Source organism: Variovorax paradoxus, assembly GCA_016806145.1.
Taxonomy (GTDB): domain Bacteria; phylum Pseudomonadota; class Gammaproteobacteria; order Burkholderiales; family Burkholderiaceae_C; genus Variovorax.
On the sequence record CP063167.1, the window covers coordinates 1,568,320 to 1,792,331 of the forward strand.

Sequence of the window (224,012 nt, forward strand, 5' to 3'; positions counted from 1 at the left end):
CGGGCCTGCTGCTCGTGCAGAAACTGGCGATCGAGAAGCGCCAGTTCCAGATGGAAGCGGGCCGCAGCCCGGCGGTGCTGGCGATCCACGGCTGGCGCGCGGTGCTGGCCAGCGCTGCCGTGCTCGGCGTGGTGCTGCTGTCGCTGCTGCCGGCCGTGGTGGTGGTCGTCACCGCGTTCACGCCCTCCGTGGGGCCGGTGCTGCGCTACGGCAGCTTCACGCTGGCCCATCTGCAGCATGCGCTGTTCCGCGCGCCCGAGCCCTTGTACAACTCGCTGTTCCTGGCCTCGATCGCCACCGTGGCCGGTGTGATTTTCTCGGTCGTGTCGGCCTACCTGATCGTCAAGCGGCGCTCGTGGCTCACCCATGTGCTCGACGTGCTGGTGATGCTGCCGCTGACCATCGCGGGCACCGTGCTGGGCATCGCGCTCATCAACGCGTTCAACAGCGGCTGGCTGGTGCTCACGGGCAGCTGGGTGGTGATGGCACTGGCCTACTTCCTCCGGCGCATGCCCACCAGCGTGCGCGCCGCCGCCGGCCCGCTGCACAACCTGCGCGATTCGATCGAGGAGGCCTCCATGAGCCTGGGCGTGAGCCCGCTGCGCAGCTTCGTGCGCGTGGTGCTTCCGGTGATCGGACCGTCGGTGGTGGCGGCCGCCGTGCTGATGTGGGTCACGACCCTGTCGGAGCTGTCGGCCACGGTCGTCTTGTACTTCGGCGGCATGAACACCATGCCGATCGAAATCTTCCAGCAGATCGACAGCGGGCGGCTGGCACTGGCCTGTGCCTACAGCCTGGTGCTGCTGCTGACCATCTTCATCCCCCTGGCGCTGGCGCGCTGGATCTTCAAGCTGAGAGTAGGAACCATCGAATGACGACAACCACAACAACAGCACCTTCGCACGATCTCCACCCATTCCTGGCCAGGCGCGTGCTCGGTGCCAAGCCCTCGGCCACGAAGGAGATGACGCGGCTGGCCAACCAGCTCAAGCGCGAGGGCCGCAACGTCATCGCGCTGAGCCAGGGCGAGCCCGATTTCCCGGCGCCCGATCATGTGCGCGAGGCCGGCAAGCAGGCCATCGACCGCGGCGAGTCGCGCTATACCGACGTGGCTGGAACCTTCGCGCTGCGCGAGGCCGTGGTGCGCAAGTTCGAGCGCGACCACGGGCTGCGCTTCGACCCCGAGCAGGTCCAGGTCGGCTGCGGTGCCAAGCAGATCCTCTACAACGCGCTGCAGGCCACCATCGATCCGGGCGACGAGGTGGTGGTGCCGACGCCGGCCTGGGTGTCCTACCCCGAGATGGTGCTGCTGGCCGGCGGCACGCCCGTGATCGTCCGCTGCGGTGCGGCGAGCGGCTTCAAGCTCACGCCGCGGCAGCTGGAGGACGCCATCACGCCGCGCACCAAGTGGCTGATGCTCAACTCGCCGTCGAATCCCAGCGGCGCGGTCTATTCGCACGACGAACTGGCCGCGCTCGGCGCGGTGCTGCTGCGCCATCCGCGGGTCTGGGTGATGGCGGACGACATCTACGAGAAGATCCGCTACCAGACCGACGCCTTCGCCACGCCGGCCGCCGTGATGCCCGAACTGGCCTCGCGCACGCTGACGATCAACGGCGTGTCCAAGGCCTATGCCATGACCGGCTGGCGCGTCGGCTTCGGCGCCGGGCCGCTCGAACTGATCAAGGCCATGAACCTGGTCCAGTCCCAGTCCACCTCGCACACCAGTTCGATCAGCCAGGCCGCCGCCGTCGCCGCGCTCGACGGCCCGATGGACTTTCTTCCGCAGTTCGTCGAGGCCTTCCGGCGGCGCCGCGACAGCGTGGTCGGCCAGCTCAACCGCATCGAAGGCATCGCCTGCGACCTGCCGCCCGGCGCCTTCTATGCCTTCCCGGGCTGCCAGGGATTGCTGGGGCGGCGCGACCCCGCGGGCCACCTGATCGCGACGGATGCCGACCTCGCGCTGTACCTGCTGCGCGAGGCGGGGGTGGCGATCGTGCCCGGCTCGGCGTTCGAGCTGCCAGGCCATTTCCGCGTCTCCTATGCGGCCTCGGACGCGGAGCTCGACGAGGCCATGGCTCGGATCGCCGCGGCCTGCGGGCGGCTCGGCTGAGCGGCGCTCCACATCACTTCGTTCATCCATCCAGAGAAACTTCAATGACCAAGAATCAAGCGCTGCGCGCAGCCCTCGACAGCGGCCGGCTGTTCACCGCCATGGCCGCCCACAATCCCCTGGTGGCGAAGCTCGCCGAGCAGGCCGGCTTCGGCGGCATCTGGGGCAGCGGCTTCGAGCTGTCGGCCAGCTATGCCGTGCCCGACGCCAACATCCTGTCGATGTCCACGCACCTGGAGATGATGCGGGCCATCGCTTCCACCGTGTCCATTCCGTTGATCGCCGACATCGACACCGGCTTCGGCAACGCGGTGAACGTCCACTACGTCGTGCCGCAGTACGAAGCGGCCGGCGCGTCGGCCATCGTGATGGAGGACAAGACCTTTCCCAAGGACACCAGCCTGAGGACCGATGGCCGGCAGGAGCTGGTCCGCATCGAGGAGTTCCAGGGCAAGATCGCGGCGGCGACCGCTGCCCGCGCCGACAGGGACTTCGTGGTGATCGCGCGCGTGGAAGCGCTGATCGCCGGCCTGGGCCAGCAGGAAGCCGTGCGGCGCGGCCAGGCCTACGAGGAGGCCGGCGCCGACGCGATACTGATCCATTCCAGGCAGAAGACGCCCGACGAGATCCTGGCTTTCGTGAAGTCCTGGCCCGGCAAGGTGCCGCTGGTGCTGGTGCCCACCGCGTACCCGCAACTGACCGAGGCCGACATCGCCGCGCTCTCGAAGGTCGGCATCGTCATCTACGGCAACCACGCCATCCGCGCGGCCGTCGGCGCCGTGCGCGAGGTGTTCGCCCGGATCCGCAGAGACGGCGGCATCCGCGCGGTGGATGCGGCGCTTCCGTCCGTCAAGGAGATCATCGAACTGCAGGGCGACGAACGCATGCGCGCCGTCGAGGCCCGCTATCTGAAGTAGCCGCGCGCTCAGGCCGGCTTCGCCGCCTCGTCCCCCAGGAAGAAGGCCACCGCCCGCCCCACCACCCAGGGCACGATCACATGGTCCCCATCGAAGGGCTGCAGCGTGAGGTCGTGCCCGCTCTCGAGCAGCCGGCGGGCATGCGGATGGGCGCTGGTCTCGATCGGCAACTGGCTGTCCGAGCGTCCGTGCGCGAGAAAGAAGCGCGGCGTGCCGGCCTGCGCGAAGCTGTTCATGAAGCCGGCCGACAGGCCGATCACGTGGCTCGCCACGTCGCCGTTGGTGAGGCCCAGCGACAGCGCGTAGCTGCCGCCGTCGGAGAAGCCCGCGAGCGCGAGCCGCGCGGGGTCGAGACGGAAATGCCGCGACACGGTGGCCAGCGCGTTGTCGAGCCGCTCGAGGTCGGGGCCATGGCCGCCGACCACGATGTCCCAGGTGGCGTACATCGACTGCGGCGCCAGCAGCAGGAAGCCGCGCGAGCGCGCATGCGCGACGAAGTGCGGCAGCACGCGGTTGGCCTCGCCGCCCGCGCCATGGAACATCACGAGCAGGGGCAGCGGCGCGTCGGCGGGCAGGCCCTCGGGCACCACCAGCACCGCGTCGCGGCCTTCGTCGAAGCCCAGGTCGTGGCGGCCGGGCGGCAGCGGCTCGTACAAGGGCGCGGCACCGGGCCGGAAGGCCATGCGGCCCGTGAGCGCGCCGCCGAACAGGGTGGGGTCGATCATGCGTGGCCTCCTCTGTTCGAAGCGGCGGGCGCGATGCCGCGGAACACGGCGCATTGCGCGAAGGACTGCGTCGACAGCGGCAGTTCCTTGCGCCGGCAGTACTTGCTCGTGAGCTTGAGCAGCTCCTTGATGTCGCGGCCGCTGGCGCCCGCGTAGTCGACCACCAGCCGGTCGATCACGGCGGCGGGCAGTTCCACGCCGAGCTGGGCCGACAGCGTGGCCCACAGGCGCCGCGCATCCTCGGGCCCGGGCGGCTGGTAGTCGATGACCGCGATGCAGCGCGAGAGGATGGCCTCGTCGATGTCGCCGACGCGGTTGGTGGTCATGAACAGCAGGCCGCTGAAGTACTCGAGCGTGCGCAGGAACTCGGCCACGATGGCGTTGTGCTGCAGGTCGTTGTCGCGGCGCCGGATGTAGACGTCGGCCTCGTCGAGCAGCAGCACGCAGCCCCAGTGCGCGGCGCGCTGCAGGATGCGCGTGAGGCTGGCCTCGACCGAGCTCGCCGTCACGCCGAGCTGGCCCGAATGCACGCGGTACAGCGGCTTGCCGACCACTTCCGCGTAGACCTCGGCGGTCAGCGTCTTGCCCAGGCCGGGCGCGCCCTTGCACAGGATGGTGGTGCCGCCCGACTTGCCGGGCACCACGTCCTCGACCAGGAAATTGCGGTCGGCCGTGAGGATGTCGATCAGGTCGCGATGCGCCTGCGGCAGCACCAGCCGCTCGCGCAGGCCGGGCTGGTACCGGTACTCCTGCACATGCTGGGCATGGACCCAGATGTTGCGGTGCCAGTCGAGGTGGAACAGGTGCAGGTAGCAGTGCTGCGGAATGCGGTCGAAGCCCTGGGCGATGCCGCTCTCGCGCCAGTGGTGCGGATCGGCGGCCAGGTCGAAGCGGCGGCGCAGCAGCTCCTCGTCGTTCACGCAGCGCACCGCGGCGGCCTCGGGCAGCCGGTGGCACTCGAGCGCCGCGCGCGGGCCCTCGCCCGCGGTCCACACGCTGCCGCCGACGGTGAACTGCGCGCCGTGCTGCGGCTGCAGCTTGCCGAAGCGCTCGAGCTGCATCTCGTACTCGCGCTTGAACTCCGCGCACTCCTTGTGAAAGCCGTGGTCGGCGAACAGGTCGGCCAGCGTGCGCTGCGGCAACTGCTCCTCGTAGAAGCTCAGGCCCCAGGTCATGCCCGCGAAGCGCAGCCGGGGCTCGGAGGGCGGCTCGCGGCCGGCGGCCTGCAAGGTGTTGGCGAGCAGGCCCACGAGCACGTAGGCATTGCCCTCGGTGGGCTTCACCAGCCGCACCGTGTGGACCAGCCAGGGCAGCAGCACGCCGTCCTTGCCGCGCTGGTAGAGCCAGCCGTCGATCGCGTCGCGCGCCAGCCATTCGGTCAGCGCCGGCACCATCGCCTCGAGGTTCGCGATCGGCTGCAGCTGCGATTCGCCGTTGAGGTTGTCGAGCGCGAGCAGCTGGAACACCAGGTCGCGCGCGCCGTTGCCGAGGCTCAGCTGGTAGAGCAGGTTGAGCGAGCGCCCATCGAAGTGGCGGCTCGACACGACGCGTATGCCGCTGCAGGCCCCCTGGCCGCCCAGCTGGAGGCCCAGCGGCGACTGCGCGCCGACCTGGCTGCGCAGGACGGCGGCCAGCATCTCCGGTATCTCGAGTTCCAAGGCGTCTCCTCGTGTCGCCTGTCCATGCTAGAGCGGTGCGGGCGCCCGGCGATTGACCTGGGTCAAGCCCGTGGAAGATGGCGGCGGCCATCGCGCCTCGACGCACGGACACAAGAAAGATGGAGCGATCCCCGAAGGGGACGATCACGCGGGCGCGCTGGCCCCGAAGCCGATGCGAGGCGCGGTGATGCGGCCGCTCTCGACCGCGAGCACGAAGCGCAGGGTGTGGCCCTCGACGACCACCTGCACGCCGAGCTTCGCCGTCACGGCCTCGCCAGCGAGTTGCGCGCCGCCCCAGCTCGCCGCGATGTCACGCGCGGACAGCGCCGCGATCTCCGCGCCCAACCCGCGGCCCACCGACTCGGAGCGCAGCACGATCGTGTTGAGGCCCTGCTTGTGCCCGTCCATCGATACCTGCAGGCCTGGCAGCGCAAGCAGGCCGTCTCCGAGCCGCAGTTCGCCCGACAGGGCCGTGCGCCCCAGCAGCGTGCGCGCCTGCGCGGTCAACCCCTGGGCCTGCGTGCCGAGCCCCTGGCGCAGCATCGATTCGGCGAAAGGCCGCAGCCGCAGCTTGCCGCGCTCGGAGATCCACGGGCCGATCAGGCTCTTGCGGCGCTCGAACTCCACGCCCGCGAGCGGCGCCGAGGCGAACTGGTAGAGGTAGCTGCGGCCGTTCGGCGCATCGACGTAGAAGCCGAGCGGGCTCACGCCCATGCGCGAGTCGGGGCCCACGTGCTCAACGGTGGCGTCGTTGAAGTCGACCAGCCCATGGCGGATCGGCACGGTCACGTGGGCATCGAACAGCAGGTGCGCGTCGGTGATGCGGCCGCGCAGGGTGCCGTCGATCTCGCCGAGCGGGCCGAGTTGCCAGGCATCGGCCGGCGGCGGCTGCGCCGTGCCGTCGGCGGGATGGGTGGCTTCCCACAGTTGGCGGAACTGCCGCGGCAGCACGAGGGGGCCGTGCAACTTCAGGCCGGCGAACTCCGCGTCGCGGGCCTCGATGGCGCCGACGCGCAGCGACCCGTTCTCGGCATGCACGCGCGCGACCAGCTCGTGCACGGCGATGCGCTCGATCTCCAGCACCAGCGCGCCCGTGGCGAGCCGCAGGGCCGTCGCTTCGAGCCGCGCGATCCGCAGTTCGCGCGTGCCGTCCTGCCCCGTGGTCCAGCGCACGCCCTCGAGCGCGAAGCGGTTCGGATCGGCATCGCCGCGCGCGCCGAGTTCCAGGCCCAGCACGAGATCGACGAGAGAGGCGGCGAGGGAAGCGCTCATGGTGGCTTTCTAGCAGACGGGCTCAGCGGCACATCGGAAACCCGCCCGTCTCCAGATGGAAGTGATCGCGGTGCGCCGCGTTGTACTCGGGCCCGAGCACGCCGCGAAAGAAGCGGCAGGCACCCAGGTGGGCATCGTTCAGCAGCGCGGCCGAGGGGTTCGTGGCGTCGGCGTGCCAGTCCTTGCGCACGTTGACACGGCGCCCGTCGGCGAGCACGAAGCCGGCCACGTCGAAGGCATCGGCCGTGGCGTGCCGGCTGCGTGGTGCGCCGGGCATCGCGCCTTCGCCGCGGTTCACGTTGCGGCAGGCATAGCTGCCGAGGTGGTCGATCGCGGCGACCGGCTGGCCGAAGTGCCGCAGGGCCGCGGGCTGCAGCGCATGGCGCTCCCACATGAAGAAGGACAGCGCCATCGGGCAGCTCAGCGTGGGCGCGCTGCCCAGGCGCACGCCGGCCGCGCGCAGGCGCACCGCGTTCTCGAAGCCGCAGCCCGGGCCTGTGATGCGGTCGGGCACGCGCTCGTACTGCATGCCGGTGTCGGCCAGCGCGGCCTGGCAGCGCACCGGATCGCCGCGTGCGCGGGCGAGCTTGTACGAAGTGAGCCAGTTGGGCGCCGCCGTCACGTCGAGCGGCGCCCAGGGATCGTGGCGCTCGGGCACCTCGATGGCGCCCGTGAAGACGGCCACCACGCCGGCGGCGATGGCGACGACCAGCGCGAGGGCCAGTCGGCGTCCGGGGCGGGCGGGTCGGTCTTGCGCGGGCGGCAGGGGCACGGGGAACGAAGGCGGTGGATGTCGAAAGCCTTATTGGGGCCCGACCGCGCGCGCTGCGCTGTCGGGATGATCGGCCAGCGCGTGTAGGCCGATGCGAACCGGCCGGGCGTCGCTCAAGGCCGGATGCAGTCGAGCAGCACGCGGAACGCCGGCTCGATGTTCGCCTCCTCCACGCAGGCATAGCCCAGCAGCAGGCCGCGCTGCCCGTCGCCGCGCCGGTAGTAGCGCGACAGCGGCCGCGAGAGCACGCCGCGCGCCTGCGCCGCTTCCATGATCGCCACGTCGTCGCGGTCCTCGGGCAGCCGCAGCACCAGGTGCAGCCCGGCATTGCTGGCCTGCGGATGCAGGTGGTCGGGGCCCAGGTGCTCGGCGATCAGCCCGGCCAGCAGCGCGCGCCGGCGCGCATAGAGCACGCGCATGCGGCGGATGTGGGCGGCGTAGTGGCCCTGGCCGATCAGCTCGGCCAGGGCCACCTGCGTGATGGCATGGCCCTCGCGGTAGAGGTCGGCATGCGCGGTGCGGAAATGCGCGGCCAGCGCGCGCGGCAGCACCATGTAGCCCACGCGCAGGCCCGGGAACAGGGTCTTGCTGAAGGTGCCGATGTAGATCACCGGGCTGTCGTCCTCGAGCCCCTGCATCGAGGGAATGGGCCGGCCCGCGAAGCGGAACTCGCTGTCGTAGTCGTCCTCCACGATCCAGCTGCCCGACTGGCGCGCGAAGTCGAGCAGCTCGCGCCGCCGCGCCAAGCTCATCACCGAGCCCAGCGGGTACTGGTGCGAGGGCGTCACGAAGATCAGCCGCGGCGCGCTGCCGCCGCGCGGCCAGCCAGCCCCGGGTCCGTCGCCCTCGGCCTCCACGCGCAGCGGCCGCACGCGCCAGGCACCCATCTGCAGCAGCTTGTGGAAGCCCCAGTAGCCGGGCTCCTCGACCCACACGGTGTCGCTCGGGTCGGCCAGCATGCGCAGCGACAGGTCGATGGCCTGGTGCACGCCCTCGGTGATCAGCACCTGGTCGGCATCGCAGCGCACCGCGCGCGCCACGCGCAGGTGCTCGGCCACCGCCTCGCGCAGCGCCGGATGGCCGCCGCCATGCGAATAGGTCAGCAGCTCGGGCGCGGGATCGCGCCACAGGCGCGCGACGATGCGGCCGAAGGCGCGATGCGGGAACTGGGTCACGTCGGGCACGCCGGGCATGAAGGCGCCCCACTGGCGCGCCGCGGCCGAGGCATCGTCGACCAGCGCCTGGGCGCGCCGGGCCAGCCCACCGGCGCGGCGCGGGCCGGCGCGGCGGCGCGCCGCGCCGCGGCCGGTGGCCAGCTGGCTCTCGGGCGTGGTCTCGGCCACGAAGGTGCCGCTGCCCACGCGCGAATGCACGTAGCCCTCGGCGCGCAGCTGCTCGTAGGCATGCAGCACGGTGTTGCGCGACATGCCGGTCTCGCGCGCCAGGTCGCGCGAGGCCGGCAGCGCGCTCGAGGGCGGCAGGCTGCCGTCGAGGATGGCGCCGCGCAGGCAGTCGTAGAGCTGGCGGTTGAGCGCGGCGCCGGCCGCGGGAGCGATGCGCTGCAGCACCAGGTCGGCGCAGATGGATTTCATGGCTTTTTGGATTGGCTCCATCCTAATTGAAGGAAGTGGATCTTTTTGATGGAGCCAATTGCGCATTCAATCAGAACTTCCGATCGACCTCCAGCCTTTCCCGGACGCCTTCAGCCATGACCACCAACTCCGAACTCCAGACCCGCCGCCTCGCGGCCACGCCGCGCGGCGTGGGCGTGATGTGCGGCTTCTATGCCCAGCGCGCCGAGAACGCGACGCTGTGGGACATCGAAGGCCGCGAATACATCGACTTCGCCGCCGGCATCGCGGTGCTCAACACCGGCCACCGCCATCCGCGCCTGGTGGCCGCGATCCAGGAGCAGCTCGGGCGCTTCACGCACACCGCCTACCAGATCGTTCCCTACGAGAGCGTGGTGACGCTGGCCGAGCGCCTCAATGCGCTGGTGCCGATCTCCGGCCCGGTGAAGACGGCCTTCTTCACCACCGGCGCCGAGGCGCTCGAGAACGCGGTGAAGATCGCGCGCGCCCACACCGGCCGCGCCGGCGTGATCGCCTTCGGCGGCGGCTTCCATGGCCGCACGCTGATGGCGCTGGCCATGACCGGCAAGGTCGCGCCCTACAAGACCGGCTTCGGCCCGTTCCCGGCCGACGTGTTCCACGTGCCGTTCCCGAGCGCGCTGCAGGGCGTGAGCGCCGACGACTCGCTGGCCGCGATCGAGAAGCTGTTCAAGGCCGACATCGATCCCAAGCGCGTGGCCGCGATCGTGATCGAGCCGGTGCAGGGCGAGGGCGGCTTCAACGTCGCGCCCACCGCGCTGCTGCAGGGCCTGCGCCGCCTCTGCGACGCGCACGGCATCGTGCTGATCGCCGACGAGGTGCAGACCGGCTTCGCGCGCACCGGCCGGCTGTTCTCGATGCAGCACCACGGCGTCGAGCCCGACCTGATCACCATGGCCAAGAGCCTCGCGGGCGGCATGCCGCTGTCGGCCGTGGCCGGCCGCGCCGCCATCATGGACGCACCGGCGCCCGGCGGCCTCGGCGGCACCTACGCGGGCAATCCGCTGGCGGTGGCCTCGGCGCACGCGGTGCTCGACGTGATCGCCGACGAGAAGCTCTGCGAGCGCGCCGCCGCGCTGGGCGAACGCCTGGTCGGCCGGCTGCTGAAGATCAAGGAATCGAACCCGGCGCTGGCCGAAGTGCGCGCGCAGGGCTCGATGGTTGCGGTCGAGCTGCGCGACGCGGCCACGGGCGCGCCCGACGCCGAAGCGGTGGCGCGCGTGCAGGCCAAGGCGCTGGCGCAGGGCCTGGTGCTGCTGAGCTGCGGCATGTACGGCAACGTGATCCGCTTCCTCTACCCGCTGACCATTCCCGATGCGCAGTTCGAACGCGCGCTGGCCATCGTCGAGGAGGCGTTCTCGGCATGAACACCGCCTCCACCCTGGGCCTGCAGCGCCCCGACCTGCTGCGCAGCGCCGGCCTGGTCGACGGCCAGTGGGTCGCGGCCGACGACGGCGCCACCTTCGCCGTGAACGACCCCGCCACCGGCCGGCACCTGGCCGACGTGCCGCTGATGGGCCGCGCCGAGACCGAGCGCGCCATCGCCGGCGCCGCCGCCGCGCTGCCCGCCTGGCGCGCGCGCACCGCGCCCGATCGTGCGCGCGTGCTGCGCCGCTGGGCCGAGCTGATGCTCGCGCACCAGGACGACCTGGGCCGGCTGATGACGCTCGAGCAGGGCAAGCCGCTGGCCGAGGCGCGTGGCGAGATCGCCTACGCGGCCTCGTTCATCGAATGGTTCGCCGAGGAGGCCAAGCGCGTGGACGGCGAGGTGCTGCAGCCGCAGCGCGCCGGCCAGCGCATCGTGGTGCTCAAGCAGCCGATCGGCGTGTGTGCCGCGATCACGCCGTGGAACTTCCCGGCCGCGATGATCACGCGCAAGGTCGGCCCCGCGCTGGCCGCGGGCTGCACCATCGTCGTCAAGCCGGCCGAACTCACGCCGCTGAGCGCCTTCGCGCTCGGCGTGCTGGGGCTCGAGGCCGGCCTGCCGCCCGGCGTGCTGCAGATCGTGGCCGGCAACGCGCCCGAGATCGGCGCCGCGCTGTGCGAGAGCCCGACCGTGCGCAAGCTCAGCTTCACCGGCTCCACCGGCGTGGGCCGCGTGCTCGCGCAGCAGTGCGCGCCGACCATCAAGAAGCTCTCGCTCGAGCTCGGTGGCAATGCGCCGCTGATCGTGTTCGACGACGCCGACCTCGACCGCGCGATCGAGGGCATCGTGGCCTCGAAATTCCGCAACGCGGGCCAGACCTGCGTCTGCGCCAACCGCATCTACGTGCAGGCCGGCATCTACGACGCCGTGGCCGCGCGGCTGGTGGCCGCGGTCGAAGCGATGCGCGTGGGCAACGGCCTCGAGGCCGGCACCACGCAGGGCCCGCTGATCGACAGCCGCGCGGTCGCCAAGGTGCGCCAGCACATCGACGATGCGCTCACGCAGGGCGCCGAGCTGCGCACCGGCGGCAAGCCGCACGCGCTGGGCGGCAGCTTCTTCGAGCCCACCGTGCTGACCGGCGTGACGCAGGCCATGCGCGTGGCGCGCGAGGAAACCTTCGGGCCGCTGGCGCCGCTGTTCCGCTTCGAGACCGAGGAGGAGGTCATCGCGATGGCCAACGATTCGGAGTTCGGCCTCGCCGCCTACCTGTTCACCGAGGACCGCCGCCGCCTCTGGCGCGTGGGCGAGCAGCTCGAGACCGGCATGGTCGGCATCAACACCGGCCTGATCTCGAACGAAGTCGCGCCCTTTGGCGGCGTGAAGCAGTCGGGCCTGGGCCGCGAGGGCTCGCGGCACGGGATCGATGACTACCTCGAGCTCAAGTACCTCTGCCTGCAGGACTGAGCATGGCGGCGCGGCGGCCTATCTGAACAGCGGGCAGCGCTCGGGCAGCTCGCGTTCGAACAGCACCGCCACGCCGCAGGCGGAGTTGAACATGCCGAGGTTGTCGTGCCCGACGCCCGGCACCTCCACGATGCGCTGGTTGAAGTTCGCGGCGTGGCGGCCCTTGAGGTAGTCGAAGTAGGCATGGCCGCGCGCCAGCCGGTTCGGGCCCTGGGCCATCGCGCCGCACGAGCGGTCGAAGAAGTGCAGGTACGGATCGGTGTCGGCGCCGCCGAGCAGGTAGACCACGCCGCGCGAGGCATAGCGGCCTTCGAGCGAGGCCGCGTCCTGCCGCGCCACGTAGGGCGGTGCCTTGTCGAGGCCGTACTGCCATTCGTTGGCGGCCGGGCAGGCCTGCAGGTCGGCCGGCCGCAGTCCGCCGGCGGGGGCCGGCCGGTCGCGGTCGAAGTAGAGATAGCTGCCGGGATTGGCCACCACGTAGCGGATGCCGATGCCGATGCCGGCGCGGCGCAGCACCGCCTCGCCGTCGCTGGTGGCGACGTAGCGGTTGAGGATGCGCCCACCGCCCGAGTGGCCGATCAGGAGCACTTCCCGCAGCGCCGGATAGCGTTCGCGGTTCGCGAAGTGCGCGAGCACCGCGTCGAGCGCCGAGAAGGCGCTGACCGGCGCCGGCCCGAGCGCCGCATCGCCGCGCGCCCAGCCGTGCTTGCTCCAGCCGAGCATGTCGCCCTGCAGGTGGAAGGCCCGCACGTCGGTCTGCGTGAGGAACTGCGGCGCCACCACCATCGTGCCCGCGGCGGCCTCGCCCGCGTTCTGCACGATCTTCTGCCCGGTGGAGAAATAGACGTCGGCGTTGCGCAGGATGCCGTGCACGATCACCAGCACGCGCCGCACCTCGGGCGCGGGCGCATCGACGCTGCGGTCCGCGTAGACGGGAATCGCACCGGCTCCCTCGGCGGTCTTCACCGCGATGCGCTGGTCGCCGACCTGCTTGACGGGCGCGTCGAGCCGCGCGCTGTCGCTGGTCTCGCGGTCGCCCTCGCCCTGTGCCTGCGCCCTGAGGGGCGGGACCGGCCTCGCGAGGCGGCCCCACCAAAAAATCTATATGATTCGTATACGTTTCATATAGACCAAACACCATGGGCATCGTCAAGATCTCCGACCTCATGCACGAGAACCTGCGCGTCGCAGGCACCGCGCTGAGCCGTTCCATCAACGCACAGGCCGAGCACTGGATGCGCATCGGCATGCTGGCCGAGCTGCATCCCGACCTCGATCACCGCGAGCTGTGCCAGCTGCTGGTGCGCGCCGAGATGGCCGGCGGGCTCGACCTCGCGATGGCCTGCGCGCCGAGCGAGCCGCATGCGCCGCGGCCATCGGGCCGCGCGACGGGGCGGGCGGTGAAGGTCGTGCAATGAACATGGCCGTGCCCCTGAAGACGCCCGAGCAGATCGCGCTGTCGCGCAAGGCCGGGCACCTGGCGGCCGAGGTGCTGCAGATGATCGGGGCCTACGTAAAGCCCGGCGTCACCACCGATGAGCTCGACCGCCTCTGCCACGACCACATCGTCAACGTGCAGCGCGCGATCCCGGCCAACGTGGGCTACAAGGGCTTCCCGAAGACCGTGTGCACCTCCGTCAATCACGTGGTCTGCCACGGCATTCCCTCGGCGCAGAAGACGCTGAAGAAGGGCGACATCGTCAACATCGACGTGGCCGTGATCAAGGACGGCTGGTTCGGCGACTGCAGTCGCATGTACTTCGTCGACGAGCCGAGCCCGCTCGCGCGCCGGCTGGTCGAGACCACCTACGAGGCGATGCGCGCCGGCATCCTGGCCGTGCGCCCGGGCGCGACGCTGGGCGACGTGGGCCATGCGATCCAGAGCGTGGCGCACCGCGAGCGTTTCAGCGTGGTGCGCGAGTACTGCGGCCACGGCATCGGGCAGATCTACCACGACGATCCGCAGGTGCTGCACTACGGCCGGCCCGGCGAGGGCCTGCGGCTCGCGCCGGGCATGGTCTTCACCATCGAGCCGATGATCAACGCGGGCCGCCGCGAGACGCGCGAGCTGCCCGACGGCTGGACCGTGGTCACGCGCGACCACTCGCTGTCGGCGCAGTGGGAGCACATGGTCGCAGTGACCGAAGAGGGCTTCGAGGTCCTCACGCCCTGGCCCGAGGGAACAGGCAACTATCCCGCCATCGGCTGAGCGCGGGTTGGCTCAGGCCCAGCGAAAACGCGCCGTGAAGTTGCGCAGCAGCGCCGGCTCGTAGGTGAAGGCCATGCCGCGGATGCGCGCGGCGCGCCGCGCCACCTCGGCCAGCGCGTCGGCCACGTAGTCCATGTGGTCGTTGGTGTAGACGCGCCGCGGGATCGTGAGCCGCATCGATTCGAGCGGCGCCTTCTCCTGCAACCCGGTGGCGGGATCGCGCCCGAGCAGCAGCGAGCCGATCTCCACCGCGCGCACGCCCGCCTCCAGGTAGAGCTCGCAGGCGAGCGCATGCGCCGGAAAGCTGTCGGCCGGCAGGTGCGGCAGCAGCGCGGCCGCGTCGACGAACACCGCGTGGCCGCCGGTCGGATGCTGGATCGGTATGCCCTGCGCGCGCAGCCGCTCGCCGAGGTAGGCGACCTGGCCGACGCGGTAGCGCAGGTAGTCGGCATCCATGGCCTCCTCGAGGCCGACCGCGAGCGCCTCCATGTCGCGGCCCGCGAGGCCGCCGTAGGTGATGAAGCCCTCGCTGACCACGCAGCGTTCCTGCACGGCGCGAAACAGGTCCTCGTCGTCGCGGAAGCTGCAGAAGCCGCCGATGTTGACCAGCCCGTCCTTCTTCGACGACATCACCGCGATGTCGGCGCAGGCCATCATGTCGCGCACGATGTCGGGCACCTCGCGCTGCGCCTGCCCGGCCTCGCGTTCGCGGATGAACCAGGCGTTCTCCGCGAAGCGCGTGGCGTCGATCACCACCGGAATACCTGCTTCGCGCGCGAGTTGCGAGGCCGCGCGCAGGTTGGCCAGCGCGACCGGCTGGCCGCCGCTGGTGTTGCAGGTCACGGTGGCCACCAGCGCCACCACGTTGGCCGCGCCATGGGTCTCGATCAGCCGCGCGAGTTCTTCGAGGTCGAAGTTGCCTTTCCAGTCGTGGTAGGTGGCGGTGTCCAGTGCCTCCTTCGTCAGTGCGTTGAGCGCGCGCGCGCCGGCCAGCTCGATGTGGAGCTTGGTGGTGTCGAAGTGGAAGTTCGACAGGAACACCGGCTGCTTCGCGCCGCGGCGCTTCACGAGCTCTGGGTAAAGCAACTGCTCCGCCCCGCGGCCCTGGTGCGCGGGCACCGTGTGGCGATGGCCGAAGACCTTCTCGATGGTGTCGGCGAGCCGGTAGTAGCTGCGGCTGCCGGCATAGGCCTCGTCGGCCGCCATCATCGCGGCCCACTGGCGGTCGCTCATCGCGCCGCTGCCGCTGTCGGTCAGCAGGTCGATGAAGACGTCGTCGCTGCGCAGCAGGAAGGGGTTGAGCCCCGCGTCGAGCAGGGCCTGCTCGCGGTGCGCGCGCGTGGTCATCGCGATGCGCTCGATGGTCTTGATGCGGAACGGTTCGGGGATGCGCTTCATGGGTTCTCCTGGTCGAAGCTCGGTGCGGATGGATCGGATGGCTGACCCAGGGCGTTCGCGAATGGCGATGCAATGGAGTTGCGCATTCATTGCCTATCGGGAGAAGATGTCTCGCCTGCTATGGCCCCTGGCCGAGCTCGCAACGATTCTTTCGCTCGCCTCGCGCAATGGGTTTTCATCGCACCTAGGGATGGCCCCTCGAAGAAGAGAAGTCCTTTCACCATTCCCACCAAACAGGAGAACATCTTGCAATCCGTACCGCTGGACTCGATGGACACCCGCATGCTCGAGGTGCTGCAGGGCCATGGCCGCATCTCCAACCTCGAGCTCGCGGCCGCGGTCGGGCTCTCGCCCGCGCAATGCAGCCGCCGGCATCACAGGCTCGAGGAAGAGGGCGTGATCGCGCGCTACGAGGCGCGGCTGCGGCCCGCGGCCGTGGGCCTGCGCGTGATGGCCTTCGTCCAGATCGCGATGGAGCGCGGCCATGTGCGCGATTTCAAGCGCTTCCGCCAGGCCGTGACGCAACTGCCCGACGTGCTCGAATGCCACTCGGTGACGGGCGACGTCGACTATGTGCTCAAAGTGATCGCGAGCGACCTCGAGGCGCTCAGCACCTTCCTGACCGAGAAGCTCTCGGCGCTGCCCGGCGTGAGCATGGTGCGTTCGAGCGTGTGCCTGGAAGAACTCAAGGCCGGCGCGGCGCTGCCGCTGTCGCAGGCCGGTCGCTGAAGCCGACGTCGAAGCGCGGCCTCAGCCGCGCCGCGACTGCACGAAATCCACGAAGGCGCGCAGCGGCGCCGGCAGCCGCTCGCGCCCCTGGTAGTAGAGAAAGGGCCCGGTGAAGGGCTGCCACCAGTCCTCGAGCACCGGCACCAGCGCGCCGCTCGTCAGTTGCGGCTGCAGCCATTCCTCGAACAGATGGATCACGCCGATGCCGGCCACCGCCGTTTCGATCGCGAGCTCGACGCCGCCGCCCAGGCGCACGATCAGCGGCCCGTCGACGTCCACCGTCACCACCTCGCCCTCGCGCTCGAATTCCCAACCCGCCATCGCGCCGCTCGCGAAGCGCCCGCGCAGGCAGGCGTGCTGCAGCAGGTCGCGCGGATGCACGGGGCGGCCGTGCGCCGCGAGGTAGGCCGGCGCGGCCGCGGTCGCCATGCGCTGGCGGCGCGGGCCGATCGGGATCGCGATCACGTCCTGCTCGAGCCGTTCCTCGTAGCGGATGCCCGCATCGCAGCCCGCGGCCAGCACGTCGACGAAGCTTTCCTCGACCACCACCTCGAGCAGGATCTCGGGATAGGCCGCGAGAAAGGGCGGCACGATCGCCGGCAGCACCAGCCGCGACGCGCTCGCCGGCACGTTGAGCCGCAAGGTGCCCGCGGGCTTGTCGCGAAAGCCGTTGACCACGTCGAGCGCGGCCTCGACCTCGCCGAGCGCCGGCCCGAGGCGGTCGAGCAGCCGCGCGCCGGCCTCGGTGGGCACCACGCTGCGGGTGCTGCGATGCAGGAGGCGCACCCCCAGCCGCGTTTCGAGCCGACGCACCGCCGCGCTGAGGCTGGAGGCGCTCACGCTCTGCAGCCGCGCCGCCTCGCGAAAGCCGCCCGCGCGCGCCACCGCCACGAAGACCGCCAGATCGCCGAGCTGTTCCGTCATCGCCTGTCTTTCGATTGTTCGTTTTTCCGCACGACCCGTGCGCATTGAGCCGGCTTATCGTACGCCGCCGCGGTGCCTACATTCAGCTTCAACCTGAAAGGAAAGCCCATGAACCCGCTCGACACCATCTCCACCTTCCGCCTCGGTAGCCGTGACGTGAAGCGCCTCGGCTACGGCGCCATGCAACTCGCCGGCCCCGGCGTGTACGGCCCGCCGAAGGACCGTGCCGCCGCTGTCGCGGTGCTGCGCGCCGCGATCGAGGCCGGTGTGGACCACATCGACACCAGCGATTTCTACGGCCCGCACGTCACCAACCAGATCATCCGCGAGGCGCTGCACCCATACCGCGACGACCTGACCATCGTCACCAAGGTGGGTGCCACGCGCGGGGCAGATGCCTCGTGGAACCTCGCGGCCTCGCCGGCCGAGCTGCGCCAGGCGGTGCACGACAACCTGCGCAACCTCGGCCTCGACGTGCTCGATGTCGTCAACATGCGCAGCATGCTGGGCGTGCACGGGCCGGCCGAAGGCTCGCTCGAGGCGCCGTTGACCGCGCTCGCCGAGCTGCGCCAGCAGGGCCTGATCCGCCACATCGGCCTGAGCAACGTGACCGCGAAGCAGGTCGACGACGGCCAGCGCATCGTGCCGATCGTCGGCGTGCAGAACATGTACAACCTCGCGAACCGCGGCGACGACGCGCTGGTCGAGAAGCTGGCGCGCGAGGGCATTGCCTATGTGCCGTTCTTTCCGCTCGGGGGCTTCACGCCGCTGCAGTCGGGGGTGCTGTCGGAGGTGGCCAGCGAACTCGGCGCGACGCCGATGCAGGTGGCGCTGGCCTGGCTGCTGCAGCGCTCGCCGAACCTGCTGCTGATTCCGGGGACATCGTCGCTGGGGCATCTGCGGGAGAACCTGGCGGCGGCTGGGCTGAAGTTGCCGGCAGAGGCGGTGGCGCGGCTCGACACGATCGGCGTCGGGTCGGGTCACTGAAGCTCGGCTTCAGGGCGGCAGGAAGAGCCCTTCGCCGACGCACAGCGCCATCTGCTCCTCGACGGCGCTGCGAAAGACCTTCGCGGCCAGGCTGACGGGCCGCCCTTTGGCCACCGCGAGCATGCGGGCCACCGAGAAGCCGCGCACCGGCACGGCCACGAGGCCTTGCCAGATGCTGGAGGTTCGCACCACCGATCTCGGCAGTACGGCGAAGCCGAGGTCGGCCCGCGTGAGTTGCGCGGCCCCTTCGTTGCCGTCGATCTGGATGACCGGCTGCATCACCCCATGCTCCGTCTCGAGGCTGTGCCGCAGGCCGAGGGAGATGATGATCGGCAGCTTGCGCAGTTCGCGCGCATGCACGCTCGGGCGCGCGGCCAGCTTCGAACCCGGAAGACAGAACACCGCGATTTCCTGCCGCGCGAGCGGCGTGAAATGGATGTGCTCCTGATTGCCGGGATTCGACACGATGGCGAGTTCGATGGTGCCGGCGGTCAGCCGATGCAGCGCGTCGTCGGTGGGGCTCTCCGTCAGCTCCAGCCGGACCTGCGGAAAGCGCTGGCGAAAGTCCAGCGCGAGGCGACCGTGGATCGCCTGCCCGACCGTGGGCGCCGATGACATCCGCACCGTGCCGCGCACGTCGCGATGAAAGCCGCGCATGCCGCGGTTGAAGTTGGAGACGTCCAGGGTCGTGCTTTCCACTTCTCGCAGGATGAAGCGCGCGCGTTCCAGGAACATGAGGCCGCTGTCGGTCAGTTGCACCCCCGCGATGCTGCGGTGGAAGAGGGGGCCGCCCAGGTCTTCCTCGAGCAGGCGCATCTGCCGGCTGATCGCGGACTGCGCCACGTGCAGCACCGCGGCGGCGGCACTGATGCTTCCCTTCTCCGCCACCGTCAGGAAGTAGCGCACCTGCCGCAGATCCATGGTTCGTCTCCAGAGCTTGTCCAGCTAAATTTTAGATGGATGGCAGCTGAAATCTCTTCTTTTGCGTTGGTATCAACCCCTCCAGAATTGCGCATGCCGGACGGGGCGCGATCGCAGGGCACGCCGGCCAGACAAGAAAGATGGAGACAAGGATGATCAAGACCGCGTTGCGTTGCGCAGCCATGGCGCTGTCCGCGCTGGCGCTGGGCGCCCCGGCCCACGCCGACTATCCCGAGAAGCCCGTGCGCATCGTCGTGCCGTTCGCGGCCGGCGCGGGCGCGGACATGGCCTCGCGCTTCATGGCGGGCAAGCTCGCGCAGCGCTGGGGCCAGGGCACCGTGGTCGACAACCAGGTCGGTGCCAACAGCATCATCGGCGCGCAGCAGGTCGCCCGCGCACCGGCCGACGGCTACACGCTGCTGGTGCCCAACGACACCACGCTGGCGGCGAACCCGGCGCTGTATGCCAAGCTGCCCTACGACCCCCTCAAGGATTTCGCGCCGATCGCGCTGATCGGCGAAACCCCCTTCGTGCTGGTCGCGTCGCCCAGCCTGAAGGTGCGTTCGGTCAAGGAGCTGGTGGATGCCGCGAAGGCCAGGCCCGGTGAGATCAACTTCAGCTCCAGCGGCGTCGCCAGCGCCCAGCATCTTCCGATGGAGATCCTGATGCGCAGCGCGGGCATCCGGATGCTGCACGTGCCCTACAAGGGCGCGGCGGAAGCCGCCACGGCGGTCGTGGGCGACCAGGTGCAGGTGATGTTCGCCGGCGTCTCGGCCGTGCTGCCGTTCCTGCAGTCGGGCCGGCTCGTGCCGCTGGCAGTCGGCACCTCGGAAAGGCTGGCCGTGCTGCCCAAGGTCCCGACCATGGCCGAGTCCGGCTTTCCGGGCTTTCGCTATGGCGCATGGCTGGGCTTCGTGGCGCCGGCCGCCACGCCCGCGGCCATCGTGCAGAAGATCAACGCCGATGTCGGCGAGGTGCTGCGCCAGCCCGAGGCGCGCGAGCGGCTGCTGGCCATGGGCTTCCTGCCCGCGGCACCGGCGAAGCCGGAAGCCTTTCGCAAGCACATCGACGAGGAGCTGGTTCGCTACGCCCAGTTCATCCGGGCGGCCGGCATCGAGCCGTCGCGCTGAGACCGCTCAACAAAGAAGTTCAGGACACACAGAAAGCATCATGCGGATCATTGACCTCCAGGAAGCGGCCTTTCCGGTGCAGAGCACCATGCGCAACGCCGTGTTCTCCTTCGCGGAGATGACGACCTCGATCGTCGCGGTACGGCTGGACCCGGGCAGCGGCAGGACGCCGGTCACGGGGTACGCGTTCAACTCCACCGGCCGCTACGCCTGCGGGCAGCCGATGCGCGAGCGCTTCTTCCCCCGGCTGCTGCGGGCCCGGCCCGAGTCGCTGCTCGACGGCGATGGCGTGCTCGATCCGGCCAGGGCCGTGACGGCGATGCTCGTCGGCGAGAAGCCGGGCGGCCATGCCGAACGCTCGATCGCCATCGGTACCATCGAGACCGCGCTGTGGGATGCCATCGGCAAGGCGCAGGACCTTCCGACCGCGGAAGTGCTGGCGCGGCGCTATCGCGGCGGGACCATGCAGCGCAAGGTGTCGGTGTACGTGGGCGGCGGCTGGTATCGGCCGGGCGGCGTGCCGCAGGACGTGGCCGACGAGATCCGCGGCCACCAGGCCGCCGGCTACACCCACGTGAAGATCAAGGTGGGCGGCGCATCGCTCGACGAGGACCTGCGCCGGATCGATTGCGCGCTGAGCGTGCTGCCCGACAGCAGCCACCTGGCGGTCGATGCCAACTGCAAGTTCCAGCGCGACGAGGCGCTCGTCTATGCGAAAGCATTGGCGCCGTACGACCTGCGCTGGTTCGAGGAGCCCTGCGATCCCAACGACTATTCGCTGATGGCCGAGCTGGCCTCGGTGTATGCGCCACCGCTCGCGGTTGGCGAGAACCTCTATGGCAACCAGGAGGTGACCAACCTCGTGCGCCTCGGTGGCTGGCGCAGCGAGAAGGACCTGATCCAGGTCGACCCGCCGCAGTCCTACGGCCTGCATGCCTTCGCCAGCATGGCGCTGGGGCTCGAGGCGCAGGGCTGGGGGGCCGGCAGCCATTTCCCGCACGGCGGCAACCAGATGTCGCTGGCGCTGGTGGCCGGCCTGGGCCTCGGCGGTTGCGAGGCCTATCCCGGCGTGTTCGGCTCCTTCGGCGGCTTTGCCGACGACACGCGGGTCGAGGACGGCTTCGTGCATCCGCCGCAGCGGCCCGGCATCGGCTTCGAGGGCCACGGCGCGCTGCATGCGCTGATGAGCTCGGTCGGCGCCGGGCTGAAAACCTCCTGATCGATCTCCGTCCTCTCGCAAGCTCTCGCAAGCCCATGAACTTCGTCACCTTCCATACCGACTCCGATCCGACGCCCCGCCTGGGCGCGGTCGTCGATGGCGCCATCGTCACCCTGCCCGGTGACATGGTGGCCCTTTGCACCCGCGGCTCGGCCGGCTTCGCCGCCGCCGCGAAGGAGGCCGCCGCCGCGCCCGCCACGGCCCGCATCCCGCTCGGCAGCGCGAGGCTGCTGCCCGTGGTGCCACGGCCCGGCAAGATCATCTGCCTGGGGCTCAACTACGCGGACCACGCCGCCGAAGGCGGCAACCAGCGGCCCGACTACCCCAGCTTCTTCCTGCGCGGCGCGTCCTCGCTCGTGGCGCACGGCGCGGCGATCCAGCGGCCGCGCGTCTCGAGTCACCTCGACTTCGAGGCCGAGCTGGCCGTGGTGATCGGCAGGACCTCGCGCCACCTGAGCGAGGCCGATGCGCTCGAGGCCGTGGCCGGCTATGCCTGCTTCAACGACGCCACGCTGCGCGACTACCAGCGCAAGACGGCGCAATGGACCATCGGCAAGAACTTCGATGCCACCGGTGCCCTGGGGCCCTCGCTGGTGCCCGCATCAGCCCTGCCGCCCGGTGCCGCGGGGCTGAAGATCGAGTCGCGCCTCAACGGCACGGTCATGCAGAGCAGCAACACCGCACAGATGCTGTTTCCCGTGGCGGAAACGCTGTGCCTGCTCACCGAGGCGCTCACGCTCGAACCCGGCGACGTGATCGTGATGGGCACGCCTGCGGGCGTCGGCTATGCGCGCAAGCCACCCGTGTGGATGAAGGCCGGCGACACCATCGAGATCGAGATCGAAGGCATCGGGGTCCTGTCGAATCCCGTGGAGAACGAGGCGCAACCATGATCTTCGAACTCAGAACCTACACCGCCGAACCCGGCCGCGCCGCCGACTTCCTGAAGCTCTACGAGCACATGGCGCTGCCGCTGCAGAACAAGTACCTGGGAGGCCTCGTCGGCTTCTACGTCAGCGAGATCGGCCCGCTGAACCAGATCGTGCATCTGTGGCGATTCGACAGCCTGGCCGACCGCGAGCAACGGCGCTCGGCCATGGAGGCCGATCCGGCCTGGCAGGAATACAGGGCCCGCTCGAAGGAGCTGGGCGCCTTGCGGCAGCAGGAGTCGCAGATCCTCAAGCCGACGTCGTTCTCGCCCCGCTAGCGGCGCACCTGGCGCCGATGCGCGAAGTGGCGCCTCGAAAAACAAATACGGAGACAAGGCAATGAGCAACATCAATCGCAGGACCCTCCTCAGTGCGGTACTCGGCAGCGCATTGCCGGCGATGGCCCAGCCGGCCAAGTCGGATGTGCTGCGGATCGTCGTGCCCTTTCCCGCGGGATCGGGCATGGATGTCACCGGACGGCTGCTGGCACACACCCTCGAGACCACGAGCGGCCGCAACGTCATCATCGACAACAAGCCCGGCGCGGGCGCGGTGATCGGATCGCTGGACGTGTCGCGATCGAAGCCGGACGGCAACACCGTGCTGCTGAACTCCGCGGGCCACACGACCAACGCGGTGCTCTACAAGAGCCTGCCCTTCGACTCGAAGTCCGACTTCACGCCCATCACGCGGCTGGCCACCTACTACGGATGGGCCCTGCTGGTCGGAGCGAACTCCCGCTTCAAGACCCTGCAGCAGTTCATCGATGCCGCGAAGGCTTCGCCGGGAAAACTCACCATCGCGAACTCGGGCCTGGGCAATCCCACCCACATCATGGCCTCGCTGTTCTGCAGGAACGCCGGGGTGGAGCTGGTGCATGTCCCATACAAGGGCGCGCCGAGCAACGACCTGGTGTCGGGCGTCGTCGATTGCACCTTCCTCGCGCCGGTCTCCGCGCAGGGCTGGATTCAGGGCAGGCAGATGCGCGCGCTCGGCCTCTCGGGCACCGTGCGCTCGCCGATCGTGCCCGACGCGCCGACCTTCGCCGAGTTCGGGCTGGACGTGCCCGACATCCCCGCCTGGTCGGGCATCTGGGGGCCGAAGAACATGAGCGAAGCCGCGGCCAATTCGCTCCACGCCATGTTCGCGAAGCTCGGCCAGGACCCCAAGTACCGGCAGTACATCCAGGACGGCGGCGGCGTGCTCGAGGCCATGGCGCCGCGCGATTTCAAGGCCTTCGTCGATTCGGAGATCGACCGCTTCGCCAGGATCCTGCCGCCTTTGGGAATCCAGATCAGTTGAGTTTCAGAAGGAAAGATCACCATGAACCAAACGAACCCGAACCAGGGCCGCGCCGACGGCGCGCTCTCCAACGACATGCCCGAGGCCGTCCATGCCGACGGCATGCGCATCCTCTGGGATGTGCCGATTCCGATGAGCGACGGCGTCGTGCTGCGCGCCGACGTCTTCCTCCCGCGGGAACCCGGCCGCCATGCGGCACTGCTCTCCTACGGCGCCTATGGCAAGGGCGTGCCCATGCAGGTGGGCTACAAGAGCGCGTACGACCGCATGGTGCGCGACTTCCCCGACATCGCCGAAGGCTCGTCGAACAAGTACATGAACTGGGAAGTCATCGATCCCGAGAAGTGGGTGCCCGACGGCTTCGTCTGCATCCGTGTCGACAGCCGCGGAGCGGGCCGCTCGCCGGGCGTGCTCGACCCGACCTCGGAGCAGGAGACGAAAGACATCTACGAATGCATCGAGTGGGCGGCGGCACAGCCGTGGAGCAACGGCAAGATCGGGATGAACGGCATCTCCTACTACGCGAGCAACCAGTGGTACGTGGCCGCGCTGCGGCCTCCGCACCTCGCCGCCATCTGCGTATGGGAAGGCTTCGTCGACCGCTATCGCGATGCGGCGCGGCACGGCGGCATCTACTCGCAGTTCGGCGAGGGTTGGTACGAGCGCCAGGTGCTGCGCATTCAGCACGGCTATGGCGAGCGTGGCGCGCGCAATCCGAACAACGGCGAGCTGGTCTGCGGCCCGCAAACCCTGTCGGACGAGGAACTGGCGGCCAACCGTGCCCCGAAGATGTCCAACGAGTCGTTGAACCGCCCGCTCGACGACGCGTTCTATTCCTCGCGCAAGCCCGACGTGAGCCGCATCGAGGTGCCCCTGCTGTCGGCCGCGAACTGGGGTGGCATGGGCGTGCATCCGCGCGGCAATTTCGAGGGCTATCTGGACGCGGGCTCGAGCCAGAAATGGCTGGAGGTGCATGGCAACAGCCACTTCAGTCCCTTCTACCGCGCCGAGGGCGTTGAATTGCAGAAGCGCTTTCTCGCCCACTTCCTGCAAGGCAAGGACACGGGCTGGGACCGCCAGCCGCCGGTGCAGCTGCAGATCCGCCGGCCGGGCGAGCACTTCACGATCCGCGACGAGCAGGAATGGCCGCTGGCCCGCACGCAGTGGACCAAGTACTACCTCGAACCCGCCACCCGCACCCTGGGCACCACGCCGGCCGCCGGCGCCAGCATCGCCTACCAGGCGATGAGCGAAGGGCTCGTGTTCAAGCTTCCGCCGGCCAGGGAAGAGATCGAGATCACTGGCCCGATCGCGGCGCGGCTCGTGGTGTCTTCCAGGACGGCGGATGCCGATCTCTTCCTGGCGCTGCGTCTGTTCGCGCCGGACGGCAAGGAGGTGTTGTTCGTCGGCTCCAACGATCCGCGCGTGCCGATCGCACTGGGATGGCTGCGCGCCTCGCACCGCAAGCTGGACACGGCGAAGTCGCTGCCCTACCGTCCGTACCACACGCACGACGAGCTGCAGCCGCTCGTGCCGGACGAGCCGGTCGTGCTCGACATCGAGATCCTGCCGACCTCCATCGTGATTCCGCCGGGCTACACGCTGGCCCTCAACATCCGGGGCTGCGACTATGACCACGGACTCGGCGACGCCGGCTTCTCGGACCAGCCCTATCCGATGACGGGTGTCGGCCCGTTCCGCCACGCGAATCCGCAGGACCGGCCGCCCGAGGTCTTCGGCGGCGAGAACACACTGCACTTCGACAAGGGCAACGAGCCCTTCATCCTGCTGCCCATCATTCCCGCCAAGGGTGCTTGAGCCAGCGGGATCGCCAGAGCGGGGGCGCGGGATGAGCGATGCCATCGACACGGGCGACCACGCCTTCGTCCCAAAGCGCTGCACCAGCGCCGACCGCGTCATGTGGATCACGAAGGACCGCCTCTTCTATGCCGGCCTTCTCGGTGCCCGGAGCCTGCACACGCAAGGGGCCCTCGTCGCGTACGTCGCGATCGACGGCCGGCTGCGCGTGCGGCTCGAGGGGGGCGAATGGCAAGCGACCGAAGTAGCGATCGTCCAGCCCTACGTTCCCTACGAGATCGCCTGCGAGGGCCGCAACGTGCTCATCGTGCTGATCGAGCCCGAGACGGTCGACGCGAGCGCGCTGCCGCCGCTCTTGCGCCTGTGCGGCGCGGTGCATGCACCCGACTTCGCGGTGCATGTGCGCGAGGTTCATCGCCGGCTTGCTTCGCAAGGCGGCGCGCTCGACCTGCGCCCGTGCGATTTCGACCAGAGCTTCTTCGGCGCGGCGTTGCCCGCGCGCGCGCTCGACCAGCGCATCGCGAGCGTGCTGGAGCGCATCAAGGCCGATCCGACGGGTGCCGTCGCCTCCGACGAATGCGCTTCGCGCGTGAACCTGTCGATCTCGCGCTTCCGCCATCTTTTCAAGGAAGAGGTGGGCATTCCGTTTCGCAACGTGCGTGCCTGGAAGCGCGCCCGCAGCCTGCTGCACCACGTGCACACCGACGCCAGCCTGGTCGACGTCGCGCTCGACATCGGCTATCCCGATTCGACGCATTTCAGCCACTCGATCCGCCAGGTCTACGGGCTCAAGCCCAGGGACATCATCGCGGGCTCTCGCAAGCTGCGCATCATCGCGCAGGCGCTCTAGCCGACCCGGCGTCGAGCACGCCAGCCGTTCGGCGCAAGACGGCCATCTCGCACCGCAAGAAGATGGGGACACGATGATCGAAACACGTCCACTCCCTCACTACTTCAGCGCCGAGCATGAAGTCTTCCGATCGACGCTGCGCGAATTCGTCGACCGCGAGATCGTCCCTTTCGCGAACGACTGGGACGAGGCCGAGACCTTTCCTCGCGAGCTCTATCGCAAGTTCGGTGCATTGGGTGCCCTCGGCATCGGCTACGACGAAGCGCTCGGCGGCACGGCGGCCGACATCTTCCACTACCTCGTCGCGATCGAGGAGGTGGCGCGCGCGGGTTGCGGCGGCGTGCAGGCCTCGCTGCTGTCGCACACCATCGGCCTGCCACCCGTGGCCGCGCATGGCAGCGAAGCGCTCAAGCGGCGCGTGGTGCCGCCCGTGCTCGCCGGCGAGAAGATCGCCGCGCTGGCGGTCACCGAGCCCGGCGGCGGTTCTGACGTTGCGTCGCTCAAATGCTCCGCGCGGCGAGACGGCGACCACTATGTGCTGAACGGCGAGAAGACCTTCATCACTTCCGGCATGCGTGCCGATTTCATCACCGTGGCCGTGCGCACCGATGCGGGCTCGAAGGGCGCCGCGGGCGTGTCGGCCCTGCTCGTGGATGCAGATTCGCCAGGGCTCACCCGCACGCCGCTCAAGAAGATGGGCTGGTGGTGCTCCGACACCGCGCATCTGCATTTCGACGACGTGCGCGTACCGGTCGGCCATCTGCTGGGCACCGAGCACCAGGGCTTCAAGGTGTTCATGACCAACTTCAACAGCGAGCGGCTGTCGATGTCGGCCGCTGCCTGTGCCTTCGCGCAGGCCTGTCTCGACGAGGCCCTGGCCTGGGCGCGCGACCGGGTGACCTTCGGGAAGCCGCTGTCGCAGCGACAGGTCATTCGCCACAAGCTCGTGGACATGGCGTTGAAGATCGACGCGGCCCGCGCGCTGGTCTACGAGCTGGCGTGGCGGCTCGAGCACCGGCATGGCGATCCCGAGCAGCTCGTGGCGCGGACCTGCATGGCGAAGATCCTCTCGACGCAGGCCATGCAGTTCTGCGCCGACCAGGCGGTGCAGATCCTCGGCGGCATGGGCTACATGCGCGGCACCCGCTCCGAACGCATCTATCGCGAAGCCAAGGTGATGATGATCGGCGGCGGCTCCGAGGAAATCCTCAAGGACCTGGCGGCCCGGCAGCTGGGCATCTGAAGCGCCGCGCCATGAATGACAAGACCGACCTCGGCGGCCTGCTGGACGCATCGCCCGTGCGGCGCGGCCACGTTCTCACCGTGGCCACGCTGTTCCTCGTGCTGCTGATCGATGGCTACGACCTGGCGGTGACCGGCCAGATGCTCCCCGCGATCGCATCGGCGCTTGGCGTGCCGACCGCGAGCCTGACCGGCGCCTTCGCGCTTCAGCCCATGGGACAGGCGATCGGTGGCCTGCTGCTGTCGCCGCTGGCCGATCACTTAGGCCGCAAGCGCATGCTGATAGCGCTGCTGGCACTGTTCTCGGTCGCCACGCTGCAGAGCGTGTTCGCCACCTCGGTCTTCGGCTTCGGCGCGACCCGCTTCATCGCCGGCATGCTGGGCGGTGGCCTGCTGCCCGCGGCCGCCAGCCTGGTGGCCGACATCTCGTCCGTCAAGCGCCGCTCGACCATGGTGGGCATCGTCTATGCCGGCGTGGCCATCGGCGCCGTTGGCGCCAGCGGGCTCGTGGCCCTCGCGCTCGACCGCATCGGCTGGCAGGGCATGTACCTGATCGGCGCGTTGGCGCCGCTGCTGATGATCCTGCCGATCGTGCTGTGGATGCCGGAGTCGCCGCTGCATCTGGCGCGCACCGGCGCGCCACCGAGCGACATTCTCAAGGCGCTGCGCAAGCTGGGCATCGTGGTGGATGCCGGCACCAGGCTTCGCGGGCCGGCACGGCGAACCGGCGCGCGCATCTCGATCATCGAAATCTTCGGCGACCGCCGCGCACTCTTCACCGCGGCGCTCTGGTTCTCCTGCATCTGCGGTCAGGTCGCCGTGAACCTGTTCGGTATCGGCGCGGCCTTCTTCCATGAATTCGGGGGCGTGCCGGTCGCCAGCTATGCGGCCTACGCATCGATGGCCGGGCTGGCGTCCATCGCCGCCGGCCTGTCGACAGGCTTCGTGATCGATCGCTTCGGGCGCTATCCCGTGACCGCCGTGTACGCGCTGCTGGGCGCGCTGTCGCTGGCCGGGCTCGGCCTCTTCCCGTTCGGCAGCGCGGGCTTCATTGCCGTGATCGTCAGCGCCGGCTTCTTCGTCGTCGGCGCCTACCAGTCGCTCAACATCATCACGCCCATCGTCTATCCGGCCACGCTGCGCAGCGCCGCGGTCGGCTGGAAGGGGGCGGTCTCGCGTTTCGGCAGCAGTGCCGCACCGCTGATCGCGGCAGCACTGCTGGCGCAACAGATGGGCGTGAAGGTCGCCATGTGCGCCGCCGCGGCACCGTTGCTGATCGTGGTGCTGCTGGCGCCGGTGCTGGCCGTGCTGGAGCGCCGGATGCGATCTGACCACTCCTTGTGATAGCGATAGGAGAACAAGCGTATGTCCGATGAAGAAAAGCGCAGGCTGCGGTCGCAAGCCTGGTTCGAAGGCCGGGGCGCCAGGAACTTCGCGAACCGGGGCTGGGTTCGCAGCCGCGGCGTGCCGATGGATCACTTCGACGGGCGGCCCGTGATCGGCATCTGCAACACCTGGTCCGATCTCACGCCGTGCAATTCGCACTTCCGCGACCTGGCGCAGCATGTGCGCGAAGGCATCCTCGAAGCGGGCGGCGTGCCGATGGAGTTTCCGGTCATCTCGCCCGGCGAGATGCTGACCCGGCCCACGGCCATGCTGCTGCGCAACCTGTGCAGCATGGACGTGGAAGAGACGCTGCGCGCCAACCCGCTCGACGGCGTGGTGTTGCTGATGGGTTGCGACAAGACGACGCCCGCGCTGCTGATGGGCGCCGCCAGCGTCAACCTGCCGACCATCGGCGTGTCCGGCGGGCCCATGCTCAACGGCAGCTTTCGCGGCAAGTCCTTCGGCGTCAAGGATGCGTGGAACCTGGCGGCGGACCTGCGCGCCGGCCGCGCCGTCAACGAGGACTTCGAGGAAGCCGAGGGCTGCCTCACCCGCTCGGTGGGCGTGTGCAACGTGATGGGAACGGCATCGACGATGGCGTCGATGGTCGAGGCGCTCGGCGTGGGGCTGCCCGACAACGCATCGATTCCCGCCGTGGATGCCAGGCGCCGCGTGCTCGCGCGCATGGCGGGCCGCCGCATCGTCGACATGGTGCGCGAGGACCTCCGGCTCGACAAGGTGCTGACCCGCCAGGCCTTCGAGAACGCCATCGCGGTCAACGCGGCCATCGGCGGATCGACCAATGCCGTCATCCACCTGACGGCGGTGGCGCGGCGCATGGAAGTCCCGCTCGACATCGAGGACTGGCACCGGGTCGGACGCGACGTGCCCACGCTGCTCAACCTCCAGCCCTCGGGCCGCTACCTGATGCAGGACTTCCATGAAGCCGGCGGGCTGCCCGTGATCCTCCGCGACATGTGCGAGTCGGGCCTGCTGCACGGCAATGCGTTGACCGTCACCGGCAGGACGCTGGCCGAGAACAACGCCGACGCCGTCTGCTGGAACCCGGAGGTGATCCACAGCGTGGCAAAGCCCTTCATGGCGACCTCGGGCGTGGGCATCCTGCGCGGCAACCTGTGCCCGAACGGTGCCGTCATCAAGCCTTCGGCCGCCGAGCCGCGCCTGCTCAAGCACAGGGGGCGCGCGGTGGTGTTCGAGAACCAGGACGATTTGAGCCGGCGTGTCGACGACCCCGATCTCGAGATCGACGCGGACTCGGTCATGGTCCTGCGCAACTGCGGTCCCAAGGGCTTTCCGGGCATGCCGGAACTGGGGATGCTGCCCATTCCCGCCAAGCTGCTGAAGCAGGGCGTGACGGACATGGTCCGCATCTCGGACGCCCGCATGAGCGGTACCTCGTTCGGGGCCGTGGTGCTGCACGTGTCGCCCGAGGCGGCCGTGGGCGGCGCCCTTGCCGTGGTGCGCGACGGCGACCTGATCGAGCTCGACGTCGAGGCCCGGCGGCTCGAGCTGCTCGTGTCCGAGCAGGAGTTGCAGCAGCGGCTGGCCGCGTGGACACCGCCTGCCGCCGTGGCCACCCGAGGCTACGTCAGGCTGTACGTCGACACCGTCAACCAGGCCCATGACGGCTGCGACCTGCAATTCCTGGTGGGCCGCAGCGGCAGCGACGTGCCGGCCGCCCAGCACTGAAACCCCACAGGAGACGGATCTTGAACATTGCATTGGTACGTGACGTCGCGGCGCTCGAAGACCGCTATGGCGTCGATGACGGCTGGGTCTACATGACCGGCATCCAGGCGCTGGTACGCCTGCCGCTGCAGCAGCGCGCGCGCGATGCCGCGGCCGGATGGAACACGGGAGGCTACATCTCGGGCTACCGCGGTTCGCCGCTGGGCCGCTACGACATGGAGCTGTGGGCCGCCGAGAAGCAACTGAAGGCCGCCAACGTGGTGTTCCGTTCCGGCCTCAACGAGGACCTGGCCGCCACCGCCATCTGGGGCTCGCAGTACGTGGGGACCTTTCCGGGCGCGCGGGTGGACGGCGTGTTCGGCATCTGGTACGGCAAGGGCCCGGGCGTGGACCGTTCGGGCGACGTGCTTCGGCACGCCAACCAGGCCGGCACCTCGCCCAAGGGCGGGGTGCTGTGCCTGGCGGGCGATGACCACGGCGCGAAGAGTTCCTCGGTCGCCAACTTCTCCGATCCGATCCTCATGGCGGTCGGCATGCCGGTGCTCTATCCCTCCAACACGCAGGAGCTGCTGGACTACGGCCTGCACGGCATCGCCATGAGCCGCTTCTCGGGCTGCTGGGTGGGCATGAAGGTCGTGACCGACGTCGTCGAGGGCGGAGGCTCGGTCTACGTGGGGACGGATGCTCCCCTCATCACCGTGCCCGAGGCACCGAGCCGGCCGGTGGACCCGTTCGGCGCGGGCTACAACATCCGCGGCTTCGACATGCCGCTCCCGCAGGAGGACCGGCTCTACAACCACAAGCATGCCGCGGTGCTCGCCTATGCCCGGGCGAACCGGCTCAACCGCATCGTCATGGACCCGGCCGGAGCGGGTGTCGGCGTCATCGCGGCGGGCAAGGCCTGGCAGGACGTGCTGCAGGCCCTGGGGCGCGACGATGAAGCAACTGGGGGCGGATTCGCCGACTTGAAGCTGCTGAAGATCGGACTGGTCTGGCCGCTCGATCCCGAGATCGTGCGCGAGTTCGCGCAAGGGTTGCACACCATCGTTGTGGTCGAAGAGAAGCGGCCCATCCTCGAAGACCAGGTGCGCACCATTCTTTACGGCAGTGCGAATGCACCGCGCCTGGTGGGCAAGCTGTTCGAAGGCGGGCTCTTCGAGTCGGGTCCCGCCGACGTCGCCTTTCCGAATGCCAGCGAGATCTCGCCGGTACGGGTGACGGAAGTGCTGGCGCGCGTGCTGGGCCGTGAGGTGCCCGTGCCCGCGCAGTGCGCGAGCGCACCTGCGAAAGCGCCGGGGCCGAACCGCGTGCCCGGCTTCTGCTCGGGCTGCCCGCACAACCGTTCGACCAAGGTGCCCGACGGCAGCCGCGCGCTCGCCGGCATCGGCTGCCACAGCATGGCGCTGCTGGTGAACCCGCAGCAGACCACCACCTGGTCGCACATGGGTGCCGAAGGCGTCATGTGGCTCGGCCAGCAACCGTTCACCGCCGAGCGCCATGTGTTCGCCAACATCGGCGATGGCACGCTGGCGCACTCGGGCTATCTGGCGATTCGGCAGGCCGTCGCGGCGCAGGTGCCGATCACCTACAAGGTGCTGTACAACGGCTTCGTGTCCATGACCGGAGGGCAGGTGGTCGAGGGCAACCTCAGCCCGCCGCAGATCCTCGCGGGCTTCGCGGCGGAAGGCATCCTCAAGATGGCGGTCGTCACGGATGAGCCGCGGCGCTACGCCGCGGTGAAGTTGCCCGAGGGCGTGGCGGTGCACGACCGCACGGCTCTCGACGCCGTGCAGCGCGAGTTCCGCGAATACCCCGGCGTCTCGGTGATCCTCTACGACCAGGCCTGCGCGGCGGAAAGGCGCCGGCTGCGCAAGCGCGGCAAGCTGCCCGATCCCGACCGGCGCCTGTTCATCAACTCCGCCGTGTGCGAGGGCTGCGGCGATTGCGGCGTGGCTTCGAACTGCATGTCGATCGAGCCGCTCGAGACCGAACTCGGCCGCAAGCGCCGCATCAACCAGGGAAGCTGCAACAAGGACTATTCGTGCGTGGAGGGCTTCTGCCCCAGCTTCGTCAGCGTCGAGGGCGGAAAGCCACGCCGCGCCGCGGCGCGCGTCGAGGCGCAGGCGGCATCGCCGCGCCCTTACACGCAGGCGCTGCCCGAGCCCGACATCGCGCCGCTGCAACGCGCGTGCAGCGTGTTGATCTCCGGCATCGGCGGCACGGGCGTGGTGACCATCGGCCAGACCCTGGCCGTGGCCGCCCATCTGGAGGGCCGCTACAGCTCCAACCTCGATGTCACCGGGTTCTCGCAGAAGTACGGCGCCGTGACCTCGCACGTGCGGTTCGCGCCCGACCCCGGGATGCTGCATGCCACGCGCATCGCCGAGGGCGAGGCCGATGCCTTGATCGGTTGCGACCTCGTCGTCGCGGCCTCGGACGAATCGCTGACTCGGCTGCCAGCCGGTCGCGGCCGCGCGGTGGTCAGCACCGCCCTCGTGCCGACCAGCGACTTCGCGCGCAATCCCGACTGGCAGCTCGATCCGAAGATGCTGATCGAGCGCATCGAGGCCGCGGCGGGCACGGCCGATCTCGTGCTGATCGATGGCGAACGCATGGCCACCGCGCTGGTCGGCGATCCGATCGGCATCAACATGTTCATGCTGGGCCTGGCCTGGCAACGTGGTTTCATTCCCTTGGGGCGGGCCGCGATCGAGCGGGCCATCGAACTCAACGGCGTGGCCGTGGCCATGAACAAGGAGGCCTTCCTCTGGGGGCGACGCGTTGCCCATGACCAGCCGGCGGTCGAGCGCCACCTGAAGGCCGAGCAACCGACGCAGGTCATCACCTTCATGCCGCGGCAGACCCGGGGACTCGACCAGACCGTCGCGCACCGCATCGAGCACCTGCGTGCCCACAGCGGCGAATTGCATGTGCGGCGCTACAAGGAGCTGGTGGAAAAGGCGCGTCAGCTGGAAGCCGGCCTCCATGCGGGCGACGCCCTGGCCAGGGCCGTGGCTCACAACCACCACCGGCTGCTGGCGACCAAGGATGAGTGGGAGGTAGCCCGCTTGTTCACGCACCCTGACTTTCAATCGGCGCTGGCGCAGGAGTTCGAGGGCCCCGTCCGGCTGCGCTTTCACCTCGGGGTCTGGCCGTTCGCGCGCAAGGATCCGCACAGCGGCAAGCCCGTGAAGGGTGACGTGGGCCCATGGGTGCTTCTGGCCATGAAGTGCATGGCGCGGCTACGCGGCCTGAGAGGGACCTGGCTCGACCCGTTCCGCAACGCGGCGGAGCGTGTGCTTGATCGTCAGCTGCTGGCGCAGTACGAGGACGACATGCGTGCTGCCCTGTCCGACTTGCGTGCCGAGACCCTGCCCATCGTGACGAAGCTGGCTTCGCTGCCTCAAAGCATCCGGGGGTACGGCCATGTGCGCGAGGCGCAGGCCAGTAAGGCGGCCTTGGTGCGGCAAGAACTGCTGCGGGAACTCGAGCTGGCACGCGAGCCACTGGCGCGTGCCGCATGACGACCGGGCACTAAACTGCGGCCCATGCAGGCCGACCACTCAGCAAACCTTCAAATCATCCTCACCGTGCTGTCGCCGCCGCCAGGCGTCGACTTCGCCGTGCAGCGCGGCCGCGACGAACTGGTGAAGCCATTCCTCGCGACGGCGGATGCGGTGTCGTTCGCCGTCACGATGTCACTTGGCCCTTCGCTTGCCGATGGGTCCCCGAACTTCCGGGGCCCTTTCGCGCAAGGCACGCCCGCGGACCGATTCGTGTACGTGAACTCCGGTTTCTACGCAGGCCAGATGGGCACGCCGTGGGAACGAAGGGCGAAGATCAAGCTGGCCGACATTCCGATCGCGCTGGTGGAACGCGCGGCGGGCGACCCGAATGCCGCGATCGAGGCACGCATCGAAGGAACGATGAAGGATGGGGGGCCGGTGTGTGCGAGTGTTCGGGCTCCGCAGATTTCATGGCAGATGGTGATGCGGTCGGACTGAGCCGGTGAGTGGGTGCGAAAGCTGCATTTATTGGCGCTTGCCGCAACTTCGTGCCGAACGGCACGGCAACCCGCTGTCTTCTTCCCTAGAGTGGATGCCCCTCTTACTCGCGACCCCACTTAGGGAAGCAGAAAGGCACAACACCCCAATCCACCGAGATGTTCAAAGACTGCCCGCCTCGCGGCAGGTCGTCGTTGCCAAAGCAGCGATGCAGATGCGAGGTATCAAAAGGCGACGGCCAGGGTGTTGGAGCACCCCAGCCGTCTAACCAAGTTCGTGCACGACCCTCGAAAGGAACGCACAAAAATGGCTACCAAGACTATAGCCCGGCGTCGCACGCCGGTATCCCCCAGAGAAAACGCCCAAGGCCCGGCGGATCTCCTCGAAAACACCCTCTCCCAGCTCGAAGCGCTTCTGTGGGCCTCCCACGGAAAGGACATCGATTGGTGCAGCGGTGATGGGCCTCGCCAACTGGACAACCTTCTCTGGCTCGCGGCGGAACTCGCTCGCAAGGCCGGGGAGCTGTTTCAGTTGAGCGAGATGGCGCGACGTGGAGCGCTCGAGACCGGCGGGTAGGGGTCGGTCTGCGGGCCGCGGGTTCGCGGCCCGTTTTTGTGGGATGGACCTGGCACGAATGGGTACGATCGGCCGGAAGCAGACTCGAACGACAGTTTCACGCGGGAAGATGGAATGATCCACGAATTCAGAAAAGCGATCGCAAGCAGCGGGATGCTCACCGACGTCGAGGTGCGCGAGGACATCGTCGTTGGCCGGGCTCGAGTGTTGGCGGCGCAAGCTGACGTTTGGGTCAACGTCGATCCTGAACTCGAGAATGGGGGCGCACCGGACGCTACGGTTCTGCTGCACCGCATCGACCAGATACTCGGCGTCTCGCCAACGCAGTGGGGCCTGATCATCGACCAGATCGTCGGCGAAATCGAGGCGGCCGTTGGTGACGAGCCAGTGAAGGAATCCACCAGCCTGCGATCCGACCTGGTCTTGAAGTCAGTCGTCGTGTTCGCCGAGGCGACACTTCTGCGCTTCGAAGCACCACGCCAGTTCCCCGACAGCTGGATCCATGCTCAGCTCGACGAACAACTCGGTCTCGATGACCTTGAGATCGCAGCGCGAGAGGTGGATGCAGAAACGATGTCGTTCGATACCGTCGATGATCTGTTGGACCATGTCAGCAAGGACAACACGTCGCGGGAACCGTAGAAACGAGATCTCGTCGACGGCGTATCGCGTGCTTGCCGCTCAATGCGACCGCGTCCCCGACATCAAATTCACCAACCGCGCCGTGGAACTCACCCCCAGCTTGCTCCGCGCACTGCGCAACTGATGGTCCACCGTCGAAAACGACCGATTGAGCCGCCGCGCAATCTCCTTGTAGCTCAACCCATCGACCGCCAGCCGCGCCACCGTGCGCTCAGCCGGCGTCAGGCTCTCAAGCAGATCGATCGCATCCCCGCCATGCACCGGCCGACCCACATCGCGCGCACCACTGGCCATGCGCTGCGCCGTGCTCATCACCGGCCCCAGCACCACCGCCGCGATCTCCTCGAAGCGCGCCCAGCGCTCGTCGCGCGCCGGTTCGCACGCATCCATCCAGTCGACGCACATCAGCCCCAGCGGCCGCGTGCGGTCCATGATCGGCGCGGCCATCTTCACGCGCGTGCCCATGCGCAGCAGCTCGGCGCGGGTGCCGTGGCCGAGTCGGCGCTCCTGCTCGACGTCGCGCAGCACCACGACGCCGTGCGCATGCCAGACGGTCTGCACGCCGCAGTCGGCGGCGTCGATGGCGAGGCCGATGACCGAGGGCACGTCGCGGTCGCGGCGCAGGGCTTCGGCCTGGGGGCGGTAGCAGGCTTCGTCGGGGCGGCCGAAGCCGCAGTCGACGCGGTCGGCGTCGAAGGCCTCGCGCAGCCAGCCGGCGGCGAAGCGCCAGCAGTCGTCGGGTTCGTCGAGATGCAGCAGCAGGTGCGCGGCCAGGTCGCGCGCGGGCCGCCAGCGCAGGGCGCCGTGGCCATCCAGCAGGCTTCGGCGCAACTGGCGTTGCGCGGCCATCAGCTCTTCGTCGTTCATGCGCCCATCTCCGACTGCACATCCAGGTCGGCCGGATGATAGCCAGTCCGGGCAGGGCGTCGGCATGGGTTTTGCCTACTTCGCGGCCGGCCGCGTGGCCGCGATCTCCGCGCTCAGGTCGTGCGTGCGCTTGATGACGTACTGGTGCAGCAGCTGCATGTCCTCGGGCTTGAGCACGCCCGCGAAGCCCGGCATGCCGCGGTTGATGCGCGCGCCGCTCACGGTGGCCGCGAACAGCTCGTGCTGCTCGGGCTTCATGTAGCGCAGGTCGGGCACGACGCCGCCGCTGACGGCATTGAGGCCGTGGCAGGAGCCGCACAGGCCGTTGAACATGAGGCGCGCCTGCTTGATCTGCTCGGCCGAGGCGGTCAGCGGCGGCACGTCGGCGGCGCGCGGCAATGCGGGTGCCAGCCTGGCGGGCGGCAGCTTCTGGCTGGCGCCGAGCTTGAAGGTGACGACGCGCGCCTCGGGCCGCACGCGGGCGCTCAGCGAGATCGGGCCGGTGATGTGCGGGAAGGCGCCGCCCCAGCCGACCATGAAGCTCACGTACTGCTCGCCGTCGACCTCGTAGCTGATCGGGCCGGCCATGGCGCCGCTGTTGACGGGGCTCTGCCAGAGCTGCTTGCCGGTGTCGGCCGCATAGGCCACGGCGCGGCCGTCGGCCGTGCCCTGGAACACGAGGTTGCCCGCGGTGCTCAGGGTGCCGCCGTTCCAGGCGCTGGCGTAGTCGTGCGACCACGCGGCCTTCTGGCGCACCGGGTCCCAGGCCAGCAGGCGGCCCTTCCAGGCACCGCGGATCTGGGCCTCGATCTTGGGGTCCTCGGGCAGCTCGGGCACCTCCAGGCCGAGGTTGACCACCGACTTGGTCGGGAGGAACAGCGGTTCCTTCTGCGCCTCGAGCTCGGCCATGGTCTCCTGCGCGGGCAGGTAGACCAAGCCGGTCTTCGGGTTGAACGACATCGGGTGCCAGTTGTGGCCGCCGAGGAAGGCCGGGATCACCAGCTTCTTCTGCTCGCCGGGCCCGTAGTTGCCGGCACCGGTCTCCACCGGCCGGCCGGTCTTCAGGTCGATGTGCGAGGCCCAGTTGACCGGCACGTAGTTCTTCGCCGAGATCAGCTTGCCGTCGGTGCGGTCGAGCACGTAGAAGAAGCCGTTCTTCGGCGCCTGCATCAGCACCTTGCGCAGCTTGCCGTCGATGCGCAGGTCGGCCAGCACGATGTGCTGGGTGGCGGTGTAGTCCCAGCGGTCGGCCGGTGTGGTCTGGTAGTGCCAGACGTAGTCGCCGGTGTCGGGGTCGAGCGCGACGATCGACGACAGGAACAGGTTGTCGCCCTTGCCCTCGCTGCGGAACTGGTAGTTCCACGGCGAGCCGTTGCCGGTGCCGATGTACAGCAGGTTGAGCTCGGGGTCGTAGGCCATCGAGTCCCAGGCCGTGCCGCCGCCGCCCCACTTGACCCAGCCGTTGCCCGACCAGGTCTTCATCGCCATGGCCATGGCCTTGTTCTCGGGCGGCTGGGCCGGGTCGCCGGGCACGGTGAAGAAGCGCCAGGCCTGCTGGCCGGTCTCGGCGTCGTAGGCGGTGACGTAACCGCGCACGCCGAACTCGGCGCCGCCGTTGCCGATCAGCACCTTGCCCTTCACGATGCGCGGCGCGCCGGTGATGGTGTAGCTCTTGGTCTTGTCGAGCACGGTGTCGACCGACCAGACCTGCTCGCCGGTGCGCGCGTCGAGCGCGATCAGCCGGCCGTCGAAGGCGCCGACGTAGACGCGGCCCTTCCACACGGCCACGCCGCGGTTCACCACGTCGCAGCAGCCCTGGCTCAGCGACTCGGCATTGACCTTCGGGTCGTGGCGCCACAGCAGCTTGCCGGTGCGCGCGTCGAGAGCGTAGACGATGCTTTCGGCGCCGGTGGTGTACATCACGCCGTCGACCACGATCGGCGTGGCCTCCACGCCGCGGTCGACGTCGAGCTTGTAGGTCCAGGCCACGCCGAGCTTGCCGACGTTGCGGTCGTTGATCTTCGCGAGCGGGCTGAAGCGCTGCTCGTCGTAGGTGCGGCCGTGGCTCATCCAGTTGCCCGGCTCGCGATCGGCCGCCGCGATGCGCGCGCCGTCCACGGCCTGGGCCGCGGCGGCGCCGGCGAGGGCGCAGCCGGCCAGCAGCAGCGCGAGGCGTGCGAACGGCAGGGGGCGGAAAAAGGCATGCGGAAGGCGCTGGGGCATCGTGGCTCCTGTGGTCTCTGTAGGTTGTTGTGGTCTTCGGCCCCCCGGGATTCTGGAAACCGCCCGCGCGCCTGGCTATCGCGAGCTTTCGCGATAGGGTTTGCCGCAGGGTGCGGCGCGGCGGGCCCTGGGGACGGCCCCGGGAATACCCCGTCGCGAATGTTCGCGATGCCATGAAGGCGGCGGGCTCGCAGACTGCGCCCCATGAGCCTTCAAACCTACCCCAACACCGTCGACAACCGTCCGGTGACCTCGGAGCGCAGCTTCGAATCGAAGAACCCCGCCACCGGCGAAGCCATCGGCCTGGTGCCGCATTCCACGGCCGAGCAGGTCGAGCAGGCCGTGCGCGCGGCGCGCAAGGCGCAGCCGGCCTGGGCCGCGCGGCCCGACGCCGAGCGCCGCGCGCTGCTGATGAAGGTGGCCGAGGTGCTGCACGGCAATGCCGAGTACCTGGCCGGCTGGATCACGCGCGAGCAGGGCAAGCCGCTGGGCGGCGTCGGCCCGACCGAGGTGCCGGGCGCGCGCTTCGAGCTGTTCGGCTGCGAAGCCTGGACGCAGGTGCCGGCCAGCCTCGAGATGCCGGTGGACGTGGTGTTCGAGGACGCCACGCGGCGCGACGAGATGCACCGCAAGCCCTTCGGCGTGATCGCGGCGATCGCGCCGTGGAACTGGCCGCTGCTGATCGCCATCTGGCAGATCGTGCCCTCGCTGCGCGCGGGCAACACGGTGGTCATCAAGCCCTCGGAATACACCAGCATCGGCACGCTCGAGATGGTGCGGCTGATCGCCGAGGTGCTGCCGCCCGGCGTGCTCAATACCGTGAGCGGCACCGGCGAGGTCGGCGGCTGGCTGGTCGAGAACCCCGACATCGACAAGATCATGTTCACCGGCTCGAGCGCCACCGGCGCGAAGATCGCGGCCGCCGCGGCGCGCAACCTCACGCCCACCACGATCGAGCTCGGCGGCAACGACGCCGCCATCGTGCTGCCCGATGCCGACCCGAAGGCCATCGCCATGGACCTGTTCTGGGGCGCCTTCCTCAACATGGGCCAGACCTGCGCCTGCGCCAAGCGGCTGTACGTGCCCGATGCGCTGCACGACGCGGTGGTGGCCGAGCTCAAGGCGATCGCCGAGGCGATGCCGATGGGCGACGGCGCGCAACCCGGCATCGCGATGGGCCCGATCCAGAACCGCATGCAGTTCGACAAGGTGCGCCGGCTGGTCGACGAGGCGCGTGCCGGCGGCGCGACCATCGTCTGCGGCGGCGAGCCGCGCGCGGGCGCCGGCAACTTCTATCCGCTCACGCTGGTCACCGACATCGCGGACGGCGCGAGCCTGGTCGACGAGGAGCAGTTCGGCCCGGTGTTGCCGGTGATCCGCTACCGCGACATCGACGACGCGATCGCGCAGGCCAACCGCGTCGACGTGGGCCTGGGCGCCTCCGTCTGGGGCACCGACATCGAGCAGGCGCGCGCCGTCGCGTCGCGCATCGAAGCCGGCACCGTGTGGATCAACCAGCACGGTGCGATCCACCCGATGGTGCCCTTCGGCGGCGTCAAGGGCTCGGGCTGGGGCCTGGAGTTCGGCATCGACGGGCTCAAGGCGGTCACGCAGCCGCAGGTGATCAGCCTGAAGAAGAAGCCGCAGTAGCCAACGCCACGGAATGGCATGGGCCGGCACGGGCTGGGCGTCGCGCACGCCCGGCCCGTGCCGTTTGCGGGTGTCGTGCTCCTACAGGACACCGCGCTGCGAACTGACCTGGCGATTTTTCGTGGGGCCTAAGTTGATTCACGTCGGGCATCCGGTCCGGCGGATCTCAATCAACCGGCCTTGCCGGATTTCCCAAGGAGCATTTCCATGAATCGCACATCCCACCTGATCGCAGCCCTCGCACTCACCGCCGCCGGCGCCGCCTTCGCGCAGGGCAACCCGCCCACCACCGCACCGCCGAACCCCGCCACCGCGGCCGGCCAGCAGAACCCCGCGGGCGGCCCGATGGGCACCACCGGCACCACGCCGCAGAACAACACGGCCGGCACCTCGGGTGGCGCCACCATGTCGCAAGGCTCGGGCAGCATGAACCAGGGTTCGAGCAATACGAACATGGCCGCCGCCGAGCCGATGCGTCCGGCACGCGCCGACCGCAACTGAGGCCGCGGCTTCAGTGATGAAGACAGGCATTTCGTACTCGCGGGCGGCGGCGGCAGCGCTGCTGCTCGCGAGCGCGGCCGCGCTTGCGGCCCCGCCCAGGATGCCCGCGGCCCCGCTGACGGCCGATGCCCAGCGCATCGCCCAGGCCGCGGTCGCCGCGCGTGACAACGCGGGCGGCGCCTTCGCGGTGGTCGACAAGAAGGCCGCGAGCGTCTTCGTCTTCGACGCGAAGGGCACGCTGCTCGGCGCGTCGCCGGTGCTGCTGGGCCTCGCGCGCGGCGACGATTCGGTGCCGGGCATCGGCGAACGCCCCATGGCCAAGATCCGTCCGCACGAACGCACCACGCCGGCCGGACGCTTCGCTTCCGAGCCGGGGCGCAACACGGGCGGCGAGGACATCGTCTGGGTCGACTACGACGCCGCGATCTCCATGCACCGCGTGCGCACCACCAACAAGGCCGACCGCCGGCTCGAGCGGCTCGCGTCGCCCACCATCGCCGACAACCGCATCTCCTACGGCTGCATCAACGTGCCCGCGGCCTTCTACGACGCCTACGTGAAGCCCGCACTGGGTCAACGGCGCGGCGTGGTCTACGTGGTGCCCGAGTCTTCGCCGGTGGCCGCGCATTTCGACTTCCTGAATCCGGCGAAGGATGCGCGCGCGCCGTCGCCCGTGCGGCCGGCGCTGTAGGCATCGGCGAGCAGAACAGTCTTCGCACGCTCCTGCGACACAATGCCGCATGCCGACGCATGGCGGCATGTTCATCGTAGGAGACACACCCATGGCAAGTGCGCATGCCGCGCCGCCCGTTCAGGACCCCGCGCTGCTGCGCCGCCTGCTGCGCGCCAAGGACCGCATGGACGCCGCCTCGCACGAGGAATGGCCGGTCGAGCGGCTGGCGCAGGTCAGTGGCGTTTCCGAAGCCCACTTCGCGCGCTCGTTCAAGCAGGCCTTCGGCACCCCGCCGCACCGCTACCTGCTGACGCGCCGCATCGAACGCGCGAGCGCGCTGCTGCGCGAGACCGAACTCTCCATCACCGACATCGCCTTCGCCACCGGCTGGTCCAGCCTCGGCACTTTCGGGCGCACCTTCCGCGACATCACGGGCGGCAGCCCGGGCGAGCTGCGCACGCGCGGCAAGGGCGAGGCGCGTGCCTTCGGGCCCGTGCCCGCCTGCATCGTCAGCGCCTCGCAGCGGCCCCATCTCGAAACAGCAGTTTCGGAGAAGCGCCGCCAGGCCGCCGCCGGTACAAACGAGGCCGAACCACAGGAGATTCCATGAGCCAAGGTATTGAAACGGTCGGTCTGTATGTGCGCGATCAGGAGGAGGCACTCGCCTTCTACGCGGGCAAGCTCGGCTTTCGCGTCCACACCGATGTCGGCAACGGCGACTATCGCTGGTTGACCGTGCAGCATCCCGAGCAGCCGGCGTTCCAGCTCGGCCTGTTCAAGCCCGGCCCGCCGGTTCACGACGCGGCCACGGCGCAGGCGCTGCAGGCGATCGTCGCCAAGGGTGCGATGCCGCCGCTGGTGCTGAGCGTCGACGACTGCCGCGCGAGCTATGAACGGCTGCGCGACCAGGGCGTGGAGTTCACGCAGGAGCCGGTGGAGCGCTATGGCACCGTGGATGCCGGCTTCAGGGACCCGTCGGGCAACGGGTGGAAGATGATCCAGCGCGCCGGGTAGGCGCCACCGTCAGCCGACGAAGTTGCCGCTGCTGTTCAGCAGGATCTGGCTGACCTGGCTGCTGGCGCGCGAACCGCCCGCGTAGTCGAAGCGCCAGCCGTCGAGGTCCACCGCGGCGCGGCGCTTGAACTGGGCCAGCAGCTTCGCGCGTCCCGGCTCGTTTCCCGCGCCGGCGATGACGGCGCCCGCATAGCGGCCGCCGAGGTAGCCCGCGAAGCTGGTCGGCGAGGGCTCCTCGTCGAAGTAGCGCTGCAGCGCGTTGCGGTAGCTGCGCACGATCGCGACCTTGCTGGTGCCCGGGTCCGGCACCACGCGCGTGAAGATGATCGGCACGCCTTTGCCGGGGCTCAGCTGCAGGAAGGTATTGGTGTCGACGTCGGACAGGCACACCACCGTGCGCTGCACGCCACGCCGAGCGAGGCCGCGCGTGAAAAGCGCCAGCTCGATGGCATCGCCCGTGAACAGCAGGAAGTAGGGCGTGCTGGCTGGAAGCTGGCCGCCGAAGGATTCGAGGTCGCGGCCCTTGGGTGCCGTCAGCACCTGCGCCTCGAGCTTGAGGCGTTCCGCGATCTGCGCCATGCCCGGCTGCAGCGCCGTGGCGTGAGCGGCGGTCGGGTACACGATGCCGATCCTGGCCACGCCCATGGTCGCGAGGTTCTTGAGCACGTGCCGGATCTGGTCCTCGCGCGATGCGAACAGGGCGAACAGATGGGGGTTCGCATCGAAGCGCGAATCGGCGAGCCAGGGCGCGACGTGCGCGATCTCGAGGCGGCTGCTTTCCGCATGCGCGAGGCTCGCGAGCGCGAGGCGCTCTCCCACGGTGCCCACCAGCGCCACCTGCGCGCTGTCCTCGCCGATGGCCTTCAGCGCGGCCTGCACCTCGGCATCCGAGTCGCCGACCTCCAAGGCCTTGAGCTGCACGTTGAGTCCCGTCGTGGCCTTGAGCTCCGCGAACGCGAGCCGAAAGCCGGTCGCGTAGTCGCGCGACAGCGCCTGCTGGCTCGGCGACACGTCCATGAGCTGCGTGACCCGTACCGGCGGCTGTTCGGCGGCGCGGGAACCCTGGGCGAAGCTGGCGCCGAAGGACGACGCGAAGGCCATGGCCGTCGCACCACGGAGGACTTGGCGACGGCTGGGGCGATGCAGGCTCATGCGGCCATGCTAGGGAGGATTTATGACATGGATTTGCGCCGCCAGCGAGCAGCGCCCGCGGCTAGAGCTGGTCGATGCCGTTGCCCGCCGAGGCCGCGGCGCCGAGCGCGAAGCGCTGTTGCGTGCCCACGTAGAAGCTCGCGCCGAAACGCCCCACGGGCTGGTAGTCCTGCAGCTGCACGCGCCAGCGCTCCGTGTCCACGAGCCCGTCGCGCACCGCGAGCCACTTCACGCGGCCGAAGAACACGTAGCGGCTCTCGGTTTCCATCGTCTCGTGCAGCACGCATTCGAAGGCCACGGGCGCCTCGGCGATGCGCGGTGGCGCGACGCTGTTCGACGGGACTGCATGCAATCCGGCATGGGCGAGTTCGCTGGTTCCGCGCGGCAGTGAATCGCCACAGGCATGCATCTGCTCGGCCATCGCCTCGTCGGTCAGGTGCACGACGAACTCGCCGGTGCGCAGGATGTTGGCGGCCGTGTCCTTGATGCGCCCGTCATGCAGGCGGTTGATGCTCACGAAGACCAGGGGCGGATCTTCGCCCACCATGTTGAACATGCTGAAGGGCGCGGCATTGACCGTGCCCTCGGGCTCGAGCGTGGTGATCAGCGCGATCGGCCGCGGCACGATGAGGCTCGCCATCAGCTTGTAGCGGGCGTAGGGGTCGAGGGCCTGGAAGTCGATGTCCATGGTTGAAAGCATCAATGATTTAAAAGATTGCATGCACTTTGTTTGAAGGTTTGCATGCGAATGGTGCGATATATGGTTCTCGAGGCCTCATTGTTGTGCGGCATGGAGTGTGGCTCAAACAGGGTGAAACGGGCGGTTTCATTGGAGGATTCGAGAATTTCTGGGGTCGATGGCTGTTGGCACGAAGGATGCATGCGGCAAGGATCGTATGCAATCTATGTTCCACCCTTTCTGAAGGAGTCGTCATGTCCGCAGCCCCGCTTCCGCCCTCGCGCGATCTCAGCCGTCGCACCTTCCTGCAAGCCGGCCTCGCCGCCGGTGCCGCGGCCGCCGGCGCGGCCTGGACCCCGGCCGATGCGGCGTCGCCCCAGGTGCTGAACTATCTGTCCTGGCCCGGCAATGCCGATCCCTACCTGATCGAGGCCTTCGAGAAGGCCCACGGCGTGAAGGTGCGCATCAAGGAATACGTGGGCGGCGATCAGATGATGGCCGTCATCAACCAGTCCCCGCCCGGCAGCTTCGACGTCGTGCTCGCGGACGCCGAGTACATGCACCTGCTGCACGAGGCCGACTTCATCGAGGCGCTCGACCCCGCCGACTATCCGCTCAAGGACTACTGGCCCGAGTTCCAGAAATTCCCGCTGCACTGGTTCGACGGCAAGCTCTACGGCGTCATGACGGACTTCGGCTACCTGGGCCTGTCGTACAACACCAAGGCGTTCACGCCCAAGGAGGTGGCCTCCTATGCGGCGCTGTGGAGCGAGAAGGCCAAGGGAAAGGTCGGCCTGTTCGACTGGTACCTGCCGTCGATGGGCTCGATCAGCCTGGCCAACGGCAACCGCCCGCCCTTCGACATCGACAAGGCACGCTTCGAGGCCGTGAAGAAGAAGCTCTTCAGCCTCAAGCCGCAGGCCTCGGGCTTCTACACCGTCGCCGACATCTTCTCGTCGATGACCAATGGCCGCGCCCAGCTCGTGCCCGGCATCGGCGAATGGATCACGCTCGGGCTGCGCCAGAACGGCGTGCCGGTCGACACCATCATTCCGGAGGAGGGCGGGCTGCAGTGGACCGAGTCGCTGTCGATCGTCAAGGGCACGCCCAAGCGCGACCTCGCGCGCAAGTTCATCCAGTACACGACCTCGCCCGAGGGCCAGGTGCGCATGGCCACCAAGGCCGACAACAAGAAGAGCATTCCCTCGATGGCCGGCTGGAAGCTGCTCAACGAGACCAAGCCGAAGGAGGCCGAGATCCTGCGCATGACGCTCAAGGGGCCGAACGTGATGGATGAGTACAAGGCCAAGAAGATCCAGTTCCGCCAGCTGCCCTCGAAGCAGTCGATCGAGGACTGGAACGACGCGTGGAGCCAGTTCAAGAGCCTCTGAGCGCGCGCACCATGAACGCCTCCTCCACGCCATCGATGGCGATGGCTCCCGTGCCCGCCAGAGGCCGCGGGAGCGCGCGCCGCGGTCCCTCGCCCAGGACGGTACCGGTGCTGCTCGGCCTGCCCGTGCTGCTGTGGCAGCTCGTCTTCTTCGCGGCGCCGCTGCTGTTCCTCGTGGTCGTCACCTTCTGGCAGGTGCGCTCCTTCAAGCTGCAGCCGGCGCTGTCGCTCGACAACTGGACGCGCATCCTCGGCGCTTCGAACTTCCACCAGGCGGCGTTGCACAGTCTCGCGGTCTCGGCCACGGCCACGGTGCTCGCGCTGGCGATCGCGTTCCCGGCTGCCTACACGATCGCGTTCCGGCTGCCCGCGCGCTGGCGCGATGCCGCGATCGCGGCGCTGCTGGTGCCGGTGTTCTCGAGCTACATCCTGCGCATCTATGCATGGCAGATCGTGCTGAGCCCCGAGGGGCTCGCGAACACGCTGCTGGGCGCGCTCGGCGTGTCGGCGCTGCCCCTGCTGGGTGGCGCGCTGTCGCTGCAGATCGGCCTGCTGACGCTGAGCCTGCCGGTCGCGGTGCTGATCCTGGTGTTCGCGCTCGGCGGCGTGGACTCGTCGCTGGTCGAGGCCGCCGAGAACCTCGGCTGCAGGCGGCTGCGCGTGGTGGGCCACGTGCTGCTGCCGGCCATCCGCCCGGCGCTGGTGCTCGCGGGCTCGACCACCTTCCTGCTGGCTTTCGGCGACTACGTGAGCCCGGTGTTCATGACGGGCAGCAATCCACCGACCTTGTCGATCCTGATCGTCGACACCGTCAAGTCGGGGTCACAATGGCCGCGGGCCTCGGTGATCGGCGTCTGCATGCTGGCGCTGCTCGGCCTCGTGCTGGGCCTGGCCCGGCGCCTGGGTGCGAGGAGCGCGGCATGAGCGGCATGACAGGCATCGACCACGCGCGCGCCAGGAAGATTTCGCGCGCCGCACAGTACGCCTGGCTGGCCCTGCTGTTCGCCTTCATCGCGGCGCCGATGCTGGTCATCGTCGTGTTCTCGTTCGACGCGAACCGCTATCCCACGATCCCGTGGGGCGGCTTCAGCCTGCAGTGGCAGCGCGCGATCCTCGACGACGAGATGGTGCGCGACGCCTTCGTCAACACGCTGGTGGTCGCGCTCGGCACCGCGGTGCTCTCGACCGTGCTCGGCTTCGCGGCCGCCTACCTCGACCACCGCTATCGCTACCGCGGCAAGTCGGCCTTCGCGATGCTGGTGGCCATTCCGCCGGCCGTGCCGGCCACCATCCTCGGCATGGCGATGCTGGCCTTCCTGTCGCGCATCGGCCTGTTCGGCCGGGTCGAGGCCATCGTCGCCTGCCACGTGGCGATCGCGACCTCGTTCTCGATGGCGATCATCCGCCTGCGCCTCGGCGAACTGGGGCCCGACATGGAGCAGGCGGCCTGGAACATGGGCGCGTCACCCGCCACGGGCCTGGTGCGCGTCGTGATCCCGTTCTGCCGTTCGTCGCTGATCGCCTCCTTCTTCCTCGCGGCGGCGGTCTCGTTCGACGAATTCATGATCGCCTGGTTCGTCGGCGGCGTGCACGAGACCTTGCCGGTGCGCATCCTCAACCTGCTGCAGGGCCAGGTGAGTCCGAAGATCAACGCCATCGGCACCGTGGTGCTGGCGGTCAGCGTGGCGCTGGTGCTGCTCGCGCAGCGCTTCATGGGCGTGCGGGCCGGACGACCGGCCGCGCGCACCGCAACCGAGTGAGGACTGGATGAACAACGACGCCTATGTTTCGCTGCGCGCGCTCGACAAGCGCTTCGCGGGCCACCACGCCGTGCGCGGCATCGACCTGGACATCGCGGCCGGCGAGTTCGTCGCCATCATGGGGCCCTCGGGCTGCGGCAAGTCCACCACCCTGCGGCTGCTGGCCGGGCTGGACCAGCCCAGCTCCGGCGACATCCTGATCGGCGGGCGCAGCATGCGCGACGTGCCGGCCTACCAGCGCGACACGCCGATGGTGTGGCAGAGCCTGGCGCTGTTCCCCTTTCTCACGGTGGCCCAGAACGTGGAGTTTCCGCTGCGCATGAAGGGGCTGGGCGCCGAAGCGCGGCGCAAGCGCGCGCTCGACTGGCTCGGCCGCATGGGGCTCGCGGGCATGGGCGACCGGCAGATCGCGCAGCTCTCGGGCGGCCAGCGCCAGCGCGTGGCCATCGCGCGGGCGCTGGTCACCGAGCCCTCGATCCTGCTGCTCGACGAGCCGCTGAGCGCCCTCGACGCGCACCTGCGCGTGCGCATGCAGACCGAGCTCGCGCGGCTGCACCGCGAGCTGCGCATCACCTTCGTCTACGTGACGCATGCGCAGTCGGAGGCTTTCGCGCTGGCCGACCGAATCGTGATCATGAACGAGGGCCGCATCCAGCAGGTGGGCGCGCCGCAGGACGTCTACCGCGCGCCGGTGAACCCCTTCGTGGCCGACTTCATCGGCACCAACAACCTGCTGACCGGCACGGTGGGTGCGCTCGACGCCGAAGGTTGGGCGCGCGTCGACGGCGCGCTCGGCAGCTTCGCGGTGCCGGCGCGGCGCGCGCTCGACCGCGGCGCCGACGTGAGCTTCGTGGTGGCGGCCGACCGTGTGTCGCTCAGGCCCTCGGAGACCGAGGCGCCCGCGGGGGCTTCGCGCCTCGAGGGCGCCGTGCTGGGCCTGGAGTTCGTCGGCTCCACGCAGACGGTCTTCATCGAACTGCCGGGCGGGCACGAGTTCCGGGCCCAGAAGCAGCAGCACGAGATCGAGTCGCTCGAGCTCGCGCCGGGCCGGCGCGTGGGCCTGCATTGGGACCCCAAACATGCGTGGCTGCTGCCGCGCAACGCCTGACGCCCCTTCGAAACTGGAGCACACATGTACGAAGAGAGATTCATGCGGCAGGCGCTGGCCTTGTCCGCGCAGGCACTCGCCAAACCCGGCACCGAACCCTTCGGCGCGGTGATCGTGAAGGGCGGCCAGGTGGTCGGCGAGGGCTTCAACCATTCGGTCGCGCACTTCGACCCGACCTCGCATGGCGAGGTCGAGGCCATCCGCGATGCCTGCCGGCGGCTGCGCCGCGTCGACCTGTCGGACTGCGAGCTGTATTCGTCGTGCGAGCCATGCGCGATGTGCGTGGCCGCGATGCGCGTGGCGGGCATCCGTCGGCTGTTCCATGCCGCGACGCTCGCGCAATCGGGCGCGGCCTTCGAGGGCCTGCCCGTGACGGCACGCCATCCCATCGACGTGGACGAGCTGCGCCGCGTGGCCGGTGCCACGCTCGCCGAGGGCCTGACGCCCGCCGAGCAGCACCTGCCGTGGGATGCGATCGAGATCCTCGAGGCCTGGGCTGCGCCGCGCAAGGTGCCGCCACCCTCCCGTTGAGCGGGGCACCGGCACGGCCGCGGGCGCAATAATCGCGCTTCCCGATCCTTTCGCCACGCGACACCCAGCCCCGTGCCACCCTCCAGACGCCCGCCGAGCCCCGCCACTGTTCCCGACGACAAGCTCGGCCGCACGCGGACCGAGACCGTGCACGAGGCCCTGCGGCTGGCCATCATCGAGCAGAGCCTCCAGCCCGGCGCGCGGCTGCCCGAGGATGCGATCGGCGAGAGCTTCGGCGCCAGCCGCACCATCGCGCGCGAGGCGCTGGGCCGGCTCGCGGTCGAAGGCCTGGTCGAGCTCAAGCCCAACCGCGGCGCCTTCGTGGCCAACCCCAGCCTCGAGGAGGGCCGCGAGATCTTCCAGGTGCGCAACGGGCTCGAGCGCACGGTGGTGCAGACGCTGTCGGGCAAGCTCTCGGCCGCGCACGAGTCCACGCTGCGCTCGCACGTCGTCAAGGAGCAGCAGGCCTCGGGGCGCGATGCCGTGCGCTCGATGCGCCTGGCCGGCGAGTTCCATCTGCAGCTCGCCGCGATGACGGGCAACCAGCTGCTCGAACGCTATGTGCGCGAGGTGGTCTCGCGCTGCTCGCTGATCCTCGCGACCTATGGCCGCCCGCACTCCAGCGAATGCGCCGTGACCGAGCATGCGGACATCGTCGACGCCCTGGCCAAGGGCGATTTCGCAACGGCCGCCGACGTGATGCAGCGGCACCTCGAAGCGGTGGCCGACCGCGCGCTGCCGCCGATTCGCGCGGGCGTGGACATCCGCGACGTGCTGGCGCGCTATGCGTCGGCGTCGGTGGACGCTGGCCCGGACGCAGAGGCCGCGGCGGTTCCGGCGCCCAAGGCGAAGGGCGGCGCGCGCGGGCGGCCGCGGAAGAAGGGATAGGCGCCGCGGCACGCACATCGAGCGGAAGAGCCCGGTCGATTCGACGGGAGCAGTCGAATCGACTCGAACCATCGGGCAGTCGATTCGACATGAAGGCAGCTAAGCCGTTGATTTGAAAGGCCCTTGCGCATGGCACACCGGTTGCGTTGAAAGCCCCGTCCTTCAACACCACCCCGAGGTCCCATGCTCACCGCCACCCAGCGCGCCATCGTTTCGTCCACCGTGCCCCTGCTCGAGCAGGGCGGCGAGGCGCTCACCACCCACTTCTACCGGATGCTGCTGGCCGAGCATCCCGAGGTGCGGCCCTTCTTCAACGAGACCCACCAGGCCAGGGGCGACCAGCCGCGCGCGCTGGCCAATGGCGTTCTGATGTACGCGAAGAACATCGACCGGCTCGAGGCCATGGGCCCGCTCGCGACGCAGATCGTCAACAAGCACGTGGCGCTGCAGGTGATGCCCGAGCACTACCCGATCATCGGCGGCTGCCTGCTGCGCGCCATCCGCGACGTGCTCGGCGCCGAGGTCGCGACCGACGCGGTGATCGATGCCTGGGCCGCTGCGTACGGGCAGCTCGCCGACATCCTCATCGGCGCCGAGAAGCAGCGCTACGACGCACAGGCCGCGGCGCCGGGCGGCTGGCGCGGCATGCGCGCGTTCACGGTGGCGCGCAAGCAGGCCGAGAGCGCGGAGATCGTCTCGTTCCATCTCGCACCGGCCGATGGCGGGCCGTTGATGGACTTCGCGCCGGGCCAGTACATCGGCCTGTGCCTGCGGGTCGACGGCAAGGACATCCGCCGCAACTATTCGCTGTCGGCCGCGCCGAACGGCCGCAGCTACCGCATCAGCGTGAAGCGCGAGCCCGGCGGCGTGGCCTCGAACCATCTGCACGACGACGTGCACGAGGGCGACACGCTGCAGCTGCTGCCGCCCTCGGGCGAGTTCACGCTGGCCGACAGCGCGCGGCCGCTGGTGCTGATCAGCGGCGGCGTGGGCATTACGCCCACGCTCGCGATGCTCGAGCAGGCACTGGCCACGCAGCGCGAGGTGGTGTTCATCCACTGCGCGCGCAATGGCGCGGTGCATGCGTTCCGCGAGCACATCGATGGCATGGCGGCGCGGCATCCGGGGTTGAGCCGCTTCTATTGCTACGACGAGAGCGATGCGGGCGATGCCGCGCGCCCGCACGCGGTCGGCCGGCTCGATCGCGAGAAGCTCGCGGCCTGGCTGCCCGCGCACACGCGCGACGTCGATGCCTACTTCCTCGGGCCCAAGCCCTTCATGCAGCAGGTGCGGCGCGAGTTGCGCGCATGGGGCGTGCCCGATGCGCAGTCGCGCTTCGAGTTCTTCGGGCCGGCCTCGGCGCTCGAGTGAATCGCGCCGCGGTCAGCGGCGCGCAACACCCAGCCGCTTCGCGGTGCGCGCGAGGTTGGCCGGATCGACCTGCAAGGCGCGCGCCGCGGCGGCCCAACTGAAGCCGTGGCGCTCGAGCGCCTGCTCCACCATCGTTCGCTCGAACTGCGTCACGGCCTCGCGCAGGCCTTGCGAACCGATCGCATCGCCGCTAGGGCGCGCCGCCGCGGGCTCGATCTTCGGCGGAGCCGCGGCCGGGCTGGCGAGCCCGAGGTCTTCGGCGCTCAGCGTGAGGATGCGCGGACGCTGCGCATGCCGGCCCAGCGCCTTGAGCACGCTGCGGCCCAGCAGGTGCTCGAGCTCGCGCACGTTGCCGGGCCAGTCGTAGGCCAGCAGCGCGGCCTGCGCGCCCGCGTCGAGCCGTACGCCGCCCAGGCCCATGCGCACGCGCGCCTCCTCGAGGAAGAAGCCACCGATCGGCAGCACGTCGCGCCCGCGTTCGCGCAGCGGCGGCACCTGCAGCGGATAGACGCTGAGCCGGTGGTAAAAGTCCGCGCGCAAGCGGCCCGCGCGCACCTCCTCGGCCAGGTTGCGGTTGCTCGCGGCGATCACGCGCACGTCCACGCGGTGCTCGCGGTCGGAGCCCAGGCGCTGGATCTGGCCGTCCTGCAGCGCGCGCAGCAGCTTGGCCTGCACGGGCAGCGGCAGTTCCGCCACCTCGTCGAGGAACAGCGTGCCGCCGTCGGCGAGCTCGAACTTGCCGCGGCGATCGGTCACCGCGCCCGTGAAGGCGCCGCGCACATGGCCGAAGAGTTCGCTCTCGACCAGGTTGTCGGGCAGCGCCGCGCAGTTGATGCTGACCAGCGGCCGCTTCGCGCGCGGCGAGGCCGCATGCAGCGCCTGCGCCACCAGCTCCTTGCCCACGCCGGTCTCGCCCTGGATCAGCACGCAGAGTTCGCTCGGGCCCGCGAGCGCGATCTCCCTGAGCAGCCGCTTGTGCGCGGCGCCGTGGCCGATCAGCTGGCGCGGTGCCTGGCCGCCCGCGCGCGCGTAGCTGTCGGCGCGCAGCCGCTCGTCTTCCACGCGTGCGGCCAGGCCGTCCATGCGCGCGGCCACCACCACGGTGGCGGCCGCGAGGCTGGCGAAGGCCTGGAGCACATCGAGCTCGACGCGCGAGAAGCGGCCGACCTCGAGCGCGTCGAGCGTGAGCAGGCCCCAGGGCCTGCCGTCGACGCGCAGCGCGCAGCCCATGCAGTCGTGCACCGGCAGATGGCCCTGCACGCCCTCGACCAGTCCGTCGAAGGGATCGGGCAGGCCGCAGTCGGCCGCGAAGCGCACGGGGCCGGGCGCCTCGAGCAGCTGGGCGAAGCGCGGATGCTCGCTCGCGCGAAAGCGACGGCCCAGCGTGTCGCGGCCGAGGCCGTCGACGGCCAGCGGCACCAGCCAGTCGCCGTCGAGCCGCAGCATCGCGGTGGCGTCGCAGGGCAGCAGGGCGCGCAGGGCCTGGAGCAGGCGGCGATGGCGTTCGGCCTCGGGCAGGTCCTGGGCCAGATCGGCCATCAGGGGCAGCAGGGCGGTGAGCAGGCTGGGAGGCGTCATGGGGTGGCGGCCATTGTCGCGGCGCGCCGATGCACGCAGCGGCCGCAAGGCCTCCTTGCTTAACATCCGCCCATGTCGAAGCTCCAGCTACGAATCGACCGCGCGGCACGCGAGCCGGTCAGCGAACAGATCGCCGCGGGCCTGCGCGCGGCCATCCGCGAGGGCCGGCTCGCGCCGCGCGCGCGCCTGCCGTCGTGGCGCGACCTGGCCTCGCAGCTCGGCGTGGCGCGCGGCACGGTGAGCGCGGCCTACGAGCGGTTGCTCGATGCGCAGCTGATCGTCTCGCTGGGCGCGGCCGGCACCTTCGTCGCCGAGCATCTGCCGCCGACGTCGCGCCCGCGCGAGGCCGTGGCGATTCCATCGGCGCCCGGCGGCACCATCCCGAGCTTCCCTGGCCGCTCGGGCATCTTCCAGATGGCGAACCCGGCGCAGGACCTGTTCCCCGCCAAGGTCTGGGCGCGGATCATGACGGGCGCGGTGCGCGCCACCTCGCATGCGCGCCAGATCAATCCCGACCCGCGCGGCGAGCTCGCGCTGCGCAGCGAGATCGCGGCCTACCTCTCGCTCGCGCGCGGGCTGCCGTGCACGGCCGCGCAGGTCTTCGTCACCACCGGCTACGCGGGGTCGCTCTCGCTCGCGGTGCAGGCGCTCGGGCTGCGCGGCACTTCGGCCTGGACCGAGGATCCCGGCTACCCCACCACGCGCCGCTGTCTGCAGGCGCTCGGCGTCGAGCCGGTGCCGGTGCCGGTCGATGCCGGAGGCCTGGTGGTCGACGAGGGCGTGGCACGCGCGCCCGATGCGGCGCTGGCCGTCGTCACCGCGGGGCAGCAGGCGCCGCTCGGCGTGGCGCTGTCGGCGTGGCGGCGGCAGGCGATGCTGGCCTGGGCCGAGCGCGCGCGGGCCTGGGTGGTGGAGGACGACTATCTGGGCGAGCTGCAGCTCGGCGCCCGCGCCGCGCCCTCGCTCGTGGCCGCGGGCGACGGCGCGCGCGTGCTGCACGTGGGCACCTTCAGCAAGACCATCAGCCCGATGCTGCGGCTCGGTTTCCTGGTCGTGCCGGCGGACCAGGTCGAGCGCTTCGCGCGCCATGCGGCGGTGGTGCCGCCGGCCCCGGCGCCGCTGGTGCAGCTGGCGGTGGCTGCCTTCCTGCGCGACGGCCATTTCCTGCGCCACCTGCGCCGCACCCGGCAGGTCTATGCGCAGCGGCGCGCGGCACTGGTCGCCTGCCTCGATGCGGCATCGGCCACCTACATCGCCGCGGGCCTGACCGTGCTGCTGCGCCTCGCACCGGGCGTGTCGGACCTGGCGCTGGCGCAGTCGCTCGCGGCGCACGGCCTGACGCCGGTGCCGCTGTCGCCGTGGTACGCGTGGCCCGGGCCCGAGAACACCGGGCTGCTGCTCGGCGTGGCGGACCTGCGCGTGGAGATCGCGGCCGAGACCTGCGCGCGCTTGCTGGCGCTGGTGCGGCAAGGCTGAGTGCGCCATCGCGATGGGCCGCGATGGTCCATCCGATCCACCGATTCTTGGCACTGTGCGCCGGACCATCGGCTGCATAAGCTGGAGGCTCCAAAGCATCCGCATCCGAGAGAAAGAACGCCATGAGCGAAAGAATCTTCCTGGCCGGCGCCACAGGCGCCATCGGCTCGGCCCTGATCCCGTTGCTGCGCGAGGCCGGCTACGAAGTGCACGGCAGCACCCGCCAGCCCGAGCGCGCCGCGGCGCTCGAGGCCCAGGGCGTGAAGCCGGTGCTGGTCGACGTGTTCGATGCAGCGGCGCTGAAGGCCGCGCTGGTGCGCATCGCGCCGCACGGCGTGATCCACCAGCTCACCGACCTGCCGCGCGGCCTCGATCCTGCGCGCATGGCCGAGGCCACGGCACGCAACGCCCGTGTGCGCACCGAGGGCACGCGCAACCTCGTCGAGGCCGCGCGCGCCGCGGGCGCGGTGCGCATGGTGGCCCAGAGCATCGCCTGGGCCTATGCGCCGGGCCCCAAGCCGTATACGGAAGCGCAGCCGCTCGACACCGAGGCCGAAGGCGCGCGCCGCGTCAGCGTGGGCGGCGTGGTGGCGCTCGAGCAGGCCGTGCTTCACGCACCGGGCATCACCGGCACCGTGCTGCGCTACGGCCAGCTCTACGGCCCGGGCACCGGCGCCGACGAGCCCAAGGGCGCGAGCCCCGTGCATGTCGAAGCGGCCGCCTGGGCCGCGCTGCTGGCCTGGCGCCATTCGGCCGGTGGCGTCTTCAACATCGCCGAGGACAACCCCGAGGTCGACAGCGGCAAGGCGCGGCGGCTGCTCGGCTGGACCCCGTCGATGCGGCTGGGCGCGGAGGCACGGTCGTGAGCATCGCGGCCCGCCTATCGTCGCGCGCGCCGCGGCATGCGGTAGCGCTGTCGCTCGCGGGGCTCGCCCTTGGCGCGGCCGCATGGGCCCTGGTGCCGCATGCGGGCAAGCAGGTCACCGTCGCGTGGCTCGACGACCTTTGCACCAGCGTGACGCGCCCGATGTTCGCCTCGGCCCCCGCGCCCGAGGGCAGCGCCGCGCGTCCGCAGACGACCGTGCGGCCGCTGTCGTGCGAGCCGCTGCCGAACGTGCCGGGCAAGTCCATCACCACCGCCATGGTCGAGTTTCCGCCGCTGGCCTACACCCCCGCGCACCGGCATCCGGGCTCGGTGCAGGCCGTGGTGGTCAGCGGCACCGTGCGCTCGCAGATGGCGGGCGGCCCCGCGGTCGACTACCAGGCCGGCCAGACCTGGTTCGAGCCGCCGCGCGCGCTGCACCTGTTCGCGGAGAACCCCGATCCGGTGAAGCCGGCATCGCTGATCGCGACCTTCATTGCGGATTCGGATTGCGGGCCGCTGGTGTTGCCGCCTTGAGCAAGCAAGCTCGCCGCCGCAGGGTGGCCGAGGCTGTATGGCGTCGGGAATCCGTCGGACCCGTCGCCACATACGCGCTGTGTAACAGCGCACCGCCCCTTCAGCGCCTGCGCTCCCGCACCAGAATCACCACCCCCGAGATCAGAAAGTACACCGCCCCTACCGCCGCATAGCCCGCCAGCGTCTGCGGAATCGGCGCATCGGTGCCTTGCCGCGAGATGAAGAGCCCGCCCGCCAGCGCGGACTGCGCGCCGCTGAGCATCATCACCCACTGGCCGCGTTCGGCCTTGCGGCGGCGGAGGGCCGTGGCCAGTTGCAGCAGGCCCGACACGATGGCCCAGACGCCGAAGATCAGCAGCACGACCTGCCAGCCGGCCACGAGCGAGGCCGCAACCGCGAGCGCGACCAGGGTGCTCATCCAGAGGTTGAGCATCTGCGTGGGATTGGCCTGCGCGCCACCGCTCATCCGGGCGTCCCACAGGTTGGCGAAGGCGTCCCAGGCGGGGTAGACGATCAGCAGCACGGTGGCCAGCGCGGGCGACTGCCTGGCGACGGTGAAGGCCAGCGCGACCCAGGCGAAGGAGAAGGCGGCGCGGGTGAAATAGAGCTTGCGCAGCCAGGCGGCGCGCGGGGATGGGTTTTGCAGGATGTCGGACATGAGGAAGAGGCGGTGGAGGCCGCGAGAGAGGAGGGACCGCCCGTCGAGCGGTGGATGCCACGATTCTTCCGGGCCGCCCCGGCGGCCGGTATCGGTCGAATGACCGACACGCGCAAAATGCGCCATGTCCGACGACACGACCATCCCCGTTTTCGACGCCGTCCGCGCGCTGGCCTTCATCGGCGACCTGAGCATGGGCCAGCCGATCGACCATTCGCTGCGCACCGCCTGGCTCGCGGGCAAGATCGCGGCGCGGGCCGGCTGCACCGCGCCGCAGATCGAGGCGGCACGCCATGCCGCGCTGCTGCGCTGGTCGGGCTGCACGGCCAATGCGCAGGAGTTCGCCGACTTCCTCGACGACGACGTCGAGGGCCGCCGGGCCCTGCTCGCCTCGTCGGCACCGCGCATGCGCCAGCCCCACGACAGCGCGCCGGTGCCCGGTGCGGTGCTCGCCATGGCCGAGATCCACTGCGAGATCGCGGGCGACATCGCCCACACGCTGGGGCTGAGCCACGACACCGAAGCCACGCTGCGCGCGGTGTTCGAGGCCTACGACGGCAGCGGCGTGCCCGGCCTGCTGCGCGGCGAGGCGGTGCCGTTCTCGACCTATGTGGTGGCGCTGGCCAGCGACCTCGAGATCTTCGGCCGCCTGTACGGCATCGAGCAGGCGCTCGCGCTGGTGCGCGGCCGCGCGGACAGCCTCTACCCGGCCGCGCTGCTCGACGCCAGCGCGGCCGATCTCGCGGCCTGGATGCAGGCGCTCGATGCACCTGCCGCGCCATGGGCCGAGGCGGCGGAACAGCCGGACTCGATGCGCCGGCCCATGGGGCTGGAACTGGTCGGCGACGTGATCGACCTCAAGCTGCCGTGGATGACCGGCTACTCACGCCGCGTGGCCAGCCTGGCGCGCGACTGCGGCGCGCGCATGGGACTGGACGAAGCCGGCTGTGGCCGCGCCTACAAGGCGGGGCTGATCCATGGCATCGGACGCGCCTCGGTGCCCAATGCGATCTGGAACGCGCCCGGGCCGCTGCAGGCCTCGGCGCTGGAGCGCGTGCGGCTGGTGCCTTACTGGACCTCGCGCGCCGCCGGGCAGATCGATGGCCTCGCGGCCGAAGCGGAGATCGCGTCCTTCGCCTTCGAGCGGCGCGATGGCTCGGGCCATTTCCGCGGCCGCTCGGGTGCGGCCATGCCGCTGGAAGGGCAGGTCGTCGCCGCGGCCGAACAGTGGTGGTCGCATTGCACGCGCCGTCCGTGGCGCGAGGCGCTGACGCGGGAACAGGCGGCCGAGCGCATGAACGAAGACGCCGCGGCCGGCCGCTTCGACGCGGCCGTGGTCGAGGCGCTGTGCGCCAGCACGCTGCCGGGCGCGGTGCCGCCGAAGCCCGCGGCGCCGACGCAGGACGATGCATCGCTGTCCCAGCGCGAGCTCGAGGTGCTGCGCTGCATCAGCCAGGGCGACAACACGAAGGAGGTGGCGCGCGCGCTGGGCATCAGTCCCAGCACGGTGCGCACGCACGTGGAGCGCGTGTTCCAGAAGCTCGGATGCACGACGCGCGCGGCCGCGACGCTGAAGGCGGCGACGCGCGGGCTGATCTAGGGCTGTTGACGCAGCCTCAGAGCATGACGTCGCCCCCGTTCGGCGACAAGGACTGCCCCACGTAGAACGCACCCGCTTCCGACGCCAGCAGCAGCGCGGTCGGTGCGATCTCGCCCACCTCGCCGAACCGGCCGACCGGCAGCTGGCTCTTCTTGAACGCCAGCCATTGCTCGCTGTGATTGCGCAACAGGTCGGTGTCCACGGGACCCGGCGCGATGGCATTGACCAGCACGCCGCGCGGGGCGCCCTCATAGGCCAGCGCACGCGTGAATCCGACGACGCCGGCCTTGGCCGCGCAGTAGTGGGCGAGGCCGGGCGCGCCCTTGTAGGCGAGCTGCGAGGCGACATTGATCACGCGTCCCCATTGGCGCGAGGTCATGCCCGCGAAGAAGGCCCGCGTCACCAGCATCGTGCCGCGCAGGTTCACGCCGACGGTCAAATCCCAGTCGCGCTCGTCGGTCGACTCGAAGGGCCGGTCGCCGCCGCCGACGCCCGCGGAATTGACGACGATGTCGACCTGGCCGAGCCGCTGCGTGGCCCATTCGGCGAACCGGTCGACCGCAGCGGGGCTGGAGACATCGCATTCGGTGCAATGGAGCGCGTGCCCCCTGGCGGCCATCCGCTCGCGCAGCGCGCTGGCATTGGCCTCGTCGCCCAGATGGCAGATGGCGACCTCGGCACCATGTTCGAGGAACAGCTCGGCGATGGCGCCGCCGATGCCGCGGCTGCCGCCGGTGACGACGGCCTTGCGGCCGGAAAGATCGAACGGGCTCTTCACGATTCGGCTCCCTGGGTTGCGGGCGCCGGATGCACGTGCCGCCAGTGCCGGGCGATGTCGATGCGCCGCGTCACCCAGACGTCGGGGAACTGGCGGATGTAGTCGAGAAAACGCTCCAGGGCCGCGGCGCGCGCGGGATGGCCGACGAGTCTCATGTGCAGGCCGACGGACATCATCTTGGGCTGGGTCCGGCCCTCCTTGTAGAGCATGTCGAAGGCATCCTTGAGGAACCCGTACCAGTCGTTGCCGGTGCTGACGCCGGCGGCGAACTGGCCGTCGTTGTTGGTCAGCGAGTAGGGCACCACCAGGTGCGGTTGGCCGTCGACCCGTGTCCAGAACGGCAGCTCGTCGCCGTAGTAGTCCGAGTCGTAGAGAAAGCCGCCTTCCTCGACCAGAAGCTGGCGCGTATGGACGCTCGGTGCGTAGCGGCAGTACCAGCCCTGCGGGCGCTCGCCGATCGAATGGGTCAGGGACTCGACGGCGCGACGGATGTGCTCGCGCTCTTCGTCCTGCGACAACCGATAGTGCTGGATCCAGCGCCATCCATGCGAGCACACGTCGAAGCCCGACGCCTTGATGGCATCGCAGGCCTCGGGGTTGCGTTCGAGCGCCAGCGCGCAACCGAAGATCGTGGCGGGCAGCGAACGCTCCTGCAGCAGCCGCATGACCCGCCAGAAACCCACCCGGCTCCCATACTCGAAGAGCCCCTCGGCGGCGAGGTCTCGCCCCTCGAGGTTGGCCAGGCCGTGGCTTTCGGTGAACCAGGTCTCGGTGAGGCCCTCTCCGTCGTGAACGGAGGGCTCGGACCCTTCCTCGTAATTGAGGACGAAGTTGAGGGCGAGTCGGGCGCCGCCTGGCCACTTCGGATCGGGAGGATTGCGGCCATAGCCGACGAAGTCTCTTTGAAGGTGGTTCACGATCAGGCTTCTTTCAGGATCTTGGACAAATCGATGGTTGTCGGCTCGACGTCGACGAAGGTCTCGTCGCCTTCGGTCCCGTCGCGCCACATGAAGATGGCATGCGTCGAACGCCTGTCGAGCACATGCAGGCCGAGGTGCCAGACGCCCGGACGGAAGGTGATGCCCTGCGACGGGCCGGCGATGAAGGCGAGCGCCTGCCGCATGTCGGGGCGGCCGAGCGCGTCGGGCGCCACGACCACCAGCCAGCGGCCGGCGTTCATGGGAATGAACGACTGGGACGAGTGCGGATGGCATTCGAGGCTGCCGAACGCGAGCCTGCTTTCGCGCACCGGATCGTTCGTGACCAGGGACAGCGAAGCGCTCGCGTGCGATCGACGCGAGGCCAGTTCCGCGTCGAAGTAGTCACGCCGCGGCAGGGCGGGCGCCTCGATGACGCGTCCGAAGGGCGCGAACTCGGCTTGCGAGAGAGGGCGCGGCTCGATCTCGATCATGGCCGCCCACTCCGGCGTGCCTCGATCCATTCTGCGTACGAGCGGATGCCCTGTTCGAGCGAGACCCGGGGCTCGTAGCCGAGGTCACGCCGTGCGGCCTCGATGCTGAACTGTTCCTGGAACTCGTCCACCGGGTCCGGCCCGGGCTGCAACACGATGTCGGCTGTCGGAAAGACATGGCGCACCAGCTGCGCGAGCTCGCCCAGCGTCACGCGCGTGTTGCCCGTGACGTTGTAGGTGGTCCTGGGCAGCGATTCGGCATCGAGCGCCTCGAGCAGGCCGTCCACGGCGTCGTCGACATGGATGAACTGCCGCGGAAAGTCCGAGCCGAACGCCATGCGCGTGGGGCGCGCGGCGAGCGCGTCTTCGATCATGGTGCGGACCACGCAGTCCGTCGTCCTTCCGGGTCCGTACACCCATGACAGGCGGACGCTGGCCGCCGACAGGCCGTACTGCTGCGCATAGGCGGTCGTGATGTATTCGGACGCGACCTTGCTCGCGCCGTACAGGCTCGCGGGTTGCAGCAGGCCATCCTCCGCGACCGGTGCCGCCGATCGAACGACGCCATAGGCGCTGGTCGACGAGCAGTAGACGAAGCGCCGGGCCTCGTGAACGCGCGCCAGCTCGAGCATGTTGGCGGTGCCGACGATGTTCACCTGCACCATCGCGTGCGGCGTATCACGGGCCACCATGGGCCCGGAGAACGCCCCGCAATGGACGACCGAGTCGATCCCCTCCCGCGTGAGCGCGTACATGCGGTGCACGTCGCCCAGATCGCAGCCGACGATCTCGATGCCGTCCTCGGTGACCGACGCGCTTCGGTCCAGCGCGATGAAGGCGCGCCGCTGCTCGGCCAGCCGGCGCGCGAGCGTGCGGCCGACCAGGCCCGCGGCGCCGGTGACCAGCACCGGCTTGGTGTTTGTTCGATCGAATGTCATGGGGCCTCGGCAGTCTCCAGGGTCAGGGTCGCAACCGGTTCCTTCGCCTCGATGGGAAGCTCGGCCTCCAGCAGCTTGCGCGTGTAGGCCTCCTTCGGATGCGAGAAGATCTGTTCGGTCGGGCCTTGCTCGACGATCTTCCCGTGGCGCATCACGGCGACGTAGTGGGCCAGCGAGCGCACGGAGTTCAGGTCATGCGTGATGAACAGCGCGGACAGCCCCATGCGCTTTTGCAGGTCGCGCACCAGGTCGATGATCTGGGCGCGCACGCGAATGTCGAGTGCGGTCGTCGGTTCGTCGAAGATGACGAAATCGGGCCGCACGGCCAGTGCGCGCGCGATGCCGACGCGCTTCTGCTCGCCAGCCGTCAGTTCGTGCGGGTAGGCGTTCGCCTTCGCGCTGGCGATGCCGACCAGCTCGAGCAGCTCCATCACGCGGGCGTCGCGCTCGGTCCGCGACAGCGCCTCGCCGAGCTTCAACGGCTCCGCCACCAGCTCGCGCACGCGCCATCGCGGGTTCAAGGCGACGTAGGGCTCCTGGAACACCATCTGCATGCGCCGGCGCACCGTGCGGAACGCCTTGTCCGAGAGCGCGAGCGTTTCCTGGCCGTCGAAGCGGATCGAGCCGGCGTCGGATTCGAGCAGCCGGACCAGGCATTGGCCCATCGTCGTCTTGCCGGAACCGCTCTCGCCCACGAGGGCGAGGGTCTCGCCGCGCGCGATGGTCAGCGACACATGGTCGACGGCGCGCACCACGTCGGAGGAGCCGTCGACATGGAAGGTCTTGACCAGGTCCGTGACCTCGAGCAGGGGCTGCCCGCTGCGCGAGCCCGCGCTCGCGGAAGCGTCGGGGACCATCGGAAGCGGACGCACCTTGGCCGCTTCGAGCAGCTCGCGGCTGTAGGGATGCCGCGGACCCTGCGTGAGGAACGAGTGCACGCTCTCGAGTTCGAGCAGCTCGCCGGACTTCATGATGCCCACGCGGTCGCAGTACGCGGCGACCATGCCCAGGTCATGGGTGATGAGCACCACGGCGAGACCGAGCTCGCGGCCCTTCTGGACCAGCAGGTCGAGCACCTGCAGCTGGATCGTGGCATCGAGCCCCAGGGTGGCATCGTCCGCGAGCAGGACCTTCGGTTGCGCGATCAGTGCCATCGCGATGACGACCCGCTGCGCCATGCCGCCGGACAGCTCGTGCGGGTAGGCATGGGCGCGGCGCTCCGGATTGACGATGCCGACCTGCTCGAACAGGGCGATGGCCTCGCGCCAGGCCTGCGCCTTGTCGATGCCGCGGTGGGCGCGAAGCACGCGGGCGATCTGCTCTCCCACCTTGACGACGGGGTCGAGCAGCGACTTCGCGTTCGTGCCGATCAGGGCGACCTCGCCACCGCGGAGTCCGCGCTTCTGTGCCTGCGTCATCGTCGAGACGGCCTGGCCGCGAACCAGGACCTCGCCGTCGAGGATGCGGCCGTCGCCCGGCAGCATGTCGATGATGGCGCGTGCCAGCAACGACTTTCCCGCTCCGGTTTCTCCGACGATGCCGAGGATTTCTCCGGGCCGCAAGCTGAAGCTCACGCCGCGCAGGGCGGGGGAGGCCTGTGCATCGGAGAAACCGACGCTGAGGTTGCGAACCTCGAGCAACGCGTCTGCGACCTGGTTCATGGAGCGCTCCTCGTCTGGGGATCGAACATCTGCTTGGCTGCATCGCCCAGCAGCGCGAATGTCAGTACGGAAAAGACGATGGCCAGGCCCGGGAAGAGCGCGACCCACCACACGCCGAGGATCATCTGCTGCGCGCCGTTGCTCACCATGAGCCCCCATTCGGGCGTGGGCATCCGCACGCCCGCGCCGACGAAGGACAGGCCGGCCGTCAGCAGGATCGCCATCCCGATGCTGATGGAGATCTGCACGATGGCCGGGGTCAGTGCGTTCGGCAGGATGTGCTGGAACATGATGGCGCCGTCGGTCGCGCCGCTGCAGCGCGCCGCGGCGATGAAGGGCCGGTCGCGCAGCGACAGAACCTCGGCACGGATCAGGCGCGCGAACACCGGCGTGAAGAGCACGGCCAGCACGATGGCGACGTTCCATATCTCCTGGCCCATGACCGAGACCAGCACCATGCCCAGCACGAAGACGGGAAAGGACTGGACGAAGTCGAAGATGCGCATCGCGAAGGAACTCGCCCAGCCCTTGTAGTAGCCGATGGCCAGCCCGATCGGCACCCCAATGACGAAGGCGATGGCCACCGCGGTCACGCTGATGAGCAGGTTGATGCGCGTCGCGAAGATCACGCGGGAGAAGATGTCCATGCCGGACACGTCGGTGCCGAACAGGTGCGCGAAGGACGGCGACTTCAGGGCATTGATCGGGTCCGCGTCGACCGGGGAATACGGCGCGATCCAGGGGGCGAACACGATAGCGAGGAACTGCATGGCCAGCAGCGAGAGTCCGATGGCCAGGGTCAGCTTCGCGCCACGCCGATGGGCGGCAGCCATGATCTTCATACTTCGATCCTCGGGTCGGCGATGCCGTAGAGAACGTCCACCACGGTGTAGACGATCAGGATGAATGCGGCGGCGACGAGCACGAAGCCCTGGAGCGCCGGGTAGTCGCTGTTCATGACCGCGGAGACGGCGTACTGCCCGAGACCGCCCCACGCGAAGATGGTCTCGACCAGCACGGCGGCGCCGAGCAGGAAGCCGAACAGGAAACCGACCATCGTGATGATCGGCGGCAGGCTGTTGCGCAGTGCGCTCTTGATGAGCTGGCGCTCCGACAGGCCGCTCGCGCGCGCATGGCGGATGTATTCGCTGCGGTAGTTGTCGGCGAAGACGATCTGGGTCATCTTCATCAGCGCTCCGGCATTCACGATCGCGAGGGTGAGCACCGGCAGGCACAGGCGCCCCACGGCCGACGCGAAGGCCGCCGTGTCGCCGGCCAGCAGGGTGTCGATCGTCAGGAAGCCGGTGACCGCGGGCGGCGCCGACATGATGGCGTCGATGCGTCCGAACGGCGCGGGCGCGATGCCGGCGACATAGAACAGAAAGTAGATCAGCAGCAGGCCGACCCAGAAGTCCGGCACGGCGCCCGCGGCCAGGCCATAGACCTTGCTGAAGCGGCTCACGAATCCGCGGGGCTTGACGACCGAGACGACCGCCAGCGACAGGCTGACGACGATGGTCAGCAGCATGGCGTAGGTGATCAGCTCCAGGGTGGCGGGCACGCGATCGAGCAGGTCCACCGCCACGGGATTGGCGGTGAACATGGACGTGCCCAGGTCGCCGTGCACCACGGTGGAGAGATAGCTCGTGAACTGCGACCACAGGCTGCCGTTCAGGCCCAGCCTCTCGCGCAGGTTGGCGATCTGCTCGGGCGTGGCCATGTTGCCGAGCATGAGCAGGGCCGGGTCGCCCGGCAGCAGCCGGATGAGCAGGAAGGTGGCCAGCAGCACGCCGAACATCTGCGGAATCAGAATGCTCAGCCTGGCCAGGACGATTCGAAGCGGTCGCGGTAGCGATCGCAGCGACGTGCGTAGCGTCATGTCTTTCCTTGTTGGATGGCTCGCGTGTGCCAGGGCGTCCGCGCGAGCCGCGGATCGCCCGGCACGGCGGGGTTCACTTCTTCGAGAAGTCGGACCAGTTGTTGCTGTTCGGCGTGTACCAGCTGTAGCCCGTCACGCTGGCCCGCGTGGCGAGCTGGTAGCCCGGGTTCATGAGGAACACCCACGGCGCCTGGTCCATCACGATCTGCTGCACACGCTTCATGCCGGCTTCACGCTTGGCTTCGTCGGTGCTCGACAGCCCCTCGTTGATCAGCTTGTCGACTTCGGCGTTCTTGAACTTGGGATAGTTGATCAGCGATGCGCTGTTGAGCCACAGGTTGGCGACATAGGCGGCGTCGGGAACGATGGCCATGTCGCGGAAGAAATACATCGGGATCGTGCCCTTGGAGTAGCGCTCGACCAGCGTCGATGCGGGCAGCTTGACGAGCTCCGCCTCCACGCCGGCACGCGCGAAGGCGGTCTTCAGGATGACGGCGATCTCCTCCTCGATCTGGTCGCCGGTGCGGTAACCGAGTTGCGTCTTGAAGCCCGACGGCTGGCCGGCCTCCTTGAGCAGGGCCTTGGCCTTCTCGACGTCGAGGCTGTACTTGAAGTACTGGTCGGTGTAGGCTGGATAGATCTCGGAGATCGGGCTCTTGGTCGGCCGGGCCTTGCCGTAGTAGACGGCCTTCAGGATGTCCTCGCGGGGCACCAGGTAGTTCAGCGCCTGGCGGACCTTGGGGTTGTCGAACGGCGGCGTGGTGTTGTTCATCTCCACGCGGTGGATGTAGTTGCCGAAGACCTGCCACACCTTCAGCTGGGGGTTCTTCTCCAGGGTGGCGAGTTCGCGCGGCGAGAGCCATTCGGCCACGTCGACCGCGCCGGCCTGCAGTGCCGCCAGCCGGTTGGCGGACGTCGGCATCTCGCGAAAGATCACTTTCTTGATCTGCGGCGCGCCACGGTAGTAGTTCGGGTTGGCCTCGTAGACCACCTCCTGGCCCGACTGGAACTTCGTGACCTGGTACGGTGCGAACGATGCCGAATGGGTGGACAGCCAGCGCGATGCCCAGGCGTCGTCGGCGGTGGCGTTCTTCTTCGCCGCCGTCGCGTCGAGGATGCCGAGGTCGTTGTTGACCCAGATGCGCTCGATGAGCGGAGAGGTCTTCGGCAGCGTCACCTTGACCGACATGTCGTCGATCTTCTTGAACGCGTCCTCGTACTTCGTGATGCCGAGGATCTGGTTCATGTACCAGCGGAAGTTGGCGTTCTTGTTCCAGCCGCGCTCGAACGACCACATCACGTCGTCGGCGCGCAGCTCGTTGCCGGCCGCGCTCTTCACGCCCTTGCGCAGGAAGAAGGTGATGGCGGTCTTGTCCGCCGAGACCTCCCACCGTTCGGCGAGCGCGCCGACGAGCTTGTCGAAGTTCTCGACCTTGACGCCGTCGACCATCTTCGTGTCGTAGGCCAGCAGGCGCTCGTAGATGTTGCGCTTCGCTTCGTGCGTCGCCTCGGTCGGCGGGTACTCCTGGTCGAGGGACTCGGGCGTCCGGGGACCGGCCACCACGAGGATTGATTTCGCATCCTGGGCGAAGGCGGCGGGCGCGAGCACCGCGCCGAGCAGCGATGCCGCGAAGAGGGCCCGGGCCGCTGGCCCTGCGAGCGATTGCACGACGTCGGTCTTGATGTTCATTGCTGGCTTTCCAAGTTTCTGGGGTGGTTGAAATGAGAAGGGCGCACGGGGAGGCCGGGCTTCAGGCCGCGGCGAGATGAGCGGGCGGCAGGATCGAGGGGCGACCGGCGGCGATGAAGCGGCCCTGGTTCCTCGGGCCGACGCAGGCGCTGCCGTCCCACAGCACTTCGCCGCGCAGCAGCGTGAAGGCGGGCCAGGCGCCGAGCTGCATGCCCTCGTAGGGGGTGTAGTCGACGGCGTGGTGCAGCGCGCTGTTGCGGATGGTGAGCTCGCGCTCGTCCCAGATCACCAGGTCCGCATCGGCACCGATGCAGATGGCGCCTTTGCGCGGATGGATCCCGTAGGTCTTCGCGGGGCCGGTGGCGGTGAGTTCGACGAACTTCTCGAGGCTGATGCGGCCCTTGAGCACGCCTTCGGAATACAGAAGGGGCATGCGCGTCTCGAGCCCGGGAATGCCGTTGGGGATGTGGCGGAAGGCCACCTCTTCGCCGTTCGGGTGCTTGCCGCCAGGGCCATCGAACTTGAAGGGCGCGTGGTCGGACGAGAACACGGTGAAGAGGCCGTCCCTCAGTCCGTTCCAGATGACCTCCTGGTTGGCCTTGTCGCGCGGCGGCGGGCTGCAGACGCACTTCGCGCCGTGATAGCTGTCGTCGATGCCCAGGTCTTCCGCGGTCAGGAACAGGTACTGCGGGCAGGTCTCCGCGAAGATGTTCAATCCATGGGCGCGGCCCCAGCGGATCTGCTCGATGGCTTCCCGGCCCGAGACATGAACGATGAGGATCGGCACGTCCACCAGTTCGGCGAGCGCGATGGCGCGGTGCGTCGCTTCGCGCTCCACCAGCATGGGGCGCGAGTGCGCATGAAAGCGCGGCGCGCTGCGGCCCATGGCCTCGAGCCGCTGGGTGAGCCATTCGATGCAGTCCGAGTTCTCGGCGTGCAGCATCGCGATCGCGCCATGGCGCTTCGCGACATCGAGCACGTCGAGGATCTGCCCGTCGTCGAGCTTCAGGTCGTCGTAGGTCATGTAGGCCTTGAACGAGGTGTAGCCCTCGCGGATCAACGCGGGCAGTTCGGCATTCAGCACCTCGGGCGTCGGATCGCTGACGATGAGGTGGAACGCATAGTCGACATGGGCGATGCCGTCCGCGCGCCGGTGGTAGTCCTCGACGGCGGCGCGCAGGCTGCCGCCTTTTTGCTGCGCAGCGAACGGGATGACGGTGGTGGTGCCGCCGCAGACGGCGGAGATGGTCCCGGTGTCGAAGTCGTCGGCCATCCTGACCGGCGGCGGCGAGGGCTGGTCCAGGTGGCAATGGGCGTCGACGCCGCCGGGGGTGACGACGCGGCCCTTCGCGTCGATCTCGCGGCTGCCTCGTGGAAGGTCTCGCCCGAGCTGGACGATCCGGCCGTCCTTGATGCCGATGTCGGTGTCGAACACGTCCGACGCCGTTGCCGCGCGGGCATTGCGGATCACTAGATCAAAAAGGGATGCACTCACTTGGGTTCTCTCGCACCAAAAATGTTCAACAAAATGGGATTTCTTTGCCTAAGAACGTCTGGCGATTTGTGTTTGCAAAACATATGCCAGATTGTCTGCAATATTGTTGACATCACTTTAGCCGCTTGTCGGGCGACAAAGAAGGGAGGGCAAACCCTCGCAAGCGGCCATGCGGAACATGGCGCTGGAAGGGCCCTGCTGGCTCTGCGGCCATGCCGAGTGGGCGACTTCTCAGACGAGACGAGGTCGATCGTGAGCCCGGCAAGGCGCCCGTCGGGCGCACTACACAGTGTTAGACTTTCTACAATCTTCCAAAAAATTGTTGGCACCTGAGCAGAACCAATGCCTGGAAACATGTCTACGCCTTCCACCGCCATCCCCGCGCCGCGCCGTGAGCGCGACAGCAGCGAAGAGATCTACGAAAAGATCTACGTCGCGATCCAGGAGCACCGGCTGCTGCCGGGGACCAAGCTGGCCGAAGAGCGGCTGGCCGAAATCTTCAAGGTGAGCAGGCCCCGCATACGGGAAGTGCTGACCCGGTTTGCCTACGAGCAGATCGTCGAGCTCATCCCGAACAAGGGGGCCTTCGTCGCCAGGCCGACGATCGAGCAGGCGCGCGACGTGTTCGAGGCCCGCCGCGTCATCGAGCCGGCGATCATGCGGCGGCTGGCGCAACGGGCCACGCCCGACGTGGTCGACGCCCTGCTCACGCACGTGGACCAGGAGATGGGCGCGCGCACGCGGGGCGACAAGCGGGCCGTCATCCGCCTGTCGGGCGAGTTCCACAACCTGTGCGCCGACCTGGCCGGCAACACGACGCTCGCGCGCACGCAGCGCGAGCTGTCCACGCTGACCTGCCTGATCATCCTGGTGTACGACGCGCCGCCGGCGGAGAGCTGCCGGGCCGACGAGCATTCATTGATCGTGGAGGCGATCAAGTCGAAGGACGCGGAGCGCGCCGCGCAGCTGATGCTGCATCACCTCGACCACATCGAGAAGAGCGTGAACCTCAATCAGGAGCCCGAAGAGGTCAACCTCGAGGACATCTTCGGGGCCAGCTAGGCGACGGCCGCGACCCCCGGCCGCACCGGAATGCGCGCCACGAAGCTCGTGCCGTGCTCCGCCGTCGAGGTCACCTGCAGCGTGCCGCCGTGCGACTTCACGATCAGCGAGCAGATGTGCAGCCCGAGGCCCAGTCCGCCGTGGCCGCGACTCTCGGCGGGCCGCCAGTAGGGCTGGAAGATCTTCTGCAGGTTGCCGGGCGAAATGGGCTCGCCCTGGTTCTTCACGCTCAGCACGAACCAGCCGTCGCGCGTCCAGGCCGCCACGTCGATGGGGCTGTCGGGCGCGCCGTGCGAGACGGCATTGCCCAGCAGGTTCGACAGCACCTGCTGCAGGCGGCCGCGGCTGCCGTGCACGATGTCCGTCACCTCGATGTCGGCGGCGATGGCGCGCGCGGGATGCGCGGCGCGCATCTCGGCCACCACGTCGTCGAGCGCGAGGCCCAGGTCGGGGATCTGCTCGCGAGCGACGTCGAGCCCGCTGCCCATGCGCCCGCGCGCGAAGTCCATCACGTCCTCGATCAGCGAGGCCATGCGCTTCGTGGTGGCGCGGATGCGCAGGCCCGCGCGCGTGCTGTCGGGGTCGGCGGCGCGCCGGGCCAGCAGTTCGCCGATGGCGCTGAGCGAGGCCAGCGGATTGCGCAGGTCGTGGCCGAGCACGGCGATGAACTGGTCGCGCAGCTCGGCGGTCGCCTCGGCGTCGAACAGGGCGACCTCGGTCGCGCTCTGCCGGTCCTCGAGTTCCAGCGTGTGGCCGATCAGGTCGGCGAAGCCCTGGAACATCGCGATGGTGCGGGCGTTGTCGACGTCGTGCGGCGTGGGATCGATCGCGCAGAGATTGCCGAAGTAGCTGCCGTCGCCCTTGACGATCGGCACCGAGATGTAGCTCTCGATGCCGTAGATGCGCGGCGTGTGGTGCGTGCGAAAGACCGGGTGCGTGCTGGCGTGGTCGAAGGCGATGGGCTGGCGCGCCGCGCGCGATTCCACGCACAGGGTGGTGTGGACCTCGAGCTGGCCGCCGGGCTTGAGGCCGAAGTTGATCCGATCGAGCACCGCGCAGGCGGTCCAGCTGTCGCCGTCGACGCGCGCGACGGCGGCGAAGCCCATGCCCGTCTGTTCGCAGATCAGCCGCAGCATGGAGGGCACCGCGCTGATCCGGCCGATGGCTTCGACGTCGCGCCGAATGTGTTCGGCCAGTTTCAGGGTGTCCATTCGATGTTGTCCTGACTCGGGGGACCGGACGCATCCGATCGGTCGTTCGATGATCAACGCAGCCGTATGTCAGGCAGCAGGCTGGCTCCGCGGCCATTGTCGGGCAACAGCCGGGATGCGCCTATGGCAAAAGACATGGCGGCGCGCTCCCGTGCGAGCGCCCGGCGCGCGGTGCTCCGGGTGGCCGCGTCCCGGGGCTCGCCTCCATCCCGTCCGCCGCGGCCGCCCGCATGCCGATGCCGCAGGCCAGTGCCGACGCAGCACCCAGCATGAAAGCGCGCCGCGAGCCCAGTCAAGACGCCCGCTGCTGCGCGTCGGCGAGCGTCGATCGATGGGCCAGGAAGAAGCGCAGCATCTCGCGGCTGGCATCGACGCCATCGGGTTGCGTGTAGCTGCCCGCGGCGCTGCCGCCCGACCATGCGTGGCCCGCGCCATGCAGCACCCAGTGCTCGGCATCGCCACGGCCCGGCGACGCGGGATGCACGGTGCGGGTGTAGCGCCGGCCCGCCGCGGACAGGCCCTCGCTGACCGTGCCGGGCATCGCGCCCGCGACGATCGCGCGACCGTTGCCCGGATGCACCGTCGGGTCCGCGTCGCCGTGGAAGACGATGGTCGGCGGCGATCCCTGCGTCGTGGCGCCGCGCGCCGCGGGCGAGCCGGTGCGCATCGCATTCAATGCGCTCATCATGTCGTGCGCCGCGCCGTGCGGCAGCCCCGAATGCACGCCGACCGCGGCGTACAGCTCGGGATAGCAATGGCCCAGCACATCGGCCATGGCGCCGCCGGCCGACAGGCCCGCCACGTAGACGCGCGAACGGTCCGCCCGCTGCTGCGCGACGATGTGCTCGGTCAGCGCGGCGAGCAGGGCCGGTTCGCCGCGCCCGCGCGCCTGGTGCTGGGTCTTGAACCAGTTCCAGCATTTCTGGCCATGGGCGCGCTTCGCCTGCTCGGGGTAGAGCACGATGCAGCCGCTCTCGCGCGCGCGCTCGTTCATGCGCGTGCCCGCCGCGAAATCCGCCGCGCCTTGCGTGCAGCCGTGAAGCATCAGCACCAGGGGCCTGGCGGCCGCCGGCTGCGCCGAGGCCGAGGCGGGCACGAAGAGCATGTAGTCGACGGTGCGGCCCTGGTGCGTGAAGCTGCCCTGGGTCCAGGCGTCGGCCGCTTCGGCTGCGCGTGGCTCGGGCGACGGCTGCACGTCGACCACACGCACCTGCGCTTCGATCACATCGTCCTCCACCATCGGTCGGGCGGCCGTGGGGGGCGCCTCGGTGGGCGAGGTTTCGCCCCGCAGGGCGCGCTGGATGAGCTGCGTGGCATCCACGAGGCGGCCGTCGCGCGTGAGTTGGGCAGCGTCGCGCATCAGGCCCGATAAAAGTGTGTTCATGGATGAAAGTCCCTTGGATGCCGACCGGAAGGTCAGCGAATGCGGTCGGCCAGCGCGGCCTTGACGGCCGGCGACGCGTGGAGGGCACCGAGCACGGTGAGCGAATCGATGGTGGCCTTGGCGAGCGCGGGGCTCACGTCGGGGGCGATGACGGCCAGGCCGAGCACGCGGATCTGCAGCGTCTCGCCGGCCGCGCGAACGGCCTCGAGGTCGGCCGTGGAGAAGCGCTGCAGGCCCAGCACCAGCATGTTGCGCGACACCGCCTGGCGCAGTGCGTCCGCATGCGTCGCGAGGTGCGTGCGGATGGCGGTGCGGATGAAGTCCGTGCGGTTCGAATAGAAGCCCTCGGCCACCAGCAGATCGACCTGCCCGAGGTCGACGAAGCCCATGTTGATGGTGATCTTCTCGGACTCGGGGGCGCGGGCGACGACGGGGGCGGGGCTGGTTTTGGTCGGCATGAGCCATCCTAACACCATCCATATGGATGGTGCTTGGATGTTTCATGGCTGGGGAGATTCAGCCGGGGCGGTCCGACGCGCCGTCTCGCAGGTCATCCGCCGGCGTCGGTGGCCAGCCGCGCTCGATCAAGGCAACACGAGCAGATGCCGCTTGTTCTTCTCGGCCGCGAAGTCCTCGGCCCGCGGCAGCGGCGTTGTCGCCGTGGTCACGGGCCATGCCTCGGCGAGCCTCGCATTGAGGTCGGCATACGTGCGCTGCTCGCTCGTCAGCGCATGGTCGGCGCGAATCGCTTCGACCGGACATGCGAGCTCGCAGATCCCGCAGTTGATGCAGGTCCGCGGGTCGATCACCATGAAGTTGGGGCCTGCGTGGAAGGCATCGACCGGGCACACGCCGACGCATTCCCCGAATCGGCAAGCGATGCAGGGCTCCGTGACGACGAAGCTCATCGGGCGGCTCCCCGGCCTACTTGCCCGCTTCGAAGCCGGCCGCGTTGAAGAAGATGTTGGGCTTGCGGTAGATGGCCAGGATCGTGCAGCCTTCGTCGGAGCGCGTCTCGTGCAGCGACAGGGGCTGGCGCCAGACGAACTGGCCGGCGCGGCAGATGCCGTCGTGGTCGGAGAACGAACCTTCGAGCACATAGCTCTGCTCGATCTCGGGGTGCTTGTGGAAGGGCAGGACGGCACCGGGCTCCCACTTGAGCAGCACGGTCATCTCGCCGATCTCGTCGTTGCGGTAGAGCACCTTCATCTGGATCTTGGGGAACTGGGAAGGCTGCCATTCGAGCTGGGCAGGGTCGACGTAGACCGAGCCGCCGATGGTGGGCTGAAGCTTGCCGGAGAGGCGTTCCTTGAAGACTGCGGACATGGGAGGCTCCTGGGTGGGGTTGGACACGCGGTCGATGATACCCAGTAGTTTCCCAATAGACAACTTTTTCCGGTTGAGGCGCTCGGCGTTACGCCGGAAGTTACTGTCGCTTGGGAAAATCCTGAGGTTGTCCTTTGGGAAACACCCTCGTACACCTTCCGTCATACCCTGTTGGAGAGATGACTGGAGGACGGCGCCTCGACAAGATGCGCTCTTGCGCCTTCGCCGCAGCAGCAGGAGCTCCATCGTGAACTTGGCCCTTCAATTCGAAACCCTCGGAAGAAAGCAGCTCGCGATCCAGGACGGCATCCAGTTGCTCGCGCAGGTACGCGGCGACCTGGCCCGTGCGCGGTCGGCGGCCGAGGCATGGGGAACGGTGGCGGTGCTGTCCAACGTCACGCTGATTCCGCTGAATGTCATTCTGAATGCCTTCGAGCTGAAGAGCGCGAACACGATGTACCAGGTGCTCGTGCAGCAGCTGTATGGAAAGCTCGCCAGGAGCGGTTCCCGCCTCGACGGTTCATGGAAGCCCGTGCTCTCGCTGCTCAAGCAGGCGATCGTCGAGGAGCTCGAGCGCAAGGCCCTCACCGAATTCATTCCCGGCGTCAACATCCTCGTGGGGCTGTCGGAGGATTCGCTGGCCGCATGGCAGGCCATCCGTCTCGTCGAGTCGGGCAACCGCGAGATCGCGGGGCACCTCGTCAGCCTCGAAAGAAAGATCGAGGAGGCGAACCGCCAGCTGGTGGAATTCGGCGTCCGAAGAGCGGAGATCCTCGGCCAGTTGCAGAGTCAGGCGCGCACCGCTTGATGGGCGATGGCTGGCGCCCTGATGAAGATCCAGTCCCGCTACGCGTACGACCCCGAGTCGGACCTCCTGGGCAGCGGAGGATTCGCGCGCGTCTTCCGCGCCCGCGACGAGCTGCTGCAGCGGGACGTCGCGCTGAAGGTCTTCAACCTCACGGGCTCGCACGACTACACCGTGCTCAACGAGATCCGCAAGGTCATCCAGCTCGCGCATCCGAACCTGATGCGCTACTTCGACGTGATCCTGCTCGAGCAATCGAACGCGCTCGGCGAGAAGGAGCAGCTGCAGATCGGCGTCATGGAGTACGCCAATGCCGGCGACCTCAAGCAGTTCGCGCGCGCCAACCCGGGGTCGGCGCAACTCGAGGTCCTGCTCGCGGAGGTGCTGCACGGGCTCGCCTATCTGCACGCCAGGGACATCGTCCACCGCGATCTCAAGGCGCAGAACATCCTGCTGGTGCGCCAGGGCGAGCGGCTCACGGCCAAGCTCGCCGATTTCGGGGTCAGCAAGGAACTGGGCCAGGCCGGCAAGAGTTCGTCGGTGATGGTGGGCACCATCGAGTACATGGCGCCCGAGCAGTTCAGCCCGCAGCGCTACGGCATCGACGGCAAGATCGGCCCCAGCCTCGATCTCTGGAGCTTCGGCGTCATGGTTCACGAACTGCTGACCGGCAGGACGCCGTTCGGTGGGCGCGACGGCGCGATGACCACCGAGCAAATCATGCGGGCCATCCTGTCCTCCGAACTGCCCGCGGGCGTCGAGCAATTGCCCGAGCCTTACCGCAGCGTGATCGAGCGCTGCCTGGTCGCGGATGCCAAGGACCGCATCCGCAGCGCGAACGAGTTGCTGCGCTACTTCGACGGCGGATCCGGGCCTGCCGCGGCGGTGGTCCCGGCGGCCGAGGTCCGCGATGAGGACGCCACGCGCCTGCTGGCCAAGGATCTTGTGCCGAGCCCCCTTGCCGCGGCGCCGCCGCCCGCGGAGGACGTGGCAACCCGATCTCCTTCCCCACGGGCCGAGCGCAGGGCGAAGCGTCTTCTTCCCGCGATGGCGGTGTTCGTGCTGCTCCTGGCGGTGGGCCTTGCGTGGTGGCATGCCACGCGCCGGGACGATGGACTCGTCGAGCGCGTCGCCACACCGCCTCCCGAACCATCGCGGCCAGTGCCGGCGCCGGCACCCGCGATCACGCCAGCCCTTGCGACCGAGCCAGCAGCCGCGCCCGTCGCACCGGACAACGAGATCGGCGAGAGCAACCACCGCGATGTTCCGCTCGAGCAGTTGCTAGGTGCCATCAAGGCCACGAAGGACAAGGAGCGCAAGAAGACCCTGAAGTTCTTCGCGCGCTCCAGGCTTTCCGGCGAGCTCGACTTCGGCAGCGCCGCCGGGCTCGTCAACAGCCAGCCGGCGGTTCTGAGGTTCACCAGCTACGACCCCGCGAAGAACCTGTTGGAGATGCGGATCAAGGTGAGCGGCAAGGAAGGCGATACCCCTTGCAAGGGCAGCCCTTGCGCGCAGGAGTCCAGGGTGATCGTGTCGGTCGGTGCATTGGACCGGATCGAGTTTCGCGGCACGGCGGACTACTTCGAGCTGGATTGCTGGGCGTCCACGGGCATGCGGGGACGAACAGGGGGCTGCATCGACATTCGACGCCTGGAGGGGAACTGCGAAGCCGACAGCCCGTCGAGCGGCGCGTGCGGGGCCTTCGATGCCTTCAGGCTCGGCTTCGGATTTGGGCGGGCGGGCAGCGACGATCGAAAGAGAGTGAACGCCTTCAAGAACGCATTGCGAAGGATCGTCTACGAGATCGATGGCCGCCCGGCGCTCTGAAGCTACGTCAGGACAACAGCGGCACGAGATCGGGATCCCCTTTCGCCATCGCCCGCCGATAGGCCGGCCGCTCGCCCACGCGCTGCAGGTAGGCGCGAATGTTCGGATTGGGCGCCAGGTCGACCGGCATGAACAGGCGCATCGTGGTCAGCGAGAACACGTTCATGATGTCCGCGGCGCTGAAGTCCTGGCCCGCGAGCCAGGGCACGTCGGCGAGCCGGGCCTCCATCAGCCCCATCAGGCGCGCGAAGCGATCGCGCGTGGCGTGCAGCACCGGATGCTCCGCATTCGCGACGGCCCGGCCGACCGCCATGAGCCGCAGCATCGTGGGCTGCAGATTGCCGTTGGCGAAGTGGAACCAGTAGAGGAAGGCCGCGTAGTCGGGGTGCTCGGGGCCGGGCTTGAGGCGCCCCGCGCCATGCCGGCCGATCAGGTACTCCACGATTGCGGCGGATTCGGCCAGCAGCAGGTCGCCGTCTTCCAACAGGGGCGCGGCACCCAGCGGATGCAGGGCGATCAGTTCGGGCGGCGACAGGCGCGTCACCGGGTCGCGCGTGTGGTGCTGCAGTCGATAGGGCAGGTCGAGCTCTTCGCAGAGCCAGAGGATGCGTTCCGATTGCGAATGCCCGAGATGGTGGATCGTGATCATGGATGTTGCCTTGGTGGGGGAGCTTTCAGTCAGGGGCTGCGTTCGTGGCCGCGCACCGCGGTGGGCGCGAAGCCGAAGCGGTGGCGAAAGCGCACCGCGAAACGCGAGGGAGATTCATAGCCGACCGCGAGCGCGACCTGGGTGACGGGCCGGTTCGTGGCCTGCAGCAGGGTGAGCGCGGTCGCCATCCGGGCGTCGGTCAGCAGCTGCGTGAGCGACGTGCCCTCGGCCGCGAGGCGCCGGCGCAGGCTGGCCTGCGATTGCGCCAGCTCGCGCGCCACGCGGTCGGCCGGCCAGGCATCGGCCAGGCTTCCGGCGATCAGCGCGCGCACGCGGGTCGACACATCGGGGCGCACCGCAGGGCTGCGCAGCACCACGCCGTGCTCGAGCAGCCAGTGCATGGTTTCCAGCAGCCGTAGCCGCGCGATGGCATCGGGCACGGCGCCGACGCACAGGCCGAGCCGCGCGGATTCGAAGGCGTGCGCCAGTTCGCGCGAGGGCTGCGCCAGCAGCCGCGCGGGGGCCGGCACCACGCCGCGGGCCTCGTGCTCGGCGGCACGGGCGCGATAGCCGGCGTCGTCGAGCAGCGCGTTGTCGAACACCAGCCAGCGCGCCTCGTAGTGCGCACCCTCGGTGATCTCGTTGTGGAAGTCGACCGTCTGCTGCCCCGCGAGCACGAGCGCCTGGCCCGGCAGCGCGCGCACGGCCTTCGCCTGCGCCGCGTGCACGGTCTTGATGCCGCGGGCCACGAACACGAGCGCGGGCTGCTCGACGCGCATGCGCAGGACCGCGAGCCCGCGCCCCTGCACCACCTGTGCCGCGATGCCGATGCCCGTGCGCGCATGCAGCGCCCGGGCCAGCGGCGCGCCATCGGCGGCGGGTGGAAGCGTGGGGACCGAAGCGCGAGGAGCTGCTGGCATGCAGGCAGTCTAGGCCCGCGCGCGCGGCCGGTCGGTGCCGCGGCGCTCGACTTCGGTGCCGATCCGATCAGTCGATCTTGATGTCGAGCCGGCGCACGGTGTCGCCCCATTGCTGCCCGTCGCGGCGGACGATCTCCGCGAACTCCGCGGGCGTGGTCGCCGCGGGCTCGAAGTTCTGCCCGCTGATCCAGCCGTTGAGCGGCTGGCTCGCCACCGCGTTGCGGATCGCGGTGTTCAAGCTCGCGATCACCGCGGCGGGCGTCTTCTTCGGCGCCGAGATGCCGTACCAGCCCCCGAGCTTGAAGCCCGGGTAGCCCGACTCCGCCAGCGTGGGCACGTCGGGCAGGGCCGGCACGCGCTGCGCGTTGGTGATCACGAGCGCGCGCACCTTGCCCGACTGGATGAACGGGAAGCCGCTCGCGAGGTCGGTGAACATGGCGTCGATCTGGTTGGCCATCAGGTCGTTGACGGCCGGCGCGGCGCCCTTGTAGGGCACGTGGGTGAGGTCCACGTGCGTCAGGTCCTTGAAGATCTCGGTGGCCAGCTGCACCGGCGTGCCCGTGCCGGCCGAGCCGTAGTTCATCTTGCCGGGCCGGGCGCGCGCGGCCTCGACGAAGTCCTTCACGCTGCGGATCGGCGAGGCCGAATTGACCAGCAGCACGAAGGTGAAGCGCGCGACCAGGCCCACGGGCTCGAAGTCCTTCACCGGGTCGTAGGGCAGCTTGCGGAACAGGCTCGGGTTGATCGCGAGCGCGGTGGGGTCGCTGATCAGCAGCGTGTAGCCGTCGCCGGGCGCGTTCGCCACGCTCTGCGCCGCGATCACGCTGTTGCCGCCGGGCTTGTTGTCGACGATGACCTGCTGCTTGAGCGAGTTCGTCAGCTGCACGCCCAGCTGGCGCGCGATCGAGTCGGCGGATCCGCCCGGCGGATAGGGCACGACGATGCGGATCGGTTTGTTCGGAAAGCCCTGCGCGCCGGCCGAGGCCGCGATCGCGGCGAAGCCGAATGCCGCGAGGGTGGCGCGTGCCAGTTGAACGAGGTTCATGGGTAGGTCTCCTTGTGGTTTGAAAAAAAAGAACAGGCGTCCCCGCGCGCCGCCGGCGGGCGGCGCGTGTGGGAGCGAAACGGTGGCAGGGCGCCCGGCGGGCGCCGGCGCGTCAGTCGATCGGCGCCATGTGCAGGCAGACGGTGTCGGGGTCCGCGTTCATCGCGGGATAGCGCCGCAGCACCTCGGGGTCATGGCCCGGCACCACGTGGCGCGGCGAATCGGCCTTCGCCAGCAGGCGCTGCTGGCCCGCGAGCATCTGTTCCATGTCCTGGACGATCGGGAACGGCCGTCCGTCCTCGTGGTTCTCGTAGTAGTGGCTCGCGTCCGATGCCAGCACGACCCAGCCGCGCGCCGTGCGCACGCGCACCGACTGCAGGCCGCGCGTGTGGCCGCCGATGAGCATGAGCTCGACGCCCGGCGCCAGCTGGTCGTCGCCATCGTGGAACATCACGCGCTCCGCGTACACCTTGCGCAGCAGCTCGGCCACGTCCTCCACGGAATAGGCATGGCGCATCGGCGCGAAGCACATGCAGCGTCCGGTTGCGTAGCTCATCTCCGCGTCCTGCAGGTGGAACCGCGCGGCGGGCAGCTTGGCGAGGTTGCCCGCATGGTCGAAATGCAGGTGCGTGAGCACGACGTCGGTGACGGTGTCGGGATCGACGTCCAGCGTGCGCAGCGCGTCGATCGGGCAGCGGTAGCGGTCGAGCACGCGCTTGCGCGCGCGGGCGGTCTCGGCCGTGAAGCCGGTGTCGACCAGGATCGTGCGCGTGGCCGAGCGCAGCAGCCACACGTAGAAGTCCATCGCCATGGGACCGTCGTGCACGTCCATGCCGATGAAGTTGTCGATGCGCCGGCGCTGCACGCCCGCGTAGCGCAGCGCGAACACCTCGTAGATGTCGTCGCCGGAATGGGTGGGGGTCGGGGTCGTCACGTTCGGCTTCAGAAGTTGAGGGCCAGGCCGGGCGCGGGCCAGTCCATGCGCACCAGGGTGCCGGTGAACGACTGCGTGATCCACGCGGTGCGCAGTTCGGGACCGGCGAAGCAGAGGTTGGTGGTCTGCGGGTCGGGCAGCTGCACCCGCCGCAGCACCTCGCCCTCGGGCGACACCACGGTAATCTGCCCCGTGACCAGCGTGGCCACGCAGATGTTGCCGCCGGCCTCCACGGCCAGGCTGTCGAAGCGCTGGTAGCCGGCCAGGCCGACGACGAGCCGCCCGCCATGCGGCGCGGGCGAGTCCTCGTGGCGCGCCAGCACGCCCGGTGCGTCGATGCCGAAGGACCAGAGCCTGGAGGTCTCGGTCTCCGCGACGTAGAGGGTCTGCTGGTCGGGCGAAAGGCCGATGCCGTTCGGATTCAGGATCCGCTCGACCACCTCGACGATGCGCGTGCCGTCGGGATGCGCGTAGTAGACGCAGCCGATGTCGCGGTCGCGCTCGCGCGTCTTGCCGAAGTCGGTGAAGTAGAAGCCTCCCGCGCGGTCGAACACCAGGTCGTTCGGGCCGCACAGGCGCACATCGCCGCAGTGGGTGTAGAGCGTGCGCACCTCGCCCGTGGCGGGGTCGACCCGCTGGATGCTGCCGCCGGCGTAGTCGTCGGGCGTGCCGTGCAACGGGCGCAGCCACTCGCCGTCCGTGTGCTGCGGCCAGCGCATGCCGCCGTTGTTGCACACGTAGAGCGCCCCGTCGGGGCCCAGGGCCATGCCGTTGGGGCCGCCACCCGTGCGCGCGATCACCGACACGGTGCCGTCGGCATCCACCCGCGAGACGGTGCCGCGCGCGATCTCGCACACGGCGATGCCGCCGTCCGGCAAGGCCACGGGGCCTTCGGGAAACAGCAGCCCGCTGGCAACGATGGAATGCGTCATCAGTAGCCCAGCCCCGCCTGCGAGGGCAGGCGGCCGCCCGCGGCCGACGCCTGCTGGAAGGCGCGAGTGATGAGGCTGGTGGTGACGCTCGCGAAGTAGCGCGCGCCCCAGGCGCCGTACTTGTCCTCGTCCTCGGGCGTGAGGGCGATGACGCCCGCGCACTGGCCCACGCCGCTCACGGCGCGCAGCGCCTGCTCGATCTTGGCTTCCACCTCGGGCGCCTTCCAGTCGTTGCCGAAGCCCATGGCATGCGACAGGTCGTTGGGGCCGACGAACACGGCATCCACGCCGTCGACGGCCGCGATCTCGGCGGCCTGCTCCACGGCCTCGGGCGTCTCGACCATCACGATCAGCGCGATGCCCTCGTTGCTGCGCGTGGTGTGCGCTGCCCCCGGGAAGGCCCCGTAGCCGGCCGCGCGCGGGCTGAACGCGCTGCCGCGCCGGCCCACGCCCGGATAGCGCACCTGCTGCACCAGGTCGCGCGCCTCCTCGGCGCTGCCGACCATCGGAATTTGCACGCCGCCCGCGCCCATGTCGAGCACGCGCGAGATGTCGTGGCGCAGGCAGCGCACGGCGGTGGCGATGCCGCTGGCCCGCGCGGCGCGCAGCATGTGCTCGGTGGTCTCGAGGTTGGCGCTGCCGTGCTCGTTGTCGAGGATGACGAAGTCGAAGCCGGCGTAGCCGCACATCTCGACGATGGCGGGGCTGGGCAGCGCGTTGAAGACGCCGCGCAGGCGCTTGCCGCTGCGCAGCATTCCGGGCAGGCGGTTGTCGAGCGGATGGTGGTCCATGGGAGGAATCCTTTTCGGGTCTTGTCGTTGGTTGTCAGTGGATGTCGTCCGCCGCGCGCAGCGCCGCCTCGATCTGCGCCAGGCCGAAGCCTCCGGCGCGTGCCGCGGCGAGCAGCGGCGCTTCCTTGCGGCGCACGAGCTCGATGCACGCCGGCAGCTCCCGCAGCAACTGCGGCGGGATGCACACCGCGCCGTGGCGGTCGGCATGGATCAGGTCGTCGTGCACGACGCGCAGGCCGAACACCTCGACCGGCGTGCCGACATCGTGGATGTGAACGAAGGCATGCGAGGGTCCGATGCTCGCGGCCAGGATCGGAAAGCTCGGCGACAGGTCGCCCAGGTCGCGCACCGATCCATTGGTCAGCACGCCCGATACGCCCAGGCCCTCGTGCACCGCCGAGTTGACCTCGCCCCAGAACGAGCCGATGCCGGGCCGCTCGTCGAGGTCCTGCATGACCACCACGGTAGGCACTCCCGCGGCGGGGGCGACGTGGCGGTAGTAGTCCAGCCGCGTCTGGCGCAGGGCCTCGGGCGTGCGCGACGACGGTTGCGCCGCGCGGATGCGCGCGGTGCGGGCGAAGCCGACCATCGGTGTCATCGGATGGGGTGCCGCGACCAGCGTGCCGCAGGTGAAGCCGCTGGCACTGCGGCTGCCCATCGCGAGCTCGAGCGCATTGCAGATCGTCGGCGTGTCCACCGCGCGCAGGGCGCGCAGCAGTGGCTCGTCCAGGGTCGGCCGGCTCATTCCACCGTGACCTGGTTGGCCTTGATCAGGTCGGCGAACTTGTGCGTCTCGTCCTGGATGAACTTGCCGAACTCCGCGCGCGACATCGGCTTCGGCGTGAAGCCCTGGGCCGCGAGCCGCGCCGCCACCGCGGGCGACTTGAGCACCGAGACCACCTCCGCGTTGAGCCAGGCCAGCACCGGCGCCGGCGTGGCCGCGGGCGCCAGCAGGCCCAGCCAGGTCGAGGCCTCGAAGCCCGGCACGCCCGATTCGGCGAGCGTCGGCAGCTCGGGAGCGAGCGGCGAGCGCGCCTCGCTCGTGATCGCCAGCGCCTTCGCCTGGTTGTTCTTCGCGAACGCCAGCGCGGTCGCCATGTTGTCGAACTGCATGTCGATCTGGTTGCCGGCCAGGTCGACCAGCGACTGGCTGCTGCCCTTGTACGGCACGTGCACGGCCTTGCCGCCGATGCGGTTGAGGAACATCAGCGTGGTCAGGTGCTGCGAGGTGCCGGGCCCGCTCGAGCCGTACGAGATCGCATCGGGCTTGGCCTTGATCGCGGCGACGAGCGCGGCCACGTCCCTGGCGCCCGACTTGTTGCCCGCCAGCAGCACCAGCGGCGTGCTCGCGAGTCCGGTGACGGGAGCGAAGTCCCGCTCGACGTTGTAGGCGATCTTCTTGAGCAGCGTGGGGTTCACCGACAGGGCGGTCTGGGTGCCGAGCAGCAGCGTGTAGCCATCGGGTTTGGCGCGCGCCACGAATTCGGTGCCGATGCCGCCGCCTGCGCCGGCCTTGTTGTCGACCACCACGGCCGTGCCCCAGCGCTTGCCGAGTTCGTCGGCCACCAGGCGGGCCACGATGTCGGTCGCGCCGCCGGGAGCGAACGGCACCACGATCACGACGCGGCCGGTGGATGGATAGCCCGCGGGGGCTTGCGGCGCCTGCGCGTGCGCGCTGCCGATCGAGGCCGCGAAGGCGGCGGTGCCCAGGGTGGCGAGGGCGATGGCGCGCCGGAGGGCGCCGGTGATTTTTTTCATCATCGATCCTTCATTCGGCCTGGATGCCCGCGTCCTTGATCACCTTGCCCCATTTCGCGATCTCGGCGCGCTGGAATGCGGTGAAGGCCTCGGAGGTGCGGCCGTCGGGCTCGACGCCGAGTCCGCGCAGTTTGGCCTGCACATCGGGCAGGGCCACCACGGCCGCGATCTCGCGGCCCAGCCGGTCGACGATCGGCTTGGGCGTGGCGGCCGGCGCGAACACGCCCTGCCACGACTGCATCTCGAAGTTGGGCACGCCCGCCTCGGCCAGGGTCGGCACGTCGGGCAGGCCGGGCTGCCGCTTCGCGGAGGTGATGCCCAGGACCTTGACGCGCTTGCCGTCGATCATCGGGCGCGCGGCCGCCACGGTCTCGAACACCATGTCGATCTGGCCGCCCACGAGGTCGACCATGGCCTGCGATCCACCCTTGTAGATGATCTGGCGCATGCGCGTCTGCGTGATGTTCTCGAACAGCTGCCCCGACAGGTGCTGCGAGGTGCCCGCGCCGGCGGTGCCGTAGGTGAGGCTCTCGGGCTTCGCCTTGAGTTCGGCGATGACCTGCGCCACCGAATTGAAGCGGCTCGCCGAGGGCACGACGAGCACGTTGCTCACCATGCCGACCAGGTTGACCGGCACGAAGTCGGCGACCGGGTCGTAGCCCAGGCTCTTGGTGAAGAAGGGGTTGACCGCGTGGGTCGTGATGGTGCCGCCCATCAGCGTGTAGCCGTCGGCCGGCGAGCGCGCGGCGACCTGCGTGCCGAGGATGCCGGAGACGCCCGGCCGGTTGTCCACGATCACGGGTTGGCCCAGTCGTTCCGACAGGTGCTGCGCGACGAGGCGCGCCACGCCGTCGGAGACGCCGCCGGGCGCGAAGGGAACGATGTACTTGATCGGCTTGGCCGGCCAGGCCGGCTGGGCGTGGCCGCTGCCGGCGAAGGCGCTGAGCGCCAGTGCCGCAATGAGCAGCGGGCGGATTCGGGAATGCATGGAGTCTCCAGGAAGCTGGTTGTTGTCGAAGAAAGGGGGCCGCTCAGGCCTGCGCGGCCTTGCGTCGCCGCGGCGCGGTGGCGCGCACCGAGTCGCGCTCGACCACGCTGCACGGAATCACCACGTTGCGCGGCTGCGCGTCGTCCTGCATCTGCTCGTGCAGCAGTTCGACGGTGGCGTCCACCATCGGGCCCACCGCCTGCACCACGGTCGTGAGGCGGTAGGCGCCCCAGGCGGCCTGCGGCACGTCGTCGAAGCCGACCACGCTCACGTCTTCCGGCACGCGCAGCCCGAGCTCCTGGCGCAGCACGTCCATCACCGCGATCGCCATGTGGTCGTTGGCGACGAACACCGCGTCGGGGCGCCGCGCGGCCGGCAGGCCGGCGAACATGGCGCGCGCGGCCTCGGCGGCCCGCTCGAAGTCGTAGTGGCCGACCTCGCGGCGGAACACGCCGAGGCCCTCGGCCGCGAGCGCTTCGCGAAAGCCGCGCTCGCGCTCGTGGTTGGTCGACGACTTCTCGAGGCCGGCGAGGAAGGCGATGCGCTTGTGGCCCCGGTCCAGCAGCAACCGCGCCGCCATCCGGCCGCCCTCGAAGTTGTCCGAGGTGACCGAGCAGGTGGTGTGGCGCGCGAAGGCGCTGGTGTCGGGCACGCGGTTGAACAGCACCACCGGCACGCCCGAGTCGGCGCACTGGCGCGCCAGCGCGGGCGAGAGCATGGCCGAGGCGATGACGATGCCGTCGATCTGGTACTGCAGGATCTCGTCGAGCACGCCGTCGGTCTCGTCGCCGTCGCTGATGAACATCAGCACGTGGTAGCCCTGCTTCTGCAGCTTCTGCGACAGCTCCTGGATCACCAGCGGATAGAACTGGTTCTCGAGGTAGCCCATTACCAGCGCGATGATGCGGCTGCGGCGCGTGATCAGGCTGCGCGCCATCGCGTTGGGACGGTAGCCCAGCGTCTTGGCCGCGATCATGACCCGGTTGCGCGTGTCCTCCGACACGCTGGCGCCGGGCGTGAAGGTGCGGCTGACCGCCGACTGCGACACGTTCGCGAGCTTCGCGACGTCCTGCGCGGTGGCGGTCGACCTCATGCGGCGCTCCAGCCGCCGTCGAGCATCAGCGCGCTGCCCGTCACCAGGCTCGAGGCCTCGCTGGCGAGGAAGACGATGGCGCCCATGATCTCCTCGGTGCGGCCGAGCCGCCCGAGCGCGATGCGCTGCGTCACCCAGCCGCGGAAGTCCGGGTCGGCGAACATGCCCGCGGTCATCGCGGTCTCGATGAAGGTTGGGCACACCGTGTTGACACGGATGCCGGCCGCGCCGAGCTCCCAGGCCAGGGCCTTGGTCATGCCCTCGACCGCGTGCTTGCTGGCGCAGTAGAGCGTGCGGCGCGGGCTGCCGACCACGCCCATCTGCGAGGAGACCGTGATGATCGAGCCCGGCAGCCCGGCCTCGACCAGCCCGCGCGCCACCGCGCGCGTGACGTAGAGCGTGGCCTTGACGTTGAGGTCGAGCACCGCGTCGATGTCCTCGTCCTCCACCTCCACCAGCGGCCTGGGGCGGTTCAGCCCGGCGTTGTTCACGAGGATGCGGAACGGCGCGAGCGCGCCGAGCGAACGCGTGACCGCGGCCGAGTCGGTGACGTCGAGCACGAGGTGATCGCAGGCGCCGCCTTCGGCGCGGATCAGGTCGCGGGCTTCGATCAGCTGGGCCTCGGAGCGGGCCGCGAGCGTGACGTGCGCGCCGGCGCGCGCCAGCGCGGCCGCCGCGGCCAGGCCGATGCCGCGGCCCGCGCCGGTCACCAGCGCGCGCTGGCCGTCGACGCGAAAGCCCGGCGAGGGCGGCAGCGTGCCCGTCATGCCAGCGCCGGCACCGGCTGGTACCAGGGCACCTCGGCGCGCGTGCCGTAGCGGCGCACGCGCAGGTTGGCCTGCTCGCCGTGGCCGGCGAAGTTCTCCATGTGGCACAGGCGCGAGCAGTACTCGCCCATGGCCGCGCTGGCCTCGTCGGTCAGCACCTTCTGGTAGGTGCAGGTCTTGAGGAACTTGCCCACCCACAGGCCGCCCGTGTAGCGCGCGTTGCGGTTGGTCGGCAGCGTGTGGTTGGTGCCGATGACCTTGTCGCCGAAGCTCACGTTGGTGCGCGGGCCGAGGAAGAGCGCGCCGTAGTTCGTCATGTGCTCGAGGAAGTAGTCGGGGTCGCGCGTGAGCACCTGCACGTGCTCGAAGGCCAGTTCGTTGGCCTTGGCGAGCATCTCCTCCTGCGTGTCGCAGACGATCACCTCGCCGTAGCCGGCCCATGCCACCGAGGCGATGGCGGCCGTCGGCAGGATCGTCAGCTGGCGCTCGATCTCGGCCAGCGTGTCGCGCGCCAGCTGTTCGCTGGTGGTCAGCAGGATGGCCGGCGAGGTCGGGCCGTGCTCGGCCTGGCCCAGCAGGTCGACCGCGCACATCTCGCCGTCGGCCGAGTCGTCGGCGATCACCAGCGTCTCGGTGGGGCCGGCGAACAGGTCGATGCCCACGCGGCCGTAGAGCTGGCGCTTGGCCTCGGCCACGTACATGTTGCCCGGGCCCACCAGCATGTCGACCGGCGCGATGCGCGGCGTTCCCACGGCCATCGCGACCACGGCCTGCACGCCGCCGAGCACCAGGATCTCGTCGGCCCCGGCCATGGACATCGCGGTGACGATGGCCGGATGCGGCGCGCCCTGGTAGGGCGGCGCCGTCGCGACCACGCGCTTCACGCCGGCCACCTTCGCGGTCAGCACGCTCATGTGGGCGGAGGCGAGCAGCGGGTACTTGCCGCCGGGGATGTAGCAGCCCACCGCATCCATCGGGATGTTGCGGTGGCCGAGGATCACGCCGGGATAGGTCTCGACCTCCACGTCCTTCATCGAATCGCGCTGGATCTGCGCGAAGTTGCGCACCTGTTTCTGCGCGAAGGCGATGTCCTCGATCTCGCGCGCCGACAGGCTGCGGCGCGCCTTCTCGATGGCATCCGCGCCGAGGCGGAAGTCCTCCGGGTCCCAGTTGTCGAACTGGCGGCTGTATTCGTGGACGGCCTCGTCGCCGCGGGCCTCGATCGCCTTCACGATGCCCTCGACGGTCGCTCGGACCTTCGCGTCGTCGTCGGCTCGGACCTGCACGTCCTTGCCGCGCTTGAGATATCTGATCATTCCATTGCTCCAGGGTGAACGTCTTGCATACGTATGCAATGTCAGAAGCTTGCATTCGTATGCAAATAGGCATTTACCCTAGGTTGGCGGGCGAGCCCGTCGGTCGGCGCGGCCGGCGGTCAAGGCGCCGTCCCACGCGCATTCCGCCCCTTTGCCAATAGGGTCCTGGGAGCCTCGGGCGCGCGAACGCAACGGGACGAGATCATTTCGGAAGACGGACGGTTCATGACAGTCAAAACGATCGGCGACAGCCTGGTCTGGTATGCAGCGGCGGATGGCGCGGTCACGCGCCCCGATCCACGGTGGCGCGAGTTCACGGGCCAGGAGGCGCAAGCCCTGGCGGGAGGGCACTGGTTCGACGCGGTGCATGCCGAGGATCGCGCCGAGGCGAAGCGCCTGTGGGGCGATGCCGTCGCTTCGGGCAGGCCGGTGGCCTTTTCCTGCCGGCTTGCCGCGCGGGATGGAACGTTGCGCCAGGTCCTGCTGCAGGCGGCGCCTCTTGCCGACGCAGCCGTGCCCGGGCAATGGATGGTGTTCGCGTCGGCGATGGAGACGCTTCTCCACCCGGACCGCGCCACCGGCGGCGAGACGCGGCTGGAGATCCTCGACCAGATCGGCCAGGCCACGCGCCACGTGCAGGAGGCCGACAGCATCATGGCGATCACGGCCCGGCTGCTCGGCGAGGCGATGGGCGCGACCCGCTGCGCCTACGCCGACGTGGACAGCGACAGCGATCGCTTCACGATCCGCAGCGACTGGGCGCGCGAGGGTGTCGCGAGCAGCGCCGGCGTCTACTCGCTCGATCTCTTCGGTCCCCAGGCCACCTCCAACCTCCGCCAGGGCCGGCACCTGGTGGTGCACGACGTGGACGCCGAGCTCGGCGACGAAGGCGGGGGGCGGATGTTCAACGCGATCGGCATCCAGGCGATCATCTGCGCGGGCCTGGTCAAGGACGGGCGGCTGGTGGCGATGATGGCCGTGCACCAGGCCGCGCCGCGGCGCTGGACGAAGGACGAGCTGCTGCTCGTGTCCGAGGTGGTCGACCGCTGCTGGGCGCACATCGAGCGCGCGCGCGACGCCGCGATGCTCAAGGAGCAGGATGTGCGCAAGGACGAGTTCATCGCCACGCTGGCGCACGAGCTGAGGAACCCGCTGGCCCCCATCAAGTACGCGGTCGCGATCGCGGCGCGCCATCCCCTGCCCGAGGTGATCGCCGGCAAGTTCGCGGTGATCGACCGCCAGGTCAGCCTGATGGCCCGGCTGATCGACGACCTGCTCGACGTGTCGCGCATCAACCGCGGGCTGATCGAGCTGCGGCGCGAGGATGCGCAACTGGACGAACTGGTGGTGCGCGCCGTGGAGGGAACCCAGGCGCTGCTCGACAGCCAGCGGCATCGCCTGACCGTGGCCGTGCCGGCGGGCATCCCGGTGCATGTCGATCCCGCGCGCCTGGTCCAGGTGATCGGCAACCTGCTGACGAACGCCGCGAAGTACACGCCGCCGGGCGGCCACATCGAGGTCACGGGCCGCATCGAAGACGGCCGCGCCATCCTCGCCGTGCGCGACGACGGCCTGGGCATGGCCAGCGCCGACCATGCCCGGGTCTTCTCGATGTTCACGCAACTGCCGCACACCCGGCGCCACGCGCAAGGCGGCCTGGGACTGGGGCTGGCGCTGGTCCGCAAGCTCGTGGAGCTGCATGGCGGGACGGTCCGGGTCGACAGCCCCGGGCTCGGGGAGGGCAGCACCTTCACCGTGGAGCTGCCCGTGCGCGAGCCCTCCGCGGTCCGCACCGACTTGCCGGCGCCCGAGTCGGTTGCGCCGGTTCCCGCCGACGCCGAGGGCGGCCGGCGGATTCTCGTGGTCGAGGACAACGACGACGGGCGGCAGACCCTCATCGAGCTGCTGCGCGGCATGGGCCACCGGGTGGAGGATGCGCGCGACGGCCACGAGGCCCTGGCCATGGCGGCGCGCCTCGACCCCGAGCTCGTGCTGCTCGATCTGGGGCTGCCGGGCATCGATGGCTACGAGGTCGCGGGAAAGCTGCGCGAGCGCTTCGCCGGCGCGGAGCTCGGCATCGTCGCCCTGACGGGCTGGGGCGCGGCGCACGACCGGATGCGCACGCGCGCGGCGGGCTTCGACGAGCACCTGGTCAAGCCGGTGGAGCCCGCCGTGCTGGCGCGGACCGTGCACGAGGTGCTCGCGCAGGTGCGGCGCAGGCGCGCGGGCTGACCCCGGGCCTGCTCGACGATCGTGCTGCGCGCCGCGATCGGCGCCCGCACCGCTCAGGCCTGGACCGCCGCGCCGAGACCGATCAACCGATCCACCGCCGACGCGTCGAGTCCGGCCTCGCGTAGTACCTGCCGCGTGTGCTGCCCGAGCCGCGGCGGAACGCGCACGGCGGGCGAAGGCGCATCGGCGAAGCGCAGCGGCGGCGCCGTCATCACCAGCTCTCCCATCCGCGCGTCCTCCACCGTGCGAAAGAATCCGGTGGCGACCAGATGCGGGTCGGACTGGAGATCGGCGAGGCCGCGCAGGGGCGCGGCCGGTATGTCCAGGCGTTCGCAGACCTCGAGCCACTCGCCGCTGGTGCGCAGCGCGATGCAGGCCGCGAGCTCGGCGTACAGCGCATCGATGTTGCGCGTGCGCGCGGCCATGTCGGCGAAGCGCGGGTCGCGCAGCAGGTCGTGGCGGCCGGTCTCCTCGAAGAAGCGTCGCCAGTGCAGGTCGTTGTACGGAACCACGCAGACATGGCCGTCCAGCGTGGCGTAGGGCTTGCGCCACTTCGTGAGCAGGCGGCTGTAGCCGGGCTCGCCCAGCGGCGGGCTGAACTGCGCGCCGTACAGGTGTTCCACGAGCGTGAAGCTGACCATGCACTCGAGCATCGGCACGTCGACGTGCGAACCGGCACCGGTCGTGGCGCGCGCGACGAGCGCGGCCAGCACCGCCTGCGTCGCGAACAGCGCGCAGGTCTTGTCGGCGATCACCGTCGGCAGATAGCGCGGCGCCCCGTCCGCGCCGCCGCCGAGCGAGGCCAGTCCGCACAGGCCCTGGACGATGTCGTCGTAGGCAGGCCGCCCCGCGTACGGACCGTCCGTGCCGAAGCCCTGGATCGTCACGACGATCAGCCTCGGGTTTCGCTCCCGCAGCCGCGCCGGATCCAGTCCGAGCGCGGCGAGCTTGGCGGCCCGGATGCTGCAGATCAGCACATCGGCCCCGTCGACCAGGTGCAGGAAGGCCTCGCGCGCCGCGCCCTGCTTCAGATCGAGGACGACGCTGCGCTTGTTCCGGTTGGCGCCGATGAAGGCGGACGCCATGCCGGGCTCGCGCGCCGGCCCCGTGGTGCGCGTGCCGTCGCCTTCGGGGGCCTCGATCTTGATCACGTCCGCGCCCTGGTCGCCCAGCATCTGGGCCGCATAGGGGCCGAGCAGCACCGTCGTCAGGTCGAGGACGCGGATGCCGGCGAGCGGTGGGGCGGTATGGTTCATTCCTGCACCAGGTTCACGAGCCTGGCGGTGTCGGTCCAGCGCTGGATCTCCGCGAGCTGGAAGCGGCGCAGCTCGGTCCCCGTGGTCTGCACGGCTTCGTTGCCGGTGGCCGCGAAGAAGGACCGCGTGGCGTCGGCCCTGGCGATCGCGGAGAACCAGCCTTCGAGGCGGGCCACGACGGGCGCGGGCGTCTTCGCGCTGACGGCGGCGGCGGCCCAGTTGTAGGCGGTGAAGTCGGGGTAGCCCGCCTCCTGGAAGGTGGGCACGCCGGGCAGTTGGGGCAGGCGCTTCTCGCCCGCCACCGCCAGCACATGGATGCGGCCGGCCTGCGCGAGCGCCAGGCCCGAGCCGGGATCGATGAAGCCGGCGTCGACCACGTTCGATGCCAGGGCCGCCGCCAGGTCGCTCGCGCCCTTGTACGGCACGTGGTTCACCTTGATGCCCGCCAGGTTGTAGAACTGGGCCGCGAACATCAGGTACGAGGTCGCGCCGTGGCCCGAGTTCACCTCGCCGGGCGCGAGGCGCGTGCGCTCGACGAAGGACTTCAGGTCCCTGGCCGGCGAATCGCCGCGCACCGCGAGCAGCGCGGGCGCGCGGTTGAGCATGCCGAGCATCGTGAAATCGCCGATCGGGTCGTAGGGCAGTTTCCTGAACTGCACGGCATTCACCACGAAGGCCGAGTTGGCGCCGATGAAGATGGTGTGCCCGCCAGGGTCGGCGCGCAGCACGTTCGAGATCGCGATGAACCCGTTGCCGCCCGCGATGTTGCGCACCGTGGCCGGCTGGCCGCTGAGCCGGCCCAGCTGCTCCGCGAAATAGCGGGCACCGATGTCGGAGCCGCTGCCCGGCGGGAACGGCACCACCAGCTCGATGGGCTTGGAGGGAAAGGGCGCCTGCGCCAGGGCGCGGCCGGCGAATGCGAGCGTGGCCAGCGCGGCGCCCCTCGCGGCGAAGGTGCGGCGTGTCGTGCCCGCGGTCGATCGAATCGTCATGCGTGTCTCCGTTGTCATCGTGTTCTTCGGTCCATTCAGCGCAGGCCCGTCACCGCCGGCCAGAGCGCGTCCGCGCCGCGTGCGATGAAATCCCGTCCCAGCCGGCGCGCCCACGAGGCGCCCGAGCCATCCTCCGTGCGCCAGGACCACAGGCGCCGGGTCCGCAGGTGCAACGGGTACTCGGCGGTGACGCCGATCGCGCCGTGGGCCTGGTGGGCGGCATTGCATCCGACCGACGCCGCGACGTCGGCCCGCATCTTCGCGATGGCGATGGTGCGCCAGTCGGGAGCACTCGTCGCGAATGCGAGCGAGCAGGCCGACAGCGCGCTCGTCACCTCGCCCGCGAACACCGCGAGGCTCTGCTGCACGGCCTGGAACTTGCCCAGCGGCTTGCCGAACTGCGAGCGGGCGTTGACATAGGCGACCGTCATGTCGAGCGCGCTCTCGGCCGCGCCGGTCATGAGTGCCGCGCGGTAGCGCGCCGTCTCGAGCGACGTCGCCTCGACACAGTCCGCGAGCGCCGCCTGCGCCAGGCAGGGCACGCGCTCGAACCGGAGCCGGTCGCGCGGCTCGTGCGCCAGGTTGTGTCCGTGCTCGATGGCCAGGCCTGGCGCGTTCGCGGCGAGCAGCAGCACATGCTCGTCCTGCCGGGCCTGGACGGCCAGCACCAGATGGCTCGCGTGGCGCGCCCATGGCACGGTGGCATGCCCTTGCAGCAGCGGCGCTTGCCCTGCGGTCTCGACGAGTTCCGCATCGCGCACGATCCCCAGCGCCAGCATGCCGGCGGGCGCCTCGAGCCCTGCCTGGCGGAGCAGCGCGCGGGCCAGCATGTTCTCGACCACGGGCAGCGGAACGCAGTGGTAGCCGGTGGCCTGCGCGATCGCGAGCGCCGTCGGCTCGGGCCGTTCGAGCTCGCCGTCGTAGTCGGTCAGCAGGCCGGGCAATCCGAGGGCCTCGACCTCGTTCCAGAGCGGTTGAATGTCTTGCCCGGCTTGCCCATGCGCGCGTGGATCGAGGCGCGCCGCGCACAGCCGCGCATAGCTGTCGACGATGAGCGTCTCCAGTCCCGCGCTCACAGTCCCACTCCCTTGGCGATGATGCCGCGCAGGATCTCGCGCGCGCCGCCGCGGATGGAGAACTGCGGCGCCGCCTGCGTCGTGAATGCGGCGGCCGCCGCCAGTTCGCTGTGCGGGTCCGAGAGGTCGATGTCGAAGAGCTGGTGCGCGGCTTCGGTCACCTTCTGCTCGAAGCTCGTGCCGCGGTCCTTGACGATGGCGGCCGCGAGCGCGGGCGATTCGCCGCGCGCGAGCATCGCCGAGATGCCCAGCGACATCTCGCGCAGCGCCGCGAGTTCGGCGACCAGGTGGCCGAGCTCGGCCGCATGCTGCGGATTGGATGCGTCGGCCGCTCCCACCATCTGCCGCAGCAATTCGAACGAGCTGAGGAAGCGCTCGGGTCCGCTTCGCTCGTAGGCCAGTTCGCGGTTCACCTGCTTCCAGCCTTCCCCTTCGCGGCCGATGAGCGCATCGGCCGGCAGCTTCACGTCGTCGAAGGTGCATTCGTTGAAGTGGCTCTCGCCCTGCATGTGGGGGATCGGCCGCACGGCGATGCCCGGCGAGCGCATGTCGATCACGAACTGCGACAGGCCTTCCTGCCGGCTCGATCCGCTGCCGCTGCGAAACAGCCCGATCATGTAGTCGGCCTCGTGCGCCATCGAGGTCCAGACCTTGCGCCCGTCGAGCAACCAGCCGTCTTCCGTGCGGCGCGCCGCGCTGCGCACGCTCGCGAGGTCCGAGCCGGCGTCGGGCTCGCTCATGCCCACGCAGATGCTGATCTCGCCGCGCGCCATGCGCGGCAGCAGTTCGCGCTTCACGCGATCCGAGGCGTACTCGAGCAGCAGCGGGCCGGTCTGCCGGTCCATCGGCATGCAGCTGCAGATGTGCGCGCCGGCGGCGAGGCTCTCTTCCCAGACCACGTAGCGTTCGTGATTGCCGCGCTCCTGGCCGCCGTACGCCTTTGGCCACGACAGGCCGATCCAGCCGCGCCGGCCGAGCTCGCGCGCCAGCGACCGGCTGCCGGCCAGCCAATTCTTCGCGCGATCGGTGGCCGAGCTGTGCGCGCGAGTGCCGTGGAAGAAGGCCCGCACGTCGGCGCGCAGCGGCTCGAGTTCGGGCATCGCGCCCGCGGAACTGATGTGGATTGCCTGCATGGATCTAGTGGGTGTTGCCGGTGGACAGCGCATCCGCCAGCGCGCGCACCGCTTCGCGGTGCTCGGGTGAGTGGATGGCCTGCGCCTGGGCGTCGGCCGACAGGTGCAGCACCTCGTCGAAGCTCTGCGTCGCGGAGGCGCGCAGCAGCTGCTTGGTGAGCCGCAGCGCCGTTCGCGAATGGGCGGCGATCCGGGCGGCGAGTGCCAGTGCGTGGGACTGGAGCTGGTCGTCGTCGACCACGGCGCTCAAGAGGCCCAGTTCGAGCGCGCGCGCCGCGTCGATGGTCTCGCCCGTGAAGGCCAGGTAGCCTGCCTTCGCCGGCCCGAGCAGGCGGGTCAGGAGCCAGGCGCCCCCGTCCCCCGGCACCAGGCCGAGCTTGACGAAGCTTTCGGCGAAGGCCGCGCGGCGCGAGGCGATCCGCAGGTCGCACATGCAGGCCAGGTCGAGGCCGGCGCCGATCGCGGGTCCGTTCACCGCCGCGATGACGGGAAGCCGCAGTCCATGGAGCGTGCGTGCCAGCCGCTGGATCCCTGCGTCGAAGCTCGCGCGGATCTGCTCGGGCGGCGGTAATCCATCGTCCAGCGAGGCCAGCATCTCCTTCACGTCGCCACCGCCGCAGAACGCGGGGCCTTCGCCGGTCAGCACGACCACCCTGGCCGCCTCGTCGAGATCGGCACGCTGGCAGGCAGCCGCGAGGTCCGCGATGGCTGGTGCAGAGAGGGCGTTGCGTGTGCGCGGCGACGACATCGTCAACGTGACGATGCCGTCGCGGCATTCGTAGCGGGTGAATGACAAGTGGCGGGTCCTTTTCGCGGGCTGTGCGGTGGAGGGATGCGGCATTCTGCGAACGGGCCGCCATGGAGGCAACGCTCCGTTCGGAACATCCGGATTGCCTAGAATGGAAATCCGAAAACGCACAGCAAGTCCGCGCCATGGCCGCCGCCAATCCACTCGACAGGCTCCGTGCCCGCAACCTCAACCTGCTGGTGCCGCTGCACGTGCTGCTGCAGACCTGCAGCGTGAGCCAGGCCGCCGAGCAGCTGGGAACGAGCGCCTCGGCCGTGAGCAAGCTGCTGCAGGCTTTGCGCGAGGAGCTCGGCGACCAGCTCCTGGTGCGTTCCTCCAACAAGATGTTCCTCACGGACCGGGCCCGGCAGTTGCGGCCCGCCGTGGACCGCGCCATCGCCCAGTGCCGGCAGCTGTTCGACGAGGACGCCTTCGAACTCGCGCAGGTCGAGCGCGTGCTGGTGCTGGGCGCCAACGACTACATCCAGTCCACGCTGGGGGTCCGGCTGGCGCGCCTGCTGCGCCAGCATGCGCCCGGCGTGCAGCTCGTGATGCGCCCGATCGCCAAGGGCATCCCGCAGCTGCTGGCCGAAGGCGCGCTCGACCTGTGCATCGGCACCGAGAACCTCGAGGCGCGCGGCCTGCGCGTGCAGCCGCTGGCGCGCGAGCAGCTCGCCTGCATCACCCATCGCGAGAACGCCGCGGCACCCAGGCAGCTGTCGCTGGCCCAGCTCTGCGGCTGCGCGCACATCGACGTGTCGCCCTCGGGCCTGGGCCTGCTGCCGGCCATCTTCGAGCGCCAGGCCCTGAACGCCGGGCAGAAGAGGAACGTGGTCATGACCGCGTCGAGCTACATGGCCTTGCCGGATCTGTTGCAGGGCACGAACGCCGTTTCCATGGTGCCGCGGCGGCTGCTCGGCCTGGCCAGCTTCGGCGAGCGGGTGCGCGAGATCGGCCTGCGTTTCCCCTCGCCCGAATTCGACCTGCGCCTGTACTGGCACAACATCACCCACACCGATGCCTTCGCGGTCTGGCTGCGCGATCGCCTGTTCGAGCTGACGCCCGTGCAGTCCGCACCGCCGCCCGCGAAGCGCCGCTAGCACGCGCAACGCCCCCGTACACTGCGTACCCCTCGATTTCATCCCAGCCCGACCGCCATGAAACTGAGTCAACTCCGCTCGTTCCTCAGCGTCGCCGAGCATGGGAGCATCCGGGCCGCGGCGCGCGCGCTCGGCATGTCGCAGCCGGCCGTGACCCAGGCGATGCGCGAGCTGGAGCTGTCGGTCGACGCGCCGCTGCTGCAGCGCGGCACGGCCGGTGTCGAGCTCACGGTGTATGGCCGCTCGCTGGTGCGCCGGGCCAGCGTGATCCAGCGCGAGATGGAGCGCGCGGTGGCGGAGATCGAGGAGATCCGCGACGGCAGCTCGGGCCTGATCTCGATCGCGATCTCCACCGCCGTCGCCTTCGAGATCCTGCCGAAGGCCTTCGCTGCGTTCCGTGCGCGCTTCCCGCACGTCGAGGTCCGCTTCAACGAAGCCTCGATCCCGCACACGCTGCCGCGCATCCTCGACGGAACGGTGGACTTCATGGTCGCGCACATGCTGCCCGGCTCGCTGGCCGACTGGGAGGTCAAGCGCCTGTTCCGCACCGCCATGGTGGCGGTGGCGCGCGAGGGCCATCCGATCCTGGAAGCGGCGGACACCGACCGCTTCGCCGAGTGGGAATGGCTGCTGCCCTACGACGACGAGAGCGCGCCCGCGCTGGTGCGCCAGCTGTTCGCGCCGAAGCGCATCGCGCCGCCGACGCAGGTGGTGCGCTGCACCTCGACGGCGATCGGCCTGAAGCTCGTGGGCGAGAGCGACCTGGTCGGGGTGTTCGTCGACACGATGAACCGCGAGGAGTTTCCGCACTACGGCCTGGTGAAGGTGCCCCTGTGCGACCCGCTCGCGGCGCTCGACGTCAGCGTGATCTCGCGGCCCGGCTCGGTGCTGAGCCCGGCGGCGCAGAACTTCCTCGATTGCCTGCGCCATGAAGCGGCGATGAAAGGCAACGCCTATCACCCCTGAAGAGTGCTTGTCTTCCGGCCGCAGATCGCTGCTCCTAGCATCCGCCATCGCAACAAAAGGCATGGCCAGGAGACAGCAATGGGTACCCAGACAAGTGGCGTCGCGCCACCGCTATCGAAGCGAAAGGCGGTGACGGCGATCACGGTCGGCAACGCGCTGGAGTTCTACGACTTCACCGTCTACGGCTTCATGACGAGCATCATCGGGCGGATCTTCTTCCCCTCCCTGAGTCCCTACGCGCAGCTGCTGCTGGCGGTGGCCAGCTTCGGCGTCGGCTTCCTCGCGCGGCCGCTCGGTGGCGTGGTGATCGGCGCCTATGCCGACCGCCATGGCCGCAAGAAGGCGATGGGGCTGACCATCGGCCTCATGGCGCTGGGCTGCGCCATGATCGCTGCGGCACCCACGCCCGCGCAGATCGGGCTGGCGGCGCCGGCGATCATCGTGCTGGCGCGGCTGATCCAGGGCTTCTCCGCAGGCGGCGAGGTCGGTGCATCGACGGCCATGCTGGTCGAGTACGCGGGCCGCAACGAGCGCGCCTTCATGGCCAGCTGGCAGGTCGCGAGCCAGGGCATGGGCGTGATGTTTGGCGCGCTCGTCTCGAGCACCGTGATCTCGGTGCTGGCGCCGGCCGATCTCGAGAGCTGGGGCTGGCGGCTGCCCTTCGTGCTCGGCATCCTGATCGCGCCGGTGGGCATGTACATCCGCACGCGCCTGCACGAGACCCATGTCGACGCGCCGAAGCCATCGGTCTCCGGCGGAACAGGAGAAACGGGCGGCAAGATCGGCCTGCTGCTGCGCCACCACTGGAAGCAACTGATCCAGGCCAGCCTGCTGTTCCTCTCGTGCACGGTCGGCATCTACGTGGTCGCGTTCTACATGCCGACGTACGCGGCCCGGGAGCTCGGGCTGCCGGTGCAGGTCGGCATCTGGGCCGGCGTGGTGTTCGGCATCGTGAACCTGCTCGTCGCGCCGCTGTCGGGCCTGCTGGCCGACTGGCTGCGGCGCAAGCCGGTGATCTTCTGGTCGCGCGTGGTGTTGCTGCTGCTGGTGTTCCCGTGCTTCCACTGGCTGCTCGCCGCGCCTTCGCCGGGGCGCCTGTACGTGGTCGTCGGCCTGCTCAGCGTGTGCCTGACCTCGCAGTTCCCCGCGCTGCTGGTGATGCTCACCGAGATCTTCCCGAAGCATGTGCGCGCCAGCGGGCTCTCGACCGTCTACAGCGTGGTGGTCGCGGTCTTCAGCGGCTTCTCGCCCTTCGTGCTGACCTGGCTGGTGCACGAGACCGGCGACAAGCTGGCGCCGGCCTGGTACCTGGTGGCCGTGACCGTGGTCTCGACCCTCGTCATGCCCTGGCTCGTGGACCGCACCGGCGAGGACCTCGATGCGGAGAGTCCAAGGGAAGCGCCGCCCCGTGTTCGCGGCGCGATGCCGGTGGGGAGCTTCAAGTGAAACCCACGAGCCATTTCGCGGCGACCTATGCCGCGGCACGCGAGCGCTTTCTCGCGAGCGCGGACGTGGCGGGGCTCGCGGTCGCCTCGCATGCGATCGACGGCGTGCGCGGCGCGCAGGGCGAGGAGCTCGCGATGGACGTCGTGCGGGTCGGCGATCCGCAGGCCGACAAGCTGCTGGTCCTGACCTCCGCGATCCACGGCGTCGAGGGCTTCTGCGGCTCGGGTTGCCAGTCGGCGATGCTCGTGGACGAGCCGCTGCTGGCCACGGCCGAGCGCATGGGCGTCGGCCTGCTGTTCGTGCATGCGGTCAATCCTTTCGGCTTCTCGCACCTGCGCCGCGTCAACGAAGACAACGTGGACGTGAACCGCAACTTCGTGCGCTTCGAGGAGGCGCGTGCGCCGAACCACGGCTATGCCGAGCTCGAGCCCCTGCTGCTTCCGCCCGCATGGCCTCCGGGCCCCGAGGAGGCCGCGCGGCTCGATGCCTGGATCGGCGCGCACGGCGTCGAGGCCTACGGGCAGTCGGTGTTCCAGGGGCAATACGACTCGCCCACGGGCATGTTCTACGGCGGCAGCCGCGCGACCTGGAGCAACCGGACGATCCGGCGGGTTCTTCGGCACGAGGGCGCCGCGGCGAAGCAGGTGGGGTGGATCGATCTGCACACCGGGCTCGGCCCGCGCGGCCACTGCGAGAAGGTGTTCATCGGCAGGCGCGGCGAGATCGACCGGGCCCGGACCTGGTGGGGCGCGGATGTCATCTCGACCGAGCGCGACGATTCGGTGATGTACGAGATCAGCGGCCCGATGGTGACGATCCTCGCGGAGGAATGCCCCAACGCACTGGGCACCACGATCGCGCTCGAGTTCGGCACCGTGCCGCTGCTGCGGATGATCGATGCGCTGCGCGCCGACCACTTCTGCTGGCGGGCCGAGCCACCGGTCGCGCCGCGGCTCCAGGCCGAGGCCGGGCAGGAGCTGAAGGCTTGCTTCTACGTCGACGATGCCGACTGGCAGGGCATGGTCTTCGGCCAGGCGCGCACGGCGGTCGTGCAGGCCCTGTGCGGGCTCGGCGCTTCGGCGTGACCGGGTGCGCGGCGCGGCGGATGGTCAGGCGGCGCGCCCGCTCTTCCTGCGGCCGCCGGCCTTCGCGCCATGGCTCGCCAATCCGGCGAAGTCCACGATCCTGATCCGGGGTCCGTCGAGCTGCACCAGCCCGTCGGCCCTCAGCGCGCGCAGCGCCATGTTGGTCCGCTGGCGCGACAGCCCGCACAGGTTGGCGAGCTGGTGCTGCGGCAGGGCCAGCGTGTCGCCATCGTCGCCCTGGGCCAGCAGCGAGAGGCAGCGCGCGACGCGCATGTCGGGCGCCAGCATGCGCGAGGCTTCGAGCAGGGCCGTGACCGTGCCCATGCGCTGGTTGAGGTTGTTGAGCAGGAAGTTGTTGAACGGCACGCTCTGCGCGAGCAGCAGCTCGAAGGTGGGTGCGGGCAGCAGGCAGACGCGGCTCGCGCGCACCGCGATCACGTCGTAGCGCCGCTGCTCGCGCTTGAGCATCGAGCCTTCGCCGCCCCATTCGCCCTCGCGCAGGAAATGCAGCGTGGTCTCGCTGCCATCGGCGGCGGTCACGGACATCTGCAGGAAGCCGCTGTCCACGCCGATCCAGTGCGCGGCGGTCTCGCCCACCCGGGCCACGCATTCGCCGATCGCGGCCTCCTTCTCGACCAGGGTGGCGCGCACCAGCGCCTGTTGCGCCGGTTCCAGCGTGGCGAACCAGGCGGTGCGGTCGAGCAGGGAGGTGGTCGGTGGGGCGGGCTTCATGGATGTCGTTGCAACGACAGCGCGATGCGCGTGTCTTCACGATAGTAAGCACTTCAACAGGAGACGCCAATGACCGTGAGAACCGAGAAGGATGGGGCGGTGTGGACCGTAATCCACAGCCGCTTCGACGAAGCGCGCAACGCGATGGACCCCGACAGCGCCGACGCGCTGGTCGAGCAGCTGCAGGCCTTCGACCGCGATCCGCAGGCGCGCGTCGCGGTGCTGTGGGGCGAGGGCGGCGCCTTCTGCGCCGGCTGGGACCTCAAGTACGCGAGCACGCTGGCGGACCGCAAGCGCTTCGACCAGGACATCGTGCGCGGCCTGGCGTTTCCGATGGGCGCCAACGCGGCACCGCGGGGACCGCTGGGGCCGACGCGGCTGGAGCTGTCGAAGCCCGTGATCGCGGCGGTGGAAGGCCCCGCGGTGGCGGGCGGCATGGAACTCGCGCTGTGGTGCGACATCCGCGTGATGGCCGAGAGCGCCTACTTCGGCGTCTATTGCCGCCGCTGGGGCATCCCCTTGCTCGATGGCGGCGCGGTGCGCCTGCCGCGGCTGGTGGGGCAGGGCCGCGCGATGGAGATCATCCTCACCGGCCGCAAGGTGCCGGCCGAGGAGGCGCTGCGCATCGGCATGTGCGAGCAGCTGGTGCCGCATGGCGAGGCGCGGCAGGCGGCCGAGGCGATGGCCAGGGAGATCGCGCGCTTTCCGCAGGCCGCCGTGCGGGCCGATCGCCGCACGGTCCACGAGAGCCATGGGCTGCCGCTGCGCGATGCGATGCGCGTGGAGTGGGCCAACGGCGTGGAGGCGCACCACCAGGAAGGCGCCGATGGCGCGGGCCGCTTTGCGTCGGGACTGGGGCGCGGCGGCGACTTCGGCCGCATCTGATCACTCCTCGAACAGGCGCGACTGCGACGAGGTCAGCGCCGAGAAGCTCTCGCCCATCGGCTGCAGGATCGCGTCCGCGATCGGCCGCAGCTGCTTCGCGAGGTAGTGCTCGTAGTCGATGCGCGACTGCCGCGCTTCCAGCGGCTCGGGCCCATTGCGCGTCATCACGTACTGGATCCAGCCGCCGTTCTGGTACTGGCGCGGCCGCTGGGCCCGGTCGTTGAACGCATCGGCGATGCGCGCCGCGCGCACCTGCGGCGGCACGTTGACCTGGTAGTCGTCGAGCCGATGGCGCAGGCGCTTGCGGTAGACCAGCAGCTCGTCCTTGGCGCCTGCCAGCATCGAGCGCGTGTAGTCGGTGACGAAGTCGCGGTAGGGCTCGTCGTGGAAGATGCGCGACAGCAGCCCTTCCTGGAACTGGCGCGCGAGCAGGGTCCAGTCGCTGCGCGCCATCTCGAGGCCGCGATAGACCATCTCCTCCTTGCCCCCGGCATCGACGCTCAGGCCCGCATAGCGCTTCTTGCTGCCGATCTCCGAGCCGCGGATGGTGGGCATGAAGAACTTCTTGTAGTGGGTGTCGAACTCGATCTCGAGGAAGTTGCGCAGTCCCTGCCCGTCGTGCAGGGTGCGGGTCCACCAGGCGTTGATCTCGGTGGTGAGCGCCGCCGCGATGGCATGCGCGTCCTCGCTGGAATGCGCGCGCTTGAGCCAGATGAAGATCGAGTCGGTGTCGCCGTAGATGACCTCGTAGCCGCGTTCCTCCACGAAGTCGCGCGTGAGCCGCATCATCTCGTGGCCGCGCAGCGTGATGGCGGACACCAGGTCGGGATTGAAGAAGCGGCAGTCGGACGCGCCCAGCACGCCTGCGAAGGAGTTCATCAGCAGCTTCAGCGCCTGCGACAGCGGTTCGTTCTTCGCGCGCTTGGCCTCGTCGCGCGCATGCCAGAAGGTGCTGACGATCTCGGGCAGGCAGTGCCTGTCGCGCGAGAACAGCGTGCCGTTCGGGCCCTTCACGCCGGCGGCCGGGTCTTGCGCGCGCGTGCCTTCCACCAGCCCCACGGGGTCGACGAGGAAGGTGCGGATGATCGATGGATAGAGGCTCTTGTAGTCGAGCACCACGACCGAGTCGTAGAAGCCGGGCTTGGAGTCCATCACGTAGCCGCCCGGATAGGCCTTGCTGAGGATCTCGCCGACGTTGGGTGCCACGTAGCCCAGCCGGTGCATGCGCGGCAGGTAGTGGTGGCTGAACGCGGCGATGGAGCCGCCGAAGTGGTCGGCCTGCAGGCCCGTGGTCTGCGCGCGCTCCAGCACGAAGCTCAGCAGCTTCGTCTTCTCGAAGATGCGCAGCACCAGCTCGCAGTCGCGGATGTTGTAGGTGGCGAGCGCCGGCTTGTCCTGCTGGTAGCGGCGCTCGATCTCGGCCATCTTGTCGTACTCGTCGCCGATGGCCTTGCCTTCGCCGAGCAAGGCCTGCGACACCGACTCGAGGCTGAAGGACGGAAAGCTCCACATCCCGGAGCGCAGCGCCTCGATGCCGTCGATGATCACGCGGCCCGCGGTGGTCGCGAACAGGTAGCCCTGCTTGCCCGGATGCGTGCGCCATTCGAAGGGCCGGCGTTCGCGGCCCGGCAGCAGCGGCACGCCGGCGGTGTCGGCCGTCTTCTGCAGCACGCGCAGGTCGAACTGGATCACGCTCCAGCCGACGATGACGTCGGGGTCGTTGTGTTCGAACCAGTCGTTGAGGCGCTCGATCATCGCCTTGCGGCTGGCGCAGTAGACGAGCGAGAAGCCCAGCGGCTCGCTCGCCGCCTGCGCGGGCGCCTCGCCCAGCATGTAGACCACGCGCTCGCCGGTGCCGTCGAGCGCGATCGAGTAGAGCTCCTCGTGCTGGCTGGTCTCGATGTCGAGCGACACCACCTTGAGTCGAGGCCGGTAGGCGGGCGCGGGCTTGAGCCGCGGATCGACGATGGCGGCGCCGTCGGGCCGGCCGCCTTCCACCAGCGTGCCCGCCGTGATGAAGCGCTCCATCAGGTAGCGGTCGTGCGGCCGGATGTCGGCCTCGAGCAGTGGAATGCCCTTCGCCTCGAGCAGCCGCACCAGCCGCTTGAGCTGGCGGAAATGCGTGACGTAGACGCCGACGACCGGCTCCTGGCCGAAGGTCTTGAGCGCGAGTTCGCGCAGCTGCAGGCCCGGCAGCTCCGCGGCGTGGGCTTCCACCGCCTGCCTGTGCTTCGCCGCGACGAAGGCAACCGAGGTCTGGGCGTTGAGCAGCACCTTGCGCGGGCCCTCGTCGGTGGCGAGCCAGAACTCGATCTCGGTGCCGCCCGGCGCATCGCGCCAGCGCCGGGTGAGGATGAATCCCTGGAGTTCGGTGGACGGCACGGGCGGCTGGAGATCGGGTGGAGCGGGAGGGTGCTGGATTCTCACAGGGCCGCGCTTTGCTTGCGCCTGGCCGTCGTGCTGCGCGGCGGCATGCTGTCCTTCATGGCCTCCTTGAGGAGGCCGAACACGCGCCGGTCGCCGAGCTGCGCGACATTGAAGCGCGCGAACGAGCCCGCCGTCTGCGAGACGCTGAAGACATTGCCGGGCGCGAGCACGACCTTCTGTTCCATGCAGCGCCGCGCCAGCACCGCGGAGTCGAGCCCATCGGGCAGACGGCACCAGAGGTAGAAGCCGCCGCGCGGCGCGAGCCAGGGCGCGATCCCCAGCGCCGCCAGGCGCTCGGTGGCGTCCTTGCGCGCGCGCGTGAGGCGCTGGCGCACCTCGTCCATGTGCTTGCGATAGCTGCCGCCGGCCAGCACGCCGGCGATCAGCTCGGTGGCCACCGGGCTCGGGCCGCCGAACTGGGTCGCCACCTGAAGGTCGACCAGCCCGTCGATCCAGTCGCGGCGCGCGGCGATGTAGCCGCAGCGCACCGAGGCCGAGAGCGTCTTGGAGAAGCTGCCGATGCGGATCACGCGCTGCAGGCCGTCGAGCACCGCCAGCCGCGGCGAGGGCGAGGGCTCGAAGTCGGCGAAGACCTCGTCCTCGACGATCGTCATGCCCTGCGCCGCGGCCGCGCCGAGCACGCGGTGCGCGGTCTGCGGCGAGATGGTGGCGCCGGTGGGGTTGTGCAGCGCCGAGTTGGTGATGTAGAGCCGCGGGTTCTGCGCCAGTGCCTGCGTGAAGGCCGCGACATCGGGACCGGTGGGCGTGAACGGCACGCCGACGATCTTCGCCTGGTGGGCGCGCAGCAGCGCCTGGAAGTTGAAGTAGCAGGGGTCGTCGACCAGCACCGTGTCGCCGGGCCGCAGCAGCAGGCGGCAGATCAGGTCGATGGCCTGCGTGCCCGAGGTCGTCAGCAGCAGCTGTTCGGGCGTCGCGGCGATGCCTTCGTCGGCCAGGCGCGCCAGCAGCAGGCGGCGCAGCGCGAGCGCGCCGCGCGTGCTGCCGTAGTCGGCCAGCAATGCGTCGTCGGCGCGGCTCAGCGCGCGCAGGCCCTTGCGCAAGGCCGCGTGCGGCATCCAGTCGGCCGGCAGCCAGCCGCAGCCCGGCATGAGGAAGGAGCCATCGGCATCCAGCGACTGGCGCGAGACCCAGAAGGGATCGACGTCGCGCTCGCGCGGCGCGCCCATCTCGGCCAGCGCCATCGGCGGCAGGTTGGCGCCGGTCACGTAGAAGCCCGAGCCGCGGCGCGCGCGGATCACGCCCTCGGCCTCGAGGCGGTCGTAGGCCTCGACCACGGTCGAGGGCGAGACGCCCATGGTCTCGGCGAAGCTGCGCACCGAGGGCAGGCGGTCGCCTTCCACCAGGGCGCGGTTCGCGATCTTGGCGCGCACCGCCTCCATCAGCGCATCGGTCCGCATCGTTGCCTTCACACCGCTCATCCTCTTCGCCTTCCCAGTGACTGTGTGGCTGGGATAAGCCATACAGTTTGCCGAAATTGTATGCCTCTGTGCCTTCCTTCCCGCGCACCGGACCGCTACGCTGGGCGGATGACAAGCGAAGGTTCTCGACGACATTCGGCCGGCTGGGGCAGCGGCCTGCTGGGCGTGCTCATCTTCAGCGGCTCGCTGCCCGCCACGCGCGTGGCCGTGGCCGATTTCTCGCCGCTGTTCCTGACGGCCGCGCGCGCGGTGATCGCCGCCCTGCTGGGCGCGGTGTTTCTGTTCGCGTTGCGCGAGGCGCGGCCAAAGCGTGCCGACCTCGTGCCGCTGATCCTGGTGTCCATCGGCGTGGTCGTCGGCTTTCCGCTGCTGACAGCGCTCGCGCTGCAGCACATCGATGCCGCGCACTCGGTGGTCTTCGTCGGCTTGCTGCCGCTGTCGACCGCGATCTTCGGCGTGCTGCGCGGCGGCGAGCGGCCCAGGCCCGCCTTCTGGCTGTTCTCGATCGTCGGCGCCGCGGTGGTGGCCGGCTTCGCGCTGCACGGCAGCCGCGGCGGCAGCTTGCGGGGCGACCTGCTGATGATCGCGGCCATCGTGGTGTGCGGGCTCGGCTATGCCGAAGGCGCCACGCTCTCGCGCCGCCTCGGTGGCTGGCAGGTGATCTGCTGGGCGCTGCTGCTGTCGCTGCCGCTCATGGCGGCCATCGCGCTGTTCACCCTGCCGCATGCCTGGGACCGCATCGGCGCGCCGGCCTGGGCCGGCCTCGCCTACGTGTCGGTCTTCAGCATGATGATCGGCTTCGTCTTCTGGTACCGCGGCCTGGCGCTCGGCGGCATCGCGGGCGTGGGGCAGCTGCAATTGCTGCAGCCCTTCTTCGGCCTGCTGCTGGCCGGGCTGCTGCTCGGCGAGCCGGTGGCCTGGACCATGATCGCCTCGACCGTGGTCGTGGTGTTCTGCGTGGCAGGCGCCAAGCGCTTCGCCTGAGCGGCCGATGAGTTCTTCCGCGATCGAGATCGGCGCGCTCGCGCCGCTGAGCCGGCCGGGCTGGGTCGAGGCGGGCGAGCATCTGCTCGCGGGCATGGAACTGGCCGTGCGCGAGATCAACGAGGCGGGCGGTGTCGACGGCCGGCCCCTGCGCCTCGTGGCAAGGGACACCGCGGCCGATCCCGCGAAAGCCATGGCCGCCTTGGACGAACTGGCAGGCCTCGGCGTGGTGGCACTGGCCGGGGAGTACCACAGCGTGGTCGCCCGCGCGGCCGCCGCACGCGCGCATGCACTCGGCCTGCCGTTCCTCTGCGCGTCGGCGGTGCTCGATGCGCTGTGCGAACAGCCGACGCCCTGGGTGGCGCGGCTGGCGCCGGCGCAGTCGCATGGCTGGCGGATCTATGCGGACTTCCTGCTCGGCGAAGGCCATCGCCGCATCGCGGTCGCGGCCGATGCCAGCGTCTACTGGGCGGCGGGCACGGGCATCCTGCGCGAGCACCTGGCCGCGCGCGACGGTGTGCTGATCGAGCTCGATGCGCGTGCGTTGTCGCCCGCGGCACTGTGCGACCAGCTGTTCGAGCAACGCGCCACGGCCGTCCTGATGCTGGCCGGCCATCCCGAGCCGGCCGTGCCCATCGTCAAGGCCGTGCGCCATGACCCGCGCCTTGCCGGCATGCGGATCGGCGCGCCGGCAGGGCAGCCCGAGTTCGCCGAATGGATGGCGGCGCTGGGCGTGGATGGCGCGGCGATTCCGTTTCTTCGCTATCTGCCCGAGCACCTCGGTTCGTCAGCCATGCGCATCGAGGCGGCCTTGCGCGAGCGACTCGGCTCGGCGCCTTCGTTCGTCGCCTTCGAGGGCCACGACGCGATCGCCGTGCTCGCGGAGGCGATGCGATCGCATGGTGCGTCGCGCCAGGGTATCGCCGAGGCTTGGGGTCAAAAGTCCTTCGAAAGCAGCCGCGGCCCGCTCCGGTTCTCGCGCGTGCCGGGCATCGATGTCCTGCAATGGGCCTGGCCGCCGGTCCAGGTCGTCGAGCGCGATTCCTCGAAGCCCGATCGCTTCAGGGTGCTTCACACCGGCGTCTGATTCGGCTCAGGCGTGCACCCTTCCCAGGAAGTCGCGCATCAGGCCCGACACCTCCTCGAGGTGCGTCTCGAGCAGCCAGTGCCCGCCATCGAGCAGATGCAGCTCGGCCTGCGGCAGGTCGCGCAAATAGGCGCGCGCCGACTTCTCGGGCATGTAGTGATCGTGCGGCCCCCAGACGATCAGCGTCGGCGGCTTGTGGGTCGCGAGGTATTGGCGATGCGCTGGAAACCACGCGCGGTTCTGTTTCAGGCCCGCGATCAGGTCGATCGCAACCTCCTTGCGTTTCGGCGTGACCAGTGACCAGTGCAGCTTCCACAGGTCCGGCGGAATCCGGTCGGCGCGCTCGTCGTCCAGTGCATTGAGGAACTCCTCCTCGAAGGTCTCCTCGTCGATGGCTTTCGTCAGTTGGGCGCGCATCTCGGACTCGGGCAGGGTCCAGGTCTCCTCGATCTCCGCGTACTTCGGGCCCAGCGCATCCTCGTAGGGAATGTCGCCGTTCTGGATGATCTGCGCCACGATGCGCTCGGGCGCCATGATCGCCAGCCGCGCGCCGATCGGCGAGCCGAAGTCGTGCAGGTAGAGCGCGAAGCGCGACAGGCCCAGCGTCTTCACGAAGCGGTCGAGGAATTGCGCATAGCCGTCGAAGCTGTAGTCGAAGTCCTCGGGCGTGGCGCTGTACCCCGCGCCAGGGTAGTCGGGCGCGACGAGCCGCCAGCGGTCCCCGAGCAGCGGCATCAGGTTGCGGAACTCGTAGGACGAGCACGGGTAGCCATGCGGCAGCAGCACGGCCGGCGCATCGGGCGGGCCGGCTTCGCGGTAGAAGGTGTCCACGTTGCCGACCTGGATGCGGCGGTGTCGAACGGTGGCGGTCATGCGGTCCCTCCCGTCTCGACCACGAAGGCATGCAGCTCGGCCAGCTTCCCGTCGCGAAAGCGCCAGACATCGCAGTAGCTGTGATGCGTCGCCTTGCCCGCGGCGTCTTTCAGCGTGATCTCGCCGATCGCCGCCACGATGTCGCCCTCGGCGACCAGCCGATGCACGTCGAATCGGGGCGGCTCCTTGTACGTCTGCGCCATCCATTGGCGAACGGCTTCCTTGCCGTCGAGCGTCTGTTCGCCCACGAAGGTCCACTTCGTGTCGTCGGTGCAGGCACTCAGAAAACCTTCGTAGTCGCCTTCGACGATGGCCGCGTTGGCCCGCTCGAGGGTGGCCTTGTTCGTCTGTGACATCCGGAACTCTCCTTCGTTGAACCAGGAACAGGTCCCGGTATAGAGCTCCGGTGTCGCGCGATCGTCAGTTCATGGGCAACGATGGCGTACGCCATCGGCTGACAGCTAGCGCAGGTCGAAACCGAAGTGCAGACCGCGCGCGAGCAGCCCGTTGCGGAAGTAGAAGCGCTGCGCCAGCGCGTTGTCCAGGCCGGTGTCGAGCGTGAGGCGCGTGCAGCCTGCTTCGCGCGCCAGCGTCTTCAGCGCGCCGAGCAGCGCGCTGCCCACGCCACTGCTGCGCTCGTCCTGCGTGGTCACGAGGTCGTCGACGTAGAGGAAGCGTCCGTGGATCAGGTTGCGCTGGAAGCGGTAGCCCGCGAAGCCGCAGGGCGCATCGTGCTGCCAGGCCGCGAGCATGCGGTAGCCCTCGCGGCGCTGCTCGGTCACGGCCTGCTGGAAGGCTTCGGGGTTCGCGAGGTGCGGGCGCAGCTGGCGCACGATGGGGTGGCAGGCGAGGAGGTCGGCGTCGGATTCGACGGGGCGGAAGTGGAGCGGGGTGGCGGTCATGAGGGCAAGGTCGATGTGAGGGGCCCAGGCAGTGTGCGGCCGCACCGCGCCCTCCGGTTGGACCAGGTTCGTTGAATCTGGCTGGACCATCGCACGCCGAATCGGCGCCGGCCATTCCTTTCTTTCGTCTGTCTTTCACCGTTGCGTGGTGCAAGCCCCAGTTCGCGGGAAGGGCCCCGATGGCAACATCCGGACATGCAACTGCTGCTCGTGGAAGACGACTTCGACCTGTCGGGAATACTGTCCCGCAGCCTGTCGTCGCGCGGCTTCGAGATCCTGTGCTGCAGCGATGGCGCCGAGGCCCTGGCGGCTGCGCGCAAGAAGAACTTCGACATCATCCTCCTCGACCTGTCGCTGCCCGGGCTCGACGGCCTGGAACTGCTGCGCCGCCTGCGCGGCGACGGGAACGCGACGCCGGTGCTGATCCTGACGGCCCGCGGCGCGGTCGGCGACCGGATCGCGGGCCTCAATGCCGGCGCCGACGACTACCTCGCCAAGCCCTTCGACCTCGAGGAGATGATCGCGCGCGTGGGCGCGCTGACCCGCCGGCTCGGGCGCAATGGCGAGCTGCGCTGCGGCCGCCTGCGCTACGAGTCGGCCGCCAATGTGTTCTACCGCGACGAGAGCCCGCTCGAGCTGTCGCAGCGCGAGGCCGAACTGCTCAAGAAGCTGATGTCGCGCGTCGATCGCGTCGTGCCCAGGGAGGAGCTCAGGCAGGCGGTGTTCGGTGCCGACACGGCGCAATCGGAGGCCATCGACCTCGTGGTGCATCGGCTCAGGAAGAAGCTGGTCGGCGCCAGCGTCGAGGTGCTCAACCTGCGCGGCGTCGGTTATCTGCTGTGCGACGACAGCTCCGCGGCGGCGCAACGCCCGGTCGGCGGATGATGTCGTCGTCCTGGCCGCCACGTGCCGTGTCGCTACGGCGCTTCCTGCTGCTGTGGCTGCTGGGCGGCCTGTGGCTGGTCGTGGCCTGCATCGCGGCGTTCCATCTGGTGGCCGTGCTGATCGAGCTGGCACGGGCGCAGGACGCGCGGCTGGTGGCGGCGCTCGGCGCGCCGGGGCAGCCCGGCGTCGGCGCCGTGTTCGAGCGGACCGGTTCGCTCGACGGCAGCCGGATCGCCGGCGACCGCATGCTCGAGGCGTTCCCGTGGGTCGCGAGCCTGCCGGCGTCGGGCGCGCCGCGCCTCTACGTGAGCCAGCGCGGGGACGTGGCGGTGCGTGCCGCGGCGGCCTTGCGCGAGGACGCGACCCAGCCCGGAGGGAAGGTGGTGGTCCAGGCGGCTGAACCGATGCGCGCGCGCTTCGCGGCCTGGGACCAGATGCCGCGGCAGCTGCTGAGCTGGCTCGCCGCGGCCGCCCTCGGCATGTCGGCCGTGGTGCTCTCGGCGGTGGCCTTGACCTCGCGCTGGCTGGCGCGCGCGCGCCGCGCACTCGATGCTCCGCAACTGGACATGGCGCTCTACGACGGCCCCTCCGAACTGCGCCCGGCGATGGCGCGCATGCATGAGCTGCACCAGCGGCAGCGCGAATGGGTCGAGGAGCAGCGCCGCTTCCTGGCCGATGCCTCGCACCAGCTGCGCACGCCGATGTCGGTGCTGCGCACGCAGCTGCAGTCGGCGATGGCGGGCGACGTGCCGGCCGGCGAGATCCTGCCGCAGATGCTGCACACGGTCGATCGCGCGACGGACATGGCCAACCAGCTGCTGAGCCTCAGCAAGCTCGAGCAGGTCAAGCGGGCGGGGCGCCTGCAGGCGGTGCTGCTGCATGCGGCGGCTGTCGACGCGGTGATGGAGCTCGCGCCGCTCATCGCGGCCAAGCGGCTGGACTTCGCGCTCGAGGGCGACGAGCAGTTGGGCGCCACCGGCGATCCTCTGATGCTCGGCGAGCTGCTGCGCAACCTGCTCGCGAATGCGATCCATCACACGCCCGATGGCGGCCGGCTCGGCATCCTGGTGCGTGCCTATGCCGCGACGGTGGAACTCGTGGTCTGGGACGGCGGCCCGGGCGTCGACGATGCGCTGCGGCCGCGGCTGTTCCAGGCGTTCTCGGCCACCAAGGGCGGGGTCGGCCTGGGCCTGTCGATCTGCCGCCAGATCGCCGAGGCCATGGGCGCGTCGATGGAGATCCACAACCGCGTCGATACCGGCCGGGTCATCGGCGTCGACGCCGTGGTCCGCTGGAGCCAGGCCCCCTGAACGCGGCCGGCGCCCCTGCCGGCCGGACGAAGCCTCCCGCATTCCTTCCCGTTTCTTCACGGCCCGCGCGTGGCCGGGGGACGTGCTGTCCCTTTCTTTTTTTGCTTCCACTCCAAGGAGATACCCATGAACAAGACAAACGCCCTCGCGGCCTTCGCGCTGGCCGCCGGCCTGTGTGCGCCGGCCGTCCATGCCCAGGGGGCCGGCCAGCTGAACGTCATCTGCTCCGTGCAGGACGAATGGTGCTCGCTCATGAGCACCACCTTCGCCCGCAGTTCGGGCATCAAGGTCAACGTGCTCAAGCGCGGCAGCGGCGAGGCGCTGGCCCAGTTGCTGGCCGAACGCGGCAACCCGAAGACCGACGTCTGGTTCGGCGGCACGGGCGATCCCCATCTCCAGGCCGCGGAGCAGGACCTGACCCTCGCGTACAAGTCGCCCTCGCTGCCGCAGTTGCATGCCTGGTCGCAGTCGCAGGCCGAGCAGTCGCAGTGGCGCACCGTCGGCGTGTACTCCGGACCGCTGGGCTTCGCCTACAACACCGAACTGCTGGCGAAGAAGAAGCTGCCCGAGCCCAAGTGCTGGAAGGACCTGCTGTCGCCGGGCCTGCGCGGCGAGATCCAGGTCGCCAATCCCGCGAGCTCGGGAACGGCCTACACCATGATCGCGACCCTCGTGCAGCTGATGGGCGAGGACAAGGCCTTCGACTACATGAAGGGCCTGCACCGCAACGTGAGCCAGTACGCGCGTTCCGGCACCGGCCCGATCAAGGCCGCGGCACGCGGCGAGACCACGGTGTCGATCAGCTTCGTGCACGACGCGCCGAGCGAGCAGATGCAGGGCTTCCCGATCGCGACCGCCACGCCCTGCGAGGGCACCGGCGCCGAGATCGGTTCGATGTCGATCATCAAGGGCGCGCGCAATCTCGAGAACGCCAGGAAATTCTACGAATGGGCCCTGACGCCCGCGGCGCAGCAACTGGCCGCGGCGGCGCACCAGTACCAGCTGCCGTCCAACAAGTCGGCCACGCTGGACAGCCATATCCCCGACTTCCGCAAGATCCGCCTCATCGACTACGACTACGCGAAGTACGGGCGCTCGGCCGAGCGCAAGCGCCTGATCGAACGCTGGGAGCGCGAAGTCAATGGCCAGACGCGCTGAACGGATCCGCATGAAGCTCGATCCTCACAACTGGCCGATCGCGCTGTGGTCGGTCGTCGGCCTGCTCGCCTTCTGCCTGCTGCCCTGGTATGCCTTGCCCGATGGCCTCGCGGGGTTGCAGGGCGTGGGCGAACTGCTCGCGGGCCATGACAGTTCCTCGGCGCCCGCGCAGGTGCTGCTGCATCGCCGGCCCTGGCTCGTGCTTGCCGCCTGGCCGCTGGTCGCCGGCCTGCTGGCGATGCGGATGGCGCCCGGTGTCGCGCAGGGACGGCTGCTGGCCGGTTGCGGCGCGCTGGGCGTGGTGGGCGTGCTGCTGCAGGGCTTCGCCATCGGCCTGCCCGCCGCCGACCCGGCGCCGGGCCTGTTCGCGGCCGCGGCCGCCGCCGGCCAGCCCGGCTTCGGCTGGGGCGCGATGCTCGTGCTGTGCGCGCTTCTGATGCTGACCGCGTTCGGCGCGGCGCGCACGGGTGCGTTCCGCGGCGACCTGTTCGTCGCGGCGGCCGTGGTGGGCGCGGGCAGCCTGCTGCTGGCCTTCGTCGCGCTGCCGGTGTTCCGCTCGCTGGCCGGCGCCTTCCTCGACGATGCCGGCCAGTTCAGCGCCGGCGCCTGGTTCGCGCGCATCGCGAGCGAAAGGATCTGGGGCGTCGGCTGCCTGCATTCGGCGCGCAGCTGCGGCGTTGCCTGGAACACGCTGGCACTGGCCACGCTGACCGGGCTCACGACCACGGTGCTCGGCACGCTGCTCGCGCTGGTCGAGAACCGCAGTGCCTCGCGGATCCGGCATGCGCTGCGCTTCCTCGCGCCGCTGCCGATCATCACGCCGCCTTTCGTGGTGGGGCTCGGCCTGATCCTGCTGTTCGGGCGGGCGGGGCTGGTCAACCAGTTGATCGAATGGGCCTTCGGCATCGAACCCACGCGCTGGTTCTACGGCTGGTTCGGCGTCTGGCTCGCGCAGCTGTTCGCCTTCACGCCGATTGCCTTCCTCATCGTTCGCGGCGTGATCGAGGGGATCAGCCCGTCGCTCGAGGAGGCCTCGCAGACGCTGCGCGCCGATGCCTGGCGGACCTTCCGCCACGTCACCTTCCCGCTGATGCTGCCGGGCCTGACGAACGCCTTCCTGGTCGGCTTCATCGAGAGCATCGCCGACTTCGGCAACCCGATCATCGTGGGCGGGCAGTTCTCGGTGCTGTCCACGGAGATCTTCTTCGCGATCGTCGGCGCGCAGTTCGACCAGGGCCGGGCGGCCGCGCTCGCGCTGATCCTGACCGTGTTCGCATTGGGGGTCTTCGCGGTGCAGCGCGGGATCCTGGGCCGCAAGAACTTCACCACCGTCTCGGGCAAGGGCGACGCGGGGCTCTCGATGCGCCTGCCCGACGGGCTGCGCCGCGCCGCGCTGTGCGTGGTCGTGCCATGGCTGGTCTTCACGCTGGTGGTCTATGTGTTCGCCTTCTGCGGCGGCTTCGTGCAGACCTGGGGCCGGAACTACACGCCCACGCTGGCGCACTTCCGCACGGCCTTCTCGGTGGTGGTGGAGGGGGGCGTCGTGCAATGGGCCGGCGTGGCCTGGGACTCGCTCTTCACGACGGTGCGCCTGGCGGCCGTGGCGGCGCCGCTCACCGCGGGGCTGGGCCTCCTGATCGCCTGGCTGCTGGCGCGCGTGCAGTTCCGCGGGCAGGGCGCGTTCGAGTTCTCCGCGCTCATGGCCTTCGCGATCCCGGGCACGGTGCTGGGCGTGAGCTACGTGCTGGCCTTCAACGCTCCGCCGCTCGAGATGACGGGCACCGGGCTGATCATCGTGCTGTGCTTCATCTTCCGGAACCTGCCGGTGGGCGTGCGCGCGGGCTCGGCGGCCTTCAAGCAGCTCGACAAGTCGCTCGACGAGGCCTCGCTGATGCTGCGCGCCTCGACCGCGCGCACGCTCTGGTCGGTCACGCTGCCGCTGCTGAAGCCGGCGCTCGCGGCTTCGCTGATCTACAGTTTCGTGCGTTCCATGACCACCGTGTCGGCGGTGATCTTCCTCGTCACGGCGCAGACCGAGCTGGCCACCACCTTCATCATCGGCCGCGTCGGCCAGGGCGACTACGGCGTGGCGCTCGCATACAGCACCGCGCTGATCGTGCTGATGGCAGTGGTCACCGGCCTCGTGCAGTGGCGCGTCGGCGACCGCAGGCTGGGCCGCAGGGCCGTGGCGGCCCGGCGCCCGGACACCGGGGCGGCCGACGCGCGGCATGCGCCGGCGGCCACCTGAAGCATCTCAATCGGAGAAGAACATGTACGGCATCGAATTCAGGAACGTGTCCAAGAGCTACGGCAGCGGCGCCCAGGCGCCCATGGTCGTGAAGGACATCAGCTTCGGCGTGCCCCGGGGCACGCTCACCACCATCCTCGGCCCGTCGGGCTGCGGCAAGACCACGACCCTGCGCATGATCGCGGGGCTCGAGACGCCGAGCGCGGGGCGCATCTTCATCGACGGCGTGGACGTCACGACCCTCGGCGCGGCGCAGCGCAACGTCAGCCTGGTGTTCCAGAGCTATGCGCTGTTCCCGCACATGAGCGTCATCGAGAACGTTTCGTATGGGTTGCGCATGTCGGGCTTCGCGAAGGCGCAGGCGCGCGAGAAGGCCGCGCTGATGCTCGAGACCGTGGGCCTGAAGGGCATGAACGAACGCATGCCCAGCGAATTGTCGGGCGGGCAGCAGCAGCGCGTGGCGCTGGCGCGCGCGCTGGCGCTGGAACCGGCGGTGCTGCTGTTCGACGAGCCGCTGTCGAACCTCGACGCGCGGCTGCGCCGCTCCATGCGCGAGGAGATCCGCGCGCTGCAGCAGCGGCTGTCGCTCACGGTGGCCTACGTCACGCACGACCAGAGCGAGGCGCTGGCGGTCAGCGACCACATCATCGTGATGGACCAGGGTTCGATCGCCCAGCGCGGCGCGCCGCACGAGCTCTACGAGTCGCCGCAGTCGGAATTCGTCGCGGGCTTCATGGGCGAGGCGATGCTGTTCGACGGCGTCTGCGACGCGCGGCGTCAGGTGCTGCTGGGCACGCTCGGCGTGACGGCGCCGGAAGGCATCGGCGCGGGGCCGGTGAAGGTCGCGGTGCGGCCCGAGGCATGGATCATCCGGCCGGTTTCGAACGACGGCCTCGCGGCGCGCGTGCTCAAGAGGACCTATGTCGGCAGCACCGTGGAATACACCTTCTCGAGCGGGCTCGGAGAGATCTTCGTCGTCTCGCCCGAGGTCAGGCAGTCGCTGATGCCCGGCGCACCCGTGAGCCTGCACCTGGCGGACCACGGCGTTTCCATCGTGGCCGCGGCAACTTAGGGTCTCGCCGTTTCCCGCGCCGGCGCAACCATGTTGCGGCAGGCGATCAGATACGCCTGCTCCGTGCTCTGGATGTGCTCGCGCAGGATCGCCTGCGCGCGCGCCGCGTCGTTGGCGCGGATCGCGTCGACCACCACGCGGTGGTTGTCCTGGCAGTGCGTGACCTGGCTGTTCTCGGCCGGCAGCCGGTAGCGCAGGGCCGTGAGCTGCGCCGCCACCAGGGTGTACGCGGACTGGATGTAGCCGTTGGCGCAGCTCTCGATGATGGCGTTGTGGAACTCGGTGTCCAGGCGCGGGAACTCGTCGTGCTGCTGCTTCGAGAAGGCGGCGGCCATGTTGTCCAGGCATTGCTCGAGCGCCTGGATCAGCGCCTCGGGCCGGTGCTCCATGCCATCGGCCAGCGCCTCGCATTCGATCATCGAGCGGAAGCGGCAGATGTTCGCGACCTCGGCCTCGCCGAGCTGGAACACGAAGGTCCCGCGCTGCGGATGGACCTCGACCAGCCCTTCCATCTTGAGGTGCAGCAGCGCCTCGCGCACCGGCGTCTTGCTGATCCCCAGCGTGGCCGCCAGCACCGACTCCGACAACGCCTCCCCGAACCCCAGTTCGCCCCGGACGATGGCGGCGCGGATCTGATCGATCGCGAGTTCGGTGAGCGATTTGGGCCGCTCGACCTTGACGGAGAGGGCGGATTGACGGGGCGGGGCCATGCGCGATCCTAACAGGAGCGGACCTCGGGAAATACCGGATCTGATCTCTGGCGTTCCATATCTGGCATCTGATATATTTGTTGCTACAGAACAGGAGACAAGATGAATGCAGCAATGGACCGGCTCTACCGGTGGTTCGAGCACGCGCTCGTGGGCGGACTGGCCGTGATGTCGCTGATGGTGTTTGCCAACGTGGTGCTGCGCTATGTGTTCGACACCGGCATCACCTTCACCGAGGAGGTGTCGCGCATGCTGTTCGTCTGGCTGACCTTCATCGGCTCCATCGTCGCGCTGCGCCAGGGCACGCACCTGGGCATGGACACGGTGGTCAGCCGGCTGCCGCATGCGGGCAAGCTGGCCTTCTTCGTCCTGAGCCACCTGCTGATGCTGGGCTGCATCGCGATGCTGTGGCTGGGCTGCTGGGAGCAGACCCGCGTCAACCTCGACAACCACGCGCCGGTCTCGGGCATCCCGGTGGCGGCGGTCTACTCGGTCGGGCTGGTCGCCGCGGTGCTGATGGGCATCACCCTGCTCGCCAACCTCTGGCAGGCACTGCGCGGCGACCTCAGCGACGCGCAGCTGGTGACGGTGCGCGAGAGCGAAGACCGCGCCGCCGACTGAGACCCGCGACGGAGGCCACCCAATGACCGTTTTCACCTTCATCGCATCGCTGCTCGGCGCCATGACGCTGGGCATGCCGATCGCATTCGCCCTCATGGTCTGCGGCGTCGCGCTGATGCTGCAGATGAACAGCTTCGACGTGCAGATCCTGGCGCAGAAGCTGGTCGACGGCGCCGACAACTACCTGCTGATGTCGGTTCCGTTCTTCCTGCTGGCCGGCGAGATCATGAACCTCGGCGGCCTGTCGCGGCGCATCGTCGATGCCGCGATGGCCGTCATCGGCCACATCCGCGGCGGCCTGGGCTACGTGGCGGTGCTCACGGCGCTGGTGCTGGCCAGCGTCTCGGGCTCGGCCATCGCCGACACCGCGGCGGTGGCGGTGCTGCTGATCCCGATGATGCGCAATGCCGGCTACGACGTGGGCCGCTCGAGCGGGCTGATCGCCGCGGCCGGCATCATCGCGCCGGTGATCCCGCCCTCGATCGGCTTCGTGGTGTTCGGGGTGGCAGCGGGCCTGTCGATCACCAAGCTGTTCATGGCCGGCATCGTGCCGGGCCTGATGATGGGCGCCTCGCTGATCGTCACCTGGTGGTGGCTCTCGCGCCGCGGCACGGTGCAGCCGGCGCCGCGCCGCAGCCTGCCCGAGATCGGCGTGGCGGTGCTGCGCAGCCTGTGGGCGCTGGGGCTGCCGGTGATCATCATCTTCGGCCTCAAGCTCGGCGTGTTCACGCCCACCGAAGCCGGCGTGGTGGCCGCGGCCTATGCGCTGTTCGTGAGCACCGTGGTCTACCGCGCGCTCTCGCTGCGCGACCTCTACCGCGCGCTGCTGAGCGCGGCCATGACCTCGGCCATCATCATGTTCCTGGTGGCGGCCTCGCTGGTGTCGGCTTGGCTCATCACGGTGGCCAACATCCCCGACCAGATCGTGGCGCTGGCGCAGCCCTTCATCGAGCACAAGACGCTGTTGATGCTGGTGCTGATGGCGGTGGTCGTGCTGGTGGGCACCGCGCTCGACTTCACGCCCACCATCCTGATCCTCACGCCGGTGCTGATGCCGATCATCAAGGAGGCCGGCATCGACCCGATCTACTTCGGCGTGCTGTTCATCATCAACAACGCCATCGGCATGGTGACGCCGCCCGTGGGCACGGTGCTCAACGTGGTGGCCGGCGTGGCGCGCATCCGCATGGACGACGCGATCCGCGGCGTCATGCCCTTCATGGCGGCGCAACTCGTCGTGCTGCTGCTGCTGATCCTGTTCCCCGCGCTGGTCCTCGTGCCCGCCACCTGGTTCCGCTGACACCGTTCATTCATCCAACAAGGAGACAACAAGCATGCTCAAGAAGATCATCGTCGCGCTCGCGGCCACCGCGGCGCTCGGCCTGGCCCATGCGCAGGCCGGCAAGTTCGGCTACGGCGCCAGCGACGACAACTCGCAGGGCTTGGCGGCCAAGCGCTTTTCCGAACTGGTGAAGACGCGCACCGGCGGCCGCATCAACGTCAACACCTACGGCAGCGGCAAGCTCGGCACCGACGCGCAGATGCAGTCGGCGCTGCAGGGCGGCGTGCAGGAGCTGATGGTCGGCCCGACCTCGGGCCTGGTCGGCGTGGCCAAGGAATACGCGCTGCTCGACCTGCCGTTCCTGGTCTCCACCTTCAAGGAGGCCGACTCGCTGCTCGACGGCCCGGTCGGCCAGTCGCTGTTCCAGAAGCTCGAGGCCCATGGCCTGGTGGGGCTGGCCTACTGGGAGAACGGCTTTCGCCATCTCACCAATTCGCGCCGCCCGGTCAACAGGCTCGAGGACATCGCGGGCCTGAAGATCCGCGTGATCCCGAACCCGGTCTACATCGAGACCTTCAAGGCGCTCGGCGCGAACCCGCTGCCGCTGCCCTACACCGAGCTCTACGGCGCGCTCGAGACCAAGTCGGTCGATGCGCAGGAGAACGGCCTGGGCCTGATCGAGTCGGGCAAGTTCTACGAAGTGCAGAAATACCTGACCCTGAGCGCCCACAGCTACACGCCCTACATCGTGCTGGCGAGCAGGAAGTGGTTCGACAAGCTCTCGGAGGCCGACCGCGATGTGGTGCGCAAGGCGGCGGTCGATGCCGGCACCTACCAGCGCCAGATCAACCGCGAGGAGACGCGCAAGCTGGTCGACCAGATGAAGAAGCACGGCCTGCAGGTGGTCGACCTGCCGGCCGCCGAGGCCAACCGCATGCGCGAGAAGGTCAAGCCCGTGCACGAGAAGTTCACCGAGCAGATCGGCGCCGCGCTGATGAAGCAGGCGCGCGAGGAGATCGCCAAGGCCGCGCAGTGAGCGCCTGAACCCCCGATTCGTTTTTATCGCCGCCCTCCGCGAGGAGGGCGGGCGGGAGCCTGCCCGCCGTTTTCCGTCTTCCAGCCCATTGCACACTTACAAGGAGAGAGATCCATGGACACCCAGCAACTGATCGCCGCCTTCGAGAAGGTCGCGACCGCCTCGGTCGCCGATGCCGTCGACAAGGTCACCGGCAAGCGCGGCTACCTCGACCACGAGATCAAGCCGCGCATCAACGACAGGCGCGTGGTCGGCCCGGCCGCCACCGTGATCGAGGTGCCGACCGACGAATTCGTGCCGCCGCAGCATGCGCTCGACCTGATCGACGAGGCGCCCGAGGGCAGCGTGATCTGCATCGGCATCGGCGGCGAGAGCGACGTCGCCGTCTGGGGCGGCCTGATGACCGCGGGCGCCTTCGCCAACCGCCATGCGGGCGCGCTGCTCGACGGCGGCGTGCGCGACATCGCCGAGATCCGCCGCGACTACGACTTCCCGGTGTTCGCGCGCAGCGTCTCGCCGGGCACCACGCTCGGCCGCCACAAGACCCTGAGCTCGGGCGTGCCGACCATGATCGGCGGCGTGATGGTGCACCCGGGCGACATCGTGGTGGCCGACATCGACGGCGTGGTGATCGTGCCGCTCGCCCATGCCGAGGCCGTGCTCGCGATGGCGCAGGAGATCGACCAGCGCGAGCTCGAGCAGGCCAAGCTGATCGTGGCGGAGCGCTCGCTGCGCAAGGGGCTGGCGAAATATGGCCGCATCTGAAGCCACGGGAGCGATGGAGATCGTCGCGCTCGGCGAGCCGATGGTGGAGTTCAACCAGGTCCGTCCCGGCGAGCCCAGCTACCTGCAGGGCTTCGGCGGCGACACCTCGAACGCCATCATCGCCGCCGCCCGGCAGGGCGCGCGCACCGCCTACCTCACGCGCGTGGGCAGCGACACCTGGGGCGACGCGCTGATGGCCCTGTGGCGCGCCGAGGGCGTGGCCACCGACGGCGTGGCGCGCGATGCGCAGGCACCGACCGCGGTGTACTTCGTCACGCACGACGGCGACGGCCATGCCTTCAGCTACCTGCGCGCCGGCAGCGCCGCCAGCCGCATGGTGCCGGCCGAGCTGCCGCGCGGCACCATCGAGGGCGCGCGCTTCCTTCATGTGTCGGGCATCAGCCAGGCGATCAGCGCGAGCGCCTGCGACACCGTGTTCGAAGCCATCGCCATCGCGCGCGCCAAGGGCGTGCAGGTCAGCTACGACGCCAACCTGCGGCTCAAGCTCTGGCCGCTGGCGCGCGCCCGCGCCGTGATCCGCGAGACCGTGGGCCTGTCGGACCTGTTCCTGCCGAGCATCGAGGATGCGCAGCAGTTCACCGGCCTCGACGGCGAAGACGCCATCCTCGACTGGTGCTTCGAGGCCGGCGCGCGCACCGTCGTGCTGAAGCTCGGCAAGGCCGGTGCCGTGCTGGCCACGCCGTCGTCGCGCGAACGCATCGCGGGCCATGCGGTACAGGCGGTCGATGCCACCGGCGCCGGCGACTGCTTCGCGGGCTCGCTGCTCGCGCGGCTGGCCGCGGGCGACGCGATCGCGCAGGCGGTGCGCTATGCCAATGCGGCGGCCGCGCTCACGACCACGGGTTTCGGCGCGGTGGCGCCGATACCGCGGCCACAGGATGTGCGGGGCTTGCTCGCGCGCGCGGCCTAGCGGCCGCGCCGCTCAGCCGGCACGCGAGGCTTCCAGCGCCTGCCGCAGGTCCCCGAGGATGTCCTCGATCCCCTCCAGCCCGATCGACAGCCGGATCAGGCTGTCGCCGATCATGTGCTGTGCGCGCTCCTCGCTCGTGTAGGTCGCGTGCGTCATGCTCGCGGGATGCTGGGCCAGGCTCTCGGCATCGCCGAGGCTGACGGCGCGCGTCACCAGGCGCAGCGCGTCGATGAAGCGCCGTCCGGCATCGAGTCCGCCATGGATGTCGAACGCGATCACCGCGCCCGGTTGCGACATCTGCCGCCGTGCCAGTTCGTACTGGGGATGCGAAGGCAGTCCCGGGAACTTCACGCGCGCCACCTCGGGCCTGGCTTCGAGGAACTCCGCGACGCGTTGCGCGTTCGCGCAATGCCTGTCCATGCGCACCGGCAGCGTCTTCAGGCCGCGCAGGATCAGGTAGGCATCCATCGGCGACATGCAGGCGCCGGTCAGCTCCTTGATGCCCACGAAGCGTAGCGTCGACATCAAGGCCCTGGTGCCGACCAGCGCGCCCGCGATCACGTCGCCATGGCCGTTGATGTACTTGGTGAGCGAATGCACCACCACATCGGCGCCAAGCTTCAGCGGCTGCTGCAGGTAGGGCGTGCAATAGGTGCTGTCGACCGCGACCAGCGCCGTGCTGTGCGCATGGACCGTCTCCGACACCGCCGCGATGTCGACGACGCGCATGTGGGGGCTCGCGGGCGTCTCGAACAGCACGAGCTTCGTCCTTGCGTTGAGATGGGCCGCCAGCTCGCTTGGCTGCGTGAAGTCCGCGACGCGCGTGACGATGCCGAAGTCGGGCAGCAGGTGGTGCACGAGGGCATGGGTGCAGCCGTAGAGCGTGAGGTCGACGAGCAGCTCGTCGCCCGGCCTCAGCAAGGTCCACATCAGCGTGCAGATCGCGCCCATGCCGGACCCGAAGGCGAGCGCGGCTTCGGCGCCCTCGAGCGATGCGAGTCGCTCCTCGAGCAGCTGCACGGTCGGGTTGGTGATCCGCGTGTAGATCATGCCCGGCTCCTCCTGCGCGAAGCGCGCGGCGCCCTGCTCGGCCGAGTCGAAGGCGAAGGTCGACGACCAGAAGATCGGCGGGTTCAGCGCGCCCTGGTGCGCCGAGGCGTCGTAGCCCGCATGGATGGCGCGGGTCGCGAGGGAGAGGGAGGGGGATTGCATTGCTGGATTCGATCCTGGGTTGGATCGCGCGGGATGCGCGACGGGGCCTTCAGCAATGTGCCGCGAACGAGCCGGCGGAATATCGAGTTCTTTGCATCGCGCGCGGCCATTGATGCGGATCGGGCATCGAGGCGCGCCGCTGGCTTCACCGCGGTGGGGCAGGGGCGTGGAGCTCGAGCCAGTGCGCATGCGCCGGGCCATACAAGGCCGAGGCATTGCTCCAGAAGATCTTCTCGAGATCGCCGTCGCTCAGCTGCGATTGCGCGATGGTCTGCTTCGCGTTGTCGTGCACGCTGCCCGGGTCGCGCAGGAACTGCCAGGCCGGCGACCAGTCGCTGCCGTAGAGCACGCGGCCGGCGCCGAGCTTGCCGATGAAGGTCCTCAGGTGCTCGACCGTGGTGTCGGTGGTGTCGACATGGATGTTCTGGTTGCGGATCGCCACGCTGAGCGTGCTGTCGAAGTAGCGCTGGAGCCCCCGGCCCATCTTCGTCAGCACGATGGGCGTGCGGGGATACCGGTAGGCGACTTCGTCGACCCAGATCGGGTCGCCGTACACCAGGCCGCCCGGCGACTGCGTCCAGGCCGTCGGAATCTGCACCGACATCCCGTGCCGCTCGACCACCTGCATCAGCGGTTCCAGGTCGTCGGCGATCTCCTCGGGATGCAGGCGGTTCGTGACGCGCCGCACGTACAGCTCCCCCACCGCGCGCATGCCCAGCGCCACGCATCGCTCGAGCTCGGCCGCCACCGCTTCGGGGGCGAGGGTGCGTATCGGCTGCCGCGGCGGATCCGCGCTGGTCGGCCAGGGCGTGGGCACGGCCAGGGGAACCAGCCGCGCGGGATGGTTGCGCGCGATCGCCGCCACCAGGTCGTTCGAGATGCCGGGGCGTGCCTGCACGCACGAGATGTCGATGCCGTTCTCGTCCATGGCCTGCAGCAGCCGCGCGCCGTTGTCCTCGGGCGCCTGCGTGGCGATGGCCGCGTAGCGCTCGGGATGCCGGGTGCGGAAGGACGCGACGTCGGCGCGGGTGCGCAGGTATTCGCCCGATGCCTCGAGGGCCGGGAAAGTGCCGACGTGGACGTGCATGTCGATGGTCTTCATCGGTCTGCCTCCTTCGATGACGCGCTCAGCGCGCGTCCGTGGGCTTCCACACGATGTGGCGCACCTCGACGCGCTTCGGAACGATCGCGAGTTCGGCGAGCCGGTCGGCCAGCTCCTGCTGCTGCTGGGTGACCGCGTCGTCCATGTACTTGATCGCGAAGGTGCCGCGGCCGACCACCGTGCGCTCGATGTCGAGCGGAATGCCGGTCTGGTCCGTCAGAAGCTGCGCGAGCTGCGGACGGTTGTCCTCGGCCCAGCGCCCGACCTCGCTCAGCCGGTCGACGATGCGCTTGAGCAGGGCGGGGTTCCTGAGCGAGAACTCCTTGTTGGCCAGCAGGAAGTTGTTGGAATGGACCACGCGCACGTCCTTCGTCAGCACCTGCGCGCCGTGCACCTTCTCGCCGATGGCGAGGAACGGATCCCAGACCACCCAGGCATCGAGTTCGGCCTTGCCGAACGCCGCCGTGGCGTCGGCCGGCGCGAGGTAGGAGATCTTCACGTCGGCGGGCCGCAGGCCGGCCTTGTCGAGCGCGGCGAGCAGGAAGTGATGGCCGCTGGTTCCCTTGGCGACGCCGATCCGCTTGCCCTTGAGATCTTCCAGCTTCGCGATGCCGGCGCCGTTGCGCACCAGGATGCCTTCGCTGTTGAGGCCGGCCGGCTGGCTCGCGACGTACAGCAGGTTCTCGCGCGCGGCCTGCGCGAAGATCGGCGGCGCGCTGCCCGCGGAGCCGAAGTCGAGCTTGTCGCTGTTGAGGGCCTCGAGCACCGGGATGCCGGTCGCGAACTCATACCACTTGATGGCGATGCCGTCGCGCTTGAACTCTTCCTCGAGCACGCCGCGCTGCTTGGCGATCGCCAGGATGCCGCCCTTCTGCAGCGCCACGCGGATCTCCTTCGCGGTTTGTGCGTGTGTCGCGAAGCAAAGGCCCGACAACAACAAGGCCGTGGACACGGCGGCGACGAAGCGTTTTCTACCCAGCATCGAGAAATCTCCAGAAACGATCGATGCTAGGGAAAGGCAGGGCATCCATGCACCGCATTTCCTCGATCGATAGTTGCCGATCGCATATGCGTACGGGTCCGCGGTGGCTCCGGCGAACGCGACGAAGGCCGGCGTCGCGGGCAGCGAAAAGTAGAATGCCTGCGCCCTCCCTCCTCACCCGACAACCGTAGCAACCACCGTGGATCGCGCGCACCTGATGACCGTGTTCCTCACGGTGGCCGAAGCGCGGAACTTCGCTGCCGCGGCGCGACGCCTGGGGATGTCGGCGCCCGCCGTCACGCGCGCGATCGCCAGCCTCGAGGAACACCTGGGCGTGAAGCTGATCCTGCGCACCACGCGCAGCGTGAGGCTCACGGATGTCGGGCATCGCTACCTGGAGGACGTGCGGGTCATCCTCGCGAAGCTCGCCGACGCGGCCGAGGCGGCGCGCGGCGTGAACAGCGCCGTGCAGGGGCATCTCAACATCACCGCGCCCGCGCTGTTCGGCATCTCGCACGTGATGCCGTGCATCGATGCCTACCTCGAGCAGTTTCCGCGGATGAGCATCTCGGGCTACTTCCTCGACCGCATCGTGGATCTTCGCGAGGAGGGGATGGATGTCGCGATCCGCATCGGCTTTCTTCCCGACGCCGGCCTCGAGGCGATCCGCGTGGGACAGGTCCGGCGCGTTCTCTGCGCCTCGCCGGGCTACCTGAAGGCGCATGGCACGCCGCGCGATCCCTCGGAGCTCGAGCGGCATGCGGTCGTGATGGCCGCGCCGCTGTCGCCCGGCAACGAATGGAAGTTCAGGTCCGACGGCACGCGCCTCGCGCTTCGCCTCGCGCCCCGGCTGATCGTCGGCACCAACGATGCGGCCGTCGAGGCCGCCGTGCTCGGCAGCGGCATCACGCAGCTTCTGTCCTACCAGGTCGCCGCGCACCTCGATGCGGGTCGCCTGGAGATCGTGCTGCCGGACCACGAGGAGCCGCCCTGGCCGATCCATGTGGTCTACGAGAAGGAGCGCGGCGAATCGCCGCGCGCCCGCGCGTTCATCGACCTGCTGGTGCGCCGACTGCGCGGCAGCAAGGCACTCGACTGAGGCGCGACGGGCCTCATGCCCGCAGCGCCAGCACTTCGCCCGCCTCGGCCCAGGACACGCACAGGCACAGCGAATGCGTGCGCTGCTGCGGGGTCAGGCAGTTGTCACGGTGGATCGGCGTGCCGCCGCTGTAGCTCACGATGCAGGCACCGCATTCGCCGCGCCGGCAGTCCGAGGAAATCCAGGCGCCCGCGGCTTCGACCGCATCGAGCAAGGTGGTGCCTGGCGAGGCTTCGAGTTCGAGGCCCGATTCGGTCAATGCGAGCCGGACCTTCGTGTCGGTGGCGCTCCACCCGGGTCCGAAGCTCTCGAAGTGGATGCGCGACGACGCAATGCCGAGGGCCATGGCCGCGAGGCGTACATCGTCGATGAGCTTCGCCGGGCCGCAGACATGGAAATGCACACCCTCGTCGCGCGCGTGAGGCCGCAGCAGCCCTTGCACATCGATGCGCCGCGGGAACTCTGCTTGCCGCGTCGCATAGAGGAACAGCTGGTCGTGCCCCTCGTCGAGCAGCCGGTCGCGAAAGGCCATCTCCCGGTCGTGCCTGGCCGCATAGTGCAGTTCGTACGAAGCACCGCGCTGCTTCAGCGCCGATGCCATGCCGAGCATCGGCGTGATGCCGATACCGCCGGCGATCAGCACGTGGTGGCTGGCGGCAGGCGCGATGCCGAAAGCATGGATCGGCGTGGACACTTCCACCGTGTCGCCAACGGCCAGCACGTCGTGCAGGAAGCGCGAGCCGCCGCGGCCGCTGTCGTTGCGCTTCACCGCAATCTCATAGCGGTCGAGCGCCCCGGTGTCGGAGACCAGCGAATACTTGCGCAGCAGCTGTTGCCCATCGACTTCGAATCCCAATTCGATGTGCGCGCCGGCATCGAAACGCGGAAGCGGCGCAGCGGCGGGATCCTGCAATCGGATCAGGCGCACGCCGTCCGCCAGCGGCTCGGCCCGGGTCACGGTGAGGCGCATGCTCAGTTCACCTCAGGCAAGAAGGGCGAGAACTCGATGAACTTCGTCCGCAGCGTGGCCGGCAGCTCGCTCTCGATCCACTGTGAGGGCCTGAACTCCCAGAACCGGCCGGTGCCACCCGTCAGGCCCTGCGGGTCGGCCTGGTTCCACATCATCTCGACCGTGCCGGCCAGCTGCAGCACGCGGCGCCGCTCGTAGTCGGGAAAGGCCAGGCCCGCTTGCGGGTTCAGCAGGAAATTCCCGAAGCTGTTGAACATGCTGTTGCCGTTGTAGTCGGGAATCCTCAGCACGCCGTCGCCCGCATGCCGCACGAAGCCGCGCGGTCCCCCGCGGTGCGAGCAGTCCGCGCCGCGCGTGGCATGCGCCGATGCGAGGAAGAAGGTGTCGGCGTCCGCGATCAGTTCGAGTTGCGCCGGACCCAGTTCATGGCCCCGGCTGGAGGTCGAGGAGGGCGGCGCCTCGCCCGCGTCCGCGAGCACGATCTCGCGCCGGTGGATGTAGCGCGGACAGATGGGAAAGGACTTGGTCACCTGCACCTTGAGCCGCTCGCCCTCCAGATGGGCCTGGCCGTTGATCTTCAGCCGGCGCCGGCTCTGCAGTTCCAGCAGCAGCAGGCCGATGCGCGCGTCGTGCCGGATGTTCTCCCAGAACGGGTCCGCCTCGAGTTTCGCGACCTGGCCCAGGTCGACCGACAGCATGGCCGCGTCTTCGCTGGGGGCCAGGAAGCCGGGCTCGCCGAGCAGGATGGAGGCCCACACCTGTCCGTTCGGATCCAGGCTGGCGGCGTAGGCCGTCTTCTGCTGGCGCACGAAGGGCAGGGCGCCCCGGATGATGGTGCGGCCCACGGTGGCGCCGTTGCGCACGGCGATCTCTCTCTCGCCCGCATTGCGCTGGGCCATCAATTCGCCTTCGTGGAACAGGGTGTCGCTGGTCGTCATGGATCGATGCCTTCGAGAACGGTCATTGGAAAAAAATTGTGCCGATCGACGCGGCGACCGGAAAGCAGACGGACCGCAATTGATAATTGCGCGCGACGCAGGGCGGTCGAGCCAGGACAACGGTGGTGCCATGGATGACATTCATTTGATGACGGTGTTCGTCGCCGTCGGCGAGGAACAAAGCCTGGCCGGCGGCGCGCGGCGGCTCGACATCTCGGCCGCGGCGGCCATGCGCGCCATCAACCACCTCGAATCGAAGATGGGCGTCGCCTTCTTCCAGCGCAACACCCGGGGGCTGGCACTCACCGAGAGCGGGCAGCGCTATCTCGAGGATTCCCGCGCGGTGCTGCAGCTGGTCGAGCGGGCCGAGGCCTCGGTGATCGGCGCCAACATCGTCGCGCGCGGCCAGTTGCGGATCACCGCGCCGACGGTGTTCGGCCGGCTCTTCATCATTCCGCTGATCAAGGAATACCTGGCGCTCTATCCCGACATGGAGATCTCGGCGATCTTTCTCGACCGCACCGTGAACCTGATCGACGAGGGCTTCGACGTGGCCATCCGCATCGCCGAGCTGCCCGATTCGGGCATGAAGGCACTGAAGGTCGGCCAGGTGCGCAGGCTGAGCTATGCCTCGCCGGCCTACCTCGAGAAGCACGGCGAGCCGGTGCATCCGATGGATCTGCAGAAGCACAGGATCGTCGCGGCCGAGGTGTCGGCCCAGGTGGCGGTCTGGAAATTCAGGGCGAAGGACAGCGCCCTCTCGGTCAAGCTCAAGCCGGTGCTCGAGGTGATCGGCAGCGACGCCGCCATCGATGCGGCCGTGCGCGGCATCGGCATCGTGAACCTGCCGTGCTACCAGGTGGCCGACAAGGTGCGCAGCGGCGAGCTGCGCGCGATCCTGGTCGACTACGCGAGCGGCTCGCTGCCGATTCACCTGCTGCATCGCGAGAGCCGGTTCGGCTCGTCCAGGGTGCGAAGCTTCATCGACCTGGTGGGCCCGAGACTGCGCAAGGAGATCGCCGCGCTCTAGGCGCGGCGATCCTCGCATCGGTCGATCAGAAGGTCAGGACGGTGAAGCCATCGGCCGTCAGCGCGCCGATGCTCGGCAGTCCGGAAGTGCCCGGCACGTCGTTGCCGGTCAGCAGTTCGAAGCCGTTCTTGATGGCGTCCTCGCGCGCACCGAAGACGTCGGCGCAGCCGCAGGAAACGCCCGCGACCTTGTCCTCGACGGCCTTGTAGAGCCCATGCACCGGATGGTCGGCATTGCCGACCACGCCGGCCCAGCGCGTGCCGGTGCCCTGGAAATAGATCGCGACTTCGACGTTGCGCTGCTTGAAGTCGTAGGCGGTCGCGAGCGCATTGAACAGGCGCCCCAGGGCTTCTTCTCCGGCCTTGGGATCGGAGAAGACGAAGATGGCGAATTTCATGGAGAGACCTCGAATCGGTTGCATTGAATTGAAAGAACAGCCCTGACTCGGACTGGCGAAGGGAATCTTAGGTTTGACGGATCGATTCGATGCATCGGCGCACGCAACTCACAATTGCGCCGCGCGTCGCACCCGGCGCGGTGTTCCTGCGTAGAGTCCTTCGTGCACCGGTGCGTCTCGCGATGCGGTGCCACCACTCTTCCCATGGACCGCCAAAGACCTCTATCGATCGGACCCCTGCGCGCCTTCGCCGCGGTCGCGCGGCATCTCAACTTCAATGCCGCGGCGGCCGAACTCCATCTGACGCAATCGGCCGTCAGCCGCAAGATCCAGGCACTCGAGAGCGACATCGGCGCGACCTTGCTGGCGCGCAGCACGCGCTCGGTCGAGCTCAGTGCCGAGGGCCGGGTGCTGGTCAAGGCGCTGTTCCCGATGCTCGACCGCCTCGACGAGGCCGTGCGCCAGATCCGCTCGCCGAGCGCCAAGGCGCGCGTCACCGTCAGCACCTTCGCCTCGTTCACCTCGCTGTGGCTGTTGCCGAGGCTCGAGCAGTTCCAGCGCGAGAACACCGAGATCGACATCCGTGTCTCGTCGAGCGATGCGATGGCGCCGATCGAGAGTCCCGACACGGACGTGTTCCTGCGCTACTGCGCGCCCAAGTTCGCGCCCGCCGGTGCCACGCGGCTGTTCAACGAGTCGCTGACGCCGGTCATGAGCGCGGCCTTCGCGCGGCAGATCGAGCTCGGCGATGCGCCACCGCTCAAGAGCGTCGGCGACCTCGCGCTGCACACGCTGGTCGAGGAGGACGATGCCTATGCCTCGGCCGGCCTCGCGAGCTGGCGGCACTGGCTGCGCATCCACAACCATGCCGAGCTGGAGCCGCGCAACTGGATGCATCTGAACTTCACCTACCAGCAGGTGCAGGCCGCGGTGGCGGGCCATGCGCTGGCGCTGGCGCGGCTGCCGCTGGTGGCCGACCTGCTGCGGCGCAACGAGCTGCACGAGGTGTTCGGCGAGGCGTTCCGCACCGCGGGCCCGGGTGCCTATTGGATGGTCGTCAATCCGAATGCGGTCGGCCGCCCCGAGGTGGACGGCTTCTGCCGCTGGGTCCTGCAGCAGGCCGAGGGCACCCGGGCGTTCCTGGCATGACGGGCGGCGGGGCGGGGCGGGCGATGAACAAGCTGCAGGCGATCGAGGTCTTCGTGCAGGTGGTGGACACGGGCAGCTTCACGCGCGCGGCCGAGAACCTGAAGCTGCCCAAGGCGACGGTCTCGACGCTGATCCAGTCGCTCGAGTCCTCGCTGTCGGCCAGGCTGTTGCACCGCACCACGCGCAAGGTCAGCGTGACCGCCGAAGGCGCGGCCTATCACGAGCGATGCCTGCGCATCCTGTCGGACCTGCGCGAGGCCGACGAGTCGCTGTCGCGCACGCGGCGCAGTCCCTCGGGGCGCCTGCGCGTCGATGCGCCCACGGGCCTGGCCAGCCTGGTGATCATTCCCGCCTTGCCCGAGTTCTTCGCGCGCTATCCCGACATCCATCTGGAACTCGGCTGCAGCGACCGGCCGGTGGACCTGATCGAGGAGGGCGTGGACTGCGCGGTGCGTGGTGGCGCGCTGCGCGACTCGAGCCTGGTCGCGCGTCGCGTCGGAGCGATGCACTACGCCACCTGCGCCTCGCCGGCCTACCTCGAGCGCCATGGCAGGCCTTTGCATCCGGACGACCTGGCGCGGCATCGCTGCGTCAACTACTTCTCCGCGCGCACGGGCGAGATGTTCCACTGGGACTTCACGCGCGGCGGCGAGCGCGTGCAGCTCATGCTGCCCGGGCGGATCGCGCTGAACGACAGCTATGCGTACACGGCCGCGGGACTGTCGGGGCTGGGCATCGTGCAGATGGCGGAGTTCCTGCTGCGGCCCATGATCGAGGACGGCCGTCTCGTGCCCGTGCTCGAGGACTGGAGCAACGACCCGATGCCGATCCACGTGGTGTTTCCGCAGAACCGGCATCTGTCGAACAAGGTGCGGGTGTTCGTGGACTGGGTGGCCGATCTCTTCGCGAGCCACCCGGCCATGCATCAGGGATAGTCCCCGCGCCCCCACTCAAGCGCTCGCGGGGTGGACGAAGTGCGGCCAGCCGCGCATGTGCGCGATGAAGCGTTCGCTCAGGCCGCCCGCGCGCAAATAGTCGGCGGTCACCGGCAGCCTCGGACTGTCGTACAGCGGGTTCTCCATCACCCGCAGCGGAAAGTCGCGCTGCAGGATGCCGGCCCGGCCGACCAGCACGAAGTCGCATCCCTCGTCGAGCAGCTCGGCCGCGCGGCGGGCGCTCATGATCCGGCCCGCCGCTCCTACGCGCACGCCGCGGCGCGGCAGCTCGGTGAAGACGCTGAGCATGGTGCGGCCCCGGAGCGAGCCCTGCTGCACGACCTGGGCCGAATCCCACAGCGCGAGGTCGAGGTAGTCGATCAGCTCGCGCTCGAGGATGTCGGCGGTGACGTCGCGCAGTTCCTCGAGCCGCAGCCCGTAGCGCTCGATCGACAGGCGCCAGCCGATCTGGAACGCGGGACCGCAGGCGCGGCGGATGCCCTCGATCACCTCGATCGTGAGGCGGGCGCGGTTCTCGATGCTGCCGCCATAGCGGTCCGTGCGGTCGTTGAGCAGCGGCGACATGAACTCCGAGAGGATCCAGCCGAAGGCGCCATGCACCGCGACGCCGTCGAAACCCGCGCGCTCGGCGCGTTGCGCGGCCGCGATGAAGCTGTCGCGGATCCGTTCGACCTCCTCGGTCGTCAATGCATCGATGCCAGGCAGGGTGTCGCCGGAGGCCGGCGCCGGAATGCCGCCCAGTCGCGGATTGGCGCGATGGCCCGCGTGGTGCAGCTGCACCGCGGACAGCGCGCCGCCCTCGCGCATCGCGTCGGCCATCTGGCGCAGGCCCGGCAGATGGGCGTCGCTGTGGATGCCCAGCTGCCGTGCGAAGGCGATGCCGCCGGCCTCGACGGTCGTGGCGCAGGTCTGGATCAGGGCGTAGCCGCCGCGCGCGAGCTGCGCGATCCAGTCCTGGTCGAACTCGGAGGCGGCACCGCCGACCTCGCTTTGCTGGTTGGTGAGCGGCGCCAGCATGAAGCGGTTGCGCATCGGCGGGCCGTGCAGCAGGCTGAGCGGCTCGAAGAGTTTCGAATGAGACATGGAATCTTCAGGACGAGGAGGGTGTGGAACGGGCAGGCGCCGCGCTGCCGGTGGCTTCCCAGCCGCCGCCGAGCGCGCGCACGAGGTCGACGCTCGCGCGTGCGCGCGCGCCTTCGGACTGGATCAGCGATTGCCGGTTGCGCAGCCGCGTGCGCTGTGCGTCGACCACCGCCAGGTAGTCGGTGTCGCCTTCGTCGAAGCGCGCCTTCGCGGACCGGGCCACGCGCGCGGCCGACGCATCGGCCTCGCGCTGCTGGGCAATGCGCGCATCGAGGGTGCGCATCGCGACCAGCGCATCCTCGACCTCGCGGAAGGCCTGCAGCACCGTCTTGCGGTAGTGCGCCACGCTCTCCTCGTAGGCGCCGCGGGCGCGGTCGAGCTCGGCTTCGCGGCGTCCGCCGTCGAACAGCGGCAGGCTCAGCATCGTGCCCGCGAGCGGACCCAGCAGGAAGGTGCGCTGCGACCAGTTGGCGAGGTTGCCGAGCGCGGCCGATTCGTAGCCGAGGGAGCCGGTCAGCGCGAGCGAGGGAAAGTACGCGGCCTTCGCCACGCCGATGCGCGCGTTCTCCGCGGCCATGGCGCGCTCGGCGGCCGCGATGTCGGGCCGGCGCTCGAGCAGCGCCGAGGGCAGGCCCGGCGGCAGCTGGACGACGGTGGCTTCCAGCGGCCTCGCGGCGAGCGAGAAGCTCGCCGGCGCCTTGCCGAGCAGGATCGCCAGCGCATGCGATGCCTGCGCGTGCTGCTGCGCCACCGCCAGGTGCTCGGCGCGCGCGGTGAACAGTTCGGTCCTCGCCTGGTCGACGATGTGGCGCGCCACCGCGCCCGCGCCGAGCTGGCGTTCGAGCAGCGCCGCCGCGTCTTCGCGCAAGGCCACGGTATCGGCCAGCAGGCGCAGCTCGCCCTCCAGTTGCCGCAGGCCGAAGTAGGTGCCGGCGACCTCGGCCTGCACCAGCAGCAGCAGCTGGTGCGCCAGGGCGCGTTGCCGCGCCTCGTCGGCCCGCGCGGCGGCGATGCCCGAGGCGACGCGGCCGAAGACGTCGACCTCGTAGGCCACGGAAACCTGGGCGCGCCACAGCGTCTGCGTGCTGCCCGCCGCGCCGTCTCCGCGCCCCGCGGCCGCGCCGGTGCCGCGCTGGCGGGTCGGGCCGAAGCCCGCGTCGATCTCGGGGAAGCGCGCCGACTCGCTGCGCGAGGTCAGCGCGCGCGCCTGCTTCAGCCGTGCCATCGCGATCGCCACGTCGGGATTCGCCCGCAGCGCTTCCTCCTCGAGCTGCACCAGCACGGGGTCGCCGAAGACGCCCCACCAGGGCGAGGGCGCCTGGTGGTCGGCGGGTTCGGCCGGCTTCCAGCGGCCGGGTTCTTCCGCCGGCATCGCGTCGGAAGGCCCACCGGACTGCCGGTAGCTCGCGGGGATGTCGATGCCGGGGCGCTGCGCGGTGGGCGCGAGCGAGCAGGCCGACAGCAGGAAGGCGATGGCTGCCGTCGCCAGCAGCTTCGGTGTGCGGATGACGCGGCTCATGCGCGGCCCTCCGGCTGCATGGGCTCGAGGTGGCGCGCGGCGAGCGCCGGCGCCTCGTGATGCGCCGCGGCGTGCAGCGGCCTGCCCCTGCCGAGCGACCTGACGAGCACGTAGAACAGCGGCGTGAGGAACAGGCCGAACAGCGTGACGCCGATCATCCCGAAGAACACCGAGATGCCCATCGCCTGGCGCATCTCCGCGCCCGCGCCGGTCGACACGACCAGCGGAATGACGCCCATCACGAAGGCGAGCGAGGTCATCAGGATCGGACGCAGCCGCAGGCGGCAGGCCTCGATCACGGCCTTCGCGGTCGACAGGCCCGCCATCTCGAGCTCGCGCGCGAACTCGACGATCAGGATCGCGTTCTTCGACGCCAGCCCGACGAGCACGATCAGCCCGATCTGCGTGAAGATGTTGTTGTCGCCCCGGGTGAGCCACACGCCGAGCAGCGCCGAGAAGATGCTCATCGGGATGATCAGGATGATGGCCAGCGGCAGCGTGAGGCTCTCGTACTGGGCCGCCAGCACCAGGAACACCAGCAGCACGCACAGCGGAAGGATCCAGGCCGCGCTGTTGCCCGCGATGATCTGCTGGTAGGTCAGGTCGGTCCATTCGTAGCTCATGCCCGGCGGCAAGGTCTCGGCCGCGATCCGCTGGATCGCCGCCATCGCCTGGCCCGAGGAATAGCCGGGCGCCGGGCTGCCGTTGACGTCGGCGGCCGTGAAACCGTTGTAGCGCACCACCTGGTCGGGTCCGTAGGTCTGGCTGATCCGCGCCAGCGAGGCGAGCGGAACCATGCGCCCCGACTCGCTGCGCACATGCAGCTGGCCGATGTCGTCGGGCTTCGAGCGGAACCTGGCGTCGGCCTGCATCCGCACCTGGTAGACGCGGCCCAGGAAGTTGAAGTCGTTGACGTAGTAGGCGCCCAGGAAGGACTGCAGCGTGTTGAACACCGCCGGCGTATCGACACCCAGTTGCTGTGCTTTCGCGCGATCGATGTCGACCTTGAGCTGCGGCACGTTGACCGTGTAGGTTGAGTAGATCGCGGCGAGCTCCGGTGCCTCGGAGGCCTTCTTGACGAAGGCCTGGGTCGCCTTGTAGAGCGCCTCGTAGCCCAGGTCCGCGCGGTCCTCGATCTGCAGCTTGAAGCCGCCGAGCGTGCCCAGCCCGTAGACCGGCGGCGGCGGAAACACGCCGGTGTAGGCATGGCCGATGCCGGCGTACTCGCGGCTCAGGTCGGCCACCACCTGCTCGGCGCTGATCCCGGGCCGCTCCTTGAAGGGCTTGAGCAGCACGAAGGTCAGCGCGGTGCTCGGGCTCTTCGTCACGCCGTTGATCGAGAGGCCGCTGTAGCTCGAGGTCCCCATCACGGCGGGATGCTTGAGCGCGATGTCGTTCATCTGCTTCATGGTCGCCTCGGTGCGATCGAGCGTCGATCCCTCGGGCAGTTGCGCCAGGCTGACCAGGTACTCCTTGTCCTGCGCGGGCACGAAGCCGCCCGGCACGTGGCCGGTGAGCCACCATGTCGCGCCCAGCAGCCCCGCATAGACGACGAGCAGCGCGCCCTTGTGCCGCAGCAGGCGGCCGATGCCGCTGCCGTAGCCTTCGGAGGCGCGGTCGAAGCGGCGGTTGAAGCGCGTGAAGAAGCGGCCGAACAGCCGTTGCGTCACCCGGGTCACCGCGTCGGGCGCGTCGCCGTGGCCCTTGAGCAGCAGCGCCGACAGCGCCGGCGACAGCGTCAGCGAATTCACCGCCGAGATCAGGGTGGAGATCGCGATGGTGACCGCGAACTGCTTGTAGAACTCGCCGGTCAGACCGCTGAGGAAGGCCAGCGGCAGGAAGACCGCCGACAGCGTCAGCGCGATGGCGACGATGGGCCCGCTGACCTCGCGCATCGCCTGGTAGGTGGCCTCGCGCGGGCCCAGGCCGCGCGCGATGTTGCGCTCCACGTTCTCGACCACCACGATGGCGTCGTCGACCACGATGCCGATCGCGACCACCAGGCCGAACAGCGACAGCGTGTTGATGGAGTAGCCGGCCAGCAGCAGGAAGCCGAAGGTGCCGACGATCGAGACCGGCACCGCGAGCAGCGGAATGATCGAGGCGCGCCAGGTCTGCAGGAAGAGGAACACCACCAGCACGACCAGCGCCACCGACTCCAGCAGGGTCTCGATCACGGCGTCGATGCCGGACTGGACGGCGCGGCTGGGCTCGTAGACCACGCGGTAGACCACATCCTGCGGGAACTCCTTCTCGAGTTCCTTCATGGCGCTGTGCACCTCGCGCGAGATCTGCAGCGAGTTCGCGCCCGGCGCTTCCTGCACGGCCACCGCGACGGCGGGCGCGTTGTCCAGGGTGGCGCGGATGCCGTAGTCCTCGGCACCCAGTTCCACGCGCGCCACGTCGCCCAGGCGCGTGATCGCGCCGTTGGCGTCGGACTTGATGACGATGCCCTTGAACTCCTCGGGCGACTTGAGGCGCCCGTCGGCGTTGACGTTGAGCTGGAAGGCGGTGTCGGGCGACGCGGGCGAACTGCCGATGGTGCCGACCGCGGCCTGGATGTTCTGGCGCCGGATCGCGGCCGCCACGTCGCTCGCGCCGAGCCCGCGTTCGGCCAGCGCGGCCGGGTCGAGCCACACGCGCATGGCATAGCCGCCCGGGCCCCACACCACCACGTCGCCCACGCCCGCGATGCGGGCCAGCCGGTCCTTCACGTGCAGGATGGCGTAGTTGCTGATGTAGTTGTTGTCGTAGGTCCCGTTCGGCGAGACCATGTGCACGGCGATGGTGATGATCGGCGAGTTCTTGATGGCCGTGACGCCCAGGCGCTGCACGTCCTCCGGCAGCCGCGGCTGGGCCTGCGAGACGCGCGTCTGCACCAGCTGCTGGGCCCGGTCCGGATCGGTGCCGAGCTTGAAGGTCGCCGTCAGGTAGAGGTGGCCGTCGCCGCTGGCCTTGGAGTCCATGTAGAGCATGTCCTCCACGCCGTTGATGGACTGCTCGAGCGGCGCCGCCACCGTCTCGGCGATGGTCTTGGCGTTGGCGCCCGGGTACTGCGCATGCACGACGACCGAGGGCGGAATGACCTGCGGGTATTCCGAGACCGGCATGTGGAAGGCCGCGACGATGCCCGCGAGCAGGATCAGCGCGGACAGCACGCCCGCGAAGATCGGGCGGTCGATGAAGAACTTCGAGATGTTCACGACCGGCCCCCGTCGGCGCCGGGCGCGGACGCGGTCGGCGCATCGGGCGCCGCCGCTGGCTCGGCGGCCTCGGCCGACACCGCGGTGCCCGGCGGCGCGCGGAACGCGCCGTCCACGATCACCTTCGCGCCCGGCGCGACACCGCTGCGCAGCACGCGCTCGCGGCCGTGCAGCGTGCCGAGCTCGACGAAGCGGCGCTCGACCTTGTTCTGCGCGTCGACGACCAGCACGTACTTGCGGTCCTGGTCGGTGCCGACCACGGCATCGTCGACCGTCACGGCCTCGTAGGGCAGGCCGCCCTGCAGCCGGATGCGCGCCTGCAGGCCCGGCAGCATGTCGGGGCCCACGCGGTCGATGCGCGCGCGCACGCGCACCGTGCCCGAGCGGGTGTCCATCTGGTTGTCGAGCGCCTCGATGGCGGCCGCATGGGGAAAGCCGTCGTCGCTCGCGAGGCCGACATCGACCTTCGGCTGCGCGCCCGCGCGCAGCGACGGCGCGATGAGCCGCAGGTAGCTCTGCTCGTCGACGTTGAAGGCGGCGTAGAGCTTGCCGTCGGAAACGATGCGCGTGAGCGGCACCGCATCGCCACCCGCGCCCACCACGTTGCCCGCGGTGATCTCCGCGCGCGAGATGCGGCCCGCGATCGGTGCCCGCACCTGCGTGTAGTCGAGCTGCAGCCGGGCCTGGGCCAGCGAAGCCTGCGCGCCCTTGACCGATGCGGCCGCCGCGCGCGCCGCGTTGTCGAGCGCATCGAATTCCCGGCGCGCGATCGAGTCCGATTCGAGCAGCCGCCGGGCGCGCGCCTGCTCGAGGTCGGCGAGGCGTTGCCGTTCCTCGGCGCCCGCCACGCTGGCCTGCGCCTGCCGCACCTGGACCTCGTAGGGCGCGGGGTCGATGGTGAACAGCAGTTCGCCCTGGCGCACGTGCTGGCCGGGCTTGAAATGCACGGCCAGCAGCGTGCCGGGCACCTTGGGGCGGATGTCCACGAGGTCGACGGCTTCGAGCCGTCCCGTGTAGTCCTGCGAGTCGGACACCGATCGCTGCAGGGCCGGCCGGTACTTGACGGTGGGGGCCGCGGTGGCGGGCGCGGCATGCGCTTCGGAGCCATGCTTCCAAAGAACGCTGCCCGCGCCGGCCACCGCGATCGCGGCCACGATGGCCGCGAGGGGATGCTTCTGGAGGGGATTCATGCGAGTTGCTCGAGAGGGTTGAACGGCCCGCAGTCTGAGCGCGCGGCGCACGAACATCTAGCCCTGAAGCTGGCTAAGTTTGTTGCCTTGGATGGAACAGTGAATCCGGACTCGGACCTTGAATTCAGAGGGGAAGACGCCAGACATCGAGGAAGGCGAACCTATACTTGTTTCGCCTCGAGCAATAAATTTCGGGCCAAGGAGAGATCGAATGGACCGCCTGCAATCGATGCAGATCTTCGCCCGCGTCGTCGAGATGCACAGCTTCACGCGGGCTGCCGACAGCCTCGTGCTGCCCAAGTCGCGCGTCACGCGCGCGGTCAAGGACCTCGAGAAATTCCTCGGCGCGCGGCTGCTGCAACGGACCACGCGCCACATCAGCCTGACGCCCGAAGGCACGCTCTACTACGACCATTGCAGGCGGCTGCTGGCCGAGATCGAGGCCGTCGAGTCCAGCTTCCCCGGCAGCGCCGGACGGCCGCGCGGCCGCCTGCGCGTCGACATGACGCTCTCGCTCGCGCGCCTCGTGGTGCTGCCGTCGATCCGCGACTTCCAGTCGCGCTATCCCGATGTCGAGCTCACGCTCACGGTGAGCGACCGGACGGTGGAACTGGTGCAGGAGGGCATCGACTGCGTCATCCGCGCCGGCACGCCCGAGGATTCGGCCACGCTGGTGGCCCGTCGCATCGGCGCCTTCGACTGGGTGAGCTGTGCCTCGCCCGCGTACCTCGAGCGCCATGGCACGCCGAAGACGCTGGAGGACCTGGCGCGGCACAAGGCCGTGGGCTACCTGTCGAGCCGCACGGCGCGCTCGCTCGAGTGGCATTTCGTGGAGAACGGCGAGGACCGCTGCATCGCCATGCGCGAGAGCCTCGTCGTCAACGACACCGATGCCTACGTGGCCTGCGGCCTCGAAGGCCTGGGCCTGATCCGCGCGGGCAGCTACATGGTGCAGCAGCACCTGCGCAGCGGACAGCTGCGGCGGGTGCTCGCCGACTATGCCGCGCCGGCCGCGCCGCTCTCGGTGCTCTATCCGCAGAACCGCCACCTGTCGCCCACCGTGCGCGCCTTCGTGGACTGGGTGGGCGGCGTGGTGAGCAAGGCGGAGGCGGGCTGGCGGGTCGATGCGCATCCCGTCGCCTGAGGGCGGGCCGCCGCATTGTTCGGGCGGCTGAACGATGAATTCGAGTGGCGCCCGTAGATGAATCGTCGGTGCATTCCTAGAATTTTTTGCATCGACATCCATCCCGAAAGCCATCGATGACAGACGCGCCTCCAGCCAATCAACCCGCGGGCTACGTGCCCGCCAAGGTCTGGCAACCGAAGAGCAATCCGGCCGGCACCTTCGGCAGCATCAACAGTCCCGTGTCGGGCGCGCGCTTCGAGCAGGCGCTGCCGGTCGGCAGTCATCCGCTGCAGCTGTATTCGCAGGGCACGCCCAACGGCCAGAAGATCACGATCCTGCTCGAGGAGCTGCTCGCGGCCGGACACGAGGGCGCCGAGTACGACGCCTGGCTGATCGACATCTTCCAGGGCGACCAGTTCGGCAGCGGCTTCGTCGGCGTCAATCCCAACAGCAAGATTCCCGCGCTCGTCGATCGATCGACGGACCCGGTCACGCACGTCTTCGAGAGCGGCTCGATCCTGATCCATCTCGCCGAGCGCTTCGGCGCCTTCCTGCCGGCCGAAGGACGCGCGCGCACCGAGACCTTCAACTGGCTGATGTGGCAGGTGGGCTCGGCGCCCTTCGTCGGCGGTGGCCTTGGCCACTTCTATGGCTATGCGCCGTTCAAGATCGAATACGCGATCGACCGCTACGCGATGGAGACCAAGCGCCAGCTGCATGTGCTCGACACCCACCTGGCCTCGCACGAGTTCCTCGCCGGCGACCAATACACGATCGCGGACATGGCGGTGTGGCCGTGGTATCCGGGCAGCCTCTACGGCGTCTACAACACGCACGAGTTCCTGGCCGTCGAGGAGTATCGGCATCTGCTGCGCTGGTACGAGGCCATTGCCGCGCGGCCCGCGGTCGCGCGCGGCAGGGTGGTCAACCGCACGTCGGGCGCGCCGGGCACCGTGCTGCGCGAGCGCCACGACGCCAGCGATTTCGATGCCCTGGTGCCCACTCTCTAGTCAGCCATGAAACTCTATTACGCTCCCGGCTCCTGCGGCCTCGCTTCGCAGATCGCATTGCAGGAGGCCGGCCAGGCCTATGAACTGATCGAGGTCGACTTCAAGACCAAGACGACGATCGAAGGCGACTACCTGCAGGTGAGCCCCAAGGGCTTCATTCCCGTGCTCCAACTGGACGACGGCGACCTCCTCACCGAAGGCGCGGTGATCCTGCAGTGGATCGCCGACCGGCATCCCGAGCACCGGCTGCTGCCGCCCTTCGGCACGCGGCAGCGCTACCGCGCGCTCGAGTGGCTGAACTTCGTCGCGAGCGATCTGCACAAGGGCATGGCCGTGATGTTCTCGCCCTACCTCGATGCGGACACCAAGAAGCGATTCGCGGACGGCAACCTCACGAGCAAGTTCGCCTACATCGACGAGCACCTGTCGACCAACGACTATGTGCTGGGCGCCGATTTCTCGGTGGCCGATGCCTATCTCTACAACGTGCTGTCGTGGCCGCCGCGTGTGAACATCGATCTCTCGGGTTACGCGGCGATCCAGCGCTTCATGGTCCGCATGGGGAAGCGCCCCAGCGTTCGCGCGGCGCTGGAAGCCGAGCGCCTCGCGGCCCGTTAACTGGAAGCCGGCGGCCACAGCACCGGAAACAGCGGATGCGCCATCGGCGCGCCCGCCGGCAGCTGCTCGGCCAGCCCCGGAAAATCCGGCGAGGTCTTCCAGCGCCGCGGCGCATGCCGCATGTCGTCGCCCAGCATGCGCACCGAGAACACCCGCCGCCGCCGTCCGGGTTCGAGCCCGGCCGAGGCGTGCAGCGTGAGCATGTTGAAGGCGATGGCGTCGCCGGGTTCCACGGCCCAGCCGAGGATGTCGTGGGCCGCGCGGTCGGCCTCGATGTCGGGCAGGTCGGCCAGCGCGCCTTCGGGGAACCACCGGGCCTCGTTGGTCATGAAGGTGCGCGGCATCAGCCACGGCCCCTTGTGCGATCCGGCGACGAGCTCCAGCGTGGAGGCACGCGACACCGGATCGACCGGAATCCAGAAGCTGACGTTCTGGCTGCCCTCGACGTTGTAGTAGGGCTGGTCCTGGTGCCAGGGCGTGCGCTGGCGCGTGCCCGATTCCTTCGTGAGCATGTGGTCGTGATAGAGCCGCACCTGCGTGCTCTTCGTGAGCCTGGCCGCGGCGGCCGGCAATGCCGAGCGCGAGATCACGTCCCAGTATGCCGGGATCTCGTGCCAGTTGCAGAAGTCCTCGATGAAGAAGCCCGGGTCGTCGGGCCGGCTCGCCACCTTCGCGCGCACACTCGGCGCGGCGAGGTTGGCGTCGATGCCCTGGCGCAGCAGTTCGACCTCGGCGGGGCGCAGGACACCGCGCAGGACGATGGCGCCATCGCGCGAGAACTCCTCGACCTGTTGGTCCGATGGGAGCCTGTCGTCTGGTCGTGCATTCATGGCGGTGTCTCCTTCGAGGTAAGGCAGTGGTTGCGGGGCCGAAGGCAGTCTAGAGTGACGGCTTGCAAAACAGCCCCTCCAATCGGACAAGCGATCGAGCAAGCCGGACAACATGAAGCGACCCCTCAAATCCGCCGCCGACGGGCAGCCCGTGCTCTTCAAGGTCGTGCACCTGGAACCCGGCGGCACCGCGCCGCGCGACAGCCACGAGGAAGGGCAGTTCGTGCATGCGATCTCGGGCGTGATCGAGGTCGGGATGAGCGGCCGGGTCTTCCTGGCGCCGCCGCAGTACGGCGTGTGGATCCCGCCGCGCGTCGAGCACCTGTCGAGCAACCGCCACGCGGCCAGCTACGCCACGGTCTATCTGGCCGAGGCCCTGTGCGACGTGCTGCCCCAGCGCGCCTGCACCATGGTCATCAGCCCGCTGACGCAGGCCGTGCTCGACAGCCTGCGCGCCCGTTCGATCGAGGTGCCGCGCAATCCGGCCGAGCAGCGCCTGTTCGAGGTCCTGCGCGACGAGCTGGCCATCGCGCCCGGCCACGACAGTTATCTGCCGATGTCGGACGACCCCCAGCTGGGCCGCGTGCTCGAGGCCTTGCAGGCGCAGCCCTGGGATGGCCGCTCGCTCGCCGAATGGGCCGCCACGGTGCATTCGACCGAGCGCACGCTGGCGCGGCGCTGCGAGCGCGACCTGCAGATGCCGTTCAGCGAATGGCGCCAGCGCCTCAAGGTGATCCGCGGGATCGCCCTGCTGGAAGCGGGGCGCGCTGTGAAGGACGTCGCGATGGAGCTGGGCTACGGCTCGCCCTCGGCCTTCATCGCCATGTTCTGCAAGCAGATCGGCATGACGCCGCAGGCGTACATCCGGCAGAAGGGGCTGTGATCAGTCGAGGCGGTGCCCACCGGCCGCATCGAACAGATGCGCCTTCGCCGCCACCGGCCACAGCGGCAGCCGCTCGCCGGGCCGCGCGTCGATGCGCTCGCGGAAGGCCGCGATCACGGTCTGCGTGCCGAGCTTCAGCGCCACCTGCGTTTCCGACCCGGTCGGCTCGACCACGATCACGTCGGCCGGCAGCGCCGCATCGGCATCGCTGTTGCCGCCGCCGTCGATCGTGAAGTGCTCGGGCCGCGTGCCGTACAGCACGCGGTCGCCATGGGCCGCGCGCGGCGCGCGATGCAGCGGCAGCCGCAGGCCGTCGTCGGTCAGCACGTGCGGCGCGCCGTCGAGCTGCAGCTGGCCCGCGATGATGTTCATCGCCGGCGAGCCGATGAAGCCCGCCACGAAGGCGTTGCGCGGCTGGTCGTAGAGCTCCAGCGGCGCGCCGATCTGCTCCACGCGGCCTTCCTTGAGCACGACGATGCGGTCGGCCATGGTCATGGCCTCGACCTGGTCGTGGGTGACGTAGACCGTGGTCGTGCCCAGGCGCTGGTGCAGCGCCTTGATCTCGGTGCGCATCTGCACGCGCAGCTTGGCATCGAGGTTCGACAGCGGCTCGTCGAACAGGAAGGCCTGCGGCTGGCGCACGATGGCGCGGCCCATGGCCACGCGCTGGCGCTGTCCGCCCGAGAGCTGGCGCGGGCGCCGCTCGAGCAGCTCCTGCAGCCCCAGCGTCTCGGCCGCGGCCTGCACCCGGCGCGCGATTTGGTCGCGCGGCAGGCCCTGGATGCTCAGGCCGAAGCCCAGGTTCTGCGCCACCGTCATGTGCGGATAGAGCGCGTAGTTCTGGAACACCATCGCCACGTCGCGGTCGCGCGGCGCGGTGTCGTTGATGCGGCGCTCGCCGAGCAGGATGTCGCCGGCATCGGCGTTCTCGAGGCCCGCGATGGTGCGCAGCAGCGTCGACTTGCCGCAGCCAGAGGGCCCGACCAGCGCGACGAACTCGCCGTCGCGGATCTCGATGTCGATGCCGCGGATGACGGGCGTGGCGCCGAACTGCTTGAAGAGCTTGCGGATGGAGATGGAAGCCATGGGGTCGGTCAGTCCTTGACGCCGCCGGCCGTGAGACCGCGCACGAGGTATTTGCGCACCAGCACCGTGAACACGATGACCGGGAACATCACGAGCGTGCCGCCGGCGGCGATCTTGGTCCACTCCCAGCCTTCGTACTGCAGGAAGTTGACGATCGCCACCGGCGCGGTGATGGCGTTGGTGCGCGTGAGGATCAGCGCGTAGAAGAAGTCGTTCCACGAGAAGATGAAGCACAGCACCGCGGTGGCGGCGAGGCCCGGCGCGGTCAGCGGCAGCGCCACCCGCCAGAAGGCCTGCCAGACGCCGCAGCCGTCGATCCACGCGGCCTCCTCGAGCGAGGCCGGCACCGCCTCGAAGAAGGTCTGCATCAGCCAGATCACGATCGCGAGGTTGAAGGTCAGGTAGACGATCGCCAGGCCGATCAGCGTGTCCTGCAGCCCCAGGTACTGGTAGGCGAGAAAGAACGGGATGGTGAAGGCGATCGGCGGCGCCATGCGCGTGACCAGGATCCACAGCGCGATGCGGTCGCGGCCCTTGAACTTCCAGCGCGTGAGCGCATAGGCCGCGGGCACGCCGATCAGCAGCGAGAAGACGGTCGACATCGTGCTCACCGCCAGGCTGTTCCAGAACGAGCGCACGAAGTTGCCCTGCAGCAGGCTCAGGAAGCCGTCGAGCGTGGGCACGAACAGCAGGCTGTCCTCGAAGATGTCGGCCGCGGGCTTGAACGCGAGCTGCACCAGCCAGAGGAAGGGCGAGAGCACGAGCAGCACCAGCAGCGCGACCGTCAGCGAGCGCCCGTGGGCGCGCAGCCAGGGCACGCGGCGCGCACGGTGCGTGGCGCCCGAGAGGTCGGTGCCCGCGCCTTCCTCGTGCGACAGCGCGAGTTCGGCGGCGTCGATCGTGCGGCTAGCGAGCGTCATGGCTGCCCCATCCGAGTTTGCCGACCAGCCAGCTCAGCACGAACACGCCCACCAGCATCACGGTGGCGATCGCGCTCGCATAGCCCCAGTACGAGAAGTTGAAGGCCTGGATGAAGCCGTAGTAGTTGGTGACCTCGGTCACGTTGCCGGGCCCGCCGTTGGTCAGCACGTAGATCAGCGGAAAGGCCTTGAAGCTGTCGATCAGGCGGAACAGGCCGCACACCACCAGCACCGGCCGGATGTAGGGAAAAACGATGTGGCGGAACAGCTGCCAGCGGTTCGCGCCCTCGAGCGTGGCGGCCTCGATCGGGTCGTCGGGAATCATCTGCAGCGAGGCCAGCACCATCAGCATGGTGAAGGGGAACCACTGCCAGGTGTCGGCCAGCGAGATCGCCCACAGCGCGGTGTCGGGGTCGGCGATCAGCGAGCGCACGGGCAGGCCGATGTGCTCGAGCAGCCGGTGCAGCGGGCTCACGTCGGGCGTGTAGATGATCTTCCAGATCAGCGCCACCACGATCGGCGGCAGCACCATCGGTATCAGCAGCAGCGTCTTCGCGCCGTCGAGCACGCGCGACTTGCCGTTGAGCAGCAGCGCCAGGCCCAGCCCGGTGGCGAGCTGCAGCGCCACGCTCGAGGCCGAGAGCTTGAGTTGCACCGCGATCGAGCCGAGGAAGCGGTCGTCGTGCAGCAGCTGGCGGTAGTTCACCAGCGGATCGTCGAAGCGGAAGCTGGCCGCCGGATCGGTCAGGCTCAGCGGCGTGAAGCTCGCGACCAGCAGCGCCGCCGCCGGCACCAGCGTGATCAGCAGCAGCACCGCCAGCGAGGGCGAGAGCCCGAGCAGGAAGGCGCGCCGCTGCTCGGCCTGCCAGGAGGCCGGCGCGGAAAGCACGGAAGCCATCGCCGCCGCGCCTCAGAGCTTGACGCCCGCGCGCTTCAATTCGGCGATCGAGTTGGCCTGCGCCTGCTGGAAGGCCTGCTTCGCCGACAACTGCCCGCTCGCGATCAGCTCGATCGCCTTGTTGAGCTGCTGGTCCACCTGCGGATAGACCGAGACCGTGCGGTACTTCATGTGGCCCGACTTGGAAGCCGACTCGATCGCATCGAGCGACAGCTTCGCGAGGTCGCTGCCGTTGATGACCTGCTTCTGGCGGAACTCGGGCGAATCGATGTCCGAGCGGCGCGCCGGCGAACCGTAGCCCGCGGTGACGGCGCGGCGCGTGGTCTGCTTGCTCAATGCCCACTGGATGAAGGCCCAGGCGGCCTCCTTGTTCTTCGAGCCGGTGGGAATGCCCAGGCCGTGCACGGCGGTGCCCGGGAAGCGGCCGGCCGGGCCCTTGGGCACCTGGCCGAAGCGCACCGTCTTCACGGTCTTGCTGGTGGCGGCGTCGCCGAGCTGCGCCAGGTGGAGCTGGCCCGCATCGGTGAAGTTCACGCGGCCGAGCTTGAGCGCCTGCGTCACCTGGTCGGGCTGGTAGGTCACGGCGCCATCGGGGCCGAATTCCTTGAGCAGGTTGGCGTAGTACTCGCCGGCCGCGATCGCCTCGGGCGTGTCGAGCGTGGGGAACAGGTCGTCGGGTGCCTTGCGGAACACGTCGCCGCCGAAGGCGTGCAGGTAGGGCACGAAGGTCCAGCCGTAGTGGTTGTCGGCCACGAAGCCGGCCACGCGTTCCTTGCGGTTGACGGCGCGCAGCACCTTCACCAGGTCGTCGGTGGTGTCGGGGAAGGCCAGGCCGGCCTTCTCCACCAGGTCGAAGCGCGACGAGGCCGTGAGCAGCGCCTCGGCGGTCCAGGGAATGCCGTAGAGCTTGCCGTCGCGGCCGGTCTCGGGCGCGCGCGCACCGGGCAGGAAGTCGTTGATGTCGAAGTCCGGCGCGGTCAGGTTCGCGTTGCGGATGTAGTCGTCGAGCGGCGTGAGCCAGCCCGAGTTGATCCAGCGGCTCGAATAGATGAAGGTGACGTTGACCACGTCGTAGGCCGAACCGCGCGTGGAGAGCTCGAGGTCGGCGCGCTGGTTGTAGACCGGGAACGAGGGCGTGTCGAAGTTGACCTTGGCGCCGGTCAGCGCCTCGAACTCGGGCAGCCATTGCTGCAGCAGCTTGGGATAGGCGGCGCTGAAAGTCGAGACGTTGAGCGTCACGCCCGCGAACTTCTTGGCGCCGCCCTGGGCGCCGGCGAGGCCGGGCAGCAGCGATGCGGCGCCGAGCGCGGCGGTGGTCTTGAGCAGGTCGCGGCGGTGCAGCGAGGCGAGGGGATTCTGGGGCTTCATGTCGTGGGCGCTTGGCATCAGGCGGTGGCGGCGATGACTTCGTCGATGCGCGCGTCGTTGGTGGCTTCGGGCCGGCTGCGCGTGCGGCTGCGCTGGCCGTCGATGGACACGGCCGCCTCGCCGTGCACCGTGACGCGGCGCACCAGCCGCGGCTGGTTGCCGTAGTCGTTGATCGCGAAGTGCTGCGTGGCGCGGTTGTCCCAGATCGCCACGTCGTCCTGGCGCCAGTTCCAGCGCACCGTGTTCTCGAGCCGGATCACGCGGTTCTGCAGCAGCTCGAAGATGCGCGCCGACTCGGTGCTCGACAGCCCGACGAGCTTCTTCACGAAATGGCCCAGCAGCAGCGCGCGCTCGCCCGAGACCGGATGCACGTGCACAACCGGATGCTCGGCCTCGTAGACGGCCGAGACGAACACCTTGCGGTGGTGGGTCAGGCGTTCCTCCTCGACCTGCACGCGGTCGGCGCCGTAGTCGTAGTCGTTGCTGTGCACGGCCCAGAGCTGGTCGGCGAGCTGCTTGAGCTGCGCCGGCAGGCGTTCGTAGGCCAGCGCGGTGTTGGCCCAGACCGTGTCGCCGCCATAGGCCGGGATCTTCACGCCGCGCAGGATCGAGATCTTGGGGAAGGCATCGACGAAGGTCACGTCGGTGTGCCAGGAATCGGCGCGCCCGCCGCCCTTGGAGGCATCGAGTTCGAACAGCTTCGTGCCGGTGGGCGAGGGCACCGTCGGATGCGCCACCGTGCGGCCGAAGCGCGCGCCGAAGGCCTGGTGCGATGCGTCGTCGAGCTGCGTCTGGCCACGGAAGAACAGCACCTTGTGCCTGACCAGCGCGGCATTCAGCAGCTCGACGGTCTCGGCGTCGAGTTCGGGCGACAGCTTCAGGTCCTGCACCTCGCCGCCGAGGCTGCCCGCCACGCGGCGGATGCGCAGATGGCCGAAGCTGGTGTCGAAGGCGTCGGCGGAAAAGGTGTTCTCGTTGCTCATCGTGGGTCCTGGCAAAGGTCGGGAGCCGCAGATTCTGTGGCGCGGGTTCGCGCGGGCGAACTACCGATTCGTTGCTTGGAAATGAGCAAAACGTCTGAGCGCTCGCGCTCCATCCTCACCATGCGAGCTGCAATCGCGAGGGCCGTGCCTCGCCGGGTTCGCCGCCGCGCGGTGGCGCGCGGCGCTCGTCGACGCCCGCATCGACGAAGTCGCTCAGCACGTCGTCGCGCAACCGGATGAAGGCCGGATCGCTGCGGTTGCGCGGATGCGGCAGGTCCACCGCCACGGTGCGGCGGATGCGCCCCGGCGAGGGCTGCATCACCACCACGCGGTCGCCGAGGAACACGGCCTCCTCCACGTCGTGCGTCACCAGCAGCATGGTGATGCGCTCCTTCTGCCAGATGCGCTGCAGTTCGTTCTGCAGCCGCGCGCGCGTGAGGGCGTCGAGCGCGCCGAAGGGCTCGTCGAGCAGCAGCACGCGCGGCCGGTTGACCAGGCCGCGCGCGATGGCCACGCGCTGCGCCATGCCGCCCGATATCTGGTGCGGCCACGATTTCTCGAAACCGCCGAGGCCGACCAGCGCCACGTGCTCGGCCACCAGTTCGGCCTTCTGCTTCGCGCCGAGCGGCGCGTTGCGCAGGCCCACGGCGATGTTCTGCTCGACCGTGAGCCACGGAAACAGCCGGTGGTCCTGGAACACGATGCCGCGCTCGCGGCCGGTGCCCGCGATCGGCTGGCCGCCCAGCAGGATCTGGCCTTCGTACTGGTCGTCGAGCCCGAGGACCAGCCGCAGCAGCGTCGACTTGCCGCAGCCGCTCGCGCCCACGATGCTGGTGAAGCTGCCCGGCGGCACGTGCAGGTCGATGTTCTCGAGCACCTGCAGTTCGCCGCCGCGCGCCTGTGCCTGCGCGTAGCGCTTGCCGAGGCCGCGGATGTCGAGTTCGTTCGATGCGATGGAGGTGCTCATGGTGCGGGGAAGAAGAGGTGTCAGGCCCGGCCGGTCCAGCGCGCCAGCCGGCGTTCGAGCGCGCGCGCCGAGGCATTCATCAGCCAGCCGACGAGGCCGATCACGAACATGCCGAAGATCACCAGGTCCATCTGGAAATGCTCGCTGCCCTCTATCAGGGTGTTGCCGATGCCCTTGCCGGCCACCAGCAGGTATTCGGCGCCGATGGTCGCGAGCCAGGAATAGATGAGCGCGAGGTACACGCCCGTGAAGATGGCGGGCAGCGCGGCCGGCAGCACCACCTGCGTGAGCGTCTGCCAGCGCGTGAAGCCGTAGACGCGCGCCACCTCGAGCAGCGCGGGCGGCACGGTGCGGATGCCGTCGCAGGTGTTGACCACCACCGGCACCAGCGCGGCCAGCGAGAGGAACACCACCTTGGCCACGTCGCCGAGGCCGAACCAGACCGAGATCAGCGGAATCCACGCGAACAGCGAGATCTGCTTGAAGGTGCTGAAGCTCGGGCCGACGATGCGGTTGAACAGCGGCCACAGGCCCAGCAGCGCGCCGAGCACCAGGCCCGAGGCGGTGCCGATCAGGAAACCCGTGGCCTCGCGCGCGAGGCTGGCACGGAGCGCGCGCCACAGGCGGCCGCTGACGACCTGGTCGGCGGCGGTCGCGAGCACCTTCTGCGGCGAGACCAGCAGCGCCGAGTTCACCACGTCGAGCCACGACAGCAGCGCCCACAGCGCGATCGCCACGGCGGGCAGCACCAGGCCGCGCCAGCGGCTGCGATCGACGGGCCGCAGCGGCTGCACCGCGGCCAGCTCGGCCGCGTCGCGCGACAGCGAGGCGGGCGCGCTCATCGCGCGGCACCGCCCGGGCGGTGCCGGTGCAGCGTGTTCTCGAGCCGCTCGAGCAGGCGGTCGATGGCCCAGCCGATCGCGCCCACGACCACCACCGCGGCCATCACCAGGTCGAGCTGGAACAGCTGGCGGCCATAGACGATCAGGTAGCCCAGCCCCTCGCTCGAAGCGACCAGCTCGACCACCACCAGCGACAGCCAGGCCTTGGTGAAGCCCAGCCGCACGCCCGTGAACAGCGTGGGAACGGCATGCGGCAGCACGATCTCCAGCACCTGCTGGCGCCGGCTGTAGCCGTAGACCTCGCCGACCTCGCGCAGCGACTGCGGCGTCTGCCGGAAGCCCTGCAGCGTGTTGAGCGCCACCGGCACCAGCGCCGCCTTGGCGATCAGGATGTACTTGAGCGGCTCGCCGATGCCCACGATCAGCAGCACGAAGGGCAGCCAGGCCAGCACAGGGATCTGCACCAGCGCATTGAAGCTCGGCAGCAGGTAGGCCTCGACGCGGCGCGACAGGCCCATGGCCGTGCCCAGCAGCAGCCCGAGCAGCGTGCCGATCGCGAAGCCCACGCCCACGCGCGCGAAACTGGTGCTCACGTGCAGCCAGAGGTCGCCGCTGGTCGCGAGGTCGCGCAGCGTCTCGGCCACGAACTCGGGCGGCGGCAGCACCTGCGGCGAGATCCAGCCCTGGCCGGCACCCACGAACCACAGCGCGAGCAAGGCGGCGGGCAGCAGCCAGGGCAGGGCGGCGTCGCCGAGGCGGCGCCACGGCAAGGACAGGCGAACGGGTGTGACCGCTTCGCGCTGCAGGACCGCCGACAGTTCGGCTTCGGCGCTCATGGTTGTTGCTCCCTCTCCCTCTGGGAGAGGGCGGGGGTGAGGGCCGGCGGCGCTGGCTTGAGCGCCGCCTGTGCGAAGGCCGTCGCCCTCCCCCTGACCCTCTCCCGGAGGGAGAGGGAAGAAGACCGCGTGATCATCGCGACGCGACCGCGGGCCCGCCCTTCGGCTGCCCCTTCGCGTCCGAAGCGGTCCAGTAGCCCTCGAGGCCCTGCTTCTTGAGCGCGGCCTTGAGGTAGCGCGTGTCGAACCAGTCGTCGACCGTGACCTCGCGGCGGATCAGCTTGAGCTTGAGCGCATCGCCGACCACGGCCTTGTAGCGCGCCACGATGAAGTCGTCGGCCAGCGGCGAGTTGCGCTGCGCCAGCGGCTGCTTGTCGAACTCGGCGGTCCACGAGGCGACCGGCGTGCCGCTGCGGGCCCAGATGCGGAACAGCTCGTCGCGGTTCTTCTCCTCCGACGACCAGTGCGCGGCGCGCACGAACACGTCGACCACGCGCTGCACCTCGGCGGGATTGGCCTGCTCGAATTCGCTGCGCACCAGCAGCGCGGCCTGGCGCGTGAGCGCCGGGTCGCGGCCCTGGGTGGAATAGACCACCTTCGCGAGTCCCTGGTCGCGCACCTTGAACCATTCGTAGCCGCCGAAGGCCGCGTCCACCCCGTTCGAGACCAGCGCCGCCTGCGCGCTGCCGGTGTCGAGGTTCACGCCCTTGATGTCGCGCTCGGCCAGCCCGTCGGCCGCCAGCACGTTGATCGCGACCAGGTGGCCGTTGGTGCCGCGGAAGATCGACACCGTGCGACCCTTGAGGTCCTTGATCGAATGGATGTTCGACTGCGTCGGCGTGACCAGGTAGAGGTTGTTGCGCGCGCCGCTGACCAGCAGCACCTTGGTCTTGAGGCCGTTCGAACGGCCGACGATCGAGGGCAGGTCGCCCTGGTAGGCGAAGTCGATCTGCTTGTTCGACAGCGCCTCGTTCACGGCCGGGCCCGCGCCCTTGAAGAACAGCCACTCGACCTTGATGCCCGAGGCCTTGAACTCCTCCTCGAGCCAGTTGTTGGCGCGCGCCACGCCGCCGGGCGAGCCGCCCCAGGTGACGGGATCGCCGCCGCCCGCCGTGGCCACGCCGATGCGGATGGTGTCGGGCGCGGCCTGCGCCGAGGCCGCGAGGGCGGTGGCCAGCAGCGCGGTCCAGCGCAAGAGATGCCGCACGAACTTCATGGCGTGCCTTTCTGCGCGGCCAGCTTGCGGCCGACCTCGGTGCCTTCGAAGAAGCGCGGATTGGCCTCGGTGTAGAAGCGGTGCGGGTTCTCGAACACGAAGGCCCGGAAATCGGCCGCCGAGATCACGCCCTGCTGCACCAGGTCCCAGGTCTCGGCCAGCGGCTCGGTGAACTCGGGCACGTCCCAGTGGCCCACGTCGGACGACCAGATCGCGTTGATCTTCACGCCCAGCGGGTTCACCTTGTCGTTGAAGGCCGCGGCCACGGTGCGGTCGTCGGCTTCCGAGCCGAAGTAGAAGTTGTTCACCCAGCGGTCGCGGATGTCCTCGACCTTCTCGATACCCGCGAGCGCGAAGTCGTCGATCTCGCTCTCGTTCGGCTCGCGGCTGTGCGGCAGCGCCGAGATGCCCAGGCTGTCGCGCAGCAGCGTGGCCTTGTCGAGCGTGCGGCCCTTGACGAAGTCGCCGCCGTAACGCTCGAACAGCGAGGCCAGCAGCTCGATGTCGGCCTCGGCCGGGTCGTAGTTGCGTACCGCATGCCGGTTGCGTTTCTCCCAGCGGTCCACCAGGTGCGTGTAGACGTGCGAACCCCAGTCCGCGCCGCCCTCGAGCAGGCCCACGCGCAGCCCCGGAAAGCGCCGCGTCACGCCGCCGAAGAACAGCGCCTTGGCGAAGGCCTGCGAGCCGTCGGCGAAGTGGCCGATGTGGTTGTTCATGTAGTTGCTGATCGACTGCCGGCCGGTCCAGCCCTGGCTGCCGTAGTGCGTGGTCACCGGCACGCCGAGCTCCACCACCTTGGCCCAGAAGGGGTCGTAGTCGTGCTCGCTGTCGATGCCGTAGAAGTCGATGTAGCCGACCTGCTTGGCGATCTCGGGATGCTCGGCGGCCGGGTACTTCTCGGCGATGGCGCGGATCGGGCGGCGCACGCCGCCCGCGATGTTGATGACCTTCAGGCCCAGCGTCTTGACCGCGAACTCCAGCTCCTCGATGCCTTCTTGCGGCGAGTGCAGCGGAATGCCCGCCACCGGCGTCAGCCGGTCGGCATAGGGTCGGTACTGGTCGGCGTGGAAGTGGTTGATGGCGCGGTGCAGCGGCTGGCGGTACTCGCTGCCGGCCGCGGCCGGCGAGAGCACGTCGTTGGGGAACAGGATCGAGTAGTCGGAGCCCTGCTCGCCCAGGCGCTCGTGCAGCAGCGCGGGCAGGGTGTAGGTCGCGAGGTCGTAGGTGTTGCGCGTGACGCGGGCCCACCAGGGCGCGCGCAGCGTGCGGTGGAACTGGCGTTCCTCGGCCGACTGCTGGTACCAGTCCTTGCCGCCGCCGTTGCGCGTGACGAAGCGCCCGCCGAGCGCCTTGCGCAGCGCGTCGACCAGCTTGTTGCCGCCGTACTGCGCCACGTAGTCCTCGAGCACCGGCGCGAAGTCGTTGACGTGCACGTCGGTGTCGATCACCGGATGGTCGAGGCCGGCCTTCACGGCGGCCGAGCGCGAGGCATGCACGCGCTGGAGTCGGTCGTTCATCTGCGGGGTCCTTGCTGAAAGAGGATCGACGCAGACTAAGGTGGCCGCCGGTGGCGGGCCAACGAAGGCTTTCAGGGATGCTTAGCCGTCGTTCGCATATGGATGCAAAGGTTCGCGGCGGCCGGATGTCATGTCGCGCCCTCGAACGCCCCCTTGCGCAGCTTCAGCGCCACGTCGAAGAAGGACGCGAGCACGCGGCTGTCGCGCCGCACCTGCAGGCAATAGAGGTAGGTCTGCGTCACCGCGGGATCGCCCTCGATGCGCACGGTGCGCAGGCGCGCGTCGGGAATGAACTCGGCCTCGGAGACCGCGCCGATGCCGATGCCGCGCGCGGCCGCTTCGCGGATCGCCTCGCGGCTGCCGATCTCCATCGCGAGCCTGGGCCGGACGCCCGCGCGCGCGAAGGCCTCGTCGAGCGCGCGCCGCGTGCTGGAGCCGCTCTCTCGTTGCAGCATGGGCTGGCCGTGCAGTTCCTCGAGCCGGATCTCGCCGCGCCTGGCGAACGGATGGTCGCGGTGCACGAACAGGATCAGCGCATGGCGCGCATAGGGCGTCGCGCTGAAACCCGGCGCCTCGTGGAAGCGCGCGAGCACGCCGATGTCGACCGCGTACTCCTCGAGGTCCTTGAACACCGACGACGAATTGCCCATGCGGATCGAGACGTCGAGCCGCGGATAGCGCCGGCGGTAGGCGTCGACCATCTCGATCACGTGGAAAGGGCCGACCGCGCCGAGCTTGAGCTCGCCCGACTGCAGGTCGCCGCTGTCGTGCAGCAGGTTGTACGAATCGAGTTCGAGCGCGGCGATCTGGCGCGCGATGGGCAGCAGGCGCTCGCCGACGCTGGTGAGCTCGATGCGGTGGCCCTGGCGGTGGAACAGCATCACCTTGTGCTGGCGCTCCAGCGCCTGGACCTGGGTGGTCAGCGTGGGCTGACTCAGGCCCACGGCGCGCGCGGCGGCGCTGAAGCTGCCGTGCTGGGCGACGGCGAGGAAGGCGCGGAGTTTGGCGGCGGACATCCATAGATTGTTTGAATGGAATCGTGACAAATCCGTGATCGATCTGATATGCGCCTGTCACATGGCGTTCTTAGCCTTGGGGTAGTCGCAGGCCGATGCCTGCCGTTCCGGTCCCTTCCAGTCCCTTTTCCCATCCCCAACACCACCATGAACACCCTTCTTCGCCTGCGTCGCAGTCTGATCGCCCTGGCTCTCTCCGCGGTCGCCGCCCTGCCGGCACTGGCCGCGCAACCCCTCACCATCGGGCTGATCCCGGCCGAGGACTCGCAGGCCATGATCGAGAGCAGCCGCCAGGTGCTCGACAGCCTGCAGCAGCAGCTCGGCATGCCGGTCAAGCCCTTCGTGGCGACCGACTACAACGGCGTGATCGAGGCGCTGCGCTCCAAGAAGCTCGACGTGGCCTACCTCGGCCCGTTCTCGTACGTGCTCGCGAACCAGGTCGCGGACGTGGAAGCCTTCGCGGTGGCCGTGACGAAGAAGACCGGCCAGAGCGCCTACAAGAGCGTGATCATCGCGCGCAAGGAAAGCGGCATCGCCAAGACCGCCGACCTCAAGGGCCGCAGCTTCGCCTTCGTCGACCCGACCTCGGCCTCGGGCCACCTGTTCCCCAAGTCGGGCCTGCTGCAGGCCGGCTACGACCCCGAGACCTTCTTCGGCCGCGTGATCTTCTCGGGCTCGCACGACGCCAGCATCCTGGCCGTGGCCAACAAGAAGGTCGACGCCGCCGCCGTGGCCGACCGCATCCTCGCGAGCGCCATCGCCAAGGGCCAGGTGAAGCAGGATGAGCTCGAGATCGTCTGGTCGTCGAACCCGATCCCCGAATCGCCGATGGTCTGGCGCAAGGACCTCGATCCGGCGCTGAAGGCGAAGATCGCGAAGGCGCTGGCCAACGTGAAGGACCTGCCCTGGGGCGACCAGGGCGTGCTCAACGGCTTCCAGCCCACCACCGACGCGGCCTACAACGTGGTGCGCGACACCGCCAAGGTGCTCAAGCTCGACCTGCGGAGCATGAAGTGATCCGCATCCGGCAGCTCACCAAGCGCTATGGCGACAACGCCGTGCTGCGCGGTGTGGACCTCGACGCCGCGGCGGGCGAGTTCGTGGTGGTGCTCGGCGAATCGGGTGCCGGCAAGTCGACCCTGCTGCGCTGCGTGAACCGGCTGACGCTGGCCGACGGCGGCGAGCTCAGGGTCGACGGCATGGACGCCGTGAACTGCGCCGACACGCGCGCGCTGCGCCAGCGCGTGGCCATGATCTTCCAGCACCACAACGTGGTGCCGCGGCTCAGCGCGCTGAAGAACGTGCTCACGGGCCGGCTCGGCGCGGTGTCGACCCTGGCCTCGGTGCTGCATTTCTTCAGCCGCGCCGACATCGCGCTGGCGCACGAATGCCTGGGCCGCGTGGGACTCGCGCACAAGGCCCATGCGCGCACCGATTCGCTCTCGGGCGGCCAGATGCAGCGCGTGGGCATCGCGCGCGCGCTCGCGCAGCAGCCGCGGCTGATCCTCGCTGACGAGCCGGTCGCGAGCCTCGATCCGCAGACCTCGCGCAAGGTGCTGCAGTACCTGCGCGATGCCTCGCGCGACCTCGGCATCACCGTGCTGTGCAACCTGCACCAGGTCGACTACGCGCGCGAGTTCGCCGACCGCATCGTCGGCCTCTCGCAGGGCCGCGTCGTGTTCGACGGCGCGCCGCAGGCCATGGGCCCCGAGGACATCGACCGCATCTACGTGCCGCAGCCCGCGGCCGATCGCAAGGAGCCCGCCGCGCAGGCGGCCGTGCCGCTGCCGCTCTTGGCACGCACCGAAGGACACGCATGAACACCCCCTCGACCCGATACGCCTGGACCGGCCCGTTGCCCGAGAGCCGCCGCGGCTGGTTCAACCTGCTGATCGGCCTGTGCGTGGTCGGCTGGGCATTGCAATGGAGCGCCGGCGGCGCGCAGCTCAGTTGGTCCGAACTGGCGGCGGGCCTGCCGCAGATCCTCGATTTCCTGGGCCGCACCATGCCGCCCGACACGAACATCCTGAGCCGCCTGGTCGCACCCGCGCTCGAGACCATCCAGATCGCCGTCTGGGGCACCCTGCTGGCGGTGCTGCCCGCGATTCCGCTGTCCTTCCTGGCGGCGCGCAACCTGCAGAGCCGGCGCTGGGTCTACCAGTGCACGCGCCAGGCCCTGAACGTGGTGCGCAGCATCAACGAGCTGATCCTCGCGCTGGTGTTCGTGTCGGCCGTGGGGCTCGGACCGTTCCCCGGCGTGCTGGCGCTCGCGCTGCATGGCGCGGGCATGCTCGGCAAGTTCTTCGCCGATGCCATCGAGGAGATCGACCAGGGCCCGCTCGAGGCCCTGCGCGCCACGGGCGCGCGGCCGCTGCAGGTGATCGTGTTCGGCGTGCTGCCGCAGGTGGTCACGGCCTGGATCGCCGTGGTGCTGTACCGCTTCGAGGTGAACCTGCGCTCGGCCACCGTGCTGGGCATGGTGGGCGCGGGCGGGCTGGGCTTCGAGCTCGTGAGCAGCCTCAAGCTGTTCCGCTACCAGGAGACCGCCACCTGCATCATCGTGATCACCGTGATGGTGATCGTGGCCGACCTGCTCTCGAGCCAGCTGCGCCACCGCATCCAGCACAGCGGCCGGCACTGAAGGCCGCACGGATCTTTTCTCTTAGGCGACCGGCCACATGACGCGGCCGTGGCGCGAGCTTTCCCGAACCCATCATGTGGACCTACTACAACCCCGTCGACGTGCACGCCGGCCGCGGCTCGCTCGATGCGCTGCCCGGGCTGCTCGGCACACGCCGCGCGATCCTGATCGCCTTCCCCGAGGCAGTCGGCCTCGGCCTCGTCGAGCGCATCCGCGGCCTGCTGGGCGAGCGCCTCGCGGCCGTCGAGACCGAGGTGCTGCCGAACCCCGACGTGGCCTGGCTGGCGCCGATGTACGAACGGCTGTGGCGCGAGCATGCGGAGGTCGATTGCGTCGTCGCGCTCGGCGGCGGCAGCGTGATCGACTGCGCGAAGGTGATGCTCACGCGCCCCGCGGCCGGGCGCTTCGACGAGCTGCTCGCGCTGCTCGAAGGCGCCGACAGCGCGCCGGCCGCGACCCGGCGGCACCGGCAGCTGCTGGCCATTCCCACGACCGCGGGCACCGGCAGCGAAGTCACTCCCTGGGCCACCGTGTGGGACCAGGCGCGCGCACGCAAGCTGTCGCTGCAGCTGCCGTGGACCTGGCCCGAGGCCGCCATCGTCGATGCCGACCTGATGCTGAGCCTGCCGCACGCGGCCACCCTGGCCAGCGGCCTCGATGCGCTGTCGCATGCGCTCGAGTCGCTGTGGAACGTGCACCGCAACCCGGTGTCGGCGAGCCTCGCCGTGAGCGCGGCACGCAGCATCGTCGCCACGCTGCCCGAACTGCTGGCGCGGCCCGACCGGCCCGAGCTCCGCGAACGCCTGGCCACTGCCGCGCTGCAGGCCGGCCTGGCGTTCTCCAACACGCGCACTGCGCTCGCGCATTCGCTGTCCTACGACATCACGCTGCGGCACGGCGTGCCGCACGGCATCGCGTGTTCGTTCAGCCTGCCGCGCATCATGCAGCTCGCGGCCGGGCGCGATCCGGCGCTCGATGCGTTGCTGCTGTCGGTGTTCGATGCGCACGACATCGGCCAGGCCGTCGCGTCGCTGAGCGCCTTTCTCGAGGGGCTGGGCGTGAGCGTCGATCCGATGAGCTATGGCATTCCCGAGGCGGAGTGGAGCGAGCGCATCGTGCAGGCGCTGGCCGGTGCGCGCGGGCGCAACTTCATCGCCGCCGACGCCGGCTGATCAGGATGCGCAGGCGGTGTTCGCCGCCGTGCGCGGGTACTCCATCTCCTGCATCACCCAATCGCGCCGCGCGTTGCCGAAGCGGCCCGCGATCTCGCACAGCGTGCGGTCGAGCTGCTGCACCGGCTTGAGCGCGGCCACGAGCGGCAGCGGTCGTGCTTCGCGCGTGGCGGGGCCGGCCACCAGCACGAGCCCGCTGCGCAGCCTCACCGGGCCCGAGGCCGAGACCGCCTCGACATCGACATGGCCCGTGCGCGTCCATGCATCGGTGGCCAGCGCCAGCGCGATGTCGTCGGCACCGTCGCGGACCTCGAGCCGGCGACGCTCGCCGCGCCAGAACGCGGCCTTGTTGAACAGGTACTCGGCGCCGCGGCCGGTCGTGAGGCCGAAGGGCGCGCTCGCATGCGCCGGGCCCCAGCCGTCCACGCCGAGTTCGGCCGCCATCGCCGTCGACTTCGCGGGACTGCCGATCGCCTCGACCAGCGCCAGCGTCGCGGGCACCGAGGCCGTGATGCCGGTGGTCGTCGCCACGTCGCGGTCGACCAGGTAGCGCCTGTCGGGCACGTGCGTGGCGCCGGGCCGCTGGCGCAGCGTGCCGCGGTCGTACCAGTGGCCCGTGAAGCGCCGGCCATCGAGCAGGCCGGCGTGCGCGAGCACGAGCGCGCCCGAGCACACGCCGATCACGCGTGCGCCCCGGCTGGCCTGTTGTTGCAGCCAGGCCCGCACCGCGGGCGCGTCGGCCGGCTCCATCGCGGGCACGATCACGTAGTCGGCGCCAGCGGGATGGGCGCGGTCGAAGCTGGCGAAGTCCTGCGCGCCCTCGACCTGCAGCGCCGGGAACAGCGTGACCCGGCCCGCGCGCGGCGCCACGATCCGCACTTCGGCCACGTCGGCGTGTTGCAGCACCGCGTGCGGCAGCAGCAGGTCGGTGAGCTCGGTGCCCTCGTTGAGCGCCAGCATCGCGACCACCGGCCGGCCGGGCCGACGAGGCTTCATGGCCTCGACGAAGGCCTGCCGGTCGCGCGCGAGCGCCGCCTCGTCGTGCGCCGCGGGCGGCACCGCCGCATCGCGTGTGCCCGTGCCGCATCCCGCCAACCCGATCGCCGCCATACTCGCGCACAGCAGCGCACGCAGCCCGTTCCACATGGAGAATCCCCTTCATGACCTCGATGCACCGAGCTTAGGAATGCCGACCCCCACCCACAAGGACGAAGAAGCCGCGGTTCCTGCCAGCACCGTCGTGCTGGTCGCGTTCGATGGCGTCGAGGCCATCGACGTCGCGGGCCCCGCCAGCGTGTTCAGCAAGGCCGAGCAATTGCGCCCCGGCAGCTACGAGGTGCTGATCGCTTCGCCGGGCGGCGGCGCCGTGTCGACCAACAGCGGCCTGCAGCTGGGCGACACCCGCGGCCTCGACGCGCTGCCCGCCGCCATCGACACCCTGATCGTGGCCGGCGGCGACGAACCCGCCGTGCGCCACGCCATCCTCGAGCAGCGCATCGGCGACTGGATCGCCCAGGCCGCGCCGCGCGTGCGCCGCGTCGCGAGCGTGTGCAGCGGCGCCTTTGCACTGGCCGCGGCCGGCCTGCTCGACGGGCGCGAGGCCACCACCCACTGGCGCGTGTGCGAGATGCTGCAGGAACTGCGTCCGCAGGTGCGCGTGCGTCAACAGCGCATCTACGTGCGCGACGGCAAGGTCTGGACTTCAGCGGGCGTGGTCACCGGCATCGAACTCGCGCTCGCGCTGGTCGAGGACGACCTGGGCCATGAGGTCTCGATGGACATCGCGCGCACCCTGGCGCTGCCGATGCTGCGCGGCGGCGAGCAGCCGCAGCTCACCCCCGCCCTGCAGGCGCAGGCCAGCGCGAGCCATCGGCTGCGCGAACTGGTCGCATGGATCGGCACCCATCCGCAGGAAGAGCTCGCGGTCGAGGCGCTGGCCGAGCGCGCCGGCATGAGCCCGCGCAACTTCGCGCGCGCCTTTGCGGCCGAGACCGGGTGCACGCCCGCGCGCTTCGTGGAGCGCACGCGCGTGGCGGCGGCGGCGCAGTTGCTGCGGCAGACCGGGTGGACGCAGGAAAGGATCGCGAACCGCAGTGGGTTCGGGTCGGTGGATGCGTTGCAGCGCGCGTTCGTGCGGCTGCATGGGGTGACGCCTGGGGGGTGGAGGGAGGGGAGTTAGTCCGAGTTCCGCTTGCTATTCGGTGGGCTTCACGACTTCGCACCATTGGGGGCCTAACGCTGGTCGATGAACCTTGATGAGTACCAGTGGAATGTCCTTCTTGCCTGTCGCGCTGTTCTGAGTGGCCGTGAGCCAGCAAATCTTGCTATCCCTGCGCAGGGTGATCTCATACTCGCCGTTGGGTTCGGGAACGAGTCCGGCGGGAACGCCACAGAGCGCCAGACCACTCACACCCGAGAAACTGACGACGAACAGCTTGTTGGGACGGGCCTGTGTCGACGCCGATTGGCCATGCCCCACGCCCTCTCCCGTCTTGACGAGGTGGTTGCCGAATACCTGGGTGTCCCTGCAATCGCCCTGTGGTGACTCAAACGGAATCACGTTGTTGAAGCCCAGATTGACGAACCGTACGGTTGCCAGATCTGGGCCCTCGGCCGGATGGTAGGGGAATGCGCATCCCGACAGGGCGGCGGTTATCGCCGCGAGGACGACGGCGTTGAATCTCGAGGATCGGAGCGGCATGGTTCGTGGGATGGTCGAAAGAATCGACACGAACAATCGCGAGCCAGATGGGCTCGCGCCTTTGGTGGAGAGCTTCTTCATCGAAGAACCGAACATGAACGCCGGGCGCTGTGCGATCGCATGAGTACTTCGACGCAGTCCTATTTGCGAGGCTGCAGGAAAGCGTCGTAAGCAGGGGCCGAAAAGCCCGTGATGCCCCGGCCATTCACGAACAGTTGGGGCACGCCGCTGTTGCCACCCAATTGCGCATAGGCCAGTTTGCCTTCGGTGGTGTCGATGTCCACTTCGCGATAGCCGATGCCCTTGGTCGCCAGGTAGGCCTTCGCCTGCCGGCAGAAGCCGCACCACTTGGCCGAGAACAGCACCGTGTCGCGAGGCGGCGGTGCCGATGCACGGATGTCCGCGGACTTGCGCAGTTGCTCGATGTACGCGAGGGTTTCAGTGGACAGGGGGCTGGCCGGCAGGTTCTTGAACGTCAGCGTCTTCGATTCGCGTGCCTGTGGGGGCGGAACGTCGCTGTAGATCGTTCGGCCGTCGGGCCCGATGGACTTGTAGAGCGTGGTTGTCGTGGCGGACGAGCCATCGGCGGCGGATGCCGCGCTCGCAAGCAGAACCACGAAAATGGGGAGCAACCGCATGGGGGCGTACCTGTTGTCTGGTCGAGGCCAAGCAAGGCAGATGTTACAGGGGCCATCGGTGGTATCTGAAACAAGCCACAGGCCATCGCACGGAGGACCGCAGGCAATGAGTCGATCGAACGAGACGGGCCGAGCCCAGGACGAGATTTCCGCAGGCGTCGCCGCGCGTGGCAATGGACATGCGGTGCTGATCGCGGGCGCCGGCCCCACCGGCATGATGCTCGCGGGCGAGCTGGCGCTGGCCGGCGTCGACGTTGCGATCCTCGAGCGGCGCTCGAACCAGGACATCGAAGGATCGCGCGCCGGCGGCCTGCATGCGCGCACCCTCGAGATCTTCGACCAGCGCGGCATCGTCGACCGGTTCCTGGCCGAAGGCCAGACCGCCCAGGTGGCCGCGTTCGGCCTCAACCGGCTCGACATCGGCGACTTTCCGACGCGGCACAACTACGGATTGGCGCTGTGGCAGAAGCACATCGAGCGCATTCTTGCGGGCTGGATTGCCGAACTGGGAGTGACCACGTATCGGGAGCGCGAGGTGGTCGGCTTCGATCAGGACGAGGCCGGTGTCGACGTCCATCTGCGCGAAGGCCGGACGCTGCGCGCGCAATACCTGGTCGGCTGCGATGGCGGGCGCAGCGCGATCCGGAAGGCGGCGGGGATCGAGTTTCCGGGATGGGACGCCACGATCAGCCACATCCTTGCCGAAGCGGAGGTCGCCGAGGAGCCCATGTGGGGCATGCGGCACGACGCGATCGGGACCCACGGCCTGAGCCGCATGGACGACGGGAAGACAGTGCGGATCATGGTGACGGAGCGAGAAGTGGGACGCGCGGACCCGCCCACGCTGCGCGATCTGAGCGAGTGCCTGATGGCGCACTACGGCACCGACTTTGGCGTCCACAGCCCGCTTCATCTCTCGCGATTCACGGACATGGCCCGGCAGGCGGCGAGCTATCGCAAGGGCCGCATGCTGTTGGCCGGAGATGCAGCGCATGTGCACTACCCGGCGGGCGGGCAGGGGCTCAATCTAGGCGTGCAGGATGCCTTCAACCTCGGGTGGAAGCTGGCGCAAGTGGTCAAGGGGATTTCGCCGGAGAGTCTTCTCGATACTTATCAGGCAGAGCGGCATCCGGTAGGGGCGCTGGTGCTGCGCAATTCGCTGGCGCAGGTCGCGCTGCGGCGGCAGGACGATCGCAGCAAGGCGCTGGCGGAGAGCGTGTCGGAGCTGCTTCGGATGGAAGCGCCGCGCAAGCGCTTCGCGGGGATGATGTCTGGATTGGATATCCGGTATGACCTGGGGGAGGGGCACCCGTTGGTAGGACGGAGGATGCCGGATCTCGATGTCGTGACGGCCGACGGTACGAAGCGCGTCTTCACGCTGATGCACTCGGGGCGGCCGCTGCTGCTCAATTTCGGGATGCCGGGTGGTTCCGATGCGGAACGCCTGGCCGACAAGGTCCAGGTGATCGATGCCAGTTTCGATGGCACCTGGGAGCTTCCGGTGATCGGCGAGGTCGGTGCGCCGGCGGCCGTGTGGGTCAGGCCCGACGGCTACGTGGCGTGGGTTGGAGAGTCATCGTGGGAGGGTCTTGAAGAAGCCCTGACCACCTGGGTTGCAGCGCCACGCAGGACGTGATGCCTCAGGAGGCTACTTGCAATCCCCACCCATCGAAACAGTCCCATCCCTGCACTCGGTCAGCATCGGCTCCCCCACCGAAGCCGAGCCCGGTCCCGCCGCCACCGGCGCCGACCCCGCGCCTGTGCCGACGTCCCTTTCATAGACGATCTTCCTGCTGCCAAGCTCGCAACTCCCCACCACCTGCCCGTTCGTCGACGCGTCGGCCTCGACGACGGCCACGGTGAAGCGCGCCACGCCGGCGGCGGCGATCTTCGACTCGATGCGGGTGCGCAGGGCCTCGCAGTCCTCGGCCGCGTGCGCGCCGCCCGCCGCGCCGGCCAGGGCCAGCACGGCGGGGAGCATCGCGCGCCAGGAGGGCTTCATGGCTGCCGCCACCCGCGCGATGCCGATCAGCCCTGGGCCGAGGCCAGCGCCGCGTTGAGCGTGGCGCTCGGACGCATCACGGCCTCGAACTTGGCCTTGTCGGCCAGGTAGTAGCCGCCGATGTCCACGGCCTTGCCCTGCACGGCGGCGAGTTCGTCGACGATCTTCTGCTCGTTGGCGGCGAGGGTGCCGGCCAGCTTCACGAAGGCGGCCTGCAGGTCCTTGTCGTCGGTCTGCGCGGCCAGTTCCTGTGCCCAGTACATCGCCAGGTAGAACTGGCTGCCGCGGTTGTCGAGCTGGCCGGTCTTGGGCGAGGGGTTCTTGTTGTTGTCGAGCAGCTTGCCGGTGGCGGTGTCCAGGGTCTTGGCGAGGATCTTGGCCTTCTGGTTGCCGGTCTTGATACCCAGGTCTTCCAGGCTCACGGCCAGCGCAAGGAATTCGCCCAGCGAATCCCAGCGCAGGTGGTTCTCTTCCACCAGCTGCTGCACGTGCTTGGGGGCCGAGCCGCCCGCGCCGGTCTCGTACAGGCCGCCGCCGGCCATCAGCGGCACGATCGACAGCATCTTGGCCGAGGTGCCCAGTTCCATGATCGGGAACAGGTCGGTCAGGTAGTCGCGCAGGATGTTGCCGGTGGCGCTGATGGTGTCGAGGCCGCGGACCACGCGCTCCAGCGTGTAGCGCATGGCGCGCACCTGGCTCATGATCTGGATGTCCAGGCCCGAGGTGTTGTGCTCGTGCAGGTACATCTTGACCTTGGTGATCAGCTGGGCCTCGTGCGGGCGGTAGGCGTCGAGCCAGAACACGACCGGCATGCCGGAGTTGCGCGCGCGGGTGACGGCCAGCTTGACCCAGTCGCGGATCGCGGCGTCCTTGACCTGGCACATGCGCCAGATGTCGCCCTGCTCGACGTCCTCGCTCATCAGCACTTCGCCGGTGTCCAGGTCGGTGATGTTGGCGACGCCGTCCTCGGGGATCTCGAAGGTCTTGTCGTGCGAGCCGTATTCCTCGGCCTTCTGCGCCATCAGGCCGACGTTGGGCACGGTGCCCATGGTCTTGGGGTCGAAGGCGCCGTGCCACTTGCAGAAGTTGATGATCTCCTGGTAGATGCGGGCGAAGGTCGATTCGGGCATCACGGCCTTGACGTCCTTCAGGCGGCCGTCGGCGCCCCACATCTTGCCGCCGTTGCGGATCATCGCGGGCATGGAAGCGTCCACGATCACGTCGTTGGGCGAGTGGAAGTTGGTGATGCCCTTGGCCGAGTCGACCATGGCCAGCTCGGGGCGGTGCTCGTGGCAGGCGTGCAGGTCGCGCTTGATCTCGTCCTGGGTGCTCTGGGGCAGGGTGGCGATCTTGTTGTAGAGGTCGACCATGCCGTTGTTGACGTTGATGCCCAGCTCGTCGAACAGCTTGCCGTGCTTCTCGAAGGCTTCCTTGTAGAAGATCTTCACGCAGTGGCCGAACACGATGGGGTGCGAGACCTTCATCATGGTGGCCTTGACGTGCAGCGAGAACATCACGCCGGTCTTGTGCGCGTCCTCGATCTCCTTCTCGTAGAACTCGAGCAGGGCCTTCTTGCTCATGAACATGGAGTCGATGACCTCGCGGTCCAGCAGCGCGACCTTGGGCTTGAGCACGATGGTCTTGCCGCTCTTGGTGATGAGCTCCATCTTGACGTTGCGCGCGCGGTCCAGGGTCATGGACTTCTCGCCGTGGTAGAAGTCGCCGCCGTGCATGTGCGAGACGTGCGAGCGCGAGGCCTGGCTCCATTCGGCCATGCTGTGCGGGTTCTTGCGCGCGTATTCCTTGACCGCCTTGGGCGCGCGGCGGTCGGAGTTGCCCTCGCGCAGCACGGGGTTCACGGCGCTGCCGGTGCACTTGTTGTAGCGCGCGCGGATGTCCTTGTCCTCGTCCGTGGTCGGGTTTTCGGGGTAGTCGGGGATCTTGTAGCCCTTGCCCTGCAGTTCCTTGATGGCCGACTTGAGCTGGGCCACCGAGGCGCTGATGTTGGGCAGCTTGATGATGTTGGCTTCGGGCTTGAGGGTCAGCTTGCCAAGTTCGGCGAGGTTGTCCGGCACTTTCTGGTCGTCGGCCAGCAGCTCGGGGAATTCGCCCAGGATGCGGGCCGCCACGGAGATGTCGCTGGTTTCGACGTTGATCCCGGCCGGATTCGCGAAGGTGCGGATGATGGGCAGGAATGCGTAGGTCGCCAGCAGGGGCGCCTCGTCGGTCAGGGTGTAGACGATGGTGGGTTGCTTCGTGCTCATGCGCTTCTTCCGTAGATGCAGGTTGTCAAGTGCTGGAATTTCCGGCCGTCAGGGGGTGGCCCTTTTTTGGCCGTAACCCCGGATTGTCGCGCGACCGGGGCCGGGGCCGGCCGATGGGCCCCCGAAACCCTGGTACGGGGGTGTGTCTCAGGCCACCGGCACCCCAAAAATATCCCCGCGCGTCAGGGCCATCCCTGTCCGCGGCGAGCCGCCTGGCATCGCAAAATGATGCCCCCATGAGCGCCACCACCGTTTCGGCTGTTCCACCCCTCGCGCCCACCGACCCGCGGATCCGCGTCCTCGTCGCCGACGACCAGCCCCTGATCCGCCGCGGCATGGCCATGCTGCTCGATGCCGCATCCGACATCCAGGTCGTCGGCCAGGCCGCCGACGGCATGGAGGTGGTGGAGCTCGCCCGGCGCCTGCAGCCCGACGTGGTGCTGATGGACCTGCGCATGCCGCGCCAGAGCGGGGTGCTGGCCACGCGCGAGATCACGGCCGCGCTGCCGCGCACCCGGGTGATGGTGCTGACCACCTTCGACCGCGACGACCTGGTGTTCGACGCGGTGCGCGCCGGCGCGCAGGCCTACCTGCTCAAGGACGCGTCGGAGGACGAGGTGCTGGACACGGTGCGCGCGGTGCACCGCGGCGAGTCGCGCATGACGCCGCAGATCGCGCGCAAGGTGATGGACCAGTTCCGGCTGCTGGCCAACCACGTGGCGCAGGACGTGGCGGTGGAAGACCCGCCGGCCTCCGCCGAGCCCGAGTCGGCCGAGGCGCAGGAGGCGCAGGAGGCGCCCGACCCCCTGACCGAGCGCGAGACCGTGGTGCTCGACCTGATCGCCAAGGGCCAGAGCAACCGCCAGATCGCGGCGACGCTGAACCTGGCCGAGGGCACGGTGAAGAACCACGCGAGCCGCATCATGCAAAAGCTTCACGCGAACACGCGCACCGAACTGGCGGTGCTCGTGCTCGCGCGAAGAAAACAGCCCTGAAGAAAAAAAGACGCCGGGTCGTGCCCGGCGTCGTTCATTCGCTCAGTCGCTCATTCGCTGAAGCGGGTCATTCGCTCAGTCCGAAGCGTCCATGCTTGCCCGCGGGATTGGCGGACGAGGCCTCGACGTGCGCCTTGAGCATCGGCCGCAGCGCCACGATGGCCAGGAAGGCGGCGAACAGGTCCAGTCCCGCCACGGTGTAGAGCACGGTCGACCAGGTGCCGGTGGCCTCCATCATCAGGTTGCCGATGGGCACGAACAGAGCGCCGATGCCCTTGGCGCAGTACAGCACGCCGTAGATCTTGCCGATGTGCTTGGTGCCGAAGGCGTCGCCGGCCAGCGCGGAGAACAGCGAATACACCTCGCCCCAGGCCAGGAACACCACGCCCGACAGGATCAGGAAGGCCCACGGGTTGTGGCCGAAGTAGCCCAGCGCGATGATGCCGATGCCCTCGAGCGTGAAGGCGATCACCATGGTCTTCTCGCGGCCGATGTGGTCGGAGATCCAGCCGAACAGGGGGCGCGAGATGCCGTTCATCACGCGGTCGAGCATCAGCGCCAGCGGCAGCGCGGCCATGACGAAGAAGTGCAGGTCGACCTTGAACTCCTTCACGCCCAGGTCCTGCGCGATCACGCCCAGTTGCGCCACGGCCATCATGCCGCCGGTGACCACGCACGAGAACATCAGCAGCATCAGCCAGAACAGGCGGGTGTTCAGCGCTTCCTTCAGCGTGTAGTCGCGGCGGCTCTGCGTGAGCTTGGCCGAGGCGCGGATCTCGTGCGCCTTGGGGGCGCGCAGGAACCACGCGGCCAGGAAGGCCAGCGAACCCTGCATCACGCCGAAGAAGAAGAAGGCCTCCTGGAACCCGGACGATTCGATCATCGCGGCGATCGGCAGGATGGTCGCGGCCGAGCCGGCGCCGTAGCCGCCGGCCGTCAGGCCCACGGCCAGGCCGCGGCGGTCGGGGAACCACTTGAGCGCGTTGTTGATGCAGGTGGCGTAGATCGATCCCACGCCGATGCCGCCGACGGCCGCGCCGATGTAGAAGCCCAGCAGCGTGGTCGCCTGCGAGTTGATGACCCAGGCCGCGCCGATGAAGAGCGCGCCGAAGGCCACGATCAGCCGTGGCCCGAACTTGTCGATGAAGTAGCCCTCGATCGGCGCGAGCCAGGTCTGGACCAGCACGAAGATGGTGAAGGCGATCTGGATCGAGGCGCGCTCCCAGCCGAAGGACTTCTGGATCTCGGGCACGAACAGCGTCCACGCGTACTGGATGTTCGCGGTCGCGATCATGCAGACGATGCCGACGACCAGCTGCGTCCAGCGGCTGGCGTACCAGCGTACCGGGACGCCGGCGGAGGCGCCGACGGCCGGCGAGAGGGATGTGGGGGTGCTCATTGTCGAATGTCTCCTTGGCAGGTCACGCCGATCGCGTCGCGGCGCTGTCGAACTGGGTGGATGTGGCGCATCTCTCGACACGCTGCGCGATGGACGCAACTGTCGTCTCGAAAATAACTGCTCGCGCCTGCCGGAAGTCACGCCGCGACTCGAGGAAAACCCCGAGATATCAGGGTAAGTGCCCATACCGAAAGTCATGGGCTGACGCGGGCAGGGTCCTTTGCGACAATGCGCCGCCCATGACCGCGCGCCCCCCTCACGCCCCGCCGGCTTCGACCTCTCGATGAGCCTGCTGCAGCGCATCGACCCCCGACGCAGCCTCGCTGCCGCGATCGGCTGGCTGATGATCGCGCTGGCCATCTGCCTGGCGCTGGCGGCCAATCTCTGGCTGCGCAGCTTCGTGCGCTCGACCCTGCTCGAGGTGCACTCGCAGCGGCTGGAGACGGCCGGCGAGCACGTCAGCGCCGAGCTCGACACCGCGATGCTGCTGCGCCTGCAGTCGGTGAGCGTGGTGGCCTCGATCCTGTCGCAGGACGTGCAGGGCGACGACGCCGCGTGGCGGCAGCGTTCGCTCGAGGCGGTGCACCGCGGCGTGCCGGACCTGATCTGGCTGGCGCTGACCGACGCGGACGGTTTCATCGTCGCCGCCACCGACCCGAAGGTGGTGGGCGAGAACGTCAACCAGCATGCGTGGATCTCGCAGGGCCTGGCCGATGCGTGGATCGAGGAGGGCCGCTCGCCGGGCGAGCATTTCCTCAAGCTCAGCGCGCCGGTGAGCAATGCCGACGGCGCCATCGTCGGCGTGGTGGCGGCGCAGCTCAGCTGGCAATGGGTGGACCACACGGTGTCCGGCATCAAGGCCTCGCCGGGCGAGTGGCTGCTGATCGATCGAGACGGCATGGTGCGCCACGGCCCGGCGGCGCTGCTCGGCAAGCGCTGGCGCGAGATGGGCGACCTGGCCGCGCCCTTCGACCCGACGGTCGCCGGGCTGGGCACCGATGGCGCCGACCTGCCGGCGCGCATCCGGGTGCGGCGGCTGGTCGACAACAAGCCCTTCCTGGTGGCGGCGCCGCGCACCGAGCGCGACGGCACCCTGCGGCGCCTGGGCTGGCGCGTGGTGGTGGTCGAGCCGGTGGCCTCGCTGGCCTCGTTCGCGACCGCCATCGAATGGCGCATCACGCTGGTGCTCAGCATGCTGGGCCTGTGCGCCGCGGTGGTCGGCGTGGCCATGACGCACCGCCTGACCCACCGCGTGAGCGTGATCGCGAGATCGGCCGACGCGGTGCTCGCCGGCAGCGCCTCGCGCATCGAGGTGCCCGAGGGCGCCGACGAGGCCGCGCGCCTGGGCACCGCGCTCGACCGGCTGCTCGACACGTTGCAGCGCGAGCGCGACGAGCTGCGCCTGCTCAACGCCGAACTCGACGAGCGCGTGCGCCAGCGCACCGCCGAGATCAGCCGGCTGGCGCAGGAGTCGCGCGAATCGGCCGTGATGCGCGAGCGCCTGCGCATGGCGCGCGACCTGCACGACACGCTGGCGCATTCGATGATGGCCATGCTCACCGAGATCCGCGTGCTCAAGCACATCGCGACCACGCAGCCGCAGGAACTGCCCGACGAGCTGATGCGCGCCGAGCAGGCCGCGCGCGAGGGCCTGGACGAGGCGCGCCGCGCCATCGACCAGCTGCGCAGCAACCCGGTGCGCGACATCGGGCTGGGCGCGGCGCTGGTCGAGCTGGCCTGCGGCATGAACGAGCGCACGGGCATCGTGCTCGACTGCGAGCTCGCGCCCGACCTGCCGGCGCTGGCCGCCGAGCCCGCCGAGACCGTGTACCGCATGTGCGAGGAACTGCTGCGCAATGTCGAGCGCCATGCGGGCGCGCGGCACCTGGGCCTGCGCCTGCAGCCTGCCGACCCGGGCGTGCTGCAGCTGGAGATCGTCGACGACGGCGTGGGCTTCGACAGCCGGGCCATCGCGCCCGGGCACTACGGGCTGGTGGGGTTGCGCGAGCAGGCCGAGGCCATGGGCGTGCGGCTGGCCATCGACAGCCGGCCCGGCCAGGGCACGCGCGTGACCCTGCGCTGGGCCGCGCCCGGCTACGCGCCGATCGTCTGAGCGCGGGCCTCGGCCGGCCGCGTCGCCGGGCGCGCCTGCGCCATCTGCCGCGCCGCGATGTAGCCGAAGGTCATCGCCGGCCCGATGCTGCTGCCGCCGCCCGGATAGCGCCCGCGCATGATCGAGTTCATGTCGAGCCCGGCTGCGTAGAGCCCCTCGATCGGCGTGCCCTGGGGCGTCAGCACCTGTGCTTCGGCATTGGTCTCGAGGCCGCCCACCGTGCTGAGATCGCCCGGATGCAGCGCGAGCGCGTAGTAGGGCCCGTCGCCGATCGGCGCCACGCCCGGATTGGGCGCATGCGCCTGGTCGCCGCGAAAGCGCGAGTGCGCGTCGGCGCCCTTGCCGAACTCGGGGTCCTCGCCGCGCGCCGCGCCTTCGTTGAAGCGCCGCACCGTGGCCTCGAGTTCATGCGGATCGATGTGGAGGCGCCCCGCCAGCTGCGCCAGGGTCGGGGCCTCGATCAGGTAGCCCGCCTCGATCAGCGAGCGCGCGCTGAAGGGCGCGGGCCGCGCGAGGCCGAGGCCGTAGCGGCGCAGAAAGTCGCGGTTCGCGATCAGGTGCGCGGTGGTGATGCCCCGCCGGTGCATCGTGCCCACGAAGGTCTGGTACGAGCCGCCTTCGTTGACGAAGCGCCGCCCATCGGGCCCCACGGCGATGCAGCCGGGCATGGCACGGTCGATGAAGATGTGCGGGTACTTGACGATGCCGCCGTCGGGCTTGCGCAGCACCGACACCGGCGTCCAGATGCAGTCGCCCGCATGGGCCGGATCGTGCAGGCCGCCGACCGCCACGCCGAGGCGCACGCCGTCGCCGACGTTGCCCTCGGGCTGCAGCGAATGGTGATGCTCGGCAAACGGAATGTGCTTGCGGCGCATCGCCTCGCTCGCGCCATAGCCGCCGGTGGCCAGCAGCACGCCGCGCCGCGCGACCACCTGCAGGCGGCGGCCCTCGCGCTCGATCTCCACGCCGGTCACGCGGCCGTCGTGCATCGTGAGCTCGAGCGCGGGCGTGTTCTTCCACAGGGTCACGCCGGCCTGGATCGCCGAATGGAACAGCCGCGCCGCCAGCGCGTTGCCGTTGACGATGCGCGTGCCGCGCCCGTAGCGCAGCCGGTCGGCGACGAAGCGCCGCATCACGCGCGCGGTGTGGCGAAAACCGGCCCAGGTCTTGAGCGCATGGCGCATCGGATGGATGTCGGCACCCTCGATCTGCATGCTGCCGAACAGCATCAGCTGCGGCAGCGGCATGCGCAGGTCGGCCAGGCGGTGGCCGAGCAGCCGGCCGTCGAAGGCCTGCGTCAGCAGCGAGCGGCTGCGCGCCGCGCCCGGCAGGTCCGATTCGTAATCGGGCAGCGGAAAGGGCTTGAAGCGCACCTCGGAGTGCCGCTCCATGAAGGCCAGCATCTCGGGCGCATGGTCGAGGTAGCTGGCGACGAGGTCGTCGCGGTAGGCCTCGCCGAGCACGGCGCGCAGGTAGGTCTCGGCGGCCGCGCGCGAATCGTCGAGGCCGATCTGCTTCATCACGTGGTTGCACGGAATCCACGGCGCGCCGCCCGAGTAGGCGGTGGTGCCGCCGAACAGCGCGGTCTTCTCGACCACCAGCACCTCCAGGCCCAGTTGGCGCGCGGTGATGGCGGCGGTGAGTCCGGCCGCGCCGCTGCCGATGATGACCACGTCGGTTTCGATCATGGGGAACCTCTGGGAAATGATGGGATGGAAGGGCGTCAGTCGATGCCGAGCACGACGTTGCCGAGGACCTCGCCGCGCTCCACCAGTTCGTGCGCGCGCACGATCTCCTCGAGCGGCAGCAGCTGGCCGATGGTGTGCAGCAGCAGGTCGTCCTCGAGCAGCGGCAGCAGCTCGCGCAGGCAGGCCTCGCGCTCGCCCGGCGCGATCTCGTAGATGGTGAAGAAGCTCAGCGCGGCGCTCTTCTGCATCAGCACCACGGCCGGCAGCACGGCATCGAGGCCGGTCGTGCCGTAGACCACGACGCGCGCGCCGGGCTTCAGCAACTTCGGGTAGTGCGCCGCGTTGCGCGCGAGATCGACCTCGATCACGCGGTCCACGCCCGCGCCGCCCGTGAGGGCCTGCACGCCGTCGCCGAGGTCCTGCTCGCGGTAGTCGACGACATGGTCGGCACCTGCCGCGATGGCATGCGCGGCCTTGCGCGCCGAACTCACGCTGGCGATGACCTCGGCGCCGCGCAGCTTCGCGAACTGGATCGCATAGCGGCCCACCGAACCCGCGCCGCCGGCCACCAGCACGCGCTGGCCGGGGCCGCAGTCGGCCAGGCGCACGGCGTGCAGCGCGGTGAAGGCCGGAATGCCCAGGCAGGCGCCCTCGGCGAAGCCCAGCGCGGCCGGCAACGGCACGGCCTGCGCCGACGGCAGCGCGACGTAGTCGGCCGCGGTACCGAAGGCGCGCCGCCATTGGGCGTTCCAGGTCCACACGCGTTCGCCGATGCGCGCGGCGGGAACGCCATCGCCCACCGCGTCGATCACGCCGGCGCCGTCGCTGTGCGGAACGATCAGCGGCGCCACCAGCGCGCGGCCACCGCCGCCGCGCCGCATCTTCCAGTCGGAGGGGTTCACGCCCGAGCAGCGAAGCCGCACCCGCACCTCGCCCGGGCCGGGCTCGGGCCGCGGCTGCTCGCCGATGCGGATCACCTCGGCCGCTTCGCCCTGGCGCGTGTAGAAGGCGGCGCGCATGGTGCTCATGCCTCGCAGCCCGCGACGACGCCGCGCCGCTTGAGCTCGGCGATCTGCGCGGGCGTGAGGCCGATCTCAGCGAGCACCGCGTCGGTGTCCTGCCCGAGGCGCGGTGCGTTGCGCCGCTGCGCGCCGGGCGTGCGCGAGAGCTTGGGCACGATGCCCGGCACCTGCAGCGCATCGCCGTCGCCCATGGCGATGGTCTGCAGCATGCCGCGCGCGAGGTAGTGCGGATCGGCCGCGATGTCGGCCACCGAGTAGATGCGCCCGGCCGGCACCGAGGCCTCGTCGAGCCGCGCGAGCACCTCGGCCACGTCGCGTTGCGCGGTCCAGGCGCCGATGGCGGCATCGAGTTCGGCCACGCGCGCCACGCGGCCGGCGTTGTCGGCCAGCGCCGGATCGGCCGCGAGATCGGGTCGCTCGATCGTGGCCATGAGCCGGCGGAAGATGCTGTCGCCATTGCCCGCGATCAGCGCATAGCCGCCGTCGCCGCAGCGGTAGGCATTGCTCGGCGCGATGCCGGGCAGGGCGCTGCCGGCCGCGCCGCGCACCGCGCCGAAGGCGCTGTACTCGGGCAGCAGGCTTTCCATGCAGTTGAAGACCGACTCGTAGAGCGCCACGTCGATCACCTGGCCGCGGCCCGAGCGCTGACGCTCCTGCAGCGCCATCAGGATGCCGATCACGCCATGCAGCGCGGCCAGCGTGTCGCCCAGCGAGATGCCCACGCGCACCGGCACCCGGCCGGGTTCGGCCGTGAGATGGCGCAGCCCGCCCATGGCCTCGGCCACCACGCCGAAGCCGGGGCGGTCGCGGTAGGGGCCGGTCTGGCCGTAGCCGCTCACGCGCAGCACGATCAGCCGCGGGTTGGCCTCGAGCAGCGCCTCGGGACCGAGCCCCCAGCCCTCGAGCGCGCCGGGGCGGAAGTTCTCGATCAGCACGTCCGACTCGGCGGCGAGCCGGCGCACGATGGCCTGCGCCTCGCCGTCCTTGAGGTCGAGCGCGATCGAGCGCTTGTTGCGCGACTGCACCTGCCACCAGACCGAGGTGCCGTCCTTCAGCAGCCGCCACTTGCGCAGCGGATCGCCGGCGCCGGGCGGCTCGATCTTGATGACCTCGGCGCCGAAGTCGCCGAGCGTCTTGGCGGCGAAGGGGCCCGCGATCAGCTGGCCCATCTCGAGCACCTTGAGGCCCGCGAGCGGACCGCGCGCTTCGCTCGTCGTCGTCATGCCGGCACGATGCGCATCGGCAGCCGGTCGAGCGTGCGCATCTGGTTGATCGGCCGGTAGCTGGCCGGCGCCGTGAGTTCCATGCGCGCCACGCGGCGGCTCAGCGCGCCGATCAGCGCTTCCGATTCCTGGCGCGCGAGCATCTGGCCGATGCAGGCATGGATGCCGTTGCCCAGCGCCACGTGGCTGCCCGCGAGCGCGGGGCGGTCGACGTCGAAGCGCTCGGGCTCGGGGAACTGGCGTGGATCGCGGTTGGCCGCGCCCATGAACACGCCGATCTTGGTGTCGGCGGCCAGGCGCACGCCCGAGAGCTCGGTCTCGCCGCGCGTGGTGCGGTAGGTGACCTGGAACGGCGTCTCGTGGCGGATGCCTTCCTCGAACGCGGCCTTGACCTTGGCCGGCTCGCCGCGCACGCGCTCCCACTGGGCCGGGTTCTTCGCGAGCTGGTGCAGCGTGAAGCCGATGCCGGCGATGGTCGAGTCGGTGCCGCCGCCCACGAAGCTGCGCACCACGTTCGAGGCGATGCCTTCGTCGAGTTCGCCCGCGTCCTCGGCGCGGAACAGCAGCTCGGCGATCGAGTCCGGAATCACGCCCTGGCGCGACACGCTCTCCTCGAACCACGCGAGGTAGGGCTGCGCGGCCTGCATCGCGCGCTCGTAGAGCGCGTTGCGCGGGCCGCTCTGGTTGAAGCGCATCTCGCCGATGGCCAGGGTCTCGGTGCGCGGCAGCCGCACGCCCACCGCGGCGGGGAAGGCTTCGAGCACGAAGCGCTCGGCGCAGTCCTCCACGCCGTCGAACTCGCGCTGGTCCAGCAGTCGTTCGACCAGCGACTCGGCCTTGCGCTCGAAGCCTTCCTTCCAGCGCCGGATCACCAGCGGCGACAGCAGGCGCGTGACCACCGAGCGGATCTTCGTGTGGTCTGGCGGGTCGGCCTCGAGCAGCCGGCTCGGGATGCGGAACTCGCCGGGCTTGCGGATGTCCTGGATGCCGATGCCGCCCGCGTTGGTGAAGCGTGCATGGTCGGCCAGCACGGTCTTGGCCTCGGCATGGCGGCCCACGGCATAGATGCCGTGCGGCGCGATGAAGGCCACGGGACCGGCTTCGCGCAGCGCCTCGTGGAACGGATAGGGATCGAGCAGCACCTCGATCGCGTACGGGTCGATGTCCAGCACGGGCGCGTCGCGCAGCGCGACGGGTTCGGCGGTGGTGGTCATGCAGGGGCTCCTGGCGTGGGGGAATGCATCGAGTCTCGATGGCCGTCCGCCGCGCGTCAGTCCCCTTGACGGGGACGGCGCGAGCCCGTCGCGGGCCCGTCGCGCGCTTGCGTCCCCGGCAAGGGGACAGACGCCGCGCGCGCCGCTTGATGTACTCGCGCCGGCTCGAAGAACGACCATCCCCGGAACCAGGAGACACACATGCGCGCTTCCCTGCTAGCCCTCGTGGCCTGCACCGCCTTCGCGACCGCGGCGACGGCACAGGCCCAGAAGACCTACGGCCCCGGTGCCAGCGACACCGAGATCAAGCTCGGCCAGACCGTGGCCTACAGCGGTCCCGGCTCGGCCTATTCGATGGTGGGCCGCATGTCGGTGGCCTACTTCAAGATGCTCAACGAGACCAAGGGCGGGGTCAACGGACGCAAGATCAACCTGCTGTCGGTCGACGATGCCTACAGCCCGCCCAAGACCGTGGAGGGCACGCGCAAGCTGGTCGAGTCCGACCAGGTGCTGGCGCTGGTCAACTCCATGGGCACGGCCTCGCAGACCTCGGTGCAGAAGTACCTCAACGGCAAGAAGGTGCCGCAGGTGTTCTTCTATGCCTCGAGCCCGAACCTGCACGACTCCGCCGCCACGCCGTGGACCGTGCCCTTCTCCTTCGCCTACGACATCGAGGGCTCGATCTACGGCAAGTATCTCGTCGAGTCCAAGCCCAACGCGAAGATCGGCGTGCTCTACCAGAACGACGACGTGGGCAAGTCCTACATGCGCGGCTTCCGCAAGGCGCTGGGAGCGAAGCAGTCGAACATCGTGAAGGAGGTGAGCCAGGAGATGAGCGATCCGACCGTCGACTCGCAGATCCTGCAGCTGCAGGCCTCGGGCGCCGAGGTGCTGGTGGCCTTCACCTCGAACAAGGCGCAGGCGCAGGCGATCCGCAAGGCCGCGGCGATCGGCTGGAAGCCGTTCTACATCGTGCCCTACGTGTCGAGCTCGATCAGCGGCGTGCTGACCCCGGCCGGCCTCGACAACTCGGTGGGGCTGGTGTCGAGCTACTGGTTCAAGACGCCGTCGGACCCGACCTGGAACAACGACAAGGCGATGCAGGAGTACCTGGCCTTCTTCAAGAAGTACCTGCCCAACGACGATCCGGGCGACACCACCTCGGTCTACACCTACATGGGCGCGCAGCTCACGGCGCTGGTGCTCGAGCGCTGCGGCGACAACCTCACGCGCGAGAACTTCCTCAAGCAGGTGCAGGGGCTCAAGGACATCGAGCTCGGCATGCTGCTGCCCGGCATGAAGATCAACTTCCGCGCCGACGACTACTACCCGATCCGCCAGGCGCGGCTCGCGCAGTTCGATGGCAAGTCGTGGAAGCCGATGACGGAACTGATCACCATCGAGCGCTGAACGCGCGCGGCTCGCGCGGCTCGCGACCGCGGGCATGACGAAGGTCATGCCGGGGCTTGCTTGGCGAAGGGCACGCCAGCCTCTACGATGAGGCCCCCTTGTCCCGCGGGCCCGCCGCCATGTCCACCTCCGCCCGAGCCGCCGTCCTGCTGGTCGACGACCATGCGCTGGTGCGCCTGGGCTTTCGCGCGCTGACGCAGGCGCACGGCGCCTACACCGGCGAGGGCATGGAGGCGCTGGAAGCCAGCACGCTGGCCGAGGCGATGGCGCTCTACGAGCGGCACCGCTGCGCGATCGGCCTGGTGCTGCTCGACCTCGCGCTGCCCGACACGCAGGGCCTGTCGGGCCTGGTCGAGTTCCAGGCCCGCTTTCCCGACGCCACCATCGCCATGCTCTCGGGCAGCCGGCAACCGGCCCAGGTGCAGGCGGCGCTCGCGATGGGCGCGGTGGCGTGGCTGCAGAAGGGCGGCGACCTGCAGGAGCTCGCGCACTTCCTGCGCCGCTGGCGCGAGGACGGCGTGCCGCCGCCGGGCGATGCAGCCGATGCAGCCGATCCCGCCACGGCGCCGGGGCAGGCCCTGGGGCTGCGCCAGCAGCAGGTGCTGCGGCACGTGCTCGAGGGCATGTCGAACCGCGAGATCGCCGAAGCGATGTCGCTCGGCGAGGGCACGGTGAAGAACCACGTCACCAGCCTGCTGCTGCGCTTCGGCATGCGCTCGCGCTCGCAGCTCATCAGCCGGCTCGGCGCGCAGGGCTGAGCGGTGGGCGACGACGGGCTGGACACGCTCGGGCTGCCCGCCGCCGATCCGGCGCGGCAGGCCCGCGTCGAGGCGCGCGTGCGCGAGCGGCAGGCCGACCAGGTGCTGGCCTACCTGCGGCGATTGCCCTATTCCTATGCCGGCTTCGTGCTGGTGGCGGTGATCGGCTGGCGCCACGGGCTGCGGCTGTCGCTGCCGTGCTGGCTCTCGGCGCTGGCCGTCGTCACCTTCCTGCGCTGCCGCCAGGGACGCCGGATCGAGCGCCTGAGCCCTCCCGCGCGCGCGGCCGCGCTGCCGGTGCTGCTGCGCGGCTTCCTCGCGGGCGGGCTGCTCAATGGCGCGATCCTGCCCTTCGTGTTCATGGCACCGGGCGACGACTTCGCGCCGCTGGCCGTTTCGGCGATCCTGATCCTGGTGCTCTCGGTGGGCGCCGACGGGGTGGCCGGTTCCACGCGCGCCTTCGCGAGCCTCTCGCTGCCGCCCACGCTGCTGATGTCGCTGGGCTGGTTCCTGCGCGGCACGCCGATCGACGTGCTGATCGGTTTCGGCCCCTGGCTCGCCTACTTCCTGCTGCTGGCCGGCGTGCGCGACCGCGCGCGCACCCTGCATGCGCTGATGGAGATGGTCGACGCCAACCTGCACCTGTCGAACGTGGCGCGCGAGGAGCGCGACCGCGCGCGCGAACTGAGCGCCGCCAAGACGCGCTTCCTCGCGGCGGCCAGCCACGACCTGCGCCAGCCGCTGCATGCCATCAGCCTGTTCGGCGCCGCGCTCGAGCACGAGCTGGGCGGCCATCCCGCGCAGGCCAATGCGCGCCGGCTGATGGGCGCGGTGCGCACGCTCGACAGCTCGCTCGACGCGATGCTCGACATCTCGCAGCTCGACGCGGGCGTGGTCCGCACCGAGCTGCGGCCGTTGCCGCTGCAGGGCCTCTTCGAGCGCGTGTTCGACCTGTTCGAGCCGCGCGCCAACCAGCGCGAGCTGGAGCTGCGCGTGCGCTCCAGCCCGCTGTGGGTGCGCAGCGATGCGCAGCTGCTGCAGCGCCTGCTGGGCAACCTGGTGGACAACGCGCTCAAGTACACCGAGCGCGGTGGCGTGGTGGTGCGCGCCCGGGCGCGCGGCGACGCGGTGTGGCTCGAGGTGCGCGACACCGGCATCGGCATCGCCGAGCAGCATCGCGCGCGCGTGTTCGACGAGTTCTACCAGGCCGGCAATGCCGGACGCGACCGCTCGCGCGGCCTGGGCGTGGGGCTGTCGATCGTGCAGCGCATCGCGGCGCTGCTCGCGCATCCGCTGGTGCTGCGCACGCGCGAGGGGCGCGGCACCTGCTTCCGGCTGGTGCTGCCCGCGGCCGAGGCGCCGCCGGTGGAGGCCGTCGCCGCGGCGGCCGCGCAGCCCTGGCAGACCGTGTTGCCGCCGTTGGGCCAGGGCGAACTCGCGCGGCGCGTGCTGGTGCTCGACGACGATGCCGACGCGCGCGCGGCGATGGTCGAGGTGCTGCGCGCCTTCGGCGTGCAGGCCGCGAGCGTGGACACCGAGGCGGCCGCCCTGGCGGCGTTGCGCGAGGCGCAAGAGGGCGGCGCGCCGTTCGAGGCCGCGCTGTGCGACTGGCGGCTGCGCGACGGCGAGGATGGCCTCGCGGCCGCACAGCGCCTGCGCGCGGCCGACGGCGGCCTGCACGTGCTGATGGTCACGGGCGAGACCGACCCGCTGCGGCTGCAGGCGCTGCAGGCCAGCGGCCTGCCGGTGCTGTTCAAGCCGGTGGAGGCCCGGCAGCTGGTGTCGGCGCTGGTGATCGATCGCGCCATCGGCCGAGCCGCGGCGGCGGCCTCTGCCTGAAGGCATAGGCCGCCGCCACATGACCTTCTTCACTCACTGCCCGGCGCGGCTTGCTTCTAACTTCTGCGGGAGGCGCCTTCGGGCGCGGTCCACCCATTGCACGAGGAGAAGCCCATGCATCCCATCCTGCCGGCACGCCGATCGCGGCGCGGCGTCGCCCGTTTCGCCACCGCGCTCGGCCTGGCCTTGCTGCTCGCGGCCTGCGGTGGGGGCGGCGGCGGGGGTGGCGTCGGCCTGCCGGTGGTCCCGCCGACACCGGCCCCGGCCGAAGGCAGCGCCACGCTCGGCGCCGAGGGCGGCGTGGTCGAAGGCCCCGACGGCGTGCGCGTCACCGTGCCGCCCGGCGCCTTGCGCGAGCGCGTCACCTTGCGCATCGCGCGCGACGGCAGCGGCGCGCCCGGCATGCCGCCCGAGGCGCAGCGGCTGTCGGCCGTCTATGCCTTCACGCCGCACGGGCAGCAGTTCGACCTGCCGGTGGAGATCCGGCTGCCGATCGATGCATCGGGCCTGCCCGCGGACCGCAGCCCGCCTGTGCTGCTGAGCCAGCCCGGCGAGCCGTGGATCGGCCTGCCGGCCGACGAGGTGAAGCGCGACGGCAACGCGGTGCGCTTCCTCAGCACGCATTTCTCGTGGGGCCTGGCGGCCTGCGAATACAAGTGCACCGACGGCCAGCCCTGGTTCGGCGGCGCGCTGCTCGGCAGCTACACGCTGCTGCCCGCGCAGGCCGTGGCGGGCCAGCCGCAGTACAAGCTGATCGACCAGGCGGGCACGCGCACCGCGCGCCTGCAGGTGAACGCCATCGCCTACCAGCCCGGCACCAACCGCACCTGGTGCGAAGGCCCGATCACGCTGCGGCTGATGCGCCACGACGGCCGCGGCACGCGCAGCTTCATCGCCAGCCGCGTGCTGGCCGGTCCGGGCAGCGTCGACGTGCCGGTGGCTTTCGACCACGGCTTCAACGGCACCGGCGGCCTGTACGCGGACTGGAGCTGCACCTTGCGCAGCGGCTATCCGCCCAACGTGGCCTTCGCCTACGACGGCTGGCCCCATCCCTTCGGCGTGGCCGCCGTGAAGGTGGCGATTCCGGTGCCGGTGGCGGCACCGGTCATCACGCGCCAGCCCGTCGATGCCACGGCGGGTGCGGGCCAGGCGGCAAACTTCAGCGTGGCGGCGACGGCGCCCGACAGCCTGTTCGTGCAGTGGCAGCGCAGCGACGACGCGGGCGCGAGCTGGCGCAACGTCGGCACCGGCACCAGCTTCTCGGTGGCGAACGCGCAGGCGGCCGACCATGGCGCGCTGATCAGGGCCCAGGTCTGCAACGCGCGCGGCCTCACGCTGAACTGCATCGATTCGAACGTGGTGCGGCTCGACTACACCGGACCGATCGCGCCCGCCATCGTGCAGGCGCCGCAAGACCTCTCGGTGGTCGCGGGGCAGACGGCCTCGTTCACCGCGACCGCCAGCGGCCGGCCCGCGCCGACCTTCGCATGGTTCCGCAAGGCCGCCGCCGGCGACCAGCAGGTCGGCACCGGCGCGACCTACACCACGCCGGCCACGCAGCTGTCCGACGATGGCGCGCGCTTCTATGCGGTGGCGACCAACAGCGGCGGGCGCGCGGTGTCGAGCGAGGCCGTGCTGCGCGTGGCCTCGGCCGCGCAGGCGCCCACGGTGGGTGCGATCTCGGCGACGCCGGGCCTGTCGATCGTCGCCTGCGCCAGCGTGACCCTGAGCGCCACCGCGAGCGGCACCGCGCCGCTCCAGCATCGGTGGCGCCGCAACGGCACGCCGCTGGCCGACGGCGCGCAGGCCGTCAGCTGCAACGGCAGCCCGGCCACCGTGAGCGGCGCGGGCAGCGCAACGCTGGTGCTCGGCAACGTGCCGGCGGCCTGGAGCGGCAGCAGCCTCGACCTCGCGGTGAGCAACAGCGCGGGCAATGCCAACGCCGCGGCGGTCACGCTCACCGTGACCGCGCCGCCGAGCGGCCAGGGCTGGAGCCCGGGCGCGACGATCCGCGCGCCCTTCGATGCCTCGCCGTGGAACTACGGCGACGCCGCCCTGCAGGGCTACGGCAACGGCGATGCCTGGGCCCTGCTGAGCGACGGCGGCCGCAACGTCTGGGCCACGCGCTACCGCGCGGCGTCCGGCGCCTGGGATCCGGCCCAGCCGATCGCGGCGGTCGCCGAGGCCGCGCAGGCCGCGCCCGTGGGCATCGCCACCGACGACCAGGGCCGTGCCGTGGCCGTCTGGGTCGAGATCATCAACGGCATGCCGCGCCTGTGGATGCGCCATCACGGCGGCACGGCCTGGAGCGCCGCGCGGCGGCTCGACGACGGCGCCGATCTCGGCGAGAGCGTGCGCATGGGCCTGTTCCCCTGGCAGCAGGCGCGCGTGCAGCGCTCGGGCGGCCAGGCGCTGATCGCGTGGTCCAGCACGCACGACAGCCAGGGCAGCACGGTGCGGGTGCGCCGCCTGCGGCTGTCCGATGGCCTGCTCGAAGCGGCGAGCACGCTCGGCAGCTCGATCGCGTCGCTCGAGCGCGATACCTATCGCATGCCGCTGCAGCTCGCGGTGAACTCGCGCGGCGACGCCATGGCCTTCTGGCATCACCTCGACGGCACGGTGCGCGCCGCGCGCTATGCGTTGACCACCGAGCAATGGACGCTCTGGTCCGGTCCCGGGCCCAATGCGGCCGACTACCCCGCGTTCGCGCTCGACGGCACCGGCCGCGCCTGGCAGGCCGTGCCCGTGGACAGCAACGGCCAGGGACAGGAGATCGACGTCTACAGCCTCGGCCCGGCCGATACGCGCTGGACGCCGCACGGCTTCGTCACGGCCGGCCGCCTCGGGGCCCACGGCGCGCCGAAGCTGGTGGCCGACGATGCAGGCAACGCGATCCTCGCGTGGCCTTGCGGCACCTGCGCGGGGGCCAACCTGCCGATGAACAACGCGCCGATCCACGGCAGCCGTTTCTCGGCCGCGACCCAGGCCTGGAGCGCGCCGCAACAGCTGGACCCGCGCGCCGCCGGCAGCAACGGCTTCGTCGACATGAGCAGCTTCGACCTGCGCATGAACGCGCGCGGCGATGCGCTGCTGAGCTGGGCCTACACCGAGAACGTGCTGGGCAACGGCACGGGCGTGGGGCTCAGGATCCATGCGCGGCAGTTCCGGTCCGACACGCTCGCATGGGGCGCGGTCACGCAGATCGCCGCCTCGAGCCTCGGCGAGCATTTCGCGCCGGTCGCCTGGCTGGCGCCCGATTCACCGCGCGCCATGCTGCTGTGGGCGCACGCGCCGGGCGGGCAGGGCACGCAGGCCGGCTGGTCCGTCTACCTGCCTTGAGGGCAGGGCGACCGACTCAGGGCCGCGGCTGGCGCTCGATGCTGAGCTCGCGCCGGCAGCTCATGTCGGCCATGCGGATCGCCTGCGGCGCGCTGTCCATCGAACGGCCCGTGGGCTCGAGCGCGCCCCACTGGTTGCGCGTGAGCTCCACGCCATAGCGCATCTCCCAGCGCTTGCCGACGATCTGCTCCATGCAGTGCTCGGCACCCGCATAGCGTTCCGCCATCTCGATCCCGTCGGCCGGATCCGCCTGGACGGCGGCGGTGGCGAGCAGGGAACACAGGAGGAGGGCGGCGCGTGCGGGGAAGCGAAGGAGCATGGTGGATGCGAAGGAGGGGATTGAACAAAAGTCGCGGATTTTAACGACCGGCTCGCGCACGATGCCGGCCGTTACAAGATGACGCGGCTCAGTCGCGCAGGCTGCTCGCGAGCCGCACCACCTCGGCCAGGGTCGCGAGCTGCCCGGCGTGCTCGGTCGCGAGCCGCGCGAGCTTCCTGCGGCCCGCGGGCAGCAGGTGCACCTCCACCTGGCGCCTATCGACGGCGCTGGGCTTGCGCACGACCAGGCCTGCTTCCTCGCAGCGCGACACCAGCGCCACCACGCCGTGCGGCTGCGCCTGCAGGCGCTCGGCCAGCTCGCCGATCGAGGCCCAGTCGCGGCCCGGGAAGCCTTGCGTGTGGAGCAGCAACTGGTACTGCAGCGCCGTGATGCCTTCCTCGCGCGCGGCGTCCTCGCTGAAGCGCAGGAAGCTGCGCAGCGTGTAGCGGAAATCGGAGAGGGCTTCGAAGCGTTGCTTCTGGAGCGGGCTGGAGGACGTCGACATGGGCGGGAGCGGCGGAGGAAAGGGGAATGTATCAGCCGGTCCGGAGGCCCAGAGGGTAATTACTCATGTTGTGACATAAAACATGTCATAGCATGATGGAACTGATCGGAAGCTGACCATGGGTCCGCGATCGATTGTTTCGCGCGGGCGCCCTGCGTTCGTTGTCACCCACCCCCGCTTCGCCTGCCCGCGTCCATCGGCGCGGTCGGTCGCGGCGTTGCCTCCTCCTCCAAACCCATGAAGATCAAGAGCCAGAAGGACTTTCTGTCTGGAGCCATGTTCATCTGCGTCGGCGCGGCGTTCGCGATCGGCGCCACCAACTACACCATCGGCAGCGGGGCGCGCATGGGGCCCGGCTACTTCCCGTTGATGCTGGGCATCCTGCTCGCGATCGGCGGCGCGGTCGTGCTGGCGGGATCGCTGCGCTTCGGCACTCCGGACGGCGAGCGCGTCGGGCGCATCGCCTGGAAGCCGCTCTTGCTGATCATCGGTGCCAACCTGGTGTTCGGCGTGCTGCTGGGCGGCCTGCCGACCTGGAGCGTGCCGGCCATGGGCCTGATCGTCGCGATCTACGCGCTGGTCGCCATCGCGAGCATCGCGGGGCCGCGCTTCTCGATCCGCACGGCCTTGATCCTCGGGACCATCCTCGCGATCGGCAGCTACCTGACCTTCATCGTCGGCCTGAGCCTGCAGTTCCAGGTCTGGCCCACCTTCATCAGCGGCTGAGGACGAGCGACGTGGACCTGATCGACAACCTCTCCCTCGGCTTCGCGGCGGCCTTCACGCTGCAGAACCTCGTCTATGCCTTCATCGGTTGCCTGCTCGGCACGCTGATCGGCGTGCTGCCCGGCATCGGGCCGGTCGCGACCATCGCGATGCTGCTGCCCGCGACCTACGCGCTGCCGCCCGTGGCCGCGCTCATCATGCTGGCGGGCATCTACTACGGCTCGCAGTACGGCGGCTCCACCACCGCGATCCTCGTGAACCTGCCAGGGGAGTCATCCTCGGTGGTGACCGTGATCGACGGTCACCAGATGGCGAGGCAGGGCCGGGGCGGGCCCGCGCTCGCCGCGGCGGGCCTGGGCTCGTTCTTCGCCGGCTGCGTGGGCACGCTGATCCTCGCCGCCTTCGCGCCGCCGCTGACCGAGCTGGCCTTCAAGTTCGGCCCGGCCGAATATTTCTCGCTGATGGTGCTGGGCCTGATCGGCGCCGTGGTGCTGGCCTCGGGCTCGCTGATCAAGGCCATCTGCATGATCATGCTGGGCCTGCTGCTCGGATTGGTCGGCACCGACGTGAACTCGGGCGTGGCGCGCTTCAGCTTCGACATTCCCGAACTCACCGACGGCATCAGCTTCATCGCCATCGCGATGGGCATCTTCGGCTATGGCGAGATCATCGCGAACCTCTCGCAGCCCGAGGAGGAGCGCCAGGTCTTCACGGCGAAGCTGCAGGGCCTCATGCCCACGAAGGAGGACTTCCGCCACATGATCCCGGCCGTGCTGCGCGGCACGGCGCTCGGCTGCTCGCTGGGCATCCTGCCCGGCGGCGGCTCGCTGCTGTCGGCCTTCGCCTCCTACACGCTCGAGAAGAAGCTCAGCCTCAAGCCGGGCGAGATCCCGTTCGGCAAGGGCAACATCCGCGGCGTGGCCGGTCCCGAGTCGGCCAACAATGCCGGTGCCCAGACCTCGTTCATCCCGTTGCTGACGCTCGGCATCCCGGGCAACCCGGTCATGGCGCTGATGGTCGGTGCGATGACCATCCACAACATCCAGCCCGGCCCGCAGGTGATGACCAGCAACCCCGAGCTGTTCTGGGGCCTGATCGCCTCGATGTGGATCGGCAACCTGATGCTGATCGTGCTGAACCTGCCGATGATCGGCATCTGGATCAAGCTGCTGTCGATCCCCTACCGCTGGCTGTTCCCGGCCATCGTGCTGTTCTGCGCCATCGGCGTGTACTCGACCAACAACAACACCTTCGACGTCTGGATGGTGGGCTTCTTCGGCATCGTCGGCTACGCCTTCCTGAAGCTGGGCTGCGAGCCCGCGCCGCTGCTGTTGGGCCTGATCCTCGGGCCGATGATGGAGGAGAACCTGCGGCGCGCGCTGCTGCTGTCGCGCGGCGACTGGAGCGTGTTCGCGACACGGCCGATCTCGGCCGGGCTGCTGATCGGCGCGGCGCTGCTGCTGGTGATCGTGCTGTCGCCCGCGGTGCGCTCGAAGCGGGAGGAGGCGTTCGTCGAGGAGGGGTGAGTGCGCCGGGCGCCTGGCGTCAGCGCGGCGCCGGCACATAGAACGAAGCGCTGGCCTGCACCAGCAGCTTCTGGCCGCAGACCACGTCGCACTCGCCGAAGCGAACACGCCCGTGTGCCTTGACGAGCCTCACGCGCGCTTCGATCCAGTCGCCGACCTGCGCCCCCGCGATGTAGTTCAGCGTCAGGTTGACGGTCAGCGTGGTGTCGACCGCGGGGCTGGCGCCCGTGCGCGCGAGGTTGGCGCCAATGGCCGTATCCGCCAGCGTGGCCAGCAGGCCGCCATGCACGACGCCATAGCGGTTCGCATGCTGCGCGCCGGCGCGCAGCGCCAGCACGAATTCGCGCGAGTCGTCGCTCAGCGGCCGCATGTAGAGCGGGCCCACGTGGACGAGAAATCCCTCGTCCAGGTCGGAAGGGAGGAAGCCTTGGGGAACCGTGGCGTCGATGTGCATGGGCGCCATGGTGCGATCGCCCGCGTCGCTGACGACTCAGGGTTTCTGACATGTTCACATAGTGAACGATGCACCGCTTTTCGGCCGGTGAAGTCTGGCCGGATGTCCACACTCTGCACGCGATCAACAAAAAGCGGAGACAAGCAATGCGTGGACTTTCAAGACATTCGACGGGCCGTCGCCAATGGCTGATGGCGATGGCACTGGGCCTCGGCCTGGTCGGAACCGCCGTGGCTCAGACCACGGTCAAGTTGGGTTGCGTGCTCCCGCTCAGCGGCGGCTCGGCCGCCGTGGGCAACCAGACGCGCGCCGGCGTCATCGCGGCGGTGGAGCAAGTCAATGCGGCGGGTGGCATCAAGTCGCTGGGCGGGGCCAAGCTGCAGGCCCTCTTCGGCGATTCGCAATCGAAGGCCGACGTCGGCGTCTCCGAGACCGAGCGGCTGATCCAGCGCGAGAACGTCGCGGTGCTGTGCGGCGCGTTCAACAGCGCCGTCACCTTCCCCGCCACCGAGCTGGCCGAGCGCAACAAGACGCCCTGGGTTGCAGTGGGCGCGGTCAAGGACGAGATCACCGAGCGCAACTTCAAGTACGTGTTCCGCATCAACAACAAGGCCACCTACGACGCGCGGGAGCAGCTCGAGGCCATGGCGCTCCTCGCGAAGGAAACCGGCAAGTCGGTCAAGCGCGTGGCTCTGTTCTACGAGGGAGGCGACTGGGGCCGTTCGCACGTCGCCAACGTGCGCAAGATGGCGGCTTCGTACGGGTTGGAGATCGTGCTCGATGAGCCCGCGCCGCCGAACCAGGTCGACTTCACCTCGCAACTGCTGAAGATCCGCGCCGCCAAGCCCGACGCACTGATCCTCGCGCTGTACACGCCCGACCAGTTGCTCTTCACGCGGCAACTGGCCGAACAGCGACTGGACCTTCCCTTCGGCGTGCATTCGGCAGGGGGCGGCACCGAGGACCCGAGCTTCTACGCGACGGTGGCACCGAAGTCGGTGGCCTACTACTTCGTGCAGGAGGACTGGCAGGTCGACGCGCTCGAAGTGAACAAGGATCCGTTGCTGCACGCGGCGGACAAGCGCACGCGCGAACTGCTCGGCTACGGCATGAGCGCGTACGTCTCGCAGGGCGTGTCGGCCGTCTACGTGATCGCCGATGCACTCGAGCGCAGCAAGAGCGCCGAGCGCCAGGCGCTGCGCGATGCGCTGGCCACGACGGACATCCAGGCGGGGCCGGCGCTGTTCCCGGGCTACCAGCGCATCAAGTTCGACGAGCAGGGCCAGAACACCTTCGCTCACGGCGTCATCTCCGAGAACATCGACGGCAAGCGCCGCACGGTGTGGCCGCTGGCCAACCGGGCGGCCGGCACCAAGCCCGTCTGGCCCGTTCCGGGCTGGGCGCAGCGCGCGAACAACTGAGCCCCTCGTTCTCCTGCACGCCTCCCTGACGCGCGACAGGGCGGGGAGCGCGTGCGCGGAGAAGTTCGTTTGACATCTCCTGAGGTCTTCCCATGGACTGGTTTGTACTTGGCTATGCCGCCATCAACGGCATCCTGGTCGGCGCGATGCTGGGCGGCATCGCCCTCGGCCTGAGCCTGATCTTCGGCGTGATGCGCATCGTCAATTTCGCGCACGGCTCGTTCCTGATGCTGGCGATGTATACGGCCTTCTGGTTGCAGCAGCGCCTGGGGCTCGATCCCTACCTGAGCATCGCCGTGGCGGCGCCCGCCATGTTCGCGCTGGGCTATGCGGTGCAGGCGCTGGTGATCGCACCGCTGGTGCGGCGCGAGCGTGCCCTGGTGGTCGAGCCCATCAGCGCGCTGCTGCTCACAGCCGGCGTCTACATCCTGATCGACAACCTGGCGCTGATGGCTTTCGGGCCCAACGTTCGCTCCGCCAGCTCCGGCATCGCCGTGCAGACGATCATGCTCGGCGAGTTCCCGATCAACACACTGCGCCTGGTGTCCGCCGCCGTGCCGTTGTTGATGGCGCTGGGTCTGTCGCTGTGGCTGGGCCGTACCGACCTGGGCCGGGCCGTGCGTGCCACGGCCTCGAACCGCGACGCAGCCGCCATGTCGGGCATCGACGTGGCCCGCATCTACAACCTGACCTTCGGCCTCGGCTGCGCCACCGTGGCCGTGATGGGCTGCCTGATCGCGCCCTTCATCCCGGTGACTCCGCAGGTCGGGCTGGCCTTCGGCATCAAGAGCTTCATCGTCGTGGTGCTCGGCGGCATCGGCAGCATTGCCGGTTCGCTGGTCGGCGGCGTCGTGATCGGCCTCTTCGAATCGGTGGCTTCGCAGTTCGTCGCCACGCCCACGGCCGCGATCTTCTCGCTGGGCCTGTTCATCGTGATCCTGCTGCTGCGCCCACAAGGGCTGATGGGCAAGAAGGGAGGCGTCTGATGTCCGCCATTCCCTCCGCGCTCGCAGGCTCGGTTCGCCCTGCCGCGGCCCGTGGCGTCCATGTCGCCAAGTTCGCCTTGGCGGGGTTGCTGCTCGCCGGGTTCGCACTGCCGCTGGCCGTGCACGACGAGTTCTTCCTGCACAGCGCCATCATGGTGCTGTACTTCGCCTACCTGGCCAGCGCCTGGAACCTGATGTGCGGCTACGTGGGGCAGATCTCGTTCGGCCACTCCGTCTTCAGCGGGGTGGGCGGTTATTGCTCGGTGCTGCTGCTCACCGGCCTCGGCTTGTCACCGTGGATCGGGATGCTCGTCGGCGGTGCCCTGGCGGCGCTCCTGGCCGTGGTCATCGGCTACCCGACCATGCGCCTGCGCGGGCCGTACTTCGCATTGACGACCATCGCCGTGGCCGAGATCGTGCGCATCTGGGTCGAGAACACCGACCTGGTGATGGGCATCTCGCTCAAGGGCGCTGAAGGCCTGCGCGTTCCCCTGGTCGGCACCGACTGGAGCCTCTTCCAGTTCGAGAGCAAGGTGCCGTACTACTACATCATCCTCGTGCTGGTGGTGGTGATCACGGCCATGACGTGGCTGATGGAACGCAGCCGGCTCGGCGTGTGCCTGAAGGCCATCCGCGGCGATCGCGATGCCGCCGAATCGCTGGGCATCAATCCCACCCGCTACACGCTGAGCGCTTATGCACTGAGCGCGTTCATGACGGCACTCGGCGGCAGCTTCTACGCGCAGTTCATCCGCTTCATCAACCCGGAGCGGAACATGGGCACCGAGCTGTCCATCGACATGGCGCTGATGGCCATCATCGGCGGCCAGGGCACGGTGTTCGGACCGCTGGTGGGCGCCGCGTTCCTCGCGCCGCTCGCCGAGGTGACGCGCGGCTACCTCGGCGGCCAGTTCATCGGGCTGCACCTCGTGATCTACGGGCTGGTCCTGATCCTGGCCGTGCTGTACCTGCCCAAGGGCCTGTGGGATCCGATCAAGCGGCTGGGGGCCTGGCTGCTGCGCGGCAGGAGCACGCGATGAGCACGGGTTCCGAGATCCTGCTTTCGGTGCGCGGCATTTCCAAGCGCTACGGCGGCGTGCAGGCCGTGAAGGGCCTGTCCTTCGAGTTGCGGCGCGGCGAGATCCTGGGACTGCTGGGCCCGAACGGCGCCGGCAAGACCACGGCCTTCAACATGATCGCCGGCTTCGTCGGCGTGGACGAGGGCGAGATCGAGCTCGACGGACGAAGGATCAGCGGCCGCAAGCCCTGGGACGTCTGTGCCGCGGGGCTGGCGCGCACCTTCCAGCTGTCCAAGCCCTTCGGCGGCATGACGGCGCGCGAGAACCTCGTCGTGGGCAGCCTGGTCAAGACGCGCGACCGCGCGCGCAGCCTGAGCAAGGCCGACGAACTGCTGGACTTCCTCGGCATGTCGGCCCTGGCTTCGACTGATGCCGACAACCTCACCGCCTTCGAGCGGCGCAAGGTCGAGCTGGGCCGTGCGCTGTCGACCGAACCCAGCCTGCTGCTGATGGACGAGGTGGTGGCCGGCGCGACGCCGCAGGAAGCCATGGTGATGGTGGAGCTGATCAAGAAGGTGCGCGACCGCGGGGTCACGGTGCTGATCATCGAACACGTCATGAAAGTGATCATGGGGCTGTCCGACCGCGTGATCGTGATGAACCTGGGCGAACTGATCGCCGATGGCCTGCCGGCCGATGTGGTGCGCCAGGACGCGGTGCTCAAGGCCTACTTTGGAGAAGACTATGTCGACGCCGGCGCTTGAGATCCGGGGCCTCGTGGCCGGCTATGGCGACGTGTCGGTGCTGCGCGGGCTGGACCTGTCCATCGCTCCGGGCCAGCTCGTCGCGTTGATCGGTGCCAACGGCGCCGGCAAGACCACGCTGCTTCGCACCATCTCCGGCCTGATCAAGTCGCAGGCCGGCGAGATCAGCCTCGAGGGAACGCCGCTGCATGGCCTGGCCCCCTACGAGGTGGTGAGGCAGGGCTTCGTGCAGTCGCCCGAAGGCAAGCAGCTGTTCGGCGGCATGTCGATCCGCGAGAACCTGCTGATCGGCGCCCACAACGCACGTGCGCGCGAGGTCCGCGACCAGACGCTGAAGGAGGTCTTCGCGCTGTTCCCGATCCTGGAAGAGCGCCAGAAGCTCGCGGCCAACACGCTTTCGGGCGGCCAGCAGCAGATGGTGGCGGTCGGCCGCGCGCTGATGGCCAAGCCACGGCTGCTGGCGCTGGACGAGCCCTCGCTGGGCCTGGCGCCCATCATGGTCGACCGGCTCTTCGAGTCGATCCGGCGCATCCGCGACCTGGGCGTCACGGTGCTCGTGATCGAACAGAACGTCTTCAAGGTGCTGCAGATGGCGGACCACGGCCATGTGCTGGAGAACGGCCGCATCGCCCTGTCGGGCAGCGGCCGGGAACTGCTGGCCGATGGCCACCTGCGCGCCACCTACCTCGGCATTTGAACCACCACGCAAGGAGCACACATTTCATGAACGCGAGACCGAACCCGCCGAACGAGGTGGCCGATGTGCAGAGGCTGCGGGCCAAGGCCCTGGCCCTGCGCCGAAAGATGGTCGTGCAGGCACGCGGCAAGGGTCAGGGCTACCTGGGCCAGGGCCTGGGCATCGCCGACTTCCTGGCCGCGCTCTACTTCCATGAGTTCAGCGCGGACGACCTGGATTTCAAGCGCGCCGACCGCAAGCGCTTCTACCTTTCCACCGGCCACTACTCGATCGCGATGTGGGCCGTGCTGGCCGAGGCCGGTCTCATCGATGCGGCGACCCTGCCCAGCTACGGCGCCGATGGCAGCCCGTTGGAAATGAGCACGATGGAGGGACACGTGCCCGGCGTGGAGATGACCGGCGGTTCGCTGGGCCACGGCCTGGGCATCGCCACCGGCGCCGCGCTGGGTTACCGGCTGGACGGCCATCAGTCGGCCATCCATGTCGAGCTGTCCGACGGTGAATTGCAGGAGGGCTCGACCTGGGAAGCAGCCACTGCTGCCGCCAGCTTCGGACTGGACAGGCTGGTTGCGTGGATCGACTGCAACGGTATCCAGGCCGATGGTCCCATGGTCGTGAACATCGAGCCCGTCGCGGGCCGCTTCGCCGCGTTCGGCTGGGCCGTGCGGGAGATCGACGGCAACGATCTCGCGCAACTGCTGGAGGCCCTGGCCTGGGCGCGGCTCTGCGAGGGCAAACCCAAAGCCGTCGTGATGCGCACCCGCCCCGGCCGCGGCATCCGCCGCATCGAACAACGCGACCGCGCGCACTTCGTGCGCATCGACGCCGACGAATGGGACGACGTCGCACGTGAACTGGAGATCGAGAATGCCTGAGACCCTTGCCCCATCGCGCACGCTCGCCATGAGCGAGTCGGAGGCCGTGGTCGGCCGTCCCGCGCAGTTCGCGCCGTTCGCCATCGGCACCCTGAAGGCCGCCGAGCGGCATCCCGAACTCGTGGTGCTGACGGCCGACCTCGGCAAGTACACCGACGTCCACGACTTCCGCCACAAGTACCCGCAGCGCTTCTTCAACGTCGGCATGGCCGAACAGGCGCTGGTCATGGCCGCGGCCGGGCTGTCGAAGACCGGCAAGGTCGCCTACTGCACGACCTACGGCACCTTCGCCACGCGGCGCGCCTACGACTTCCTCGCAATCGCCTGCGCGCACAGCGACGAGAACGTGAAGATGTTCGCCGGCAACCCCGGCCTGGCGTCCGGCTACGGCGGCACGCACCAGGCCAACGAGGACCTCGCGTTGATGCGATCGATCCCGAACATGACGGTGCTGGATCCGTGCGACGCGACCGAGATGGCGCAGATCGCCGAGATGGCGGTGGACATCCCCGGCACCGTCTACAGCCGCCTGCTGCGCGCCAACGTGCCTGTGGTGTTCGATCCCGCGACGCATCGCGTGCGCATCGGCAAGGGCCATGTGGTGGTCGGCGGCAGCGATGTGGGCTTCGTCTCCACCGGATCGATGACCGAGCGCGTCATCGATGCGCAGCGCGAGCTCGCGGCAAGCGGCATCGCCAGTTCGTTGTTCCACACCGCGTCGATCAAGCCCTTCGACGCGGCCGGCCTGGTCGAGTTCGCCGCCTCCGTCAAACGCCTGGTGGTCTGCGAGAACCATGTCGCCAGCGGCGGCCTGGCTTGGCTCGTGATCGACGCGTTGTACGAGGCGGGCCAGCACCGCCCGTTGCTGAAGATCGCGATTCCCGATCAGTTCACCGAGTGTGGCTCGCACGCCTATCTGCTGGACAAGTACGGCCTCAGCAAGGCGCGCATCGTCGAACGCGTGACGGCATGGCTGGGATGAGCGCGAATCCGCAGGCCATCCGTGCATTCGGCGCGGCGCATCGCTACTACCAGGGCCCGGGTGCCTTGGGACTGGTGGGCGATGTCGTCAGCCGCTTGGGAGGTCGGCCCGTGCTGGTGTGCGATGCCATCGTGGCCGACCTGCTGCGCCCGGCCGTTGATGCGGCCTGCGGGGTACGGGACATGGCCGTTCCCTGGCTTGAAGTGCGCGGCGATGTCACGCGCGCCATGGTGCGGGGACTGGTGCAGCAGGCACGAAGCGCCGACACCCCGGATGTGGTGCTGGCAGCCGGCGGGGGCAAGGGCGTGGATGCCGGCAAGGCGGTGTCGCGCGAGCTCGGTGCGCGATTGATCGTGCTGCCGACCTCCGCGTCCAACGATGGGCCTTGCAGCGAGTCCTTCGTGTACTACGACGATCAGCATCGGATGGAATCGGTCGAACACCTGCCGCGCAATCCCGACGCCGTGATCGTGGACACCGAGCTGCTGGTGCGTGCGCCGCGTGCGTTGCTGGTCTCCGGCATCGGCGATGCGCTGTGCAAGTTGTACGAGGGCGAGCAGGCGCGCCGGGCTCATGGCCTGAACCTGTTCGGCGGGCGCAACACGCTGGCCGCGGCGCAGCTGTCCATCGCCTGCGAGCGGGCCATCCGCGAGCACGGCGTGCCGGGGCTGGCCGCGCTGGAGGCCGGTTCGCCCGACATGCACTTCGAGAATCTGACGGAAGCGCTGGTGCTGCTGGCGGGCCTCGCGTTCGAGAACAGCGGCCTGTCGATCGCGCATTCGATGACGCGCGGCCTGACGCGCGTGCCGCGGATAGCCGCGACGCTGCATGGCCAGCAGGTCGGCTACGGACTGCTGGTGCAGTTCATGCTCGAGCGCCGACCGCAGGACTTCATGCGGCAGCAGCTGGCCTTTCACCGCGAGGTCGGATTGGCGACCTGCCTGCAGGGCTTCGGGGTCGGCGCGACCGACGATGTGCTGCAGGTGATCGCCGACGGTGCGATGACCGCGCCGCACCTGAAGCACTTCGAGCGGCCGCTGAGCGCGCCGGACTTCGTGGCCGCCATGCGCGGGCTCGAAGCGCTGGCGGACCGGCCCCATTCGCAATCCCTGGAGAACGCATGACACACGCGCAAGACGATCGCCTTGCCATCATCACTGGCGGCGGCACCGGCCTGGGTCTGGCCACCGGCCTCGAGCTGCGCCGACGCCACTGGCGCGTGCTGGCGCTCGGCCTCGACACCGAACCCGGCCTGGAGGGCTCGGGCATCGAGTTCGAGCGCATGGACATCACCGATGCCGAGGCGCTCGGCGCGGTGGCTCGGCGCACGCCGCGCCTGCACCTGCTGGCCAATGCGGCCGGCATCATCCTGCACGACGAGCGCGAGCACACGGTGGAGGGCTTCCGGCGCGTGGTCGACGTGAACCTGCACGGCACCCAGCTGGCGTGCACGCTGCTGCGCCCCGCGCTGGCCGCCGCTGGCGGCAGCATCCTGAACTTCGCGTCGATGTGGAGCCGCTTCGGCTCGGGCCGCAATCCGGGCTACTCGGCCAGCAAGGGGGCGGTCGAGGCGCTGACACGCGCGCTGGCGGTCGCCTACGCCGCGCAGGGCGTGCGCGTGAATGCCATCGCGCCTGGCTGGATCGACACACGCATGTCGGTCAATGCCTTCAGCGATCCCGAGCGCGCCGGCCCGATCCTGAAGCGCTTGCCGGCGGGTCACTGGGGCCAGCCGAGCGACATCGGCAAGGCGGCGGCTTTCCTCGCGTCGGACGACGCCGGCTACATCACCGGCGTGACGCTGCCGGTCGATGGCGGCTACAGCATTGCGTGAGGTGGACGTGCGACCTGCCGATGAACTGAACCGCTACGGCGAACTGCACGGCCTGACCGTGCCCGCGCTGCTGCGGCGCCGCGCCGCCCAGGCGCCCTTCAAGCTGGCGTTGTCGGCCCACAGCCATCGCGGCCACCGCGACCGTCTGAGCTACGCCCAACTGGTGATCCGCATGGAAGCGATGGCGCGCGGCCTGTCGTCGCGCGGCCTGAAGACCGGCGAGCGCGTTGCTTTGTTCGTCTCCAACCAGGCAGTGCGCGAGGCCGTGTTGACGGCCCTGGGATGCTGGCGGCTCGGGGCCATCGTCTCGCCGCTGAACGTGCGCGCCTCCGACGAGGAACTGCGCCACGCATTGGCGCTGGTGGAGCCGGCCTTCGTCGTCTGCATGCAGGCGGAGGCCGCGCGCGTGCGCGCGCTGTACTCCGCCGCGCGGGTGCTGCTGCTGGACGGTCCGGTCGCGGCCGCCGACACCTGGCCCGAACCGGAGACCGAGTTCCATGCCGCGGCCCTGCCCGACGTGGCGCGCCCCGAAGACCCCAGCGTTCTGCTGTTCACCTCGGGCACCACGGCGCGCTCGAAGGCCGTCACGCACTGCCACCGCAGCCAGCTCTACTGCGGTCACGCGATCGCCGGCGCGGTCGGCCTCACCGACCAGGACACCTACCAGGGCGCCTGGCCGATCTACACCAGCTCGGTGCTCAACATGGCTTGCATGGCGGCCTGGGTCAGCGGCGCCGGCGCGGTGCTGGAGCCCAGCGTGCTCGACAACGCGGGCCGGCTGCGGCTGATCGAGACCGAGGGCACGACCGTCTACCACGGCGTGACCTCGCCGCTCAACTTCATGATCGACGAGTACCCCAACGCGGCCTACGACCTCTCGCGCGTGCGCCGACTCGGCTACGGCGGCGCGGCCATGCCGGCCGAGGTCATCGCCAAGTTCCGCCGCCACCTGCCGTGGGTGGACCAGGTCCACATCTGGGGTATGACCGAAACCGGCCCGGCCGGCACGGTGCTCCCGCCGTGGTTCCTGCCGCGCAAGGCCGGCTGCATCGGCGTGGCGCAGCCCGGCTGCGCGGTGCGCGTGATCGGCGAGGATGGCCGGCCGGCCGCGGCGGGCGAGAGCGGCGAGATCGTGTTCTCCGGCCCCTCGGCCGCGCTGGGCTACTGGCGCAACCCCGAGGCCACGGCCGAAGCCTTCGTCGACGGCTGGGTGCGCACCGGCGATATCGGCCGCATCGACGACGAGGGCCACCTGCACTTCGTCGACCGCAAGAAGGACATCATCAACCGCGGCGGCCTGAAGATCGCCTCGGCCGCGGTCGAGGAGGCGATCTACCGCTTCGCCGGAGTGGCCGAGGCCGCCGTCGTCGCGGTGCCGCATGCGGGCCTGGGCGAGGACATCGCGGCCTGCGTGGTGGCCCGGCCCGGCGTGGCGCTCGACACGGCGGCGCTGCGCGCGCACTGCGCCGGCCTGCTGGCCGATTTCGCCACGCCACGCCAGTGGCATGTGCTCGAAGCCCTGCCCAAGAACCCGATGGGAAAGATCCTGAAACGCGAACTGCGCGAGCAATTGCTCGCCGCCACGAAAGCCCATGCCCATGTCGACTGACTACGCGATTCGAATCCATGCCTACGGCGGACCGGAAGTCATGGTGTGCGAACCGATCGAGGTGCCGCCGCCGGCACCCGGCGAGGTGCAGATCAGCCAGAGTGCCATCGGCATCAATTACCTCGACACCTACCACCGCCGCGGCGTGTTCGCGCTGCCGGCACTGCCCGGCGGGCTGGGCGTGGAGGCCGCCGGCCGCGTGGTGGCCGTGGGCGAGGGCGTGGCCCATCTCGCGCCGGGCATGCGCGTGTCGTACGCATGCCCACCCGTGGGCAGCTACGCCACGCTGCGCAACCTTCCGGCGCGGCACGTGCTGCGCGTGCCCGACGGCGTGAGCGACGAGCAGGCGGCAGCCGTCACGCTCCAGGGGCTCACCGCCCACATGCTGCTGCGCAAGGTGACGCGGCCGCAGCCCGGCCAGACGGTGCTGGTGCATGCCGCCGCGGGCGGCCTGGGTTCGCTGCTCACGCAGTGGGCCAACCGGCTGGAATGCCGCGTGATCGGCGTGGTCGGTTCCGCGGCGAAGGCCGAGCAGGCGCGACGCCAGGGTTGCGATGCCGTCATCGTGGGCAGCGAGCAGCCCTTCGTGGAGGCGGTGCGCGCGCTCACCGATGGCGCCGGTGTCGATGCGGTGTTCGAAGGCCTCGGCGGCACGGTCTTTCAAGACTGCCTGCGCGTGGTCAAGCCATTCGGCCAGGTCGTCAACCTCGGCCAGGTGGCCGAGGGCCTGCCCAGCGTGGCCCTGGCCGATCTCGGGCCCGCGCGTTCGATCAGCGTGGCGGTGCCGGGCGTGTTCGCCTACGTGCGCACGCATCCCGACCTGCAGGCTGCGGCCGACGAGCTGTTCGGCCTGGTGGCCGACGGCGCCCTAAAGGTGCACATCGGCGGGCGCTTTGCGCTGCGACAGGCGGCTCAGGCGCACGAGGCGCTGCAGTCGCGCGGCACCACCGGCTCGCTGGTGCTGCTGCCTTGAACCCACTTGCTCTTAACAATCCATGAGCCTGTTCAACACCTCCGAGCTGCGCCGCTTCCGCGAGGAAGTGCGCGACTTCCTGCAAACCCACCTGAGCGAGGAACTGCGCCACGAGACCCGCGGCGGCCTGCACATGGCGCGCGAGGACATGGCGCGCTGGCAAGCCATCCTGCATCGACGCGGCTGGGGCGCGCCGCACTGGCCGCAAGCCCTGGGCGGTACCGGCTGGACGGCACTGCAACGCTACATCTTCGAGGAGGAGAGCGCGTTCGCGGATGCGCCGCTGGGCGACGTGCATGGCCTGTTCCTGGCTGGCCCGATGCTGATCGCCGAGGGCAGCGACGCGCAGAAGGCGCGCTACCTGCCCAGGATCCTTGCCGGCGAGGAGTTCTGGTGCCAGGGCTTTTCCGAACCCAATGCCGGGTCGGACCTGGCCTCGCTCAAGACACGCGCGCGTTTCGATGGCACCCACTGGGTCATCGATGGGCAGAAGACCTGGCTGTCCAGCGGCCATCACGCCGACCTGATGTTCTGCCTGGCGCGCACCGAGCCCGAGGCCAAGCCGCAGGCCGGCCTGTCGGTGTTCATCCTCGACATGCGCGATCCCGGCATCACGCTGCAGCCGATCCTGACGATGGACGAGGGCCACAGCGTGAACGCCGTGTTCTTCGACAACGTGCGCGTGCCGGCCGACGCGATGATCGGTGCCCCGAACAAGGGATGGGGCTATGCCAAGGACCTGCTCGCGCGCGAGCGCGTGAACAACGCCCAGGCGCCGCGCACCAAGCGCGATATCGTCGAGCTCGACCGGCTGGCGCGCGAGTGCCGTGGCGTCGATGGCAGGCCCCTCATCGAGCAAGCCGGTGTCAGGCGCAAGCTGGCCGTGCTGACGGCGGACTTCGTCGCGCTGGAGTCGGCGGCGCTTTCCGTCATCGCCGAACAGATGCGCGGCAAGGAGCCGGGGCCCGCGGCCTCGACGCTGAAGATCCGCGGCTCCGAGCTGCAGCAGCGCGTGAGCGAGACCGCGATGGCGCTGCTGGGCGACGCCGGCCTGGTGCTGGGCGCCGACTACGGCAGCGGACTGCTGCATCCCGCGGGCCGGGGCTGGGCCGAGCGCCATTTCTTCCGCCGCGTGGTGACCATCTACGCGGGTGCGAACGAAATCCAGAAAACCATCATCGCCAAGTCCATCCTGGACATGTGAGGGAGCCGCACCATGGAACGCGAAGAACTCGATCTGCTGCTGGACGGCGCCAGGCGCTGGTTCGCCGAGCATGCACCGCTGTCCGAGCGGGTGGCCCGGTTCCGCCAGGGCCACTCTGCGCCGGTGGGCTCCTGGGACGCGCTGGCAGACCTCGGCTGGCTCGCGCTGCCACTGCTCGAGGAGGCCGACGGCTTCGGCGCTCCGGCCGGCGCCTGCTTCGAGCTGTTGCGCCTCGCTGGCCGCGACGCGCGACCCGAAGCGTTGGACCTGCATCTGCTGCTGGCCCCGCTGCTTGTGCAACTGGCTCCTGAACTGGCGGCGCCGCTGAGCGCTGGAACGCTGCGCCTGGCCATGGCCGACCTGCAGCCCGGTGCCGAAGGGCCGCGCTGGAATGCGGAGCAACTGAGCGGCCGCACCGGCGCGCTGCTGGGCGTCGAGCACGCCACCCACGCGCTGCTGCCGCTGGCCTCCGGCGGCCTGGCACTGCTGGAGTTGGCAGCGGCCGGTGTTTCGCACGAGCCGGCACGCTGGGTGGACGGACGCGCCACGGCACGGCTGCAACTCGATCGGGTCAGTGCGCGCCATTGGCCCGGCCAGGCCGGGCAGGCCATCGACCGGGCCGCGGCCGCGCTGGTGGCCGATGCCACCGGCGTGTTCGAGGCCGCGTTCGAACTCACGCTCGACTATCTCAAGCAGCGCATGCAGTTCGGCAAGCCGCTGTCGGCCAACCAGGCACTGCAGCACCGCATGGCCGAGATCTTCTGCGACCTCCAGCAGGCGCTGGCGCTGACCGAGCGCCTCGCGCAGGAGATCGATGCCGAGGCGGCCGGCCCCTGGCCCACGCTGCCGGTGGCCAAGAGCTTCGTCGGCCGGCGCGTGCTGCGCGGCGTGGGTGCGCTGATCCAGGTCACGGGCGGCATCGCCGTGACCGAGGAATACCGGCTCACGCACTGGTACCGCCGCCTGCACGTGAATGCCCAGTGCTTCGGTGCCGCCGAGGCGCAGCTGAACCGCATCGAGGTGCGCCGGCAATTGCTGGCGGCCTGACCCTCCTTCCCTCTTTCCAACCTCTTTTTCCACAGGAGACTTCCCCATGTCCAATTCCGCCCTGCAGGTCGAGATCGCCGACCGCGTCGCCCGCGTCACCATCAACCGTCCGAACGCCCTGAACTCGGTCAACGCCGAGCTCCACACCGCGCTGTCGCGCGTGTTCATCGATTTGGGCGAGCGCCGCGACATCGGCGTGATCGTGCTGACGGGTGCCGGCAAGGCGTTCTGCGCCGGCGGCGACATCGAATGGATGAAGGAGGCGGTGCGCGAGCCCGAGGGCTTCGAGATCGTGACCTGGGAGGCCAAGCGCATCGTCTATTCGATGCTGGACTGCGAGATTCCCATCATCGGCCGCATCAATGGCGATGCGGTGGGCCTGGGCGCCACATTGGCGCTGCTGTGCGACGTCACGGTGATGGCGGACCACGCCCGCATCGGCGATCCACACGTGCGCGTGGGCTTGAACGCAGCCGATGGCGGAGGCTTCCTGTGGCCGCAGATGATCGGCTTCGGCAAGGCGCGCGAACTGTTGTTGACCGGCGACCTCTTGAGCGCGGCCGAGGCGAAGCAGTTGGGCGCGGTCGGCAACGTGAGCACGGCCGACGAATTGGACGCCAAGGTCGAGGCCCTGGTGAGCAAGCTCAAGAACGGTGCCACGAAGGCGATCCGCTGGACCAAGGCCGGCTACACCATTCCGCTGCGCCAGCTGGCGCATGGCCACATGGACGCGGGAACGGCCTACGAATGCCTGACCAACCTGACGCAGGACCACCACGAAGCGGTCGAGGCCTTCGCATCGAAGCGCAAGCCGGTGTTCAGCGGTCGTTGAAGGTGCGCGTACAGATGAGTGAAAAACAGGATTTCGCGGGCCGCTTGGCCCTGGTCACCGGCGGTGCCAGCGGCATCGGCCTGGCCTGCTGCGAGCTGTTGGTCGCGCGCGGTGCCACGCTGGTGCTGGCCGATATCGACGAGGCGCGCACGCACGAGGCGGCGCGGCGCCTTGGCGCCCAGGCCCTGGTGCTCGACGTGTCCGACCACGCGGCCGTGCAGGCGGCGCAGGCACGGTTGCAGGCGCAGGGCCTGCAGGTCGACCTGCTGGTCAACTGTGCCGGCATCGTGCAATCGCCCCACACGCCGGCCGACTTGCCGCACGAGGAATTCCAGCGCGTGCTCGCGATCGATTTCGAAGGCACCTACTCATGTTGCGCGGTGTTCGGCAGCGCGATGGCGCGGGCCGGGCGCGGGGCGATCGTCAACATCGCCTCGGTGGCGGGCATGCGCTCCATGCCACTGCATGCCTACTCGCCCGCGAAGGCGGCGGTCATCTCGCTCGGCGAGTGCCTTGCGGCCGAATGGGGGCGCTCGGGCGTGCGCGTGAACACCGTGTCGCCGGGCTATACCGTCACGGCCGCGCTGCAGAGCCAGATCGACCTGGGTCTGCGCGATCCCGAGAAGCTCAAGGCGCACAGCGCGCTGGGCCGGCTGATCGCACCGCAGGACATCGCGCGGGTCGTGGTGTTCCTGCTGTCCGAAGAAGCCGGTGTGCTGACGGGCATCAACGTACCGGCCGACGCGGGCTGGCTGGTCGCGGGTTCGTGGGGTACGTTCGGCGGCGTTCGTGCGGCCCAGGCACGCTGATCGATTGATAGAAAAAGGAGACAGGCATGAGAGATTTCGACGCAGCCGCGCACCTGAGTCGCCGCGCGCTGCTGACGCTGGCCGCGGGCGCGGCGCTGTCCACCCGAGCGCTCGCTCAACCCTATCCGAGCCAGCCGCCGCGCTGGATCGTTCCCTATCCGGCCGGTGGCGGCACCGACGTGGTGGCGCGCATGCTGGGCGAGTCCATGGGGCGCGCGCTGGGCCAGACCCTGGTCATCGACAACAAGCCCGGAGGCGGCACCATGATCGCGGGCGATCTGCTGGCCCGTGCCAAGCCCGACGGCCTGACCGTCGGCACGGTCGACACCTCGACGGTGGCCCTGGCCCAGCACCTGTACAAGCGGGTGCCCTATCAGCCCGAGAAGGACTTCAGCTACATCGGGGGCACCACGCGATTCCCTTTCGTGATGGTGGTGCGGCCCACACTGAAGGCCAACACGCTGGCGGAGCTGATCGCGCTGGCGCGCAGCGAGCCGGGCGGGTTGAAGTACGCCACGCCGGGAGCGGGCGGGCCCAACCACCTGGGCATGGAGCTGTTCCAGCGCAAGGCGGGCATCGCGCTGCTGCACGTGCCCTACAAGGGCGACGCACCGGCGCTGCAGGATCTGCTGGGCGGGCAGATCGACATGTACCTGGTCAACACGGCCGCCAGCCTGCCCTACATCAAGAGCGGCAAGCTGCGGCCGATCGCGCTGTCCATGGCCCGGCGCAGCGCGGCGCTGCCCGAGGTGCCGACCTTCGCCGAGGCCGGGCTGGCCGACTTCGAGTCGTATTCGTGGCAAGGCCTGGCGGCGCCCGCGGGCACGCCCGAAGCCATCGTGGCGCGACTGAATGCCGAGCTCAACAAGGCGCTCGCCTCCGACGACATCCGCAAGCGCCTGGCCGACCTGGGCATCGAGCCATCGCCGACCACGCCCGCCGAGTTCACCGCCTTCGTCAAGGCGCAAAGCGCGCTGTGGGGCGAGGTGATCCGCGCGGCCAACATCAAGCTCGAGCAATGAGCGAGGTGGCACATACCTATCCGGAGCTGCAAGGCCGGGTGGTCCTGATCACCGGGGGGGCCAGCGGCCTGGGCCAGGCCTCGGCCCGAAGCTTCGCGGCCGCGGGCGCGCGGGTGGCAGTGGCCGATCTGCGGCGGGATGCCGCGCTGGACGAGGCCGCGCACCTGGGTTCGGATCACCTGGGCCTGGCCGGCGACGTGGCGGACGAAGGCGACGTGCGACGCATGGTCGACGCCGCGGTGGCGCGCTGGGGGCGGCTGGACGTGCTGGTCAACTGCGCAGGCATTCCCGACACCTTCCAGCCCACCGTGGAGCAGGACGTGGCCGCCTTCCGCCGGCTGGTCGACATTCACCTGTGCGGCACCTACATGATGTGCAAGGCGGCCGCGCCGCACATGCTGGCGCAGGGCCGCGGTGCGATCGTCAACCTCAACTCGATCGCAGGCGTGCTCGGCCTCGCGCGGCGCAATGCCTACAGCGCGGCCAAGGCCGGCATCGGCATGATGACCCGCACGCTGGGTTGCGAGTGGGCATCGCAGGGCGTGCGCGTGAATGCGGTGGCGCCGGGCTACATGCTGACGCCCTTCTCGCAGCGCCTGATCGACGAGGGCAAGCTCGACGCGCAGCGCGTGCGCCGGCGCACCCCGGCCGGGCGACTGGGCACGGCGCAGCACATCGCCGACGCGGTGCTGTTCCTGGCCTCGGACCGCGCGGAGTTCATCACCGGCGTGACCTTGCCGGTCGATGGTGGCTACATGGCCTGGGGCGCCGCGAGCGACGCCTACGACGGCCCCCTGGATTGAACGGAGGCGACACATGATCTACGAAGAACGCAACTACAGTTTCGCGCCGGCGAACTTTCGGCCGTTCCTCACGCTTTTCGAAGCCGAGGGACTGCCGCTGGTGCGCGGCCACCTGGGCCACCTGGTGGCCTACTTCACGGCCGAGACCGGGCAATTGAACACGGCGGTGCATATCTGGGGCTTCGAGGACCTGGTGGACCGGGACCGGCGCCGTACCGCGCTGTGGAACGATCCGCAGTGGGTCGCGTTCTCGGCCAAGGTGTTGCCGTGGATCGTCGGCATGGAGAATCGCCTGCTCAAGCCGACCGGGTTTTCGCCGCTGCGTTGAACCGGCGCAGCGCCATTTGGCCAGCCAAGGAGGTGGGTGTGGGGGCGGATGTGTTGATCGAAGACAAGCGCGATGGCGATGCACTCCCGGAAGCCCCGGGCGACGGACATGGCGAAGGGCCCGCACGCGGCACGCAGAGCGTGCGCCGCGCGCTGCAGTTGCTGCGCCGCGTGGCCAAGTGCAACGACCACGGCATCAAGCTGGCGCAGCTGGTGCGCGAGTCGGGGCTGGACCGGGCCACGGCCTATCGGCTGCTTTGCTGCCTGGTCGACGAGCAGTTCGTCGATCGCGATGCCGAGCACCTGTACCGGCTGGGGCCCCAGGCGGTGCTGCTGGGTTCGCTGCTGCCTCAGCCCACGCCGCTGCTGCGCCGCTTCGTGCCGACCATGAAGCGCATCGGGCGCATCGGTGGCGACACGGTGTTCCTGATGATGCGCCAGGGCGACCTGGTCTACTGCGCGCATCGCGAGGAGGGGAGCTCGCCCATCAAGATCCTGACGACCAACATCGGCCAGCGCCGCCTGATCGGCACCGGGACCGGCGGGCGCGCGGTGCTGGGCCTGATGGACCCCGCGGAGATCGCCGCCATCCACGCGCGCAATGCCACGCAGTATGCGGAGAACGGTTTGGCGGTGGAGCAGCTGCTGCAGACCGGCGTGGCGGCGCGAGAGCAGGGTTGCATGGTGACCTTCGACGCATTCGGCGAGGTCGGCGTGGCCGGCTTCGGCATCGCGTTTCGCATGGGCGAGCACGCCATGGGCGCGCTCAGCATCGCCACGTTGACGGCGCGCTTCGGCTATGAGCGCCAGCACCGGCTGCGCCAGTTGATGGAAACCGAACTGCGCGCGCTGGGGTTGCAACCCGCGCAGTGAAACGGATTCAAGCCGTGCCGCGCAGCGGCCGGTAGAACGCCCGGATCTCCTCGGCCAGCAGCTCGGGCTGCTCCATGGCCGCGAAGTGGCCGCCGCGCGGCATCGCGCTCCAGCGCCGGATGTCGGTGAAAGTGCGTTCGGCCAGTTCGCGCGGCGGGTGCAGGATCTCCGCGGGGAACTCGGCATAGCCCATGGGCACGTCCACGGTGGCGCCCTCGGGAATCGGCCACTGCGCGGCATGCTGGCGCGCGTAGTACGGCCAGAACGAGGAGCCGATGGCGCCGGTGAACCAGTACAGCGAGACGTTGGCCAGGATCTCGTCCAGGCTGAACACCGATTCGATGTCGCCGTCGCAGTCGGACCAGGCGCGCATCTTCTCGGCGATCCATGCCGTCAGGCCGATCGGCGAATCGCTGAGGCCGAAGGCCAGCGTGTGGGGTCGCGTGCCCTGGATCGCGCTGTAGCCGGTCTCTTCGCGCAGCCAGTGCTGCAGTTCCTCGCGGTAGCGCTGCGCTGCCGGGCTGGAACCCAAACGTGCCGGATCGCGCGCTATCGGCAACAGGTTCAGGTGCACGCCGACGGTCTTGTGTGGATGCACCAGCCCGAGCCGCGCGGAGATGGAGGCACCCCAGTCGCCGCCCTGGGTGGCGAAACGCCCGTAACCCAGCACGTCGGTCATCAGCGCGGCGAACGCATCGGCGATCTGCTCCACGGAGAATCCCGGCTGGCCGGGGCGGAACGACAGGCCATAGCCCGGCAGACTGGGCGCCACCACCGTGAAGGCATCGGCGGGATCGGCACCGAAGCGCGCCGGGTCGGTCAGCCGCGGGATCAACTCGGCGAACTCGAACACCGAGCCGGGCCAGCCGTGCGAAAGCAGCAGCGGCATGGGCGCAGGGCCCTGGCCCGCCTCGTGGATGTAGTGCAGCTGGATTCCGTGCAGCGGCGTTGTGTATTGCGCAAACGCGTTGAGCCGCTGCTCCTGCGCGCGCCAGTCGAAGCGATGGCGCCAATATGTGGCGAGCCGCTGCATCCAGGCCAGGTCGGCCCCGTGTGCCCAGGGCAGGCCCGCGGGCTGGTCCGGCCAGCGGGTCATGTCCAGTCGCGCATGCAAGTCGGCGATCGCGGCATCCGCGATCCGAAGCCTGAAAGGTTGGGGTGTCATGCGGCCCAATCTATCGTGGGGCCGGCGAGGCGTGGACACGGTAAACCCCGAGTTCGCATCGTGAGCAACCTGAAGGCTTGCTCGTGCGCGATGGCTGACGAGGCTCAACCGATCGCCTGCGCCTCCCTGAACCCCTCCAGCACCGCATCGTCCACCTCCCGCGGCGCCACGCAGTCGCCAATGCGGCGCACCGCCAGCCCGCGTGCCTTCAGCTGCTGGTACAGCCCGTCCTCGCTCTCGCGCAGCATCGACAGCACGACCGTGTCGGCCGCCAGCGTCTCGCTCGCGCCGCCCAGCGTGCCGCGCAGCACGACGCGGCCCGGCTCGATGCGCTCGATCGTGGTCGAGGCGCGCAGCGCCACGCCGGCCGCGGCCACGCGCGGCATCAGCCAGGGCCAGTCGAGCGTGGGCTCGAGCTTGCGGCCGAGCAGCGCGTCGGCGCCGACCACCGTGACCTCGCGGCCGGCGGCGCTCAGCAGGCGGGCCAGGCCCAGCGGCAGGTAGTCGCCGTTGTCGTCGACGATCAGCACGCGGCGCCCGCAGGTGGGCAGGTCGTCGAGCGCGGAGAGTGCGTCCGTCACGTGCGGCAGTTCCGCGCCCGGGATCGCGTCGCGGTCGGTGCGGAACATCGAGCGGCCGCCGCGCTGCCAGCGCGCGCCGGTGGCCACCACGACCTCGTCGGCGCCGAAGGCGGCCACCGCGTCGGCCGTGGCCTCGCGGCGCAGCACGATCGCCACGCCGCGCCGGCGCAGCGAGGCCTCGAGGTCGTCGACCAGGAAGTTCCACGAGCCGTAGTCGGGCAGCAGGCCGGCGCGGCGGATCTGACCGCCGAGCCGGTCCGTGCGTTCCCACAGGGTGACGCGATGGCCGCGCGCGGCCGCGCTGTCGGCGAACTTGAGGCCGCCCGGGCCGCCACCGATCACGAGCAGCGTGCGCGGCGTGGCGGCGGGACGCGGCAGCGCCGTGCCGAACTGCAGCTCGCGGCCCGCCTCGGGGTTCACGGTGCAGCTCACGTTCTGCCCGAGCCGTCGCCAGCAGCCCTGGTTGGCGCCGACGCAGCGCCGGGTCTGGTCGGCGCGGCCCTCCCTGGCCTTGCGCACGATCTCGGGGTCGGCGATCTGGGCGCGCACCAGGCCGACCATGTCGGACTGCCCGTGCGCGACGATCCGTGCGGCCGTGGCGATGTCGCGCACCGAGCCCTGGATCAGCAGCGGGATGCGCCCGCGCAACGCCTCGCGCACGCGCGCGGCGTTGGCGGCCAGCGGCGCGGTCTCGCCGCTCGACTGCGGCGGCACCAGCCGGTGGTTCTGGTGGTAGTCGGTGTGCGAGAGACACACGTAGTCGAACAGGCGCTCGGCCTCGAGCAGCGCGACCACGCGCAGCGTTTCCTCGGGCGTGGTGCCGGCCTCGCCGAGGTACTCGTCGAGGCTCAGCTTGATGCCGATCGCGAAATCGCTGCCGCAGCGTGCGCGCACCGCGCGGCCGATCTCGAGCGCGAGCCGGGCGCGGCGCTCGGTGTCGCCGCCCCATTCGTCGTCGCGCCGGTTCCAGTACGGCGAGAGGAAGTTGCTCAGCAGGTAGCCGTGCGAGCCGTGGATTTCCACGCCGTCGCCGCCGCCGGCCTGCACGTTGGCGCAGGTCGCGGCGAAGCCTTCGATCACCGCGCGGATGTCGTTCTCCTCCATCGGTTGCGGCATCGCACGGTGCACCGGCGAGGCCAGCTGCGAGGGCGCGAGCACGGCGCCCCAGTGCGCGATGTCATCGGTGCGGCGCGTGCCGCTGGCGCCCATGTGCGTGACCTGCACGATCACCGGCACGCCGAGCCGCTTGCTCGGGGTGACGAAGGCCCGCACCGCATCGGCCCAGGCGGGTTCCCACGGCGACACGCCGGCGCGCGCGCTGGCCGGATGCACATGGAAGCCGTGCGTGACGATCAGGCCGACGCCGCCGCGCGCGCGTTCGGCCAGGTAGGCGCCATAGGCCGGCGGCGGCAGGCTGACCTGGTGCGCGGGCAGGTAGATGCGGTTGAGCGCCTGCACGGGGCCGATGCGCACCGGCGCCCACAGGCCGTCGAGCGCGGTCGGCGTCGCAGGCTGCGTCGTCATGCGCGGCTCAGGAGAAGCACATGCCGCCGTTGACGTCGAGCACCGCGCCGGTGGTGAAGCTGGCGCCGCGCGAGGCCAGGAAGGCGGCGGGCCAGCCGATCTCCTCGGGCTGGCCCAGGCGCTTCATCGGGTACTGGTCGACGGTGAAGGGCTGGTTCGCCGACACCAGCAGCGGCGTGAAGATCGGCCCCGGCGCCACGCCGTTGACCACCACGCCCGAGGCCGCGGCCTGGCGCGCGAAGTAGCGCACCAGCGCCGACAGCCCGCCCTTCGAGGCCGCGTAGGCCGGCTCCACCGCCAGCGTCGAGCCCGCGTTGCGCGCGGCCATCGAGCTGGTCAGCACGATGCGGCCGCTGCCGCGCTTCATCATCGAAGGCAGCGCGGCGCGCAGCAGGTTGACCGGGCCCTTCACGTTCACGGCCATGGTGCGCTCGAACAGCTGTTCCCATTCGTCGCCGCCATCGAGCCAGTCGCCCTTGACGTAGTAGCCGCTGGTGTCGATCAGCGCGTCGATCTCGCCGATGTCCTTCAGCAGTGCGTTGACGTCGTCGCGCTTCGTGTTGTCGAGCGCGGCGGCGCGGGCCTTCAGTTCATCGGCCAGCTCGGTCGGCGCCTTCAGGTCGGCGATGAACAGCTCGGCGCCGAGCGCGGCGCACACGCGCGCGGTGGCGCCGCCGATGGCGCCGCCGGCGCCGGTGATCAGGATGCGCTCGCCGCGCAGGTCGAAGAGGTTCTTCATGGGTGGTCGTCCTTCAGGGAGTGGTGCAAAGAGTTCGTTTCAGTCGGGCGCGCCGTAGGCGCCCGCCTCGAGCAGCGCGCGCGAGCCGAGGTCGGCGCCGTTCCAGCGCGTGAAGAAGCCCGCGGCGCTGCCGCCGTCCACCGTCATCACCGAGCCGGTGACGTAGCTCGCGGCATCGGACAGCAGGAACAGCGCGGGGCCGGCCTGCTCCTCGGCCCGGCACAGGCGGCCCAGCGGGTTGCGGTCGACCATCGCGTACTGCAGGTGGTCGGGAGGGATGTTGGCCTGCACGAGCGGCGTGTCGACCACGCCCGGCGCGAGCGCATTCACGCGCACGCCGAAGCGGCCCCACTCGATGGCGAGCGCGCGCGTGAGGCCGATCACGCCGTGCTTCGAGGCGCTGTAGTGCGCGCGGCCGGCATGACCGCCGAGGCCGTCGATCGAGGCCACGGTGACGATCGCGCCGCGCCGGCGTTCGAGCATGCGCCGGCCCACGGGCTGCAGCGAGCGGAACATGCCCGTGAGGTTGACGTCGAGGCAGCGGGTCCAGAGCTCGTCGGGCATGGTGTGGGCGGGCGCCGGCGGCGAGATGCCCGCGCAGGCCACCATGCCGTCGATGGCGCCGAGCTGCTGCTCGATGCGCGCCACCGCGGCTTCGCAGGCGCCGGCATCGCGCACGTCGAGCGTCTGCGCGACGGCCTGCGCGCCGAGTTCGCGCAACTCGGCCGCCACGCTCGTGGCGCGCTCGGCCACCGCGTCGACGACGGCGATGCGCGCGCCGCCGCGCGCGGCCTCGATGCCGATCGCGCGACCGATGCCGCTGCCGCCGCCGGTGACGAGGATCACGCGGTCCTGCAGTCCGTAGTCCATGGCTGTGCCTCCACGAGGGGATGAGTGAATGAGGAGTGGGAAGAGGGGAGTGCGGCGAATGTGGCAGCCGCGTCGCGCGGCGTCTGTCCCCGTGGCAAGGGACAGCGCGGCCTGTACCACGGGCAGGGGACTGACGGGCCCGCGATGCGCAGCGAATACTGCCCGCCATGACAACCCCCTCCGTCTCCACCACCGCCGTCGCCGACGACGTGCTGCTGCGCGTCAGCGGCCTCGGCGTGCGCTTCGGCGGCATCGTGGCGCTCGACGGCATCTCCTTCGAGGTGCGCCGCGGCCAGATCTGCGGGCTGATCGGTCCCAACGGGGCCGGCAAGACCACGCTGTTCAACTGCCTGAGCCGCATCTACACGCCGGCCGCGGGAGCTATCGTGTTCGACGGCGTCGACCTGCTCGCGCAGCCGCAGCACGCGATCGCGGCGGCGGGCATCGGCCGCACCTTCCAGAACGTGGCGCTGTTCCCCGCGATGACGGTGCGCGAGAACGTGATGGTGGGCCGCCATTGCCGCACCGGCACCGGCTACCTCGCCAATGCCTTTCGCCTGCCCTCGGTGCGGCGCGAGGAGGCCGAGGTGCGCGAGCGCACCGAGCGGCTGCTGGCCCTGCTCGACCTCTCGGCGCTGGCCGAGACGCCGGTGAAGAACCTCTCGTTCGGCACCCGCAAGCGCGTGGAGATGGCGCGCGCGCTGGTGGCCGATCCCAAGCTGCTGCTGCTCGACGAACCGGCGGCCGGCCTCAACCACGAGGAGGTCGACGGGCTGCGCCAGCTGATCCTCGACGTGCGCGAGCGCTTCCACGTGACCGTGCTGCTGGTCGAGCATCACCTGAACCTGGTGATGCGCGTGTCCGACCAGGTGGTGGCGATGAACTTCGGCCGCAAGATCGCCGACGGACCGCCCGCGCAGGTGCAGGCCGACCCGGAAGTGGTGCGCGCCTACCTCGGCACGGAGACCGCCTGATGGCCGCGCTGCTGGAGGTGAAGAACCTCGAGGCCTTCTACGGTCCCACGCGCGTGCTCGAGGGCATCGACTTCGAGGTCGCCGAGGGCGGCATCACCACCATCCTCGGCGCCAACGGCGCGGGCAAGACGACGACGCTGCGCGCGCTGAGCGGCCTGGTGCGGCGCACCGGCGAGATCCGCCTCGCGGGCCAGCGCATCGATGGCCACAGCACCGAGAAGACCGCCGCGCTCGGCATCGCGCACGTGCCCGACGGGCGCGGCACGCTGGTCAACATGACGGTGGAGGAGAACCTGCGCGTGGGCGCCTACCTGCGCCGCGGCAAGGCCGAGGTCGAGCAGGACATGGCGCGCATGTTCGGCTACTTCCCGCGGCTGCGCGAGCGGCGCGGGCAGCAGGCCGGCACGCTCTCGGGCGGCGAGCAGCAGATGCTGGCGATCAGCCGCGCGCTGATGCAGCGCCCGCGCCTGCTGCTGATGGACGAGCCTTCGTTCGGCCTCGCGCCGCTGGTGATCCGCGAGATCTTCGAGATCATGCGCGTGGTCAACCGCGAGGAGGGCGTGGGCATCCTGCTGGTCGAGCAGAACGTGGCGCGCGCGCTCGAGATCGCCGACCACGCCTGGCTGCTCGAGACCGGCCGCACCGTCATCTCTGGCACCGCGAAACAGCTGCGCGACGACGCGCAGATCCGCCGCTCCTACCTCGGCTTCTGACCAGGACCCCACCCCATGTACAGCCTGCTGCAACAGATCGCCTCCGGCATCGCCATGGGCGGCATCTACGCCTGCCTCTGCCTGGCGCTGGTGATGATCTACCAGTCCACCCACCACATCAATTTCGCGCAGGGCGAGATGGCGATGTTCTCCACCTTCATCGCCTTCCTGCTGCTGAAGTGGGGCCTGCCGTACTGGGCCGCCGCGCTCGCCACGCTGGCCTTCGGCTTCGTGGCCGGCTTCGCCATCGAGCGGCTGGTGCTGCGGCCGCTGGGCGACGTGCCCGAGCTCTCGGTGATCGTGGTCTTCATCGGCCTGTTCGTCGGCATCAACTCGCTGGCCGGCTGGATCTTCGGCCACCAGCTCGAACCGTTCCCGAGCCCGTTCCCCGACAAGCTGCCCGGCGGCAGCACGCTGATCTCGGGCCACGAGCTCGGCACGGTGGCGGTGGTGCTGCTGGTGATGGCGCTGCTCTATGCCTTCCTGCGCTTCACCAAGGTCGGGCTCGCGATGCGCGCCTCGGCCGAGAACCCGGTGTCCTCGCGCCTCGCGGGCATCCCGGTGTCGCTGATGCTCTCGCTGGGCTGGGGCCTGTCGGCGCTGATCGGCGCGGTGGCCGGGCTCATGGTGGCGCCCGTGGTCTTCCTCGAGCCCAACATGATGGGTGGCGTGCTGATCTACGCCTTCGCGGCGGCGCTGCTCGGCGGCATCGACAACCCCTGGGGCGCGGTGGCCGGCGGGCTGATCGTGGGCGTGGTCGAGAACCTCGCGGGCACCTACCTCGTGGGCACCGAGCTCAAGCTCACGCTGGCCCTGGTGCTGATCGTGGCCGTGCTGCTGGTGCGGCCCTCGGGCCTGTTCGGCCGCAAGCTGGTGGCGAGGGTCTGACGATGTCGGCCTTGCCCTTCTCTCCCGACCAGGCACCGGCCCTGGCCGCCGACGCCGCGCCCGTGCGCTCGCCCTGGCGCATCGCCGCCTTCGCGCTGCTGGCCGTCGCATCGCTCGCGCTGCCCTTCGCGCTGTCGGACTACCGCCTCTTCCTCGTCACCATGACGCTGATCACCGCCATTGGCGTGCTCGGCCTCAACATGCTGGTGGGCTACAACGGTCAGCTCTCGCTGGGCCATGGCGCGCTGTACGCGCTCGGTGCCTACGTCACCGCGGTGCTGATGGAGCACGGCGGCTTCGCCTGGTGGGCCACCCTGCCGGTGTCGGCCGCGGTGTGCTTCGGCTTCGGCTTCCTGTTCGGCTGGCCGGCGCTGCGGCTCAAGGGCCACTACCTCGCGCTCGCCACCTTCGCGCTGGCGCTGGCCACGCCGCAGCTGCTCAAGCACAAGGCGCTCGAGCAATGGACCGGTGGCGTGCAGGGCATCGTGCTGATGAAGCCCGAGGCGCCCTTCGGCCTGCAGCTGTCGGCCGACCAATGGCTCTACCTGGTGGTGCTGGCGATCGCGGCGCTGATGTTCGTCTGCGCCTGGAACATGCTGCGCGGCCGGCTGGGCCGCGCCACGATCGCCATCCGCGAGCAGCCGACCGCCGCGGCCGCGATGGGCGTCAACGTGCCGCACGTGAAGGCCATGACCTTCGGCATCAGCGCGCTCTACACCGGCGTGGCCGGTTCGCTCGGCGCCATCGCCACCGCCTTCGTGGCGCCCGACAGCTTCGGCATGTTCGTGTCGGTGTTCTTCCTCGTGGGCGTGGTGGTGGGCGGGCTCGGCACCATCTCGGGCGCGCTGGTGGGCGCGGCCTTCATCCAGTTCATACCGAACGTCGCCGACCAGATCTCGAAGTCGGCGCCCTCGGCCATCTTCGCGGGCTTCCTGATCCTGTGCATGTTCCTGATGCCGCAGGGCTTCGTGGGGCTGGTGCGCAGCGTGCTGCGGCGCCTGCGCGGCGGCGCGGCCCCACGTCCCCGTCGAGGGGACTGACGCGAACGACCGCCTGAGAGAAAGTCCTTTCCATGCCCCGTGCCATCTACATCCATCCCGACGGCCAGCGCACCGAGCTCGAGGTCGCCGACGGCCAGAGCCTGATGCTGGCCGCCACCAGCCACGACCTGCAAGGCATCGTCGGCGACTGCGGCGGCGTCATGAGCTGCGCCACCTGTCACGTGATCGTCGACGAGGCCTTCATCGACAGGCTGCCGCCCGCGGTCGACACCGAGAACCAGATGCTCGACTACACGGCCGCACCGCGCGAAGCGGGCAGCCGGCTGTCGTGCCAGATCGTCATGAGCGAGGCGCTCGACGGCATCGCCGTTCGCATCGCCGACCCTCAACTGTAAGAACACAAGTTCCAAGAGCCGACATCAACACGGAGAAACGCTTCATGCAAGCCACCGCAACCGACAACAGCACCAAGCCCAAGGCCCCGCTGACACCGAACCCCGGCCTCACGCCGATGATGCTGAACCATGCGGCCTGGGTCACGCCCGACGCGGCGGCCACCACCGACTTCTACACCCGCATCATGGGCATGGAGCTCGCGAGCACGGTGCTCGACGACAGCGTGCCCTCGACCGGCGACGCAATTCCCTACTTCCACATCTTCTTCCGCATGGGCGACGGCTCCACGCTGGCCTTCTTCGAGGCGCCGGGCGTGCCCGCGCCCTCGAAGTCCAGCCATCCGGCCTACGACATCTTCAACCACATCGCGCTGCAGGCGAAGGACCGCGCCGAGGTGACGAAGTGGTACGAGTGGCTGACCTCGCAGGGCGTGGAGGTGATCGGGCCGACCGACCACAAGGGCCTGATCCTGTCGATCTATTTCCACGACCCGGCCGGCGTGCGCCTCGAGATCACCACGCCGCTGGACAAGGAATGGAACCGCCACACCGACAAGGGCTATGCCGACCTCAAGCTGTGGGAGGACTGCAAGCGCAAAGCCAAGGCCGAGGGCCGCGACGTGCCCGAGGCGCTGCTGGAACTGATCCAGGACGTGCGCAAGCGCTACGGCGGCGGCCACGGCGAGAAGGCCGGCGAGTGAACGGCGCGGCGGCATGACACCGATCGAACTGCGACCCCTCTTCACGATCAAGGCCCAGGTCACGGCACCGGCCCAGCTCGTGGGCGCCGTGCCACATGGTTACACGCGGCGCGTGATGTGCGTGAGCGGCGGCCGCTTCGAAGGCGAGCGGCTGCGCGGCCGGGTGCTGCCCGGCGGTGCCGACGTGGTGCTGGAGCGGCCCGACGGCGGCCTGCACCTCGATGTGCGGCTGGTGCTCGAGGTCGAGGGCGGCGGGCTGGTCTACATGACCTACAGCGGACGCCGCAACGGGCCCACGCCCGAGGTCATGCGCAAGATCGTGAATCGCGAGCCGATCGCGCGCGGCGAGGACTACTTCCGCGTCGCGGTGCAGTTCGAGACCGCGGCGCCGGGGCTCGAATGGCTCAACGACCGCATCGCGGTCGGCACCGGCACGCGCGAGAGCGACGGGCCCGTGTACGACGTGTGGGAAGTCGCATGAAGCGCTTCGAGGGCCGGGCCGCCATCGTGACCGCCGCGGCCTCGGGCATCGGCCGCGCCATCGCGCTGCGGCTGCATGCCGAGGGCGCGCGCGTGCTCGCGGTCGACATCAACGCCGAGGGGCTCGCGCAACTGCCGCGCGACGAGCAGCTGCAGGTCTTCGCCGCCGACGTCACGGCCGACGGCGCGCCGCAGGCCATCGTCGACGAATGCATGGAGCGCTTCGGCGACCTGCGCGTGCTGGTCAACAACGCGGGACTGGGCAACTGCCCGCCGTTCCACGAGACCACCGACGACGACTACCGCGGGTTCGCCGACATCAACCAGAAGGCCACCTTCATGGTCACGCGCGCGGCCTTCCCGGCGCTGATCGCGGCGCGCGGCGTGGTGCTCAACATCGCGTCCACGCTGGGGCTGGTGGGCTACCGACGGCAGGCCGTGTACTCGATGGCCAAGGCCGGCGTCATCGGCCTCACGCGCAACCTCGCGGCCGACTATGCCGACCAGGGCATCCGCGTCAACGCGATCGCGCCCGGCATCATCGCCACGCCGCAGACCGCGGGGCGGCTGAACACCGCGCGCTTCCAGGCCACCATCGTCGGCACCACGCCGATGGGCCGGCCCGGCCTGCCCGAGGAGGTGGCCGGCGCGGCCGCCTTCCTGTGCAGCGACGACGCGGGCTACGTCACGGGCCAGGTGCTGGCCGTCGACGGGGGCCAGACCACGAGCGCTTACATCAGCGAACCGCTGGTGCAGTGCTGGGCCGAGGCCCATCCGGACCGCTGAATTCCAGGAGTCTTTTCATGCGCATCGCACTCATCACCGGCGCCGCTGGCGGGCTGGGGCTGGCCAGCGCGCGGCGGCTGGCCGAGGATGGCCTCACCGTCGCCGTGGCCGACCTGCATGCGGGGGCCGCCGAGCGCGCCGCCGCCTCTCTGCCAGGCCAGGGCCACATCGGCCTGGGCTGCAACGTGGCCGACGAGGACAGCGTGCGCGCCGCCTTCGACACGGTGCAGGAGCGGCTCGGCAGCGTCGGCGTGCTGGCCTGCTTCGCCGGCATCCTCAGCGCCCAACCCGCGCCGGGGCGCTTGCCCACGGTCGACATCACGCTGCAGGAGTGGGACACCGTGCTGCGCGTGAATGCGCTCGGCACCTTCCTCTGCGTGCGCGAGATGCTGCGCCGCTGCGGCGACCAGGCCATCGAGCACGGCCGCATCGTCACCGTGGCCTCGCTCGCGGGGCAGATGGGCGGCATGCAGAGCGGCGCGGCCTACAGCGCCTCGAAGGGCGCGGTGCTCGCGCTGTCGAAGGTGGTGGCGCGCGAGGCCGCCGCGCTGGGCATCACCGTCAACACCGTGGCGCCGGGACCGATCGACACGCCGATGCTGCACCAGACCGTGCCCGAGGCGCAGCGCGGCCAGAAGTACCTCGGCACCGCGGCCGTGCCGCTGGGCCGCATCGGCACGCCCGAGGAGATCGCGGCCGCGGTGTCCTACCTTGTGTCGCCCGGCGCCGGCTTCGTGACGGGCGCCACGATCGACGTCAACGGCGGCATGTCGATGCGCTGACGCTCGCTTCCTCTTCCAAGAACACCCACGCCAGGAGACTTCCCGATGAATGCCATTGCCGGTTGCCCCTTTCATGCGGGGACCTCGCCGTCCGCCGACTTCAAGCCCTACTTCAGCCCCGAGCTGCATGCGGCCTTCGAGACCCAGCGGCGCGACGAGCCCGTGTTCTGGTGCGAGGAGATCGGCTACTGGGTGCTGACCAAACACGCCGACGTCTACAGCGTGCTGCACGACGGCGCGCGCTTCTCGTCGCAGAACACCACGCGGCCCGTGACGCCGATGCATCCCGATGCGCAGGCGATCCTCAAGGAGGGCGGATATGCGCAGACCGGCAGCCACTCGAGCCTCGACGGCGCGGTGCACAAGCGCATCCGCGGCGTGACCGGCCAGGTGCTGAACCTGCGCGAGTTCGTCAAGCTCGACGGCCACGTCCGCCGGCTCGTGAACGAGGCCATCGACCGCGTCGAGGGCAAGGATGCCGTCGACCTGCTGCGCGAGGTCAACTACGAGTTGCCGGCGCAGGTGGTGTTCAAAGTGCTGGGCATTCCCGACTCGGATATTCCGAACGTCAAGCACTGGGCCGGCGCGCGCAGCGTGATCGACTTCAGCCCCGCCACCCATGCCGAGCAGCTCGAGGGCGCGCGCAACATGGTGGCGTTCTGGCAGTACTGCACCGAGATGGTCCGCGAGCGCGAGAAGCATCCGCAGGACGACTTCACCAGCCGCATGCTCGAGATCCGCAATGGCGACGACGCCGTGATGACCATTCCCGAGATCATCACCCACACCTTCGGCGTTGCCTTCGCGGGCCACGAGACCACCACCAACCAGCTCACCAACACCTTCCGCAGCCTGCTCGAGAACCGCGAGCAGTGGGAGGCGCTGTGCGCCGATCCTTCGCTCGCGGCCAACACGGTGGAGGAGGGCATGCGCTATGCGGGGGCCGTGATCGGCTGGCGCCGCATCGCGCTCGAGGACGTGGAGTTCCGCGGCGTGACGATCCCGAAGGGCGCGCCGATCGTGCTGTCCTTCGCCTCGGCCAACCGCGACGAGGAGGTGTTCGAGAACCCGCAGCGCTTCGACATCCGCCGTGCCAACGCACGCAAGCAGCTCACCTTCGGCAACGGCGTGCACTTCTGCCTGGGCGCGCCGCTCGCGCGGCTCGAGATGAAGATCGTGTTCGAGGAGTTCGCCAAGCGCTTCCCGCGCATGCGGCTGGTCGAGCCCGACCGCGCGACGCACCTGCACACTTTCGTGTTTCGCGCGCCGAGCGCGCTGGAGGTCGCGCTGCAATGAGCGCGCCCGTGTTCGAAGGCCAGGTGGCCGTGGTCACCGGCGGTGCCAGCGGCGTGGGCCTGGCGCTCGCGCGCCAGCTGCTCGAGGCCGGCGCGCGCGTCGCCATCGTCGACCGCGACGAGGCCGCGCTGGACCGCGCGCTCGAGGGGCTCGATGCATGCGATGCGATCGGCGTCGCGGCAGATGTCGCGCAGGAGGCCGACGTGCGGCGCTACGTCGACACGGCGCTGCGCAAGTTCGGCCGCATCGACCTGTTCCACAACAACGCCGCCATCGTCGGCCCGCAGTCCTCGCTGCTCGAGTTCCGCATGGAGGACTTCGAGCTCATCTTCGCGGTCAACGTGCGCGGCGTGCTGCTCGGCATGCAGGCCGTGGCGCGCGCGATGCGCGATCAGGGTGGCGGCACCATGGTCAACACCGCCTCGGTGTCGGGCCAGCGCAGCAGCCGCGCCGAGGCCGGGCTCGGCGTCTACGGCGCCTCGAAGGCCGCGGTGATCCGCATGACGCAGCAGGCGGCACTCGAGTTCGCGCCGCTCGGCATCCGCATCAACGCCATCTGCCCGGGGCCGATCGACACGCCGCTGTTGCGCAGCACCTTCCTGGTCGACGGCCGCACCGAGGCGCAGGCCGAGGCCGCGCTGAAGCAGCACTTCCTGAACCAGCCGCTCCGACGCGCGGCGACCGCGCAGGAGGTGGCGAACCTGGTGTTCTGGCTGTTGGGGCCGCAGGCGAGCTTCGTGACGGGTGGGGTTTACAACGTGGATGGGGGGATGACGGCCTGAGCGAATGACGGTAGCCTTGAGATGCCTATTCGATACATATAAAATATGCATCCTGTACCCATCTCGGAGGCCCCATGCCCGCCACCACCAACCAACAATCGCTGAAGCTGAACTTCAAGGATGACACGCTGACCACTGTGTCCAGAGATGCATTGCGGGCGCTGGCCAAGAAGCTGGGCTTCAACGAAACGCAGACGGTCTTGTACGCACTCGCAAGACTGCGAGACGAGGTCTTCGTCGAGCAGGACGGAGAGCGCCTGGTTCCGCTCACGAAGACGCAGCATCAGGCCATCGCGCAGGCCGAACCGAGGAAGAAGGGCAAGGTCATCGATTCGCTGCTGTGAGCGGGCTCTACTGGAAGCCTCGGCCGCGGCTCGGGGACATCGTCGAATGCTGCTTTCCGCAGCAGGTGGGCGTTCCCGGTCCCAAGAATCGTCCGGCATTGGTGCTGCAGGTGGAAGAAGCGGCCGACGACCCGAGCGGCTCGGTGGTGGTGGTCGCGTATGCCACCTCGCAGAACACCTCGATGGTGTACCCGGGAGAGTTCGTCATCGAGGCCAGCGAAAAGACGGGCCTGACCAAGGCAACCAAGTTCGATCTGGTCAATCATCATCGTCTTCCCTTCGATGACGCCTGGTTCGCGCCCGCGCCCGGAAAGACGCCGAGGTATCCGCGGCGCGGACGGCTCGACCTGCAGGATGGGGTGGTGAAGCGCAAGCTGCAGTCGGCCATTCTGGAAGCCAGGAGCCAGCCCAAGGGCTTCTGAGGCAGCGTCGCAGCCAACGAAAACCGGCTTGTCGACGCCTTCGCAATGCGTGCATGAGCGGCTACAGTCCGCCTCGGCCCCGGCAAGCGCCGCGAGGTCGCGGAGGATCCCGATGCTCCCTATCGTCGTCGCACTCGCCGCCACCGTCGTCCTGCTGGTCTGGATGGGCTTCTTCATGATGGGCTCGCTGCCGCTGCTCGTGCTCAAGCACGACACGCCGCTGGACGGACGCTTCATCCGCGGCCTGTTCAACGTCTACTACGTGGCGGTGATCCTGACGGCGAGCGCCGCGGCGCTCAGCTATGTCTGGTCGGGCAAGCTCGTCTTCGCGCTCGGGGCCGCGGTCATCGGCGGGCTGGCCTTCGCCTTGCGGGGCTGGATCATCATCCCGCGCATGGACGCGCTGCGCGGCACGATCCCGGGCGTCGATGCCTCGATCGTCGCGTTCCGCAAGCTGCACATCGCGGGGATGCTGGTGAACGTCGCACAGCTGGCGATGGTGGCCTGGGCACTGACGCAATTGAAGATGTGACGGGGGCCTCGGCCCGGCGCCGCGATTTGCACGATTTCAACAAGTCTTGCACAATAGACGTTGTTTGAATGCAAGGAGGCGCCATGCAAAGCATGACCCTGGAGCAACTCCGCACGGCCTCCGAAGCCGGCGGTGTTTCGAGCGTGACGCTCAAAGGGCAGGGGGGCGCGTTTCTCGTTCAGATCGCGACGCGCAACGGTGCCGGCGCTGTTTTGGCGAAAGCCCGCAGCACCGAGCCGCGTCGTTTCGGAAATCCGGCCACCGCATTGAGCGTGCTGCGCGACCTGGGCATCACCGTCGGGCAGTTCGATGCCAGCGAGTGGAATCCGGCCGAGCGCGAACCCGTGGAGCGTTCCACCGACAACCGTGCGCAGGCCCTGCGCAAGGCGCACGAAGCCGCGGCCTACAACGAGTGGCTGGCCGCGGAAATCCAGGAGGCCGTCGACGACCCCCGGCCGAGTCTTTCGCACGATGAAGTGATGGCCCTCATGGAGGCCGACATCGCGGCCCCGACGGCTGCACGAAAGCCCGCCGCGAAGAAACGCGCATGACGCGGTGCCGCATCGAGTGGCGGCCGAAGGCGGTCGACGATCTGCGTGCCATCGTTCGCTACATCGGCAAGGACGACCCCGCGCGGGCACGCAGCTTCGGCCAGGAGTTGCGCGACAAGACCCTGCCCCTTGCGCAGCACCCTGAACTCGGTCGCAGCGGAAGACCTGGTCTGCCGAGCCACGTGCGCGAGCTGGTCGTGCATCGCAACTACATCGTGTTCTATCGCGTGCTGCACGAAGCGCGCATCGTCGAGATCCTGCGCGTCAAGCACGCGGCGCAGCAGACACCTTGACTGCCGCTTCGAGTCGAATGTCCTTCGGATCGTGACGAGATCGGGCCCGCCCGAACCCGCTTGATAGAATGAGAACGACTATCAATTGCCTCGAACGGCCGCGCGTGCGGGCTCACTGAAACGAGGCTGGCATCGGCAAGGCGTCACGCCTGCCGCCGTCATCCATCCCGTCGAAGAAAGCCATGGCCCAGAACGCTGTCCCCGCCCTGCAGATCGTCTCCCGCATCGGCGCCGCCGTGCTCGGCGGCTATGCGTTCTCATGGGGTTTCGTCGCGCTCGGCATCGGGCTGCTGTTCGCCGCGGGCATGCCGTTCCACGACGCCGAGTCGCTCGCCAGCATGCTGGCCTTCCTGGTGTTCCTGGTCGCGTTCCTCTGGGCGTTCTCGGCTGCCAACATCAAGCGCGTGTGGCTGGTGCTGGCCGGCGGGGGCCTGTCGATGACGGCGGCGGCGTCGCTCGTGCAGCGGGCGCTGCTCTGACCCGACCCGAATCGAACAATCCCGCGAGGAGAGACTTCCGTGTTCCAGAACTTCCGCCTCTCGATGGCCTGGCTCCACACCTGGTTCGGGCTGGTGCTCGGCTTCGTGCTGATGGTCGTGTTCTTCTTCGGCTCGCTGTCGGTGTTCGACCGCGAGATCGACCGCTGGGCAATCCCCGAGACGCGCTTCGAGCCGCAGCGCATGCCTTCGTTCGACCAGGTGCTGCTGCCGCTGTTCAAGGAGGTGAAGCCCGCCCCCGCCAACATCGAGCAGGCGCGCTCGCGCGTGAACGGCCCGATGGCGACGAGCTTCGAGCCCAAGCAGTGGCTGGCCTACACCACGCACCGCGACCCGGTGCTGAGCATCTATTCGGGCTTCATCCTGCCCAATGCCAAGGACCCCGAAGACGCGGTCTGGGGCTACGCCACCATCGACCCGCGCACCGGCAAGACGCTGTCGGAAGACCGGCTGAAGATCGGCAGCGACTTCTTCTACCCGCTGCACTACAGCCTGCACATCAACTGGCTGAACCTCGGCACCTGGATCGTCGGCTTCGCGGCGCTGGTGATGCTGATCGCGCTGGTGAGCGGCGTGGTGATGCACCGCAAGATCTTCCGCGAGCTGTTCACCTTCCGCCCGGCCAAGCACGTGCAGCGCAGCGCGCTCGACCTGCACAACCTCACGGGCGTGGTTGCGCTGCCCTTCCACTTCATCTTCGCGCTGTCGGGGCTGGTGGTGTTCGCGGGCGTCTACTTTCCCGTGAGCCACACGCAGCTCGAGCCGCTGCACGAACTGCACGAGAAGCTCGAGGCCAAGGAGACCGGCCTGCCGCACGACCGCGCGGGAACGCCGGGCACGCTGGCTTCGGTCGACGCGATGGTGGCCGAGGCCCAGCGCCGCTGGGCCAGCCGCGGCATGGCGGGCGAGGTGGGCATGCTCAACGTGCAGCACGTGAACGATGCCAACGCCTACGTCAGCGTCTACCGCGCGGGCACCGACCGGGTCACGCTCACGGGCGAGGGCATCCACTTCAACGGCGCGACCGGCGAAGTGATCCGCGAAGACCCGGCGCCCACGCTGGTCGCGGGCATCAAGGACTTCCTCACTGGCCTGCACCTGCAGCACTTCAGGCACTGGCTGCTGCGCTGGTTCTACGTGCTGGGCGGGCTGGCCGGCTGCGCGTGCATCGCCACCGGCTTCATCTTCTTCGTCGAGAAGCGCAAGCGCCAGCATGCGAAGCAGGGCCTGCAGGGCGCGCGCTGGGTCGATGCCATCGCGGTCGCGACGGTGCCGGGCCTGCTGGTCGCGACCTTCTCCATGCTGGTCGCCAACCGCCTGCTGCCGGCCGAACTGCCGCTGCGCGGCAACTGGGAGATCGGCGTCTTCGCGGGCGCCTGGCTGCTCTCGCTGCTCCATGGCTTGTGGCGCACCGCGCCCACGGCGCAGGGGCGCCTGGCGCCGGCCTGGGCCGAGCAGTGCTGGGCCGTGGCGCTGCTGGGCGTGACCGCCGTGCTGCTGAACTGGATCAACACCGGCGACCACCTGCTGCGCACCATCGGCAGTGGCTACTGGCCGGTGGCGGGCGTCGACCTGTCGGTGCTCGCGGCGGCCTCGCTGGCCGTCGTGGCGGCGCGCATGCTGCGGCGCCGTGCCGGCGCGACCGCCGTCTCCACCGTGGCCGCTTCGAACGCATCGGCGGTGGCCCGTGTCTGAGGCCCTGATGCTCGCGGCCGCGCTGGCCGCCAACCTCGTGGGCGCGGGCCTGTTCGCGCTGTCGATGGACGTGCACTGGGAGCAGGCGCGCCCCGGCACGGCCTATCCGGTGCGCATGGCGCGCGTGCTGCGCGTGCTGGGCGCGGCCTGCCTGCTCGTGTCGCTGTTGCTGTGCCTGCGCGTCGACCATGTCTCGATGGCCTCGCTGGTCTGGTTCATGGCGCTCGCGGGGGCCGCGCTCGCCGTGGCCTTCACGCTGAGCTGGCGGCCGCGCTGGCTGGCGCCGCTGGTGGCGTGGATTCCCGCGCGGCCGGCGACGACGTCTCGCTGAGCGGCCCGGCGCGGTCCTCGAAGTACACCACCATGCGCAGGTGGCGGTACTCGTCCACCGTCAGCGCTTCGTGCTCGAAGGCCACGCGCCGCCCCTCGTCGAGCAGGGCCGAGATGCCGCGCGAGGGCTGCGGATCGCGCGGCGTGTCCCACCAGCGCCGGAAGTCGGGCGACAGCCGCCGCAGCTGATCGACCAGCGCCAGCATCGCGGGATCGTCGGGCGCGACCGCGAGCTCGCGGCGAAACGCGGCCAGCAGGCGCGGCGCATCCTCCATCCAGTCCGGCAAGCGCCGGCGCAGCTCGGGATCGGCGAAGGCCAGGCGCAGGAAGTTGCGCTGCGCGGGCTCCCGGCCCGAGAAGCCGAACAACCGGTCGGCCGCGGCATTCCACGCGACCACGTCCCAGCGCAGGTTGGTGACGTACGCGGGGCGCGCGACCAGCTCGTCCATCATGCGTTGCACCAGCGGCGGGATGCTCGGCCAGTGATGGGCCTCGGCCGAGGGCGGCCGCTGCCGCGCGAGCAGGAACAGGTGGCAGCACTCGGCATCGTCGAGCCGCAGGATCTTGCCGATGCGCAGCAGGAAGGCTTCCGAGACACCGATCTCGCGGCCCTGCTCGAACCAGGTGTACCAGGTGATGCCCACGCCCGCGAGCGCGGCCACCTCCTCGCGGCGCAGGCCCGGCGTGCGCCGCCGCCCGCCGCTGGGCAGGCCCACGTCCGCGGGCGCGAGCCGCTCGCGATGGGCGCGCAGGAAGGCCGAGAGTTCGGTGCGCGTGCGGTCGAGCGATCTAGACGCCATGGCGCGCCGCGCTTCGTATTGCTGCCAGTAATAGCATGAGAGGAAATATTGTCCTGTTGCTGATCCGTTCCCAGAATGATCGCTCTTTCATCATTCAGGAGTGGCTCGCATGGCTTTCGGTCTCAAACGGCACAACGGCAACAGCGTTGCGACAACGCCGCCGGCGCGCGCGGGCCTGGCCCAATTGGCCGGCCTCGCCATGCTGGCGCTGCCCACGATGCTGCTGGGGCTCGACGTGACGCTGCTCTACCTCGCGCTGCCGAAGCTGGCCGAGGACCTGCAGCCCAGCGCCACCCAGGCGCTGTGGATCATGGACGCCTACGGCTTCATGATCGCGGGCTTCCTGGTCACGATGGGCGCGCTGGGCGATGCGATCGGGCGCCGCCGCCTGCTGCTGATCGGCGCCGCGGCCTTCGCCGTGACTTCGGTGCTGGCCGCCTTCGCACCGAGCGCCAACCTGCTGATCGCCGCGCGGGCCCTGCTCGGCATCGCGGGCGCGGCGCTGATGCCCTCCACGCTGGCGCTGATCCGCAACATGTTCCTCGATGCGCGCCAGCGCGCGCTGGCGATCGGCGTGTGGGCCACCATGTTCGCCTTCGGCATGGCCGCGGGGCCGCTGGTCGGCGGGGTGCTGCTCGCGCACTTCTGGTGGGGCTCGGCCTTCCTGGTGGCCATTCCGGTGGTGCTGCTGCTGTGGATCGGCGGGCCGCTGCTGCTGCCCGAATACCGCGCGGCGGAACGCGCGCGCCTCGACCTCGCGAGCGTCGCGCTGTCGCTCGCGGCGATCCTGCCGCTGGTCTATGTGGTCAAGCAGAGCGCGAAGAGCGGTTGGGGCCTCGCCACCACGCTGGCGCTGCTGCTCGGCATCGCCTGTGCGATCGCGTTCGTGCGGCGCCAGCGTGCGCTCGCGAATCCGCTGCTCGACATCGGGCTGTTCGCCGACCGCAGCTTCAGCGTCGCGCTCGGCGTGCTGCTGGTCGGGCTGACCGGCGTCGGCGGCGCGCTGCTGCTGGTGACGCAGTATCTGCAACTCGTGATCGGCCTGCCGCCGGTAACGGCCGGCCTGTGGATGGCGCCGCCCGCGCTCGCGATGCTGGTGGCCGGCATCGGCGCGCCGCTGGTCGCGCGGCGCGTGCGCCCGGGTTTCGTGATGGCCGCGTCGCTCGCGCTGTCGGCGCTGGGCCATGGCCTGCTCGCGCTGCTTCCGGTGCTGCCCGCGATGCAGGGCCTGGGCTGGGCGGTGGCCGGCTATTCGCTGATCTACCTGGGATTGGGAACGTTGGCCGCGCTGGGCACCGACCTCGTGATCGGCGCGGCGCCGGCCGCCCATGCGGGCTCGGCCTCGGCGCTGTCGGAAACGGTGCAGGAGCTCGGGGTCGCGCTCGGCGTGGCGATCTTCGGCAGCCTGACGACCGTGGTCTACCGCTCG

The 224,012-nt window shown here is 69.6% G+C and carries 214 protein-coding genes (2 of these 214 only partly in view); 121 read left to right on the forward strand and 93 right to left on the reverse strand.

Going from position 1 to position 224,012, the window contains the following annotated elements:
- The 3 genes in view from INQ48_38365 to INQ48_38375 are tightly spaced (at most 44 nt apart) and all read left to right on the forward strand, a layout consistent with a single transcriptional unit that may run on beyond the window.
- Positions 1-875: the 3' portion of an iron ABC transporter permease gene (locus INQ48_38365; GenBank protein QRF61261.1), read on the forward strand. Its footprint begins 784 nt before the window's first position; only the last 875 of its 1,659 coding nucleotides appear in the window; its start codon lies off the left edge, out of view; it ends in the stop codon at positions 873-875.
- Complete coding sequence (locus INQ48_38370) at positions 872-2,113, forward strand: pyridoxal phosphate-dependent aminotransferase (protein ID QRF61262.1); 1,242 nt, start codon at positions 872-874, stop codon at positions 2,111-2,113. Before INQ48_38365 ends, INQ48_38370 begins: the two co-directional genes overlap by 4 nt.
- 44 nt (positions 2,114-2,157) lie before the next feature.
- Positions 2,158-3,030 (forward strand): phosphonopyruvate hydrolase, encoded by an 873-nt coding sequence (locus tag INQ48_38375; protein ID QRF61263.1) that lies wholly within the window; start codon positions 2,158-2,160, stop codon positions 3,028-3,030.
- Between the two features lie 8 nt (positions 3,031-3,038).
- On the opposite strand, the gene INQ48_38380 is transcribed toward INQ48_38375, so the two are convergent.
- The 5 genes from INQ48_38380 to INQ48_38400 form a co-directional block, all read right to left on the reverse strand.
- Positions 3,039-3,755 (reverse strand): esterase, encoded by a 717-nt coding sequence (locus INQ48_38380; GenBank protein ID QRF61264.1) that lies wholly within the window; start codon positions 3,753-3,755, stop codon positions 3,039-3,041.
- On the reverse strand, positions 3,752-5,413 hold the full coding sequence (locus INQ48_38385; protein QRF61265.1) for an AAA family ATPase: 1,662 nt from the start codon (positions 5,411-5,413) through the stop codon (positions 3,752-3,754). Before INQ48_38385 ends, INQ48_38380 begins: the two co-directional genes overlap by 4 nt.
- 144 nt (positions 5,414-5,557) lie before the next feature.
- Positions 5,558-6,685 carry a hypothetical protein gene (locus tag INQ48_38390; protein ID QRF61266.1) on the reverse strand — a complete coding sequence of 376 codons (1,128 nt, stop codon included), beginning with the start codon at positions 6,683-6,685 and terminating at the stop codon, positions 5,558-5,560.
- 22 nt (positions 6,686-6,707) lie between these two features.
- On the reverse strand, positions 6,708-7,457 hold the full coding sequence (locus INQ48_38395) for an extensin family protein (protein ID QRF61267.1): 750 nt from the start codon (positions 7,455-7,457) through the stop codon (positions 6,708-6,710).
- Between the two features lie 113 nt (positions 7,458-7,570).
- Positions 7,571-9,049, reverse strand: a complete 1,479-nt coding sequence (locus INQ48_38400; GenBank protein ID QRF61268.1) for a PLP-dependent aminotransferase family protein — start codon at positions 9,047-9,049, stop codon at positions 7,571-7,573.
- 116 nt (positions 9,050-9,165) lie between these two features.
- Between INQ48_38400 and INQ48_38405 the strand changes: the two genes are divergently transcribed.
- Both INQ48_38405 and INQ48_38410 read left to right on the forward strand, forming a co-directional pair.
- Positions 9,166-10,434, forward strand: a complete 1,269-nt coding sequence (locus INQ48_38405) for a 4-aminobutyrate--2-oxoglutarate transaminase (protein ID QRF61269.1) — start codon at positions 9,166-9,168, stop codon at positions 10,432-10,434.
- Positions 10,431-11,897 (forward strand): NAD-dependent succinate-semialdehyde dehydrogenase, encoded by a 1,467-nt coding sequence (locus INQ48_38410; GenBank protein QRF61270.1) that lies wholly within the window; start codon positions 10,431-10,433, stop codon positions 11,895-11,897. The genes INQ48_38405 and INQ48_38410 overlap by 4 nt, the downstream gene beginning before the upstream one ends.
- An 18-nt stretch (positions 11,898-11,915) precedes the next feature.
- Here the strand turns inward: INQ48_38410 and INQ48_38415 are convergent, their stop codons facing one another.
- The gene (locus INQ48_38415) at positions 11,916-12,863 is read right to left on the reverse strand and encodes an alpha/beta hydrolase (GenBank protein QRF61271.1); all 948 of its coding nucleotides are present in this window, start codon (positions 12,861-12,863) and stop codon (positions 11,916-11,918) included.
- 173 nt (positions 12,864-13,036) lie between these two features.
- Here INQ48_38415 and INQ48_38420 point away from each other — a divergent pair, with 173 nt between their 5' ends.
- Positions 13,037-13,315, forward strand: a complete 279-nt coding sequence (locus INQ48_38420) for a ParD-like family protein (GenBank protein ID QRF61272.1) — start codon at positions 13,037-13,039, stop codon at positions 13,313-13,315.
- Positions 13,312-14,106 carry a type I methionyl aminopeptidase gene (map, locus tag INQ48_38425; GenBank protein QRF61273.1) on the forward strand — a complete coding sequence of 265 codons (795 nt, stop codon included), beginning with the start codon at positions 13,312-13,314 and terminating at the stop codon, positions 14,104-14,106. The genes INQ48_38420 and map overlap by 4 nt, the downstream gene beginning before the upstream one ends.
- Positions 14,107-14,118: 12 nt before the next feature.
- On the opposite strand, the gene INQ48_38430 is transcribed toward map, so the two are convergent.
- Entirely contained in the window at positions 14,119-15,504 is a 1,386-nt protein-coding gene (locus INQ48_38430; protein ID QRF61274.1) for a tryptophanase, read from the reverse strand.
- 246 nt (positions 15,505-15,750) lie between these two features.
- Here INQ48_38430 and INQ48_38435 point away from each other — a divergent pair, with 246 nt between their 5' ends.
- Positions 15,751-16,233 (forward strand): Lrp/AsnC family transcriptional regulator, encoded by a 483-nt coding sequence (locus INQ48_38435; GenBank protein QRF61275.1) that lies wholly within the window; start codon positions 15,751-15,753, stop codon positions 16,231-16,233.
- Positions 16,234-16,254: 21 nt separating this feature from the next.
- Here the strand turns inward: INQ48_38435 and INQ48_38440 are convergent, their stop codons facing one another.
- Positions 16,255-17,157 (reverse strand): LysR family transcriptional regulator, encoded by a 903-nt coding sequence (locus INQ48_38440; protein ID QRF61276.1) that lies wholly within the window; start codon positions 17,155-17,157, stop codon positions 16,255-16,257.
- A 108-nt stretch (positions 17,158-17,265) separates the two neighbouring features.
- On the opposite strand from INQ48_38440, the gene INQ48_38445 reads away from it, so the two are divergent.
- Positions 17,266-18,144: an aldo/keto reductase family oxidoreductase gene (locus INQ48_38445; protein ID QRF61277.1), complete on the forward strand. Its 879-nt coding sequence runs from the start codon at positions 17,266-17,268 to the stop codon at positions 18,142-18,144.
- Positions 18,145-18,153: 9 nt separating this feature from the next.
- Here the strand turns inward: INQ48_38445 and INQ48_38450 are convergent, their stop codons facing one another.
- On the reverse strand, positions 18,154-19,065 hold the full coding sequence (locus INQ48_38450) for a LysR family transcriptional regulator (GenBank protein QRF61278.1): 912 nt from the start codon (positions 19,063-19,065) through the stop codon (positions 18,154-18,156).
- Positions 19,066-19,217: 152 nt separating this feature from the next.
- Between INQ48_38450 and INQ48_38455 the strand changes: the two genes are divergently transcribed.
- The 14 genes from INQ48_38455 (at position 19,218) to INQ48_38520 (ending at position 35,873) form a co-directional block, all read left to right on the forward strand.
- On the forward strand, positions 19,218-20,195 hold the full coding sequence (locus INQ48_38455) for a tripartite tricarboxylate transporter substrate binding protein (GenBank protein QRF61279.1): 978 nt from the start codon (positions 19,218-19,220) through the stop codon (positions 20,193-20,195).
- Between the two features lie 40 nt (positions 20,196-20,235).
- Positions 20,236-21,414 carry a mandelate racemase gene (locus INQ48_38460; GenBank protein ID QRF61280.1) on the forward strand — a complete coding sequence of 393 codons (1,179 nt, stop codon included), beginning with the start codon at positions 20,236-20,238 and terminating at the stop codon, positions 21,412-21,414.
- A gap of 35 nt (positions 21,415-21,449) precedes the next feature.
- Positions 21,450-22,307, forward strand: a complete 858-nt coding sequence (locus INQ48_38465) for a fumarylacetoacetate hydrolase family protein (protein ID QRF61281.1) — start codon at positions 21,450-21,452, stop codon at positions 22,305-22,307.
- A complete protein-coding gene (locus INQ48_38470) occupies positions 22,304-22,621 on the forward strand; it encodes an NIPSNAP family protein (protein ID QRF61282.1) in 318 nt (105 codons plus the stop codon). Before INQ48_38465 ends, INQ48_38470 begins: the two co-directional genes overlap by 4 nt.
- Positions 22,622-22,682: 61 nt before the next feature.
- Complete coding sequence (locus INQ48_38475; GenBank protein QRF61283.1) at positions 22,683-23,645, forward strand: tripartite tricarboxylate transporter substrate binding protein; 963 nt, start codon at positions 22,683-22,685, stop codon at positions 23,643-23,645.
- Between the two features lie 21 nt (positions 23,646-23,666).
- Positions 23,667-25,463 (forward strand): CocE/NonD family hydrolase, encoded by a 1,797-nt coding sequence (locus tag INQ48_38480; GenBank protein ID QRF61284.1) that lies wholly within the window; start codon positions 23,667-23,669, stop codon positions 25,461-25,463.
- Positions 25,464-25,563: 100 nt separating this feature from the next.
- Positions 25,564-26,313 carry a helix-turn-helix transcriptional regulator gene (locus INQ48_38485; GenBank protein ID QRF63150.1) on the forward strand — a complete coding sequence of 250 codons (750 nt, stop codon included), beginning with the start codon at positions 25,564-25,566 and terminating at the stop codon, positions 26,311-26,313.
- Positions 26,314-26,386: 73 nt separating this feature from the next.
- Positions 26,387-27,556, forward strand: a complete 1,170-nt coding sequence (locus INQ48_38490; protein ID QRF61285.1) for an acyl-CoA dehydrogenase family protein — start codon at positions 26,387-26,389, stop codon at positions 27,554-27,556.
- 11 nt (positions 27,557-27,567) lie between these two features.
- Positions 27,568-28,899, forward strand: coding sequence for an MFS transporter (locus INQ48_38495; GenBank protein QRF61286.1), 1,332 nt, complete (start codon positions 27,568-27,570; stop codon positions 28,897-28,899).
- Between the two features lie 21 nt (positions 28,900-28,920).
- A complete protein-coding gene (locus INQ48_38500; GenBank protein QRF61287.1) occupies positions 28,921-30,651 on the forward strand; it encodes a dihydroxy-acid dehydratase in 1,731 nt (576 codons plus the stop codon).
- A 20-nt stretch (positions 30,652-30,671) separates the two neighbouring features.
- Positions 30,672-34,175: an indolepyruvate ferredoxin oxidoreductase family protein gene (locus INQ48_38505; GenBank protein QRF61288.1), complete on the forward strand. Its 3,504-nt coding sequence runs from the start codon at positions 30,672-30,674 to the stop codon at positions 34,173-34,175.
- A 54-nt stretch (positions 34,176-34,229) separates the two neighbouring features.
- Entirely contained in the window at positions 34,230-34,655 is a 426-nt protein-coding gene (locus INQ48_38510; GenBank protein QRF63151.1) for a hypothetical protein, read from the forward strand.
- 306 nt (positions 34,656-34,961) lie between these two features.
- The gene (locus INQ48_38515; protein QRF61289.1) at positions 34,962-35,231 is read left to right on the forward strand and encodes a hypothetical protein; all 270 of its coding nucleotides are present in this window, start codon (positions 34,962-34,964) and stop codon (positions 35,229-35,231) included.
- A gap of 114 nt (positions 35,232-35,345) precedes the next feature.
- A complete protein-coding gene (locus INQ48_38520) occupies positions 35,346-35,873 on the forward strand; it encodes a cytochrome C5 (protein ID QRF61290.1) in 528 nt (175 codons plus the stop codon).
- A 39-nt stretch (positions 35,874-35,912) separates the two neighbouring features.
- Here the strand turns inward: INQ48_38520 and INQ48_38525 are convergent, their stop codons facing one another.
- Entirely contained in the window at positions 35,913-36,167 is a 255-nt protein-coding gene (locus tag INQ48_38525) for a helix-turn-helix transcriptional regulator (GenBank protein QRF63152.1), read from the reverse strand.
- A 648-nt stretch (positions 36,168-36,815) separates the two neighbouring features.
- Complete coding sequence (locus INQ48_38530; GenBank protein QRF61291.1) at positions 36,816-38,963, reverse strand: PQQ-dependent dehydrogenase, methanol/ethanol family; 2,148 nt, start codon at positions 38,961-38,963, stop codon at positions 36,816-36,818.
- A 204-nt stretch (positions 38,964-39,167) separates the two neighbouring features.
- On the opposite strand from INQ48_38530, the gene INQ48_38535 reads away from it, so the two are divergent.
- The 5 genes from INQ48_38535 to INQ48_38555 all read left to right on the forward strand — a co-directional run bounded on the left by INQ48_38535 (position 39,168) and on the right by INQ48_38555 (position 42,801).
- Entirely contained in the window at positions 39,168-40,613 is a 1,446-nt protein-coding gene (locus INQ48_38535) for an aldehyde dehydrogenase family protein (protein QRF61292.1), read from the forward strand.
- Between the two features lie 207 nt (positions 40,614-40,820).
- Positions 40,821-41,114 (forward strand): proteophosphoglycan ppg4, encoded by a 294-nt coding sequence (locus INQ48_38540; GenBank protein QRF61293.1) that lies wholly within the window; start codon positions 40,821-40,823, stop codon positions 41,112-41,114.
- 100 nt (positions 41,115-41,214) lie between these two features.
- Positions 41,215-41,805, forward strand: coding sequence for a L,D-transpeptidase (locus INQ48_38545; protein QRF63153.1), 591 nt, complete (start codon positions 41,215-41,217; stop codon positions 41,803-41,805).
- A 67-nt stretch (positions 41,806-41,872) separates the two neighbouring features.
- Complete coding sequence (locus tag INQ48_38550) at positions 41,873-42,397, forward strand: helix-turn-helix transcriptional regulator (GenBank protein ID QRF61294.1); 525 nt, start codon at positions 41,873-41,875, stop codon at positions 42,395-42,397.
- Positions 42,394-42,801: a VOC family protein gene (locus tag INQ48_38555; protein ID QRF61295.1), complete on the forward strand. Its 408-nt coding sequence runs from the start codon at positions 42,394-42,396 to the stop codon at positions 42,799-42,801. The genes INQ48_38550 and INQ48_38555 overlap by 4 nt, the downstream gene beginning before the upstream one ends.
- Positions 42,802-42,810: 9 nt before the next feature.
- Here INQ48_38555 and INQ48_38560 read toward each other — a convergent pair whose 3' ends face one another.
- Both INQ48_38560 and INQ48_38565 read right to left on the reverse strand, forming a co-directional pair.
- A complete protein-coding gene (locus INQ48_38560) occupies positions 42,811-43,953 on the reverse strand; it encodes an ABC transporter substrate-binding protein (GenBank protein QRF61296.1) in 1,143 nt (380 codons plus the stop codon).
- A gap of 61 nt (positions 43,954-44,014) precedes the next feature.
- Positions 44,015-44,641, reverse strand: a complete 627-nt coding sequence (locus INQ48_38565; protein ID QRF61297.1) for a flavin reductase family protein — start codon at positions 44,639-44,641, stop codon at positions 44,015-44,017.
- 245 nt (positions 44,642-44,886) lie between these two features.
- On the opposite strand from INQ48_38565, the gene INQ48_38570 reads away from it, so the two are divergent.
- The 7 genes from INQ48_38570 to hmpA all read left to right on the forward strand — a co-directional run bounded on the left by INQ48_38570 (position 44,887) and on the right by hmpA (position 51,680).
- On the forward strand, positions 44,887-46,023 hold the full coding sequence (locus tag INQ48_38570) for a spermidine/putrescine ABC transporter substrate-binding protein (GenBank protein QRF61298.1): 1,137 nt from the start codon (positions 44,887-44,889) through the stop codon (positions 46,021-46,023).
- A gap of 11 nt (positions 46,024-46,034) precedes the next feature.
- The gene (locus INQ48_38575; GenBank protein ID QRF61299.1) at positions 46,035-46,946 is read left to right on the forward strand and encodes an ABC transporter permease; all 912 of its coding nucleotides are present in this window, start codon (positions 46,035-46,037) and stop codon (positions 46,944-46,946) included.
- A 5-nt stretch (positions 46,947-46,951) separates the two neighbouring features.
- Positions 46,952-47,782, forward strand: a complete 831-nt coding sequence (locus tag INQ48_38580; GenBank protein ID QRF63154.1) for an ABC transporter permease — start codon at positions 46,952-46,954, stop codon at positions 47,780-47,782.
- 7 nt (positions 47,783-47,789) lie between these two features.
- Positions 47,790-48,890, forward strand: a complete 1,101-nt coding sequence (locus INQ48_38585) for an ABC transporter ATP-binding protein (protein ID QRF61300.1) — start codon at positions 47,790-47,792, stop codon at positions 48,888-48,890.
- A 24-nt stretch (positions 48,891-48,914) separates the two neighbouring features.
- Complete coding sequence (locus INQ48_38590; protein ID QRF61301.1) at positions 48,915-49,421, forward strand: nucleoside deaminase; 507 nt, start codon at positions 48,915-48,917, stop codon at positions 49,419-49,421.
- 72 nt (positions 49,422-49,493) lie between these two features.
- The gene (locus INQ48_38595; protein QRF61302.1) at positions 49,494-50,309 is read left to right on the forward strand and encodes a GntR family transcriptional regulator; all 816 of its coding nucleotides are present in this window, start codon (positions 49,494-49,496) and stop codon (positions 50,307-50,309) included.
- A 183-nt stretch (positions 50,310-50,492) separates the two neighbouring features.
- Entirely contained in the window at positions 50,493-51,680 is a 1,188-nt protein-coding gene (gene hmpA / locus INQ48_38600) for an NO-inducible flavohemoprotein (protein ID QRF61303.1), read from the forward strand.
- Between the two features lie 12 nt (positions 51,681-51,692).
- On the opposite strand, the gene norR is transcribed toward hmpA, so the two are convergent.
- On the reverse strand, positions 51,693-53,258 hold the full coding sequence (gene norR, locus INQ48_38605) for a nitric oxide reductase transcriptional regulator NorR (GenBank protein ID QRF61304.1): 1,566 nt from the start codon (positions 53,256-53,258) through the stop codon (positions 51,693-51,695).
- A gap of 72 nt (positions 53,259-53,330) precedes the next feature.
- On the opposite strand from norR, the gene INQ48_38610 reads away from it, so the two are divergent.
- From INQ48_38610 to INQ48_38620, 3 genes are all read left to right on the forward strand, one after another.
- Positions 53,331-54,734, forward strand: coding sequence for a PLP-dependent aminotransferase family protein (locus tag INQ48_38610; protein QRF61305.1), 1,404 nt, complete (start codon positions 53,331-53,333; stop codon positions 54,732-54,734).
- Between the two features lie 122 nt (positions 54,735-54,856).
- Positions 54,857-55,600: an NAD(P)-dependent oxidoreductase gene (locus tag INQ48_38615; protein QRF61306.1), complete on the forward strand. Its 744-nt coding sequence runs from the start codon at positions 54,857-54,859 to the stop codon at positions 55,598-55,600.
- Positions 55,601-55,761: 161 nt separating this feature from the next.
- Positions 55,762-56,133 carry a cupin domain-containing protein gene (locus INQ48_38620; protein ID QRF63155.1) on the forward strand — a complete coding sequence of 124 codons (372 nt, stop codon included), beginning with the start codon at positions 55,762-55,764 and terminating at the stop codon, positions 56,131-56,133.
- A gap of 100 nt (positions 56,134-56,233) precedes the next feature.
- Here INQ48_38620 and INQ48_38625 read toward each other — a convergent pair whose 3' ends face one another.
- Positions 56,234-56,791, reverse strand: a complete 558-nt coding sequence (locus INQ48_38625; protein QRF61307.1) for a DUF308 domain-containing protein — start codon at positions 56,789-56,791, stop codon at positions 56,234-56,236.
- Positions 56,792-56,915: 124 nt separating this feature from the next.
- On the opposite strand from INQ48_38625, the gene INQ48_38630 reads away from it, so the two are divergent.
- Positions 56,916-58,391, forward strand: coding sequence for a helix-turn-helix domain-containing protein (locus tag INQ48_38630; GenBank protein QRF61308.1), 1,476 nt, complete (start codon positions 56,916-56,918; stop codon positions 58,389-58,391).
- Positions 58,392-58,407: 16 nt separating this feature from the next.
- Here INQ48_38630 and fabG read toward each other — a convergent pair whose 3' ends face one another.
- The 9 genes from fabG to hydA all read right to left on the reverse strand — a co-directional run bounded on the left by fabG (position 58,408) and on the right by hydA (position 68,243).
- Positions 58,408-59,169, reverse strand: coding sequence for a 3-oxoacyl-ACP reductase FabG (gene fabG / locus INQ48_38635; protein QRF61309.1), 762 nt, complete (start codon positions 59,167-59,169; stop codon positions 58,408-58,410).
- Entirely contained in the window at positions 59,166-60,086 is a 921-nt protein-coding gene (locus INQ48_38640) for an allantoinase PuuE (GenBank protein ID QRF61310.1), read from the reverse strand. Before INQ48_38640 ends, fabG begins: the two co-directional genes overlap by 4 nt.
- A gap of 2 nt (positions 60,087-60,088) precedes the next feature.
- Positions 60,089-60,580: an ureidoglycolate lyase gene (locus tag INQ48_38645; GenBank protein QRF61311.1), complete on the reverse strand. Its 492-nt coding sequence runs from the start codon at positions 60,578-60,580 to the stop codon at positions 60,089-60,091.
- On the reverse strand, positions 60,577-61,518 hold the full coding sequence (locus tag INQ48_38650) for an NAD(P)-dependent oxidoreductase (GenBank protein ID QRF61312.1): 942 nt from the start codon (positions 61,516-61,518) through the stop codon (positions 60,577-60,579). The genes INQ48_38645 and INQ48_38650 overlap by 4 nt, the downstream gene beginning before the upstream one ends.
- Positions 61,515-63,179, reverse strand: coding sequence for an ABC transporter ATP-binding protein (locus tag INQ48_38655; GenBank protein QRF61313.1), 1,665 nt, complete (start codon positions 63,177-63,179; stop codon positions 61,515-61,517). The genes INQ48_38650 and INQ48_38655 overlap by 4 nt, the downstream gene beginning before the upstream one ends.
- Complete coding sequence (locus INQ48_38660) at positions 63,176-64,012, reverse strand: ABC transporter permease (protein QRF63156.1); 837 nt, start codon at positions 64,010-64,012, stop codon at positions 63,176-63,178. The genes INQ48_38655 and INQ48_38660 overlap by 4 nt, the downstream gene beginning before the upstream one ends.
- 5 nt (positions 64,013-64,017) lie before the next feature.
- The gene (locus tag INQ48_38665; protein QRF61314.1) at positions 64,018-65,058 is read right to left on the reverse strand and encodes an ABC transporter permease; all 1,041 of its coding nucleotides are present in this window, start codon (positions 65,056-65,058) and stop codon (positions 64,018-64,020) included.
- Positions 65,059-65,131: 73 nt separating this feature from the next.
- On the reverse strand, positions 65,132-66,748 hold the full coding sequence (locus tag INQ48_38670; protein QRF61315.1) for an ABC transporter substrate-binding protein: 1,617 nt from the start codon (positions 66,746-66,748) through the stop codon (positions 65,132-65,134).
- Positions 66,749-66,809: 61 nt separating this feature from the next.
- On the reverse strand, positions 66,810-68,243 hold the full coding sequence (gene hydA, locus INQ48_38675) for a dihydropyrimidinase (protein ID QRF61316.1): 1,434 nt from the start codon (positions 68,241-68,243) through the stop codon (positions 66,810-66,812).
- Positions 68,244-68,597: 354 nt separating this feature from the next.
- On the opposite strand from hydA, the gene INQ48_38680 reads away from it, so the two are divergent.
- Positions 68,598-69,305 carry a GntR family transcriptional regulator gene (locus INQ48_38680; GenBank protein QRF61317.1) on the forward strand — a complete coding sequence of 236 codons (708 nt, stop codon included), beginning with the start codon at positions 68,598-68,600 and terminating at the stop codon, positions 69,303-69,305.
- Here the strand turns inward: INQ48_38680 and INQ48_38685 are convergent.
- From INQ48_38685 to INQ48_38705, 5 genes are all read right to left on the reverse strand, one after another.
- The gene (locus INQ48_38685) at positions 69,302-70,516 is read right to left on the reverse strand and encodes a HAMP domain-containing histidine kinase (protein ID QRF61318.1); all 1,215 of its coding nucleotides are present in this window, start codon (positions 70,514-70,516) and stop codon (positions 69,302-69,304) included. The two genes, INQ48_38680 and INQ48_38685, sit on opposite strands and share 4 nt — an antisense overlap.
- Positions 70,517-70,808: 292 nt before the next feature.
- Positions 70,809-71,876 (reverse strand): PHB depolymerase family esterase, encoded by a 1,068-nt coding sequence (locus INQ48_38690; GenBank protein QRF63157.1) that lies wholly within the window; start codon positions 71,874-71,876, stop codon positions 70,809-70,811.
- 56 nt (positions 71,877-71,932) lie between these two features.
- Positions 71,933-72,358, reverse strand: coding sequence for a CopG family transcriptional regulator (locus tag INQ48_38695; GenBank protein ID QRF61319.1), 426 nt, complete (start codon positions 72,356-72,358; stop codon positions 71,933-71,935).
- Positions 72,359-72,484: 126 nt separating this feature from the next.
- Positions 72,485-72,808, reverse strand: coding sequence for a ferredoxin family protein (locus INQ48_38700; GenBank protein ID QRF61320.1), 324 nt, complete (start codon positions 72,806-72,808; stop codon positions 72,485-72,487).
- A gap of 16 nt (positions 72,809-72,824) precedes the next feature.
- Positions 72,825-73,226 (reverse strand): cupin domain-containing protein, encoded by a 402-nt coding sequence (locus INQ48_38705; protein ID QRF61321.1) that lies wholly within the window; start codon positions 73,224-73,226, stop codon positions 72,825-72,827.
- 247 nt (positions 73,227-73,473) lie between these two features.
- Here INQ48_38705 and INQ48_38710 point away from each other — a divergent pair, with 247 nt between their 5' ends.
- Both INQ48_38710 and INQ48_38715 read left to right on the forward strand, forming a co-directional pair.
- The gene (locus INQ48_38710; protein ID QRF61322.1) at positions 73,474-74,034 is read left to right on the forward strand and encodes a hypothetical protein; all 561 of its coding nucleotides are present in this window, start codon (positions 73,474-73,476) and stop codon (positions 74,032-74,034) included.
- A 21-nt stretch (positions 74,035-74,055) separates the two neighbouring features.
- Entirely contained in the window at positions 74,056-75,858 is a 1,803-nt protein-coding gene (locus INQ48_38715; GenBank protein QRF61323.1) for a serine/threonine protein kinase, read from the forward strand.
- Positions 75,859-75,865: 7 nt separating this feature from the next.
- On the opposite strand, the gene INQ48_38720 is transcribed toward INQ48_38715, so the two are convergent.
- From INQ48_38720 to hisD, 12 genes are all read right to left on the reverse strand, one after another.
- On the reverse strand, positions 75,866-76,507 hold the full coding sequence (locus tag INQ48_38720) for a glutathione S-transferase family protein (GenBank protein QRF61324.1): 642 nt from the start codon (positions 76,505-76,507) through the stop codon (positions 75,866-75,868).
- Positions 76,508-76,536: 29 nt separating this feature from the next.
- Positions 76,537-77,427, reverse strand: coding sequence for a helix-turn-helix transcriptional regulator (locus tag INQ48_38725; GenBank protein ID QRF61325.1), 891 nt, complete (start codon positions 77,425-77,427; stop codon positions 76,537-76,539).
- Positions 77,428-77,494: 67 nt separating this feature from the next.
- Complete coding sequence (locus INQ48_38730) at positions 77,495-78,472, reverse strand: tripartite tricarboxylate transporter substrate binding protein (GenBank protein QRF61326.1); 978 nt, start codon at positions 78,470-78,472, stop codon at positions 77,495-77,497.
- Between the two features lie 112 nt (positions 78,473-78,584).
- Entirely contained in the window at positions 78,585-79,304 is a 720-nt protein-coding gene (locus INQ48_38735) for an N-acyl homoserine lactonase family protein (protein QRF63158.1), read from the reverse strand.
- Between the two features lie 110 nt (positions 79,305-79,414).
- A complete protein-coding gene (locus INQ48_38740) occupies positions 79,415-80,338 on the reverse strand; it encodes an SMP-30/gluconolactonase/LRE family protein (protein QRF61327.1) in 924 nt (307 codons plus the stop codon).
- The gene (locus tag INQ48_38745) at positions 80,338-81,129 is read right to left on the reverse strand and encodes a 4-hydroxy-2-oxovalerate aldolase (GenBank protein QRF61328.1); all 792 of its coding nucleotides are present in this window, start codon (positions 81,127-81,129) and stop codon (positions 80,338-80,340) included. The genes INQ48_38740 and INQ48_38745 overlap by 1 nt, the downstream gene beginning before the upstream one ends.
- A gap of 34 nt (positions 81,130-81,163) precedes the next feature.
- The gene (locus INQ48_38750; protein ID QRF61329.1) at positions 81,164-81,874 is read right to left on the reverse strand and encodes an RraA family protein; all 711 of its coding nucleotides are present in this window, start codon (positions 81,872-81,874) and stop codon (positions 81,164-81,166) included.
- Entirely contained in the window at positions 81,871-82,887 is a 1,017-nt protein-coding gene (locus tag INQ48_38755; protein QRF61330.1) for a tripartite tricarboxylate transporter substrate binding protein, read from the reverse strand. Before INQ48_38755 ends, INQ48_38750 begins: the two co-directional genes overlap by 4 nt.
- A gap of 10 nt (positions 82,888-82,897) precedes the next feature.
- Positions 82,898-83,875 (reverse strand): tripartite tricarboxylate transporter substrate binding protein, encoded by a 978-nt coding sequence (locus INQ48_38760; protein QRF61331.1) that lies wholly within the window; start codon positions 83,873-83,875, stop codon positions 82,898-82,900.
- 43 nt (positions 83,876-83,918) lie between these two features.
- On the reverse strand, positions 83,919-84,968 hold the full coding sequence (locus tag INQ48_38765) for a LacI family DNA-binding transcriptional regulator (protein ID QRF61332.1): 1,050 nt from the start codon (positions 84,966-84,968) through the stop codon (positions 83,919-83,921).
- A complete protein-coding gene (locus INQ48_38770; GenBank protein QRF61333.1) occupies positions 84,965-85,735 on the reverse strand; it encodes an SDR family oxidoreductase in 771 nt (256 codons plus the stop codon). Before INQ48_38770 ends, INQ48_38765 begins: the two co-directional genes overlap by 4 nt.
- Entirely contained in the window at positions 85,732-87,051 is a 1,320-nt protein-coding gene (gene hisD / locus INQ48_38775) for a histidinol dehydrogenase (protein ID QRF61334.1), read from the reverse strand. Before hisD ends, INQ48_38770 begins: the two co-directional genes overlap by 4 nt.
- Positions 87,052-87,276: 225 nt before the next feature.
- Here hisD and INQ48_38780 point away from each other — a divergent pair, with 225 nt between their 5' ends.
- A complete protein-coding gene (locus INQ48_38780) occupies positions 87,277-89,283 on the forward strand; it encodes a response regulator (GenBank protein QRF61335.1) in 2,007 nt (668 codons plus the stop codon).
- Positions 89,284-89,336: 53 nt separating this feature from the next.
- Here the strand turns inward: INQ48_38780 and INQ48_38785 are convergent, their stop codons facing one another.
- Genes INQ48_38785 through INQ48_38805 form a run of 5 tightly spaced genes read right to left on the reverse strand, consistent with a single transcriptional unit; the run spans position 89,337 to position 94,581 of the window.
- Entirely contained in the window at positions 89,337-90,539 is a 1,203-nt protein-coding gene (locus INQ48_38785; GenBank protein QRF61336.1) for a CoA transferase, read from the reverse strand.
- Positions 90,536-91,531, reverse strand: a complete 996-nt coding sequence (locus INQ48_38790) for a tripartite tricarboxylate transporter substrate binding protein (protein ID QRF61337.1) — start codon at positions 91,529-91,531, stop codon at positions 90,536-90,538. Before INQ48_38790 ends, INQ48_38785 begins: the two co-directional genes overlap by 4 nt.
- 35 nt (positions 91,532-91,566) lie before the next feature.
- Positions 91,567-92,607: an acyl-CoA dehydrogenase gene (locus INQ48_38795; protein QRF61338.1), complete on the reverse strand. Its 1,041-nt coding sequence runs from the start codon at positions 92,605-92,607 to the stop codon at positions 91,567-91,569.
- Positions 92,604-93,740, reverse strand: coding sequence for an acyl-CoA dehydrogenase family protein (locus INQ48_38800; GenBank protein ID QRF61339.1), 1,137 nt, complete (start codon positions 93,738-93,740; stop codon positions 92,604-92,606). The genes INQ48_38795 and INQ48_38800 overlap by 4 nt, the downstream gene beginning before the upstream one ends.
- Positions 93,741-93,744: 4 nt before the next feature.
- Positions 93,745-94,581: an enoyl-CoA hydratase/isomerase family protein gene (locus INQ48_38805; protein QRF61340.1), complete on the reverse strand. Its 837-nt coding sequence runs from the start codon at positions 94,579-94,581 to the stop codon at positions 93,745-93,747.
- A gap of 92 nt (positions 94,582-94,673) precedes the next feature.
- On the opposite strand from INQ48_38805, the gene INQ48_38810 reads away from it, so the two are divergent.
- The 4 genes from INQ48_38810 (at position 94,674) to INQ48_38825 (ending at position 99,124) form a co-directional block, all read left to right on the forward strand.
- Entirely contained in the window at positions 94,674-95,627 is a 954-nt protein-coding gene (locus INQ48_38810) for a LysR family transcriptional regulator (GenBank protein QRF61341.1), read from the forward strand.
- 57 nt (positions 95,628-95,684) lie between these two features.
- A complete protein-coding gene (locus INQ48_38815) occupies positions 95,685-96,593 on the forward strand; it encodes a LysR family transcriptional regulator (GenBank protein QRF61342.1) in 909 nt (302 codons plus the stop codon).
- A 78-nt stretch (positions 96,594-96,671) separates the two neighbouring features.
- Positions 96,672-98,039 (forward strand): MFS transporter, encoded by a 1,368-nt coding sequence (locus INQ48_38820; GenBank protein ID QRF61343.1) that lies wholly within the window; start codon positions 96,672-96,674, stop codon positions 98,037-98,039.
- Positions 98,036-99,124: a M14 family metallopeptidase gene (locus INQ48_38825; protein ID QRF61344.1), complete on the forward strand. Its 1,089-nt coding sequence runs from the start codon at positions 98,036-98,038 to the stop codon at positions 99,122-99,124. The genes INQ48_38820 and INQ48_38825 overlap by 4 nt, the downstream gene beginning before the upstream one ends.
- 24 nt (positions 99,125-99,148) lie before the next feature.
- Here INQ48_38825 and INQ48_38830 read toward each other — a convergent pair whose 3' ends face one another.
- Entirely contained in the window at positions 99,149-99,856 is a 708-nt protein-coding gene (locus INQ48_38830) for a Crp/Fnr family transcriptional regulator (GenBank protein QRF61345.1), read from the reverse strand.
- Positions 99,857-99,925: 69 nt separating this feature from the next.
- Between INQ48_38830 and INQ48_38835 the strand changes: the two genes are divergently transcribed.
- Positions 99,926-100,741 (forward strand): crotonase/enoyl-CoA hydratase family protein, encoded by an 816-nt coding sequence (locus INQ48_38835; GenBank protein QRF61346.1) that lies wholly within the window; start codon positions 99,926-99,928, stop codon positions 100,739-100,741.
- On the opposite strand, the gene INQ48_38840 is transcribed toward INQ48_38835, so the two are convergent.
- Together INQ48_38840 and INQ48_38845 are read right to left on the reverse strand one after the other, a co-directional pair.
- A complete protein-coding gene (locus tag INQ48_38840) occupies positions 100,742-103,123 on the reverse strand; it encodes a DNA polymerase II (GenBank protein ID QRF61347.1) in 2,382 nt (793 codons plus the stop codon).
- Between the two features lie 41 nt (positions 103,124-103,164).
- Positions 103,165-104,568 carry a PLP-dependent aminotransferase family protein gene (locus INQ48_38845; protein ID QRF63159.1) on the reverse strand — a complete coding sequence of 468 codons (1,404 nt, stop codon included), beginning with the start codon at positions 104,566-104,568 and terminating at the stop codon, positions 103,165-103,167.
- 147 nt (positions 104,569-104,715) lie between these two features.
- Here INQ48_38845 and INQ48_38850 point away from each other — a divergent pair, with 147 nt between their 5' ends.
- A complete protein-coding gene (locus INQ48_38850) occupies positions 104,716-105,591 on the forward strand; it encodes a DMT family transporter (GenBank protein QRF61348.1) in 876 nt (291 codons plus the stop codon).
- Between the two features lie 7 nt (positions 105,592-105,598).
- Entirely contained in the window at positions 105,599-106,678 is a 1,080-nt protein-coding gene (locus INQ48_38855; GenBank protein ID QRF61349.1) for an amino acid ABC transporter substrate-binding protein, read from the forward strand.
- A gap of 6 nt (positions 106,679-106,684) precedes the next feature.
- Here the strand turns inward: INQ48_38855 and INQ48_38860 are convergent, their stop codons facing one another.
- From INQ48_38860 to INQ48_38870, 3 genes are all read right to left on the reverse strand, one after another.
- Entirely contained in the window at positions 106,685-107,551 is an 867-nt protein-coding gene (locus tag INQ48_38860; GenBank protein ID QRF61350.1) for an alpha/beta hydrolase, read from the reverse strand.
- Positions 107,548-107,907: a nuclear transport factor 2 family protein gene (locus tag INQ48_38865; protein QRF61351.1), complete on the reverse strand. Its 360-nt coding sequence runs from the start codon at positions 107,905-107,907 to the stop codon at positions 107,548-107,550. The genes INQ48_38860 and INQ48_38865 overlap by 4 nt, the downstream gene beginning before the upstream one ends.
- 105 nt (positions 107,908-108,012) lie before the next feature.
- On the reverse strand, positions 108,013-108,453 hold the full coding sequence (locus INQ48_38870; protein QRF61352.1) for a GNAT family N-acetyltransferase: 441 nt from the start codon (positions 108,451-108,453) through the stop codon (positions 108,013-108,015).
- Positions 108,454-108,648: 195 nt separating this feature from the next.
- Between INQ48_38870 and INQ48_38875 the strand changes: the two genes are divergently transcribed.
- The 5 genes from INQ48_38875 (at position 108,649) to INQ48_38895 (ending at position 115,126) form a co-directional block, all read left to right on the forward strand.
- A complete protein-coding gene (locus tag INQ48_38875) occupies positions 108,649-109,338 on the forward strand; it encodes a response regulator transcription factor (GenBank protein ID QRF61353.1) in 690 nt (229 codons plus the stop codon).
- A complete protein-coding gene (locus INQ48_38880; protein QRF61354.1) occupies positions 109,335-110,648 on the forward strand; it encodes a HAMP domain-containing histidine kinase in 1,314 nt (437 codons plus the stop codon). Before INQ48_38875 ends, INQ48_38880 begins: the two co-directional genes overlap by 4 nt.
- 126 nt (positions 110,649-110,774) lie before the next feature.
- Positions 110,775-111,806, forward strand: a complete 1,032-nt coding sequence (locus INQ48_38885; GenBank protein QRF61355.1) for an ABC transporter substrate-binding protein — start codon at positions 110,775-110,777, stop codon at positions 111,804-111,806.
- 10 nt (positions 111,807-111,816) lie between these two features.
- Positions 111,817-114,054, forward strand: a complete 2,238-nt coding sequence (locus INQ48_38890; GenBank protein QRF61356.1) for an iron ABC transporter permease — start codon at positions 111,817-111,819, stop codon at positions 114,052-114,054.
- Positions 114,055-114,076: 22 nt separating this feature from the next.
- Positions 114,077-115,126: an ABC transporter ATP-binding protein gene (locus INQ48_38895; GenBank protein QRF61357.1), complete on the forward strand. Its 1,050-nt coding sequence runs from the start codon at positions 114,077-114,079 to the stop codon at positions 115,124-115,126.
- Here the strand turns inward: INQ48_38895 and INQ48_38900 are convergent.
- Positions 115,123-115,836, reverse strand: a complete 714-nt coding sequence (locus tag INQ48_38900) for a GntR family transcriptional regulator (protein QRF61358.1) — start codon at positions 115,834-115,836, stop codon at positions 115,123-115,125. The two genes, INQ48_38895 and INQ48_38900, sit on opposite strands and share 4 nt — an antisense overlap.
- A 102-nt stretch (positions 115,837-115,938) precedes the next feature.
- On the opposite strand from INQ48_38900, the gene INQ48_38905 reads away from it, so the two are divergent.
- The 5 genes from INQ48_38905 to INQ48_38925 all read left to right on the forward strand — a co-directional run bounded on the left by INQ48_38905 (position 115,939) and on the right by INQ48_38925 (position 120,471).
- Positions 115,939-116,457 carry a TRAP transporter small permease gene (locus INQ48_38905; protein ID QRF61359.1) on the forward strand — a complete coding sequence of 173 codons (519 nt, stop codon included), beginning with the start codon at positions 115,939-115,941 and terminating at the stop codon, positions 116,455-116,457.
- Between the two features lie 22 nt (positions 116,458-116,479).
- Entirely contained in the window at positions 116,480-117,757 is a 1,278-nt protein-coding gene (locus INQ48_38910) for a TRAP transporter large permease subunit (GenBank protein ID QRF61360.1), read from the forward strand.
- A gap of 34 nt (positions 117,758-117,791) precedes the next feature.
- The gene (locus tag INQ48_38915; protein QRF61361.1) at positions 117,792-118,775 is read left to right on the forward strand and encodes a TRAP transporter substrate-binding protein; all 984 of its coding nucleotides are present in this window, start codon (positions 117,792-117,794) and stop codon (positions 118,773-118,775) included.
- 114 nt (positions 118,776-118,889) lie between these two features.
- Complete coding sequence (locus INQ48_38920; GenBank protein ID QRF61362.1) at positions 118,890-119,540, forward strand: RraA family protein; 651 nt, start codon at positions 118,890-118,892, stop codon at positions 119,538-119,540.
- 13 nt (positions 119,541-119,553) lie between these two features.
- Complete coding sequence (locus tag INQ48_38925) at positions 119,554-120,471, forward strand: sugar kinase (protein ID QRF63160.1); 918 nt, start codon at positions 119,554-119,556, stop codon at positions 120,469-120,471.
- 12 nt (positions 120,472-120,483) lie between these two features.
- On the opposite strand, the gene INQ48_38930 is transcribed toward INQ48_38925, so the two are convergent.
- From INQ48_38930 to INQ48_38940, 3 genes are all read right to left on the reverse strand, one after another.
- Positions 120,484-121,683 carry a PLP-dependent transferase gene (locus INQ48_38930; protein QRF61363.1) on the reverse strand — a complete coding sequence of 400 codons (1,200 nt, stop codon included), beginning with the start codon at positions 121,681-121,683 and terminating at the stop codon, positions 120,484-120,486.
- A gap of 145 nt (positions 121,684-121,828) precedes the next feature.
- The gene (locus INQ48_38935; GenBank protein QRF61364.1) at positions 121,829-122,785 is read right to left on the reverse strand and encodes an amidohydrolase family protein; all 957 of its coding nucleotides are present in this window, start codon (positions 122,783-122,785) and stop codon (positions 121,829-121,831) included.
- A gap of 25 nt (positions 122,786-122,810) precedes the next feature.
- Positions 122,811-123,668, reverse strand: coding sequence for an aliphatic sulfonate ABC transporter substrate-binding protein (locus INQ48_38940; GenBank protein QRF61365.1), 858 nt, complete (start codon positions 123,666-123,668; stop codon positions 122,811-122,813).
- A 298-nt stretch (positions 123,669-123,966) separates the two neighbouring features.
- On the opposite strand from INQ48_38940, the gene INQ48_38945 reads away from it, so the two are divergent.
- Positions 123,967-124,866 (forward strand): LysR family transcriptional regulator, encoded by a 900-nt coding sequence (locus INQ48_38945; GenBank protein ID QRF61366.1) that lies wholly within the window; start codon positions 123,967-123,969, stop codon positions 124,864-124,866.
- Positions 124,867-124,879: 13 nt separating this feature from the next.
- Here INQ48_38945 and INQ48_38950 read toward each other — a convergent pair whose 3' ends face one another.
- Both INQ48_38950 and INQ48_38955 read right to left on the reverse strand, forming a co-directional pair.
- Positions 124,880-125,836: an oxidoreductase gene (locus INQ48_38950; GenBank protein ID QRF61367.1), complete on the reverse strand. Its 957-nt coding sequence runs from the start codon at positions 125,834-125,836 to the stop codon at positions 124,880-124,882.
- Positions 125,837-125,838: 2 nt separating this feature from the next.
- Positions 125,839-126,774 (reverse strand): pyridoxamine 5'-phosphate oxidase family protein, encoded by a 936-nt coding sequence (locus INQ48_38955; GenBank protein ID QRF61368.1) that lies wholly within the window; start codon positions 126,772-126,774, stop codon positions 125,839-125,841.
- A 130-nt stretch (positions 126,775-126,904) separates the two neighbouring features.
- On the opposite strand from INQ48_38955, the gene INQ48_38960 reads away from it, so the two are divergent.
- Complete coding sequence (locus tag INQ48_38960; GenBank protein QRF61369.1) at positions 126,905-127,804, forward strand: LysR family transcriptional regulator; 900 nt, start codon at positions 126,905-126,907, stop codon at positions 127,802-127,804.
- A gap of 25 nt (positions 127,805-127,829) precedes the next feature.
- Here INQ48_38960 and INQ48_38965 read toward each other — a convergent pair whose 3' ends face one another.
- Entirely contained in the window at positions 127,830-128,201 is a 372-nt protein-coding gene (locus INQ48_38965) for a DsrE family protein (GenBank protein ID QRF61370.1), read from the reverse strand.
- Between the two features lie 204 nt (positions 128,202-128,405).
- On the opposite strand from INQ48_38965, the gene INQ48_38970 reads away from it, so the two are divergent.
- Positions 128,406-129,350 (forward strand): LysR family transcriptional regulator, encoded by a 945-nt coding sequence (locus tag INQ48_38970; GenBank protein ID QRF61371.1) that lies wholly within the window; start codon positions 128,406-128,408, stop codon positions 129,348-129,350.
- Between the two features lie 23 nt (positions 129,351-129,373).
- The gene (locus tag INQ48_38975) at positions 129,374-130,285 is read left to right on the forward strand and encodes a LysR family transcriptional regulator (GenBank protein ID QRF61372.1); all 912 of its coding nucleotides are present in this window, start codon (positions 129,374-129,376) and stop codon (positions 130,283-130,285) included.
- A gap of 15 nt (positions 130,286-130,300) precedes the next feature.
- On the opposite strand, the gene INQ48_38980 is transcribed toward INQ48_38975, so the two are convergent.
- From INQ48_38980 to INQ48_38995, 4 genes are read right to left on the reverse strand one after another with little or no spacing between them, the layout of a single operon-like run.
- Positions 130,301-131,389 (reverse strand): NADH:flavin oxidoreductase, encoded by a 1,089-nt coding sequence (locus INQ48_38980; protein QRF61373.1) that lies wholly within the window; start codon positions 131,387-131,389, stop codon positions 130,301-130,303.
- Between the two features lie 7 nt (positions 131,390-131,396).
- Positions 131,397-132,908, reverse strand: a complete 1,512-nt coding sequence (locus tag INQ48_38985; protein QRF61374.1) for an efflux transporter outer membrane subunit — start codon at positions 132,906-132,908, stop codon at positions 131,397-131,399.
- Positions 132,905-136,111 (reverse strand): efflux RND transporter permease subunit, encoded by a 3,207-nt coding sequence (locus INQ48_38990; GenBank protein ID QRF61375.1) that lies wholly within the window; start codon positions 136,109-136,111, stop codon positions 132,905-132,907. The genes INQ48_38985 and INQ48_38990 overlap by 4 nt, the downstream gene beginning before the upstream one ends.
- Positions 136,108-137,301 (reverse strand): efflux RND transporter periplasmic adaptor subunit, encoded by a 1,194-nt coding sequence (locus tag INQ48_38995; protein ID QRF61376.1) that lies wholly within the window; start codon positions 137,299-137,301, stop codon positions 136,108-136,110. The genes INQ48_38990 and INQ48_38995 overlap by 4 nt, the downstream gene beginning before the upstream one ends.
- A 211-nt stretch (positions 137,302-137,512) precedes the next feature.
- On the opposite strand from INQ48_38995, the gene INQ48_39000 reads away from it, so the two are divergent.
- The 3 genes from INQ48_39000 to gstA all read left to right on the forward strand — a co-directional run bounded on the left by INQ48_39000 (position 137,513) and on the right by gstA (position 140,055).
- Positions 137,513-138,445 carry a LysR family transcriptional regulator gene (locus INQ48_39000; protein ID QRF61377.1) on the forward strand — a complete coding sequence of 311 codons (933 nt, stop codon included), beginning with the start codon at positions 137,513-137,515 and terminating at the stop codon, positions 138,443-138,445.
- A 116-nt stretch (positions 138,446-138,561) separates the two neighbouring features.
- Positions 138,562-139,437, forward strand: a complete 876-nt coding sequence (gene yghU / locus INQ48_39005; GenBank protein QRF61378.1) for a glutathione-dependent disulfide-bond oxidoreductase — start codon at positions 138,562-138,564, stop codon at positions 139,435-139,437.
- Between the two features lie 6 nt (positions 139,438-139,443).
- Positions 139,444-140,055, forward strand: coding sequence for a glutathione transferase GstA (gstA, locus tag INQ48_39010; protein ID QRF61379.1), 612 nt, complete (start codon positions 139,444-139,446; stop codon positions 140,053-140,055).
- Here gstA and INQ48_39015 read toward each other — a convergent pair.
- Positions 140,052-140,885, reverse strand: coding sequence for a phytanoyl-CoA dioxygenase family protein (locus tag INQ48_39015; GenBank protein QRF61380.1), 834 nt, complete (start codon positions 140,883-140,885; stop codon positions 140,052-140,054). The genes gstA and INQ48_39015 overlap by 4 nt on opposite strands.
- 112 nt (positions 140,886-140,997) lie before the next feature.
- Between INQ48_39015 and INQ48_39020 the strand changes: the two genes are divergently transcribed.
- Positions 140,998-141,768 carry a helix-turn-helix transcriptional regulator gene (locus INQ48_39020; GenBank protein ID QRF61381.1) on the forward strand — a complete coding sequence of 257 codons (771 nt, stop codon included), beginning with the start codon at positions 140,998-141,000 and terminating at the stop codon, positions 141,766-141,768.
- Here the strand turns inward: INQ48_39020 and ugpC are convergent, their stop codons facing one another.
- From ugpC to INQ48_39075, 11 genes are all read right to left on the reverse strand, one after another.
- Positions 141,769-142,854, reverse strand: coding sequence for a sn-glycerol-3-phosphate ABC transporter ATP-binding protein UgpC (gene ugpC, locus INQ48_39025; protein ID QRF61382.1), 1,086 nt, complete (start codon positions 142,852-142,854; stop codon positions 141,769-141,771).
- Positions 142,855-142,862: 8 nt separating this feature from the next.
- A complete protein-coding gene (locus INQ48_39030) occupies positions 142,863-143,774 on the reverse strand; it encodes a carbohydrate ABC transporter permease (protein QRF61383.1) in 912 nt (303 codons plus the stop codon).
- Positions 143,761-144,672 carry a sugar ABC transporter permease gene (locus INQ48_39035; GenBank protein ID QRF61384.1) on the reverse strand — a complete coding sequence of 304 codons (912 nt, stop codon included), beginning with the start codon at positions 144,670-144,672 and terminating at the stop codon, positions 143,761-143,763. Before INQ48_39035 ends, INQ48_39030 begins: the two co-directional genes overlap by 14 nt.
- Positions 144,673-144,684: 12 nt before the next feature.
- Positions 144,685-146,040: an extracellular solute-binding protein gene (locus INQ48_39040; protein ID QRF61385.1), complete on the reverse strand. Its 1,356-nt coding sequence runs from the start codon at positions 146,038-146,040 to the stop codon at positions 144,685-144,687.
- Between the two features lie 17 nt (positions 146,041-146,057).
- Positions 146,058-147,023, reverse strand: a complete 966-nt coding sequence (locus tag INQ48_39045) for a TauD/TfdA family dioxygenase (GenBank protein QRF61386.1) — start codon at positions 147,021-147,023, stop codon at positions 146,058-146,060.
- 115 nt (positions 147,024-147,138) lie between these two features.
- Positions 147,139-147,990 (reverse strand): ABC transporter ATP-binding protein, encoded by an 852-nt coding sequence (locus INQ48_39050; protein QRF61387.1) that lies wholly within the window; start codon positions 147,988-147,990, stop codon positions 147,139-147,141.
- Between the two features lie 20 nt (positions 147,991-148,010).
- Complete coding sequence (locus tag INQ48_39055) at positions 148,011-148,832, reverse strand: ABC transporter permease (GenBank protein ID QRF61388.1); 822 nt, start codon at positions 148,830-148,832, stop codon at positions 148,011-148,013.
- Positions 148,829-149,668, reverse strand: coding sequence for an ABC transporter permease (locus INQ48_39060; GenBank protein QRF61389.1), 840 nt, complete (start codon positions 149,666-149,668; stop codon positions 148,829-148,831). The genes INQ48_39055 and INQ48_39060 overlap by 4 nt, the downstream gene beginning before the upstream one ends.
- A 133-nt stretch (positions 149,669-149,801) precedes the next feature.
- The gene (locus tag INQ48_39065; GenBank protein QRF61390.1) at positions 149,802-150,884 is read right to left on the reverse strand and encodes an ABC transporter substrate-binding protein; all 1,083 of its coding nucleotides are present in this window, start codon (positions 150,882-150,884) and stop codon (positions 149,802-149,804) included.
- Positions 150,881-152,401 carry an amidohydrolase family protein gene (locus INQ48_39070; protein QRF61391.1) on the reverse strand — a complete coding sequence of 507 codons (1,521 nt, stop codon included), beginning with the start codon at positions 152,399-152,401 and terminating at the stop codon, positions 150,881-150,883. The genes INQ48_39065 and INQ48_39070 overlap by 4 nt, the downstream gene beginning before the upstream one ends.
- A gap of 128 nt (positions 152,402-152,529) precedes the next feature.
- The gene (locus INQ48_39075) at positions 152,530-153,417 is read right to left on the reverse strand and encodes a LysR family transcriptional regulator (protein QRF61392.1); all 888 of its coding nucleotides are present in this window, start codon (positions 153,415-153,417) and stop codon (positions 152,530-152,532) included.
- A gap of 147 nt (positions 153,418-153,564) precedes the next feature.
- On the opposite strand from INQ48_39075, the gene phnD reads away from it, so the two are divergent.
- The 4 genes from phnD to INQ48_39095 all read left to right on the forward strand — a co-directional run bounded on the left by phnD (position 153,565) and on the right by INQ48_39095 (position 157,230).
- The gene (gene phnD, locus INQ48_39080) at positions 153,565-154,434 is read left to right on the forward strand and encodes a phosphonate ABC transporter substrate-binding protein (GenBank protein ID QRF61393.1); all 870 of its coding nucleotides are present in this window, start codon (positions 153,565-153,567) and stop codon (positions 154,432-154,434) included.
- Complete coding sequence (gene phnC, locus INQ48_39085; protein ID QRF61394.1) at positions 154,431-155,237, forward strand: phosphonate ABC transporter ATP-binding protein; 807 nt, start codon at positions 154,431-154,433, stop codon at positions 155,235-155,237. Before phnD ends, phnC begins: the two co-directional genes overlap by 4 nt.
- A complete protein-coding gene (gene phnE / locus INQ48_39090; GenBank protein QRF61395.1) occupies positions 155,234-156,058 on the forward strand; it encodes a phosphonate ABC transporter, permease protein PhnE in 825 nt (274 codons plus the stop codon). The genes phnC and phnE overlap by 4 nt, the downstream gene beginning before the upstream one ends.
- Positions 156,059-156,132: 74 nt before the next feature.
- Positions 156,133-157,230, forward strand: a complete 1,098-nt coding sequence (locus INQ48_39095) for an iron-containing alcohol dehydrogenase (GenBank protein QRF61396.1) — start codon at positions 156,133-156,135, stop codon at positions 157,228-157,230.
- Here the strand turns inward: INQ48_39095 and INQ48_39100 are convergent, their stop codons facing one another.
- On the reverse strand, positions 157,231-158,376 hold the full coding sequence (locus INQ48_39100; GenBank protein ID QRF61397.1) for a DJ-1/PfpI family protein: 1,146 nt from the start codon (positions 158,374-158,376) through the stop codon (positions 157,231-157,233).
- 40 nt (positions 158,377-158,416) lie between these two features.
- Here INQ48_39100 and INQ48_39105 point away from each other — a divergent pair, with 40 nt between their 5' ends.
- Positions 158,417-159,409, forward strand: coding sequence for a DJ-1/PfpI family protein (locus tag INQ48_39105; GenBank protein ID QRF61398.1), 993 nt, complete (start codon positions 158,417-158,419; stop codon positions 159,407-159,409).
- Positions 159,410-159,424: 15 nt separating this feature from the next.
- Here INQ48_39105 and INQ48_39110 read toward each other — a convergent pair whose 3' ends face one another.
- Together INQ48_39110 and INQ48_39115 are read right to left on the reverse strand one after the other, a co-directional pair.
- On the reverse strand, positions 159,425-160,012 hold the full coding sequence (locus INQ48_39110; protein ID QRF61399.1) for a hypothetical protein: 588 nt from the start codon (positions 160,010-160,012) through the stop codon (positions 159,425-159,427).
- 59 nt (positions 160,013-160,071) lie between these two features.
- A complete protein-coding gene (locus INQ48_39115; protein QRF61400.1) occupies positions 160,072-160,569 on the reverse strand; it encodes a glutaredoxin family protein in 498 nt (165 codons plus the stop codon).
- A 106-nt stretch (positions 160,570-160,675) separates the two neighbouring features.
- Between INQ48_39115 and INQ48_39120 the strand changes: the two genes are divergently transcribed.
- Positions 160,676-162,205 (forward strand): FAD-dependent monooxygenase, encoded by a 1,530-nt coding sequence (locus INQ48_39120; protein QRF61401.1) that lies wholly within the window; start codon positions 160,676-160,678, stop codon positions 162,203-162,205.
- 12 nt (positions 162,206-162,217) lie between these two features.
- Here INQ48_39120 and INQ48_39125 read toward each other — a convergent pair whose 3' ends face one another.
- Positions 162,218-162,571 (reverse strand): DUF1161 domain-containing protein, encoded by a 354-nt coding sequence (locus INQ48_39125; protein ID QRF61402.1) that lies wholly within the window; start codon positions 162,569-162,571, stop codon positions 162,218-162,220.
- Positions 162,572-162,597: 26 nt separating this feature from the next.
- On the reverse strand, positions 162,598-164,835 hold the full coding sequence (locus INQ48_39130; GenBank protein ID QRF61403.1) for an NADP-dependent isocitrate dehydrogenase: 2,238 nt from the start codon (positions 164,833-164,835) through the stop codon (positions 162,598-162,600).
- Positions 164,836-165,071: 236 nt separating this feature from the next.
- On the opposite strand from INQ48_39130, the gene INQ48_39135 reads away from it, so the two are divergent.
- Positions 165,072-165,830 carry a response regulator transcription factor gene (locus tag INQ48_39135; protein ID QRF61404.1) on the forward strand — a complete coding sequence of 253 codons (759 nt, stop codon included), beginning with the start codon at positions 165,072-165,074 and terminating at the stop codon, positions 165,828-165,830.
- 67 nt (positions 165,831-165,897) lie between these two features.
- Here INQ48_39135 and oxlT read toward each other — a convergent pair whose 3' ends face one another.
- Positions 165,898-167,229: an oxalate/formate MFS antiporter gene (gene oxlT, locus INQ48_39140; GenBank protein QRF61405.1), complete on the reverse strand. Its 1,332-nt coding sequence runs from the start codon at positions 167,227-167,229 to the stop codon at positions 165,898-165,900.
- A gap of 283 nt (positions 167,230-167,512) precedes the next feature.
- On the opposite strand from oxlT, the gene INQ48_39145 reads away from it, so the two are divergent.
- Entirely contained in the window at positions 167,513-169,342 is a 1,830-nt protein-coding gene (locus tag INQ48_39145; protein ID QRF61406.1) for a histidine kinase, read from the forward strand.
- On the opposite strand, the gene INQ48_39150 is transcribed toward INQ48_39145, so the two are convergent.
- From INQ48_39150 to INQ48_39165, 4 genes are read right to left on the reverse strand one after another with little or no spacing between them, the layout of a single operon-like run.
- Entirely contained in the window at positions 169,324-171,030 is a 1,707-nt protein-coding gene (locus INQ48_39150; GenBank protein QRF61407.1) for an FAD-dependent oxidoreductase, read from the reverse strand. The two genes, INQ48_39145 and INQ48_39150, sit on opposite strands and share 19 nt — an antisense overlap.
- A gap of 35 nt (positions 171,031-171,065) precedes the next feature.
- Entirely contained in the window at positions 171,066-172,049 is a 984-nt protein-coding gene (locus INQ48_39155) for an NADPH:quinone reductase (protein QRF63161.1), read from the reverse strand.
- Between the two features lie 5 nt (positions 172,050-172,054).
- Positions 172,055-173,275, reverse strand: coding sequence for a CoA transferase (locus INQ48_39160; protein QRF61408.1), 1,221 nt, complete (start codon positions 173,273-173,275; stop codon positions 172,055-172,057).
- Entirely contained in the window at positions 173,272-174,489 is a 1,218-nt protein-coding gene (locus INQ48_39165; protein QRF61409.1) for a cytochrome P450, read from the reverse strand. The genes INQ48_39160 and INQ48_39165 overlap by 4 nt, the downstream gene beginning before the upstream one ends.
- 201 nt (positions 174,490-174,690) lie before the next feature.
- Here INQ48_39165 and INQ48_39170 point away from each other — a divergent pair, with 201 nt between their 5' ends.
- The 4 genes from INQ48_39170 to INQ48_39185 all read left to right on the forward strand — a co-directional run bounded on the left by INQ48_39170 (position 174,691) and on the right by INQ48_39185 (position 181,835).
- Complete coding sequence (locus INQ48_39170; protein QRF61410.1) at positions 174,691-175,899, forward strand: ABC transporter substrate-binding protein; 1,209 nt, start codon at positions 174,691-174,693, stop codon at positions 175,897-175,899.
- Positions 175,900-176,018: 119 nt separating this feature from the next.
- Positions 176,019-176,657 (forward strand): response regulator transcription factor, encoded by a 639-nt coding sequence (locus INQ48_39175; GenBank protein ID QRF61411.1) that lies wholly within the window; start codon positions 176,019-176,021, stop codon positions 176,655-176,657.
- Positions 176,658-176,660: 3 nt separating this feature from the next.
- Positions 176,661-178,496: a response regulator gene (locus tag INQ48_39180; protein ID QRF61412.1), complete on the forward strand. Its 1,836-nt coding sequence runs from the start codon at positions 176,661-176,663 to the stop codon at positions 178,494-178,496.
- A 114-nt stretch (positions 178,497-178,610) separates the two neighbouring features.
- Positions 178,611-181,835, forward strand: coding sequence for a hypothetical protein (locus INQ48_39185; GenBank protein QRF61413.1), 3,225 nt, complete (start codon positions 178,611-178,613; stop codon positions 181,833-181,835).
- Between the two features lie 16 nt (positions 181,836-181,851).
- Here INQ48_39185 and INQ48_39190 read toward each other — a convergent pair whose 3' ends face one another.
- Together INQ48_39190 and INQ48_39195 are read right to left on the reverse strand one after the other, a co-directional pair.
- Entirely contained in the window at positions 181,852-182,154 is a 303-nt protein-coding gene (locus INQ48_39190) for a hypothetical protein (protein QRF61414.1), read from the reverse strand.
- An 88-nt stretch (positions 182,155-182,242) separates the two neighbouring features.
- Positions 182,243-182,659: a winged helix-turn-helix transcriptional regulator gene (locus INQ48_39195; GenBank protein QRF61415.1), complete on the reverse strand. Its 417-nt coding sequence runs from the start codon at positions 182,657-182,659 to the stop codon at positions 182,243-182,245.
- 237 nt (positions 182,660-182,896) lie between these two features.
- Here INQ48_39195 and INQ48_39200 point away from each other — a divergent pair, with 237 nt between their 5' ends.
- Together INQ48_39200 and INQ48_39205 are read left to right on the forward strand one after the other, a co-directional pair.
- Positions 182,897-183,385 carry a tripartite tricarboxylate transporter TctB family protein gene (locus INQ48_39200; protein ID QRF61416.1) on the forward strand — a complete coding sequence of 163 codons (489 nt, stop codon included), beginning with the start codon at positions 182,897-182,899 and terminating at the stop codon, positions 183,383-183,385.
- Positions 183,386-183,396: 11 nt separating this feature from the next.
- Positions 183,397-184,911, forward strand: a complete 1,515-nt coding sequence (locus tag INQ48_39205) for a tripartite tricarboxylate transporter permease (protein QRF61417.1) — start codon at positions 183,397-183,399, stop codon at positions 184,909-184,911.
- A 19-nt stretch (positions 184,912-184,930) separates the two neighbouring features.
- Here INQ48_39205 and INQ48_39210 read toward each other — a convergent pair whose 3' ends face one another.
- On the reverse strand, positions 184,931-185,374 hold the full coding sequence (locus INQ48_39210) for a PaaI family thioesterase (GenBank protein QRF61418.1): 444 nt from the start codon (positions 185,372-185,374) through the stop codon (positions 184,931-184,933).
- A gap of 137 nt (positions 185,375-185,511) precedes the next feature.
- On the opposite strand from INQ48_39210, the gene INQ48_39215 reads away from it, so the two are divergent.
- The 19 genes from INQ48_39215 (at position 185,512) to INQ48_39305 (ending at position 203,442) form a co-directional block, all read left to right on the forward strand.
- Positions 185,512-186,786, forward strand: coding sequence for an ABC transporter substrate-binding protein (locus INQ48_39215; protein QRF61419.1), 1,275 nt, complete (start codon positions 185,512-185,514; stop codon positions 186,784-186,786).
- A gap of 92 nt (positions 186,787-186,878) precedes the next feature.
- Entirely contained in the window at positions 186,879-187,772 is an 894-nt protein-coding gene (locus INQ48_39220; protein QRF61420.1) for a branched-chain amino acid ABC transporter permease, read from the forward strand.
- Entirely contained in the window at positions 187,772-188,812 is a 1,041-nt protein-coding gene (locus INQ48_39225; protein ID QRF61421.1) for a branched-chain amino acid ABC transporter permease, read from the forward strand. The genes INQ48_39220 and INQ48_39225 overlap by 1 nt, the downstream gene beginning before the upstream one ends.
- On the forward strand, positions 188,809-189,555 hold the full coding sequence (locus INQ48_39230) for an ABC transporter ATP-binding protein (GenBank protein QRF61422.1): 747 nt from the start codon (positions 188,809-188,811) through the stop codon (positions 189,553-189,555). The genes INQ48_39225 and INQ48_39230 overlap by 4 nt, the downstream gene beginning before the upstream one ends.
- Complete coding sequence (locus INQ48_39235; protein ID QRF61423.1) at positions 189,536-190,252, forward strand: ABC transporter ATP-binding protein; 717 nt, start codon at positions 189,536-189,538, stop codon at positions 190,250-190,252. The genes INQ48_39230 and INQ48_39235 overlap by 20 nt, the downstream gene beginning before the upstream one ends.
- A gap of 26 nt (positions 190,253-190,278) precedes the next feature.
- Positions 190,279-191,127 (forward strand): transketolase, encoded by an 849-nt coding sequence (locus tag INQ48_39240; GenBank protein ID QRF61424.1) that lies wholly within the window; start codon positions 190,279-190,281, stop codon positions 191,125-191,127.
- Positions 191,120-192,109, forward strand: coding sequence for a transketolase family protein (locus INQ48_39245; protein QRF61425.1), 990 nt, complete (start codon positions 191,120-191,122; stop codon positions 192,107-192,109). The genes INQ48_39240 and INQ48_39245 overlap by 8 nt, the downstream gene beginning before the upstream one ends.
- Positions 192,106-193,233 (forward strand): glycerol dehydrogenase, encoded by a 1,128-nt coding sequence (locus INQ48_39250; GenBank protein QRF61426.1) that lies wholly within the window; start codon positions 192,106-192,108, stop codon positions 193,231-193,233. Before INQ48_39245 ends, INQ48_39250 begins: the two co-directional genes overlap by 4 nt.
- A complete protein-coding gene (locus INQ48_39255; protein QRF61427.1) occupies positions 193,230-193,943 on the forward strand; it encodes an SDR family oxidoreductase in 714 nt (237 codons plus the stop codon). Before INQ48_39250 ends, INQ48_39255 begins: the two co-directional genes overlap by 4 nt.
- A gap of 1 nt (position 193,944) precedes the next feature.
- The gene (locus INQ48_39260) at positions 193,945-195,552 is read left to right on the forward strand and encodes an acyl--CoA ligase (GenBank protein QRF61428.1); all 1,608 of its coding nucleotides are present in this window, start codon (positions 193,945-193,947) and stop codon (positions 195,550-195,552) included.
- A complete protein-coding gene (locus tag INQ48_39265) occupies positions 195,536-196,525 on the forward strand; it encodes a quinone oxidoreductase (protein QRF61429.1) in 990 nt (329 codons plus the stop codon). The genes INQ48_39260 and INQ48_39265 overlap by 17 nt, the downstream gene beginning before the upstream one ends.
- A 22-nt stretch (positions 196,526-196,547) precedes the next feature.
- Positions 196,548-197,729: an acyl-CoA dehydrogenase family protein gene (locus tag INQ48_39270; GenBank protein QRF61430.1), complete on the forward strand. Its 1,182-nt coding sequence runs from the start codon at positions 196,548-196,550 to the stop codon at positions 197,727-197,729.
- A 12-nt stretch (positions 197,730-197,741) separates the two neighbouring features.
- A complete protein-coding gene (locus INQ48_39275) occupies positions 197,742-198,776 on the forward strand; it encodes a hypothetical protein (GenBank protein ID QRF61431.1) in 1,035 nt (344 codons plus the stop codon).
- 46 nt (positions 198,777-198,822) lie between these two features.
- Positions 198,823-199,608 (forward strand): enoyl-CoA hydratase/isomerase family protein, encoded by a 786-nt coding sequence (locus INQ48_39280; protein QRF61432.1) that lies wholly within the window; start codon positions 198,823-198,825, stop codon positions 199,606-199,608.
- Positions 199,609-199,622: 14 nt separating this feature from the next.
- On the forward strand, positions 199,623-200,417 hold the full coding sequence (locus tag INQ48_39285; GenBank protein ID QRF61433.1) for an SDR family oxidoreductase: 795 nt from the start codon (positions 199,623-199,625) through the stop codon (positions 200,415-200,417).
- 53 nt (positions 200,418-200,470) lie between these two features.
- A complete protein-coding gene (locus INQ48_39290; GenBank protein ID QRF63162.1) occupies positions 200,471-201,439 on the forward strand; it encodes a tripartite tricarboxylate transporter substrate binding protein in 969 nt (322 codons plus the stop codon).
- Complete coding sequence (locus INQ48_39295; GenBank protein QRF61434.1) at positions 201,436-202,242, forward strand: glucose 1-dehydrogenase; 807 nt, start codon at positions 201,436-201,438, stop codon at positions 202,240-202,242. Before INQ48_39290 ends, INQ48_39295 begins: the two co-directional genes overlap by 4 nt.
- 13 nt (positions 202,243-202,255) lie before the next feature.
- A complete protein-coding gene (locus INQ48_39300; protein ID QRF61435.1) occupies positions 202,256-202,570 on the forward strand; it encodes an NIPSNAP family protein in 315 nt (104 codons plus the stop codon).
- A gap of 53 nt (positions 202,571-202,623) precedes the next feature.
- Entirely contained in the window at positions 202,624-203,442 is an 819-nt protein-coding gene (locus tag INQ48_39305; GenBank protein QRF61436.1) for a helix-turn-helix domain-containing protein, read from the forward strand.
- A gap of 7 nt (positions 203,443-203,449) precedes the next feature.
- Here INQ48_39305 and INQ48_39310 read toward each other — a convergent pair whose 3' ends face one another.
- From INQ48_39310 to INQ48_39325, 4 genes are all read right to left on the reverse strand, one after another.
- Positions 203,450-204,607, reverse strand: a complete 1,158-nt coding sequence (locus INQ48_39310) for an alpha/beta fold hydrolase (protein QRF61437.1) — start codon at positions 204,605-204,607, stop codon at positions 203,450-203,452.
- Positions 204,608-204,711: 104 nt separating this feature from the next.
- Entirely contained in the window at positions 204,712-206,712 is a 2,001-nt protein-coding gene (locus INQ48_39315) for an FAD-dependent oxidoreductase (protein QRF61438.1), read from the reverse strand.
- 7 nt (positions 206,713-206,719) lie between these two features.
- Entirely contained in the window at positions 206,720-207,451 is a 732-nt protein-coding gene (locus INQ48_39320) for an SDR family oxidoreductase (protein ID QRF61439.1), read from the reverse strand.
- A 39-nt stretch (positions 207,452-207,490) separates the two neighbouring features.
- The gene (locus INQ48_39325) at positions 207,491-208,321 is read right to left on the reverse strand and encodes an SDR family oxidoreductase (protein QRF61440.1); all 831 of its coding nucleotides are present in this window, start codon (positions 208,319-208,321) and stop codon (positions 207,491-207,493) included.
- Between the two features lie 167 nt (positions 208,322-208,488).
- On the opposite strand from INQ48_39325, the gene INQ48_39330 reads away from it, so the two are divergent.
- From INQ48_39330 to INQ48_39420, 19 genes are all read left to right on the forward strand, one after another.
- Complete coding sequence (locus INQ48_39330; GenBank protein ID QRF61441.1) at positions 208,489-209,295, forward strand: ABC transporter ATP-binding protein; 807 nt, start codon at positions 208,489-208,491, stop codon at positions 209,293-209,295.
- Entirely contained in the window at positions 209,295-210,008 is a 714-nt protein-coding gene (locus INQ48_39335; protein QRF61442.1) for an ABC transporter ATP-binding protein, read from the forward strand. Before INQ48_39330 ends, INQ48_39335 begins: the two co-directional genes overlap by 1 nt.
- Before the next feature lie 15 nt (positions 210,009-210,023).
- Positions 210,024-210,896 (forward strand): branched-chain amino acid ABC transporter permease, encoded by an 873-nt coding sequence (locus INQ48_39340; GenBank protein QRF61443.1) that lies wholly within the window; start codon positions 210,024-210,026, stop codon positions 210,894-210,896.
- 2 nt (positions 210,897-210,898) lie between these two features.
- On the forward strand, positions 210,899-211,936 hold the full coding sequence (locus INQ48_39345; GenBank protein QRF61444.1) for a branched-chain amino acid ABC transporter permease: 1,038 nt from the start codon (positions 210,899-210,901) through the stop codon (positions 211,934-211,936).
- A gap of 32 nt (positions 211,937-211,968) precedes the next feature.
- Positions 211,969-212,292: a 2Fe-2S iron-sulfur cluster binding domain-containing protein gene (locus INQ48_39350; protein QRF61445.1), complete on the forward strand. Its 324-nt coding sequence runs from the start codon at positions 211,969-211,971 to the stop codon at positions 212,290-212,292.
- Positions 212,293-212,411: 119 nt separating this feature from the next.
- Entirely contained in the window at positions 212,412-212,993 is a 582-nt protein-coding gene (locus tag INQ48_39355; protein ID QRF63163.1) for a VOC family protein, read from the forward strand.
- Between the two features lie 13 nt (positions 212,994-213,006).
- Positions 213,007-213,474: a DUF3237 domain-containing protein gene (locus INQ48_39360; protein ID QRF61446.1), complete on the forward strand. Its 468-nt coding sequence runs from the start codon at positions 213,007-213,009 to the stop codon at positions 213,472-213,474.
- Positions 213,471-214,259 (forward strand): SDR family oxidoreductase, encoded by a 789-nt coding sequence (locus INQ48_39365; protein ID QRF61447.1) that lies wholly within the window; start codon positions 213,471-213,473, stop codon positions 214,257-214,259. The genes INQ48_39360 and INQ48_39365 overlap by 4 nt, the downstream gene beginning before the upstream one ends.
- 17 nt (positions 214,260-214,276) lie before the next feature.
- Positions 214,277-215,041, forward strand: a complete 765-nt coding sequence (locus INQ48_39370; GenBank protein ID QRF61448.1) for an SDR family oxidoreductase — start codon at positions 214,277-214,279, stop codon at positions 215,039-215,041.
- A 45-nt stretch (positions 215,042-215,086) separates the two neighbouring features.
- Positions 215,087-216,337 (forward strand): cytochrome P450, encoded by a 1,251-nt coding sequence (locus INQ48_39375; protein QRF61449.1) that lies wholly within the window; start codon positions 215,087-215,089, stop codon positions 216,335-216,337.
- Positions 216,334-217,119, forward strand: coding sequence for an SDR family oxidoreductase (locus tag INQ48_39380; protein QRF61450.1), 786 nt, complete (start codon positions 216,334-216,336; stop codon positions 217,117-217,119). The genes INQ48_39375 and INQ48_39380 overlap by 4 nt, the downstream gene beginning before the upstream one ends.
- Positions 217,120-217,193: 74 nt before the next feature.
- A complete protein-coding gene (locus INQ48_39385) occupies positions 217,194-217,463 on the forward strand; it encodes a hypothetical protein (protein QRF61451.1) in 270 nt (89 codons plus the stop codon).
- Positions 217,464-217,501: 38 nt separating this feature from the next.
- A complete protein-coding gene (locus INQ48_39390; GenBank protein ID QRF63164.1) occupies positions 217,502-217,885 on the forward strand; it encodes a type II toxin-antitoxin system PemK/MazF family toxin in 384 nt (127 codons plus the stop codon).
- Positions 217,886-217,997: 112 nt separating this feature from the next.
- Entirely contained in the window at positions 217,998-218,417 is a 420-nt protein-coding gene (locus INQ48_39395; GenBank protein QRF61452.1) for a hypothetical protein, read from the forward strand.
- 83 nt (positions 218,418-218,500) lie between these two features.
- Positions 218,501-218,968, forward strand: coding sequence for a hypothetical protein (locus INQ48_39400; protein ID QRF61453.1), 468 nt, complete (start codon positions 218,501-218,503; stop codon positions 218,966-218,968).
- Entirely contained in the window at positions 218,965-219,261 is a 297-nt protein-coding gene (locus tag INQ48_39405) for a type II toxin-antitoxin system RelE/ParE family toxin (protein QRF61454.1), read from the forward strand. Before INQ48_39400 ends, INQ48_39405 begins: the two co-directional genes overlap by 4 nt.
- A 182-nt stretch (positions 219,262-219,443) precedes the next feature.
- Complete coding sequence (locus INQ48_39410) at positions 219,444-219,740, forward strand: iron uptake protein (protein ID QRF61455.1); 297 nt, start codon at positions 219,444-219,446, stop codon at positions 219,738-219,740.
- A 39-nt stretch (positions 219,741-219,779) separates the two neighbouring features.
- Positions 219,780-221,453 (forward strand): PepSY domain-containing protein, encoded by a 1,674-nt coding sequence (locus tag INQ48_39415; protein QRF61456.1) that lies wholly within the window; start codon positions 219,780-219,782, stop codon positions 221,451-221,453.
- A gap of 7 nt (positions 221,454-221,460) precedes the next feature.
- Positions 221,461-221,784 (forward strand): DUF3325 domain-containing protein, encoded by a 324-nt coding sequence (locus INQ48_39420; protein ID QRF63165.1) that lies wholly within the window; start codon positions 221,461-221,463, stop codon positions 221,782-221,784.
- Here the strand turns inward: INQ48_39420 and INQ48_39425 are convergent.
- Positions 221,705-222,583 (reverse strand): helix-turn-helix domain-containing protein, encoded by an 879-nt coding sequence (locus INQ48_39425; GenBank protein QRF61457.1) that lies wholly within the window; start codon positions 222,581-222,583, stop codon positions 221,705-221,707. The genes INQ48_39420 and INQ48_39425 overlap by 80 nt on opposite strands.
- A 217-nt stretch (positions 222,584-222,800) precedes the next feature.
- Here INQ48_39425 and INQ48_39430 point away from each other — a divergent pair, with 217 nt between their 5' ends.
- A protein-coding gene (locus tag INQ48_39430) for an MFS transporter (protein QRF63166.1) crosses the window boundary here: on the forward strand, positions 222,801-224,012 show its 5' portion. Its footprint extends 294 nt past the window's final position; 1,212 of the gene's 1,506 nt are visible here — the first part of the coding sequence; it begins with the start codon at positions 222,801-222,803; the stop codon falls past the right edge of the window.

Coding starts and splice junctions, on each gene's coding strand:
- INQ48_39235 (QRF61423.1), top strand. CDS start 189,536: ATGTCGACGCCGGCGCTTGAGATCCGGGGCCTCGTGGCCGGCTATGGC.
- INQ48_39115 (QRF61400.1), bottom strand. CDS start 160,569: ATGCGGTTGCTCCCCATTTTCGTGGTTCTGCTTGCGAGCGCGGCATCC.
- INQ48_38440 (QRF61276.1), bottom strand. CDS start 17,157: ATGACGGAACAGCTCGGCGATCTGGCGGTCTTCGTGGCGGTGGCGCGC.
- INQ48_39065 (QRF61390.1), bottom strand. CDS start 150,884: ATGAAGTTCGTGCGGCATCTCTTGCGCTGGACCGCGCTGCTGGCCACC.
- INQ48_39360 (QRF61446.1), top strand. CDS start 213,007: ATGACACCGATCGAACTGCGACCCCTCTTCACGATCAAGGCCCAGGTC.
- INQ48_38770 (QRF61333.1), bottom strand. CDS start 85,735: ATGACGGGCACGCTGCCGCCCTCGCCGGGCTTTCGCGTCGACGGCCAG.
- INQ48_39075 (QRF61392.1), bottom strand. CDS start 153,417: ATGTCCGCCGCCAAACTCCGCGCCTTCCTCGCCGTCGCCCAGCACGGC.
- INQ48_38525 (QRF63152.1), bottom strand. CDS start 36,167: ATGGCCAGTGGTGCGCGCGATGTGGGTCGGCCGGTGCATGGCGGGGAT.
- INQ48_39310 (QRF61437.1), bottom strand. CDS start 204,607: ATGACACCCCAACCTTTCAGGCTTCGGATCGCGGATGCCGCGATCGCC.
- INQ48_38390 (QRF61266.1), bottom strand. CDS start 6,685: ATGAGCGCTTCCCTCGCCGCCTCTCTCGTCGATCTCGTGCTGGGCCTG.
- map (QRF61273.1), top strand. CDS start 13,312: ATGAACATGGCCGTGCCCCTGAAGACGCCCGAGCAGATCGCGCTGTCG.
- INQ48_39395 (QRF61452.1), top strand. CDS start 217,998: ATGCTCCCTATCGTCGTCGCACTCGCCGCCACCGTCGTCCTGCTGGTC.
- INQ48_39195 (QRF61415.1), bottom strand. CDS start 182,659: ATGTCGACGTCCTCCAGCCCGCTCCAGAAGCAACGCTTCGAAGCCCTC.
- INQ48_38930 (QRF61363.1), bottom strand. CDS start 121,683: ATGCAATCCCCCTCCCTCTCCCTCGCGACCCGCGCCATCCATGCGGGC.
- INQ48_39125 (QRF61402.1), bottom strand. CDS start 162,571: ATGAAGCCCTCCTGGCGCGCGATGCTCCCCGCCGTGCTGGCCCTGGCC.
- INQ48_38925 (QRF63160.1), top strand. CDS start 119,554: ATGGAGATCGTCGCGCTCGGCGAGCCGATGGTGGAGTTCAACCAGGTC.
- INQ48_39175 (QRF61411.1), top strand. CDS start 176,019: ATGTCCACCTCCGCCCGAGCCGCCGTCCTGCTGGTCGACGACCATGCG.
- INQ48_38450 (QRF61278.1), bottom strand. CDS start 19,065: ATGGATCTGCGGCAGGTGCGCTACTTCCTGACGGTGGCGGAGAAGGGA.
- INQ48_38705 (QRF61321.1), bottom strand. CDS start 73,226: ATGTCCGCAGTCTTCAAGGAACGCCTCTCCGGCAAGCTTCAGCCCACC.
- INQ48_38985 (QRF61374.1), bottom strand. CDS start 132,908: ATGAGCCGCGTCATCCGCACACCGAAGCTGCTGGCGACGGCAGCCATC.
- INQ48_38475 (QRF61283.1), top strand. CDS start 22,683: ATGAGCAACATCAATCGCAGGACCCTCCTCAGTGCGGTACTCGGCAGC.
- INQ48_39035 (QRF61384.1), bottom strand. CDS start 144,672: ATGGCTTCCGTGCTTTCCGCGCCGGCCTCCTGGCAGGCCGAGCAGCGG.
- INQ48_38620 (QRF63155.1), top strand. CDS start 55,762: ATGTTCGCCTCGGCCCCCGCGCCCGAGGGCAGCGCCGCGCGTCCGCAG.
- INQ48_38800 (QRF61339.1), bottom strand. CDS start 93,740: ATGCAGGCAATCCACATCAGTTCCGCGGGCGCGATGCCCGAACTCGAG.
- INQ48_38860 (QRF61350.1), bottom strand. CDS start 107,551: ATGACCGCCACCGTTCGACACCGCCGCATCCAGGTCGGCAACGTGGAC.
- INQ48_39045 (QRF61386.1), bottom strand. CDS start 147,023: ATGAGCAACGAGAACACCTTTTCCGCCGACGCCTTCGACACCAGCTTC.
- INQ48_39335 (QRF61442.1), top strand. CDS start 209,295: ATGGCCGCGCTGCTGGAGGTGAAGAACCTCGAGGCCTTCTACGGTCCC.
- INQ48_38875 (QRF61353.1), top strand. CDS start 108,649: ATGCAACTGCTGCTCGTGGAAGACGACTTCGACCTGTCGGGAATACTG.
- INQ48_39120 (QRF61401.1), top strand. CDS start 160,676: ATGAGTCGATCGAACGAGACGGGCCGAGCCCAGGACGAGATTTCCGCA.
- INQ48_38650 (QRF61312.1), bottom strand. CDS start 61,518: ATGACATTCGATCGAACAAACACCAAGCCGGTGCTGGTCACCGGCGCC.
- INQ48_39245 (QRF61425.1), top strand. CDS start 191,120: ATGCCTGAGACCCTTGCCCCATCGCGCACGCTCGCCATGAGCGAGTCG.
- INQ48_38565 (QRF61297.1), bottom strand. CDS start 44,641: ATGGACATCGACTTCCAGGCCCTCGACCCCTACGCCCGCTACAAGCTG.
- INQ48_38610 (QRF61305.1), top strand. CDS start 53,331: ATGTCGAAGCTCCAGCTACGAATCGACCGCGCGGCACGCGAGCCGGTC.
- INQ48_38680 (QRF61317.1), top strand. CDS start 68,598: ATGTCTACGCCTTCCACCGCCATCCCCGCGCCGCGCCGTGAGCGCGAC.
- INQ48_38765 (QRF61332.1), bottom strand. CDS start 84,968: ATGAGGTCGACCGCCACCGCGCAGGACGTCGCGAAGCTCGCGAACGTG.
- INQ48_39160 (QRF61408.1), bottom strand. CDS start 173,275: ATGACGACGACGAGCGAAGCGCGCGGTCCGCTCGCGGGCCTCAAGGTG.
- INQ48_38660 (QRF63156.1), bottom strand. CDS start 64,012: ATGGCTGCCGCCCATCGGCGTGGCGCGAAGCTGACCCTGGCCATCGGA.
- hisD (QRF61334.1), bottom strand. CDS start 87,051: ATGATCAGATATCTCAAGCGCGGCAAGGACGTGCAGGTCCGAGCCGAC.
- INQ48_39380 (QRF61450.1), top strand. CDS start 216,334: ATGAGCGCGCCCGTGTTCGAAGGCCAGGTGGCCGTGGTCACCGGCGGT.
- INQ48_38615 (QRF61306.1), top strand. CDS start 54,857: ATGAGCGAAAGAATCTTCCTGGCCGGCGCCACAGGCGCCATCGGCTCG.
- hmpA (QRF61303.1), top strand. CDS start 50,493: ATGCTCACCGCCACCCAGCGCGCCATCGTTTCGTCCACCGTGCCCCTG.
- INQ48_39300 (QRF61435.1), top strand. CDS start 202,256: ATGATCTACGAAGAACGCAACTACAGTTTCGCGCCGGCGAACTTTCGG.
- INQ48_39200 (QRF61416.1), top strand. CDS start 182,897: ATGAAGATCAAGAGCCAGAAGGACTTTCTGTCTGGAGCCATGTTCATC.
- INQ48_38785 (QRF61336.1), bottom strand. CDS start 90,539: ATGAACCATACCGCCCCACCGCTCGCCGGCATCCGCGTCCTCGACCTG.
- phnE (QRF61395.1), top strand. CDS start 155,234: ATGAACACCCCCTCGACCCGATACGCCTGGACCGGCCCGTTGCCCGAG.
- INQ48_38470 (QRF61282.1), top strand. CDS start 22,304: ATGATCTTCGAACTCAGAACCTACACCGCCGAACCCGGCCGCGCCGCC.
- INQ48_38690 (QRF63157.1), bottom strand. CDS start 71,876: ATGCGCGACGCTGCCCAACTCACGCGCGACGGCCGCCTCGTGGATGCC.
- INQ48_39105 (QRF61398.1), top strand. CDS start 158,417: ATGCCGACCCCCACCCACAAGGACGAAGAAGCCGCGGTTCCTGCCAGC.
- INQ48_39050 (QRF61387.1), bottom strand. CDS start 147,990: ATGAGCACCTCCATCGCATCGAACGAACTCGACATCCGCGGCCTCGGC.
- INQ48_39015 (QRF61380.1), bottom strand. CDS start 140,885: ATGAATGCACGACCAGACGACAGGCTCCCATCGGACCAACAGGTCGAG.
- INQ48_39365 (QRF61447.1), top strand. CDS start 213,471: ATGAAGCGCTTCGAGGGCCGGGCCGCCATCGTGACCGCCGCGGCCTCG.
- INQ48_38885 (QRF61355.1), top strand. CDS start 110,775: ATGAACAAGACAAACGCCCTCGCGGCCTTCGCGCTGGCCGCCGGCCTG.
- INQ48_39000 (QRF61377.1), top strand. CDS start 137,513: ATGGACCGCCTGCAATCGATGCAGATCTTCGCCCGCGTCGTCGAGATG.
- INQ48_38810 (QRF61341.1), top strand. CDS start 94,674: ATGGCCGCCGCCAATCCACTCGACAGGCTCCGTGCCCGCAACCTCAAC.
- INQ48_38845 (QRF63159.1), bottom strand. CDS start 104,568: ATGGAGGCGGTGCGCGCCAAGATCGCGAACCGCGCCCTGGTGGAAGGC.
- INQ48_38910 (QRF61360.1), top strand. CDS start 116,480: ATGACCGTTTTCACCTTCATCGCATCGCTGCTCGGCGCCATGACGCTG.
- INQ48_38980 (QRF61373.1), bottom strand. CDS start 131,389: ATGTCTCATTCGAAACTCTTCGAGCCGCTCAGCCTGCTGCACGGCCCG.
- INQ48_39320 (QRF61439.1), bottom strand. CDS start 207,451: ATGAAGAACCTCTTCGACCTGCGCGGCGAGCGCATCCTGATCACCGGC.
- INQ48_39230 (QRF61422.1), top strand. CDS start 188,809: ATGAGCACGGGTTCCGAGATCCTGCTTTCGGTGCGCGGCATTTCCAAG.
- INQ48_38890 (QRF61356.1), top strand. CDS start 111,817: ATGAAGCTCGATCCTCACAACTGGCCGATCGCGCTGTGGTCGGTCGTC.
- INQ48_38545 (QRF63153.1), top strand. CDS start 41,215: ATGCCCGCGGCCCCGCTGACGGCCGATGCCCAGCGCATCGCCCAGGCC.
- INQ48_38590 (QRF61301.1), top strand. CDS start 48,915: ATGTACGAAGAGAGATTCATGCGGCAGGCGCTGGCCTTGTCCGCGCAG.
- INQ48_38585 (QRF61300.1), top strand. CDS start 47,790: ATGAACAACGACGCCTATGTTTCGCTGCGCGCGCTCGACAAGCGCTTC.
- INQ48_38905 (QRF61359.1), top strand. CDS start 115,939: ATGAATGCAGCAATGGACCGGCTCTACCGGTGGTTCGAGCACGCGCTC.
- INQ48_39270 (QRF61430.1), top strand. CDS start 196,548: ATGAGCCTGTTCAACACCTCCGAGCTGCGCCGCTTCCGCGAGGAAGTG.
- INQ48_38880 (QRF61354.1), top strand. CDS start 109,335: ATGATGTCGTCGTCCTGGCCGCCACGTGCCGTGTCGCTACGGCGCTTC.
- INQ48_38490 (QRF61285.1), top strand. CDS start 26,387: ATGATCGAAACACGTCCACTCCCTCACTACTTCAGCGCCGAGCATGAA.
- INQ48_39165 (QRF61409.1), bottom strand. CDS start 174,489: ATGACCACCACCGCCGAACCCGTCGCGCTGCGCGACGCGCCCGTGCTG.
- INQ48_38950 (QRF61367.1), bottom strand. CDS start 125,836: ATGCGCCTCACCGTGACCCGGGCCGAGCCGCTGGCGGACGGCGTGCGC.
- INQ48_39020 (QRF61381.1), top strand. CDS start 140,998: ATGAAGCGACCCCTCAAATCCGCCGCCGACGGGCAGCCCGTGCTCTTC.
- INQ48_38700 (QRF61320.1), bottom strand. CDS start 72,808: ATGAGCTTCGTCGTCACGGAGCCCTGCATCGCTTGCCGATTCGGGGAA.
- INQ48_39210 (QRF61418.1), bottom strand. CDS start 185,374: ATGGCGCCCATGCACATCGACGCCACGGTTCCCCAAGGCTTCCTCCCT.
- INQ48_38815 (QRF61342.1), top strand. CDS start 95,685: ATGAAACTGAGTCAACTCCGCTCGTTCCTCAGCGTCGCCGAGCATGGG.
- INQ48_38850 (QRF61348.1), top strand. CDS start 104,716: ATGACAAGCGAAGGTTCTCGACGACATTCGGCCGGCTGGGGCAGCGGC.
- INQ48_39155 (QRF63161.1), bottom strand. CDS start 172,049: ATGCGCGCCGCCTTCTACACGCGCCAGGGCGAAGCGGCCGAGGTGATC.
- phnD (QRF61393.1), top strand. CDS start 153,565: ATGAACACCCTTCTTCGCCTGCGTCGCAGTCTGATCGCCCTGGCTCTC.
- INQ48_38495 (QRF61286.1), top strand. CDS start 27,568: ATGAATGACAAGACCGACCTCGGCGGCCTGCTGGACGCATCGCCCGTG.
- INQ48_38580 (QRF63154.1), top strand. CDS start 46,952: ATGACAGGCATCGACCACGCGCGCGCCAGGAAGATTTCGCGCGCCGCA.
- INQ48_39095 (QRF61396.1), top strand. CDS start 156,133: ATGTGGACCTACTACAACCCCGTCGACGTGCACGCCGGCCGCGGCTCG.
- INQ48_39275 (QRF61431.1), top strand. CDS start 197,742: ATGGAACGCGAAGAACTCGATCTGCTGCTGGACGGCGCCAGGCGCTGG.
- INQ48_39425 (QRF61457.1), bottom strand. CDS start 222,583: ATGGCGTCTAGATCGCTCGACCGCACGCGCACCGAACTCTCGGCCTTC.
- INQ48_38820 (QRF61343.1), top strand. CDS start 96,672: ATGGGTACCCAGACAAGTGGCGTCGCGCCACCGCTATCGAAGCGAAAG.
- INQ48_38515 (QRF61289.1), top strand. CDS start 34,962: ATGGCTACCAAGACTATAGCCCGGCGTCGCACGCCGGTATCCCCCAGA.
- INQ48_38835 (QRF61346.1), top strand. CDS start 99,926: ATGACCGTGAGAACCGAGAAGGATGGGGCGGTGTGGACCGTAATCCAC.
- INQ48_38630 (QRF61308.1), top strand. CDS start 56,916: ATGTCCGACGACACGACCATCCCCGTTTTCGACGCCGTCCGCGCGCTG.
- INQ48_39040 (QRF61385.1), bottom strand. CDS start 146,040: ATGAAGCCCCAGAATCCCCTCGCCTCGCTGCACCGCCGCGACCTGCTC.
- INQ48_38895 (QRF61357.1), top strand. CDS start 114,077: ATGTACGGCATCGAATTCAGGAACGTGTCCAAGAGCTACGGCAGCGGC.
- INQ48_39130 (QRF61403.1), bottom strand. CDS start 164,835: ATGAGCACGAAGCAACCCACCATCGTCTACACCCTGACCGACGAGGCG.
- INQ48_38755 (QRF61330.1), bottom strand. CDS start 82,887: ATGAAAAAAATCACCGGCGCCCTCCGGCGCGCCATCGCCCTCGCCACC.
- INQ48_39295 (QRF61434.1), top strand. CDS start 201,436: ATGAGCGAGGTGGCACATACCTATCCGGAGCTGCAAGGCCGGGTGGTC.
- norR (QRF61304.1), bottom strand. CDS start 53,258: ATGACGCCTCCCAGCCTGCTCACCGCCCTGCTGCCCCTGATGGCCGAT.
- INQ48_39225 (QRF61421.1), top strand. CDS start 187,772: ATGTCCGCCATTCCCTCCGCGCTCGCAGGCTCGGTTCGCCCTGCCGCG.
- INQ48_38730 (QRF61326.1), bottom strand. CDS start 78,472: ATGAACCTCGTTCAACTGGCACGCGCCACCCTCGCGGCATTCGGCTTC.
- INQ48_38460 (QRF61280.1), top strand. CDS start 20,236: ATGCGGATCATTGACCTCCAGGAAGCGGCCTTTCCGGTGCAGAGCACC.
- INQ48_38830 (QRF61345.1), bottom strand. CDS start 99,856: ATGAAGCCCGCCCCACCGACCACCTCCCTGCTCGACCGCACCGCCTGG.
- INQ48_39060 (QRF61389.1), bottom strand. CDS start 149,668: ATGAGCGCCGAAGCCGAACTGTCGGCGGTCCTGCAGCGCGAAGCGGTC.
- INQ48_38720 (QRF61324.1), bottom strand. CDS start 76,507: ATGATCACGATCCACCATCTCGGGCATTCGCAATCGGAACGCATCCTC.
- INQ48_38995 (QRF61376.1), bottom strand. CDS start 137,301: ATGAATCCCCTCCAGAAGCATCCCCTCGCGGCCATCGTGGCCGCGATC.
- INQ48_39285 (QRF61433.1), top strand. CDS start 199,623: ATGAGTGAAAAACAGGATTTCGCGGGCCGCTTGGCCCTGGTCACCGGC.
- INQ48_38965 (QRF61370.1), bottom strand. CDS start 128,201: ATGAAATTCGCCATCTTCGTCTTCTCCGATCCCAAGGCCGGAGAAGAA.
- INQ48_38780 (QRF61335.1), top strand. CDS start 87,277: ATGACAGTCAAAACGATCGGCGACAGCCTGGTCTGGTATGCAGCGGCG.
- oxlT (QRF61405.1), bottom strand. CDS start 167,229: ATGAGCACCCCCACATCCCTCTCGCCGGCCGTCGGCGCCTCCGCCGGC.
- gstA (QRF61379.1), top strand. CDS start 139,444: ATGAAACTCTATTACGCTCCCGGCTCCTGCGGCCTCGCTTCGCAGATC.
- INQ48_38550 (QRF61294.1), top strand. CDS start 41,873: ATGTTCATCGTAGGAGACACACCCATGGCAAGTGCGCATGCCGCGCCG.
- INQ48_39145 (QRF61406.1), top strand. CDS start 167,513: ATGAGCCTGCTGCAGCGCATCGACCCCCGACGCAGCCTCGCTGCCGCG.
- INQ48_38370 (QRF61262.1), top strand. CDS start 872: ATGACGACAACCACAACAACAGCACCTTCGCACGATCTCCACCCATTC.
- INQ48_39170 (QRF61410.1), top strand. CDS start 174,691: ATGCGCGCTTCCCTGCTAGCCCTCGTGGCCTGCACCGCCTTCGCGACC.
- INQ48_38410 (QRF61270.1), top strand. CDS start 10,431: ATGAACACCGCCTCCACCCTGGGCCTGCAGCGCCCCGACCTGCTGCGC.
- INQ48_38540 (QRF61293.1), top strand. CDS start 40,821: ATGAATCGCACATCCCACCTGATCGCAGCCCTCGCACTCACCGCCGCC.
- INQ48_38865 (QRF61351.1), bottom strand. CDS start 107,907: ATGTCACAGACGAACAAGGCCACCCTCGAGCGGGCCAACGCGGCCATC.
- INQ48_39100 (QRF61397.1), bottom strand. CDS start 158,376: ATGTGGAACGGGCTGCGTGCGCTGCTGTGCGCGAGTATGGCGGCGATC.
- INQ48_39190 (QRF61414.1), bottom strand. CDS start 182,154: ATGCTCCTTCGCTTCCCCGCACGCGCCGCCCTCCTCCTGTGTTCCCTG.
- INQ48_38625 (QRF61307.1), bottom strand. CDS start 56,791: ATGTCCGACATCCTGCAAAACCCATCCCCGCGCGCCGCCTGGCTGCGC.
- INQ48_38465 (QRF61281.1), top strand. CDS start 21,450: ATGAACTTCGTCACCTTCCATACCGACTCCGATCCGACGCCCCGCCTG.
- INQ48_39240 (QRF61424.1), top strand. CDS start 190,279: ATGAACGCGAGACCGAACCCGCCGAACGAGGTGGCCGATGTGCAGAGG.
- INQ48_39340 (QRF61443.1), top strand. CDS start 210,024: ATGTACAGCCTGCTGCAACAGATCGCCTCCGGCATCGCCATGGGCGGC.
- INQ48_39110 (QRF61399.1), bottom strand. CDS start 160,012: ATGAAGAAGCTCTCCACCAAAGGCGCGAGCCCATCTGGCTCGCGATTG.
- INQ48_38960 (QRF61369.1), top strand. CDS start 126,905: ATGGATGACATTCATTTGATGACGGTGTTCGTCGCCGTCGGCGAGGAA.
- INQ48_39265 (QRF61429.1), top strand. CDS start 195,536: ATGCCCATGTCGACTGACTACGCGATTCGAATCCATGCCTACGGCGGA.
- INQ48_39375 (QRF61449.1), top strand. CDS start 215,087: ATGAATGCCATTGCCGGTTGCCCCTTTCATGCGGGGACCTCGCCGTCC.
- INQ48_38400 (QRF61268.1), bottom strand. CDS start 9,049: ATGAAATCCATCTGCGCCGACCTGGTGCTGCAGCGCATCGCTCCCGCG.
- INQ48_38645 (QRF61311.1), bottom strand. CDS start 60,580: ATGATCGAGATCGAGCCGCGCCCTCTCTCGCAAGCCGAGTTCGCGCCC.
- INQ48_38970 (QRF61371.1), top strand. CDS start 128,406: ATGGACCGCCAAAGACCTCTATCGATCGGACCCCTGCGCGCCTTCGCC.
- INQ48_38935 (QRF61364.1), bottom strand. CDS start 122,785: ATGAAGACCATCGACATGCACGTCCACGTCGGCACTTTCCCGGCCCTC.
- yghU (QRF61378.1), top strand. CDS start 138,562: ATGACAGACGCGCCTCCAGCCAATCAACCCGCGGGCTACGTGCCCGCC.
- INQ48_38955 (QRF61368.1), bottom strand. CDS start 126,774: ATGACGACCAGCGACACCCTGTTCCACGAAGGCGAATTGATGGCCCAG.
- INQ48_39070 (QRF61391.1), bottom strand. CDS start 152,401: ATGAACGACCGACTCCAGCGCGTGCATGCCTCGCGCTCGGCCGCCGTG.
- INQ48_38520 (QRF61290.1), top strand. CDS start 35,346: ATGATCCACGAATTCAGAAAAGCGATCGCAAGCAGCGGGATGCTCACC.
- INQ48_38855 (QRF61349.1), top strand. CDS start 105,599: ATGAGTTCTTCCGCGATCGAGATCGGCGCGCTCGCGCCGCTGAGCCGG.
- INQ48_39255 (QRF61427.1), top strand. CDS start 193,230: ATGACACACGCGCAAGACGATCGCCTTGCCATCATCACTGGCGGCGGC.
- INQ48_39330 (QRF61441.1), top strand. CDS start 208,489: ATGACAACCCCCTCCGTCTCCACCACCGCCGTCGCCGACGACGTGCTG.
- INQ48_39215 (QRF61419.1), top strand. CDS start 185,512: ATGCGTGGACTTTCAAGACATTCGACGGGCCGTCGCCAATGGCTGATG.
- INQ48_38420 (QRF61272.1), top strand. CDS start 13,037: ATGGGCATCGTCAAGATCTCCGACCTCATGCACGAGAACCTGCGCGTC.
- INQ48_39420 (QRF63165.1), top strand. CDS start 221,461: ATGCTCGCGGCCGCGCTGGCCGCCAACCTCGTGGGCGCGGGCCTGTTC.
- INQ48_38555 (QRF61295.1), top strand. CDS start 42,394: ATGAGCCAAGGTATTGAAACGGTCGGTCTGTATGTGCGCGATCAGGAG.
- INQ48_39385 (QRF61451.1), top strand. CDS start 217,194: ATGCCCGCCACCACCAACCAACAATCGCTGAAGCTGAACTTCAAGGAT.
- INQ48_38975 (QRF61372.1), top strand. CDS start 129,374: ATGAACAAGCTGCAGGCGATCGAGGTCTTCGTGCAGGTGGTGGACACG.
- INQ48_38485 (QRF63150.1), top strand. CDS start 25,564: ATGTGGATCACGAAGGACCGCCTCTTCTATGCCGGCCTTCTCGGTGCC.
- INQ48_39315 (QRF61438.1), bottom strand. CDS start 206,712: ATGACGACGCAGCCTGCGACGCCGACCGCGCTCGACGGCCTGTGGGCG.
- INQ48_38480 (QRF61284.1), top strand. CDS start 23,667: ATGAACCAAACGAACCCGAACCAGGGCCGCGCCGACGGCGCGCTCTCC.
- INQ48_39135 (QRF61404.1), top strand. CDS start 165,072: ATGAGCGCCACCACCGTTTCGGCTGTTCCACCCCTCGCGCCCACCGAC.
- INQ48_38665 (QRF61314.1), bottom strand. CDS start 65,058: ATGACGCTACGCACGTCGCTGCGATCGCTACCGCGACCGCTTCGAATC.
- INQ48_38535 (QRF61292.1), top strand. CDS start 39,168: ATGAGCCTTCAAACCTACCCCAACACCGTCGACAACCGTCCGGTGACC.
- INQ48_39185 (QRF61413.1), top strand. CDS start 178,611: ATGCATCCCATCCTGCCGGCACGCCGATCGCGGCGCGGCGTCGCCCGT.
- INQ48_38655 (QRF61313.1), bottom strand. CDS start 63,179: ATGAACCAGGTCGCAGACGCGTTGCTCGAGGTTCGCAACCTCAGCGTC.
- INQ48_39325 (QRF61440.1), bottom strand. CDS start 208,321: ATGGACTACGGACTGCAGGACCGCGTGATCCTCGTCACCGGCGGCGGC.
- INQ48_39280 (QRF61432.1), top strand. CDS start 198,823: ATGTCCAATTCCGCCCTGCAGGTCGAGATCGCCGACCGCGTCGCCCGC.
- INQ48_39410 (QRF61455.1), top strand. CDS start 219,444: ATGGCCCAGAACGCTGTCCCCGCCCTGCAGATCGTCTCCCGCATCGGC.
- INQ48_38805 (QRF61340.1), bottom strand. CDS start 94,581: ATGCCGCATCCCTCCACCGCACAGCCCGCGAAAAGGACCCGCCACTTG.
- INQ48_38920 (QRF61362.1), top strand. CDS start 118,890: ATGGACACCCAGCAACTGATCGCCGCCTTCGAGAAGGTCGCGACCGCC.
- INQ48_38375 (QRF61263.1), top strand. CDS start 2,158: ATGACCAAGAATCAAGCGCTGCGCGCAGCCCTCGACAGCGGCCGGCTG.
- INQ48_38715 (QRF61323.1), top strand. CDS start 74,056: ATGAAGATCCAGTCCCGCTACGCGTACGACCCCGAGTCGGACCTCCTG.
- INQ48_38530 (QRF61291.1), bottom strand. CDS start 38,963: ATGCCCCAGCGCCTTCCGCATGCCTTTTTCCGCCCCCTGCCGTTCGCA.
- INQ48_39030 (QRF61383.1), bottom strand. CDS start 143,774: ATGACGCTCGCTAGCCGCACGATCGACGCCGCCGAACTCGCGCTGTCG.
- ugpC (QRF61382.1), bottom strand. CDS start 142,854: ATGGCTTCCATCTCCATCCGCAAGCTCTTCAAGCAGTTCGGCGCCACG.
- INQ48_38760 (QRF61331.1), bottom strand. CDS start 83,875: ATGCATTCCCGAATCCGCCCGCTGCTCATTGCGGCACTGGCGCTCAGC.
- INQ48_39345 (QRF61444.1), top strand. CDS start 210,899: ATGTCGGCCTTGCCCTTCTCTCCCGACCAGGCACCGGCCCTGGCCGCC.
- INQ48_39355 (QRF63163.1), top strand. CDS start 212,412: ATGCTGAACCATGCGGCCTGGGTCACGCCCGACGCGGCGGCCACCACC.
- INQ48_38745 (QRF61328.1), bottom strand. CDS start 81,129: ATGGACCACCATCCGCTCGACAACCGCCTGCCCGGAATGCTGCGCAGC.
- INQ48_39250 (QRF61426.1), top strand. CDS start 192,106: ATGAGCGCGAATCCGCAGGCCATCCGTGCATTCGGCGCGGCGCATCGC.
- INQ48_39405 (QRF61454.1), top strand. CDS start 218,965: ATGACGCGGTGCCGCATCGAGTGGCGGCCGAAGGCGGTCGACGATCTG.
- INQ48_39370 (QRF61448.1), top strand. CDS start 214,277: ATGCGCATCGCACTCATCACCGGCGCCGCTGGCGGGCTGGGGCTGGCC.
- INQ48_38445 (QRF61277.1), top strand. CDS start 17,266: ATGAACCCGCTCGACACCATCTCCACCTTCCGCCTCGGTAGCCGTGAC.
- INQ48_38380 (QRF61264.1), bottom strand. CDS start 3,755: ATGATCGACCCCACCCTGTTCGGCGGCGCGCTCACGGGCCGCATGGCC.
- INQ48_38725 (QRF61325.1), bottom strand. CDS start 77,427: ATGCCAGCAGCTCCTCGCGCTTCGGTCCCCACGCTTCCACCCGCCGCC.
- INQ48_38740 (QRF61327.1), bottom strand. CDS start 80,338: ATGACGCATTCCATCGTTGCCAGCGGGCTGCTGTTTCCCGAAGGCCCC.
- INQ48_38455 (QRF61279.1), top strand. CDS start 19,218: ATGATCAAGACCGCGTTGCGTTGCGCAGCCATGGCGCTGTCCGCGCTG.
- INQ48_38870 (QRF61352.1), bottom strand. CDS start 108,453: ATGACCGCCACCCCGCTCCACTTCCGCCCCGTCGAATCCGACGCCGAC.
- INQ48_38430 (QRF61274.1), bottom strand. CDS start 15,504: ATGAAGCGCATCCCCGAACCGTTCCGCATCAAGACCATCGAGCGCATC.
- INQ48_38575 (QRF61299.1), top strand. CDS start 46,035: ATGAACGCCTCCTCCACGCCATCGATGGCGATGGCTCCCGTGCCCGCC.
- INQ48_38405 (QRF61269.1), top strand. CDS start 9,166: ATGACCACCAACTCCGAACTCCAGACCCGCCGCCTCGCGGCCACGCCG.
- INQ48_38790 (QRF61337.1), bottom strand. CDS start 91,531: ATGACGATTCGATCGACCGCGGGCACGACACGCCGCACCTTCGCCGCG.
- INQ48_39150 (QRF61407.1), bottom strand. CDS start 171,030: ATGATCGAAACCGACGTGGTCATCATCGGCAGCGGCGCGGCCGGACTC.
- INQ48_39350 (QRF61445.1), top strand. CDS start 211,969: ATGCCCCGTGCCATCTACATCCATCCCGACGGCCAGCGCACCGAGCTC.
- INQ48_38735 (QRF63158.1), bottom strand. CDS start 79,304: ATGGACGTGCACGACGGTCCCATGGCGATGGACTTCTACGTGTGGCTG.
- INQ48_38900 (QRF61358.1), bottom strand. CDS start 115,836: ATGGCCCCGCCCCGTCAATCCGCCCTCTCCGTCAAGGTCGAGCGGCCC.
- INQ48_38695 (QRF61319.1), bottom strand. CDS start 72,358: ATGCCGACCAAAACCAGCCCCGCCCCCGTCGTCGCCCGCGCCCCCGAG.
- INQ48_38750 (QRF61329.1), bottom strand. CDS start 81,874: ATGAGCCGGCCGACCCTGGACGAGCCACTGCTGCGCGCCCTGCGCGCG.
- INQ48_38685 (QRF61318.1), bottom strand. CDS start 70,516: ATGGACACCCTGAAACTGGCCGAACACATTCGGCGCGACGTCGAAGCC.
- INQ48_38670 (QRF61315.1), bottom strand. CDS start 66,748: ATGAACATCAAGACCGACGTCGTGCAATCGCTCGCAGGGCCAGCGGCC.
- INQ48_38570 (QRF61298.1), top strand. CDS start 44,887: ATGTCCGCAGCCCCGCTTCCGCCCTCGCGCGATCTCAGCCGTCGCACC.
- INQ48_39400 (QRF61453.1), top strand. CDS start 218,501: ATGCAAAGCATGACCCTGGAGCAACTCCGCACGGCCTCCGAAGCCGGC.
- INQ48_39220 (QRF61420.1), top strand. CDS start 186,879: ATGGACTGGTTTGTACTTGGCTATGCCGCCATCAACGGCATCCTGGTC.
- INQ48_38500 (QRF61287.1), top strand. CDS start 28,921: ATGTCCGATGAAGAAAAGCGCAGGCTGCGGTCGCAAGCCTGGTTCGAA.
- INQ48_38915 (QRF61361.1), top strand. CDS start 117,792: ATGCTCAAGAAGATCATCGTCGCGCTCGCGGCCACCGCGGCGCTCGGC.
- INQ48_39055 (QRF61388.1), bottom strand. CDS start 148,832: ATGAGCGCGCCCGCCTCGCTGTCGCGCGACGCGGCCGAGCTGGCCGCG.
- INQ48_38560 (QRF61296.1), bottom strand. CDS start 43,953: ATGAGCCTGCATCGCCCCAGCCGTCGCCAAGTCCTCCGTGGTGCGACG.